Origin of the sequence: Tabrizicola piscis (assembly GCF_003940805.1) — a bacterium.
In the GTDB taxonomy this organism is placed as follows: domain Bacteria; phylum Pseudomonadota; class Alphaproteobacteria; order Rhodobacterales; family Rhodobacteraceae; genus Tabrizicola; species Tabrizicola piscis.
The window spans coordinates 956,152-1,155,000 of sequence record NZ_CP034328.1 but is presented as its reverse complement, the minus strand read 5'-3'; the positions used below and the strand labels follow the sequence as shown (position 1 = coordinate 1,155,000).

Genomic DNA, 198,849 nt, shown 5'->3' with positions numbered 1-198,849 from the left:
GCAAGGTAACACTTGCTGGAGGTCCGAACCAACACCCGTTGAAAAGGGTCTGGATGACTTGTGGCTAGGGGTGAAAGGCTAATCAAACCTGGAGATAGCTGGTTCTCCGCGAAAGCTATTTAGGTAGCGCCTCGGACGAATACCCACGGGGGTAGAGCACTGCATGGATGATGGGGGCCCACAGCCTTACTGAGTCTAAGCAAACTCCGAATACCGTGGAGTACTATCCGGGAGACACACGGCGGGTGCTAACGTCCGTCGTGAAGAGGGAAACAACCCTGACCTGCAGCTAAGGCCCCTAATTCGTGGCTAAGTGGGAAAGCATGTGGGACGGCCAAAACAACCAGGATGTTGGCTTAGAAGCAGCCATCATTTAAAGATAGCGTAACAGCTCACTGGTCTAGATAAGCTGTCCTGCGGCGAAGATGTAACGGGGCTCAAGCCACGAGCCGAAGCTCAGGATGCACAGCGATGTGCGTGGTAGCGGAGCGTTCTGTGATATAGCTCATCATGTCTTACTTGCCGCAAGGCGAGGACGGACATGGAGAGCTTTCTGCGAAGCCGGGCTGTAAGGCATCCGGTGGAGAGATCAGAAGCGAGAATGTTGACATGAGTAGCGACAAAGAGGGTGAGAGACCCTCTCGCCGAAAGTCCAAGGGTTCCTGCTTAAAGCTAATCTGAGCAGGGTAAGCCGGCCCCTAAGGCGAGGCCGAAAGGCGTAGTCGATGGGAACAGGGTTAATATTCCCTGGCCAGTGGGATGTGACGGATCTCGACGGTTGTCTGCCCTTATCGGATTGGGTGGGCTGCTTAGAGGTTCCTGGAAATAGCCCCACATCAGACCGTACCCTAAACCGACACAGGTGGACTGGTAGAGTATACCAAGGCGCTTGAGAGAACCACGTTAAAGGAACTCGGCAAAATGCCTCCGTAAGTTCGCGAGAAGGAGGCCCCATCGGCAGGCAACTGTTGGTGGGGGGCACAAACTAGGGGGTGGCGACTGTTTACTTAAAACACAGGGCTGTGCGAAGCCGTAAGGCGACGTATACAGTCTGACGCCTGCCCGGTGCTGGAAGGTTAAAAGGAGGGGTGCAAGCTCTGAATTGAAGCCCCAGTAAACGGCGGCCGTAACTATAACGGTCCTAAGGTAGCGAAATTCCTTGTCGGGTAAGTTCCGACCTGCACGAATGGCGTAACGATCTCCCCGCTGTCTCTAACGTGGACTCAGCGAAATTGAACTGTGTGTCAAGATGCACACTACCCGCGGTTAGACGGAAAGACCCCATGCACCTTTACTCCAGCTTTGCACTGGCATCAGGATTGTGATGTGCAGGATAGGTGGTAGGCATTGAAGCGGGGACGCCAGTCTTCGTGGAGCCTCCCTTGAGATACCACCCTTCGCACTCTTGATGTCTAACCGCGGCCCGTTATCCGGGTCCGGGACCCTGCATGGTGGGGAGTTTGACTGGGGCGGTCGCCTCCCAAACAGTAACGGAGGCGCGCGAAGGTAGGCTCAGACCGGTCGGAAATCGGTCGTTGAGTGCAATGGCAGAAGCCTGCCTGACTGCAAGTCTGACAAGACGAGCAGAGACGAAAGTCGGTCATAGTGATCCGGTGGTCCCAAGTGGGAGGGCCATCGCTCAACGGATAAAAGGTACGCTGGGGATAACAGGCTGATGATGCCCAAGAGTCCATATCGACGGCATCGTTTGGCACCTCGATGTCGGCTCATCTCATCCTGGGGCTGGAGCAGGTCCCAAGGGTATGGCTGTTCGCCATTTAAAGAGGTACGTGAGCTGGGTTTAGAACGTCGTGAGACAGTTCGGTCCCTATCTGCCGTGGGTGTAGGAGACTTGAGAAGAGTTGCCCCTAGTACGAGAGGACCGGGGTGAACGAACCACTGGTGGACCAGTTATCGTGCCAACGGTAGTGCTGGGTAGCTATGTTCGGACAGGATAACCGCTGAAGGCATCTAAGCGGGAAGCCCCCTTCAAAACAAGGTCTCCCTTGAGGGCCGTGGAAGACCACCACGTCGATAGGCCAGAGGTGTAAGTGCAGCAATGCATTCAGCTGACTGGTACTAATTGCCCGATAGGCTTGATCTGATCCGGTAACAGCAAGGCAATAAGCCTCTGCGGATCGTCAAAAGCAAACACAGACTTGGAACAATCACTGATGTCAGGGACCGAAAACAACGGTCCCTGGTCTCTTCCCCGGACTGGTGGCCATAGCACGAGCAAAACACCCGATCCCATCCCGAACTCGGCCGTTAAGTGCCGTCGCGCCAATGGTACTGCGTCTCAAGACGTGGGAGAGTAGGTCACCGCCAGTCCTGAAAAGAGACCATCCTCTCTCCATACGATATCACCCTACCCCCCGATCGCAACAATGCCCTCGGGATACAGTCGAGGGGTCCAGCAGCCCCGTCAGCCCGGAAAAAGGCACCGCCTTCAAGGGCAGACAAAATGCCAAGAACACCGGGCTGCAGCGGACCACCTGCAAGAAAACGTCGCGGGGTGGAGCAGCCCGGTAGCTCGTCAGGCTCATAACCTGAAGGTCACAGGTTCAAATCCTGTCCCCGCAACCAAATTTACAAAACATATCAAATACTTGAACAGCGCCCCCAAGGGGCGCTTTATGCGTTCCCCATTCCACATCAACGCCACATCAACACCGCCACAGAAGAACCGCACCAGCACGCACAAGAGGGCACTCGACAGCAGCGGCGGGCAACTCGCAGTTGCGCCCTATTCCAGTTCCCGCCATCATCCAGTCGTGGATCTCTAGACGGTGATTGACGATCAAGGATATTGCCCCCGGCTTCCTGACCTCGGAACAGCACCTCTCAGGAAAATGAACGGGCACGGCGATGAAGCAGGACGATTTTCGGAAGTGGCTGGTTTCACAAGGACATACCGACGCGACCGCGTCCTCTCGGGTGAGCAGCGCCAAGCGTGTTGAGCAGTACTTGGGCGATCTGGACGAGTTGTTCGTGCAAGAGGATCGGGACAGTATCCTGAACCGATTTGCCTATACGGCAGAGGACGAGCGCGCCGAACGCCCAAACCCGTCGCCGGTGCCCATTGATGGTGTCTTGCGCACCGGCCTCGCCAGCCTCCAGCAATCGCTGAAGCTCTATCACTCATTCCTGACCGAACAGACAAATGTGCCTGACAAGGCAGAACACCAAGCCGTGCTGGACCGCCTCACCCGCAAGGAAGTCGATGCCGCGATGCAGGAGTGCGATCAGCTGGGGCTGAAGGCTTTCCTTGCGCGCAGTGGTTTTGCCAGCCCGCAGGTGTGGGTAACCGATGAGGGCAAGGACAAATCCTACCCGGCCAAGGCCATCGTCGCGGCGGCCTTGGGCCATCTTCCCCAAGGCCGCACTCTTTCGGCCAAGGAGTTCTTCAACGGCTTCAGCGAGGCGCAATCGTTCGCAAGGCTGGAAGCTCTGGGGTACCGCGTCCTTCGCAAGGGGGCGAACGGTCGCGATGGCCCCTTCAGTCGCGACAAGATCGAAGCTGCTATGGATGCCCTTGATCAATTCCGCGCATCCGGTGCCTATGCAGATGTGTTTTCAGGGTTTGAAGAGCCATCCAAGTATTGGGTGCGATCCAGCAAGCCGCGCATGGATAAGCGCTTTCCGACCAAGCCAATCGTCGGGTTCCTCCTCGGCAAGCCTGCAAATGCACTCACGGGAGGGTGGAGCCAGCCGCACGATGCGGCGGCACGCCTGCATGCTGCAGGTTACATCATCGTCGATCAGAACGACGAGCCTTTGCCGTTGCCGGAACAGTACACCCACCTGATGCGCGGGGCAGAGCGCGCGCGCCTCGTTGCCCTCAATTATTTCATCGAACCTGCCCGCGAAGCCGGGGTGCCGTCGGTGACGATCCGCGCCGGTGATCTGCATGACATGTGTGGCCTGGTTCGGAACTGGGCAAATGTCTGCCAGGCGCTTGAAGGTGAGATGTTCCAGAAGTTCGCCACGGTCCCGGAACCCACACGTTCCGGGCCGGAGCGCAGTACGACGACCGAGTATACCTTTGTCCTGGCGCGGGACGGAGCTGCAAAGGATGGGATCATGCCGCACGCCGTTCAGACAGCGACGACCAACCTGATCCTCTATGGACCTCCTGGCACCGGAAAGACCTACCAGACGGCTTGGGAGGCGGTTCGCCTTTGTCTGGGCGAAGAAGTTGCTGACAAGCTGATTGGCGAGGAGCACCGGAAACAGCTGATGGCCGAGTACCAAAGCCTGATGAAGGAAGAGCGGATCGAGTTCGTCACCTTCCACCAATCCATGTCATACGAGGAATTCGTTGAAGGGCTTCAACCAAGCACGGGAGATGATGCGAGGGAAGGACCTGAAGAACTCGGCGCTGGAGTGGGCTTTCGTTTGAAGCCGACCGAGGGGGTGTTCAAGCGGATCAGCGAACGTGCGCGCCTCGACAGTTCTCAGGCCGGGACTGTTTCACGGCTGGACCGGAACGCACGCGTGTTCAAAGTCGCACTAGGTCGACGCCAGGTGGAAGAGTACCGGATACGCTTTGGTTTGGATAATGGGCTGATCCACGTTGGCTGGGGTGGGGATATTGATTGGTCCGACGAGAGGTTCGACGACTTCAACCAGATTTTCAATGAGTGGCGGTCGCACAAGGACGCCGAGGCGACAGGGCATGACGGCAATATCGTCGTCACCTACTCGTTCAGATCGGACATGCAAATTGGTGACTACGTTGTGGTGTCTGACGGGCGTGATCGCATCAAGGCATTTGGCAAGATCACTGGCGATTACTACTACGACGGGGACGCGGAATTTCATCCCCATAGAAGAACCGTCGATTGGATTTGGCGCGACGAGGTCGGGACCGATCGCGGCCGATTTTATCCGAACGCGTTCAGGCGGCATTCCGTCTACAAGCTGAACCAGTCCCTCATCGACTGGGACGCACTGGAGGAGGTAGTATTTGGCAAACGTGCGGCGGTGGCTGACAACTCTGCCCGTGACCATGTCCTGATCATCGACGAGATCAACCGCGCCAACATCTCTAAGGTATTTGGCGAACTGATCACTCTGCTGGAACCAGACAAGCGCCTCGGGCGTCGGGACGAAATCCAGCTGACCTTGCCCTACTCGAAGAAGCGCTTCGGAGTGCCGCCCAACCTGCACATCATTGGCACCATGAATACGGCCGACCGCTCGATTGCGCTTTTGGATACCGCCCTGCGCCGCCGCTTCACCTTCAAGGAACTGATGCCGGACCCCTCTTTCCTGTCCCCGAATATCGGCGGGATCAACCTGCAGAAGCTGCTGGCCACGATCAACGAACGCATCGAGTACCTGTTCGACCGTGAACACCAGATCGGGCACGCCTATTTCACTGGTTGCACATCGCCCGAGGCCGTCGAGGACGTCATGCGGCACAAGGTCATTCCGCTGTTGGCGGAGTATTTTTACGAGGATTGGGCAAAGGTGGCCGCTGTTCTAGGTGATTCACCCAATGCGAAAGCTGCGCGATTTCTGGAAGCCATCCCATGGAAAAAATCTGTCATCACTGGCGACGATTTAACCGGTGAGCGGCTGCGCTGGCGCGTGAAGGATCAGTTCGACTTCTCTGAGTTTAAAGACTGATGCAGCCCTACTTCCTCCAAGAATGGAAGAGTTTGCCTTATGGCGAAGGGCCGGGGTGCATCCCAGAGCCTTTGGCTGGAAGGCTGGCGTCATTTGCAAACGCGTCTATTTTCGCGGGGCGTGGTGGCGGGGGGGTGTTAGAACACCGTCGCCATGACCTGCGGGCGCGAGGGGTGATTGGCGTTATGGCGGTGCCCGGCTGCACGCTGGAAATCTTGCCGAAGATCGACGTCGGCGAAAAGGAAGGCTCGCGACAAGAGACGCGCGAAATTCGCAAGCGCCTTGTCCACATGCTCGCGGTGGCTCTTGACCTGAAGATCGAGACCGGACGCATGACCGAGCTCGACTGGCAGCGTGAAACACTTCTGGAAATCCTGATCCGCATCTTTTGTGACAAGCTGACCGAGGCAGTCCGCCGGGGCATGCCACGGCGCTATTCCCGTCATGAGGGCGACCTGCCGACCTTGCGCGGATCGCTGGATATCCCGCGACAATTCACCCGCCACATCGCAAATCCCGGTCGCTTGGCATGCCGCTTTGACGAGTTGTCCGAGGACATCTCCCTTAACAGGATCATGAAAGCGACCATCGGGCATCTTGCGCGGATGTCGCGCAACGCGACGAATGTTCAGCGCCTGAGGGAACTGGCCTTCGTCTATGCCGATGTCGCAGAGGTTTCGATCCCGGCGCTGCGTTGGGTAGATGTCGTCATCGATCGCACCAATCGCTCTTGGCAGGAACTGTTCGGAATGGCGCAGCTGTTCCTGCGCAACCGATACCAAACGACCAGCGCCGGATCGGGGCAGGGATCGGCGTTGCTGTTCGAGATGAATGCCCTGTTCGAGGAATATATCGGCCGTCTCGTCTCAAGGGCGGTGGCAGGGTCCGAATTCCGCGTGACACTGCAGGGTGGCCGCCTATTCTGCCTGACATCGCTTGATGACGAACGGGAAGTGTTCCAGACCAAACCCGACATTCTGATCTGGCGCGCTGGTCAGGTTGTCCATGTGATCGATACGAAATGGAAGAGGATTTCCGCCCGGATCGACGATCCGAAACAGGGCGTTTCCCAGGCAGATGTCTACCAGATGATGGCTTATGCGCACATCTACAAGGCACCACGCTTGACGCTGCTCTATCCGCACCATGCGGCTCTTGGCGACGAGGAAGGGATCCGCGCGCGGTTCCGGGTGACGGGTCAGGAGACGGTGTTGGAAACTGCGAGCTTCGACATTTCCAATGGAAAGGCTCTGGTTGACCGCGTGTGGAACCGGATCCTCGTTGGCATCGAAGAAGCGGCACCGGTTTTTCAATGACCGGTAGTGGCAAGCGCCCGTCGGGTGCACAATTGCGCCCGCCGTCATGCGGGATACAGCTAGCCGTCAGACGCGACGCTTACCCCTACGACGCGGCAGCTTGCTGAAGATGTGCCGCATCCGATAAACTGGAGTTTGAGTGTTGGCGGCAGACCTTAGGGCTGCACGCTCACACACCAACTTAATGGACTGCCGCATGGATAGCTCAGTTCAGTCTGCAATCGTCCGCACTATGACGTCAATGCCACGAGGCTGGGAGCGGACCAGCTCATAAGCGTCGTAAAGATGAACGTGCTCAGCTTTCCAACACTTGGGGTTACACTGTTTAATATCGTCGGCGAGAGCATCCTTTTGGCCAAACTTGTCGAGGACATCCGAAAGGCACAGCGGGATGGCGAAGAGGATCTCCTGGCGAACTCGGCCATCGAAAGGATAGTTGCGAAACTGATGCCGAAGTCGTTGCTCCACGGAACCCCAAGATACCCTTACGGGTCGAAGCTGTTCGCTGCCGTCGCTTCAGAGCTGGAGTTGAACGGAACCGCGGCAGCATGGGTTCCACTCAATGCCAGCATGCGCCTCGTGACGGCGCGTATCGTTGATCGGCGGGGACAGAAGTACAAGTTGGCTCACCGGTCCATGTGACGGAGTCCATGGGAGCCAGTTACCAATAGTCAAAAGCGCGAAATCGTAGTTGACTGAGGAAGAGTGGCAAACCTGAAGATCGTGTCTACTGGCAACCCCGCAACTTTTGTAGTTCGGCCAAGGGTTCGGCCCTGAACCGTAGCGTAAGATCGACCGTTGTTTGGCCCGCCTGTTCGCGCCGAACTGCTTCTACGTCCTCGATACTCTCAGCGCCTTGATCGTGTTCGATCGGCAAAGGAAGTGTGATTTCGTGTTCCAGGCCACCCGATGTTCCGATGGCATCCAATATCTGCACGACAACAGCGCCGCCGAAGAATTGATCACTCCATAGATTCCATATACTTCCGTGTTGCTTTATCTTGAAGGAAATACTCAGCGGACTGTCTTTTGAAACTTGTGTGCTGGGTTCCATATTCACTTTGAATCCAACTAACTCCAATGCCTGCTGATTGGCGAAGTCTATTGCTGCCACACCAACAAAGAGAGTGCCGGAAATGTCCCCGTCTGAGCGAAAGTCCAGCGGAAAGTTGCCTTCGATGCGGGCTGCAGAGACAGTAACAAGCGCCGCGCCCTCAAGATTTTTCTCTATCTCGCGCACTATTGGCCCAAGCGTTAGGCTTTCGGAGTTCGCGGAAACAGCAGACTGGATCGATGCCAACTTGCCTGGCGTGCGTGCGCTCAGATTCACGCGCATCAGTTCATACCTTGCTGCCAAGTCTGCAGCGATTTCGCACATTTCTGCATTTCCGATCCCCGAAAGCTGCCGCAGCGTGAAGTCGTGCTGCTGTACGATCTCGCTGGTCAATTTGTGAACTGCGACAGCGCGGGCCGTCAGTGCTCCTTCCAATGCCGCTCTATGCGCTGACTTCTGGTCGTCAATCATCTTGCGAAGATCTGCTTCAAACTCGTCTCGGGTCCAGTACTCGTCAATTCTCACAATTGCGCTGTCTGCCAAGAACCATGCGCCGACGCCACCAAGTGCCGCGCAGAATCCTGCACCAGGTCCTGTCGGAGAGCAAATTGCAGCCCCCGTACCAGCTCCGGTTACTGCCACCGCCCATTTTCCACCAGTCTTTGCAGCTGCCTTGATGGCCAGCTTGGCAGCGATTTTTTTTGCAATTGCCGTTGCGGCGACCTTCAGTGATGCTGCTGTGCCAACTGCGGCAGCTGTGCTTACTGGAACTGTAACGAGCATACGCTCTTGGGCGTCTTGCAAAGCTTGCCTCGTCACCGAACCTAGGCCGGACTCTGTTAACCCGGGGGCCTCGACAGATGTATTCAACGCCGCGCTAAATGCAGAGTTGAATATGTTGTCGAGCTCAATGCCGACGTTGTGCAGGCGCTCATCGATGCCCCCAAAGAGTATTTCTTCCAGGTTGCCGCTGAAATCGCCGAACGCTGCAGCGCTGAGTTCAGTGTACTCACCCACGACCGAAAAATGGAAATCTGCATACTGCGGTATTGCATTGTAAGCGGGTTTGTATGCGTCATTCAGTAGAGGATCGATTTGGCGCTTGACGGCTTCGAGTGCGACCTCTCTTGCGTTGCTGAGCCATTCCGACAGCTCTACTGCACTCTGCTCGCTGGGCACAATTGCAGAACCGATCCCCGCACCTGTCGCCGGGGCCTCGGCTCCGCCTTCGTTTCCCAGACGCAACGCTGCCACCACAGTTAGAAAGATGGTCAATGTCGCCATAATCACTATGCTTCCCCAAAACCAACGCGCCAGATTTGGCGCGCCGGTCTTCTCAGGGGGCAATGTGATTGAATTAGTTGCTTCAGTGAGCTCAGGAGCTTCCTCTTTGGGCGGTGTCGTATCTTGCGGAGGTTTCATTCTCGCACCTTGACTATGTGTGCTTCGAAGAACTGGGTGACGATGATCGCCGTCCGGCATAGCACAAATGAGAAAAGTGCCGTGTCCAAGCTGAAAAAAAAGCCCGCCACATGATAGTCACGGAGCTGAATCACTACCCAAAGCTTGGCGGCCTCATAGCCATACGGAAGGGACAGTACCGTGCTTATCCACCCCCCTCTTTCGGGCAGATTCGAAAGGCCGATCTGCAGAGCCTCCGGCAAGCTTGCATCAAGCATGGAGCCGGGCTGGCTGCTCCATGTCCAAGTATAGGCTGCAATGAGAAAAGTGAACGGTACTGCAATCAGCCACGTGAACAGTGAAGTCGAGTAGACTTGGGCAAACGGCTGTTTGAGATGGCGCATCACAAGGCTTTTCCCAAAGGAAAAGATGCATCCCGAAACCAAGAATGCCGCGAGCATTATCCCGGCCTCTGATGCCGTTGCGTCCAGCGACTGCCAAGCTAGAAGAGTAACTGCGACAACCACGAAAATCGCTGAGAGCGCTGTCGCTCGTAACCGACCAGTGAGGAAGGATTTGAGAGGAGAGTTCTGTCGTAGAACCAACGTCAATCGGACCGTCCAGGGCTCCAGATTCAGAGGCCAAACGCCCATGAAAATCGTCATGGCTAGTGGGATCAGACTGAGGACTGCCCAGTCGGTGTACCCGTAGGAGAGGCGCCAGAAGGAAAGCGAAACTCCAGCAAATGTTGTCGCGGCGAGCGCTGGGAGAAGTAGGCGTATCATGAAACCACATTGGTCGTGCGACTGCAGCAATATGAGGTACGTTGACCCTTCAATGCAATTGCGAAGGGCTGTCTGGCGCACAGGTTCTCTTTTGTTGGTTGAAACCCTATGCGGAACGTCCTGGTCAATCAGCAAAGAGTAAGAGTGGTGTATGTTTCAGCTATTGCCACGGTCCAACCAATAACGAGCTGTGGAGGTGACATCCGTGTCGAACTCCGCCTTTTCCACGATCCAGCGCAAGTAATCTTCCGGGGCCTCTGAGAATAGGATCCCCTTGTGCTTGCCAAACCCGATCCGTCGCAACAGCGCGGGTGCTGCCGAAACACGCAGCATGTCATCGATCGTGCTTTCCTGCAAAAGCCGGATCAAGACATGGGCCGTGACGTAGGCGTCCGGCAAGGCACGATTCGGTGGCATGGCGGCGGCGCGGTCAAACCCTGTGGCATGGTCAAGATTCAACCAATAGCGGAGGACCTGGTTGCCGTGAGCGGGAGCGTCCGGCCAGACCACCAAGGCACATTTGTAGGTGTCGATCCAAGCCCGCCCATCACCCTTGTGGAAATACTGTTCGAAGGCGGCGTTGTGCGCAACGAGAATGTCCTGCGTAGCACAGCCCTGGAACAGCAACGGCCAGAGTTCCCGGATCGCAGGTGCCCCGGCAACATCCTCTTCAAGAATGTGATGCACCGCCTTGACCTGGGGCGGTATGGGCCCGATGGGCTTGGCGAATGATTGCCATCTGTCCGTCACGGTCAAGGCATCGGGATCGACGTCGACATAGGCCAGTTCGATCACTTCGGCCCCGGTGTCTTCGGGCACGCCTGTCGTTTCGTAGTCGATCACGCGCAGTCGCCGCACTTTGCTTGTCATCCGTCACTCCTGACATTTTGCCGGTTTGCGCGCAAGCCGACTGACACGATGCATAGTGCCCGTTCCAGGGCTATCTGACCAATGTCGACTGATTTCCAGTTGCCAAATGCACCTGAACAGGGCCCCCAAAGACAAGCTTAGAAGTTCTCTCAGAAGTCGGGATCGTCCCTGCCGGCAAAGCTGAGCGCCTTCATGAGCCGCAGCATGGCCGGCACATAGCCTGGAATGGCCGGCTCGCCCTCAGCATTCATGAAATGTGCTTCGACCATTTCCATTGCCTCAGGCCCATGGTCGGGGTGAATATCGAGGAAGATGCAGCCTGGCCCACCTTCAATCCAGACTCTATCTTCGTCGAAGCCAGCACAGAGGCTCCAGCCGATCTGCTTCGCATCCAGCCAACATGTGATTTCAGAAACATCCGTGTAGATATCCCTGAAGTCACCGTCATCGTCGATAAGGGCAAGGTAATACACGTCCCGACCGAGGCGCCGGGCAATCCCGTCGATGGTCTCAAGCACTTCAGCCATTTGGCTCTCCTGTGATGACGCGGTACATGATTCTGGCGATGGGGTGATTTGACCGCTCGCTCTTCTTGTATTCAGCGGGTGTGGAACAGATCCGGTCGGCTTTCGATCAATTCTGCCATGTGGTCAAAGCGGTGGGATCCGCCGTCGAACATGACAACTGGCAGGGCGCGGATCTTGTCCTTGCAGGGGTCAAAGCGCGAGCCCCATCCGTGGCAATACAGAATGCCGACGGCTTCACGCTCGCCTGAAGTTCTCGATTGGCTTTTCATGTCCTGCCCCCGTGGTCATCTGACGCGTTCTCCCATAGGCATGCGTCAATATCGGACGGGTGCCTCATGAGCACGGGTCCGAAAAATGCGGCCCGGCGCGATGTTTGCCACGAGACTGCAGGAATCTCTCGAGCGGCAGACTGGCTGTCATCTTGCAAGAGATCCTCCTCTGACGGAAGCCCATGCGTGATGCGCGACGATTGCCTGACCACCAACATGTCACCCGCCTCTCGGTAGTGTCAGTTTCGAGGGGCGTTTCGGTAGGCGTATGCACTACCTTGGTTTAGAGCCATAAACCTCTGTCCAAATCTGACGTATGGCCATGCCATCTCTATCACACAGACGGAGATGGAAATGAGCCACGAACAACACCTTGCCCTTGAACTGATCGCCCGGTTAGCCAGTCGTTTCGGCCCTACAAGCCGCATTGCCAAAGAACTGCCCGGGTGGCTGGAGTACCTGACCGAGGTGGACTGCCCCGAGCGTCCCCGCACGCGGCCTGGCACGATCTGGTGGGAGAAAGTGCGCGAACTGGCCCGCAATCTCGTCCCTGGCGCGGGTGGCGGCGAGGGCGAAGTCGTGCAGCGCAACGCGACCCTTCTCGGGGATCACTTCGGGTTGTCGCCGGTCGAGACGTCGATGCTGACCTTCGTTGCCCTCTACAAGCTCTTCGACGGGTTCGAACATGTTGTCGATGGAGCCTTGGAAACGAAAGAGGTCACCGTACCGCTTCTGTTGTCCTGGTTCTGCCTGGCGCCCGAGCCCGAGATCCGGGCGGCCATGCGCTTTACTGGACGGTTGGCAAGTTCGGGATTGGTGCAGCGCGGCCGCAGCGGTCGGAACCATCGCATGCCTTTTGACCTTTCCGAGCGATTGACATTCGCGCTTCTTGCCGAGGTAGACAGCATTGCCGAACTGATCGCGTTGATGTTCCCCAGTGCGGCTGCCCCCGAAGCTGAATGGCAGGATTTTGAAGGGTTGGGGCACGATGCGGACCTCATGCGCGACCTCCTGTTCCGCGCGCTGGACAGCCGAAAATCGGGCATCAACATCCTTCTCTACGGTCCGCCAGGCACGGGAAAGACAGAGTTCGCCAAGGTTCTGGCGGCCGAGATCGGAGCCGTTCTACGCTCGGTCGGAGAAACTGACGATGAAGGTGGAGCGCCGTCGCGTCATGAGCGCCTCGCCGAACTGCGCATGGCATCCCGCATGCTGGGGCAGCGATCGGACACCGTTCTGCTCTTTGATGAAATGGAAGATCTGTTCGGTACAGGAGGTGCCTTCTTCAGCCGCGAATCGCCGTCGAAGGTCCATTTCAACAGGATGCTGGAAACGAACCCAATTCCGGTGATCTGGACCACCAACTCCGTCGATGCTTGCGATTCTGCCTTTCTGCGGAGGATGAGCTACTCCGCACTCATGCGCCCGCCATCGGGCCGTGTCCGATCTCGGATATGGCAACGGCTCGAGGCGCGACATGCAGCAGGCCTTCCGGAAGCAGTTCTGCCCGCTCTGGCGGAACGGCACAATCAGGCGCCCGCGCTCGTGTCGGACGCGATGCGGGTGGCGCGGCTGTGCGATGGTGGGCAAGCAGTCGTTTCCCAGGTGCTCGATGCGGCCGCACGTCTGGCAAAGGGCGGGGTGGACAGCCCGCCGCAGCATCACGCGGAAATACCCTGGCGACATGACCTTGCTCGCACTGACGCCGATTTGGGTCGTGTCGAAGCGCGAATGGCGGCTTTGGATGCGACTCGTCGTGTCAGTTTCTGTCTGGAAGGCCCTGCAGGAACAGGCAAAAGCGCTTGGGCGCGGCATCTGGCCCGGGTCATCGGCATGCCGGTCATGGAAAAGCGCGCCTCGGACCTGTTGTCCAAATGGGTCGGCGGGAGCGAGCAGAACATCGCGCGTGCTTTCTCCGAGGCGCGCGCTGATGGTGCCATGCTGATTTTTGACGAGGCGGACAGCCTGCTGGCTGACCGGCGCGGCGCCGAACGCAGCTGGGAGGTTTCTCAGGTCAATGAAATGCTCACATGGATGGAAAGCCACCCGCTGCCCTTTGTCTGCACCACGAACTTCGCGGAGAACCTCGACCCGGCTACACAGCGCCGGTTCACCTTCCGTATTCGTTTCGACTTTCTGTCTTCCGATCAACTCCCGCTAGCGTGGGCCGCGCATTTTCTGTGCCCACCTCCCGCCGGGTTGTCCGCACTCGAACGACTTGCTCTCGGAGATTTCGCAAATGTGGCCCGCAGGATGCTTGCGCTCGGCGAGGCAGAGCCGCAAGAAATCCTGCGCGAACTGACCCGCGAGGCTACCTCCAAGGTGGGGGCGGGACGTCCGATCGGCTTTGGCCGTTGACGGCCCAATGGGTCGCCGCAAAGGTAGCGGAATATTGCCCGGAGGATCCATGCGTTACGCCCGTCAGGAAGATCTGCAGAAACTGGCGCTGCGGATGCAGGGATCAGCCGAGGGAGTATCGCTTGCCGATATCGAACGAGAGTTCGACGTATCCCGACGCACGGCAGAACGCATGCGCGATGCCGTGCGCAATGCTTACCCGCAGATCGAGGAGCTTTCCGGCGAAAGCGGCCGCAAGTACTGGCGTTTTCCACCGGGATCATTGGGGCGGATGGTGGAGCCGACGCTCGATGAACTGACCGCCGGCCACCGTGCCGCCGCGATTGCCCGGCGCGAGGGGGATGAGGTCACGGCTGATGCGCTCGAGCACCTGTTGACCAAGGTGCAAGCCATGTTTCGTGAGGATCGCCGCCGACTTATGGCCGCTGATCTGGAGGCACAATTGATGGGTGATGGCGTAGCCTTTCGACCCGGACCTCGCGAAAGGATTGCTCCCGAAATCCTTTCGTCCCTGCGTGAGGCAATCCTTGCGGGCGTGATGATTTCTGCAGATCACCGTGCCCGAAGCACCGCAAAGCTTTCGCGCAACGCAAGGCTTGGGCCGATTGCGATGCTGTTCGGGCAAGGGCGCCAGTACTTGCTGGCCTGGAGCGAGTATCAGGACGATCTGCGCCTGTTTGCTCTCGCAGGGTTCGAGCGGATCTCACTGGAAGCCGATGTCTATGAACGCCCCGTTGCTTTCGATCTGCAAGAATGGCTTTCAGAGAGCTTCGGCATCTGGCGCGAAGAACCGCAGGACGTCGAATGGCGGTTTCTGCCAGCCGTGGCAGATGAGGCTGCAGGTTATATGTTTCATCCAAGGCAGCAGACTGCGCGTCTGGAAGATGGTTCTCTGATCGTTCGGTTTCGCGCTGGGGGGCGGCAGGAAATGGAATGGTATCTGGCAAGGTGGGGGGACCAGGTCGAGGCGCGGTTCTTGTCTACCTCTTGAAGCTTCGCCTCCGATACGACCGAAAATGACGTGGTCGTGCTGTAGTGTTGAGTGGAATCGAAAGAAAAGGAACACCGCTTGCTTCGTGACAGCACCACCTACCCCCTTCGTATCGACAGTCTTCCGATCGGTAATGGTCTGCTCGGGCTCACGCTTTGCCCGGGCAAGAAGGGTGACAGCGTCTTTGGCGGGGCGTGGAACCGCGATCTGAGCGTCGATCTGGACGCGATCAAGGCTTGGGGGGCGAAAGCCGTCCTGAGCCTGATCGAGGACTACGAGTTCGACATGCTTTCGGTGTCAGGGCTTGGCGACGCCGTAAATGCACGGGGAATGGACTGGCATCACTTCCCGATCCGCGACGTGGACGTGCCGACGCCAGAGGCGATGGAGCGCTGGCGCCATCTGTCTTCAATTCTCCACCGCGCCTTGGAAAACGGCGACCGTATACTGGTCCATTGCCGGGGCGGGCTGGGACGTGCCGGAACGGTAGCGGCTCTTTTGCTCATTGAACGCGGACGCTCAGCGACAAACGCCATGGCGAGTGTCCGGGCCGCGCGGCCAGGGGCGATCGAGACCCGTGTGCAGGAACGTTTCGTGGAAATTCATGGCAGCCATGGGGGATTGCGGCCAATCCAGCTCCACGCATCTCTCCTCGGTGGTGCCATCGGCGACAGCCTCGGGGCCGAAATCGAATTTCTTTCTCTTGCCGAAATCCGCCGTCGCTACCTTGGCGGCATCAAGGACCTGCCGCCGCACATGGGGCTGCGCGGCGCGATGACAGATGACACTCAGATGACGCTGTTCACGGCCGAGGGGATCATGCGCGCCCAAATCCGGGACGTGTTGGAAGGCATCTGCCACCCACCGTCCATCATTCACCACGCGCTTTCGCGCTGGTACAAGACCCAAGGCGGCAAACCGGCGGTTCAGACGGATGAAGTCGGCCTGATCCAAGACCCACGACTTTGGGTTCGCCGCGCGCCCGGCAATACCTGCCTGTCTTCGCTTGGGGCGAGTGCTGACTTCGGAGACCTCGCGCGGAATAACAGCAAGGGGTGCGGCACGATCATGCGCGTTGCGCCGATCGCCTTGATGTTTCCGCGGGATCAGGTGCGCCAGATGGCGATCGACACATCAGCGCTGACGCATGGTCACGTCACCGGTCAGCTTGCGGCCGCAGCATGGGCAGAGATGCTGGCCGATGTTGCTGCTGGCAATGAACTTGCGGCGTGTGCCACGCGGACAGCAGAGACCTATACGCGACTGGAAGGGGGCGAAGAAACTGCGCGGGCAATTCGCGCGGCACTTGTCGCCCCTCGGGACGGTGCAGCTGAAACAGTCGAGTCTCTTGGTGGCGGTTGGACGGCAGAAGAGGCGTTGTCGATAGCACTCTACGCCTGCATGGCGGGCAAATCCTTTGAAGAGTCTCTCGCGATTGCGGTTACGCATGGTGGCGACAGTGACTCAACGAGTGCGATTGCCGGCAACATGCTGGGTTTGCTCGATCCCGCAGCTGTGCTTCGGCACAGGTGGGCTGAGATCGTTGAAGGCGGTGATATCATTTCACGGCTGGTCCATGATTTCGGTCGCCTTTCATCGGATATCAACTCAGCCGAGCAGCTATCTGCGTTCTACCCCGGGGCTTGAACGGCGGCCCTGTCGGCTTGGTCACAAGATTGCCCAAAAAGCCGGACAAGTCATTGAATTAGGGCGGCCCCTCCATAGACTGACCCCACTCCTCCTGTCAGCAGGCAAATCATGTTCTACCCCTTTCTCGTCGCTGATTCGCGTTCCGGCTTGCAGTACCGCCTGTCCGATACGGGCCTGGCAGAACTTTCTCTGGCCCCAAAGGCACCGGAATGGGCGCCTGGACGAGCGATTGCGGATGCGCCGGATCCTGTCTGGCAGGAGAGCCTTGCCAATGCGCCGGTAGAGACGATTTCTGCTGTCACGGCGGCTTTGGAAGATCTCGTCCTGGCCACACCCGATCTGCGCGTGCCTGTTGTGGGGATGGTAGTAGACAGCCGTGCCGGGCGGCATCTGGATGCACTGATCCACCTCTGGGGACGGATGGGCGATGCCCTGCCCGATGGGCTTGGCCCGGTCCGCCATGTGCTGGACCTGCCGCAAGGGCGGTTTCTTGATCCGGTTCCGGTGGTGCAAGGCTCGCTCGATCCGCATGCGCCAGCCGCAATGAAGGCACTTTACAAACGGCTGCAGCAGGAATTCGGGGCTGTGGCCACACCCGCCAAGGGGGGCGCGGCGGTCGAAGGGTCAAGGCTTCACGCTTTGCAGGGCGGGATCGCAGCGAAAGTGATCGGGTCTGCGCCAATGGATGACAGCCTCGCCTTCTATGGCCTGCGAGATTTGGCTGCCTGCGCTGATTTTGCAGCCGCCCGTGCGCGTGCCCTGATCGAAAACGGTATCCCCGCGCGCGAGATTGCAGTGCTGGTCTCTGGCGATCCGCGCCAGATAGCCCGCGCCTTTGCCGAGCAGGGCGTGCCTATTTCCGGGCTTCCCGGCACCCTGCCAGAGCGCGACATCATTGGTGAGACAGCACTTCAACTGGCGTTGGCCAAGCGAACACCCACGCCTGCGATGGCCCTTGCAAGTCTGGCCCTGGCCCCGCTGATGCCATGGTCCGCACAGACCGGGCGCGATCTCGCCGAAAGCTTGGTCGGGGGTGATTTTCGTGGCGATGTCCTGTCACCCACCCCCGCGCACAAAGACCTCTGGACGGACATTCGCGCGTCAGCCGGCAGCCTTGCGCAACTGCGCTTCCTGATCGACCGCATCTGCGACCAGATCGCTCAAGGGGCAGAGGTCCGCGCCCGCCTGCCAATCCCACCCGGTGAGGGCAACCCGGATTGGGAGGCGATCCTGCGCGGCATCCAGATTGCGCCGCAGTCTGCTCCAGATCCTGACCGCAACCTTGAAGGGGTCAGCCTCTGGTCTGCGCAGGAAAGCCCGTGGCGACCCTGTCGGCATCTGATCGTGACGGACTTCACGGACGGTCTCTATCCCACGCGCCCCCGCGCCAATCCGATGTTTCTGGACAGCGAGATTGCGCGCATTCGCGAAGCTGCGGGCCTCTATCTCCGCGGCAGGGCCGAAGGGCTGGCCCAGGCCTTGTCGCTGTTCGATCAGCAGCTTCAATCCGCCTCAGGCTCTGTCACATTCCTGATCCCATGGCGCGATCTGTCCGGCTCGCGACTTCAACCGTCGGCTGGCCTATCCTTGGTTGCGCGGGTGATTGCGGGTGTCGAGGATGCGACGGACCTGATCCTGGACCTGTCGCGCACACCGCCAGGCGACTGGCCGGTGGCGTATCATCGCCTGACGGCCTTGCCGGACCCCCACGACTTGCCCGAGGCGCTGGACTTCCCTGGCCGCGACCTTCTGGCGTTGCGCCGGAAGGATGACGGGACGACAAAGCCACAATCGCCCTCGCGGTTGGAAACGCTTCTGGTCAGCCCCCTGGCCTGGCTTCTGGCAGAGGTGGAGGCCAATGACATGTCCTGGTCTGCCGAAGAACTGGATGTCATGGCCAAGGGCAGCATCGCCCATGACGTGTTCGAGCATGTTTTCCTCAAGGATCAGCCCATTCCTGACCCCGCGGCACTGACCGTCGCGGTCGTCGAGGCCTATGATCGGGCGCTTACCCGCCACGCCGGGTTCCTCCGCAGCGCCTCATGGGACCTGGAGCGTCAGGGACTGGAACGCGAGATCCTTCAGGCCGCGCTGCGCTGGCGCGACCATTTGCTGGCGCTCGGGGCCAAGATCATCGGGAACGAGATTTGGCTGTCGGGCGAAGCGCATGGCATCAACCTGCATGGCAAGGCCGACGCGATCCTTGAATTGCAGGACGGGGCGCTCTTGATCGTTGACCACAAGAAAAGCGGCACATCAGCCCGCCGCAAGCGGATGGAGGCGGGCTGGGACCTGCAGGCGGCGCTTTATCGCGACATGATCGCCCGCCCGATCCGGCGCGAGGGTGACGGGATGGACCCGCTGATCGGGCGCGACGTCGGGATCGCCTATCACCTTATGAATGACGGCGGGCTTCTGACCTCTGGGTTGGCGCTGGCAGAAGGGTCTCTGGTGCGCGACATGGGCGATGCCGTCAACTCGGCGGCGGTGGGGCGGTTGGCCGAACGGCTTGCGGAACTGGGTGCAGGGCGGGTGGTCCTGAACACGTCGGCTGACGAGGGCTTCTTCAAGAAAGAAGCAGGGTTCACCCCTTATGCGCTGACGGATGGCTCTGCGCTTGTCACCGCATTCATCCGCCAGGTCGAGGAAGAGCAACCATGAGCCAGAACCCTTCAGATCTTGGTCTGGTCATCGTGCCTGCCGGTGCGGGTGCGGGCAAAACGCATCGCATCAAGACGCAATTGTCCGACTGGGTCAAACGCAAGGTCGTTCGCCCTGAGCGTATCCTTGCCGTGACCTTCACGGAAGCAGCGGCCGGTGAATTGCGTGAACGCATTCGGGCGGGTCTTCTGGCGGATGGGCTGGTGGAGGAGGCTATGGCGGTCGAGCGGGCCTATGTCTCGACCATCCACGGGCTGGGCCTGCGGCTCTTGACGGAACATGCCCTTGCGGCAGGCGCCTCGCTTCAACCGCGCCATCTGGGCGATGCCGAGAGGGATCTGCTGATCCGGCAGGCCTTGGCCCATGCCAAGGCGCTGGATCCGATCAAGGCCACCCCAGAGCGGTTCGGCTATCAGGCGAACTGGCAAAAGGGCGAAACGGTCGAGGCTTCCCTGCGCGCCCGCGTCTTGGCGATGATCGACCTTCTGCGGGGCTTGGGCGACACAGGGCGCGAACCCCGCCTGATAGCCCCGGCGCTGGCCCGGCTTGACCGGATCTATGGCCCGACACTGGCTGACCCGGTGGCCGCCTGCGATGCGTTATGGGCGGCAGTCCTGGCGATGCTGGCGGCCTTTCCAGAGGGCGGGATGGCCACGGTTACGGCAAAAGTGCCGCGTGACACGCTGGAAAAGAACCTTTCGCTGTTTCGGCGCATTGAAAGGGACCCCGAGCTTCTGGGTCACGACTGGAGCATCTGGCAATCGCTGCGCGGCCTGTTGGTCTCGAACAGCCGCACAAAGACGCCGGAGGGCTATGATGATCTGGCGACTGCAATCATGCAGGCCGCCGATGTCCTGCCTTCCCATCCCGGTCCTCTCGCCGACGCAAAACTGCATCTGTCATGTCTGATCGCCTGCGCCCAGGAAGTAATGGAGGCCTACGAGGCGAGAAAGATGGCGCTTGGTCTGATCGACTTTGCCGACATGATCGCGGGGGCCGAACGCCTGCTGCGCAACGATCCCGCCGTACGGCAAGCCGTTCTGGACGAAATCGATTGCGTCATCATCGACGAATTCCAGGACACCAACCCGGTTCAGTTCGCTCTGCTTTGGCAATTGGGCGCGCGGGCGCCTCGCACCTTGCTGGTGGGCGATGTGAAGCAGTCGATCATGGGGTTCCAGGGGGCTGATCCGCGGCTGTCGCAGGCGCTGGCCGCCGCGAACCCTGACGCCACGCAACCGCTTGATCGCAACTGGCGGTCGACACCTGCCGTCATGCGATTCATCAACGCCATGGGCGCCGGTCTGTTCGGCGCGGGCTACAACCCGCTCGCCCCGACCCGCGATCCGGTGCCCGGTCCGGCGATCGAGGTGCTGCAGGTGGTGAAAGGGCGCGGGGTCAAGAAATCCTCCAAACCGCAGGAACATGTGGCCGAACGTATCACCCGCATTCTGACCGAAGGCGAGACGATTACCGACCGGCAGACCGGCGCAGTTCGTGCTGCGCGCCCGTCTGATATCGCTCTGCTGGTCTGCCGCCATGCCACTGCCGGTCGCTATGCTGAGGAACTCCGCGCCCGCGGTGTTCCCGTGCGCATTGCCGATGATGGCTGGGCGGCAAGCCCCGTGGTCCGGGCGGCGCGTGCCGCGCTCAGCTATGCTGCCAACCCCGCCGATGCCCATGCCGGGCTCTTGCTACGTACGCTCGGCCCCGATCCGCTGCCGCTGCAAGACGCAATTTCCGCGCAGATCGACGGGCGGCTGGCGGACGATCCCGTGCTGATGGGACTTGCAGCCCTGTCTGACCGGTTGTCGCGTCTGCCGGTTGGTGTTGCGTTGGACCTCGTGCTTGACGCAGCGGGCCTGCGCCACTGGGCGGCGCGTCAGCTTGATGCGGCCCAGGCGCGCGCTGATCTGTTGCGGCTGGAGGCAGAGGCCAGCGATTTCGAATCCGCACATCGCGACCTGAAGGCGGCGTCCGGTTTCCATGGAGAGACGGCCAAGGTGTTTCTGGGCTGGCTCGACGCCCGCGCGGGTGATCGCGACTTCGACCGCCGTCCGGACCCTACGGCGGACAGCGCCGAGGCGGTCGAGATCGTGACTTGGCACGGCTCCAAAGGCCGCGAATGGCCGATTACCGTGGTCGCAGAATTTGACCATAGAATCGAAGAATGGCCGGGCACCACGGCGACCCGGTTTGACGCGCTGGACAAGATCGACGACATGTCCGCAGTCTTGGCTTCTGCGGCACTGATCCACACGCCGGGATTTGCCGCGCCCGAGGCAGCGCGACGTTTCATTGAGGACCGTCGCGCAGATTTTGAGGCCAATGCCCGCAATCTGCTTTACGTGGCACTCACCCGTGCGCGCAACCGTCTGGTGCTGGAATGGCCGGACTTCCTGAAAGAACGCGACGATGACGCGCCTGAAGCGACCTGCCTGTTCCACGTGATGGAGGACTCTTGCGCACCGCAGATTGCGGACGGGATGCTGCGGATTGGCGGGACGGATTGCCCGGCGTTGATTTCGCAATTGCCCGAACATGCGGGCGCGACCGACTATGAGCTGGGTGCAGACAGCGATGCGCCCCGGTTCGGCGGCGAAACGCCGTTGCCCGCCGCAGCGTTGACACCGTGGCGGTTGCCGCCTTCTTTGGCCACAACGGCCCAGCCCGCACCGGTGAGCCAAGGTGTGACCCTTGGTGACCCCTGGTCCCGGACGATCAGCGACGCGGCACGCGGTACCGCGCTGCACCTTGCCATGCGCACCTGCCTGACGCGGCCAGACCTGATAGCGGCCCTGCCTTCGGCAACAGGACTGGATGAAGCGGCCGTTGTGCTGGTGGCAGAGCGGGCGGCTGCGCTGAAGGCCTGGCTGTCTGACGCAGGCTACACGGACCTGCAGTGCGAGATCCCGGTTCTGGGGCACAGCCCGGATGGCGCCGAAATCCCCGGAATGATCGACCTCATGGCTATCGGGCCGCAGGGTTGCCTGCTGATCGACCACAAGACCGGAGGCGCGGGTGCGGGCTTCGGCCCCTACTGGCCGCAACTGTCGGCCTATGCCGGGTTGGTGGAACAGATGCTTCGCGCAGGGTCGCTGCGGGGAATAGCGCTCCATTGGGTCGATCATGGAACCTTGGAGCTTGCGGAATTTGCTGCAAAAGAAGAGGTGCGCTGAACGTGAGTACTGATTGGGGTATCATCGGTCACGATTATCTTGGCCAGATGAGGGATCGCCGTGATCTGGGCCTGGCAAAGGCGATCCGGTTCGCGAACGAACATTCGGTTCCGGGCTTGGCCGGGCTTTCCTTCTTGCGCAGCATTGTTTGGGCGCTGATCGGGGTCGACTTTGCGGAAAAGCGGGCCGGGGCAGAAAGGCCGTTATCCGCAAGCGTGATCGCCGAGGGAGTCGAAGCCCTGGCCTGCTGGCATGCGATTCCAGTGGGAGTCAACCAGGCCATGCGGATTCGTGGTGCCCGAAAGCTCCCGCGGATCAGCGAAGATCAGCTGACCCTTAAGCGCCTTGCGCGTGGGCGCGGCTATGTCAGTCAGCCGGTCCGGGTCGGCATCGGGGCTGCCTTGCCAGGGCTTGGCCTGGTCGAGGCACGAAACAGCCGGTTTAACAGCTTTACTCTTAGCGACCGCGGTAAAGAGTTCCTGAAGCTCACGTTGCAGAGCAGGAAAACAGAGGATGCTTTACCACTTCTTTGGAATTGGCTGGACGGAGGCCCTTGGCCGCACGGCGAAATGCAAAAGAGAAAGCGCAACCGCGAGATCGCGCATCTTTCTCCGGTTGACCCGTTGCCCTCCGCAACCCGTGCGTTCTTTTCCGAATTGATGGAAAGTGCTGGTGAGGGCTCTGACCTAGCCACGCGGCGAAGTCTTTGGCGGGTATCTAGGGAAGTGTTGAGCAAGGGTCCCGCACTTGAGGGTGATGCAATGGTTGCAGAGGTAATTGGACAGATGCGAGAGGCAAATTCAGCCACTGCTGATCGTCTGATTTGGTCCGAGAAGGTCTTCAACCTCTACGCTGCTACCTTTGAGGTGCTGGATCAAATCCAACCGCTGATTTCGAATGCCCCGCTCAAGAAGGTCAACATATACGACCTGAGTAGGCAGTCGGAGGTGAAAGATGCACTTTCAGAATTGAACGGCTTGGCAAAGGCGCTTCACAAGCTGCCCAAGCCAGATGGCGTGCCACAGGATCTTGGTGTTTTCCTTGAAAGCGTCGTCGGAAAGCGTGCCGACGACGTTTTGCGCGAACTCGTTGCCCGAGATGGCCTTATCCTGCGACTGGAAGAGGACGGCGGCGTGCCGGAGGTGGTTTTGCATCCCGATTTCATCCCCGGAGTTCGCCCCAAGCAGAAAACCGACGCCGAAGATGAACCAGAGTTCAAGCCAACGGAGCTTTACCGTCTTCGCAACCTTTGCGTGCTGTGCCGCGAGGTGATGCAAGAGTCATGACCGAAGAGGCCGGTTTCTTTGACCTCTTTTCACCGCCCGAGGGCTTTTTGGGCAGCTTTGGCTGGGTATGCGGCTTTACCGCAAGTGCTGCGGTCATGAAAGAAATCGCCGACCGATTTACCCAAGGCGCCGGAACCTTTGTTGCGACCCATCGTCGCCATGCCTTGTTCCTGATCACGGATCAGGCATCGGGCCAGATCAAGCCGTTTGAGGCACCCGGTGTGCATCACATGACGCTGGGGCCGAAATGGGCAGAAACCTTCAAGGGTAGCGGCCTGTTCCACGCAAAAGTTGCGCTATTGCATTTTCTTGAGGAAAGGCCGCAAGGCCAGAAACGGCCTAAAGAAATCTTGCGTCTTGTTGTTTCGACCGGAAACTGGACCCGCGAGACGCTTGAAAGCAATATCGATTTGTTCTGGCGTACCGAGGTTAGGTTCGTAGATCGGAAACCGGCCGGACAGGAGGGCGACGACGAAGCGCTTGCCGATATTCAGGCAGCTTTTGGCATGTTCCAGGCCATCCGTCCGGCCCTTTCCCCCAATCCGTGGCAAGGCGCTGCGCAGCCCGATGATCTGCCAGATGCCGGGCTGGCCCGGCTTGTCGAAGGGCTTGCCAGACCAAAGGCGCAACCACGCTTTTTCCATTCACTTGACGCACCGTTGCGCAGGCCCTTGCTGGCCAGGTTCCCTACGACCACGAGGCCCGGAACCAAGGCTGACCTGCTGCTTATGGGGTCGGGGTTCTATGCCGGTGGCGACCCCGCGCGAAGTGAAGGCGATGAACCTCAGGGAGCGGAAGCTTTCCTAGTGGATCTTGCGAGCGACCTGACATCGAAGCAGCCCAAGTGGCCGGTTACCGTGGTCTTGAATCGGGACGCATGCCAGGGGCTGGCCGAAGCGTCCAGGTTATTGGTCAAGAGCGGATGGCAGTTCTTTGAGCCCCGTTTCCCGGAAGGGCATTCGTCAGGCGCGGGCAAGTTGCATGCCAAGTTCATCTATCGCGGGAAAAGAAAGACCTTGGACGGGGTGCTCTACATCGGTTCCGGCAATCTGACGCCAGCTGGGCTGGGTGTCCGGCGATCTGGAGGTTTCTGGAACTTCGAGGCTGGGGTGGCCTTTCCCGTCAAGTCGAAAGCCTCTCCGGAGGTGGCCCTGCCGTGGGACTCCGGCAAGCGAATAAATCTTGAGACCACTAAGCTGCAGTTCGGCGAATTGTTCCACCGCTCGGAACTGTTCGACGGCTCCTGCCCGATCAGCCACTTCACCTTGCGCGAAACCGACGAGGCGCCTTGTCTGGAACCGGGGTGGGCAGAGCCGGAAACGGCGCAATCCCAAGCTGTTGGCGTCGAGGCGCGTCATTCCGGCGGCGAATGGCAGTCGCTTGACGGCAGGATCGAGCTGGAACGCGGTACCCGTCCGCCTGCACAAGTCGATCTGCGTATGTCCAACCCCGGTTCGAAACATCACATGACGGTTCCCGTGCTTGGCGAGGCCGGCGCGCTGGTTCTGCCAGAGCTGCATTACCGTAGGCTGGAAGATGTTCTCGACGCCCTGATGCTGGTCGACCAAACCGGCCGCGACTCAGATCTTTCCGGCGAGGAAAACGACGGCGGCCTCGCTGGCACCGGGAGCCAGACGACCACAGGGGATGCCGGGAACGGCGACATCTATTTCTCGCGACGCCTGATGGCGGTTATCACTGCTCTAGGCGAAAGCCAGGCTGGGTTGCGGGTAGACCAGTGCCGGCTTTGGGCTGCGCGCCTGGTCGAGCATTCCCGAAGTCTGAAGCGGACCGAGCCAGCGGTGATTAAAAATCTGCAAGAAATGCAGCTAAACCCCTTTTCACACCTGAGCAGAGAAGAGTTCATGCCGGTCGGGCTGACTTCAGACGATGCAGGCGTGTTAAGGGCGGCACACGACCAGGTGGCAGCTTTGTGGGGTCTGAAGGGTTTCGACGGATTTGTCAGAGAGGGGCAGGCATGATCTGGCCGTCGGAGAGTGAGCCTGGGGTCGCCCACGAGATCGGCAAGCTTCTGGACGGCATTTCACCGGCGGGGGGAGCGCAATCCTGGCTGGACGAAGGGCAACGCGCCAGCTTGGCGGCACTGCGTGACAGGCTTTGCGAGGGCGGCAAGATCGGCAGCAAGCCTGGTGCGATCCTTGCCGATGAAGTCGGCATGGGCAAGACGCGGATCGCCGTTGCGCTGGCCTTGGCGGTGATCCGTGCAGGCGGCCGCATCGCGGTGGTGGTGCCGCCGGGACTGATCCACCAGTGGAAGCGAGAGTTCCAAGAGGTCTTTTCCCGGGTTGGCGAGACAGCAGACAGGCTTCAGATCGTCCGACGGATCGATGATCTTCTGGCCCAGTCCAACAGCAGTCTGGGCAAGGCGTCAGTGGTGCTGTTGCCGCACGGCTTGTTGAATTTCAGGATGGGGGACGGGGCGAATACCGAAGCTCGGGTCAATGCCTATATGGCGATCCTGAATTCTCGCCACAACTTCCGGCGGGATTTGCTTACGGACGATGAGCGGAAGACACTGCGCGGCCTTGCCGAGAGTTTGCGCCGCACGACGGCGCCACCACGTCAAGATCTCGGAGTCGGTAGAAATGAACGCCGGACCTTCATCAGCTTTCTTTTGTCCCGCCTCGGGTGTTTCGACCTTCTGGTCATTGACGAAGCTCACAAGAACAAACGGAATGACGATGCCCCTGACCGCAAAGGAGAGAACAATCTGACCCAGCTTTTGGAGCGGCTGGAACGGACCAGTCCAAAACGACTGTGTCTGACCGCTACTCCGTTTGAACTGGAGGCAAAGAACTGGGCGCAGATTCTGAAACGGGCTGGCGCAACTGACGAAGAAGCCAGGGTCATTTCTGACGCTGCCAGCACGTTTCTGAATTCTCTCAAGGCGGTACAATTTGCGCCGATCCATGATCGAGCCGAGCAATTCAAGAAAGATTCCACGGATTTTAAAGACAGGCTTTGCCCTTGGCTGATCCGGCGGCGCAAGGCGGTCTCAGGGGATGACAGCGTCATCGCGCGCTACGTCCGCGATCATGGACGGAACTACCGCGATCATGACATCACGGTCAAAGCCGAAATCTCGGGTGCGGTATGGCCGCGCGCCGTCATGGCGGTAGAAGCCCTTTCGATGATGCCTGCAACTGACGTTCGCAAGCAGAAATGGCTGCGTCTGGCCCTTGCGCGGGGTTTTTCCCTTTCGGCGGCCGTCGACGCGATCAGTGGCGGGGAAATTGGCGACTGGTCAAGGACGGATCAGGAGTCTCGGGAAGACCAGACAGAACCCGCGGTAGCAGCCGATCAGAAGGATCGCCGTCGTGCGCGCGCGGAATACTGGCTCAAGGCCATGGCACCGGCTGGGAAAGCCCCATATTCGCACCCGACACTTGTAGCGGCAGTCACAGAGATCGAAAGGATAGCGACGCACGGCGATAGCCCTGAAAAGGTTCTGGTTTTTGGAAGATTTACCGAGGCGTTAAAGAATCTCGCTGACCTTCTGAATGCGCGCGAACTGATCCGTCGGCTTATGATCTTTAAGCATGACCGTGACGCCCCGGCCAGCAAATGGGTCTGGCCCGGCAGAGTATTGCCTGACACGGGGAATTTTCAGGCTGCCTTCCACGCAGCGTTGAAGATGGAGGACATGGTCCGCCTTTTGGGCGGCAATGACTATGTTAGCTTGGTCAAGCTTGTTGAAGATCAGTACGACAAGCACCGATCTCTTCGGGAGAAGGACTTCAGAGCCATCCGAGAGTTCGCAAAGGAATCTTCTGATCCGGCCCTCCGATCATTCAGTGACCAGGAAGACAGGTTCCCAGCTCTTGCTTCTGCCCTGATCGAAATTCTAGATGAACATCGTGCACACGGTGTCGAGACCCAGTTGGATAAGGTTTGGAAAGAGTTCAAGCGTGATCTGAGGCAGTTGGAGGAGGACGCGGACAAAGTCGAGGACCGAAAACTTGCCGATAGGGTTTCTGTTGGTCAAGAAGAGTACGCAGATGGAGCTGAGGCCCGGGAGCTTGCTGAGGATATCTCCTTTGCCCTGCATGAGTACCAAGGCCGATCCGGCCGCTTTGCCCGTATTCTAGACGGCGGCACGAAAGCGAGCGCCAGGCAGCATCTGCAAAGCGCCTTCAACCGGAGGTCCAGCTGGCCTATGGTGCTGGTCGCACAATCGCTGGTCGGGCGCGAAGGCCTGAACCTTCACAAGGCATGTCGCACCGTGGTCCTGTTCCAGCCGGAATGGAACCCGGGGGTGGTCGAACAACAAATTGGGCGGGTAGACCGGATGGGCTCGCTTTGGGAAGAAATGGTCAAGCAAGATCCGTCAAATAAAACGATCCGCATCCGCGTCCTGCCTGTCATGTTTCGCGGAACCTATGACGAGCACAACTGGAAGGTCTTGATGGCGCGCTGGGACGACTACAGGGCCCAAATGAGTGGCGAAGTATTCGCGGTAAACTGCAATGACGACCCGGAACTGTCGAATCTCAAGGAAATGGTCAACAAATCAGCTCCGGATTTCACCCCACCAAGCATCGTTCGTTGATTCGAAACTGAGGCGCGGGACCAGCCAGCGCATTTTGTTTTCGGAAATTGTTGCGCCTGCGTCGCCGGCAAGGCCTTCGCCGCCGAGCTTGCGGTTTTGCCGGTCAGGGTCTGTGACTTGCCCCCCGGCGCATCCAAAGCCGCGGCGTTGATCGATCCGTCGTCGTGAACCACCAGCCGCCCGTTCGTCCGCGCCCTCTGCAACCTGCCGCGGGACAGCCCCGAATGGGTCGCATACTCGCGTTCGCTCATGCCAGTCATGGTGGGGAAAAATCCGATCAAGATTTTGATATCGCTTGTTATTCAGTTGATTGCACTTCGGGATGGAGCGATTCTAATTGCACCAGAACGATGCAACTCGCGCCCGGAGACCCCGCCATGACTACCCGCCGCGCCACCGACAATGCCAAAGCCCTCGACGCCTTCATTGCCGCCAAGTTCCGGATCGACGCGATGCTGGAGCGGCTGAAGGCCTTGAGCGAGGACCATTTCGAGACTCACCACGACGAGATCAACTGGGGCGACGTCGGCACCCTGAACCATTACGACAGCCTGTTGCGCCAGATCGCCGATCTGGAGCGCGACGACGAAGGCGATGTGATCATTGCCACGGATGCCGAAGGCCACAACGACCTGATGTCGCGCATCACGGTATTCCTTGCCGAACACGACAGATAGAGGAGCGCCATGACCACGCTGACCGAAACCCAGACCATCATCCTGAGCGCCGGGGCCCAGCGCCCCGAAAACATCGCCCTGCCGCTGCCCAAGGGGCTGGCCGGTGCGGCGGCGAAGATGGCCGTCACCAAGATGATCGAACACGGCTGGCTGCAGGAAGTCGACGCCAACATCCGCAAGGGCGAGCCGCTCTGGCGCGAAACCGGCGATGGTCATGGCACCACGCTGGCGGTCACTGAGGCCGGGCTGCTGGCCATCGGGATCGAGCCGGTGGTGGTCAAGACCACGGCGGCGATCCACGATGGTGTCGAGGCCGAACCAGAGGTGAAACACCCGACGCTGCGTACGGGCACGAAGCAGGCGCTGCTGATCTCGATGCTGCAGCGGCCTGAAGGTGCCACGATGCAGGAAATCATCGCCGCGACGGGGTGGCAGGCGCATAGCGCTCGTGGTGCGATGTCGGGCGCGCTGGGCAAGAAGTTGGGTTTGGTTGTAGTTTCCACGAAGGACGATGCGCGGGGCAGGGTGTACCGGATCGGTCAAAATCACTGAGGATCAGTCGGGCGTGGTTCCAGCGCAAATTGATTGATGTCGTAGAATACGGCCTGAGAACGCAATTTGCATCGCGGCGCACGCCACCCTTCGACACAAGGGTATGCACTGTTTCCCGATCACGACAGGCAGCTTGAGGCCAAATTCTTCGGCTTTCGAATCCTGGTGACAAGGCTATCAATGGCTTGGATGCTGTTTTTGGCCATTGGAACTCGGATGCCTGACGTTTGACCCTTGATCCCGCCCTTTTTCTGTCGCGTTGCGTCTCAGTCGATCTGGAGGTCGATCCGAAGTCTGCGCGGCTGTTCGCCTTTGCCGCAGTCCGGGAAGAGCGGTCTTTGGTTCACAAAGGGGCAGCGATTGATCCCGCGCTGGACCGGCTGGAGGCGTTCTGCGACGGGGCGGCGCATCTGGTTGGTCACAACATCCTGCGCCACGATCTGCCCCATCTGGTAGCCAACCGGGCGCGGCTGGCGGGGTTGGGGGCGGCGTCGATTGATACGCTGTGGCTGAACCCCTTGGCCTTTCCGCGCAATCCCTATCACCATCTGGTCAAACATTACCAGGACGGGCGGCTGCAGGTCGGGCATGTGAATGACCCCGAACAGGATGCGCGGCTGGCGCTGCAGGTTCTGGCGGATCAGATCGCGGCATTCACCCGGCTGGGGCAGGAGGCGCCAGATGCCCTGCTGGCCTATCATCATCTGACGACGCTGGGCGAAGCCTCGGCCGGGTTCGATGCGCTGTTCCAATTGCAGCGAGGTGCAGCACCCGGTGAGGCCGCTGCCCTTGCCGCCATCCGCCGCCTGCTGAAGGGCCGAGCCTGCGATCACCGCCTGGACCAGACACTTGGCCGCTTGTCCGATCCGCGCAATGGCTGGCCGATGGCCTATGCGCTGTCGTGGATTTTGGTGGCGGGCGGGGACTCGGTCATGCCGCCCTGGGTGCGGCTGCAGTTTCCGCAGGCCGGGCGGATCGTGCGGCATCTGCGCGACACCAACTGCGGCGATCCTGCCTGTGGCTGGTGCGCCGACAAGAACAACCCCAATTCCGCGCTGGAACGTTGGTTCGGCTTTCCATCCTTTCGCCCGCAGCCCGTCGATGACATGGGCCGCCCATTGCAGGAACGCATAGTGGCCGAGGCGATGGCGGGCAAATCGGTGCTGGGCATCTTGCCCACCGGTACGGGGAAATCGGTCTGCTACCAGATCCCGGCACTGTCGCGGTTCGACAAGACCGGGGCGCTGACGGTGGTGATCTCGCCACTGGTCGCGCTGATGGCCGATCAGGTGCAGGGGCTGGCGCGGGCGGGGATATCAGCTGCAGTCACGGTGAACGGGATGCTGTCATTACCCGAAAGGCATGACGCGCTGGAAAAGGTGCGAATGGGTGACGCGGCGATGCTGCTTATCTCGCCCGAACAGTTGCGGTCACCATCGATCCGTACGGTTTTGCAACAGCGCGAGGTCGGACTCTGGGTGCTGGACGAGGCGCATTGCGTGTCGAAATGGGGTCATGATTTCCGGCCCGACTACCGCTACGTCAGCCGCTTCATAAAGGAATTCTCGGGCGATCATGTGCCACCGGTCCTGTGCCTGACCGCCACGGCCAAGCCCGAGGTGGTGCGCGACATCCGCGACCATTTCCAGACGCGCCTTGGGATTGATCTGATGTTGCTGGATGGCGGCGCGGTGCGAACCAACCTGTCCTTTGCCGTGCTGCCGACGCAGAAGGCTACCAAGCTGACCGATATCATGTCTGCGATCGAGGCCAACCTGCCGCCCGAAGGAGCCTCAGGCGCGGTGGTCTATTGTGCCACACGAAGTGCGACCGAGAAAGTGGCGGAATTCCTTAAAGGGCAGGGGTTGGCTGCGGATTACTTTCACTCTGGCCTGCCGCCCGAGCGCAAGCGCGACGTGCAAGAGGCGTTTCGCACGGGCCAGTTGCGGGTGATCGCCGCAACCAACGCTTTTGGCATGGGGATCGACAAACCCGATATCCGGCTGGTCGTGCATGGCGATATTCCGGGGTCCTTGGAGAATTACCTGCAAGAGGCGGGCCGTGCGGGGCGGGATCGTGGCCCGGCCAGTTGTGTGCTGCTGTTCAGCCCCGAGGATGTGGAGCGGCAATTCTCGCTTTCGGCGCGGTCTCGTCTGGCACGGCATGAGATCGGAGCGATCCTGAAGGCCCTGCGGCGGATGGAAAAGCACAAATCGGGCGAAGTGGTCGCCACCCCCGGCGAGATCGTGCGCCAGGAGAGGGATCAGGAGTTCGAGCGCGACAAGACCACCGACGACACCCGCGTGAAGACGGCCGTGGCCTGGCTGGAAGAAGCAACGCTTCTTAGCCGCGAGGAAAACCGGGTGCAGGTGTTCCCGTCGTCGCTGCGCATCCGGTCGGTGGATGAGGCGGCGGTCATCCTGGAACGAGCGCAGATCACCGGGGTTCGGCGCACGCAACTGATGGACCTTGTGCGCCATGTAATGAACGCGCCTGCCGATGCCGGGGTGTCCACAGATGATCTGATGGGTGCCTGCGGGCTCGCGGCGCGCGGTGTTGCCAAGGCGATGGCCGATCTGGAGGCACTGGGGATCGCCAGCAACGACACGGGCATCACGGTCTATGTTCATCTGGGGGTCGAGGATGCCTCATCCCGCCGCCTGGATCACGCGGCAAGGATGGAAGCCGATCTGATCGCTCTGATGCAAGAGGCGGTGCCCGATGCCGAGGGCGCTGAAGCGCAACCCTTGAACCTGACCGACACCTGCCAAGTCCTGCGCGACAAGGGGCATGTGCAGGTGCGCCCCGATCTGGTGGAAACGATCTTGCGCGGTATGGCACAGGACGGCCGCGATCAGGATGGCGGGCGCGGCAACATCACCCTGCGCAAGGCCAGCCGGAACACGATCTTTCTGCGGCTGGAACGGTCATGGCCGGTGGTCGCCCGCACCGCTGATCTGCGGCGGCAGGGGGCGGGGGCGCTCCTCGCCCATCTCACCGGAAAAGTGGCCAAAGGCACGCGCGGCAAGGACATTCAGGTGGAAACCACCCTAGGCGCGATGCTCGATGCGCTGAATGGTGACGCGTTTTTGCGGTCCGAAGTCAAGGACATGACCCGCCTGATGGACCGCGCTCTCTTGTGGCTCCATGAACAGCAGGTGGCCACCTTGGGCCGGGGCCTGACGGTGTTCCGCCCGGCGATTACGGTACATCTAAACCCCAAGGGCGGGCCCTTCACCGTGCAGCACTTCGCGCCGTTGGAGGAACATTACAGCGAGACAACGATCCAGACCCATGTGATGGCCGCTTATGCCGAAAAGGGGCTTGAGGCGATGGATCAGGCCCAGCGCCTGTCGGAAGACTACTTCGTGCTGGACCGTGACGCCTTCCTGCGCCGCTGGCTGCCGGGGCGCGGCACGGAAATCCGGCGGCAGACCACCGGCACCTCATGGCGGACGATTGTTGATGCACTCGACAATCCGGTGCAGGCCGAGATTGTCCGTGATGATCGCGAACAGACCAACGTGCTGGTGCTGGCCGGGCCGGGATCGGGCAAGACGCGAGTGTTGGTGCATCGCATCGCTTACCTGATCCGCGTGAAACGCGAGGACCCGCGCGGCATTCTGGTTCTGACCTACAACCGCCACGCCGCAGCCGAGATCCGCGAACGCCTTCGCCGCCTGATCGGGGATGATGCGGCCGGGGTGACAGTCTCAACCTGCCACGCGCTGGCGATGCGGCTGATGGGGGCGAGCTTTGCAGGCGATCACGAAGGCCCACGCGACTTTGATGGGATCGTCATGCAAGCCGTGGCCCTGCTGCGCGGGGATGGTCTGACCAAGGTAGAGGCTGAGGCGCTGCGCGAGACGCTTATCCAAGGCTATCGCTGGCTCTTGGTGGATGAATATCAGGACATCGGCCCCGAGGAATACGCCCTGATCGGCGCCGTGGCGGGGCGGTCGTTGGAGGATGACCTGCGCATCAGCCTGTTTGCCGTGGGCGATGACGACCAGAACATCTACGCCTTTGCCGGGGCCAGCATCGACTTCATTCGCCGCTTTGAGGCCGACTATGCCGCCAAACCGGTATGGCTGACCGAGAACTACCGCTCCACCGCCCATATCATCGCGGCGGCAAACGCCGTGATTGCCCCAGCGGCCCAGCGCATGAAGGCGGGCCACGACATTGCGGTGAACCGCGCCCGTGCCAAGGCGATGCCCGGGGGCGATTGGGCAGCACTGGACCCTGTGGCGCAGGGGCGCGTTACGCTGCTGGACGCCGGGGGCGATGCCGCGCAGGCGGTGGCTGCACTGGACGAACTGGTGCGACTCTCACGCCTGGGCCCTGATTGGTCGTGGCGCCGATGCGCCGTGATTGCCCGCGACTGGCGGGGGCTGGAACCCGTGCGCGCCTATGCTGAGGCGCAGGGGATTCCCATCGACATGGCCAACGAAAAGCCGCTCAGTCTCTGGCGTATGCGCGAGATGCAGGGCTTCGTTCGAGCCCTGTTGGAAGATCGGATGCGACTGCTGACCATCGACGATCTGACCTCCATTTTGAACGCACAGCCCCAATCCCGCTGGACGGATCTGATCGGCGAAGGCATTGGCACTCTGGCACGTGAGCTGGTCGAAAAGGCCGCGCCAGTGCCTGACCTCGTGCAATGGTTCGGCGAATGGGCTCGAGATGTTAGGGCTGAACAGCGGAGGCTTCTTCTCATGACCGCCCACCGTGCCAAGGGGCTGGAGTTCGATCATGTCGCGATCCTTAACGGCGGCTGGGATCGCCCCTCGCGCGGCGAGGATGCCGACGCCCCACGCCGCCTGTTCTATGTCGCCATGACGCGGGCGCGGTCCACGCTGACCGTACTGACCGACGGACCGCATGCCTTCGTGCAGCCCGGTGACGCCGTCCTGTCCCGCCGCGTCACCCCCGACGCCGCGGCCCTGCCAAGCGCCCGCCTGCGCTATGTGCCGCCCGATCCAAAGCTTGTGGACCTGTCCTTTGCCGGACGTCTGCGGCCGGGCGACCCGTCGCTGGCAGCCATCCCCGCTGCCCGCCCAGGCGACCCGGTCCATCTGATCCGCGACGGCGACCGCTGGCGGATCGACAACGCACAAGGCCAGATCCTCGCTCGCCTGTCCCGCGCCTTCGCCCCACCTGAAGGCACCACCTTCCTGCGAGGTGAGGTCGCGGCCATCCTGAACTGGCGGCGTGAGGATGGGGACGAGGGGTATCACCACCTACTCCGCCGCGACGAATGGGAGGTCGTCCTGCCCGAACTGGTGTTCGAAGCAGAGGCGCAAGCTGTCATGGCGGATCAGAACGGCAGCTGACTTCCATGATCAGGGGTGGCCTTGGCCAATCCATCACGGATCGAGAAGGGTGGCTTCCGCTGGCTGGATTCCGCCCAAGGTGGCTTCCGAAAAGTGGATTCCCTGGATTCCACAAAAGAATCCAGCACGCCACGATCGTGATTAGGTAAGTCATTGATATATTGTAAATTACTGAGATGTCTTCCGCAAAGTGGATTCCGCCTGGATTCCCCGGTGAAAAAGCCAGACGCTAGCGAAATGCCGCGCTGCGCCCCCCCCCATACGTTTGGGGCCGGGGAGGAACCATGACGAGGGGGCCAAAACAAAAGCGCCCGGGCGAGTGAATTGCTCTGTCGCCACTTTGCAACCCTAGGCGACGGCTTTGCCTTCCTTCGCGGTTTCAGCGGCCGTTAGGATGCCATCAACGCTGCGCGCTACTACCTCAGCAAGTCGACACGGAACCGCGTTCCCGATCTGGCGATAAACCGCGCTCTTGCGACCTGCAAACTTGTAGTCGTCTGGGAACGTTTGAATCCGCATGCACTCTTTGATAGTGAGCCGACGAAGCCGCTTTGGAGCTTCTCCCGGCTGGGCATTGCCGCCAGCCATGAGGCTGCCATGGTATTCTTCGATAAGGCTTGGCAACCCATTCAAAATTTCACCCTCATCCACGATGGGTGTCTTGTTCCCTCCCATGGATGCCGGAAGCGTTGAGGAATACCCCCCGCTCGGGATTGGCCGTCCTGCACCATTGAAGAGCATACCGGCGTAAGGCGACCGACGCATAATGGGAGACTTCGCAAAAGCGACTTTTGCTGTGCATGTTAAGGGATTTCGCTTGGTGCCGGCAGGTCCAAGGTCACGGACTATGTCGGCAACAGTCTCTGGCGTTGCGTGATAAGCCTCAAGACGAGCTTCGATTTCCTTCTTCAGAGCGCCCGTTCCTGCATCGTAAAGGTCGCGCCGAATTCCAATCAGGAACATCCGCTCTCGGTTCTGGGGGACGCCGAAATCGGTCGCGCCAATGACGACAAGTGCCACACTGTAGTCGCGCTCGGTTCTCGTGAAGAGCGCGGCCCGAACTTCCTCCCATCGTTCGGAGATGGCCAGCGCCTTGACGTTTTCACAGACGAAGGCGCGAGGCTTGGTGGCATCCACCACATCAAAGAAGGCGTGGATCAGCGTGCTGCGTTCATCATTCGGGTCCATTTTTCCAGCGACGGAGAAGCCTTGGCAGGGCGGGCCACCGTAGACGATGTCGAGGTCACTGGGTACCTTCGACAGATCCACTTCAAGAACGGAGGTCGGCGTGATTGCGTTACCGCGATGGCCCACCAAGCGGAGGTTCTGATTGAAGGTCTCGCATGCGGCAGGGTCAAGCTCGCAAGCAATCACAGACTGGAAACCCGCGCGCGCGAAGCCGACATCCATGCCTCCCGCTCCGCTGAAGAGAGAGACAGCCAGTCTCGGACCGCGATCATCGCGCATGTTGTGCCTCCCCTTTCATGGATGACTTTTTCCGTCAGCTTGTGCCACTTCGGTCGAGGATGGCAAGATATAGTTGGTTTCGTCAGTAAGAAACTGATCTACCCTACGATGAAGGAATTACGGATTCGTTCATGCCCTCTGCTCTCGACACCGCCATACGCACGCTGCTTCTCCCTGTCAAACCTGGAACGGGAAGCGAGTACGGCCTCCGCGCCGAGGAGATCATGGACGCGCTGGGCGTGACCGAGGACAAGGCAGACTGGGTCATGCTGGAGGCTGCTGCGTGGGAACAATACGGTTATCCGACCCAAGAATTCAGAGTCTTTATCCAATCGTTGCTTTATTCAACGGATCGCGATCCGAAATCATTCATCATCGAACCTGCGGCGCTGGGTGATGAAGTCACTGGAAATAGGGTATTGCAAGAATTTTCAGGGAGATATTTCAACCTTCACAAGCGCGTCATGGAAGAAGAAAAGGTCGGTCATCAGGCCGCCAAGCGCGTCTTGTCATACGTTCATACAATGATGCTTTTGGCCACTGGTGGCCGCATGACGGCATCGCGGATCTACTCGATTTTGCTCGCGGATGGGATCACCTTAAGTAAGAGTTGGTCGACGCCGCGCTTTATTTTGGATGCATGCGGACTTCGGCAGGAGGTCTTAGCTGCCGACATTGAAGCCATTTACAACGATGACCTGGCAGCTGAACCCGAACTTTTAGGCGATATGACGGTTGAAGAGGCCATTGCCCATGTTGCAAGCGTGTGCCGGACCTTTGGATATGATGGCGATTTGCATGATCAACTCAGAACACTGCTTATTGAAGATCTGCATACCCCATACCTGTGTATGCTTCACTTCCAACTCAGCCTCCTACAACTCTACAACCACCGTCTAACGAACGGCTACGAGTTCAGCCCTCGTGGAGAAGGCGTTCTGTGGCTAACCAACCGTTATAATATGGCTGGCCTGAACGTTGGTCTGGCTCCATTTCTGAACAACGCCAAATCTGTTGATACGCTCAATGAAGGTTGGGCATCGTCCAAAAAGAAGAAGGAACGACATGCTGCAAGAGCGTTTACGGACCTTCTGGCTGAGCTGGACCGCCTGAGCGATCCTTCGAGATCGGCCGCTGGCCTCTATTTACGAGGCATCCTACACCGTATAATTCGCGTCACCGCTGCAAGCGGTGTCGGCTTGTCTCATGTTATTCCTGCATTCAGTCCGGGTTCTGCTGCGTCCCTCATTGCTGCGGTCGGAGCTGGCAATACCGGTACGCGAGGCATTATTGAACAGCGCCTCACGGACTGCATTTCTTTACATGAAGCCGGTGACCTTGCGCTGTGGCGGTTGCGCGGGTTCGGCGATAGCGTCTTCACGACCAATACTTCGAGGAAAAAGCTCGGAGATTCGGAGCTGAAACATACCGTGGATCCGCTGATCATTGCAGTTGAGGCCCACGGGGGGCGGCTAACTGAGAAATACGTTCAGGAGCATCTGTTCACTATGAGGAATGTGATGCCGATGCGGGTTGAAGAGCTGGAGGATCGTGCACCTTTGGCAGATTGGTCGATTAATTTGCGATTCTATGCCCATGAGTTGGACCCTGCGATGACCACGGTGGTTGATGTCTTGGGGGTTTCGGTGGCGATAGACTATTTTCGATTTTCTGATCTTGCGGCCGTGGACACCACTGCAGGTATCGCGGCGATCATGGACCACCATTTCGCGAACGAGCTCAACGAAATCCATGTTCACCCTTCAATCCGGCAGAAAGTCATTGGGATGATGTGAAAGCGGATGAAGTTGATAGATCTTGGCTGTTTCTGATCTGGCTATCTAGTCCAAGGCCGAACCTTCGGCATCGCCGTCGTCACCTCGACCTCCCGAAGCATCCCGCCCGCGATCAGCCCATCCCGGACCCAGTCCAGCGCCTGCCACCAATCCTCATAGCCGCGCCGCGCGGAGGCGATCTGTTCCGGATGCGGCCGCCATGTGACCGGGCAAGCCAGAAATTCGACCGTTCGCCACTTTCCGCGCGTTTTGACCCGGTCGGTGCCGACGACGATGGTTGTTGCCCGCTCACCATGCTGGTTGTTCTTGGTTTCCATCGGGACGCAACGCGGGACAACGCCTGGCATCCAGTCCGGGATCAATCCAGTGCGCGCCAGTTCCGCCACGCTGATCGCCATGCGGATGCCGCCGCGGCTGTCGGGCATGCCTGCGACGGTGGCGGCAATGACTTCGGCGTCGGGGTGGGTGTAACTGCCCGTTTTGTGCTGGCCGCCGTCGACCTTGCAGCCCAGCGCGGCGCGCTGCAGCAGGACGTATTCGAGTCCGAAGCCGAAGCCTTCCTCACTTACGTCCTTTGGCGGCGGCAGTGCCAATTGTGCCTTCTCGATCCGGAACGCCCATTCTAGCGCTGCCTGCACGCCCAGCGCGCGTTTGACCCTTGTGCCGCTCGCGCGGCCGATCTTGCCGTGGAAACTCATGGCTGCAATCCTTCAAGGAAATCCGTCTGCACCGGGCGCTGGGCTTGATCCGTCGGTCGCCAGATCCACGGGCCCGAGGCCATAGGCAGCTGCGAGAGAGCGCCACGCATGCGCTGCTGCCAGAGGGTGAACTCCGTTGCCGAGCAGGCGCAGAGCGCGTGCCCGATGGGCCAGCCCATCAGCCATCCGACGAAGAGCGGGTTCAACCGCCGCCGCGCACGTCCCTTCAGGATCCGCCGACATGCGACGCGCCCATGCGAGGCAATCATCGAAGCCCAAAGCGGGCGCGAGATCAGGGCGTGCGGCGAGGACCGCCGCCCATCCGACGTGATCGCCGGGGCCGGGCGGGTGAAGCCCTGTTCCGCCCGGTAATGCAGGATGTCCATCCGGGATTTGCCATCGGCCCGGGTGATGCTGGCCTCGCTGGATCCTTTGCAATTCTGCGCCGCTGGTGTCGGCCATTGCGCAGCCTGTGCTGGCAGGGGTGGCGTGCCGCCCGAGCCAAAGTTCTGGCCCGGCCCGCCCTTCGCGCCATCCGTCGCTTTCGGCGTCGACCGGTTGGTGATGCCCAGCGCCAGCGCTTCCGCCTTGCGGGTGAAGTCGCTGTTCCCTGCCGGGTTGTAGCTTGAGGTGCCAGGATGGAGGCTCATTTGTGCGAGCCAGGATGAAGATGCGCAGCCGCTGATGCGGCGCACCGACTTCTGCCGCCGAGAACAGGCCTGCCGCAGGCGTGTAGTCCAGTCCCGAAAGCTCTCGCAGGACGGCTTCAAGGCCGAGGGTGACGTGGCCGGGGACGTTTTCGAGGAAGACCCATTCGGGGGAGCATTCCCGGATGATGCGGGCAACCTCTGGCCAGAGGTGGCGGGGGTCGTTGGCACCCTCGCGTTTGCCAGCGGCACTAAATGGCTGGCAGGGGTATCCGGCAAGGACGATGTCGAAGGCCCCGAGAAAGGGCCGGGCATCGAAACTGCGAACATCATCCCAGATTGGCGCGGGTGCGAAGTATCCTTCGCGCTGTGATGCGATGAGGACGCTGCGCGGCCAGTCCTCCCATTCGACAAAGGCGCGGGTGTGAAAGCCGGGTTCGGCAAGCATGAGGCCCAGATCCAAGCCTCCGCCGCCTGCGCAGAGGGACAATCCGTGCCGGGGACGTGACACCATGCCATTCACCGGATCCCCCGCTCGCGCAGGCGTTCGGCGGTAACCAGCCCCCGGCCCAGCATTGCATCGCGCATGGTGTTGCTGATCGCACTGACCGGCAGATATCCGTCCGCGTTGACGATCCTGGCGTAAAAGGCGGGCAGGTCGGTGATCGGCTTTGCCGCCGGTGCCGATTCTGATTTCCGCTTGCGACGTTTCTGCCCGGCAGCTTCGACCTTGCGCTGGGCGGCGCGCTGCATGGCGCGGTCCAGCGCTTTCGGCCCATCGGGCGGTTCGGGATGCTCTTGTCGGGATGCCTCGGCAGTAGCGACGATCTCTGCCTCGGACATTCCCAACTCGTCGCGCCAGCGCTGCACGTGCAGCCGGGGTGGCCAGCCCTGCCACCAGCCGGGCAGGGCGCCGGGGTCGAGGCCCAGCGCGTCGAGCACTTCCCCGAAAAACTGATCCGAGATCGCATCACGCGCCTGCGCGCCCTCCTCCTCCTTTACAGGTTTACTTAAAGGTTCTCTTACAAGGTTAGTCTCCGGATTCCGGAGATGGCTTTCGGCAAAATCCGGAGATGGCTTTGCCGAAAATCCGGAGATGGCTCCATGTCCGGAATCCGGAGTTGGGTCGTCGTCTTGTTCCTCGTCCATTCCCGAAAAGCCGTCTCCGGTTTCCGGAGTTGGCTCTTGTGGAAAACCATCCTCGAACCCCAGGATGTAGCGTGTGGCCTGCCGCTTGTGGGTGCGCGGATCATGGACACGAACGCGGTGGATCAGGCGCAACTCCTCGAGCCGCGCGAGGTGTTCGTTCAGGGCAGAGATCGACATTTCCGCATCGTCCGCCAGACGCGCCTGCGTCGGAAAACAGCCAAAATCCGGATTGTGCCGGTCGCAGAGGAACCAGAGCACGATCTTGGTGGCGGGTTTCAGCCCGCGCTGCTGGATGGCCCAGACAGTTGCCTTGTGGCTCATGGTGCCGTCCTCCGCGCCGGGCGGACACGGCTGGTGAAACCATGATCGGCCAAAGCGCCAAGCGCATCGTCCAGGCTGCGGACCAGCGCCCAGCCTAAGCCCTGTGCCAGCACGTCATCACGGAACGCCTCCTGGTCGGGGCGCAATCGCCCCTTGGGTGCCTTCAGTTCCAGAAACAGGACGCGCCCATCGCAGATCACCATCAGATCTGCAAAACCAGCATGCACGCCCATGCCGACCAGGATCGCCTGACGTTTTGCGCCGCGAGGACCGGGTTCGGTCACCTCATTGGCGCAATGGTGGACGATGGCATCGCGGGGCAGGGCAAAGCGCAATGCCTGGACGATGGCGCGCTGGGCGTCCGCCTCGGGTGTGCTGCGACGGTTCATCGTGCGGCCCTCTCGTTGTCATCGCGCTGCGCGCGCTGCACTGGTCGCCGCGCATCGATCACCACCAGCAGCACCCGGGCGTCCTTCCTCTCGGCCGCGGTGTCGCCATGGGTGACAAGGACATTGCAGGCGAGTCGGATCAGGTGGTCGCTGTGGTGGGCGACATCGGCGATGACGTCGCGGGCCTCGGCGACACGGTCAGCGGGCCAGTCGGAGTTGCGGGGGTGCAGATGCATCAGCGGCGCCCTCCGGCACGACGGCGACGCGGGGCAGCTTGCTCTTGCTCCTCCAGCCATTCCTCGATGGCTGCGCGACGGTAGTAGACCTTCCGCCCGGCGCGGACGCAGGCAGGACCGGTGCGCTGGGCCTCCCAACGGCGCAGCGTGTCAATCGACAGGCCGAGTTCCACGGCGAGATCAAGACGGCTGATCCAGCCGACCAGCAGCGTGCGGGGTTTGTCCTTCGGGTCTGGCATTGATCCAAGGCGTGGCATTGGGGTCTCCCTCTTCCGGGCCCTTTTGACGGCGGGCGTCAGGGGGCGGTTGCAGAGACCAGTGAGCGCAGGGCCGAAGGGGTGGCGGGAAGGCGCAAGGTGGCGCAAAGGAACGCCCCCTCGCGCCACCCCTTGTTTCATTAGGTTTTGCGCGTCGGGCGGCGTGGCGTGGGGTTGGGCAAGCCGTCGTGGCCAATGGGCCAAATGGACGCCAAAGCTGCAAACACCTGCGAACAACCGGATCTACAGGTGATTGACCGGCATTGGCAGGCAAAGAGGGGGTGGCATCCCGCACGGCACCTCTGCCACCCATTGAATTGCTTGAAGATTTACTGGGCCCGCATGCTTTACAGCCCCGATTTCAACTTGACGGCATATTGGCGGCTGAAGACGGCAGGGTTGGGCTTGGTAGCGCGCGTCCATGACCGGCCCGGCCAGTGCTCAAGTCCCAATGAAACAAGGGGTGGCGCACACAGCGCGACCTTTCCGCCACCCTGCGCCTTCCCGCCACCCGCATCCCCATGCTTGCCTTGATAGTGCGGCGGAACCACGCCTCATGTCGGATGCAAGAAGGATCAAACGCATGCCCGAACGCATCAAGCTGACCGAAAAAGTGCTCCGCGAAGCCGAACCCGTCGTGGGGCGCGACTACCAGATCTTCGACACGGAAGTCCGTGGGTTTGCCGCCTGCATCTACCGCGGCGGCGGGCGGGCCTTCACCCTCGACTATCGCCATGCCGGTCGCCAGCGCCGGATGACCTTCGGGCGCTGGCCGGAATGGTCAGTGTCGGCGGCACGAGAGCGGGCCAAGGAAATCCGCCGCGAAATCGACGCCGGTGCGGATCCGCTGGCCCAGCGCGGGGCGTTGCGCGAAGCGCCGCGCGTGGACGATCTGATAGAACGCTACTGCGCCCAGCACCTGCCGAAGCTGGCCGAGCGCAATGCGTCTGACCAGAAGTCCGCGCTGGCGAAGATGGTGGCTCCGGTCTGGGGCCGGAAGCTGGTGACGGAAATCACCTCGACCGACGTCGACAAGCTCTTGAACAAGGTGGCCGAGGGTCGGGCCCGGCCGCACAAGGAAAAGCCCAACAACCGGGCCAGGAAACTGCAACCAGCAAAGCCTACGCCGGTGCGCGCCAACCGCATCGGGGAAGTTCTGCGCAAGATGTTTACCTTGGCGGTCGAATGGGGGTGGTGCGAGGACAATCCCGCCCAGCGCTTCCATCGCCGGATTGAAACAGCGCGGGAGCGGTTCCTGTCAAAGGATGAGATCAACAGCCTCGCTGCAGCCCTCGACGCTGCAGAGGACCGCCGCGCTGCCGATATCATCCGCATGTGCATGCTGACCGGCGCCCGTCTGGGCGAGGTTCGGCAGGCGCGATTTGAACAGTTCAACCTTGAACACATGAGCTGGTCAAAGCCACCCGCCATGACGAAACAGCGCCGGGTCCATCGTGTGCCAATCTCGGATGAAACCGCCACCATCGTGCGCCAGCGCCAGTTGATGGTTCCGCGCGGTACGCCGTGGCTGTTCCCCGGCGACACGCCCGGCCAGCCGGTGCAGGAGGTACGGCGGTTCTGGGCGCAGCTCCAGAAGGAATGCGGATTGCAGGAAGTCCACATCCACGACCTGCGCCACACCTTTGCCTCGCTGCTGGTCAGCGGCGGCGCTTCGCTGGAAATGATTGGCAAGCTGCTGGGCCACAGCCAGATGCAGACCACCCTGCGCTACGCCCACCTGATGGACTCACCCCTGCGCGCGGGTGTCGATGCTGTGGCGAGCGCCTTCCGGCCAAAGCCCCGGTTGGTTCACGATGCTGACGATCACGGTGGCCGAAAGACCGCGTGATCCGGGCAGGCACGGACCGGGATCATCACGCGTCCCCGCGTTGCAACGCCCTCCATATCGGCGTGATCCGCCGCCGAATGCTCCGGCTGTCGGGCATCTTCTTGCCGTCCGACCGGTCCGCAAACCATTCCTGCATCTCGGCAACCAGGTCGGCTTGGGTTTCGGGCAGACCGCGATCGAAAATGCGCACGATCAGCGCGATGTTCATTCCTTCCCAATCATAGGAGGTTGAAACTCCGGGCCCGGCCGCCACGCGTCGGATCATGTCGTTCTCGTCCTCGAAGGCGTGAACCTCTTCTGCCATGATCACCATATCAGCCACCGCCACCGTTATGCCGCACACTGGATCGGTGATCAGCAACCAATCCTGACGCCCGGCAGGCTGGATGCGCCGCATGATCCCTTCCGATGGCCCCGTCCCGCAACGCCGGAAGAGCGGCATCAACTCCATTGGCGACAAGGTAACCTTGCCTGCAATGACCTCGTCGCCGCAGCGGACCGCGGTAATGCCGGTCAGGATCCGGAATCTGCCTGCATCGGCCCACCCGGCTATATCTGCGATGTTGCAGCCCCAGCGCGCAGAGGCTTCGTGAAGGGTGAAGTAAACGCGGGGCGGCAAAGACATGTCTGAGGCATCCTCCAATGAACCGAGGATGATCTGTGCTCAAACCGCCTGCAGCCCGCGCCTCGATGGCGCGGGGTAAGTGACCGGACACAACGACATAAGAGGCGCTGTCGCGCCTTTAGCCGCCGAAACTGCTTTTCCGATAGACCTGCTTTGCTTTTGGTTGAGGACTGCTCTCCCCACCAGCACAACCTGCACGGGCGCTCGCTTCGGAGCAAGGGGGAGGAGAAAATGTTGTTGTGGATAAGCCCCATAGCGTGTGTGAATGTGCCATCCCTTGGATTTGGCGTTGGCCCCGCAGGCGGCGGAAACTTGCAAGATACTGATATTAAATGGTTTATTGCGTAATGCGAAGGCGCATCGACAGCCTTGGGATCGCAAGTGGTAAAATTCGTTAAACGTGAAGTAACGATATTGACGAATCCGCCAAGCGCAGATATACATGATTCAACAAATGTCATTTCACGGAGTTGGCCTCATGCGCAAGGTCGTCAGGGAATACCAGCAGCTGTGCCACGCCGAGGGCGTGTCCTTGCTCGGCATCGAGCCGCGTGGTCGGCATTACGCCCTTCATTTCGAGAGAGGGTTTCTCATTGCGGCTTCCACGCCCTCTGATCACCGCGCACGCCACAACCTCCGTGCCGCTATCCGCCGCCTGCACGCTTGAAGGAACTGAACATGAACTTGCCCGTCTCGCCCGAAGCAATGACTGTCGAAGACCGCCACCAGTCGTGGATCAATCGCGAAATGACTGGATACGGCAACGTCAACTGGGACTACGGGAAGGAACTTCTCGAGATCCTCGAGAGGCACTTTCGCGTCATCGAAAAGATTCTCGGCAGGGAAGCGGTCGCACCGCATCTTTTCAAGATGCTGCCTGGTCCCGATATCGAAGGGTCCACGTGGGAAGAAGCCTTCGAGGAATACTTGCCGCTGACAACCCAGTGGTGGGAAGCGGACAAGCTGCTGGACAATGCTGCACTGTACGGCTTCTACGGCATTACCGATCCGGAGGTTCCGCTGGCCAAGCGTGTCGAGTGGGTGGCAGCTCTGGCGACAGAGATTGCGGACTTTTGCCAGCTCGCTCAGCCTAACCCCCAGGGAGTCATTCACCTTGTCTCGCAGCTTGCGTTGTCGCGTTATGCTATCGATCGTGGTGAGGGCGATGTCGATCTGCAGTCGCTCGCCCTGTTCGGCGGCGTGACCGAGGGCCGGATCCGGAACATCCTGTCTAGTAACGACAGCGGGCTGGAAAAGGTCGGCCAGCGCGTGACGGCCGCCAGTGCAGCCGCATGGCTGAAGGGACGCAAGGAGCACTTTGCCTCCATCTGGCAGCAGGATGACGAAGTCGAGCCGGAAGCGGCAAGCAACGACTTCGTCGATGATGTCGTGTTCGTCCCGGTGGCAGCGGACGGCAGCTTCTTCCACCCCGGCCTTGCCCGCAGCGGCAAGTTCATGATCGGAGCCAAGGGAGAGGAAGTGTCGCATCCGACCTTCGAAGACGCGCTCGGGGCCTTGCAGAAGATGGCGACCCCGCGCTGGCGCCGCCCGAATGATGCGGGGAACTGGGGTATCGTCTCCGGCCGCGACTGGAAGCGCATCGAGCGCCGCCAGCTGCTTTCAATGTGATCCGGAGTTCAATGATGCGCTTTATCCCCGAAGACCTTCTCTCTGCGCTCCTCGAAACTTCCCCGCGGCCGACGGTACATGCGCCGCGGGATGCGCGTGGCCTCTACGGGCTGGTCGATCACCATGGCGATCTTCGCTACATCGGATCGACCAGTTCCACGGATCAGACCTTCTATGAGCGGATCCACCAGCGCCATCGCACCGGATCGGAAGGCATGAGCCATTACTTCTCGCAGATGTACAACACCGGCCGGATGTGGCGTGAACGGAAGGACGCGACCACCAAGGTCGACGGAGACCTTGCCAAAAAGTTGCGCAATGAGTTCGTCGTCGATCATTGCCGCGCGGTCTGGCTTGCTTTGCCCGATACCGCGGACATCGCGCGGCTGGAAGCTGAGGTCCTCGCGATGGCACCCGAGCACGCCATTGCCTGGAACCGGCGCAGGATGCAGACCTATGATGAGCCCGCCGACCTGGTTGACGCCACTTTGCGTCGTCTTGGATGGGGGGCACAGGAACGTGCCGCAATCGAACGGCAGCGCCGGCGGTTCCTTGGCGTAGCCGCCAGCCCCGTTCCCTCGATTGCGCGGCAGCCTGCGTCCGTCCCTCAGTCTCGTGTGACGCCCTTTCCGAAGGGCCCCTTCCGCTTCTTCGCGCTGGACGTTGAGACGGCCAACAATGACCGGGGCAGCATTTGCCAGATCGGCGTGGCCTGTGTACGTCCAGACAATTCCATCGAGACGTGGATGACCTACGTTGACCCGCAGGTTGACCGCTGGGTCTTCACGTACCTGCACGGGATCAGCGCCCGGACGGTAAAGGGCGCACCGACCTTTGCTGAAGTGCTTCCGGTGCTGCGGGACGCGCTGGCAGGCCACGTCGTCTATCAGCATTCCGGCTTTGATCGCAGCGCTGTTGCGGCCGCCTGCGACAACTCCGGCCTTAACGTCCCACAGTGGGAGTGGTGCGACAGTGTTCATGTTGCGCGTTCTGCATGGCCCGAGTTGCGCGGAAATGGCGGGCATGGTCTTGGCCGCCTCAAGCAGCATCTCGGGCTTGAGTTCGACCATCATGATGCGGGCGAAGATGCTCGTGCCGCCGCTGAGGTGGTCTTGCGTGCCGAAGGTCGCCAGCCCGTCAGGCTGCAGAAACCGGTTCGGTCAAGCCGGGCCGAAATTGACGACGATTTCGACTTGATCGAGGACGACGATGACACTGTGATCGTGGCCGAAGCACCGGTGGTCGCTCCGAATGTTCCAGTTCTCCAGACACTCCGGAATGCTGCACGTGCCATCGGGACTACCGAGATCACGCAGGGCAACATCGACAATGACCACATCTATCTGCGGGGCTTTTTCGACAAGTTCCCGGCTGATGCGATTGGCGGATCGAACCGCGCGTCGGCCGCCCAGCGCGAAATTGCCGTCGACTGGGGTGGTGGAACCGTCGTCATGACCGATCTGGATGGGGCTAAGCAGTTTTTCCGCAAGCGTGGCTGGATCAGGGAGTTCTTTGCGCGGAATGGCGCGCGGGCAGGCGACATGATTATGGTCGAGGAAATCGGTCCCTACAGCTACCGGGTCGTCTTCCAGCGCCGTGCAGCATAGGGGCTAAGTTGGGACGGCCTCGCGTCTGTATCAGCCGGGCGACGTCGTCGCGGTCATCACTCCGGCTGCCCAGAGGTACTTGGTGTGGGGCAAACGGGTGGTGCCGTGAGGTTTCTTAAGTGAAACTTCGCACGACCTAGGAAGCCATCTGACGAAACCAAACCAAGATCGAACGCTGGCGTTCGATCACTCACTCGCTTGACGTAATCTGCCGGATTGCGATTGCTAGGATTGCGAACTAAGCAAGAGGTTGGACACTGTACGAAAGCACCGCCAATGCCCGATGATCCAGCCGTTGTCTTGAAAGAGTTGCTGCAGAAGCACGCATCCGCTCCGTTCCTGTTTGTCGGTTCTGGGTTCTCGCGTCGATATCTCGCAATTGAAGATTGGGCGGGGCTGCTTCAAAGGTTTTGTGCACCGATTCGTGATTTTGGATATTATAGCTCGAAAGCCAACGGTGACCTTCCGACGGCAGCGTCATTGATGGCAATTGATTACAATGAGTGGTGGTGGACTGCACCGGAAGCTGAGGCAAGTCGGAAATCGGCGGCCGGTTCCGTTAAGGGGCAATCGGACGCGTTGAAAGTCGACATAGCGGCATACATGGACAGGTTTTCGCTCGAGGATGCTCGTTCCTCCGGCTTTGGTCCTGAGATTGCGTCTTTTTCCGATATTGCGATTGACGGGATAATTACGACTAACTGGGACTCGCTTCTTGAGGAACTATTTCCGGACTACAAAGTATTTGTAGGTCAGCAGGAACTACTTTTTTCAAATCCGCAAGCAATTGGAGAAATATATAAAATCCATGGCTCCTCCTCTGATTTTAGTACACTGGTCCTAACTGCAGAGGACTATGCTGAATTTTCAGCGAAGAACCCATACTTGGCTGCAAAGCTTGTCACGATCTTTGTTGAGCACCCGATTATTTTCATAGGCTATTCGATTACGGACCCACACATCCGCGCGATTATCACCTCCATCGCACAGTGCTTGACCCAGGACAAAATCGCTGCCTTCCAAGAGAACCTCATCTTTGTGCAGAGAGCGAAGGAAGGAGAAATTCCAGCGATAGAGAAGACAACGATCCAGTCGGGCGATTTCAGTGTTACAATGATGGTTGCAAAGGTAGCTGACCTTGGTCAGGTTTACGCTGCACTGACTGGCACTAAGCGCAAAATTCCAGCGCGTGTGTTGCGCTTCTTCAAAGAGCAGCTGTACGAACTGGTGCATGCTTCTGCGGATGTAGAGAAGAAAATTGCAGTTGTTGATTTTGAGGACATTGATAGTGCAGACGCTGTAGAGTTCGTCGTAGGCGTCGGCGTTGCCAAGCATCGGCAAGAATTCGGCCAGAAAGCTGAAGAGCGCCTCGCTGCAAAAGGATATGCTGGCGTAGGTGCGAATGAACTGTTTGAAGACTGTCTGGCGGATGAATCAAAGTTTCACGGGCCCGATCTACTTGGCACGGCATTTCCAATATATGCCCGAACAAGCAAGAAGTTCATTCCAGTTTTTCGCTACCTTAAGAACGTTGGTATAACTTCTGATGCTGAATTGGCGGCATCTAAATATGAAGGAGCGAAGAAGATTGTTCAGAAGCTGCGAGGAGCAGACTATACATACCCTTCGTATAGGAAACGTTATTTGAGTGGCTTCGCGAATCTGAACACCCAGCAGATTATTGAAAAATCGTCATCTCCTAACGAGGCAGTCATCATGATCGGCTTTCAGCCAAGTGGCGATCTGAACATGGCAGTATTGCGAGATTTTTTGCGGACAAACGCCAAGCACCCGAAAGGTGAACCGTATCTGTCGCAATATCGTAAGCTTGTTTGCCGCTTTGATCTGATTCAGTATGGATTCTGAGGAATCAAGCCGGCTTTCCTCGTTCCAATGTTTTCAGCGGTACCCGGGCTTGGCGAAATTGCTAAGTGTGCAAGTTCGTGAGGTCTGTCTATGTTTGGCAGGAAAACTCCATTTTCGCCCAAAAGCGATTAGTGTCATCGTCATCTCACCATTGATCTCTTCACATCAACGCCACATCAACCCGCCACTGCATGTTTTGCGCCACGTTTGCTGCCGAAAGACGGCGAATCTTGCCCGCTGCGAACATAGAGATCGCGGAGAATCAAACGGTTGGCCCGTAAGCCGTTGAAATTCCTAAGCTATCAAAATTGCTTGGATTGTGGCTCATAACCTGAAGGTCACAGGTTCAAATCCTGTCCCCGCAACCAAATTTAACAAACATATCAATCACATACGCAGCGCCCCACGGGGCGCTTTCTGCGTTGCCGGAGTCTTGTCAACACTTGGTCAACGTTTGAAGAGCCCCCCGGAGAAGCGGGGGCTTTCTTGATTCAGACCTTCAGCAGATCGAGTAGCGGATCGAAGGCATACATCGCGGCCCTGCGCCCGGATGCGGCTTCGATGGTGCGCAGAAGGCCCGCCTCGACAAGCCGTCGTGAGAGCGCGCGGGCGGATGAGGGAGGAATTCCCGATCGTTCTACAAACCGGTCGTTACGGAAGACTGGGCTCGCGAACACATAGTCGAGCGCCTGATCGTGGAACTGCGAATTCAGCACCTCGCGGAACCGTTCCCGCATCTCGCCGTGCAGGCGGAAGATCGCGTCCGCAGTCTGGATGTTGACCGTCGCTTGGGCGTGCATCGCCTGGAGAAAGAATACCACCCAGCCGGTCCAATCGCCTGTGGCGGAAACCGCACGCATTCGCTCGATGTACTCGTCCTTGTGGGCCTCGAAGTAACCGGACACGAAAAAGTTCGGCTGATGCAGGACGCCAAGTTTCCAGAGCATCAGGGTGATCAGCATACGACCGATCCGGCCATTGCCGTCTTCGAAAGGGTGCAGGGCCTCGAACTCCACATGCGCGATGGCAGTGCGGATCAGCGGCCGCATCGCGCTCTCGTTGATGTAGCGGACGAGTTCGGCCATCGCCGGGCCCAGTTGCTCCGGCGCGATCGGGACGTAGTAGATCTTTCCCCGCCGTTCGTCCCCGATGTAGTTCTGTTCAACCTTGTAGCTGCCGGGGCGCTTGCGGGCTCCCCGGCCGAAGGACAGCAGCTGCTGGTGGGCGGTGCGGATCAGATGCTCGCCAAGCGGCGCTCCATCGGCCAGCGCCTGCTGTGCATTCCGCAGCGCGCGGGAGTACAGGTAGGTCTCGACGTCGTCGTTGCGGGCCTCCCGGTAAGGGTCAGCGCTGCCTGCATCCTCTTCGGCTTCAAGTCGGTACAGTTCCTCGATGGTCGAAATCGTCCCTTCCATCCGGGAGGAGGTGACCGCATCCTGGCGGCGCAGGGGGGCGAGGAACAACTCGCTGTTCACCATGCCCGACATCTTGGTATCGTACCGCGCAAGGGAGGCCGCCGCCTCTTCGAGTGGCCCGAGCAAAACCTCGTAGTCGAGGGCAGATGGGGGAAAGGTGCCGACATGATAGGTGACCGCATCTGTCAGATCGTAAGGTTTGGTGACCATATTTGTGCCGATTCTGTCATCAAAGAGATTTGACGATAACCTAGTCACACCAAGATAGCTTGGCAACAGAATTGGGAGCCATTCTGACGCCAAGGCGCGTTGTCGTCATCAGTCTGCCATCAAGCCAGATTGACGACAGAGATGGCAATAGAACTGCCATCAAAGTTTGCTCCCTTGTCACTTTCTCCGCCCTCTGCGGAGAATGGTTGATCTGACCTCCGCACGAACGATGTCGCGACCTGTGTCCTGAACGACCGGGTGGAGTAGCGTAAGGCCGTTCTGAGCATGTCATTGAATAGCCCCTAGATTTGTAGACGCCTTGCTTGGTAATTTTGGAAGCAAGGAGGACGCGATGTCCGGCACGAAGTTCCCAGACGAGTTCAAGCGCGATGCGGTGGCCCAGGTTGAGGATCGGGGTTAGCAAACTAGGGGCTATTCACATGAACCCCCGGACAACTTCAGCTCTTGTCCGAGGTTTTGCAACACAAGCCCACCGGCTGAAGACCTGGGAGGCGGTCAAGAGGGTGAGCGACACAATTGCGACTGCGCCCGAAAACGCCAGCACGCCGCTTGCTCTGCGCGGATCGGACGAGCACGTGCTTGCTGTCTTCGAGAAGTTGAAGGTTCAGTACGAAGGAAACAAAAACATCCCGAACCGCACGCTCGCAGGTCTTTGGGCATATTTCGAAGAGTTCCTGCCAGAGTGCCAGGACAAGGCCGCTTCGGAATATGCCAATGCGCTGACGACACTTGCGATGGAGAATGAAGAGGCCCTTGTTCGCGACCTGACCGGGAACTTCTGCCTCGAACAGCTCCGCAAGAAGGAGCCGGAACTGTTCGAAGTGCTGGCCGTGGATGCAGGTCTGGATGAAGCCCACGGCGAAAAGAAGGCGGCCTACATGACCCGAAAGGGGATTGGTCGGGCGACCTTTAACAACCGATACGAACTGGGTGCTGCGGCAATCCGTGAGTGCTTCGACAAAACCCTGCGCTACAAACTTCTGGGGCCACAAATCTTATGAACAAGCGATCAAAACTCTTTGCAGATATTCTGCGCGGCCAAGAACCGGCCGAAGGCGCGTTTAGCGATGATCGGATCAGGTCCGCTCTGGCTGGCAATCCTCCTTTGTCGGTCGAAGAGCGGTTGTTGTTGTGGTCGTCCCCAGACGCTCGGGATCACTTTCTGGCTGTCCGCCGGGAGGTCCGGAGAGAGTTGGCGGAGGCTATTGCAGGCGCTGGCCTCGGCTACTCGGAGCGCAGGCTGGCGGCTTCTGGTGAAGGCGACGATGTCCAGCAGGTTCAGGGCAAGGGCTTTTCGGTCGTCGTCTTCCACGATGATCTTCCAGGCGCAGAATGGTCGATCTTGTGCCAATTGGAATCGACATATTTGGTGACTCTCCCTCCAAGGACAGTTGTGACGCTGCGGGACAGCGGTGGCCTTATCTGGGCGTCGGGCGTGCCCGATGATCAGGGGTGTTTCGGTGGGGCTTGGGCAGAACAGTCCAAGACACCTGCGGAAAGGCTGAAGAGGCATACCCTGCGCCTGGAGCTGTAGGACAAGTTCGCAAAACAAGAGGGGCGTAGGAAAGCCGTGAGTGAGAGTCTTCCGATTGAAGCAGCTGCAATTCTTGCGCAAGTGCAACTTATCGCGCGCCGCGAACTTGGATTGCGAGTTGCCGAGATTCTCAAGGCGAAATGGGGCAAGGCGTGGCTCGAAACCCTGAACCGGAAGGTCAGTGTCTATGCGGAAGAGAAGAATTCTGACGGCACCAAGAAGTTCATGACTGTCGAATTCAGTGATCAGGGTTTCAACTGTGATCACAACAAGACGATGATAATTTTGCAGCAGCTTGCGAGGGCTGGAGAGTTCAGAGAGAGCAATAGCACAATCAGAAACCTGACTTTCAGCAGGATAAACAGCAGAAACCGAACGACTCACGAGCAGCACCTTCCTCCAAGCCGGGAACAGGTTCTAGCGGATGTGAAAGAAACCATCACTCTTCTCGATATTCTGGGCAGCCGATCCGGGGTTTCGAAGCTGAAGACGCTCGAAAAGCTGATCAGCTCAGAGGATGAACTGATCATCACAATCAACAAGGCAATGGATGCAGGCGCAACGCCTGGAGCGCTACCGTCAGAGATGGGGACGATCCTCACGATGATGCAAGAGTTGCTGTCTCACGCCAAGCAGGCTCCGCCAAAACTCTCGACAACTGACAAGGACGAGATTCGCGGCCTCGTGGCAGAGGCGGTGCAAAGTCAGCTTGCTTCCCGGCCACAGTCAATTCAGCCCGCGCCTATGCTGAATGGGCGACGCAGGCATGCCATTCCTTCCCCGGCGAAGGGTGTCGTGCTCTTTCCTATTGTTTCAGCCTTGTCTGACGATGAAAGTGATTACGGCGTCATCAGCACATCTACATACTCATCGCCCACTGGCCGGATCACGTTTGCTTCGACGTTCTCAGGGGTCGAGCGCAACAATGGGTACCACCAGATCATTGCGGATGCCCGCCATCACGAGCTTGATGGCTCAAGGACTGAGCAATCTACCCGTGCCCGGATTGACCCGAGTGACTTTGGCGGGAACAGCTTTGGATTGGCCGCAGCCATCGCCGACAAGACTGCTCGATATGGCGTAGCCGAAGGTTTGGCGGGTCGACATATCGTGGCAACTGGAATTCTGGAGCGTGATGGTCAGGGCACGGTGATCCAGGTTGACGAGTTCCAAGCAAAGGTCCGGTTGCTTGTGCGCTCTGCCCCGTCCGGATCGTTCTTCATATTTCCTAAAGAAAATCTTGATGCGTCGGATGCTCAGACACGTGAATTGCTTGATCAAGTGCAGTTCGAATGGCGCGCTGTTACTCACGTCGATGAGTTGCACGACATCTTCGCCGCGGGCGCTGATCCTCTGCTCGTGGACGAAAGGACACGCCCGCAAGTTCTCAAATCAGTTGGTGATGAAGTCGTTGACACGAACGAAGATGCTGATCCGAGCAGTTCAGGCGTCGCCGTAAGACACTCCAGACGACCGGCACTCGCTGCGGCGGTCGTTGCAGGTGCAGTCCTTTTGGGCGGAGCGTTCGCGGTAAGCGAGTGGTAAGGTGCTTCCAGACTGGACCCGATTCAAGCTCAGGCGAGTGATGAACGCTTAGTCCGCGTGGCAGAGGCTGCCTTGAGAATATCCAAGCCCTTGGATTCTGCACCGAGTTGCAGGGAGTTGCTTGCTGCGTCAACGGCACTGACTGACGTTGATCGCGACCGTATGCTTCCGGTGCATGATGGCGCTATTTCTACTTCCTCCGACTGTGCTTCCGCCCTGAAAGATAGCGAGCAGATTTGGATGCAACTGGCTTCAGCGGCGTCGACCATTGCGAATGGGCAGGCAGTACCTGTGGATCAGCTTTTTGCACTTCGGGAGTCTTTTGGTGTCTTCACAATGTCAGACGCTTCAAGCTCGGACAGGAAAACGATGCTCGCGTCAGTTGACGCTTACCTAGGTGAGAACCTCACCCGGCAGGGACGATGGGAAGCCCTTGCTGAGGCCATTACTGCTTGGCGGTCGAATGTGGTTTCGCGCCTCGTTGATGATGTCGCCAATGCCTATACCGCGCTGACTCCCGAAGACCGGTCTCTGGCATCTCAAGAGCAGAAGGTGTTGATGACCGCAGGCCAATCTGCTCTGGCTGAACAGCAGACAAGCGATCGACGGTTGACTGACGTGGTCGCCGCAAGCCGCCGTCTTTCTGCTGAACCCGGGGCGGCTGCTCTAACTTCTGCGAACAAGGCACTTGGAGCATTGCTGCCTCTGGATCATGCGCGTGCGGATGCCGCCGAGCTAGAGGCAATATCCGCAATCGAAGCAGCTATGGCTACCGCGAAGTTCCAACGGCTGTCACTTGCGGCTGGAGTGTTTAGGCACGCGCGTAATCGAACAACGGCGGGCGAGCTTTCGGACGCTTCATCGGAGCTTTCTGAAGAGGAACATCGCAAGGTGCCCACAGAGATCGCCGCTGCAATTTCATTGGCTGTCGAGGCTCAGTTGGAACTGGTGCAGAGTCTGGCGCGCGAACGGCGGGTAGCCGATGCGATCCGGTCTGTTGACGCGGCCGAATCCTCTTCTAGTGGGCTCGCGTCAGCTTATGGAGAAGTCGTTGCCGCAGTCGAGGAACTCACTTCGTTTGATGAAGTGGAGTCCAGCGCCGCATTGCGTGCTGCGGTCACTAGGTCGGATCGGGTCCGACGTCTCCTGTCCCAAAGTGATGAGCGAATTCGTGGGGTCATGCGCCTCGCGGAACAGGCGGCAAGCTATGGCCAAAGTGTTCCCATTGCGATCGGCCAAGCTTTTCAGGCGGCACGATCTAGCCTGACGAATCTGGATCTAGAACGCCTTTCAGAGGATCAAAGGCAGCTTCTCGACAGCGTTTGCGGTATCAGTGGCCCGCTTGCACCCGGGGTCCTTGCACCAGCGGACCGCTGCGTAAACTTAACGCAGCGCAGCCAGCCCTGGGTTCTCAAGCCGTCTGCACCGTTGCCGTGATAGAGGTTTCGATTATGCGTCTTCGGGTGCGTTTTCGGCTTGTCAACGCTTAGTCAACCGATGGTTTAGGTCCGACGCTGCCAACTCCCTGCGAAGAGCGGTGAAACTCGACGGGTGTCATGCGATATAGTACACATTGCAAATGGTTGCGCGATATGTTTTTGTTTTCATTGATTTCATCCTTATGTCACAGTCACGGCTCATAACTTGAAGGCCGCAGGTTCAAATCCCGCCCCCGCAACCAAATCCTTCTATGCCGATCAATGACGTACGCCCCGCCAGCCAGCGGGGCCCTTTGCGTTGCAAAGGACCGGTCAAAAATAGGCAATGTTTTGCGAGCCCCTCATGTGAGGATTTGATCCCTGATTCCGTCACAGGGCCAGTTCATAGTGCGTGCTGCGACCGCTACCGTCGCCTCTTCGCAGCAGCTGGTGGTCCGGCTGCGCCGCGATGTCATGGTTCGCCTTGTCTCGCAGGCATTTGGCAATCAGCGCCTACTTTGATGACGTCATCTTGCCTTCGACCCCGTCGAGCAGCCGGTTCAGCATCTTGATCTGGCGTTCGTTCAGCGCTAGTGCCGCAGCGCGCTGCGAGAAGTGGCCCTTGGTGGCGACCGATGCCAAAGCGCCAATGTCGATGCCAAGCCGTCGCGCGCGTGATGAAGCCGGTCGAGTAAGGCACTTAGCGCTTCAAGAATGATGGCAGCCAGGTTGCCACGGTCGTCAAGCGTGCCCTTGCCGGGGAACACAGGCGGGAAATGTCACAAAGCTTCTTGCCGGACACGTCAGTGCAGTGTGATCACAGCGAGCCTTCGCTGCCTGTGTACATCACTCCAGCGACCCGGCCATCAGGGCTAGACTGGCAGGACCATGGGGCCTCGGCCCCGGCAACGGTGGCCATGACACCGACGCCGGCTTCGGATTCTGCCACATCAAACACGGCAACGTCCGAAACCGATTTGCCCGTCTGCTTGGCAATCGCCGATCGGCAGGCGTTTGCCGCGACCGATGTCAGATTTCCGCCGGTCACCGCAGGCATCGGCATCGGGTCGCCGGTCTCGACACAAGCGGAGAGCGCGGCGGCAGACAGGCAGGCAAGCAGGGTCAGGGGGCGGGTCATTTATCGGGTCCTTTCTTGGGTAATCGACTGCAGTGGCCCGGTGCCGCGGCATGCGGTCGGGCGCATCTGGACCGACGATGCTCCGCGCGCCCCGCAGTCGCTATCCGGATCGCGAAAGCCGTTCAGAAATTCGCGGTCGGTTGAGCACTGGTGCGCTTGCTCGCGAAGTTTTCATCAAGCTGAAGCTTCGCGATCCACCGGGTGCGCTTGACCATTCCCAAAGCGATAGGGATCTCGCCGCCGATGGGCAGCGCGCCAATCGGTAAACTTCCGAAGGTCATCCCGACACGAACTTGGCCCGCGAAATCTGCAAGGGTCTATTTCACGGGCCGATGTTCGTTCAACGCGTCTTGCGATCAGTGGGCAACCCAATAGTCCAGTCCGACTGAAGGATTGTCCTTACGATGCTGAAGACAACACTCACAACTGCACACACTAAAACAAGGCCACTGACAAACGAACTCTTTACCAGGGCGCACAAAACCCGCTCAACACTGTCTCGGGTTCAGGAATTGAGATAGTCCTTCATTGCCTTTCTTGGAAGCTGTCCAATTGGACAAGGTTCTGTGCATAAGGAGGGGACAGTCATCCTTAGGTAGACTGATTAAACTATCTGCGTTCTCGCCTGACACATCCTCGACACAATTGGGTGGCGCGCCGAATCGGCGAAGCGGCGGCCATCGCCCGCGCAAGGCGCTCACCGCGCCACAGAGCGCCTGCCACGATCCATTTTCATACAGGAAATCTTACTCTGGCTTTGTGGAGGCTGGGTCGCGTGTCACGTTTTCTGGGAGGGTCACGGGACCCCATGATGGGAACAGCCCGACATCCCTCAGGAAGGCCCAGCGGGACGGAAGGTCGCCCTTGGTGGTCTTTTCGTCAACCGCGGTGGCAAAAAGTTCAAGAAAATATTGGTCGAAACGCCCGTCCATCATTTTCGCCTCCTTTCAAGGACTATCCGAAGAGCCATGCCCAGGACGCATCCAGGGTCAGCTTGACCTGTTCCGGAGCGATTACGACGGCCATGGTCGCGGAATAGGTCAGAAGAAAAGCCACCAGGGCGACATAGCCGGAACGGCTTTGATGGGTCTGTCTAAGCAAGGCCTTCACAGTGATACCCTCCGCGCCTCAGGTTTCTGAACCGGGAGTGTTGCCGTTGCGGCAATCAGGCCATCGCGCAGGGACTTGCCCTTGGCCCAAGGTCCGTAGCCCGAGTCCACGTTGATATGCCCGGCAAAGCCGAGATCGACGAGGTCAGCCCCCCATGCTTTGGACAGGGTGTTTGCGCGGGCAAAGCGCATCCAGGGATCGTTGCGGCTGGCGACGACCGTGGCGGGGACGCCAAGCGGTAGCTCTGGGATCGGGCCGAACTGGCCGATCCGGTCGCTGCCGCGGGTTTCGGCCGGAGCGACCAGCAGAGCCGCGCGCACCTTCACCTGTGGCCATTTCGTCAGGATGCGGGCGATCAGCACCGCGCCGAGAGAGTGGCCGACCAGGACGCATCCCGGGTGGTGCAGGATGGTTGCTGCCAACTCGATCTCCCAGACGGCGGGGGATGGGCGGGACGGGTCCGACAGATCAACCATCAGGGCCTTTGGATCGGTCGCGGCCCACCAATGCTGCCAGTGCGGAGCGGGGGAGCCGTCAAGGCCGGGAACGATCAGGGTCTTGGTCATTGCCGTGGTCCTTCCGTTTCAGTGGGATTCCTCGCCTTAAATCTAGCAAGTTTGTCGTGATTTTCTGTTCCAAAGAGCCCGCCCAAAAGAGAAGGGTGTTCTCCTAGCGGTTTCGGGTGTCAACCGGGTAGGCCGTGGTGAACTTCATCCGCTCCATCGCGAAGTGGGAGGTCACGTTCTTGATCGGCAAGGCATCGGTCAGGCGCTTGTATAGGGTGTCGAACGCCGACATGTCCGACACCGAGACCCGCAGGAGGTAGTCAAGCTCGCCCGCCATCCGGTAGACTTCCATGATCTCGGGGATGCCATCAACGGCGCGTCCGAACGCCTCGCGCCACTCGGGCGAATGATCTGGCACCTCGATGCCGACAAAGACGGTCAGGCCCAAGCCCAGCTTGTCCGGATTGGCCAGTGCAACGCGGCCTGTAAGGACCCCGGCGGCCTCAAGTTTTTGGATCCGCTTCCAGCAGGGGGTCTGCGACAGGCCCACCTTATCGGCGATCTGGGAAATGGGCATCGTCGCATCGCGCATCAATTCGGCGACGATCTTGCGGTCGATCAGGTCAAGGTCGGTCATCGGTCGTGGCCCCTGGCTTGCGGGAAGGATGTGCCTGCGCTTGAGAATGCCGGAAAAAGGATTAATGTCTATAGGTATTATCGTGTATTAAGGGCGGGTCGTATTTCCCTTGTTTTCATGAGGTTCTGGCGGGGTTTTTCGGTAACGCCACACAAGAATGACAGGCCGCCGAAAAGCCCGACATTGATTCTCGACATTCCGCAAAGTAGTTTTGAGCGATGATCACGCAGAAGATGAAATATGCCTTGAAGGCGTTGCTGACGCTGGCAGATGAAGCTGCAAAGCCGCAGCCCGAGGCCCTGACGATCGAAGAGATCGCCAAGCGCTCCGGCACGCCGAAGCGGTTTCTGGAGCATATCCTTCTGGAAGTGCGCAACGCCGGGATCATCGCCTCGATCCGGGGCAGGTCGGGTGGTTACAGCCTGATCAAGCGTCCGACGGACATCTCGATCTCGGAACTTCTGCGCACCATTGATGGCCCCATTGCGCCGCTTCCCTGCCTGTCGCGCCGCGCCTACCAGCGCTGCGAGGACTGCACGGATGAGGCGACCTGCCGGATCCGCAAGGTCTTTGCCGAGGTGTTCTGGTCCTATCTGGTCATCATCGACTCGCTGACGCTGGATGACATGCTGCGCTCCGGCGTTGTGGCTGATCAGGTGCTTGGCGCCGCGCAATAGCGCAACCTGCTGATTTCCAAGGGGCTTATCTATCTTGCCGTCCGTTTCGGGGGTGAGGCGGAGAATGTCATTCTATAATCACGACAGAATTTAGCGTATATATTCCGTTGCCATACTCGACCTTTCCTGTCGTTATTAAGGGGCAGCCGGGCCAATGCCCGCCCTTAGCGAAGGAGAAAGACATGACCGCAGCCGTGATCCGAAAAACCCTTTCCGGGCAAATGGGTATGGCGATGTCCGCCATGACCACGCCCCTTCGTCAGGCCTGCGCCGTCCGGCTGGTCGACCGGCGCACCGGGTTGACCCACCGGGTGAACGGAAGCCCGCTGGTCCTGTTCACCCGCAACCCGACCGAGGCGATTGCGGAACTTCTCAGCGGGCGTGACGCCTCGGTCTGGGAAGCGCGAGTCGAGCCGATCGGGGGCCGGACATGACCGGCCATCATCATCCGCGAACCATTCTGGGCCTTGCGCCCTACCACCCCATCCCACCGCGCACCACGCAGCGCCTGAAGGAGAACGACATGCTTGCCACCATCACCCTTGCCGGGTCCGTCACCGCTCAGGGCGCCGTGACCGAGACCCATGCAGACGGCCGCCTGACCATTGCAGATGGCGTTCGCCGCCTGACCGGCTGGCCGGTCACCAAGCTGCGGGGTCTCGTGTCGGCCGTGGCGCTGACCGTGCTGTCCTTGGGCGCAGCGCCGAGTGCCTTGCAGGCTGAGAGCCTGCTCAACGTCAGCTATGACCCGACACGTGAGCTCTATCGCGAGTTCAACGAAGCCTTCACCGCCTGGTGGGTGGCGCAAGGGAACGAGGCCCCGCCGATCGAGGTCAGCCATGGTGGGTCGGGGTCGCAGGCACGCGCAGTCATCGATGGGCTGGGGGCGCAGGTGGTGACGCTGGCGCTGGCTGGCGACATCGACCGGATTGCCGAGGGGGGCAAACTGCCGGCCGACTGGCAGACCAAGCTGCCGCACAATTCGTCGCCCTATACCTCGACCATCGTGTTCCTGGTACGCGAGGGGAACCCCGAGGGCATCGCCGACTGGGGCGATCTGGTCAAGGAGGGGGTGGAGGTCATCACCCCGAACCCGAAGACCAGCGGCGGCGCGCGCTGGAACTACCTTGCCGCATGGGCCTGGGCCGAGAAGAATGGGCAGGATCCGCAGGCCTTCGTCGGCGCGCTTTACAAGAACGTGCCGATCCTTGACTCGGGCGCGCGCGGGTCGACCACCACCTTTGCACAGCGTGGCGTAGGCGATGTGCTGCTGGCCTGGGAGAACGAGGCCTATCTGGCGCTGAAAGAGCTGGGCGAAGATCAGTTCGACATCGTCGTTCCATCAATCAGCGTGTTGGCTGAACCGCCAGTCACGCTGGTCGAAGGCAACATCACTTCGGACGAACAGCGCAAACTGGCTGAGGCTTACCTGAACTTCCTTTACTCCCCGGAAGGGCAGGCGCTGGCCTTCAAGCACTTCTACCGCGCCTGGGACGCTTCGGCCGCCAACCCCGATGACGTGGCCCGCTTCCCGGACCTGGAGTTGGTCGATATCGCCAGCTTCGGCGGTTGGGCTGCAGTGCAGGCCGAGCACTTCGCCGATGGCGGGATTTTCGACCAGATCTACGTGCCGAAGTAAGGGCTGATGATGGGCAGACCCCTGATCCACCGATCCCCGATGCCGGGCCTTGGCCTGAGCCTGGGGATCACCCTGACGATGCTCTCCCTCGTCGTCCTTCTGCCCATCGGCGCCCTTCTTCTGAAGGGCGCCAACTACGGTTTTGCGGGGATCTGGGAGACGGTGAACCGCGAACGCGTCTGGGCCGCGCTGTACCTGTCGTTCCGCCTGTCGCTCTTCGCGGCGATCTTCAATCTGGTTTTCGGGGTGCTCCTCGCTTGGGTGCTGGTGCGCTACCGCTTCCCCGGCCGCCGCATCCTTGACGCCGCCGTGGACCTGCCCTTCGCCCTGCCGACAGCTGTGGCGGGCATCTCGCTGACCGCGCTTTATGCGCCGAACGGGGCGTTCGGGCAGTTGGCGGCCGAGATCGGCTGGAAGATCGCCTACACGCAGTGGGGCATCTTCATCGCGCTGGTTTTCGTGGGCCTGCCCTTCGTCACCCGCACCGTGCAGCCGGTGGTCGAGGAAATCGAGCGCGAGGTGGAAGAGGCGTCTGCCACCCTCGGCGCAAGCCGCTTGCACACGATCCGCCACGTCATCCTGCCGATGCTGACCCCCGCCGCGCTGACCGGGTTTGCTCTGGCGCTGGCCCGGGCGGTCGGGGAATACGGGAGCGTCATCTTTATCGCAGGGAACATCCCTCTGGTGACCGAAATAGCCCCCTCCTGATCATCATCCAGTTGGAGGAGTTCAACTACGACGCCGCCGCCGCCATCGGCATCGCCATGCTGCTGATCAGCTTTGCGATGCTTTTGGTCATCAACCTGATCCAGGTCTGGAGCCGGAGGAGGATTGGCTATGTCTGAGATATCCCTGACCAAAGCCGCCCGCTTCCGCTCGGCCACGGAAGAAACGCCGACCGCTCGCTGGGTACTGATTGGGGTGGCGTTCCTTGGTCTTGGCATCCTTGTGTTCGCGCCGCTGATCGCGGTCTTTGTGGAGGCACTGGCCCAAGGCGTTCTTGCATCGCTGCAGAGCCTTGCCTCCCGCGATGCGCAGTCCGCGATCAGGTTGACGCTGACCATCGCCGCGATCTCGGTGCCGCTGAACGCGATCTTCGGCATCGCGGCGGCGTGGTTCATCACCAAGTTCGACTTTTCCGGAAAGGCCTTCCTGATCACGCTAATCGACCTGCCGTTCAGCGTCTCGCCCGTGGTGGCGGGCCTGTGCATTGTCCTGATGTTCGGCACCAACTCCCTTCTAGGCGGCTGGCTTGTGGCCAACGGCTATCCCATCGTCTTTGCAATGCCGGGGATCATACTGGCCACCATGTTCGTCACCTTCCCCTTCGTCGCGCGTGAGCTGATCCCGGTGATGATCGAGCAAGGCCGGGCGGAGGAGGAGGCAGCACTGACCTTGGGCGCCTCGGGCTGGCGGGTGTTCTGGACCGTGACTGTTCCCAACATCCGCTGGGCGCTGCTTTACGGCGTCCTCCTTTGCAACGCCCGCGCGATGGGCGAGTTCGGGGCGGTGGCGGTCGTTTCGGGCAAGATCCGGGGGCAGACCGCGACGATGCCGACCACGATCGAGATGCTCTACCAGGAATACCTGTCCGTTGCGGCCTTCTCGCTTGCCGCCGTGCTGGCCCTGTTGGCTCTGGTCACGCTTCTCCTCAAAACCGCGCTGGAAATTCGCCATGCCGATCAACTCGCCGCCACGCACCGCCACTAGGGGCCCGCGCGCGCAATACGCGCCCTACCGCAAGGAGACTGCCATGCACATCGAGATAGACGAAATCTCCAAATCCTTCGGCGCGACGGCGGCTTTGCACCCGGTGTCGTTGTCGCTGCCGTCGGGTGCGCTGGTGGCTTTGCTCGGCCCGTCCGGTTCGGGCAAGACCACGCTTCTGCGCATCCTTGGGGGGCTGGAGTTCCCGACTTCCGGGCGCGTCCTGTTCGACGGGCAGGATGCGACCGGCCTGAGTGTCCAGGACCGTCGCGCGGGCTTCGTGTTCCAGAGCTACGCCCTGTTTCGTCACATGACCGTCTTCGGCAACATTGCCTACGGGCTGAACGCCCGCCCCCGCGCTTCGCGGCCGACCAAGGCCGAGATCGCGCGGCGGGTGACGAAGCTGCTTGAACTGATCCAGTTGCCCGACATCGGCGCGCGCTACCCTTCGCAGCTCTCTGGCGGGCAGCGCCAGCGGGTCGCGCTGGCCCGTGCGCTGGCGATCGAACCCCGGATGCTTCTGCTGGATGAACCCTTCGGCGCACTGGACGCCAAGGTCCGCAAGGAGCTGCGACAGGGCCTGCGCGACATTCACGACACGACTGGCCTCACAACGGTTTTCGTCACCCACGATCAGGATGAGGCGATGGAACTGGCCGACCTTGTCGTCGTCATGTCGATGGGCCGGATCGAGCAGATCGGCAAGCCGCAAGACATCCGCGCGCGCCCGGCAACGCCCTTCGTGCGGGAATTCATCAGCGCCTGATATGAACCGCAGGCTGACCATTGCCGGTCGGGACCACGCCCTGAACTGCGATGCGCGCGGGACGCTGATTGAGTGCCTTACCCGCGGGTCAAGGTGACGCTCGCCGCCCGGGTCGTGGCCAAGGCGCTTATGGAAGCGGTTGGTCGGACCTGAGCCAAGGTTGGTCCACCGCACCGCGACCGGCTTTGTGACCCGGCGCTGCAGTCAGCGGGGACTGGCACCATTCAGAAACAGGGTAACAACCTTCTCGACATGTTCCGCAAGGTCGGCCCGGTCGAAGGCCGTCTCGTTTGTCATCAGCGCGCGCAGTTGGTAGTCGCCTTTCAGCATCTCGACAAAGATGCGAGCAGTCCGATCGGCATCGTCGATCTTCAACCGCCCGTCGCTGGCGCCGGCCGCCAGATATGTGGCGAGCCTACGATAGACGACGCCCGGCCCGGACAGATAGGCCTGCATTCCGATCTCTGGCCGGGCCGCGCCGATGGACACGAACTGCCGGAAGATTGTCACGGTGGCGGGGTCGAGCATGTTGGCCAGAAGGCCTTTGCCGAAGGTCCGCAGGTCCTGCGCGATGTCTGGTCCGGGACGCGCGGGAAAAGTCATCTCGGAGGGTGACAATACGTCAGCGATCAGGGATTGCAGGACTGCGTTGAACAGCCCTTCCTTGTCGGTGAACATTCCATAGATGTCACGCCGCGACCCGCCGACGGTATCGGTGATGTCCGTGATCGACGTATGGACAAACCCCTTGGACAGAAACAGTTCGCGCGCGGCGGCAATGACCTGCTCGCGCCGCGTCAGGTTGCTGCGGCGTTCGGATGTCTGCAAAGCGGCGATCATTCTGCGCGGTCTCCGAACATTTCGATTGACGTGGTACTTATCAGTACCATACATCTGCGACAAGATGGTATCCATTAGTACCGTCGGCGGAATTGCAAGATGCACTTCGTGACAGCTCGGCTTTGGACCATCGTCAGCGCCCTCGTCGTGACGGGTTGCATTGAAGCTGATGCGGATGATCCCGATAGCCCGGCTGTCGTTCGGTCGGTTCAAGGGCAGGTCAACGGCCTTGGCGTGGCTGCGATGCTAACGCTGGCCTACGTCCCCGCGCTGTTCCGGGACGTGACAACGCCCTTCAACCCGTCCGCGCCCTAAAGGGTCTGACGCACTTTAGGAGCCTACCCATGCACGACCTTGTCACCCTGCTGGCCACCGCCTGTTTCACCTTCGCTGCCGGAATCTTCACCGTGCTGTCGATGGTCGAGAAACCGGTGTGGAGCCTGATGCGCGACCCGAACAGCCCGCGCGCTGATGATCGGATCGTCCGCGACATCCACGCCCAGTTGCGCCGTGTCATTCACCTGCTGCCGCCCATCATGATGACGACGATGGCAGGCGGCGCGGTGTTGCTGGGATTGCAGGCCTGGCGTGCCGGGTTTGACTTGGTCTCGCTCCTCATCCTGCTGCACTTCGGTCTTTGCATGGCCTATCTGCTGTCGATCCTTCGCGCGCGCATCCGCGCGGTGGACCTGACACCCTCCGACGGTGCCATCGGTCCGGTGCGGATGGGACTTGGCCAACTGGCCGCGCTGCACCACGTCGGGCTGTTCACGGCGGCAAGCGTGACCGTGCTGCAGATCATTTTTGCGCTGACCCGCTGACCCCTCGCGTGCGATAACCAGCCCCCATCGCGCACCCTTTTCGCCCTGCCAAGCCGATAGCGTCACACAACCGTAACGACCGGGGAGTACGACGTGAGTCATTCGGATGAATTTGCGGGTTGGGCTGATGGGACGTGACAACTGGAAGATCATTCGCGATCGGATCTCGGCCGAGATTTCCGCCGGAGAGCTTGAGCCCGGCGCACAATTGCCGACCGAGTCGCAGTTGTGTCAGACGTTTCAGGCAGGGCGCCACTCGGTCCGGCGGGCGGTGGCGGCCTTGGCGGTTGAGGGCAAGCTGCGGGTCGAACAGGGGCGCGGCACCTTTGTGCAGGCAGCGCCCCTGATCAGCTATCACATCGGACGGCGCACCCGGTTCCGGCAGAACCTGCTGGAACAGGGCATCGCCCCGGCAGGCGAGCAGCTTGCCGACGCGATCGTGCCTGCCTCGGCGCGGGTGGCGGCCGAGCTTGGACTGGCTGAGGGCAGCCCGGTTCACCGACTGCTGCGGCGGGGTCTGGCGGATTGGGTGCCGATCAACATCGGCCTGTCCTATCACTGCGCCGCCCGTTTTCCCGACCTTGCCGCACAGCGCACGGGCGGCGCTTCGGTGACCGACATCTACCGCAGTCACGGCATCGCCGACTACTTCCGCAAGCGCACCATCGTCTTTGCCCGCCGCCCGGATGCCGAGGAGGCCGGCCTTTTGATGCAGCATCCCGATCAGCCGGTGCTGGTGCTGCAAAAGACCGACGTGGACGCTGCGGGTCGGCCCATAGGGTATTCCGAGGCGGTCTGGGCGGCCGACCGGGTACAGTTTTCCTTCGACAGTCAGGATGAGGGCGATGCTGCCCCGGAAGGTGCCGCCGATGTTTGACCAAGGCGACGACCCCGCCCAACCCTTCGACCACGCGCGCCTTCTGGACGTGCTGGCCCGCGCCGATGCCGACCGGATGGCCGCACTGGCCGAAGCAGTGCTGCCGGGACTTGGCCCGGTCGAGGTGGTGCAAAGCCGCACGGGCCTTGTGATGCTGCCGATGCGCGACACGGTGCAGGGGACCGACTTTCACTTGGGCGAGGTGCTGGTGGCCGAGGCGCATATCCGCGCCGCCGGGACCGAAGGCTATGGCATGGTCTTGGGCCGCGATCTGAACCGGGCGATGGCGATGGCGGTGGTCGATGCCGCTGCCAGCCTTGGCCAGACGCCGGACATCCGCGCCTTCCTGCATCGCGAGGCTGCGCTGCAAACCGCCACCGACACCGCCCGCCTGCGCGAGGTGGAAGCCACGCGCGTCGATATGGAGACGTTCTGATGTCGCTGCTTGCTGCCGTCCCGGTGCCCGACGCGTTTGAGACGCGCACCAACGCCACGTTCGAGGCGCTGATGTGGGCCCTGGCCCGCCCGGGTTCCGTCCAGACCCTGCCCACCCCCGGCATGGCAGGGGTTGCCGAGGCACTGGTTGACCGCGAGTGCCGGGTGTTCTGCGACGACCCCGCCCTTGCGGACCGCATCGCCAGCCTTGGCGCGGCGCGGGTTGCCTTGCCGCTGGCCGATCATTGCTTTCTGGGGCTGGACTCGGGCTTGATCCGGCTGACTGAGGTGGCGGCCGGCTCGGCGCTTTATCCTGACGAGGGGGCAACCGTGGTGGCCGAGGCGCGGTTTGGCGCGGGCCAAAGGCTGCGCCTGACCGGGCCGGGGATCGAGACTTTTGCCGAGATCGCGCTGGACGGCATTTCCCCGATCTTCTGGGCCTTGCGCACGACGCTCTGCCGCTATCCGGCGGGGTTCGATCTGTTCCTCATCGACGGCGTGCGGGTTATCGGCCTGCCGCGTTCCACAACAATCGAGGTGCTGTGATGGCCTATGTCGCAACCCGTGGCGGAGAGCGGGCGATTGACCAGTCCGAACGCCTGTACCGGGCGGAACTGGGCCGGATCGACGCAGCCCGCGTGGCCGAGATCCGCCATGCGCTGCCGATGCTGATCGACCGGGTGATGGGCGAGGCCTCGCTTTACGAACCCGATCTTGCCGCGCTGGCGCTGGCGCAGTCGGGCGGTGATCTGTACGAGGCGGTGCTCCTCCTGCGCGCCTGGCGCACGACGCAGCCGCGCCTGACGATTGCGGACCCCGTGCTGCAGGACCAGCTTTTCACCCATCGGCGGATCTCGGCGGCGTTCAAGGATATTCCGGGCGGGCAGATCCTTGGGCCAAGCCTTGACTATGCGCACCGCATACTGGCAACCGATGTGCTGCGCGGTGTGCCCTTTGTCCCGCCCCCCGTCGACCCCGCCCCGGTTGCAGCCCCCGCGCAGCAACCTTCGCTGGCCGCCTGGCAAAAGGCGCAGGGTCTGGTGGCAGACCCCGCCCGCGCCGACGTGGCGCCGGATGACATTCCCGACCTGACGCGGGAGCCGTTGCTGTTCCCGGCCAAGCGGGCCCATACGCTGCAAAGCCTTGCCCGCGCCGATACCGGCGGGATGCTGGCCTTGGGCTATTCCGCCATGCGCGGCTATGGCAACGCCCATCCCACGGTGAACGAGTTGCGGCTGGCCGAGGCGGAGGTGCGGGTGCGCCACCCGAGCGGCACGGTGTTTTCCGCCGGGCGGGTGAAGGTGTCACAGGCCGAGGTCACGTCGAAAGGCAAGTCGGGCCTGCTCGAACTGGGTTTCTGCGCCACGCTGGGCTGGAACGAGGTCAAGGTCATCTCGGGCGCGACGCTGGACCTTAACGCGCCCGGGGCGGCCAAAGGATCGCCGGTCGAGGAGGAGTTCTTCCTGTACCACACCGAACCGGTAGAGGCCTCGGGCTTCTGCATCCACTTCAAACTGCCGCATTATGTGACCTTCCAATCCTCGCTGGACGCTTTGCGCGGGGCCAAGGCGGCGGCGCCAATCGAGCCGGAAAAGGTGCCTGCATGACCATCGCCACCCTGACCAGACCGTGGGAGGCGATGTCCTACGGCTTTCTCGACGCCTCGGCCAAGCGTGAATTGCGCCGCAAGATGCTGAAAGCCATCGCCGTGCCGGGCTGCCAGATGCCCTATGCCAGCCGCGAAGTGCCGATGGCGCGCGGCTGGGGGACGGGTGGGCTGCAAGTGACGCTGACTCTGCTGAAGCCGTCCTCGGTGGTCAAGGTGATCGACCAGGGGGCGGATGATAGCGTCAACGCAGCCTCGATCCGGTCGTTCCTGTCCAAGGTGTCCGGCGCGCGCGAGACGTGGGACACGACCGAGGCGACGCTGATCCAAAGCCGCCACCGCATCCCCGAAGAACGCCTGCGCGGCGATCAGGTGCTGGTCTTGCAGGTGCCGAACCCCGAACCATTGCGGCCGGTGGAACCCAACATGTCCGTCGCCCGCCAGATGCATGCCGATGCCGATTACGGGCGGCTGTGGCTGATCCTGTACGAACAGATCGTCCGATCCGGGCGGGTCATGCAGGGGGCGGCCTATCCGTCGCTGGTCAATGGGCGACATGTGATCACGCCATCCCCCATCCCGCGCTGGGACGTGCCGAAACTGCACATGGCGCAGCATCTGACCTTCCTGTCCGCCGGGCGCGAAAAGCGACTGTACGCGGTGCCGCCATTCACGAAGGTCGAACCGCTGGTCTTCTCCGACGTGCCTTATCAGGTGGAGGACCATGCTGCCCTGACCTGCCACCGTTCGGGCGTAACGGGCTATTTCATGAACGAAATCCCACAGGATGACGGCTCCTCGCAGTTTGAACTGTCGGACAGCCATCTTGGCATCAAGGCCATCCGGCGGGCCGAAGGGGAGGGCGGCAGGATCGGCCCGACCTGGTATGAAAACGGAAAGATGCCGCAATGACCCCCTTCCAAGCGCTTGCGCTGCAAGCCCCGCAACTGATGACGACCCCGCCCTTGCTGACCATGACCGGCGTTTCGCGGCGCTATGGTGATGTGGTGGCGCTGCAGGATGTGTCGGCCACCGTCTACCCCGGCGAAGTGCTGGGGATCGTCGGCGAAAGCGGGTCGGGCAAGTCGACCCTTCTGCGGATGATGAACCTTGAGGATACACCGGACACGGGCGACTACCGGCTGGCGCTGCCGGACCTGCCCGGTAACCTTTTTGACCTTGACCGCTTCGCACGGCGGATGCTGTGCGCCACGCGGATCGGGATCGTCTACCAGAACCCGCATCTTGGGCTGCTGATGAAGCACACCTCCAGCGGCAATGTCGCGGAACGCCTACTGATCGCGGGAGAGCGCAGCTTTGCCGCCCTGCGCGGCCGGGCGCGTGAGGCGCTGGATGCGTCCGAATTCCCGCTCGAGCGGATGGACGCGCGTCCCATCGAGCTCTCTGGCGGCATGCAGCAACGCGTGCAATTGGCCAAGGCGATTGCGCTGGAACCCGTGCTGTTGCTGCTGGATGAGCCGACGACGGGGTTGGATGTGTCGGTGCAGGCGCTGGTGCTGGACACTTTGAAGCGCCTGCAAAGGGACCGGGCGATCACCATGGTCATCGTGTCCCACGACCTTGGCGTGATCCGCACCATGGCCGACCGGGTGATGGTGATGCGCCGGGGCAGGGTGGTGGAACAGGGGCTGGCTGACCAGATCTTCCAGGACCCGCAGCACGACTACACCCAACAACTTGTCCACGCGAAGCTGTGAGGCCCGTGATGCCCCCTGTTCTTGAGGTCCAGAACCTTTCCAAGCATTTTCAGATGCACCACCTGGGCCAGCGGTTGCATGCCTTTGAGGGCATCAGCTTTACCCTGCACGCGGGCGAATTCCTGCTGTTGCGCGGGCCGAACGGGGTGGGCAAGTCCACCCTCTTGCGCACGCTTTACCGCAGCTACCTGCCGCGCGCGGGGCAGATCTGGTATCACACGACCGAGGGCCGAATTGATCTGGCCACGGCGGCGGATGTGGATATCGCGCTCCTCCGCCGCCGTGAGATCGGCTTTGTCACCCAGTTCCTGATCGCCCGGCCCCGCGTAGCGGCCGAGGATATCGTCGCTGAACCCCTGCGCCGGGCGGGCGTGGCGGCCCCCGATGCGCTGGAGGAAGCGCGCCGCTGGCTGTCCGAGTTTGGCGTCAAGCGCGACCTGTGGCGCGCCTATCCCACCACCTTTTCGGGCGGCGAGCAGCAGAAGGTCAACCTCGCCCGCGCGCTGATCCTGCCGCAGCGGCTGCTGTTGCTGGATGAACCCACGGCTTCCTTGGACGCAGGCGCGCGGGCGGCGCTGATCCGGCGTCTGGCCGACCTCAAGGCGGCGGGCGTGGCGATGATCGGGGTGTTTCACCACCCCGGTGACGTGGCGGGGCTGATCGACCGCGAGATTGAATTGACGGCAAAAGAGGTGTCCGAAGATGTGGCTGTCTGATTTTCGCGTCGTGCTGGAGGACCGGGTAGTCGACCGTGGCTCGGTCCGGATCGTGGACGGGCAGATTGCCGAAATTTCGGAAGCCCCGATGGCGGGGGCAGCGCTGACCGGCGACGGGTTGCTGCTGCTGCCGGGCTTTGTCGACATGCATGGCGACATGGTTGAACGCGAGGTGGAGCCGCGCCCGAACGTCCGCATGCCGATGGAACTGGGCCTGCGCGACCTTGACCGGCGGCTGGCGGCGTCCGGCGTGACCACGGCCTATGCTGCTGTCAGCTTTCACCCCGGGTCGGCCTATGGCCATATCCGCCATTTCGACCAGACCAGCGCCATCATCCGCGCGCTGAAATCCATGGGCAACGTGCTGAAGGTCGACCACAAGGTCCATGCGCGGTTCGAGATCACCTTTCCCGATGCCCTGCGCGTGGTCGAAGGGCTGATCGCCGAAGGCGCAGTCGATCTTGTGTCCTTGACTGACCACACGCCGGGGCAGGGCCAGTACCGCGATATCGAGGCGCATGTCGCCCGAATTGCCCGCGAGAAGGGCCTGAACCAGACTGAGGCGGAGGGTGAGGTTGCCCGCCGCATCGCCGAGAAACGCTCCACCGCCGGTGATATGGCAGCGACCTTGCGCGCGATTTCCGCCACCTGCCGCGCGCATGGGGTGGCCTTGGCCAGCCATGACGACGATACGGTGGAAAAGGTCGCCCTGATGCAGGCGCTGGGCGCGGGGATCAGCGAGTTTCCGGTGACCGTCGAAGCCGCGACCGAAGCCCGCGCACGGGGCCTTGCCACGGCGATGGGCGCACCCAATGCGCTGCGCGGACAGTCCTATTCCGGCAACCTGTCGGCCCGAACGGCGCATGGGCTTGGCCTTTTGGACATCCTTGCGTCGGACTACCACCCCTCAGCCCTGCTGCCCGCCGTGCTGGAACTGGCCAAGGCCGACCCGGCCGGCCTTGCCGGAGCAACCCGTCTGGCCACGGTGAACCCGGCCCGCGCGCTTGGCCTGACCGACCGTGGGGCGATTGCGCCGGGAATGCGCGCCGATCTGGTGATCGCCGATGACAGCGGGATCGGACATGTCCGGGCGACGCTAAGGGCAGGGGCCAAGATCTATTCGGACGGTTCGGTCGTGGTGGCGATGGCGGCCTGAACCGAAGAGCGTCAGGAGCGGTTGCTCTGACTTTCCGCTTCGCGGACGAAGCGGGCGTGTCGCACTATGCCGTGCTAAAGTGTCCTGAGGCGGAACTTGCCGAAAGTGCAAAAATGGCAGCGTCACTCGGGCGGTTGGTGATCTATACAAGCAAGATCGATCAGATGGCGGATTTTTACGCCAGGCACTTTGGTTTCTCGGTTTTGCGGGCTGAAGGCGACCGCATCGTCGAGCTGAGGGCGCAAACCTCTGGTATGTCGCTGCTTTTGCACCCTGCCGTGGCAGGGCAGAAAGAAGGGCAGGTTTTGGTGAAACTCGTGTTCGACGTTGAGAACGTGTCGGCCTTCTGCGAAGCAGCCAGCGCAGAAGGGCTTGATTTTGGGAAGATCCACAAAGCGGACGGGTATGAATTTGCCAATGCCAAAGACCCGTCCAACAACCCGATTCAGGTGTCTAGTCGCGCGTTCCGAGATTGACGGTTTGCGCTTAAGACCGCCAGTGATCCCATCAGACCGATTGCGGTGCCCCGCGCCAAGGGCCTAGTACACCCGCCGCCCTTCGCGCCACACGGCGACCACCTGATTGTGGGTGCCCATCCGCCGCACTTGCACCAGATCGGCGCGCAGGCCGGGGGCTATCCGGCCCCGGTCGGTCAACCCGGCAAGCCTTGCGGGGGCGTCTGTGACCATGGCAATGGCGCGGGTCAGGTCCTGCGGCAGGCTGTCGTCAAACCCGATGGCAAAGGCCGCGTCCAGCGGGCTGCGGGGGATGTAGTCGGAGGACAACACATCACAGAGGTCCGCCTCAAGCAGCGCCCGAAGCGCGACGTTGCCGGATTGCGATCCGCCGCGCAGCAGGTTGGGCGCACCCATCACCACTGCAAGGCCCAAGGCGCGGGCATGGGCGGCAGCCTCCAGCGTGGTGGGGAATTCGGAAACGACCGCCCCTTCAGCCTTAGCCTGATCGACATGCGCCAAACTGCGGTCATCATGGCTCATGATCGGCAGGCCCGCCGCTTGCGCTTGGGTGACCACATGCGCGCGTACCTCGGCCCCCACGCGGGCGGATCGGTCCAAGAGTTCGGCCATCGCGTCGCGGGCTTCGGCCAGATCGAGCCCCATATCCTTGGCCATCCGGCCAAGCCAGTGTTCCCGGTCAAGGCTTTGCCGGTCACCCGGCGTGTGGTCCATCACCGAGACCAGTCGCACCAAGGGACTGCCGATCGTGGCATCGGTCAGGGCGATTGTGTCGGGATCGCAGATTTCGCAGCGCAGATGCAGCAGATGATCGGCGCGAAACAGCCCCTCGGCGCGGCCGCGTTCCAAGGCGGCGACCAGCGGCACCAGAAGATCGCGCCGTTCGGGCCGCTTCATCGACGCGCCAACGCAGAGACTGTCCAGCACGGTTGTCGTGCCGCCGGCGATCACCACCGCGTCATGCGCCATGAGCGCATTCAGGAAATCCCACTGCACGCCCGCGCGCGGAAAGACATGCGCCTCGACATGGTCGGTATGCAGGTCAACGATGCCGGGGATCAGGAAATCGCCGCCCATATCAAGGCTTCCCGGCGGATGCGCCCCGGGGCGCAGGGCGACGATCTGCCCGCCCTCGATGTCAACCGCGCCGTCGATCGTGCCGTCGGGCGTGACGATCCGCGTCCCGGCAAGCGTGAAGTTCCCAGCCGTAGTGTCCAGCATCCTGCCCCCTAGTCGGCCCGCTTCCGGGCCCATTTCGTTGTGGTTTCCCAATCGATCCGGATTGGCGTGTCTGCCAGACCAAGTTCTGCGCAGATCGCGGTCAGATCGGCCGTCACGCGGGAAAGCCCGATGCGCCGGACAACACCCCACAGGGTGGAGCGGGTCAGGTAAAGGTCGATCAGCCCGCGCGCGGACAGTTCAGTCGTCCATGAATAGGTATGAGACCTTGCCGTCATGAAGCCCGGCAAATGCGCAAGGTCACGGACCACCGGTTCCTTGCGGGCTTCGCGGCGGGCGAGGTCTGGCGTTTCTGAAGAATGTGTCTCGATATAGCGGTCAAAGGCCTGGATCACGGCCAAGGGTTTGCGCCGGTTGCGGATCAGGGCCAGCACCCCGCCGGGGGCAAGCACGCGCCCTGCCTCGGCATAGAACCGTGCCATGTCGAACCAGTGGAACGCCGTGCAGGCCACGATCAGCGCCGCGAACCCACCGGGCAGTTTCATGTCCTCGGCGGTCGCATCGGCGATGTGGACATCCGGAGCCATGGCAAACCGCCGCGTCAGCACGCGCCGCATGTCGCGGCCGGGTTCAATGGCGATGTAGCGCCAGTCCGGACCAAGGGCGTCGCGCAGCGAGGCGGTCGAATTGCCCGGCCCGGCCCCGACATCCACCGCGACCTTTGACGGGCAGCGGAGGTCGGCAAGCAGGGCCTGAAACGCAATCGCAGGATAGCCGGGGCGGTGCATCTCGTAGGCTTCTGCCAAGCCGTCAAAGCGATCCACCCCATCCGCCATGGCCTAACCCGCAGCTATCGCGCCATAAGCGGCGCGGCCGTTGACAAAGCTTTGGCGGACGACGGGGGTCCGGCCCTCGGGCCAGTCCAGAAGCGCCAGATCAGCCCGGCGACCGACCGCGACCTCGCCCCGGTCCGCAAGGCCTAGTGCCGCCGCCGGATTGCCAGAGACCAGCTTCCACAGGTCCGGCAGAGGTCCGATCCCGTCGGCTTGCAACCGCGCCACGGCGGCAAGCATCGCGGGGTAGTAGTAATCCGACGCAAGGATGTCACACAGCCCCGCCGCCACCATATCCGCCGCCCCGGGCGAGCCGAGGTGACTGCCGCCACGCGCCGCATTGGGCGCGCCGAACACGATCCAATCCCCCGCCGCGCGCGCGGCGCGGGCCACGTTCAGGTTCATCGGGAATTCCGAAATGCGCGCGCCGTGGGCGCGGTAGAAGTCACGGGTTTCGGGTTGGCTGTCATCGTGGCTGAGCATCGGCGCGCCTGCCGTTGCCGCCTTCTGACCTGCCGCCGCGATCACTGCAGGAACTTCGGGCCGCCGCTCCCACATCTGTCGCATCAGGGTGATGAAGTCGGCCACATCCATCCCGGACCGCTTGGCGCGGCTTTCCATCTTGGCGGCAAAGCCCGGGCTGGCCATGTCGACGACCGGGAAGTCGGGGGCATGGTCAAACGGGCGGTCTTGCAGCGCGACCGACGGGTGAAGGACGCCCATGGTCGTGTGGTCGTTATAGGCCAGTGCCGGCAGCAAGGGCCCGGCAAGGGCGCTGTCGATCAGCGGCAGCGCCTCGAAACAGAAGGTCTCCCACCGTAGTTGCACCCGGTTTTCGACTGTCAGCCGCGGCGCAAGGGCGGCCAGAGTGTCCACGACCTCACGCCCGATGGCGACCGACCGCAGCCCCGGCTCCCAGCTGAGTGTCAGGGCGTGGTAGGCGGTGGCGATGCCATTGGCGGCCAGCTGGCGGTCTGTCTCCAGCAATGCCGCTTCGGTCGGGATCATCACGCCGGGACGCGGCATTAGCTGACGCTCAAAGGCGTCGCCGTGGATGTCGACCAGCGCGGGGGCAAGGATCATGCCGTGCCCGTTGATCACCCGCGCCCCGTCGCGCGGGCGATCCAGCGCTGTGATCAGCCCGTGCTCGATGCGCACCGAAACCTGTGCCAAACGGTCGGGCAGGATGACCGACGCACCCTCGATAACAATGGCTTCCACTTACAGACGCTCCAGCACCAGATGCCAATGCCACGATCCGGGCGTTTCATGTTCGCGGTCTTCCAGACGGCAGATCTCGAAGGCAGAGAACAACTCTAGCAGATCGCGTCCATTGCAGAAGTAGTGCGGATGCACTTTGTCCTCGGCCCCTTCAAACACCCAAGTGTTGCGCGAGATTTCGCGGCCCGGGGTTTTTGCAAGTTGCACCGGCACACGTCGGGCCGACAGCATGGTGCCAAGGAAAGTGCCGCCGGGTTTCAGGACGCGGGCGATTTCGGCGATGGTTTCGCGCAAGACCACCTCATCCCCGTGATAGATCACGTTCCATGACAGGACGTGGTCGAACGACCCGTCCTTGAAGGGCAGGTCTGTCATCATGCCGATGCGGGCGTCGACGGTCAGGCCCTCAGCCGCAGCGACCCGGGTAATCTCGGCAATCCCCTCGGGGGCGGCATCCAGGGCCGAAACGGCAAAGCCCTGCCGGGCAAGGGCCAGAGCGTGACGCCCCACGCCTGCGCCAAGGTCAAGCACTGCCGCACCCGCGGGAAGGCTTTGGGCGAAGTCCATCACCTCGGCCTCGGGGCGTTCCCATTTGGTCGTGCCATCTGCCTTGGCCCATTCGGTGCCCCAGTAGACATGCGCGGTATCGGTCTTCATCGTGCTGTTCCCATGATCTTCTGGCGCAGGACCGCGCCGATTTGTTCGACACCGATCACCACGACAGCGATCATCAGGATCACGGTGAGGGCGGTCGGGTAATCGAAAAGGTCAAAGCCTACCTTCAATTCGATCCCGATTCCCCCTGCGCCGACAAGGCCAAGGATGGTCGAGGATCGCACGGCCTTTTCCAGTGCGAAAAGCGAGGTGGAAATGAAGGCGGGCATGGCTGCGGGGATGATCGCGCTGGCGGCGATGTCGATGCGCTTGGCGCCTGTGGCGGTCAACGCCTCGGCCGGGCCGGGATCGGTGTTTTCCATGTCATCGGCAAAGAAGCGGCCGCAAAAGCCGATGGTGTCGATGGCAATGGCCAGCATGCCCGCAAAGGGGCCAAGGCCCACGGCGACGACGAAGACCAGCGCCCATGCCAGGTCCGGCACCGCACGGATAAAGCCCAGAAGGACGCGTACCATCTGGTTGATGCCGCGCCCGACCAGCACATTGCGGGCGGCCAGAAGGGCGATGGGCAGCGACAGAATGATCCCGATAGCTGCTCCGGCCACCGCGATCTGCAAGGTTTCCACCATCTTCCACGCCAGCCGGTCAAGGTTATGGGTCGACGGCGGCCAGGCGCGCGAGAAGAAGTCGGCCAGTTTCGGGGGTGAGGACAAGAGCCGGTCCATCGACCAGCCCGCGCCTTCCAGCGACCACAGGATCACCAGTGCCACGACAACATAGCTGACAAAGCCAAGGCCACCCGGCCGGGCAAAGCGGTGGGGCAAAGCGTGCGGCGGGTTATGCATAAAGCTGGGCCATTTCCTTGGTCGTGACGTCGGATGACGCGGCATCAATGGCAATCCGCCCACCCTGCAGACCGAGGATGCGGTCACCTTAGGACAGCGCGTGCTGGACGTTGTGCGAAGTGAAAAGGACGGTCACGCCTTCGCGTTTCACGAGCGACATGAACAGCGCCATCACCTCTTCACCCGCCTGCGGGTCAAGCGACGCGCAGGGTTCGTCCGCCACCAGAAAGCGAGGCTTGCCGACCAACGCGCGGGCAATCGCCACCCGCTGGCTTTGCCCGCCGGAAAGCTGGTCTGCCCGGCGCAAGGCAAGGTCAGCCAGCCCGACCTTCGCCAAGGCCGCCATAGCCGCGCCGCGTGCCTCGGCCGGGGCCAGCCCTTGCATCCAGTAGCGCGGGCCGGAATGTCGGCCCAGAAGGCCGTGGATCACGTTGGACAGCACCGACAGGCGCGGTACCAGATTGTGCTTCTGCCCGACCAGCCCGGTCCGCGCCCGCAAGGCCCGGCGTGCGGTGCCGCCAAGATCGCTCAACGTCTCGCCCAGCAGGGACACCTGGCCCGCGTCCGGGTCGATCAATCCCAGACAGCAGCGCAAAAGCGTGGACTTGCCGGTGCCGTTGGCCCCGACCAGTGCGACGCATTCGCCCTGACCAATGTTGAATTCAAGCCCCGAGAACACGGGCGCACCCGTGCCAAAACGTTTGGCAAGGCCTTTGGCCTGCAGGTCCAGAACCTGCAGGCCGGTTTGGGTTACACCCCGCCGAAGGCCGGGACGGTCAAGCGGCACCGGATCATTCCCCGAGGAACTTGTCGAACTGCGGATAGCCTGCCGTGGTGTACATCGAGCGCACCACGTCATAGCTGGCGTCCTCGATCGTCACGAGGTCCATGCCGAGGTACTTGTCGTTCTCTTCATGCGTGGTGATCGCGGTGATGATCTCGGTCTTGTTGCCGATGATCTTGTCGCGGACCATGGCCTGTACTTCGGCGGGGACATGGGCACCGGCCAAAAGCATGTCGTTCGGCAGATCGCCCGACCGTGCCAGAACCTTGAAGAAGCCGTAGGGAACCGAAGTGTCCTTGTCGCGGGCCGAGGAAATCCACGACCCTTCGTTGATGCCGATGGCGGCCACGTCGCCCGCCTTCAGCGCCTCATGCGCGATGTTGCGGGCGGTGTGCACGGCTTCGATGTCCGTGACCGGGCTGACACCGTAGTCGGCCATCAATTGCATCGGGCACAGCATGTTCGAGGTCGATCCGATGTCACCGAAAGCAACCTTCTGACCTTTCAGGTCAGCCATGCTGTCAATCCCGGCATCTGCGCGGACAATGATCGCGCAGCGATAATCGGGGCGGCCGAAGCCGATCAGCGGGGTCGCCTTGGTCAGCGTGTTAATGACGATGTATTCCGCCGGTCCGGTGATGACGAAATCCACCGTCTCGCCGCGCAGGGCCTCGGCGGCGGCGGTGCGCGAGGATACGGGGAAGAAATCAAAGGTCTCGCCGGTGGCGGCTTCAAGTACGGTCTTGAAAGGGCCCCACTCGGCCTGCAGACGCTCCAGCCCTTCGACATCGGTGACGGCGATGCTCCAGGTTTCGGCGAGGGTGGTGGTTGCGCTGATAACGGCAAGGGCCGTTCCGATCATGAGCGACTTGAGCGACATCTTTGGTCTCCGGTTGGAACTCGTTCGAACGAATTTCTAGGGCCAGCCGGTAACGCCGCCGCGATGTGTATGTGAATGTTGCCCGACGCTTGGGTGACGCTTTTGCAACGGCCTGTGCCCCGTCCTGAGGGAGGGCGTTTCGCAAGGCATTGGTTCTGCGACAGGACTTCTGTCCCCGTCGCGCGCGTGATCGGCACGGTGGTGTTTTCGACCGGCAACCACCTCCAAGCTGGAGCGAAATTTCGCCGGATCGACGATCATTCCGGAAGGCTGCGCGGTGGAAAAACACCTCGTCCCGGCTAACCATCTGAAACCTAACAGTCAGCGTCGGCGCCGTTACAAAGCGGTCAAGAACCAGACTCCAAACATTCATCCGAACGATGTTGGTCTGTCGCACCACTTAGGCAGCGTGAGAAACATGGAAAAGCACATGCTCTCACTCGCCGGTCTTGGCCGCAGGTTCAATGCCACCCGCGCCGTGGACAATGTCACCCTTGATATCCGCCCTGGCGAATTTGTCGGCGTGATCGGTCGGTCGGGCGCGGGGAAATCCACGCTTCTGCGCCTGATCAACCGGCTGATCGACCCGACCGCTGGCCGCATCACCTTTGGTGACACCGATGTCACCGCGCTGCAAGGTCGTGCGCTGCGGCAGTGGCGGCGGGACTGCGCAATGATCTTTCAGCAGTTCAATCTGGTCGAGCGGCTGGATGTGCTGACCAACGTGCTGGTTGGCCGACTTGCCGATCATGGTTTCCTCAGCTCGATGGCGATGCGCTTTACCGATGCTGAGCGCACGCTTGCCATACGGGCGCTGGACCGGCTGGAAATGGCCCCGCAGGCGCTGCAGCGCGCGGGCACCTTGTCGGGCGGGCAGCAGCAGCGCGTGGCCATCGCCCGGGCGCTGGTGCAAAATCCCCGCATCATGCTGGCCGATGAACCCATCGCCAGCCTTGACCCCGGCAATGCCACCCGCGTGATGGAGGCGTTGCGCAGCATCAACCGCGATGACGGGATCACCGTTTTGGTGAACCTGCACACCCTGGATACCGCGCGCGCCTATTGTCACCGGATCATCGCCATGCGCGACGGCCGGGTGTTCTTTGACGGCACCCCGCGCCAGCTGACCGACGATGTCGTTCGCGACATCTACGGCACCGATGGCTTGGCCGAGTTTGACGCCGCCATCACCTCGACCGCAGCCCATCGCCGACTGCGCCAGACCGCCTGACCCCTTCAGATAGGAGCCTGCCATGCGCCTTTTCGCCACCACTGCCCTGATCGCCCTTACCGCGCTGCCCGCCGCCGCGCAGGACTGGAAGTCCGACTACCGCATCGTCCGTTTCGGCATCCTGTCGGGCGAAAATGAAAGCGACCGGATCGCACGCTACACGCCGTTCCAGGAGTATCTGGAAAAAACCCTCGGCGTCGAAGTCGAGATTTTCACCGCCGGGAACTATGACGGCGTGATCCAGGCCCTTGCCGCAGGGCAAATCGAGTTTTCGTTCCTTGGCTCTTCCGCCTACGCCGCCGCCTATACCGAGACCGCGGGCGGCGTGATCCCCCTTCTGACCCAGATTCAGGAAGACCACTCCACCGGCTACTTCGGTGTGATCGTGGTGCGCTGCGACTCGGGCCTCAAGACGGTTGACGACCTGAAGGGCAAGACCCTTGCCTTTGCCGACCCTGACAGCACCTCGGGCTACAACGTGCCCTATTACAACCTCGTCCAGCAGGGTTATCAGCCGGAAGAGTTCTTCGCCGCCATCCCGTTCTCGGGCAGCCATGAGGCTGGCGTGGCCGGGGTCGCCAACGGCCAGTTCGACGCCGCCGCGACCTATATCAACAACGAAAAGAACGGCATCCCGCAGCGGATGGAAACCAAGGGGATGATCAAGGAAGGCGAAGTCTGCGTGATCTGGACCAGCCCGGAAATCACCTCCGGCCCCTTCACCGCGCGCGCCAACCTGCCCCAGGGCCTGATCGACGAGATGAAGGCCGCCGTCATGAACGTGCCGACCGCCGACCCGCAGGCCTTCAAGGACATGAGCGGCGCTGAGGATTCCACCGCCAAGGGCTATGTCGAAGTCGACCACGCCCGCTACCAGTGGATCATCGACATGCGCGACTGGTTCAAGGCCCAGCGCGACAGCTGATGCTTTCCCGGGCGGGCCGCATCAGGCCCGCCCGCACCCATTCGGGAACCCCTGATGTCCGCAGCCCTTCTTGCCTTTGAACGGGACTATTCCGTCCAGCGCCGCCGGTCGCGCCTGACTTTCCTCGCCGTCACGGGTGTGATGCTGGCGCTGTTCCTGCTGTCCGCCCACGCCTCCAACTTCTTCCTCGTCACGCAAGTTACCCTCGCCGACGGCTCCCGCGCCGAGCGTTGGGTAATCGGCGCCGGCCTGCCGCGGCTTGGCGAATACATTTCCAAGACGATCCCCGAGCTCAGCTGGGCCACCCTTGGCAGCGACCTTGCCGACTGGTTTGGGCGCTGGCGGATCTGGGCCGTCCTTTTGCTGGAAACCGTGCTGATCGCCTTCATGGCCACTGTCCTGGGCGTCATTGGCGGGTTCGTCCTCTCGTTCCCCGCCGCCCGCAACCTCTCGCCCAACCGCTGGGTTCTTTGGCTTTCGCGCCGGTATCTTGAGATTGCCCGCACCGTCCCGGAACTCGTCTTCGCGCTGATCTTCGTCTTCTGCTTCGGCATCGGCCCCCTTGCGGGTGTCCTTGCCATCGGGCTGCACACGGCGGGGGCCTTGGGCAAACTATACTCCGAAGCCAATGAAAACATCGACATGCGCCCCTTGGACGGGGTCAAGGCGGCGGGCGGATCGTGGTTCGACATGATCCGCTATGGGGCGGTGCCGCAGGTTCTGCCGAACGTGCTCAGCTACACGCTTTTGCGGTTCGAGATCAACGTGCGTGCCTCGTCGATCATCGGCTATGTCGGGGCAGGGGGGCTGGGGCAAGAGTTCCGCACCGCCATGTCCTATCAGGAATACACGGACCTTTCGGCCCTGTTCATCATCATCCTCGTGACCGTGACGGTTATCGACCGGCTGTCCGAGATGCTGCGCCACCGCGTCATCGGGCTGGAGGCACGCGCATGACACCCAAGACCGTTACCGCCGCCGAAATCGCAGCCGCCCGCGCCGCGCATCCCCTTGCCTTCCGCGCGCCCCTGAACGTGCGCTTGCGCCGCGCCGCCCTCTGGACCGGTTTTGCGCTGTTGTACTGCTGGTGTCTTTATGACTTCGACGTCTCACCCGCCCGCATCTGGGAAGGGCTGGGCCGCCTTGGCCGCGTGCTGTCGTTCATGTTCCCGCCGCATGTCTGGACCGAATGGCGAGAGTTCTCCGAAATCCTGAAGGGCCTGGGCGAGACGCTGTCGATGGCCTTCCTTGGCACGCTTCTGGGCGCGGTCATCGCCTTTCCGCTGTGCTTTCTTGGCGCAAAGAACATCAACCGCCTGCCGATCCTGCGCTTCACGGTCCGGCGCGGCTTTGACATCATCCGCGCCTTCGAGACGCTGATCCTTGCCTTGATCTTCATCCGCGCCTTCGGCCTTGGGCCGCTTGCCGGCGTTCTGGCCATTGCCGTCGGCGAGATCGGCGTGCTGGCCAAGCTTTACGCTGAAGCGATTGAAAACACGTCGACCAAGCCCGTTGACGGCGTGGTCGCATCAGGCGGCAGCCGAACGCAATCGATCCGCTTTGCCGTGCTGCCGCAAGTCTGGCCCGTGCTTCTGTCAATCACGCTTTACAACTTCGAATCCAACGTCCGCTCGGGCACGATCCTTGGCATTGTCGGTGCAGGCGGCATCGGGTTCCTGCTGGCAGACCGGATCGGTGCCTACCGCTGGGATGAGGCCTGGTCGATCATCTTCCTGATCATCGCCATGGTCTATCTGATCGACTGGCTTTCAGGCCTGATCCGCGCCCGCTTCATTGGCACCTGGGAGGGCGCAAGATGAAACTTCTGACCGAGGCCCCCAACGTCCACGAAACCGCCACCCTGGTTGATTGCACCCTGGGCAAATGGACCGAGGTGATGGCCCATGTGACAATGCGTGAGGTGACGTTCGGAGACTATTCCTACATCGTCCGCGGCGGCAACGTCGTCTCGTCCACCATCGGCAAGTTCTGCTCCATCGCCGAGGGCGCGCGGATCAACCCCGGCAACCACGCCACATGGCGTGCGGCCCAGCACCATTTCACCTACCGTGCCGCGCAGTTCGGTCTGGGCGAGGATGACGAGACCTTTTTTGAGTGGCGCCGCGATCACTGGGTGACCATCGGCCACGATGTCTGGATCGGCCACGGCGTCACGGTGCTGCCCGGTGTCACGGTCGGGACTGGCGCGGTGATCGGCGCGGGTGCCGTGGTGTCAAAGGATGTGGCGCCTTATGAAATTGTGGGCGGCGTGCCTGCGCGCCATCTGAAATGGCGGTTCACCCCGTTACAGGCCGAAGCGCTGCAGGCCATTGCCTGGTGGGATTGGGACCACGCGGCCCTGAAGGCTGCCTTGCCCGATATCCGGGTGATGGACATTGATGCTTTCATCGAAAGATACCGTTGAACCCCGGAAACTCAACCGGGGTGGCTACGAAACATTCAACCGTATAGGTCAACTACGCGCCCGCTGCCGCTTTGGACCCTGCGCTGGGCCAACTGCGCCAGACGACCGATCGCTTCAAGGGTAGGTGGGGGGAAACATCGTCGTTAGACTGGGCTGCCCCCAAGTCCGTTCGGGGTATTTTTCCAAAAGGCGATCAAACTGCGCCTGCGCCTGTCTGCGGGCGGCGTGCAGGTCCATTCCCGCCACCTGACCGCCGCGCATCGACAAGCGGCCGTCAACGAAAACCGCTCTTGTCACCCGCCCGGTTGCACCAAAGACAAGGCTTTGCACCGGATCAATGCGCGGCGCGAAATGACTGTCTGCCATATCGAACACCGCGATGTCTGCCTTTGACCCCACCTGCAGCCGGCCCAGATCAGGGCGCTTCAGGGCATCGGCGCCTCCAATCGTTGCGGCATTGAACACCTCAGCTGTGGTCAAGCCACGATCATCCCCCGTGGCGGCGCGGCCCATCATCAGGGCCACCGCCATGTTGAGCACCATGTCAGGCGGGGCCGTATCGGTGCCCATGCCGATGTTGATGCCCATGTCGCGGCACCGCCGGAATGAGCGCAGCATCTCGCCATCGCGGGCGTAGACGAGGGGGCAATGCGCGATCGTGACGCCGTGATGGGCGTAAAGCGCCAGATCCTCGGGCTCGGCCTCGACGGCGTGGGGGGCGATCAGGCGGTCGTGCAAAAGACCGCGTCTGGCCAGCCATTGCGGACCCGTGGTGCCATGCAGGGCCTGAACCGTGCGCCGTTCCATCTTGCCCTGTGCCATGTGCAAGCGGACAGGCAGTGCCATGTCCCTTGATGCCGCCATCGTGCGGCGCAACAGGTCAAGGGTGCAGGTTTCAACCCGGTCAGGGGCCAGCATTGCCTGCACCAGCCCGCCATGCCGGCCGCCGACGCGGGCTGCAAAATCCAGCGCGTCGGCAAGGCCTTGCATGCCGCGTGCCTCGTCAAATCTGGGTTCCAGAACGCCCGGGGCAGTGCAGACCATGCCCCCGGACCGGTAGGCAGGGCCAAGCCAGACGCGAAGCCCCAGATCGGCAGCGGCATCTGCCGCAGCTTCGAATTCGGCGACGGTTTCCCCCCATTCGCGGTAGAAAAGCGAGGCGATGGGAAGTGCCGTCGTGATGCCGTTGCACAGAAGCTGGGCAAATGCATAGCGCTTCTGGAAGGCCAACTCGTCTGGGGTGTACATCTCATACGGGCCGCGGTTGACATAGGCCTGCGGCCAGACGCGACCGGTCGCCCAGCCGGGCCCGTTGTCCACGGTCAGCAAGGTCGTATCGAGATCGGACAGGGCGTCAAGATCGACAAACCCCGGCGAGACAAGCACTTCGCCCAGATCAATGCGCCGCGCCACCTCGCCACCGAAGGGGGCGCCAATATGGATCACGCGATCTTCGTCAAAGACAATCTCGGCGTTATCCAGCAGTTTGTGGCGGCCATCGACATGGCCGACGATCCAGCGAGCAGCCAGGGCTGTGCGCCCTTTCGGACGCTTGCCCAGGGTCAGGCTGTCGAGGCCCGTCACGCGGCACCTGTCATCTTGTCGGCAGATTTGTCGCGCGGATAGGCATAAGCCCCGGTCTTTGAGGTCAGATAGCCTGCGCCAGCCATCGCTTCGGCCAGTTTGGTGGCGGCGGTGACACCGTCAATCACTGGGATGCCGACAGTGTGGGACAGCCAACTGCAAAGGTCAGCCATGCCCGCACATCCCAGCACAATCGCCTCGGCCCCATCCTGTTCGATGGCCAAGCGGGTTTCGGCCAGAAGCCGGGCCCGCGCGGTGGCCGGATCCGTGTCCAGTGCCAGAACTGGCAGGTTTACCGCGCGGACCTTGCGGCAGTGATGGCCCGCACCGTAGGCCCTTACCAGATCCTCGATCACGGGGACCGAACGCGGCAGTGTCGTGATCACCGAGAACCGCGCAGCAAGGGTCATCGCCACCTGCAAGGCAGCCTGACAGATGCCGATCACCGGACCTTTGGCCACCTCGCGCGCGGCGGCAAGGCCGGGGTCGTCAAAACAGGCGATGACATGGGCATCCGCCCCGCGCGCTTCAGCCGCGATGATGGCCTGCAGCATGGCTGGAACGGCCATCGCCTCATCCCGATACCCCTCGATCGATGCGGGGGTGTTAGTGCCGGTTTCCGCGTCAATCTTGGTGCCGGGGGAGGCTGCAGCGCGCGCCGCCTGAGCGATCGTATGTGTCATCGTCGCAGTTGAATTCGGGTTGATCACATGGATGCGCATCAAGCGGCACCTTTCCTTGATCGGGGTGTCACCTGTGCCAATTCGAAAGGCAGCAAAGCCTCAGGCTTTTTCAGTTCGAACTGCCGATCCGAGGTGATGTAGTTGTCGGCATGCAAACGGGCGATCGGCTGATAGGTGTCGGAATTCACATAGCGCCCAGCCGGATCCATGCAGCGATCTTCGACATGCATGTCCAGCACTTGGCCCACGATCAACACGCGAGACGGATATTCGATGATCCGCTCGACCCGGCATTCGAAGGAACACGGGCTTTCACCAATGCGCGCGGCGTCAATCTGGCGGCAGGGCACCGGGGTCAGGCCTGCAAAGGCCAGTTCATCGACATCATTTGGAAAGTTGACGCTGCAGGTGATCATCGCGTCGGCCAGCGCCATGTCGACCATGTTCACGACAAATTCGCCCGTACGGCGGATATTGGCGACGGTATCCTTTTCATCGCCATTGCCACGGTTCTGGATGCCAAGAACCACAAGCGGGGGTTCGTGTGAAAACACGTTGAAAAAGCTCATCGGCGCTGCGTTGTTGTGGCCTGCCGCAGACCTTGTGCCGACAAGGGCGATAGGGCGCGGGCCGATGAAATTGGTCAGCAGTCGGTAGCGGTCGGGCGCGGGAAGCGTGGTGAAATCGAAATCCATGCTGTCTGTCCTGTCAGGCCAGCAGATTGCCGCGCCGCACCACGAGGCGATCGGCGGGGCGTCGGCACAGGGCATCGCCTGCGCCGCTGGCGGCAATCATCACGAAATCGGCGCGGTTTCCGACGGCAAGCCCATAGTCCTGCAAGCCAATGGCCTTGGCAGCCGCATGGGTGGCACAGCCAAGGGCGCGGGTGAAATCCTCATCCAGGTTCCAGTCGAAGCGATAGGCGGTCAGGAACGCCCGCTCCAGCATGTCGCCATTGCCAAAGGGCGACCAACTGTCACGGATGCCGTCCGACCCGCAGCAGACGGTCACGCCCATCTCGGTCAACTCCTCAACCGGGGGCACGGCGACATCGGCGGGGGCCGAGGTCATCAGCGAAATGCCGGTGTCGGCCAGCCTGCGACCAATCCGCTTCAGCCGGGCGTCAGGGATCATGCCAAGGCAATAGGCGTGGGAAATCATGACCTTGCTGGCAAGACCCGAGGCTGCGGTATAGTCGGCGATCCGTTCAACCTGCCAAGCGCCCAGATCACCCTTGTCATGCAGGTGAATATCGACGCCCGCCCCCTTTTCCACAGCCAGATCGAAGATAAAGCGCAATTGGCCGTCGGGATCGCCGTCGATGCCCGCAGGATCAAGACCGCCGACAGTTTCCACCCCCATATCCATTGCGGCACGGATCAGATCGGCAGTGCCGGGTCGGCACAGAAGGCCCTGCTGCGGGAAAGCCACGAATTGCAGGTCAACCCGGTCAGACCAGACCTCACGCAGGCGCAACATCGCTTCGACATGGGTCAGTCCCATGTCCGGGGCCACGTCGATATGCGAGCGCACGGCAGTCGTTCCATAGGCCAGCATCTGACCCAGAAGACGCCCCGCCCGTTCCTCAGGCGCGGTGGTGTTGGCGGAAAGGACGCGGCGTTCGTTTTCAATATAGTCGCGCAGTTTGGCGGCGCGTTTGCCCGGCTGCCAAGCCTCACCCCACAGGGTCTTGTCCAGATGGACATGCGGTTCGACAAAGGCGGGCAGCACAAGCCGACTCGCGCCGTCCACCGCATCGGGTGCTGTGACCTGCGGGCCGATCTCCGCGATCCGGCCGTCTTGGCACCGGATGCCGATGGTCTGGCCGTCGATGTCACGCAGATTGGAAAAGGTGGTCATCATGCCGCTCCGCTGTTTTGGGATGCGGCCCCCGGGCGATGGGGGCCGCACGGGTGTCAGCCTTTCAGGCGGGTCCAGATCTTGTCGCGCAGTTCACGCGCCGCCGGGCCGCAGTCCAGCGTCGGAACCAGACGCGAGGCATAGTCTTCGGGCATGTTGATTGCATCCATCGCGCGCCATTTCGGGTCAAGGAATTCGTCCGACTTGATCGCATTGGCATAGGCAATCGCATTCGATACCGCCGCAGCATTTTCGGGTGCCATCATCCAGTTGATGAAGATCTTGGCATTCTCAGGGTGGGGCGCATTGGCTGGAACCGCGAAATTGTCGCGGAACATCGGCGTGCCTTCCTTGGGGTAGATGAAGCGGATGGTGTCACGCTGCGCGGTCGCGCGCGCCGTTGCCCCATTCCACACATGATACATCGCCACCTCGCCCGAGGCCATGCGGTCGACCGTGCTGTCGGAAGAATACATCTTCAGTTTGGGCTTCTGGGCCTCAAGCAGGTCAAGGATGCGCTTGGCGTCATCGTTGCTTTCGGTGCACTGCGGGATGCCCAAATAGAGTGAGGCCGCAAGGATCACGTCGCTGGCGGTATCAAGTTCTGCGATCTTGCCTTCGAATTCCGGGCGCGGCTCGAACAACTCTTTCCAGCTGTGCTCGATCTCGGCCCCACCGATGGCGGCGCTGTCATAGGCAAGGCCGGTGACGCCCCACAGATAGGGGGCCGAATATTCGTGCGTCGGGTCGAAATCGGGGTTCTTGAAGGCGTCTTTCATGTGGACGTAGTTTGTCATCGACGGGGTGTCGATCTTCAGCAGCAGACCATCCTTGATCAGGCCGGGGATCACATAGTCTGACGGCACGATCACATCATAGGCTGCGCCGCCCGACTGCAGCTTGGCCAGCAACGTGTCGTTGCTGTCAAAGCCGTCAAGGATGACCTTGATGCCGGTCTCGGCCTCGAACTTCGCCAGCAATTCAACCGGATAGTAATCCGTCCAGTTGTAGAAATAGAGCGTCTTTTCAGCATCTTGCGCAAGGACTGGCAGCGCCGTTAGTGCGGCCATGGCCAAGCCGATCAGGGTCTTTTTCATTGGGTTACTCCTCTGTTGGATCGTGTCGAACCTCAGCGCCGCAGGCGGCCAAGGAAGAAGGAAAGCGAGACAAGCAGGACCGAGATCGCCAACATCACGGTGGAAATCGCGTTGATCTCGGGGGTGATGCCCGCCTTGATCGACGAAAAGATGTAGACGGGCAGGGTGGTGGTGCCGGGCCCTGACAGGAAGAACGAGGTCAGGAAGTCATCAAGGCTGGTCACGAAAGCCAGCGTGAAACCCGCCATGATGCCGGGCCACAGAAGGGGCAGCGTCACTCTGCGAAAGCTGCGGAAGCGGTTGGCATACAGGTCCTGCGCCGCCTCGCCATAGCTTTGGTTCATGCCCTCCAGCCGGGCGCGGATGGGCAGATAGGCAAAGGGGATGCAGAAGGCGGTATGGGCCAGGATCATGGCGCCCAGACCAAGGTGCACGCCCAAGGCCACGAACAGCATCAGCGTTGCCACCGCGACCACGATTTCCGGCAGGATCAGCGGCATCTTCAGCATGGCCTCAACCCCGCCACGCTGGGGAAAGGCCCGCGACATCGCCAGCGCCGCCAGAAGGGCGATCACCGTTGCGGCTGTCGCTGCGCATAGGGCGAGGACAAGCGAATTCTTGGCCGCCGACTGGATCGCCGGGTTGACCAGTATGCGGCCATACCAATCCAGCGACGCATGCGACCAGACGGTTGCCGTGCGGTTGGCGTTGAAACTGTAGCCGACCAGAACCACGACAGGCACATAGAGATAGATGAGGACAAGCAGCGAAATCTCGCGCGTCAGGGGGAAACGGCGAATGTTCATCGGGCCCTCCGATTGCGCCAAAGCGCCATGGCCAGCATCACGGCAACCATAAGTGCCAGCAGCACCACCGACAGCGCCGCCCCAAACGGCCAGTTGCGCGAGGCGCCAAACTGCATCTGGATGATGTTTCCCAGCATCAGGGTCTTGCCGCCCCCCAGAAGGGCAGGGGTCACGAAGGCACCCAGACAGGGGATGAAGACTAGCAGCGATCCGGCCGCGATCCCCGGCATCGCAATCGGGATCAGCACCCGGCGCAGGGCGCGTGACTGGGGGGCGCCCAGATCCTGCGCGGCCTCAAGCAACCGCCAGTCGAATTTCTCGAATACGGTGTAGAGGGGCAGGATCATGAAAGGCAGGAAGGAATAGGTCAGCCCGATGGCCACAGCCAGATCGTTGTAAAGCAGTTGGACAGGCCCGATGGGCGAGATGGAATTGACCACCTGTGACAGCCAGCCATCCTCGCGCAGGATGATGAGCCACGCGTAGTTGCGCACCAGAAGGTTGGTCCAGAAGGGAATGGTGATCAGCAGCAGCATGATGTCGCGCTGGCCCCGCGACAGCCCCGCCATCCAGAAGGCAACGGGCAGGCCGAACAGCAGGCAAAGCCCTGTGGTCAACGCGGCCTGGAGGACCGAACGCAAGAGGATCACCAGATAGCTGGTGTTGACGATCATGGTGCCGTCGAAATCCTCTTCCCAGACAAGCCTTATGTAATTGCCCAAGGACGGCACCGAGGCCCAGTCCACCCCGCTGCTGCCGCCCTTTTGCAGAAGCGATATCCAGAACATCAGCGCAAGCGGAACACCGATCAACGCGACGATTGTCACCAGCGCGGGCGTCAGCAGACCAAGGCGGCGCAGGGCGGGGCTGTCGGTCATTGCACCAGAACCCGCAGGCTGTCGGCAGGCAGGTTTACCCCGACCGAACTTCCCATGGCGGGGGGAGAGCCGTCCAGATCGGATTGCCGCAGCAGGAAGGTGTCGCCATTGGCCAGTGTCAGTTTGTGCAGGAGGGCCGTTCCAAGATAGGCGGTATGCACCAACTGCGCCTGCAAGTGGCCGGCATCGGCGGTCGCCAGACGCGCGCGTTCGGGTCGGATCGCCAGCGTCACCTTGCCCCGCGCGTCATGCGGCACCGAAAGCACTGCACCGCCTGCCAGACGGACTGCATTTCCAGGCAGCGCCTCGCCCTCGATCAGGTTGATGTCGCCGATGAAGTCGGCGACGAAGCGATGGGTGGGGGCTTCATAAATCTCACGCGGGGGGCCCATCTGCAGGATGCGCCCGCCCTGCATCACTGCCACACGATCTGACAGGGTCAGTGCCTCTTCCTGATCATGGGTTACGAACAGAAAGGTAATCCCCGCTTCGGCCTGCAGCAGCTTCAATTCGATCTGCATTTCCTTGCGCAGCTTCAGATCCAGCGCCGAAAGGGGTTCGTCCAGCAGCAGAACCTTGGGGCGGGGCGCCAAAGCGCGGGCCAAGGCGACCCGCTGTTGTTGTCCGCCGGACAGATCCGCCGGTCGGCGCCGCGCAAAGGATTGCATGCGAACCATCTCCAGCGCCTCACCGACGCGGGCGCGGACCTTTTCAGCAGGCAGGTGCTGTTCTTCCAGCGCGAAGCCCACGTTCTGCTCGACCGTCAGATGCGGAAACAGCGCGTAGCTTTGGAACACCGTATTGACTGGGCGACGATACGGCGGTGTCTGGGTGACATCCTGTCCTTCAATTGCAATCCTGCCCTTGTCCGCGGTTTCAAATCCGGCAACCAGCCGCAGGAGTGTGGTTTTCCCGCAGCCCGACGGGCCGAGCAGGGTGAAAAACTCACGTCGGCCGATCTCGATCGAGACATCTTCCAAAACCCGGATGGCAGCAGCGCCGCGGCCAAAGCTTTTGCTGACGGCTGCGACGGAAACAGCAGAAGAATCGGTCATGTCATTCTCACTCCCATGGTGGCCCAGCCTAAGTGCATTCACCAACATGTCAAGATTGCATGCAATACGGTAATTTTTATGTATGCAACTTGCCGCGCCACATCAATTTTGGCCAGTCAGCAGAGCGATGACCAAACGACCGGGCAACGAAACCGAGGGTCCTCCCCGCATCGGCGCCGCGCTCCATCGGATGGCGGACGAAATGCGTTGACCTTGGCGATGCATGCGATGTTCAATCCCATCGCATACACCCGGAGTCGTGCAGAGTGCCCAAGCCCACTGATCTGAAGGCCGCCGAAACACAGCCAAAGGGCCGCGGGGCCGGCCAGCCCACCAAAACACCAACCCGCACGGAAAAGGTGCATGAGGCGCTGCGTCAGGCGATCATTGAACAGCAACTCGCTCCGGGCGCGCGCCTACCGGAGGATACGATCGGCGACATTTTCGGAACCAGCCGCACAATCGCGCGCGAGGCACTGCTGCGTCTGTCGGTCGAAGGTCTGGTCGATCTGTTGCCAAACCGGGGGGCCTTTGTCGCCAACCCGTCACTGGACGACGGTCGCGATATCTTTGTAGTCCGCCGGGGGCTTGAACGGATGGTGGTGCTGCAACTGGCCGGGCAACTGAGCCCCGCCCAGATTGCAGAACTGCGCGGCATGCTCGAACAGGAAGAATTGGCCGGTGCGCGCGACGAAACGGCGGCCATCCGACTGGCCGGTGAGTTCCACTTGCGCCTTGCCGAGATGACGGGAAACAAACTGCTGATCCGCTACCTTACCGAGACGGTGTCGCGCTGTTCGCTGGTGCTGACGATGTACGGCCGCCCGCATTCCGTGGATTGCGGCATTGATGAACATCGTCAGATCATCGAAGCGCTGATCGCAGGGGATAAGGCCCGGGCTGCGGACCTGATGGAACACCACATCGAACAGGTCGCCGGGCGGGCCCTTCTTGAAACCCGCAAGCCGCTAAGCGTTCAGGATGTTCTTGCCTTGTATGCGACCGCGATCACGCGGGACTGAAATCTGGACCCGATGCCAGAACCGCTTGCCCGCATCGCCGGCATCGAGGGTCTGCAACCCCTGAGGATTTTCACCGCTGGGTTGGCATGTCCAAAACTTGGCCACGTTTTTCTGGCGCCCTCCCGTAAAGAATTGTAAAACAACATAGATCGATTACTCGATGATCCGGGAAAGCCATTGGGATTGTGTGTTTATGCGTCTGGAAAATGATCTGCCCGGGTGCAGGTTGATCGAACTTAATTGTCATGCCGATGCGCGGGGCCGGCTCTACCCGCTGGACCTGCGGCACCTTGCCGGGTTTGACGCGTCGCGCATGTTCTTGATCACTGTGCCGGAAGATCCCCTCGGCGTCTGCCGGGGTGGCCATTCGAATTCGACCCGCCAAGTGCTGGTTGCTGCAACCGGCCGTGTAACCGTCGATCTGGACGCTGGCGTGCAGAAGGCGAGTGTCGTGTTGGACCGCCCTGATGTAGCCTTGGTGATCGGGGCAGGAGTTCTGAACCAGATGCGAGATTTCGCGCCGGGAACGCTGTTGATCGGTCTGGCCGAGGTGCCATTTTCCCAGACCCAATACTATTCCGAACCGCAGCCGTCGCTCTTTGCGGCGCGGTCGACGCTGGCGTGACGGCAATGGTTCCTCAGGCCGCCCCGATGCGGCGCATTGCCCGATATCGTCCGGCGATCGATGCGGCGATTGCGCGCGTGCTGGATGGCGGCACCGCGATCGGGGGCGTTGAGGTTGCGGCATTCGAGGCGGCCTTTGCCGCCTTCTGTGGCGTCGGCCATGCCATCGGCTGCGGGAACGGGACAGACGCGCTAGTCCTTGCCTTGCGGGCGGCGGGGATCGGGCCGGGGGATGAGGTCATCACGGTCGCGCTGACCGCGCACGGGACGGCGCAGGCGATCCGGCTTGTCGGGGCAATGCCGGTCTTCGTAGAGGTTGATGCAGCAACGCGCACGATGGATCCCGCTGCCGCCGCCGCCGCGATCACTCCGCGCACGACGGCCCTGATCCCGGTGCATCTTTACGGGCAGATGGCCGATATGCCCGCACTTGCCACACTTGCCGCGCAGCACGGCTTGTTCCTACTGGAAGATTGCGCGCAGGCGCATGGGGCAGAAATCGCCGGACGCAGGGCCGGAAGCTGGGGGCATGCGGCGGTGTTTTCGTTCTACCCGACCAAGAACCTTGGCGCCGTGGGGGATGGCGGGGCGGTGATCACGCAAGATGCGGCCCTCGCCGAACGGATCCGCGCTCTGACCAGCTATGGCTGGACCGACGCACGGCGGATCAGCGACGTGGTTGCCGGAAACTCGCGGCTCGACACGATGCAGGCGGCGATCCTTGCCGCCCTGCTGCCGCATCTGGATGAGGCGATTGCCGAACGCCGCGCCGTCGCGGCGGCGTTGCATGCGGGGATCGGCGAAGCGGTCATCCTGCCACGCTGGGATGACGGCGCGGTCTGGCATCAGTTCGTGATCGCTCACCCCGCGCGCGATCGGCTTGCCGCCTGTCTGGCCCGCGATGGGATCGGCACTGCCGTCCACTACACCCCGCCCCTGCATGTGCAGCCCGCCTTTCTCAGCGATGGTCAGCCACCGCTTCCCATCACCGAGCGTCTGGCGGCCGAAGTTTTGAGCCTGCCGATCCAGCCCGAGATCGCTGGCCCCGCCATTCAGGCCATCATCGACGCGGTTCGCAGGGGGGCGGCGGAATGCGCGCGGTGATCTATGCCACGGGGTCGACCTTCGTGGTCGAGGTTGAGGAAAGCCTGTCGCGCGCTGGGATCGAGCTGGTCGCGGGCATCCGAAATCGGGACGGACCCTGCCATCTGTCCAACCCGGCGCAGTCGGTTCCGCTGGCCGGGGCAGGGCCGGGCCTGCGCGACCTGCCCTTTATCGTGCCGCTTTTCACCCCCGCGAACCGCCGCGCCGCGGTGGCCGAAGCGCGGGCGCAGGGCTTTTTCACCCCCCTGTCGTTGATCGACCCGACAGTGATCCGCCCGCGCGACCTGCCACAGGGCGAGGGGCTTTACGTCAATGCAGGCGCGGTCATCGGGGCTGGCACCCGGTTCGGCGCCTTTGTGGTTGTTAACCGGACCGCAAGCCTTGGGCACGATTTGATCTGCGGTGACTATGTATCAATCGGGCCGGGTGCGGTGCTGGCCGGAATGATCACCCTGGGGGATGACGTCGTGATCGGAGCAGGCGCGGTCATCCTGCCCGAGGTCACGGTCGGCGCGGGCGCGGTGGTCGCCGCAGGCGCGGTCGTCAATCGCGACGTGCCGGCCGGCGCGACAGTCGCCGGGAACCCCGCCCGCATCGTGCGGCGCGGCGACGCATGACCGTCCACCTTTATACCCTGTGCTGGAACGAGGCGGACATCCTGCCCTTCTTCTTTCGCCACTTTGATCCGGTGGTGGACCGCTATGTCATCGCTGACGACGGTTCGACCGATGGCTCGCTTGATTTCCTGCGGGCGAATCCCAAGGTCGAGGTGCGGCGGTTCCAGCGGGTCGTGGCCGACAGTTTCGTGCTGTCGCACCAGCGCTTTCAGAACGAAGTCTGGCAGGAAAGCCGGGGGGTGGCGGATTGGGTCATCATCACCGCGCTGGACGAACATCTGACGGTGCGGGGGGGCCTTGGCCCCTATCTTGCGCGGTGCCGGGCAGAGGGCGTCACGCTGATCCCGGCACTTGGCTATCAGATGGTGAGCGAGGACTTTCCCGCCCCGGAGGAAACGCTTGTCCGATCCCGCACGAAAGGTGCGCCCTATCACCGGATGAACAAGCTGGCCATCTTCGATCCCGCCGCAATCACCGACACGGGCATCCAGCCGGGCCGCCATGTCTCACGCCCGGGGGGCCGCCTTGTCTATCCCCGGCGGGATGAGCTGATGCTTTGGCACTACAAGCTGATGGGCAAGCAGCGCATGCTTGACCGCCAGCGCGCGCAGAGCAAGGCCCTTGGCGCGGGCGATGTGGCCCAAGCCTTCGGCGCGCATTACGCCGCGGCGGATGCCGAGATGCTGGCTTTCTGGGCCTCGTTCGAGGAGCGTCTGATCGACCTTGGCGATCCCGCCTTCGATCCGGCGCGGCCCGGCAATCACGAAGGCCCGCTTTGGTGGCGCAGGGGCCGGGCGAGCCGGATGTGGCGCTGGCTGCGAGGGCGCTGACGGGGCACCTGAAATCTGGCCCTCTTGTCGCCGTGTCGCAATGGTGAATTGACGCGTCGTGCTTTCCGCCGCATCCTTTTTGCAAGGATTTTCTGGGGGGAGCCAGCAATGTGCCAGTTGTTCGCCGGGCAAGATCCGGCCCGCTATGAATATGTCACCCGCCGCTTGCGACTGAACGGGCAGTCTACGAGCATCCGGTTGGAACGCGCATTCTGGGGTATCCTGGATCAGATGGCTTGCAAGGATGGCGCGACGACGCCCGCGTTCCTGTCAAAGCTGCATTCCGAGGTTCTGCAGCAGCATGGCGAGGCGACGAATTTCACCTCGCTCTTGCGCTGTGCCTGCACGATCCATCTTGGCGAACTGGATCAGTTGCCGCAGGCCGACAGCCGGTTCGCCGCTGAATAGACGGAAAAGCGGTCTGTAGTAGTCCGCTACTACCCGCACCCAAAATTGGTTCTTTAGCCTTACCAAAATCGACCGTGATGTTGGGAGGGTTCATGGCCAAAGCCATTCATTCGATGATCCGCGTGCTGGACGAGGCGCGCTCGCTGGCCTTCTACGAACAGGCCTTTGGCCTGACAGTGGCTGAACGGCTGGATTTTGACAGCTTCACGCTGATCTATCTGTCCAACCCCGAAAGCACGTTCGAAGTGGAACTTACGGTCAACAAGGGCCGCACGGAATCCTATGCGCTGGGCGATGGCTACGGGCACCTTGCCGTGTCGGTTGCCGACGTTGACGCCGAGCATGCCAGACTGACGGCCGCGGGCCTTGCCCCGCGCAAGCTGGTCGATTTCGCGCCCGCGGGCACCGTCATCGCCCGTTTCTTCTTCATCGCCGATCCGGATGGCTACCAGATCGAGGTCTTGCAACGGGGCGGCAGGTATCTCTGACGCATCCACGCCGACGAAAATCAAGGGAGGACGACATGACCAAATTCGAAAGGACGGGCCTCACCCGCCGCGCACTGCTTGGGAGGGCAGTCGCAGCCGGGGCGTTGACGGTAACAGGTGTCGGTTTCATTGCCGCCCCAAACGCCGCTTGGGCGCTTGAGGTGTCGGTGATCACCCCGGCCCAGATGGCCACGCTCTTGCAGGTGGCGCGCGACATCTACCCGCACGATCAGGTGCCGGACCAGTTCTACGCCGTCGCCGTCAAGGGCTATGACGCTGAGGACCGCAAGGAACTTGTCGCCACCGGCATCGCCGAGCTTGACGCCGCTGCCAAGGCGCAGGGCCATGCCGATTATGTCAGTATCGGTTGGGAGGAAGACCGCGTGAAGGTGCTGCAGGCCATCGAATCTTCGGTGTTCTTCCAGACCGTCCGGGCTGGCCTTGTGACCGGGCTTTATAACCAGAAAGAGGTCTGGCCGATCTTCGGGTACGAAGGCGAAAGCTTCAGCCAAGGCGGCTACATCGACCGCGGCTTCGACGACATCAACTGGCTGTAAGGGGGGACGACACATGGCAACGTTTGATCTGAACGACGACTCTGTGGTCGTCATCATCGGCACCGGGGCAGGCGGCGGCGTCCTGGCCAATGAGCTTGCGCAGAAGGGCGTCAAGGTCGTGGCGCTGGAAGCGGGCGGGCGGTATCTGCCCGAGGATTACATCAACGACGAATGGGAAAGCTTTGGCCAGCTCGCTTGGCTGGACACCCGCACGACAAGCGGCGACTGGCGTGTGGCCAAGGATTTCTCGGGCCTTCCGGCGTGGATCGTCAAGGCGGTTGGCGGCACGACCACCCATTGGGCGGGCGCGTCGCTTCGGTTTCAGGACCATGAGTGGAAGGCGCTGAGCACTTATGGCCCGGTCGAAGGGGCGAACCTTCTGGACTGGCCGATTGACGCGGCCGAAATGGCCCCATGGTACGAAAAGGCCGAAACCAAGTTGGGCGTGACCCGCACGGGTGACCGCGCGGGCCTGCCGGGGAACAACAATTTCAAGGTCTTCGAAAAGGGCGCGAAGGCGCTGGGCTATAACGAGGTCCACACCGGCCGGATGGCGATCAACTCGGCCGATTACGACGGTCGTATGGCCTGCCAGCAGACCGGCTTCTGCTTTCAGGGTTGCAAATGGGGGGCCAAGTGGTCTGCCGCCTACACCGACATCCCGGCAGGTGAAGCGACGGGCAACCTGGAGGTACGCGACCGCAGCCATGTCGCAAAGATCCTGCACGATGAGACAGGCAAGGTCACGGCAGTCGAGTATTTCGACAAGGATGGTGTCAAACAGACCCAGAAGGCCCGCATCGTCTGCGTCGCCGGCAACACAATCGAAAGCCCGCGCCTGCTATTGAACTCAGCGTCAGAGATGTATCCAAACGGTCTGGCAAACTCCTCCGACCAAGTGGGCCGGAACTACATGCGGCATGTCACTGGATCGGTCTATGCGATCTTCGACAAGCCGGTGAAGATGTGGCGCGGAACCACCATGGCCGGGATCATGCAGGACGAAGCCCGCCATGATCCCAGCCGCGGGTTTGTCGGCGGGTATGAGCTTGAAACTCTGGCTCTTGGTCTGCCGTTCATGGCCGCGTTCCTTAATCCCGGCGGCTGGGGCAGGGGGTTCACCACCGCCCTTGACCATTACGAAAATATGGCCGGGATGTGGATTGTGGGCGAAGACATCCCGCAGGCTGACAACCGCATCACCCTGTCGCCCGATGCCAAGGACCAGTTCGGCCTGCCGGCGCCGAATGTTCATTATTCGGATCACCCGAACGACGTGGCGATGCGCGATCACGCCTACAAACAGGGCATCGCGATGTATGAGGCTGTCGGGGCCACCCGCGCCTTTCCGACGCCGCCCTATCCGTCGACCCACAACCTTGGCACCAACCGCATGTCGGAACGGCCAGAGGATGGGGTGTGCAACAAGTGGGGCCAGACCCACGACATTGCGAACCTCTTCATATCCGATGGCTCGCAGTTCACCACCGGGGCCGCGGAAAACCCGACACTTACGATCGTCGCCCTGGCCATCCGCCAAGCCGACCACATCGCACGGGAAATGAGCGCGGGAAGCATCTGACCCGGCAAGGCACAGTCTGGCGCGCGGTTTGCCCATCGCGCGCCGGAACCTGTCCATGACCTACCCGGCGGAGGGTATGCCCATCCGCATACATCCCTCGTAAGGTATTTGCGTTTCACGCGCACTGTCCTAACGTCGGGCGACCGGGTGGGCGCTTGTGCGATGCAATCCAAGACCGACGCAGCAGTCAACGGGAGCAGTTTTTCGACCCGGGCGACCGGAACGGTGGTGCTGTCGCATGAGATTGTCGCGTTCATTGAAAGCGGCGTCAGCATCATCGTCGGCGTGGTCGGAGCGGATGGCCGCGCGCGGGCCGGGCGGGCGCTGGCCGTCCGGGTATCGGCCATCGGGGCGATCCGGCTTGTCTATGCAGTCGAAGGCAATGCGGCGCTCATCTCAACGGCGCAGTCTGGCGGCCCGATAGCCGTGACGTTCAGCGCGCCGATGACGCATCGGACGATCCAGCTGAAGGCTCCGTCGACCAGAACCGAGCCGCTTGAACCCGAAGATCGGGTCAGCCTGATGCGCCAGACCGATGCCTTTGCGGCCGTCCTTGGTGCAATCGGTTACCCGCCGTCGTTTGTGACGTCGTTCCGCGACCGCCGGTCTCTGGAGGTTTGCGTGCTGAGTTTCATTCCGAATGCAGCCTTTGAACAGACCCCAGGACCAGGCGCGGGGCGTGAGCTGTGACGGGAACCATCGGCCACCCCCGGGACGATGAAGCGCCGGTCCTCGCACTGGATTCGCTTCGCGATTGTTTTGAGGGCGCAGTTCCGGCCGTCCTTGCCACCGTCGATCCGGGTGGCATCCCGAATGTGTCCTACATCAGCCAGATCCACTACGTTGATCCGGGCCGCGTCGCGTTGAGCTACCAGTTCTTCAACAAGACTCGTCGCAACATTCTGTCTTCCCGCACGGCCGCGGTCGAAGTGATCGACCCGCTGACCACGGCGTTCTATCAACTCGATCTGGATTTCGAGACAACTGAGGCCGAGGGGCCGCTGTTTGAATCGATGAAGGCCCGGCTGGCGGGCATCGCCTCGCATACCGGGATGGAGGGGGTGTTTCGGTTGATGGGGGCCGATATCTTCCGGGTCCGGGCCATCAGGCAGGCCCTGCCCCCAAGGGTCCCGCGTCCGGTGCCGCAGGTTGCCATGCTTCCCGCGCTGCGCCGTGTGCTGGCCGACATGGTGCGGGCGGACACCTTGGGGGACCTTTATGACCGCACGCTTGATGCCATCGCCCGGCATCTGGGCATCACCAACCTGATGATCCTTGTACCCGACGACACCCGCAATGCGCTGGATGCGGTTGCGACATGGGGCTACCCGGCGTCAGGCATCGGGTCAGAGGTGCGACTAGGCGATGGCGTGATCGGGGTGGCGGCGCGCGAAAAGGTGCCAATCCGGATCGACCACATGTCGTCGGACTATCTTTACAGCAGGGCCGTTCGCGACCAACTGCTTGCCGAGGCCGGGCCCAACGCAGCCGAGGTACCCGGAATTGCGTTTCCCGGACTGGCGCGGCCGGAAAGCCAGATCGCGCTGCCGATGATCTGGCACGGTCGGCTGGTCGGCGTTCTTTTCGCCGAAAGTCTTCTGCCTCTGCGGTTCAGGCACGAAGAGGAAGACACGCTTGCCTGCATCGCAAGTGCGCTTGCCGCCCATGCCGCCGCGCTGGCGATAGACGACGATACCGCCGGGGCAGTTACGCCTCCAGCGCCTGGCGGGTTCGACACGACGCTTGTCCTGCGGCATTTTGCTGCCGATGACAGCGTCTTTGCCGGTGGCGACTACCTTATCAAAGGGGTGGCAGGTGCGATCCTGTGGAAGCTTGTGCGCGCCTATGTGACGACCGGATGCAGCGAGTTTTCCAACCGCGAACTGCGGCTTTCGCCAGAACTGCCCTGCCAAGCCATGCCGAGAACCTTGAGGCGCGGCTTGTGCTGCTGGAACGGCGGCTACGGGAAAAGGCGCTGCCGATCCAGCTGGAAAAGACTGGTCGTGGGCGGTTCCGGCTTGCGGTCCAGGCAAACATCGCTGTCCGCGAAGAGTGATTTCCCCACGGGTCAAGGCCAGTGTTTTGCCCTTAAGAAGCTTTTAAGATTCCGCGAGGAAACACTTAGCGAGCATCCCGCATCCTTGCACAGTAGATGTGCGTTCGTTCACCTGAACACCCCGATGCGGATGCCAATGGCCAGATGGGCGGTTTTGCCCGACGACCGGAAGCCCGCCCGTTCCAAGGTTTCCGTCCCCGCAAGAGGTGGACAGGATTGCCGTGATCCGACGCCCGACGGGTGGATGGGACTGGTCGGGGATTTGCGTGGTGGGCGGGAACGTGCAGCCCATAAAAGGTTGCAGAATCATAATGTTGGCCGGTGTTTCCCGGCACCGAGGAATTGAAAGCAAGGAACATGAAGATGCATATCGAAGATCTCCGCAATCAGGTCAGCGGCCATGTCATCGCTGAGGGAGAGGCGGGTTTTGCCGCCGCGCGTGAGGGGTTTGTCTGGAACGGGCGCAAGCCGCAGGCGACCCCTCGCGTGATCGTTCAGGCGGCCTCGGTCGCCGACGTCCAGGCGGCGGTGCGCTACGCCTTGGCGCATGGGTATCGGGTCTCAGCCCGGTCCGGTGGGCACAACTGGTCAGGCATCGCGCTGCAGGACGGCGTTGCGATCGACCTTAGCGCGCTGAACGCCGTGACGATCGACCGGAAGGCCCGCGTTGCGGAAGTTGAACCCGCCGCGAAGAACCTTGCCATGGCCATCGCGCTGACCGCCGAAGGGCTGGCCTTCCCGGTCGGCCATTGCGGCGACGTCGCGATGGGCGGCTACCTGCTCGGCGGCGGCTTTGGCTGGAATGAGGGCACTTGGGGCCCCGCCTGCCACCTGATCGAAAAGGCCGAGGTGGTGCTTGCCGACGGTCGTATCGTCATGGTCAGCGACAGCGAGAACCCAGATATCTTCTGGGCGCTGCGGGGGGCTGGTCCGCTATTCTTCGGGATCGTCACGCGCTTCTGGCTTCGCTTGATGCCACTGCCCCCGGCGATGGCCGTGTCGACCTGGACCTACCCGCTGGCGCGGGTGGCTGAAGTGACCGCCAGCCTGAAACGGCTGTCCAACGTCCTGCCCGGCTTTGCCGAAGTATCCCTGTCCCTTGCCGCCGCGCCGCCCCATCTGGGCCTTGGCGATGCGAAGTTCGCAACTGTCATCCTGACGGTCTATGGCGGGTCGATGGCTGAAATCTCCGGTCTTGTGCGCAACACTGGCGACATCCTGCCCGACGCTGCAATTGCCCACACGCCCACCACGCCTATCGATTTTGCCACGCTCTACGGCATTGTCGACCAAAGCTTTCCCGATGGCAGCCGCTACGGCGTGGACTGCATGTGGAGTGAGGACGCCGACACAACCTTTGCCGGCCTTGCGCGAATGGTTGCCAATGCCCCATCGGCCCAGTCGAATGCCATCGGCGTGATATACGGGCGCAATTCGGCCTTGCACCGCGGCCTGCCCGACGCCGCCTTGTCCGTGACCGGTTCGGTCTGCGGGATCATGCATGGAACTTGGGATCCGGCCGCAGATGATGCGCTGAACCTTGCGTGGTTGCGCGCTGGGATGGACAGTCTCGATCCCGTGACCAATGGGCGTTACGTCGGGCACGCGGATTTGGCGCGGCCCGGCCGTATGGAAGCCTGTTTCAGGCCCGACGCCCGCAGCCGGATCGCGGCCCTTGCCAAGGTCCATGATCCCCAAGGCATCTTCGGCAACCGCAAGGTGCAGGACGCAATCGTCTCTCAGCAAGAGACTGCCGTGCTCGCGGCTGAATGAGATTGGGGCAGGAGCAATAAAATGATCAAGTTTCTTAACCTATCCCCCCGGATTGCGCGGGGCCTGCAGCCCGAATTCTCTGCTGCGGTCCTGTCGGTCGTCCTTGCGACACTGATCCCTGCTGCCGCGAAAGCGGATGAGGCTCAGATCGAGCGCGGCCGTTATCTGGTCCAGATCGCTGGGTGCGGCGATTGCCATACGCCGGGCTACTTTCTGGGCAATCCGGATCCACAGCGATTTCTTGGCGGGTCGGATGTCGGGTTCGAAGTGCCGGGCCTCGGCATTTTCCACGGGCCGAACCTGACTCCGGACGATGCGACGGGCATCGGCACATGGAGCGCGGAGGAGATCGTGACCGCAATCCGCACTGGCGAAAGGCCTGACGGGCGGGGGCTGGCCCCGGCCATGCCTTGGCCAAACCTTGCAGCACTGACTGATGACGATGCCTACGCTATCGCAGCATTCCTGCAGTCACTCGATCCGGTGGTTCACAAGGTGCCAGAGCCGATCCCACCCGGAGAGACGTCGTCTTCCTTCGTCATGCGGGTTATCCCCCCGGGCGGGTGACCCTTTATGCAGGCCAGCAATTACCACCGTGTCGCGCTCATATCGGCCGGTCACGCCTGCCCCATTGCTGCGACGCGCAAGCAACGCTCGATCTTCCCTGCCCATTTGGCGAAGCCTTGCGCGTCGGCAATCCGTGATCAACCCTTACGACCGTCCGGCGGATCGGCTGTCGATCACTGCCTCAAGCAGCACCGATGTGACTGGAGACGGTCGAGCATGCCCAATCCGGGCAGGAAAGTGCCCAACAAGCCAAAGGCGGAGGGTAACATCACAGGAGAGGTCCATCAGTGCAGGGGCGGCCCGCCCAGAATGGGCACCTCAATCCTCAGCGGGTTGACCCGAAAGTAGCACGCTGCTTTATCGGCTCTCGATATCGAAAGCGGATACCGTCATCATGCCCGATCAAGCGCGAGGGACGAGCGTCGCGCAAGTTTTACACGATCACCCGAAAACGACCCGAAGGGCCTGCTGGGCGCGGGGTCGTTTGCAGGAGCTGAACGGAAGGGCGTAGGCGGAATGACGGACAGGACAGACAGCACGGAAACGCGTCCTGCTCAAGGAACAGCGGGAGAGGTCTTTGCAACCTTTCTCAAGCTGGGTCTGACTTCATTCGGCGGCCCGATTGCCCATCTTGGCTATTTCCGTGATGAGTTGGTCACTCGGCGGCAGTGGCTAAGCGATCACGCCTATGCTGATCTTGTGGCACTGTGCCAGTTCCTGCCTGGCCCGGCCTCATCTCAGGTCGGCTTTGCCTTGGGAATGCGGCGTGCAGGGTGGCTTGGAGCGCTTGCGGCCTTCACGGCCTTCACGCTGCCCTCTGCGCTGCTGTTGCTGGTCTTTGCCATGACGGCAGCGTCAATCTCTGGTCCCATAGGCACGGGAGCATTGCACGGGCTGAAGACCGTCGCGGTGGCAATCGTTGCGCAAGCCGTCTGGGGCATGGCCAAAAGCCTGTGCCCAGACCGGGAGCGCGCTACGATTGCGCTGGGTGCAGTGATGCTGCTGGCCTTCGTTCCGGGGGCCTTCGGAATGGTTGGGGCGATCGGGCTTGGCGCGCTGGCTGGTCTTGCCCTTGGGCGCGGGTCGAGAACGCCGATCGGCGGGCCTGTCGCCATGCCCATATCGCGCGGGATCGCGGCTGCCGCCCTTGGTGTTTTCTGCGGACTGCTTGTCCTGCTGCCGCTGATTGCGGGCGATAGCCAGACACTGGCGCTGATCGACAGCTTCTACCGCGCTGGGGCGTTGGTTTTCGGCGGCGGTCACGTCGTTCTGCCGCTGCTTGAAGCCGAAGTGGTGCAACCCGGCTGGGTCACACAAGACCAGTTCCTTGCCGGATACGGCGCGGCGCAAGCCATGCCCGGGCCACTGTTCACCTTCGCCGCATATCTTGGGGCAGTGCTTGGGCCAGAGCCGAACGGCGTGGCCGGGGCGTTTCTTGCGTTGTTGGCGGTGTTCCTGCCCGGCTTCCTGATCCTGATCGCCGTCCTGCCGTACTGGGACCGGTTCCGCGCCATGGCGGCAGCACAGTCGCTTATGCAAGGCGCGAATGCCGCTGTCGTGGGTATCCTTGGCGCGGCGCTTTACTCGCCTGTGTTCACCGGTGCCATCGGCGATCTGCGCGACTTTGCGCTGGCGCTTGGGTGCTTCGTTCTGCTGATGGCGTGGAAGGCCCCGCCTTGGGTGGTGGTCATCGTCGCGGCAGCCGGAGGAGTCCTTCTCGCCTTGATGCCCTAGACACCGGACCCTTCGCAGCGCGCCCCGCCGGATCAGGCGGCAACGGGTTCCGTGCACAAATCGGCAAGAACACGCGCCGCAATCGCAAAGGATTGCACCCGTGCAGAGGGGTCGTGGATCATTCCCGTCACCATCAACTCATCCGGACGGTAGGTGTCGACGATGGTCTTCAACTGATCGCGCACCGTCGCCGCCGAGCCGGTCGCCGAACAGGAAAGGGCGTGTTGAACCTGCACCATGACCGCGGGCGATATCTCATGCTCGGGGTGCTGCACTGGATAGGGAAGTTTGCCCGGGTTTCCGCTCCTGAGGCGCGCAAACGCGAGCAGTTGCGAAGAGCGAAGAAACGCCGCCTCGGAATCCGTGTCTGCCGCGCAGACCCCGGCTGCAATCATCACATACGGCTTTTCCAGCGACTGCGATGGCCGGAAAGTACTGCGGTAAACCGCAAGTGCCTCTTCCAGCATCGTTGGCGCAAAATGTGACGCGAACGCATAGGGCAGGCCAAGATATGCAGCCAACTGCGCACCGTAGAGGCTGGACCCGAGAATCCACACAGGAACATGCGTGCCGACGCCGGGAATGGCCCGCACCGGCGTTCCCTGTGGCAGGTCGCCGAAATAGCTGATCAGTTCCTGTACATCATGGGGAAAGCTGTCATCCGGTGCCATGTGCCGTCGCAGCGCCCTCGCGGTGGCCATGTCGGTGCCGGGCGCGCGGCCAAGTCCCAGATCAATCCGGCCGGGGAAGAAGGTTGCAAGTGTTCCGAACTGTTCGGCGATGACCAAAGGCGCATGGTTCGGCAGCATGATGCCCCCGGCACCGATGCGCATGGATTTCGTCGCGGCTGCAACCTGCCCGATGACAACCGCCGTGGCCGCACTGGCGATGCCCGGCATGTTGTGATGCTCGGCCAGCCAATAGCGGTGGTATCCGAACCCTTCTGCGGCCTGTGCCAGTTCTACCGTACTGGCAAGCGCTTCGGCAGCAGTCTTGCCTTCGGGGATGGGGGACAGATCAAGAAGCGAGAATTTTTGCATTATAGCCTCCGGTGACACACACCTATGCAGCCGGACCGGGCAAGCCAAGGGGCTTGCCCGTTCTTTGCGCCCTGGCCGGCCGGAATGGCTTCAATCCGCCTCGACAAACACCTCGTCGCGTTTCTTTCGGATCGAGGGGAGCAGCATCACGATCAGCACGGCAACGGTCAGCAGCAGAAGCGTCAGGCTGATCGGGCGTGACAGGAAAACCGTCGGGTCCCCCCGACCCAGGATCATCGCCCGGCGCAGGTTTTCTTCCAGCATCGGCCCCAACACAAAGCCAAGCAGCAGGGGTGCGGGCTCGCATCTGAGTTTGAGCAGGACATAACCCATGAGGCCAAAGAACGCGACGGCGTAGAGATCGTAGACATTTGAATTCACCGAGTATACGCCGATCGAGCAGAAGGCCATGATCATTGGGAACAGCACATGGTAGGGCACTTTGAGCAGTTTCACCCAAAGCCCGATCAGCGGCAGGTTCAGCACGACCAGCATCAGATTGCCGATCCACATGCTGGCGATGATGCCCCAGAACAGCGCTGGCTGTTCGGACGCGACATTTGGCCCCGGCACGACGCCTTGAATGATCATCGCACCGACCATCAGGGCCATGACAGGATTTGCAGGAATCCCAAGCGTCAGAAGCGGGATGAACGACGTCTGCGCCCCGGCGTTGTTGGCCGATTCCGGCCCGGCGACCCCGGCGATGGCACCTTTGCCAAACTCCTCGGGGTGGTCGGAAATCCGTTTTTCGATGGTGTAGGATGCGAATGCGGCCAGCACTGCCCCGCCCCCCGGTAGAATGCCAAGGACCGATCCCACCGCCGTGCCCCTCAGCATCGGCGCCACCATGCGCTTCAAATCCTCACGCGAGGGGAACAGCCCGCCCAGGCTGGTCCCCAGGACGGTGCGGTCCTGTTCGCCCTCCAGATTGCGCAGGATTTCGGCGATGCCGAACACACCGACGGCAAGCGCCACAAAGCTGAGGCCGTCCGCATATTCCGTGATGCCGAAGGTAAAGCGCGGGGTGCCGGTGTAGATGTCGGTTCCCACAAGGCCAAGGATCAAGCCAAGGACAACCATCGCCAAAGCCTTCAGGATCGACCCATGCGCAAGGGCTATGGCCGACACAAGGCCCAGCAGCATCAGGCTGAAATATTCAGCCGCGCCGAACTTCAGGGCGATGACGGTCAGGGGCGGGGCGAAAAGCGCGACTAGAAGCGTCGCCACAGTTCCCGCAAAGAACGACCCCAGCGCCGCGACGGCCAACGCGGTTCCCGCCTTGCCGCGCCGCGCCATCTGGTAACCGTCAATGGCGGTGACCGCGGACGAGCTTTCGCCCGGCATGTTGATCAAGATCGCCGTCGTCGAACCGCCATACTGCGCGCCGTAGTATATCCCGGCCAGCATGATCAGGGACGACACCGGCTCAAGCTGGAAAGTGATCGGCAGCAGCATTGCAATGGTGGCGGTCGCGCCGATCCCGGGCAGAACACCAACCAGCGTGCCAAGGATCACGCCGATGAGGCAGAAGAAGAGATTTTCGGGCGAAGTTGCGGTGGCAAAGCCCAGCGAGAGATTGGAAAACAGGTCCATCAGGGCGCCTCAGCCGTCAAGCCAGGGGCCGAAGCGCCGGAAGGGCAAGCCAAGACCGTAGGAAAAGACCAGCGTTGCAAAGACGGTGACCGCAGCGGCGAGAACGAGCGCCCAGTGAAATCGCATCTTGAACGAGGCGAGCGCGGCAATCAGCGTCGTCAGGAAGATCGCGGGCACGAAGCCAAGACCGCGGATGGTCAGGCCAAAGAAGATCGGGGCTGGCAGGATGAAAAAGACTCCGCGCCAGGCAAGTGTGCCGATGCCTTCGCCGCCACGGTCGTGGATCGCGCTGGCAAGGATCGCAGCACCAAGGACAAGCAGTATCCCCGAAAGGACCAGCGGAAAATAGCCCGGTCCCATGCGGAACGCCGTCCCCGGTTCAAGCCCCAGGGATTGCACGCCGAAAAGAAGTCCGAACAGGACAAACACAAGGCCGGCAAGTGCATCCGTCCAGTCGATGGATAGTCTCTTCATGGCAAGGCGCCTCCCCCACGCCTTATGGAAACCGGGGGCGCGAACCCTGCGCCCCCGTTCTGCTGGTGTCAGTCTGCGTAGACGCCGGCGGTTTCGATCACCGGTTTCCAGCGTTCGATTTCGGCTTCAAGCTTGGCTTTCAATGCGGCCGGGGTTGCATCGGCTGCGGGGGACGGCGCGGTACCAAGTTCGGCCAGCTTCTCGGCGATCCCCGGGTCGGCCAAGGCAGTCTGCAGCGAGGCGGAAAGCCGTTCGACCACTTCGGGCGGCGTGCCCTTTGGTGCATAGAGGCCATGCCAGACCGACACTTCCATGCCTGCAAAGCCGCCTTCACTCACCGTCGGCAGATCAGGGAAAATCTCCAGCCGCGCGGGCGAGGTCACCGCGTAGGCCTTGATCGTGCCGCCCTTGATCTGTTCGGACGTATTGGTGGTCTGGTCACACATGATGTCGATCTGGCCGCCCAGAAGTTCCGTCATCGCGGGGCCGGTCCCTTTGTAGGGAACCGTCACGATTGGCGCTTCGATTGCCTGCATGAACAGCATCCCGCACAGATGCGAAGCCGCCCCGATACCGGCATTGGCCATCGTGATCGTATCGGCGTTTTCCTTCACATAGGTGATGAACGAGGCAAAGTCGGCCGGTTCGAAATCCTTGCGGGCGACGATTGTCATCGGCACTTCGGTGACAAGGCCGATGTATTCGAAGGCTTCGGTCGTGGAATAGGCAAGGTTGCGGTAAAGCGTGGCGCTGGTCGCCATGCCGATGTGGTGCAAAAGGACGGTGTAGCCGTCGGCCTCGGCTGAGGCCACGTTGCCCGCACCAAGGGTCCCGCCGGCGCCACCGACGTTTTCCACGATGACCTGCTGGCCAAGGTCTGCCGACATGCGTTCAGCGATCAGGCGGCCTACCGTGTCGGTGGGGCCCCCGGCGGCAAACGGGACCACAAGGGTGATCTGCCGCTCGGGGTAGGTTTGGGCGATGGCTGCAGATGCGGCCAGCACCGCGCCGGCGGCGATGCCGGCGAGTTTCGTCGTCAATGCCATGGTGTCCTCCCAGACGTGGCGAGTGTTGCCCCGCGCAACATCCTCCATTGCGCGGCTGGACTGACAGGGGCGGCTTTTGACGCGTCTGGCAAAGGAAAGCCGGGGTCGGCGGGCGCGTTTCGCAGGGCTTGGCGGTCAAGTTGGGTGGAAATGGCCCCATTCCGCCAAAGCAGGGGGGTGGATTTCCACCCATCCCCCCAATGTCAGCCGTCGCTGTCGTCCCCTTCCAGGATCAGGTGGCGGTCAAGCCCGTGCTTTTGCATCTTCTCGTAAAGGGTTTTTCGACTGATCCCGAGCGATTCGTAAACCTTGCGCAGGTGCCCCCCATGCGCTGCGATGGCGCCCGCGATGACACTGCGTTCGAACCCGGCAACACGGTCGGGCAGGCGGGGGGTGGCAGGTCCGGCGGCCTCCATCCAGTCAAGGCCAAGGACGAAACGATCCGCCGCATTGCGCAATTCCCGCAGGTTGCCCGGCCAGTCCAGGGCCGAAAGGTCAGCCAGCAGTTCGGGGTCGGGGGTGCGATCTTCGACGCCGTGGCGGGCGGCGGCCTCGCGGACCAGCTTGAGGAAAAGCAGCGGAATGTCCTCGCGCCGGGCTGACAGTGGGGGTACGCGAACGGTGGCCACGGCAAGGCGGTAGAGAAGGTCCTGTCGAAACGTCCCTGCCGCCGCAGCCTGCGCAAGATCGGCCTTCGATGTCGCAAGGAACCGGACATCCAGCGGAATGGGGTCATTCGAGCCAAGGCGTGTGATCACCCGGTCCTGCAGCACGCGCAACAGGCGTGCCTGCAGATCCAGCGGCATCGAGCCGATCTCATCCAGCAGGATCGTGCCACCCCGGGCATGTTCGAAACGGCCAAAGCGGGGACGCATCGCGCCGGGAAACGCCCCGGCCTCATGCCCGAAAAGCTCACTCTCAATCATCTGGGCCGGCAAGGCGGCACAGTTGATCGCGATGAACGGCCGGCCTGCACGCGGCGACAGATCATGCATCGCCAGCGCGACCACCTCTTTACCGGCGCCGGTAGGGCCGGTGATCAGCGCATCCGCCTCGGACGGCCCAAGGGTGCGGACAAAGCGGCGCAGGTCGATCACTGCGGCGCTGCGGCCGGGCAATCGCGCCTCAAGGTCGTCGCGCTGTCCGGCAGCCGCGCGCAGGCGGCGATTTTCGATGACGAGACCACGATGATCCAAAGCGCGGCGCAACACGGCGGCAAGCGCTTGGGTGCTGAACGGCTTTTCGATGAAATCATAAGCGCCGCGCCGCATCGCCTCGACCGCAAGGCTGACTTCGGCATGGCCGGTGATCAGGATCACGGGCAACTCGCGGTCGGTTTCGACGAGCCGTTCCAGCAGGCCAAGTCCGTCCATCCCCGGCATCCGGATGTCCGAGATGACCGCGCCGTTGAAGCCGGGACCGGCAAAGCCAAGTGCCTGTTCTGCGCTGGGTAGCGAATGGACTGTAAAGCCCGCAAGCTCCAGCGCCTGCTCGGTTGACCGGCGCATCGCTTCTTCATCGTCGATCAGAAGGACGGTCTGCTTCATTCGGCTGCCATCGCCTCGGGGCTGGCGGGCGTCAGGGCTATGGTGAAGATCGCCCCGCCATCGGGGTGGTTGCTGACGCGCAGGTCGCCTGCGAAATCCTTCATGATGTTGTAGCTGATCGATAACCCCAGCCCAAGCCCGGAGCCGACCTGCTTGGTGGTGAAGAACGGGTCGAAGATGCGGTTGGCAATGGCAGGGGCGACACCGGGGCCACGGTCGCGCACAGTGATCTGGACTTCGCCGCCCACGGCCCGCGCGGCAAGGGTGATGCGGCGGTCCGCGCTGCCTTCGACCGCATCGGCGGCGTTCGACAGCACGTTGACAATCACCTGTTGTAACCGGACCGGCCCGCCACGGACAAGTGGCAGGTCGGGTGCAATGTCGAGATCAACCGTCGCACCGGCCGAATCCAGCCGATTGCGCGCGACTGTCAGGGCATCCGTGATCACCGTGTGCAGATCGACGGTCTTCAACGGCTCGTTCGGTTTGCGCGCAACATTGCGCAAGTGGCGGGCAATGGCAGCCATGCGGTCGATCAATGCAACGATCTGGCCGATGTTTTCCTTGGCGCGCGGCAAGTCTGCCCGGTCGATCAGCAGACCCGCGCTGTCGGCATAGTTGCGTGCGGCGGCAAGGGGCTGATTGATCTCATGGCTCAGGGCCGCCGAAATCCGGCCAAGTGCTGCCAGCTTGCCCGCTTGCACAAGGTCAGCCTGCATGCGGTGCAGATCGTCATTGGCGCGGGTCAGGTCCGCCGTCCGTTCGGCCACCTGGCGTTCCAGATCGGCCTGCGCCGCTGCCTGGATCGCCAGCCGTTCCGCCAGCCGTGCCCGTCGCTGAAAGACGGTCCATGCCAGAAGCAGTGCCACCAGCAGAAGCAGCCCGAAGGCCAACACCGCCAGCCGCGCCTGTGTCCTCAGGGGGGCTGTGTCCAACAGAACCCGTACCGTCCAGCCAGCTTGGGGCATCACATGTTCGGTTGCGATGTATTCGTGACTGGCCCCGTTCCCATCGGCAAGGCGCATCAGTTGCACCTTGCCTGACGCGCTCAGACCCACCTGAAGCGCACTCAGCTTCGCGTCGGCATAGCGGCGCGACACCTCGGTGCGCGCCAACCGCTCGGGCGTAAGCGGCAAAAGCCCCCGATACAACCACACCGCATCGGTCGACATGAAGACGATCCCCTCCGGATCGGTCACCAGAATGCGGTAGTCGCGCGCGCGCCAAGCGGCTTCGATCTCGTCCGCCCCGATCTTGAGGGCAAGAACCCCCACGATCTGGCCTTGGGCATCGCGCACTGACGAGGCGAAGTAGTATCCGCGTACGCCGGATGTCGTGCCCAAGGCAAAGAAATGGCCAGATCGCCCGTCGCGCGCCTCGGTGAAGTACGGACGGTACGAGAAGTTCTGGCCGATGAAACTGTCCTCCCGCTTGTGGTTCGAAGCGGCGATGGTCGTGCCGGACAGGTCAATGAGGTAAAGGTCTGACGCCTCGATCAGCGCGTTGGTTTCTTCCAGCCAGCTGTTCATGGCTGCGATCCCTGCGGCGTCGTCCGGTGCGGCCAAGGCGTCGCGCACCCTGTCATCCCGCGCCAGAAGGGCGGGAAGAGCTTCGAACCGCCGCAAGTGCCCGTCAAGCCCATTCACTGTCTGCCGCAGGGTGGTTTCAGCGCGGACCAGACCTTCATCCAGCGCGTTCTGGCTGGCGATCCGTTCCACCGCCAGAACCAGCAGCACGGCACCGGCCACGAGGGCACCCGTCCACAGGGATCTGAGCGTAACGGCCATCGGGGTCCTGACATCCTGTCGCCACTGGCCTTGCTGATACCATGGCATGTGCCTTGGGGGGAAACTGAATGACACCCCGCCCGGCCCAAGGGCTGTGGCGGCCTTGGCCCATGACATCCCCCCGTTTGCCGCTTCAGTCGCTGGGGGCCGGAAGCCACATAAGGATCAGTGCCAGCAGCCCCATCACCAGATAGCCCACAAGGACCGGCACAAGCGTGCCGTCAAACAGGTTGCCGATCACCGCTGCCGAAACAAGACTGACGACGGTCAGGACGGTCGCCTGCACTGCGGCGGCAGCCCCGGCCGTCTTTCCGAAGGGCTGCAGGGCCATGGCGTTGAAATTCCCAAAGGTCAGCCCAAGGGCAAAGAGCGTCAAGGCGCTGTATCCCAGAAACCAGATCAGCCCCAGACCGCCCATCGCCAGATCTGCCGCAAGCGCCACGGCTGACCACAGGCAATGCGCTGCAAGGGCTGTCATGCAGATGGTCTGCATCGGATATCGTCGCACCAGCCTGCCGTTTGTCAGGGTCGCGGCGGCCATGAACACCGCCAAGCCGCCAAAGTAGACCGGATACAGCGCCCCCGTATTGAAGATGCCCTGAAAAATCTGCTGCGAGGAGTTCACATAGCCCATCAACCCGCCATAGACGCAGCCCCCCGCGACGGTGATCGACATGGACCGTCGGTGGGTCAGGATCGCCGTGGCCCCGGTCCGCAGGCCCTGCAGGCTGAAGGGCGGGCGGTCGATCTTGCGCTCGGGCACCAGCAGGATCAGGGCGAGGGCGGCCGTCCAGGAAAACGCCATCACGATCAGGAACAGGGCGCGCCAGTCCACGACCAGCAGAACCATCTGGCCAAGGATCGGGGCCAGAATCGGTACGAGGATGAAGATCGACATGATCAGCGACATCAGCCGCGCCATGGCCGCGCCGTCAAACCGGTCGCGGATCATGGCGACGATGACAGTGCGGGGCCCCGCCGCGCCAAGGCCCTGAATAACCCGCCCGATCAGCACAGTCTCGAACGACTGCGCCAGCGCTGAGGTCAACGAGCCTATGGTGAACACCCCGATCCCAAGCAGGATCGCCTTTCGGCGGCCCCAACTGTCGGACAGCGGGCCATAGAACAGTTGCCCCGCAGCCAGCCCGACAAACAGCGCGGTGATCACCCATTGGCGGCGGTTGCCATCCGCAACCCCCAGATCGGCTGCCAGGCTGTCCAGACCCGGCAGGATCGCGTCAATCGACAGCGACACCAAAGCCATCATGGCGCAAGCCGTCGCCACGAAAGCCGGAGAGGCCGGGGTAGGGGATGCCGGGGTAGGGGGGGTCACCCGGCGCAGCCCTGTGCGCCGGGGTTCGGGGACATCGTCTGCCTCAGTCAAGAACCGACGGCGTGTCGGCCATCTGTGCCAGCTTGACCTGCATCGACAGCGACAACTCGTCATAGACGCGCCATTCGTCGACGATCTTGCCGTCCTTGTAGTGGTAGTGGCTCATCCCCATCACCTGCACCCGCTTGCCGGTTGGCGCGCCCAGTTCGTGCAGCAGGCCATAGCCGGTGTGGTGGCCTTCCATGATCCAGCGGACAGCAACCTTGGTGCCGCCTTCTTCACACGGGGTCGAGCAGATGTGCTGTGGCACAAAGCTGCAATCCGGAAGGGACCCGACCAGCCCCAGCGTCTGATGCATCACCGACGCCACGCCATAAAGTTCGGCCATCAGCGGGCCATGGTATTGCACGGTCGGGGCATAGACGTCCTTGATCCGGCCAAACATGCGCTGGTTGAAGACTTCGTGGAGCCAGGCCAGCGTGTCGCGTTCAAGGTCAGTATTGGCAATCGACAGGTCCGCCTTGGACTCTGGCGGGTACTGTCCGATCAGCCGGCGGTTTTCCCCGATGTCGATGGCCAGAAGCCCCTTGTCGAAGTAGGTCTTGGCCAGATTGCGGGCATAGGCCTGCGTGTCCAGCCCGAGTTGCTTCAGGACCGCCATCTGGTCTGACACCAGCCATTCGCGGTAGATCATGTTTTCAAAGATCATGCAGTCGGCCACGGTGCGCGAGGTGAAGGTGCGCCCAGTCGGCGGTCCATAGTGACCATGCTGGGTATGCCGCCCGGTGCCCGTCACCAGATGCGAGGTGTAGAACCCCTTCTGGTCATCGCCATTCCAGATGACATGGGTCGCCATGCCACGGCGCTCGGGCAGGGACACTAACCTCTGGATTGTATCGCGAACCACTTCCTCGCGCGTGTAGATTGTGCCTGTCGCACTGTAGAGCACGCAGTTGTGGGTGTAGTGCGTGTAGATCAGGCCGACATCCCGCTCGTCCCAGATCCGGTGGGTGCAGCGCACGATATAGTCGACGATATCGGTGTAGATGTCGTCAAAACCCTGCATCGGCTGGGCCCTTGGGCGGTTCTCCGGGACCAGGTGCGTAAAGTCGTGGCGTTCCACCTGCAGCACCTCGGATGGTTTCTGCCGTGACAGCGAGTGGGCAGGGCTGCCCGACGCCGGTGCGCCCGATGCAGGTGTATCTGCGGCTTTCATGATGGCTCCATCGCCGATGTGGCGGGTTGAGGATGGGACGAGTAGAAGGTTCGCATAATTTGAATTCGTATGCAACGACGGAAAGCGATCACTCTTGCAAGACGGGGCCGCACGGCCTAGCCACCGCGACGGAAGATCGACTGCATCCGCGCCATCACGTCGACCCCCATTTGAAGAAGCAGGTCCAGAATATCCAGCGGCACCCAGTTTTCGCGGATCAGGCCTTCGTGGTGCAGATAGAAATCCATCACCCGCATGGTGACCGGCTTTCCCGTAGCGGCCACGCCCAGAAAATCCGGCCCGACATGCATGGCAAACACGGAGGGCCAGCCGCCTGTCACGGAATAGGGGCCGTCGCCAATCCGGATGTAGTGGCCACCGCCATGCTTTGCCTTGAGGTCAGAGATTTCGTCCCACTGTCCACCGCCCTTGCGTTTTGGAAAGGCCCGCCGAAACGGCAACTGATGATAGTCGACAAACCCCTGCAACCCGCGCGTCGTGCCGATGCCAGAGGGGCCGTACCACATCATCTTCGGGTGCCAGTGCTGTTTCTGCGGCATGTTCAGCAGGCCTGTCCTGCCTTCGCCAGCCAGATCATCATAGGCACCCAATGTGCCATGCATTGCCAGGGTTTGCGCAAGGCTGGCTGCGGATTGCACCGGATCAGTCTCGCGAAAGACCAGACCGTCGCCGGTGATTGGCCCGGGCCACATGCCTTCGGTTCCAAGGCTTGGGGCCAGCGGCCAGAACCCTGCCTGACGGATGACGTCCAGAACGTCCCACAGGCAGTTTGACTGCACGATCCGCCCGCCCTCAACTTGATGCACCTCGCCGTAGCGCAGGTAGATCGGGCGGCCGGTCGCTGGGATTCCCAACCAGTCCGAACGGAAAGTCCCGCAGTAATGCCCAACCATCGCAACATAGTCGCGGCCATCGTAATGACCCCCGGTCACGATCAGGTCCCGGCGTTCAAGGTCGGGGAATGCGGCCAGAAGCGGTTGCCAGACCTGTGCGGCGATCGCCTCCGGGCCCCGGTGTTCGTTGATCGGATGCGACCCGCGCCAATGGGCGTCAGGGGCATAAAGCGCTGCGATCCGATGGGGCAGGTCCGCAGGGCGTGCCTCGGCAAGCGCTGAAAGAGCCTCTGCAATAGTGCGTTTGTTGGCCAGATGCAGGCTGTCCAAGGCAGTTCTCCGTCCTGATGTCCCGCCAGAAAACGCGGGTTGCAGCGTCAATGCAACCCTATGCAGAAAATTATTGCAAACGTATTCACGCGCTGTTAGCGTTTTTTGCAAGGTCAAGGACACCTGTCGCAGCGCGTTGTCTGCGTCGGACGGTCTGGCCCAAGAAAATCAGGTCGGGAAACTCTGGCCCTAGAATTCTGGCCCTAGACGACTGGCCCAAGAATACCGGCACGAATGGCCGTTCGCCTGAAAAATGCTCTCAACAGGAGATGGATATGAAACTAACCCTGAAATCTTCCCTTGCCCTTGCGGCCCTGTTCGCCTCGACCAGCTTTGCCTATGCCGATTGCGGCATCGAAAAGGGTTCGGTGCGTATCCTGTCCAACGATTTCCTGGCGCTGCAACTGGTCAGCGCCGCAGCGGCCACCTGCGCCAGCGACACGGTCGAAGTCACCGCCAACCTGACAGCGGAACACAAGAACCTGCAAGTTGCGGCCCTGTCCACCAACCCGGCGACCTATACCGTGGCGGTGGTGGCCAATGGGTCACTGGTGCCGCTGCTGAACGAAGGCCTTGTGCGCCCGCTGGACGATCTGGTGGCGATGTACGGCCAGCAACTTCAGCCCAATCAGTTGATCAAGGTCGATGGCAAGATCGTGGCCATCGCGTTCATGGCGAATGCGCAGCACCTGATGTACCGCAAGTCGATCCTGGAAGCCGCCGGTATTGCCCCGCCGAAGACCTATGAAGACATGGTCGCTGCTGCGATCATCCTGAAGGAAAAGGGCGAGGTTGCCAGCCCTCTGGTCGCGAACTTCAAGCCCGGCTGGGACCTCGCGCAGGAATTCGTCAACATGTACATGGGCTTTGGCGGTGAGCTGTTCGAGCCCGGCACAGCCAACGCGGCGATCAACGGCGAGGCTGGGCTGAAGGCGCTTGCGATGATGAAGGCCATGGCCGACACGATGGCGCCGGAATACATGACCTTTGACACCAACGCCCTTGGCCCGGTCTGGGAAGGTGGCGGTGCTGCCATGCAGAACATGTGGGGCTCACGCGCGGGGGCGCTGATCGACCCCGCCGGTGCCGCGCCCGAGGTGGCCGCCGATACCGTGCTTGCCGGTGCCCCGACTGTTGGGGGCGGCACGATCCCGGCCACGACGCTTTGGTGGGATGGCTTCACCATCGCCACCAATGCCAGCGACGAAGACGCTGCCGCGTCGTTCCAGGCGATGATGAAGGGGATTGCCCCCGAAGTGGCCGCCGCCAACCCTGAAGCTGCGGCTTGGCTGATTGCGGGCTATGAGCCCACCCCTGCTGCCGTTGGCGTGTTCGAAACGGTTCAGGCCGGGGCCAAGCCCTATCCGATGCTGCCCTACATGGGGCTTTTGCACACGGCGCTGGGCGACAACCTGGCCGAGTTCATGCAGGGCCAGGAATCGGCTGAACAGGCCCTTGCGGATACGATCACCGCCTACAACACCGCCGCCAAAGAGGCTGGCTTCCTGCAGTAGGCCAAACGGCCGCCCTGTGGCCCCGCTCCCGGGCCACAGGGCGGTGCCATCCACCTTCCTGCATCCTGCAACCGCCTTTCGCATCGGGATACCCCATGCCGCATCGGACCTTCTTTGCCTTCATCCTGCCGTCGCTGTTCGTGATGCTGCTGTTCATCGCGCTGCCGATCCTGTCGGTGGCCTATCAGTCGCTGTTCATCGAACATGACCAAGCGTTGATCGAGGTGGAAACCTGCGATCCGTTCAGTTGCCAGAAAGAGCTGCGCGTGGATGCCGCAGCGATGGCTGCGCTGCGGGAAGAGGCCCCGATGGGCAAATTCAACGGGCTGGGGACCTACACCAACTCAAGCCACCTTGCCTTTGATGAAGTGTCACAGATCTGGGCAAATAGCCCTTCGATCCTGGCATTTTTGTCCAGCCTGACAAACCTGCCGTTCTACAACGCAATGGCCTTCACGCTGGCCTACACGTTCATCGTGACGCCGCTGGTCATCATCACCGGGTTTTTCATCGCGCTGGGCGTCAATGCGGTGCCTACCTTGATCAAGGGGCCGGTGATCTTCTTTTCGCTCTTGCCGATGATCGTGACCCCGCTGATCGGGTCGCTGGTGCTGTTCTGGATGATCGACAGCAAGGGCATCCTGGGCGCGACGCTGCAATGGGTCTTCAGTGATCCCCAACTGACGTTGAAAGCCTCACCGACCCTGACTTGGACAGTGTTGATGGTCTACGGCGTCTGGCACTCTGCACCGTTCAGTTTCATCGTCTACTACGCCGGTCTGCAGGGGGTGCCGAAAGACACGCTGGAATCTGCGATGATCGATGGGGCCACCCGGTGGGAACGGGTGCGCTATGTCGTCATCCCGCATCTGATCCCGCTGACCACCTTCATCGCGCTGATGCAGCTGATGGACAATTTCCGGGTGCTCGAGCCGATCGTCGGCTTTTCGGCCGAGGCCAACGCCTCATCGCTCAGCTACCTGATCTACAATGATCTTCGCATTGCCGAGACACCGCTATTCGGCTCGGCCGCTGCCACGTCAATGCTGACCATCATCGGGGTGGTGATCCTGCTGACGCCGGTGCTGATCCGCACCTGGCGCGATTTCAACCGCAAGACACATTAGAGGGCAGCCGATGACCAACCGCGCCGAACGTCAGCCCTTGCCATTGATGGTGCTTTGCATGGGTTTCGTCTTGATCTGGGTGATCACGGCGGCATTTCCGTTCCTTTGGACCTTCTGGGGATCGTTCAAGGTCGAAGCGGATTTCTTCTCCTATTCCAACTGGATGAACGCCATCACCGGGCCGCGCACTTTGCAGCAGACCGGGGCAACGTGGACCGGGAACGGCTATGAAGGCGCGTGGATCGAACAGAAGTTCTGGGTCGCCGTCATCAACACGGCGATTGTGACGGTGTCGGTCGTGGTCATCTCGCTGACCATCGGCACGTTGGGGGGCTATGCCCTGGCGCGATCGGGGTTCCGGTACACGTTCTGGATCCTGATCGCCGCGCTGGTGTTCCGCGCCATGCCCCATGTCACACTGGTGTCGGGATACCTGCTGCCGTTCTTCCAGTTGAACATCTGGGGCTATCTGCCCACGTCGATCCTTGTGCTGGTGGCGATCAACCAGCCCTTCACCTTGTGGATGCTGCATTCCTTCTTCCTGTCGATCCCGAAGGATCTCGACGAATCCGCGATGGTTGATGGCTGCACCCGGTTTCAGGCCTTTCGGCTGGTGATTATCCCGGTGATGTGGCCGGGCGTCGTCACTACCGCGCTGTTCAGTTTCCTCTTGGCCTATAACGACTTCACCGTGACCTCGATGCTGCTGACCCAGGAAAACCAGACCATGGTGCCGAAGATTGCCAGTTTCCTTGGCACGGTGCAGGCGGAGAACAAGGTGATGTATGCGGTCGCCGCCGTGGTGTCGGCGATGGGGCCGCTGTTCGTGCTGGTGCTGTTCTTTCAACGTCAGATTGTCAGCGGCCTGACCGCCGGCGCGGTAAAGGGGTAGGGCATGGCACAATTGCGTCTTGTCAACGTGACGAAGACCTACGGCGATTACGTCGGGGTCAAGGGCTTCAACCTTGATATCAAGGATCAGGAGTTTCTGGTCCTGCTGGGCCCGTCAGGCTGCGGGAAATCCACCACCATGCGCATGATCGCCGGGCTGGAGGATGTCACCTCGGGCGAGATCTGGCTGGGCGACCGGATGGTGAACAACCTTGAGCCGAAGGATCGGGACATCTCGATGGTGTTCCAATCCTACGGGCTTTACCCGAACATGACGGTCTACGAAAACATCCGCTTTCCGCTGAAGGTGCGGCGGGTGCCCGCCGCCCAGCAGCATGACATGGTGATGCGCGCAGCACAGATGGTCGAGCTGACCGATTTTCTGGACCGTCGCCCCGCAGCCCTGTCTGGCGGGCAGCGCCAACGTGTCGCGTTGGGCCGGGCCATCGTGCGCAAGCCCACGGTCTTCCTGATGGACGAACCCCTGTCGAACCTTGACGCCAAGTTGCGCGTGTCGACGCGGGCCCAGATCAAGAACCTGCAGAACACGCTGAAGACCACCACCGTCTATGTCACCCATGACCAAATCGAGGCGATGACCCTTGCTGATCGGGTGGTGGTGATGAACAAGGGCGAAATCCAGCAGGTCGGCACCCCGACCGACATCTACGATCAGCCCGCCAACACCTTTGTCGCGGGGTTCATCGGCAGCCCGGCGATGAACCTGATCGAAGGCACCCTTGCGGGCGGCGTCTTCACGGCCGAAGGCTTCCGGGTCGAAGGTCTGCCGGGCAACCATTCCGGCAAGGTCACGCTTGGCTTTCGCGCCGAGGATGCCAGCATCACCCCGACCGGGGGCCAGATTGCCGCCCCGATCTATTCCATCGAGCTTCTGGGCGAAGCGTCGATGATCAGCTATCGCATTGGCGGGGCGCTGGTGTCGGTCAAGGCCGCGAAGGACTATCGCGCGGCAATCGGTGAAATTGTCGAATCCTCTGTTCCGGCCCGGATCTGCCACCTCTTCGACACCGCAACCGGCTTGCGTCTGGGGGCAGCATGACGCCACAGGAACAGGCCGAAGCCTCGCGCCGGGTCATCACCCGGATGGAGGCCGCCCTTGCCGCGAACTCCAACGACATGGCCGCCCATTTCCACGAAGATTTCCGTTGGATGGGCAATACCGGTTGCGGCACCAAACAGGGGCTGGATGCCTTTCGCGCCAACTGGCAACTGCCGTTGCGCGCGGCTTTCACGGATCGAACCTATGTGACCGAACGCTTCATCGCCGAAGGGGACTGGGTGTCCTGCTTTGGCCATATCGAAGGCACCCACTCCGGCCCGTTCATGGGCATCGCCCCGACCGGAAAGCGCGTCATCATCCCCTACATGGATTTCTGGCGCATCGAGGAGGGGCGGATCAAGGACAACTGGGTGTCCGTCGATTTCCCGCATGTGCTGGCGCAACTCGGGCGCGATGTTTTCGATGGCATGGGCTGGGAAGCCTATGACCGGGGCGAACAGGTTCCGCCCAGACCATAAGACAGAAGTCAGGCGGGGGTCTCCCCGCCACGCCCGTCTACGAGGGCAAGGAGGACACCATGACGATCACCTACCTGAAACGCGGCAAATCCGAAGCGGACCGCGCCGAGGATGATGCGAAGGTCCGCGAAACGGTTGAAGCCACGCTGCGTGACATCGCAGACCGTGGGGACGCCGCTGTCCGCGACCTGAGCCAGAAGTTCGACGGCTATGCCCGCCCGTCCTTCCTGCTGACGGCCTCGGAAATCGAAGCGGCGATGTCACGGGTGTCGACCCGCGATATGGAGGATATCCGTTTCGCCCAGACCCAGATCCGCCGTTTTGCCGAAGCGCAGCGGGCCAGCATGACGGATATCGAGGTTGAAACTCTGCCGGGTGTCTTTCTGGGGCATCGCAACATTCCGGTGCAATCGGTTGGCTGTTATGTGCCCGGCGGCAAGTTTCCCATGGTTGCCAGCGCCCATATGTCGGTGCTGACCGCGCAGGTTGCCGGCGTGCCGCGCATCGTCGCGGCGGCCCCGCCCGTCAAGGGGGAACCGCATCCCGCCATCGTCGCCGCCATGCAACTTGGCGGCGCGCACGAGATTTATGTTCTGGGGGGCATGCAGGCGGTCGGGGCGATGGCCTTGGGGACCGAGACCCTGAAGCCCGTGGATATGCTGGTAGGACCCGGCAATGCCTATGTTGCCGAGGCGAAGCGGCAGCTTTACGGGCGCGTCGGGATCGACCTTTTCGCCGGTCCGACGGAGACCATGGTCATCGCGGATGACACCGTGGATGCAGAACTGTGCGCGACAGACCTGCTGGGGCAGGCCGAACATGGCTACAACTCGCCCGCGGTGCTTCTGACCACCTCAAGAAAGCTGGCCGAGGCGACGCTGCTGGAAGTCGACAGGCTTTTGACCATCCTGCCCACTGCCGCCACCGCGTCTGTGTCCTGGCGTGACTATGGCGAAGTCATTGTCTGTGACACTCATGACGAGATGCTGGCTGTTGCCAACGACATTGCAAGTGAACATGTTCAAGTCATGACTGACCGTGATGACTGGTATCTGGAAAACATGCACAGCTATGGCGCGCTGTTCCTTGGCCCCCGCACGAATGTGGCGAATGGCGACAAGGTCATTGGCACCAACCACACGCTGCCGACCAAGAAGGCAGGGCGCTACACGGGCGGGCTTTGGGTGGGCAAATTCCTGAAGACCCACAGCTATCAACGGATCACCACGGATGCTGCGGCTGCGATGATCGGCGAATACGGATCGCGGCTTTGTCTGCTGGAAGGCTTTGTCGGCCACGCCGAACAATGCAACATCCGCGTGCGTCGCTATGGCGGGCGTAACGTGGGCTATGGAACGGCGGCGGAATGACCCTGCCGCGCACCCCCAGCTTCCGTCTGGACGGTCGCCGCGCTCTGGTCGCGGGGGCGTCGTCCGGCATCGGTCTGGCGGCTGCCGTTGCCTTGGCGGAACAGGGCGCGCATGTGGTGCTGGCGGCGCGGGGTGCTGACGCGCTGGCCGAAGTTGTGGGCGAGATGCGGGCTGAAGGCTTCAGCGCCGAGGCCCTTGCCCTTGACATCACCGACCTTGAGGCCACGGCGACAGCAGTCGCAGCCCATGGTCCGTTTGACGTCCTGGTGAACTCGGCCGGATTGGCCCGTCACGCCCCCGCCACCGAAACGACGGCGGCGGATTATGACGCGGCCTTCAACCTGAATACCCGCGCCGCCTACTTTCTGGCGCAGGCCGTCGCGCGGGGCCTGATCGCCGGGAACAGGCCGGGCTCCATCATCACCATTTCCAGCCAGATGGGGCATGTGGGCGGCATTGACCGGGCGGTCTATGCTGCCACCAAGCACGCGGTCGAGGGCATGACCAAAGCCATGGCTATCGAATGGGGGCCGCACGGCATTCGCGTCAACACGCTGTGCCCGACCTTCATCCGCACCCCGCTTGCGGAACAGACCCTGAAAAACCCCGAACGTGCGGCGTGGATCCTGTCCAAGATCAAGCTTGGCCGTGTCGGAGAGGTAACCGACATCATGGGGGCGGTGGCGTTTCTTGCAAGCGACGCGGCGGCGCTTGTGACCGGGACGGCGTTGATGGTGGATGGGGGTTGGACAGCAGACTGATGGCGAATGACAAGGTCACATCAATGGAGGTTGCTCGACGCGCCGGTGTCAGCCAGTCAGCCGTCAGCCGGGTGTTCACGCCGGGCGGATCGGCCTCGAAAGCCACGGTGGAAAAGGTGCGCGCGGCGGCCGAGGAGCTTGGCTATCGTCCAAATGTCCTTGCGCGCAGCCTGATCACCGGGCGCACCCGGATGATCGGGCTGGTGGTCGCCTATCTTGAAAACCAGTTCTACCCGGTGGTGCTTGAACTGCTGTCCCGTGCGCTGCAGGACAAGGGCTATCACATCCTTGTCTTCATGGCAGAAAACAGCACCGAAAAAGTGGCGCAGGTGATGGAAGAACTGCTGGATTATCAGGTCGATGGCATCATCACCGCAAGCGTCGCGATGACCAACGATCTGACCGCACGCTGCACGGCGGTGGGCATCCCGGTGGTCATGTTCAACCGTGGTCAGGACGATGCTCGGCTGTCCGAGGTGACGTCGGACAACATCGCAGGCGGCCGGCGCGCGACGGAATTCCTGATCGCCGGCGGTCACCGGCGGATTGCGCATGTCATGGGCTGGCAGGGGGCCTCGACCGGGCGTGACCGCGCCACGGGGTTTCGCCTTGCCATGGAAGCCGCAGGACTTGAACCCGTCGCGATGATCGACGGGATGTATTCGCGCGAAACGGCGGCCCAGGTGGCGCGGGATCTCTGCGCGGGCTCTGACCGGCCTGACGCGATCTTTGTCGGCAACGACCACATGGCCTTTGCCGTCATGGATGCCCTGCGCTTTGATCTGGGCCTTTCGGTGCCGGACGACGTGTCGATCGTGGGATATGATGATGTCCCTCTCGCGGCTTGGCCGGCCTATGACCTGACCACGATCCGCCAGCCGGTCAACCGCATGGTCGAGGCGACGGTTCATGCCCTGCTGGACCAGATCGAAAATCCCGACACCGCCCCCAGCAAGGTCCGGATTGACGGTCCGCTGATCGTCCGCGCCTCTGCCCGCAAACCGGAGTGATCCCATGCAAGGCTTTGATGCCAAGTTCCGTGACTTTCCCGATTACATCATCGGGATCACCAAGGAGATCTGGGAAGATCGCGGGCTGCATACGCTGCACCGCTATTACAGCCCGGACATCGTGGTACGATCCCCGTCTTCAGTCGTTGTGGGCAACGGATCGGTCATTGCCGCGACGATGGCCACCTTGGCCGAGTTTCCGGACCGTACCCTTCTGGGCGAGGATGTGATCTGGTCGGGCACGCCGGAAGATGGGATGCTGTCGTCGCATCGGCTGCTTTCGACGGCAACCCATCTGGGTGATGGCGCCTATGGCAAGGCGACCGGGCGAAAGCTGACCTACCGGATCATCGCCGACTGCCATGCGATTGCCAACCAGATCAATGACGAATGGCTGATCCGCGACCAGGGGGCAATCGTTCGCCAGATGGGGCTGGACCCGGAAACCTTTGCGCGCGATCAGATCGCGCGCGAAGGCGAGCCCGAGGCCTGTGTCCGCCCGCTCACGCCCGAGACGGATCGTCCCGGCCCCTACAAAGGCAGGGGCAATACCAATGAGTGGGGCGAGACCCACGCCGATATCCTGCGTCGCATCATGGCGGCAGATTTTTCGGTCATCCCGCAGGCCTATGATCGGGCCGCGCAGCTTGAGTATCCGGGCGGTGTGACCGGCCACAGCCACGCCGCCGCCGACCGGTTCTGGATGACGCTCCGCGCGGCCTTTCCGGATGCCGTGTTCACAATCGACCATCAGATCGGCCGCGACGATCCAAAGATGCCGCCCCGCAGTGCCGTCCGGTGGAGCCTGCATGGCAAACACGCAGGACCCGGCGCGTTTGGTGCACCGTCGGGGGCCGAAGTCTACATCCTTGGCATCAGCCACGCCGAGTTCGGACCTTGGGGCCTGCGGCGGGAGTATACGCTTTATGACGAGACGGCGGTCTGGAAGCAGATCCTGCTGCACAAGGGTGCTGCCTAGCGGGGGCACTGACTGACGACAGCGCCCCCGCTGCACGGCCTTAGCGCGCTTGCAGCCGATCCAGCCGCAGCTGTGCGGCACGGCGATGGCCCTCCAGCCCCTCGCTGGCACTTTGCCGGGCGGCCGGCGGTCCCACTGCGGCGACACCGCGTTCGTCCAGCCACTGATGCGTGGCGATCTTCACATAGGCGCCGACCCAGAGCCCGCCCGTATAGCGGCCCGCCGCCATGGTCGGCAGCGTATGGTTGGTGCCCGAGCATTTGTCCGAATAGACCACACTCGCCAGTTCCCCGATGAACAGCGAGCCATAGTTGCGCAGCCGTTTTGCTGTCGCATGCGGGTCAGCGGTATGAACCTGCAGATGTTCGGCGGCGATGAAATCGGAATAGGCGATCATTGCGGCTTCATCCGCGGCAATGGCGATCTCACCCATGTCGCGCCACGCGGGGCCTGCGACATGCGCGGTGGACAAGGTGGCCATCTGCGCCTCGACTTGTGCCATAACGGCCTCGGCTAGGGCTGCATCCGTAGTGATCAGCCCTACCCGGGTGCGCACGTCGTGTTCGGCCTGCGCCAGCATGTCCGTCGCCAGCATCTCGGCGTCACCCGTGTGGTCGGCCAGTGTGTAGATCTCGGACGGGCCGGCAAGCTGGTCGATGCCAACCGGGCCGAACACCTGCCGTTTCGCCTCGTTCACAAAGGCATTGCCGGGGCCGACGATCTTGGCCACTGCGGGGACCGTCTTGGTTCCGTAGGCCATGGCACCGATGGCCTGTGCACCGCCGATCCGGAAGATCCGGTCAGCGCCGGACAGATGGCAGCCGGCGATCATCGCGCGGTGGGCGTTGGGCGGCAGGCAGGCAATCACCTCGTCGACACCGGCGACCTTGGCCGGGACGATGGTCATGATCGGCGCGGACAGCAGCGGAAACCGCCCGCCCGGCACATAGCACCCCACCCGTTCGATGGGAATCACCCGATGGCCCATGAACACACCGGGGCGGATTTCCACATCCAGCGGCAGGATGGTTGCCAGCTGCGCCTGCGCAAAAGCCCGGACGTTGGAGATGGCAAATTCGGTATCCGCGCGGGTTTGCGGGTCAAGCTCGGCCACTGCTGCCAGCCGGTCGGCCATCGGCACTTCAAAGGCGTCCAACTCCGCCTTGTCGAACTGCGCCGAATAGCGCCGGACGGCCTCATCGCCTTCACTGCGAACCGCGGCAAGGACCTGCGTCACCGTATCCGCGATCTGTGCCGTATCGGCGCCGGTTTCGCGGTTGGGGGACTTGAGCCAGTGAATGCCGGGGAATGAGAATTCTGTCATTTTCGTAGGCTCCTGAAAGGTTTCGACCGGATTGGCACTGGGCCGGATTTCGTCAAGAAGGGTAGGTGTGGCAGGTCTGGGATCAGTATCCCTTCACCACCTCAGCCGATGTGTTGCGGACCGTCGCCAGTTGCACCGCGATTGCCGTGGTGAACAGCCGCGCATCCGTCAGAAGCGATGCAAAGTGAAAGCCCTGCCCGAATGCCCGATGAATCATCGCGGGTGATCCGCAGTGAATCCCCGCCAGCCGCTCGGCCTTGCGGGCGCGGGCGCCAATGGTGGCAATCGCATCCAGCACCTCGGGCGCGGTCGGGTCCAGCGTCGGCTCATACCCCAGCGACAGCCCAAGGTCAGAGGGGCCGACATAGACGCCATCAATCCCGTCAACCGCCAGAATGGCATCAAGGTTCTGCATCGCCTCGCGTGTTTCAATCATGGCAAGGACCAGCACAGAGCTGTTTGCCGCTTTTGCATAGCCAGCCCCATGTACCATATTGGCCCGGGTCGGCCCGAACGACCGGCCGCCAAGCGGGGCGTAGCGGGCGGCCTGAACCAGATTGCGGGCGTCTTCGGCCGTGTTGATCATCGGGCAGATCAGCCCGGCAAACCCCGCATCAAGGCATTTCATGATGATGCCGGGTTCGTTCCACGGCACGCGGACCAGAACCGGGGCGGGCAGGCCCTGCAGCACCTGCACCATGGTCAGGGCCATTTGATAGTCGATCAGCCCGTGCTGCAGATCGACGGTCATCAGGTCAAACCCTTGCCGTCCCATGATCTCGGCCGTGATCGTGGACGGGATGGCGCACCAGCCGTTCACGGCAGTACCGCCAGTGGCAAAATGCGTCTTCAGATCGGTGATCGGCATGGAAGAATTCCTTCAATGGGCAAGGGCAAGCCAATCCCGCAGGGCGGCGGTGGTTTCGGACGGGCGTTCCAGTGGCGGCAGATGGCCAGCGCCTGCGACGATGCACAGGCGCGATTGCGGCATCAAGGCGTTCATCAGGTCATGCCGTTCGCGGGGGCAAAGCCGGTCGTCCGCGCCCATAAGCACAAGGGCCGGCCCCCTAAAGCCGGCAAGGGTGTGCTGCTGGTCGGCCCTGTCGCGCAAGGCGCGGGACTGGCGGGCAAACACCTCCGGCCCAAGTGACAGCGCCATGTCCATGCACAGATCAAGGATGGCAGGCTGGTCTGGCCCTGCCGCAAGATAGTTCGGCTTCATTTCGTCCCGCATGACCCCGGCAAGATCGCCCGACAGCGCCCGGGCAATCTGGGGCGCGCGCCGAGCCTGAGCATCGGGCGTTTCGGCGCGGGGATTGGTGTCCAGCAGCGCCAGACGCTCGACCCGGCCGGGGGACTGTCGCAGCACCTCCATCGCCAGAATGCCGCCTAGCGAAAGCCCGGCGAGGGCAAAGCGCGGCGGTGCCGACTGCAGCAGGTCCGCCGCCAGCGCTGCCATGCTATCCGCCCCGATGGGCAAGTGGTGATGGACCGGCACGCCAAGGTCGGCCTCAACGCCGCCCCACAGCCGTGCATCGCACATCATGCCTGGAATAAGCACAAGCGGTGTCATCCCACTTTTCGCGCGCCTTCCTTGAGCGTGGCAAGTTTCGCCCAGGCAATCTCGGGGTCCACCGCGCCAAAGCCGGCAAAGGTGCCAAAGCCGCAGTCAGATCCGGCAATCACCCGCTCGGTGCCAAGAATACTGGTAAACCGTTCCAGCCGCTGCGCCACCAGATCAGGATGTTCGACAAAGTTGGTCGTGGTGTCCACCGCGCCGGGGATCAGCACCTTGTCGTCGGGGATTTCGGACGCGCGGTCGCGAAACACGGTCCATTCATGGCCATGCCGGGGGTTGGCGGTTTCAAACAGGATGTAGCGGGCCGGAACCGTCATCAGCAAGGGAAAGACCTTGGCCATGTCGATGTCGCAGACATGCGGACCTTCGTAGTTGCCCCAGCAGATATGCAACCGGATCCGGTCCTGCGGCAGCCCCTGCAAGGCATGGCGCATCGCCTCGACATGGGTGGCGGCAACGGCCAGAAATTCGGCATCCGTCAGCTGTGTGAACAGCATATGCCGCGAGAGCGCCAGATCGGGGCAATCAAGTTGCAGGTCCAGCCCTGCGTCCAGGATGGTGCGGTATTCCTCGTGCATCGCATCGGCAAGGGCGAAGAGATACTCCTCCCGGGTTGCATAGTGGGCGTTCTGCAGGAACAGGCTGATCACGCCGGGCGAGGCGGCATTCATGAACCCCCGGTCCACCCCATGTGCCGCCATCGCAGCCTTGAGATTGGCGATGTCCTTGCCAAGTTCGCCCTGACCTTTCGAGGCGACGGGTCCCACACATTGCGGGCGGGCATATTTCGGGGTGCCACCCTCTTTGGCCAGACGATCAAGGAAGGTGGGGAACAGTTTCAGGTCGGCGGGGGCATTGCGCGGGCTGTCGCCGCCAAAGCCCGTGTAGCGGTCTTTGACATAGGTCGCGTAGCTGATCTTCGACGCCTCGCCATCCGACACGATGTCGATGCCCGCCTCCTTCTGGCGACGGACGTTTTCCATTACCGCCGCCGCCATGCAGGCGTCAAAGGCGGCGGCGTCGACGGGTTCGCCGCGTTCGCGGGCAAACAGGAAATCCACCACGTCCTGCGGGCGCGGAAGGGATCCGACATGGGTGGCAAGCAGCGGCATCGCAGTCCCCCTTAAAGCAGACGGCCGGTCAGGCCAGCCGGATCATCCGTTGCAACGACGCGGTAAAGGCTCGCTTCGCCTGACATCGACGGGGCCAGCGAATGTTCCAGCCCCGGAGGAATGGCTGCAGTGTCGCCCGGGTTCAGGGACGTTGTCCCCCCGCTCCACGTCAGGCGCCAGTGTCCGCGCATCGGCATCAGAACCTCATGCTTTGCCAATGTGTAAGGCGTGTCCGGGATCGAGTTGCGTGACAGGAAGTCCACCTCGAACCCCGGTCGGTCGCGCAACTTGCCATTGGCCCCGATCACCTTGGCCGGCTGACGGTCCGACAGGGCCATCAAGTCCCAATACCGGGCCACGCAGTGCGGGATCACATCTGCCGTTGTCGGTTCGGGGAAGGCCTTCAGTTCCTCATCGGTCAGAAGCGGCATCGGTGGCACACCTTCGGGCGGCGTCTGGCCCTTCTTGCCGTCGTAAAGTTTGCCGTTCTTGCCCAGCACCAGCCCATAATCCTTGGCGTCGGTGATGACTTGCGGCGCCCAGATAACCCCACCCCCGGCATCGTCGCCGCCAAGGATCGCCATGATCATCCCGTAGTCGGTTCCCACATTCTCGAAGGCGCGGAAGATGCCGGTGGGGATGTTGAAGATGTCGCCCTCTTCGGCGATGAACTCGCCCGCAGTGCCCCAGCGGCCCCAGAAGAACCGCCAGCGCCCTTTCAGCACGAAAAACACCTCGGCTGTGCGGTGGCTGTGCAACGAGTTGCGACAGCCGGGCGGCTGCCCCGCTGCCCCGATGTTGAAGCCGGGGGTGTCCACGATATGCACATGCTGGTCCGGGCTTTCCGAAACGCCTCCGCCGATGATCGTGAAGTTCTCTTTCTGGTTCGACCCCGGCGTATGGGCATCAATGAAGGCGGTCTTGCAGGGGCGCAGGTCGCCATAGCGAACGATGCGGCTTTCCATTTCTGCAGGGGTCATGGGTCACCTTTCGACGGGGGGAGTCAGCCCGTTGCCGGGTTGATCGGCTCAGTATTGAATACGTTTGCAAAGCATCTAGACCTCTCGGTAATCGAAATGCAAGGGCCTTGTCGGTCGGAATTGGTGTAGCCGTGACGCAAAGGTAATCGCGTTCCCCATATCAGGCAGGGCCAGTCGACGGATGGACAGCATCCGTATGCAAACATGTCAGGTAGATCGCCGATGCCTAAACCAACGGCTGCAGCGTCGAGTGGTCCGTGCCTTGCTCGAACGCATGACCCGCGGCGCAGATCAGATCTTCATCGCCCACACGGCCGATGATCTGCATCCCCAATGGCAGCCCATCGTCAAAGCCGACCGGCAGCGACAGGGCTGGCTGGCCGGTCACGTTGAACGGTATAGTCCGCATCGGGGTCCACACTGCCGTTTCCCCGTCGAAGGCCGCGAAAGGTAGGGCTGGGGTCAATGTGGTTGGCGCGATCAGCAGATCCACCCCATCCATCGCCTGCGCCATTGCCGTTGCAAGCCGCCCCTGCGCGACCCGCGCGCGTGCCAAATCCTTGGCGTCGATTGCCGCCCCGAAGGCAAGGCTTTGCAACACCGGGCTGCCGTATTGTGCCGCATGCCCTCGCATCAGAACCCGATGCTGCTCCAGCGCCTCGGCGTGCAAGATTACCGATCCGGCAGCTTCGAACACCCCATAGCTGGGCAGGGTTACAAGTTCGATACTTGCCCCCAGCAAGGAAAGTTGTGCCGCCGCAGCGTCCATCGCGGCAACCAGCGCCGGACTGGCCTGAGGATCATCAGCGAACCAGTCCCGGGCGAAACCGACCCGCAATCCCGCAAGCCCGCGTGACAGCAAGGATGCAGCGGGCCGCCATTCTTCCATGGCTTCGGTCATCGCATCCAGCGCCAGCGCCGCTTCGGCCACGGTCGCGGCCAAAGGGCCGACATGATCCAGGGATGGGGACAGCGGAAACGCGCCATCGCGCGACACCCGGCCATAGCTGGGCTTCAACCCGACACAGCCACAATAGGCCGCAGGCGCGCGGATCGACCCACCGGTATCTGTGCCAATCGCCATCCGGATCATCCCACCCGCAACTGCCGCTGCTGATCCCGAAGACGACCCACCAGTGATATGGTCCGTGTTCCATGGATTGCGCGCGGGTGGATCGGCGAGCGCAAGGTCCGGGCCAACCATCGCAAACTCATATGTGGCCAGTTTGCCGATCAGAACGGCACCCTGGGCGCGCAACCGCGCAACGGCATCGGCGTCGGCATCAGCCACCCGCCCGGCCAGCACGCGTGATCCGGAGGTGGCTGGCTGGCCGGCGCAGTCGATCAGGTCCTTGACGGCCACCGGGATCCCGCAGAACAGCCCGACGTCTTGACCCGATGCCAACATCGCATCGGCGCGGTCGGCTTGCTCCAGCGCGTCACTGGCCAGATGGGTGAACGCATGCAGTTTCGGATTGCGCACGGCGATGCGGGAAAGCACCGCCTCGGTCAGGGCGCGCGAGGTAAGCGTTCCGGCCCGCAACGCCATAGCGGCCTCGGGGATGGAAAGATCTGCCGGGTCCTTCAATTTTCCGGGCCGGATATCTGGGCAAGATACGCGTCCACCCGCGTCATTTCTGCCCGCAGGCGCTGTGCGCCAATCCAGGCGGCCGCAAAAGCGCGGCTATCCAGCACAAGGCCAAGGGCGGCCAGTCGGGCCTTGAAATCGGCCTCGGTCAGAAGCGGTGGCATCACACATCTCCAGTTGAACCTGTCGTCACCGTACCAACGACCAAGGGGAGAGAGAAGACGGATGACTTGTCTAGCAAGAAAGCGCCACCTGCCGGGTGCGACGGTCGGTTTCCGCTACAGGATCTGGGGCGAATGGTGGTAGACTATGATCTCCGGAACGTGGAACCCGGCCGATTGGCAACGGACCATCCGGATACTGGGCCGTGACTTGCTCACGACGCTTGCGACCCGCGCGGCTGCCGGGGTTTTGGGCAATTGCCTGCGCGTCACTTTGATACTTGTGGATGTCCTTTGTCGACTGCTCGCGCGGAACCGAGCGGCTTGCTTCTGCGTTCGTCTTCCGCAGGCAAAGACGTGACTCGGATACTGCCATACCCGAAAGGATTTCACGATGGACTGGGACCAGATCGAAAGCAAATGGGCCGCGATGACTCGCCGGGTACGGGCGGATCTGTCGCCTGACCTGTCTGCCCCCAAAGCAACGCGGCTTCGAGGTCCGGCGCGGGCAGAGATGCATCCGGCCGCACTTGCAGATGTACCTTCCGGGCTGCCCATTGATACGGACCGGAAACTGTCGACAGAGTGAAAGTTTGGAGTCAACTGACCGCCAAGCCGTTTGAATGGCCTTGGGCAAATCGCGCCGGATCGGCCGATCTGTGGTCAGACACGCAGCCGATCCGGGCGGACCTGTTTGGTGCCGAGCGGTTGGAGCATCATGCACGGTCCTTGGCCGCCGCGAATTCTGCGCTGGCAGTCAAACCGCTTGCCGTTCGCAGTCTAAGCAGGCGCGTAAAGGAAAACGCGGATTTCCTTTTGCGGGCCTACCGGATCTGCGCGCGGGGCGCGCAATCTGATCAGACCATGTCGCCGGCAGCCGAATGGCTGTTGGACAACTTTCATCTTGTCGAACAGCAGACTCGCCAGATTCGCGACGATCTGCCGCCCAGCTATTATCGTCACCTAACAAAACTCGCGGAAGGTCCCTTTGCGGGGTATCCGCGCGTCCTCAGCCTTGCCTGGGCTTACGTAGCCCACACGGACAGTCTGGTTTCCGGGTCTGTCCTTGCAAGGTATGTCCGCGCATATCAGCAGGTCCAACCGCTGGCGATTGGCGAAATCTGGGCTGTCGCGATCACGTTGCGCATTGTGCTGATCGAAAACATGCGCCGCTTGTCACAGCAGATCGTGGATGGGCACGCATTGCGCCAGCAGGCGGATGCCATCGTCGACGCTGTTCTGGCCGTACGTGGGGCAGAAGGCCAGTCGCAGCTTTCGGTCATGCAAAAGCTTGTGGCGCCCTTCGAAGATGCACCGCTGCCCGAAACGGTCGCAGCACAGATCGCCAAGCGTCTGCGGGGCTACGATCCGCTCCAGACGCCGCTTTCCGGATGGTTGGAAGACCGGCTTTTTCGGCAGGGCATGACGGTTGACGATGTGGTGACCGCCACACAGACCCGGCTGGGCGCGTCTAACGTCACCATGCGAAACATCGTGACGTCCATGCGGCTGGTGTCCGAAATGGACTGGGCCGAATTCTTTGAAGAGGTCAGCCTTGTCGATGCGCAGCTGCAGCGTAGCGCGACCTATCCGTCGATGGATTTCGCAACCCGGAACCGGTACCGGACCGAAATCGAGGTCCTTGCGCGGGGCAGTGACCTGACGGAAGGCGCTGTGACCGAGGCCTGCCTTGCTTTGGCAGACGGTGCCGATGCGGACCACGCCCGTGACCCGGGTCACTGGCTTCTTGGCGACGGGCGCCCGGCGCTTGAGGCGGCAGTCAGCTTTCAACCACCCCTTCGAATGGCGACGATCCGAAGGTTCGGCCGCAGTGGTTTCCCGGGGTATCTGACGGCCATTGCCGGAGTCACGCTGGCGATCCTTGCGCTTGCCGTGGCGTTGATGGCGACCGCTGGTGCAGGTGCTGTGCCACTGATCCTGCTTGGCCTGATCGGGCTTCCCGTCGCGCTGGATCTGGCCGGGGCAATCGTGAATACCGGGGTCACGCGGACGGTTGTTCCACATCCTTTGCCCGGGCTGGACCTGACCAAAGGCGTCCCGGAGCACCTTCGTACAATCGTCGTTGTCCCGGTGCTGCTGCACGACCTGCAAGAGATCGAAACCCTTGTCGAACGGCTGGAGGTTCATCACCTGTCCAGTACCGGCGGGGCGGTGCATTTTGCGCTTCTGTCCGATACGGCGGATTCCGCGACCGAAACCGATCTGGACGAAGCGACGCTTGTCGCCACGACCACAAAGGCCATTGCCCGGCTGAACGCTACCTATCCGTCCGAAACGGGCGACCGCTTTTACTTTCTTCACCGTCGCCGCCTCTGGAACCCGACCGAGGGTGTCTGGATGGGGTGGGAACGCAAGCGTGGCAAACTGGCCGAACTCAACCGGCTTTTGCGGGGGGCGGTCGATACCAGTTTCTCGGTCATCAGTGGTCCACTGCCTGCAGATGTCCGCTATGTCATCACGCTGGACGCCGATACCCGCCTGCTCCGCGGAACGGTGGCGCAGATGGTGGGCAAGATTGCCCACCCCCTGAACCGCGCGCGCCTGAACAGCGACAGCAACCGTGTGGTCGGCGGCTACGGGATCCTGCAACCGCGAGTCAGTCCGACATTGCCAGCCGGGCAGGACGGGTCAATCTACCAAAAGCTCTTCTCAAGCCCCGGCGGAATCGAGCCTTATGCCGCGGCTGTGTCCGATGTGTATCAGGACCTGTTCAACGAGGGTTCATTCACCGGCAAGGGTATCTACGACATCGACGCGTTCGAGGCGGCCCTGGCTGGCCGTGTTCCAGAAAACACCATGCTCAGCCACGATCTGTTCGAGGGCATCTTTGCACGGGCCGGGCTGGCGTCCGACATCGAGGTGGTCGAGGATTACCCGCCCCGCTACGATGTGGATATTCGGCGGCAGCATCGCTGGACGCGCGGTGACTGGCAGCTTCTGCCTTGGGTCTTTGGCGACAAGCGCCATGATATTCCGCCCGTCGGTCGCTGGAAGATGGTCGACAATCTGCGCCGTTCCCTTCTGGCGCCGATGGCGGTTCTGGCGCTGTTTTCGGGTTGGCTGCTGCCGCCCATGATTGCCCTTCTATGGACTGTCCTGATCGTCGCCATGCTGGCGCTGCCGCGCGTCCTTTCGCTGCCCTTCGGACTGTTGCCAGCCCGGTCCGGTGTCACGCTGCAAAGCCATTTTGCAGCCTTGGGGGCGGACGCCATGACCGCCCTTGGTCAAATTGCGCTGAGTCTTGTCTTTCTGGCCGATGCGGCGGCAACCATGCTTGATGCCATCATCCGCACAGTCTGGCGCCTGAACGTGTCGCGGCGCCATCTGCTGGAATGGATGACGGCCGCCCAGGCGGGCAGGGCTGCAGCACCCACGGTTCCCGGGCAGTACCTGCGCATGTTGCCGGGCGTCTTGCTCGGGTTGGCAGTCTGCGGGGCGGCCTGGCTTCTGAACCCCGCGGTTTGGCCCCTGCCACTGGGGTTTGCCCTGATCTGGCTGGCGGCACCTGCGGTTGCGCGCTGGGTCAGCCTTCCCCGGGCCAACCGACGCAGTACCGCACTTTCAACGACCGAAGCGCAAGAGCTGCGGCTGATCGCCCGCCGCACCTGGCGCTATTTCGAGACATTCGTGACTGCGGAAGAAAACTTTCTGCCGCCCGACAACTTTCAGGAAATCCCGAAGCCCGCCATCGCGACCCGAACCTCGCCAACCAACATCGGGCTTTATCTTCTGTCCACCGTGGCCGCGCATGACATGGGCTGGATCGGCCAGCGGTCAGCTTTGGAGCGGATGAAGGACACGCTGCAAACGATGGAGAAAATGCCCCGTTTCCGTGGGCATCTCTACAACTGGCACGATACCCGCGACCTGAGGGTTCTGGACCCGGCCTATGTATCCTCGGTCGACAGCGGGAACCTTGCCGGGCACCTGATCGCTGTGGCGCAGGCCTGCCGCGACTGGGTGACGGATCCAAGGGGCGAGGATGCAGTGCGCCAAGCCGTTTGCGATACACTAGTCCTTGCCCAAAGTTCCATGGAACTGGGAACTGCGGATCCCGTTTTGGCCCGCCTGCTTGACGACATTTTGGCCCGTGCGGCCGACCCCGCCACGCCCCTTGCAGCCCTCTCCGCCGACGTAGCTCGGATGCAGGAGCAGGTCGCAGACCAATCGCCTGACCTGCGGTTCTGGATCGCGGCGCTGGGCGACACTCTGGCCGACCACCTTGTCGATGCCCCCCAACCCGCCCTGCTCGCCGAAGTAGAAGCGCTGTCGCGCCGGCTGGCCATGGAGATGGACTTCAGCTTTCTTCTGGAACCGGACAAGAAACTGCTGTCGATCGGGTTTTCTGTCGCCACCAATCGGGCTGATACCAACTGCTATGACCTTCTGGCGTCCGAGGCGCGCTTGGCCAGCCTTTTCGCCATCGCCAAGGGTGACGTGGAAACGCGGCACTGGTTCCGGCTGGGCCGCCCCGCCACACCTATCGGTGCCGGATCGGCGCTGATTTCATGGTCCGGCAGCATGTTCGAATACCTGATGCCGTCATTGGTGATGCGGGCGCCACCCGGGTCTCTGCTGGAGCAGACCACCCGGCTGATCGTTGTCCGGCAAAAGTCGTACGCGGCAGGGCTTGGCATCCCGTGGGGCATCTCGGAATCATCCTACAATGCCCGCGATCTGGAGATGACCTACCAGTATTCCAATTTTGGCGTCCCAGGCCTGGGGCTGAAACGCGGCCTGAGCGAGAATTGCGTGATTGCGCCCTATGCAACCGGCCTTGCAGCCATGGTTGACCCGGTGGGTGCTGCGCAGAACTATGCGCATCTGGCCAGACTGGGGGCCGAGGGTCGCTACGGCTTTTACGAGGCAGTGGATTTCACGCCCTCCCGCCTACAGGCCGGCAAGGACTGGGCGATTGTCCAAAGCTACATGGCGCACCATCAAGGCATGACCATCACGGCCATCGCCAACACCTTGCACAATGGCCAGCTTCGCACCCGCTTCCATGCCGAGCCGATGATCCAGGGGGTGGAGCTTTTGCTGCAGGAACGCATCCCCCGGGATGTTGCCAGCGCCCCGCCCCGCGCGACCGATGTCCCCATCGCGGCCGTGGAACACAGCGATGCCCCCGCTGTTCGCACGTTCGAAACGCCTGCCACCGAAGCCCCGACCGCGCATCTTCTGTCCAACGGCAACTATGGTGTCGTGTTGACCCCCACGGGCGAAGGCTTCAGCCGCTGGCGCGACATGGCCGTCACCCGTTGGCGTGCCGAGGCGACGCAAGCCGCCCATGGTTCTTTCGTCTTCCTGCGCGACACCGAGACAGGTGAAACCTGGTCTTCCGGCGCGCAACCCATCAGGACAAGACCCGACAAGCACCGCGCAATCTTTTGCGAGCATCATGCCGCGTTCACCCATCGGGCCTACCGTCTGACAACGACGACCGAGGTTGTGGTTTCTGCCGAGGATGATGCCGAAGCGCGTCGGATCACCTTTACCAACTCCAGTCGCCGCGCGCGCGAGATTGATCTGACGTCCTATGCGGAACTTGTTCTGGCGCAGCCTTCTTCGGACCAGGCCCATCCAGCCTTTTCCAAGATGTTTGTCGTCACGGACTACCTGCCCGAACTGGGTGTGATCATCGCCACGCGCCGCCGCCGGTCACCGGACGACCCGGAAATTTGGGCCGCCCATATCGCGGTGGTGGAAGGGGCCGAGACTGCTCCGATCCAGATTGAAACTGACAGGGCCCGGTTCATCGGGCGCGGCCGCGACGTGGCATCAGCCGCAATGCTGGACGCGCCTCTGTCCGGCACCACCGGCACTGTCCTTGATCCGATCTTCTCGATCCGTCGGCGCGTCACTGTCCCGCCCGGAGGGATTGCCCGTGTGACCTTCTGGACCATGGTCGCTGATACGCCTGCCGCGCTTCTGGATCTTGTGGATCGGCACCGCGACCCGTCTGCCTTCGCCCGGGCCGCCACGCTTGCCTGGACCCAGGCGCAGGTCCAGTTGCGCCACCTTGGGATCACTCATGCCGATGCCGCCGATTTTCAGGCTCTTGGCGGCATGGTGATGCGCAACGACCCACGTCTGCGTGCCTCGCCAGCCCAGATCGTCAACGGGGCCGCGCCACAATCGGCGCTTTGGGCCTTGGGCATCTCGGGCGACCTGCCAATCGTGCTGTTGCAGATTGAGGATGCTGCGGACATCGCTGTCCTTCATCAGGTGCTCAGCGCGCATGAATATTGGGAGATGCGCCAGCTTGCGATTGACCTTGTCATCCTGAATGACCGCTCGTCGTCCTATGTGCAGGACCTGCAGATCGCCATTGACAGTGCCGTGCGCGCCGCAGGGTCGCGTCCCCGCGCCGTCGGTATTCACTCGCCGGTCAAAGGCGCGATCCATACCCTGCGCGCCGATCTTTTGAACCCGGGCGCGCGGGCGCAGTTGATGTCTGTGGCGCGGGTCATCTTGTTGGCCAGCCGTGGCGATCTTGGCCAGCAACTGGCAGCAGTGGCGCAGCTGCCGCAGCTTGCCAGCGTCGGATCGCCCGTGCCTGCAACGGCATCGCCATCGTCAAACCCACCGCAGTTGGAGTTTTTCAACGGCATCGGCGGATTTGCCGAGGACGGGCGCGAATATGTGACGATCTTGAACGGCGGTCAAAGCACGCCCGCTCCATGGATCAACGTGATTTCAAACCCGAGTTTCGGCTTTCAGGTCTCGGCAGAGGGCAGCGGCCATGTCTGGTCCGAAAACAGCCGCGAGAACCAGATCACCCCCTGGTCGAACGATCCCGTAAGCGACCCTGCAGGCGAAGCGATCTATCTGCATGATCTTGAAACGGGTGATATCTGGACTCCGACCGCCTTGCCCATGCGCGGACCCGGCACCTACATGGCGCGGCATGGGTTCGGATACTCGACGTTCCTGCATGACAACCATGGCATTGCCGCCGAGATGGTGCAGTTCGTCCCGCTGGACGCCCCTGCCAAGATCTCGCGCCTGCGTCTGCGCAACATGGGCAAGACGGTCAGGCAGCTGTCGGTGACGGCCTATGCCGAGTGGGTGCTGGGCACGGCCCGCGGGGCGTCCGCACCCTACATCATCACCCGGTCCGATCCCGCCCTTGGGACAATCCTTGCGCAGAACACGTTCAGCACCGCCTTTCCGGGGCGTGTGGCCTTCGCGGATTTCGGACCTGACACGACCAGCCTGACCGCCGACAGGGCCGAGTTCATCGGCCTTGGTGGGTCACTCAAGGCCCCGATGGGCATCCGTACCGCACCGCTGTCCGGCAAGACCGGCCCGGCGCTTGACCCCTGTGCCGCCTTGCAGCGCCGCGTAACCTTGCGCCCGGGGGAAACGGTGGATCTGACGTTCCGCCTGGGTCAGGCCGCGTCGGATGCCGCCGCAACCGCCCTTGTCCGGCAGTTGCGAGAGGCTGACACAGAGGCGATGCTGGCCGAGGTCAAGCAGCACTGGTCCGACCTTCTGACGTCCGTTCAGATCAAGTCACCGGATCGGGCGATGGATATCATGCTGAATGGCTGGCTGATGTATCAGACCCTTGCCTGCCGCATCTGGGCGCGGGCCGGGTTCTATCAGGCCAGCGGTGCTTACGGCTTCCGCGACCAGTTGCAGGACGGGATGGCGCTGACCTTTGCGCGGCCCGAAATGACCCGATCACACCTGCTGCGGGCCGCGTCGCGCCAGTTCCCGGAAGGCGATGTGCAGCACTGGTGGCTGCCGCATTCGGGGCAAGGCGTGCGGACGCGGATCTCGGACGACCGGGTCTGGCTGGGCTATGGCGTTGCCCGCTACGTTGCCGTGTCGGGTGATGCGGCGATCCTTGACGAACAGGTTCCCTACATCCTTGGCCCGCCTGTCCCGCCCGGAGCGCATGACGATTTCTTTCTGCCGCAGGTTTCGGAATCCACGGATACCCTGTTCGAACACTGCGCCCGGGGCCTTGATCTGGCGGTCACCCTGACGGGCGAGAACGGCATGCCGCTGATCGGCACGGGCGACTGGAATGACGGCATGAACCGCGTCGGCGAGGATGGCCGGGGCACCAGCGTCTGGCTTGGCTGGCTGCTGATCGCGACCATCGACACGATGGCGCCCCTTGCCGAGAGCCGCGATCCTGATCGTGCGGCGCGCTGGCGCGACCACGCGGCCTTGGTGCTGGCCGCGATCGAACGTGAGGGTTGGGACGGCGAATGGTACCGGCGCGGCACGTTTGACGATGGCACAGTTCTTGGGTCGGCCGCATCGGACGAATGCCGCATCGACAGCATCGCCCAATCATGGGCCGTCCTGTCCGGTGCTGCTGACCCTGTCCGCGCGCGTCAGGCAATGGGATCCATGACCAAGCATTTGATCCGCGAAAATCCTGGTCTTGCCCTGCTTTTCACCCCACCCTTTGACCAGACGCCGCTGGACCCCGGCTATATCAAGGGCTACCCGCCGGGACTGCGGGAAAACGGTGGTCAATACAGCCACGCCGCGATGTGGGCCGTTCTTGCCCAGGCAAAGCTTGGGAACGGTGACGCGGCCCATGGGCTGTTCGCCTTGCTGAACCCGATCAACCATGCCCTGACCGAACGGGAGGCCGACCGCTACAAGGTTGAACCCTATGTTGTAGCGGCGGATGTCTATTCCACCGCCCCGCATGAAGGGCGTGGGGGCTGGACCTGGTACACCGGTTCGGCTGGCTGGATGTACCGCGCGGGGATCGAAGGGCTGCTCGGCCTGACCCGGGCCGGTCAGACCCTGCGCCTTAACCCCTGCTTTCCAAAGGACTGGCCCGAATTGACGACGACCGTCAGACTGGGTGCCGCCCATTACACGATCACCGTCCAGAACCGGGGGGGCACGGGGACAGGTGTCCTGCGTGCAGACCTGAACGGCGAGTCCCTGGTCCCGGATAGTGGCGGAGTGTCTGTCCGGTTGCAGGATGGCACGCATCATCTGACCGTGGTTCTGGGGCGGGACACGAATGCCAGCCGCGAGGTCGGCCCACAAAGCCAGCCTCAGTCGTCAATTTAGCCTGCAGTTGGGGATTTCTGAAACAGGATGGCCGATATCACCCCACCTCGCTGCCGTCGCCGCCCAAAACTGCGCGGCTGACTGCCATCAGGAAGGTCCAGTCGTCGATGGTCGCGGACAGCACATCCGTCTTTCTGTCGATCGTCAGGAAGGAATGGCCGTGCACACTGGCCCATAGCATATAGGCACGCTGCTGCACCGTTGGCGTATTTTCTGGCAACCCCAGACTGGCTGCTGCGCCACGGATAACAACACCGAAACAGGCTTGTCCCTTTTCCAGCAAGTCCGGAGCATCCTGATGCCCTTCGGTCAGGCTGAACATCAGGCGGAAGACACCGGGCTGAGCGCGGGCGAAATCCACATAGGCTTGCCCAATGGCCGCGACCGACTCCAATGATCCGGTCGGGAACCGCGCAGCGGCGGTTTCCATCTCAGCTTGCAAGCGACTCATGGCTTCGCCGACGACGGCGCGCAGAAGTTCAGGGCGGTCCTTGAAATGCTTGTAGGGCGCTGCCGAACTGACCCCGGCTTGCCGCGCAGCCTGAGCCACCGAGAACCCGTCGGGGCCAAGCGTTTCGACCAGCTCTCGAACGGCGGCGATCAGCTGCGCGCGCAGATCCCCGTGGTGGTAGCTGGACCTTGGCGTCTTGGCAGAGGGCATGGTGGGCTCCTCGGTAAGTGGTACTTACTTTTCGCTTGACTTGAAGTTAGTATCGCTTACTTATCGACTTGAACGGCATTTGGAAACCCCTACACAGCTTGCGGACAGTACATTCCCCCAATGCCGTCATGGCGTTGGATGGCTGTGCATTGCCGACTGAACAACCAGTGGATCACGGGATGGGTCGCAACATGACACGGACAACCCCAATAGGGCGCAAGCTGCTGCAAGGCTTGGGAACGTTGGTAATCATGGCTGCGTCCGTCGCTGCGGTCGTCGGTGGGGCAGGGCTGATTGCCGGCGCGTCGCAAATCGCCCGCACAGTCGAGGCGCCAATAGTGCCCGTCGCCGCATTGCGTGTCGAGATCGTGCATGGCTACGCCGTCACTCGTCGTTTCGTTGGGCAGGTCGAGGCTGCCGCACGCACCGACCTTGGGTTTGAACTGGGTGGCCGCATCACAGAGGTGTTGGTCGAGGAAGGCGATGTCGTTGCCGCCGGCGCGGTTCTGGCCCATCTGGACACCAGCGCGCTGATCCCGGAACGCGCCGCGCTGGAGGCCGATCTTGCGGCCCTTGCGGCAGATGCCGAACTTGCGAGGTTGACGCTGACACGCAACGACAGGCTGAACGGACAGGGCTGGCGCTCGACCGCCGCGCTGGACGATGCCCGTCTGGCGCTGGCCCGGGCTGAAGCCGGAATGGCTGCGATCCGCGCAAGGATTGCTGGCGTCGATGTGCGGCTGGAGAAGTCGGCGCTTCTGGCCCCATTTGCCGCCCGCATTGGGGATCGATTGGCCGACCCCGGGCAGACGGTGGCCTCGGGGCAAACGGTTCTGGTGCTGTTCGACTCGGGTCCAGCCCGCGTGCGGGTGGGATTGCCGCCAGATCTTGCAGCCGGTCTTGCGGTGGGCGATGCGGTCCGCGTGGACTATGGCGGGGCCGTTCAGATGGCTGCAGTCCGGCAGATCCGCCCCGATCTGGACCCAAGCACCCGCAGCCGATCTGTGATCCTGACGCTTGATGCAGAAGCGAATCCCGTCCTTGGTGACACCGTCGCCCTGATCCTGGACCAGACAGTGAAGGCCACTGGCTTCTGGGCACCGCTTTCAGCCCTGCGCGAAGGCGCGCGGGGCAGTTGGTCGGTCCTGGCGATCGAACCGACAGCCGACGGTGACCGAACCGTGCCCGCGGCTGTCGAAGTGATCCACAGCGACGGTGCGCAGGTGTATCTGACTGGCATGCTGCCGCCCGGCGCGCGCATCGTGGCGCAAGCGCCCGACCGCGTTGCCCCCGGTCAGCTTGTGCTGGTCCGGGACAGCACACCCAAGACGGAGTAGGGCCATGGATACTCTCTTCTTCCGCCAGCCGCGCCTTGTTCTTCTCGCCCTTCTCGTGATCCTGTCCGCCGGCGCTTCGGCGCTGGTGTCCATCGGGCGGCAGGAAGATCCGACCATCACCAATATCTTCGCCACGATCACGACCGTATTCCCGGGCGCCGACCCGGCGCGGGTCGAAGCACTGGTCACCGCAAAGATCGAAACCGAACTGCGCGCGATCCCCGAGATTGCCGAGGTCTTCTCAACCTCGGCCACCGGCATCTCGGTCATCTCGGTCGAGTTGGTGGAGACCGTGGCACCCGAGATGATCGAGCAGCTATGGGCACAGGTACGCGACGGCATGGCCGATGCGCAGCGTGACTTCCCCGTGGGCGTGCTTGAGCCGGATTTCGACAGCGACGGCGCGGGTGGATATGCCGCGATCTTCGCCTTGACCATGCCTGAAGGCTTCAGCCTGACCCGTGCCGCGCGCGAGGCCGAGGCCTTGGCAGACATCCTGCGCCGCGTGCCGGGGACAAGCCTTGTCGACCTGCACGGGCTGCCCGATGAAGAGGTGCTGGTCACCCTGAACCCCGACCGACTGGCAGCGCTTGGTCTGACGGCAGATGCCGTGTCGGCGGCAGTGCGTGCCGCTGATGCCAAGGTGCAGTCGGGCCGGTTGCGAAGCGATGCAACCGATCTTGTTCTGGGGCTTACGGGCGAGATCACATCGCTTGACCGCCTGCGTGCTGTCGTCCTGCGGGAAGATGCGGCGGGGCGAGTCACCCTTCTGGGCGACGTCGCCGAAATCACCCGCGGGCCACGCCTGCCGCTGGCCGAAGCGGCCTTGTTCCGGGGCGCGCCCGCCATCCTGATCTCGGCCAAACTGAGCGAAGGGTTGCAGGTCGACCGCTGGATGGCAAGCGTCCGCGCTGCAGTGAACGCTCAGGTTGCGATCCTGCCCTGGGGCCTTTCGGTCGAGACGGTGTTCGACCAAAGCCGCTATACCGCCGAACGCCTTGTCGAAGTCGGGGTGAACATGGCGATGGGTGTGGCGCTGGTCGTCGCCGTACTGTTCGTCACGCTGGGCGGGCGGTCCGCGCTGATCGTCGCAATGGTCATTCCGGTTGTGACCTTTGCCTCAGTCGCTACGCTGAACGCCCTTGCGGTGCCGATCCATCAGATGAGTGTCACAGGCCTGATCGTGGCCTTGGGCCTTCTGGTTGATGCAGCCATTGTCATGACCGACGAGATCGGCAAAAGCCTGCGCGCTGGCCTGCCGCCGATCGAGGCGGTCGGGCAATCGGTCCGCCGCTTGGCAATGCCCCTTCTGGCCTCGACCGTCACGACGATCCTTTCCTTTCTGCCCCTGCTGCTGCTGCCGGGGCCTGCGGGGGATTTCGTCGGCTCCATCGCCATTGCGGTGATCGTGATGCTGGCATGGTCCTTCTTCGTGGCCATCACGATCACCCCGGCCCTTGCTGGTCGGTGGCTGCGCCCCGGCGATGGCACGCCTGCGCGGGGCGGTCTGTTGATGCGCGGCCTGCGGTCTGTGCTGGCCTTGTCGATGGCCAATCCGGTGCGGACCGTGGCGCTGGCGCTGATCCTGCCGGCTCTGGGGTTCGTGTCCTTGCCGACCCTGACCCCGCAGTTCTTTCCGGGGGTGGACCGGGACCAGTTCCATATCGAGATGGACCTGCCCCCCGGCACCAGCATCGTCGAGACCCAGCGCATCGTGCGCGAAATCGACGCCAAGCTTGCGGCGGCTGAGGGCGTGGTTGACGTGGCGTGGGTGGTGGGACGGTCGGCGCCGGCCTTCTATTACAACATGGTTGGCGACCGCGATCAGGCCCCGGCCTTTGCTCAGGCGCTGATCCGCACCGAATCTGCTGCAGCGACCCAACGGTTGTTGGAAGAATTGCAGGCCAATCTGCCCGCGGCCTTTGTGCAGGCGCGGTTCGTCATCCGGGGCCTGACCCAAGGGCCGCCGGTCAACGCACCGGTGGAACTTCGCCTTGTCGGGCAGGATATCGACGCCTTGCGCCTTGCAGGTGACGACCTGCGCGCCCGTCTCGCCGAAGTGCCACAAGTGGCACTGGTGCGCACCGGAATCTCGGGCGGCACCCCGAAGCTGACATTGGATGTCGACGAGGCGCGGGCGCGGCTTCTGGGCCTCGACCTTGGCCAGATCGCGCGGCAGATGGAGGCGGGGCTGGAAGGTGTCACCGGCGGGTCACTTCTGGAAGGGACCGAGGAACTGCCAGTCCGTGTCCGTTTGGGGGCGGGTCTGCGCGACGACGCGATGGCCATCGGTGACATGCCGATCCTGCCGCCCGGCGCAGCGGCTTTGGCAGCGACGGGGACCTTTGCCGCAGTGCCGTTGTCCACGCTGGGCACCTTGCGGCTGGAGCCATCGGAAAGCACCATCACCCACCGCAATGGCGAACGGGTCAACACGGTGCAGGCTTATCTCATGCCGGGCGTCTTGCCCGCCGTCGCCCTGGCCGAAGCGATGGCCTTGCTGACTGCCGAAGGCTACAGCCCGCCAGACGGCATAAGGCTTGAGACCGGCGGGGATTCCGATGCCCGCAACTCTACGGTGCAGGCCTTGGTCGCGCCCCTAGGGCTGATCATCACGCTGTCGATTGCCGTGGTGGTCATGACGTTCAATTCCTTCCGGCTGACGCTGATCTCGTTTGCCGTGGCGGGCATGTCGGCGGGGCTTTCGCTGCTGTCGCTGGCCATTTTCGATTATCCCTTCGGGATCAATGCGATCATCGGCGTCATCGGGTCGATCGGGGTGTCGATCAACGCGGCACTTATCGTGCTGTCTGCGCTGCAGGAGGATGCCCGCGCCAGCGCGGGGGACCGGGCTGCAATGGTCGATGTGGTTGCTGGCTCGGCACGGCACATCACATCGACCACAATCACGACCGTTGGTGGCTTCCTGCCGCTGATCCTTGGCGGAGGGGGATTTTGGCCGCCCTTTGCCATGTCGATTGCGGGTGGCGTGGCGCTGTCGGTGGTGCTGGCCTTTGCCTTCACGCCGCAGATGTTCGCGCTGACCTTGCCGCGCCGCAGGCCTGGTGGCGTGGCCTTGCGCGAAACCGCAGGCGCCTGACATGCCTCAAAACTGTCGCCAGACATCCGGTCACTTCCCAGACCTTCGCGCAAGGATGTGGAAGGCAAGCGGGGCCAGCACGATCACAAACAGGATCCGCACGACGTGGTGCAGCGCGACGAAGGCAACGTCAGCCTGAATGGCCAGTGCGATCAGCCCCATCTCGGTCAGCCCCCCCGGTGCCAAAGCCAGCATGGCCTGATCGGTGCTGCTTCCCGCGACGGCAGTCATGACCAAAGCCGCACCATAGGCCAGGACCATCGTGAGCAGTGTCGCACCGATGCTGAGCCCCGCTGCGGGCACAAGCGTCCTTGGGCTGATGCCAAGGAACCTGCTCCCAAGGACCGTGCCCAGGATCACTTGTGCCACATTCACCAGCAAGGCAGGTGGCACGCTTGAGGTGACACCGGTGATGTGAAGCAGCGCGGACAGCAGAAGCGGGCCAAGAAAGCTGGGGGCAGGAAAGCGCAGCCATGTCCCAAGCAGGCTGCCGAAGATCGCTGATGCCAGCAGAAGTGCTGCATCAAGCCATGACAGCGCTGCCTCGGCCTTAAGGCTTGATGCCCCGACATCTTGGCCCTGCACGATGCGAAACCAGATCGCGATCAGCGAAATGGTCACGACAATCCGCAGGCTGTGGGCCAGGATGATCGGGGCGGGCTTTGCGCCATTCGCCTCGCCGATCTCGATCATCTCGGTCAGGCCGCCCGGCATCCCGGCGAAGTAGGCTGTGACCCAGTCGAACTTGCCGACAAACCGGTAGAACGGCACGACAACCACCGCGACGACGACGACATAGACCATCAGGATTGCGACCGTGCCGATCCATCCGCTGGCCTGTTCAAGAAAATCAGTGGTGAACCGCGACCCAAGCAGAACGCCGATCACGGCAACCACGGCGGGCCGGATCCGGGCGGGGCCAAGGATCGGTGCCTTGGCGACCGACGCGACCATGGTGGCGAACAGCGCGCCCAGCATCCATGGCAAGGGCAGGTTCAATGCATAGAAGGCCGCCCCGCCCACGGTCCCGATCAAAAGGGCCAAGACGATGCGGGGAAGGTTGGTCATTCTGGGTCATCCGGATGAGTGATGGCCCAAGGCCACAAGCCGCCGCGATAGTTTTCAAGGAATGCGCGAATGTCCAGAGAGTGCAGGCAATGCCGGATCAAAGCTGTAGTGCCTCAGCGTCAAGGCCACGGCGTTCCGCGCTTTCCAGAACGGCTGACCGCACATCCTGATTCCGCTTCAAGAGTTTGCGAAACCGCGCCTCGTCCAGCACCAGAAGCGTTGTATGGCTGATGGCGGTGGCCTGCGTGCGGCGGGTGCGGCCGCTGAGCAGCGAAAGCTGCCCGAACATCTCGCCCCGGCCCAGCCGGAACTTCTGCCCGGCGGTGTCGATTTCAACGGCGCCCGACGCAATAAAGCTGACCTCGCGCGGGACATCGCCCTTGCGCAGCAGCACATCACCCGGCTGGACATAGCGTGTGCGCAGCGCTGCTGAAAGCTGTCGGCGGCTTTCATCGTCCATCTCGGTGAACAGCGGAAACTGGCGGACCAGTTCGGATTTCTGCACCGCAAGGTCAAGCGGCGGCCGCGTCTCGACGGTCCGGCGTTTGGTGGCCAGCTCTTGCTTCAGGGTCGTGTAAAGTTCCTTGCCGATGATCCCGTCTGCCAGCAGCACATCGTACTCACGCTCTTCCAACCGCAGCGACGTGCGGCGCAGGAAACGTCGTTCAATCTCTTCGGCATAGCCGGGGTATTGCAGGCGCAGGCCTTCCAGCGCGGACTGGATCTGATCCTCACGCCGCTTCAGCAACTCGTGCAGCAGGTCGGCAACCCGCCGTCCGTGGATGCGGCGGATCTTGGCGTCGATATAGCCGTGCAGGTCGCGCAGGATCAGTCGCAGGTTCAACAGGATCTCGAACCGGTCGGCCGTAAGCCCTGCCAGCATCCCCGAAACGCGCAGCCGGTTGTGCAGCATGTTCGCAAACCGGTACCCGCGCCCCTGCGCAAGGCTGAGACGCCCGGCCGCGCGATATTCCTCACGGCCTCCGGCCCGGGTGCGTTCGATCAGGCGGTCGGCGTCCGACAGCATCTGTTCGGCCAACCGGGTTGAGATCAACTGTTCGCGGAACGCCTCAAGGATCAGATCACGCTCGCGCCCGGCGAGGGCGACAAGGCCCAAAGTGATCCTGTCCCGGTCGGGAATGTCGTCGGCCGCTTCGGCCTTTTGCATCGCGCCGTCCAGCCGGGCGGCAAAGCGCTTGGCTTCGGACCGGACGATGTCATGGGTCAGCTCGTGGTTCTTGGCGGTTTCCGCCACCTCTTCGCGCACGTTCTGCAGCGCGACCGCGATGACCTGGTTGGAAAGCGCCCGGTCAATCGGGGCCAGCCTGTCCAGCCCAAGCAGCGAAATAACCCAGCGCAGCGTCGTTCCCTGCACCAGAAGGGTGAACAGGGTAAAGCCGGTGGCCAGAATACCGACGTCACGCTTTACATCGGCCGGCACGCGGAAATTCTCGGACACGGCCAGCGCGAGGGCAAGGGTGACCGCCCCGCGCAGACCGCCCCACAGGATTGCCACGCGATACGGTGGATCCACCCGGGGCGACAGCCGCAGGATCGTCAGCAAGGGGAGGATTCCGTAAAGCATGAACAGCCGGGCAACAGTGGCCGCCACGACGACGACACCGATCAGGAACAGGTCGTAAAGCCGCACATCCCCCAAGAGCCTCGGCACCAGCAGCGCCGCGAGCAGGAAGATCAGCGCCCCGGCCCAATGCGCCAGAACATCCCAGACTTCACGCAGGTTCGTCCAGTTCGTGGGCGACATGCGCCCCGGTCCAAGATAGTTCAAGGTCATCCCCGCCATGACCACGGCGATCACGCCCGACACGCCAAGGGCCTGATCTGCAATAAGATAGGCGGCATAGGGCAGGGCCACGCTCAACGACACCTGTGCCAGCGGATAGCGACCCAGCCAGGACAGAACCCCAAGGCAGATGCGCCCCAGGAACCAGCCCGTCGCGATCCCGCCGAAGATCAGCGTGGGAAAGCCGACCAGCGCATCTCTCAATGTCGGATTGGGCACGCCCAGCATCACGAAGGTCAGGAAGAACCCGAACAGGGCAATCGCCGCAGCGTCGTTCAGCAGGCTTTCGCCCTCGACAATGCGGGTCAGGCGCTGTGGCGCGGCAATGTTGCGAAAGATCGACACAACCGCTGACGGGTCGGTCGTCGCCACGATCGACCCCAGCAGCAGGCAGGCTACAAGGGGCAGCGTGGTGAAAGGCTGGAGCGCGAGGCCAATGGCAAAGGTCGCCACCACCACAGCCACGACTGCCAATACCAGAATGGGCACCCAGTCCTCGGCCATCCGCCGCAGGTTCAGCCCCAGCGCCACCTGAAACAGCAGGGTCGGCAGCAGGACATAGAGGAACACATTCGCGCGAATGCTGAACTCGAAAGCCTCCACCGCCGGGCCAAGCTCGGACACTGCTTGCCCTTGCTGGACCAGATAGGTCGCGACGATCCCGATCAGCGTGCCCAGAATGGCCAGAACCACAGTGTACGGAAGCCGCGACCAGTCGGCCAAAGGCTCGCTCAGGCTGATCACGATGAACAGCACGGCTACAATGCCGACAAGGGATATAACGTCCATGCTGAGACCGACTGCCGACGACGCGGCGCTGCTGTGGCTTTTTCCTTGGGAAGCCATGTCGTTATCAAGGTCTTGGCGGGGTTCGTCAATCTATGCGCCCCCATAAGGGACGCGAAGCGGGCTCCTCCGCCGAGGAGCCGTTTCAGACGGAAACTGCCGCTCGCAGCGCGGCCTTGTCGAAGCTGTCGGTCCGTCCCGAAGCGGACACAGTGCCGCGCCGGAAGACATAGACCTGATCCGCCAAACCATAGGCGAATTCGAAATACTGCTCGACCAGAACGATTGCCATGTCGCCCTTGGCCTTGAGATATTCCAGCACATGGCCGATCTGCTGGATAACATTGGGCTGGATGCCCTCGGTCGGCTCGTCCAGGAGCAGCACCTTCGGCTTCATGATCAAGGCGCGGGCGATGGCAAGTTGCTGCTGTTGCCCACCGGACAGGTCGCCCCCGCGACGGTGCAGGAAGTCCTTCAGGATCGGGAACAGCGTAAACACCTCATCGGGGATCTGGTGGTCCGCCTTGGGCAGGACAGCGAAGGCCGTCTCAAGGTTTTCGCGCACTGTTAGCAAGGGAAAGATCATCCGGCCCTGCGGCACCACCGACAAGCCGCGCCGCGCCATGTCTTGCGCGCGCGACACGGGCAGGGTCTGGCCGTCCAGCGTAACCGTGCCGCCAGACCGGGGGTGGGTGCCCGCCAAGGCCTTGAGGAACGACGTCTTGCCGACGCCGTTTGGCCCCATGATGCAGGTCACTTCGCCGGTCTTGGCCGCAAAGTCGATGCCGTGCAGAATCTGGCTGCCACCGTAGTGCAGAGTAAGGCCTTGGGTTTCCAGCATTATCCACGCCCCAGATAGACGCTGATCACCTGTGGATCGCGTGTGACGTGATCAAGCGAGCCCTCGGCCAGCACGCTGCCTTCATGCAGGACCGTTACCCGGCATTTGAGCCTGCGGACAAATTCCATATCATGTTCCACCACCACGACGGCGCGCGTCTTGGCCAGACTGACCAACAGGGTTGTCGTCTGTTCCCGTTCGGCCGGGGTCATCCCCGCGGCCGGTTCGTCGACCAGCAAGAGGCGCGGTTCCTGGGCCAGCAGCATTGCAATCTCCAGCCATTGCTTCTGGCCGTGGCTCAGCTCGCCCGACTTGCGCTGCAAATGATCGGCAAGGCCGACTTCGTCTGCAAGGGCGCGGACCCGGTCAAGGTCGGAGGCTTGCGGTTTCCAAAGCAGCACCCGCCACGGGCTGCGCGGGGCTTTCAGGGCCAGGATCAGGTTGGCTTCGACAGTCTGATCCTCGAACACGGTGGGGCGCTGGAACTTGCGGCCCACGCCTTCACGGGCGATCTGCGCCTCGTTCATGGACAGCAGCGAAACCGAGCGTTCGCCGAAGGTCACGCTGCCCTGATCGGGTCTGGTCTTGCCGGTCACGATGTCCATGAAGGTCGTCTTGCCTGCACCATTCGGCCCGATGATGGCGCGAAGTTCCGCGTCGCCGATCGAAAATGACAGATTGTTGATCGCGCGAAAGCCGTCAAAGGTGACAGAGACACCGGAAACCTCAAGCAGGGCCGTCATGTCCGCCCCTCCTGTTCCTGCAGACTGCCGTCATCAGGGCCAAGCTGCGCACCCTTGCGGTCGGGTGTCCCGATCCGCTGGAACCGGTCGAAAAGGCCGCCGATCCCCTTTGGGGCGAAAAGCGTGACGGCAACAAAGGCCGCGCCAAGCAGGACAAGCCACCAGTCGACCCAGTTCAACGAAACCGGCCCAAGCGGGATGTTCGGCAAGCGGCCCGAGGTGAAGACACTGGACAGAAGCGATACGAAAGCCGCCCCGATGACCGCCCCGTAAAGCCTGCCCCTGCCACCGATGGCCACCCAGACCGCAAGGTAGATCGACGCGATGGGGGCCAATTCCGCCGGGTTGATGATCCCTGCCTGCGGGTAATACAGCACACCGGCAAGGGCCGCGATCAGGGCGGTCAGGGTGAAAATGAACAGCTTGTAGATTTCCACCGGGTAGCCAAGGAACCGCACCCGCGCCTCATCATCCCGGATCGCACGGATGACTGAACCGAACTTGCCCGACACGATCCAGCTGAGCGTGAGGTAGCCCAAGCCAAGGGCTGCAGCCGAGGCCCAGAAGAACCACATCGAAACGGCATCCTGTGACGTATCGGCAAGCCCCGGCAGGTTCTGTAGTCCCGAAAGCCCGTTGTTGCCACGCAGGCCGCTATCGTTCTGGAACAGGTACAGCGCAAGGGCGAGAGTCATCGCCTGAGTCAGGATCGACAGGTAAACCCCCGTCACGCGGGACCGGAAGGCAAGCCAGCCAAAAACCAATGCAAGAAGGCCTGGGACAGCCAGCGCTAGCATCAGTTGCAGGGGAAGAGAGTGGGCAAAGCTCCAGATCACCGGCAGGTCGGAGGACCCGACGACACCGAAGATCTGGGTGGCGATGCCTTGGGTGACCTCCTCCGGGGTTGCGGGCAGGCCGCTTTGGGCCAGGGCCGTGACCACGATCTCCTCGGTCCGCGCGTACATCAGCCACATGCCGATCATGTAGCCGCCAAGGGCGAAGAAGGCCATGTGGCCGAGGGAAAGGATGCCCGCATAGCCCCAGATCAGGTCCATCGCGAGGGCGACAAGGCAAAGGCAGAGCGTCTTTCCAAGGGTCTTGACGAATGAGGTTGAGAGAAAGCCCACACCGTAAGCCTCGGACGCGATAGTCACGGCGAGGGTGAAGAGCGCAAGACAGGCGATGAAGATCAGGGCAGAGGGGTTCTGGGCGAAAAAGCTCTTGCGGGTCATCGGGCCGCCTCTGTTGCCGAAGGGCGATGGCTTGCCGAGGAAAACGCCTCCCTCCCGCCTTTGTGGGGGAGGGATGGGGTGGGGGGGCCCCAGCAAAAGCCGCGTCGGATCTTGCAGTGGGCCCCCCACCCCCATCCCCTCCCCACGAGGGGGAGGGGAGGTGCCCCAGTCTGGCGGTCAGGAAAACGATCATGGTCAATCCCCCGCCGCGCGACCACGCAAGGCGATGATGCCCCGCGGCCGGAACTGGATGAAAAGGATGATGAAGAGAATCATGTAGGTCTGTGCGGCGAGGGTGTTGGACGGGTTCAGGAACTCGATCACCTTCTGCAAGGAGCCGATCATCGTGGCCCCGGCGAGGGTTCCCCAGACGTTGCCGACACCGCCGACGACCACGGTCATGAAGGATTGCACGATGTAATCCGCGCCCATCTCGGACGTGACCTTGGCGTAAAGGCCGATGGCCACCCCGGCGATGCCCGCGATGCCGCTCCCGAGGCCGAACGTCAGCATATTGATGCGGTCGGGGTTGATGCCCATGCTGGCGGCCATGGCGGGGTTTTGGGTGACGGCGCGGACTTCAAGGCCAAGGCGGGTGCGCTTCATCAGGTAAAGGAAGAAGGCGAGGAAGATCAGGGCCAGCACGAAGATTGCAATGCGGATGTAGCTGATCGAGACGACATCGTTGAAGGTCAGAGCGCCATCCAGCCAACCGGGGGCTGTCAGCGGGCGGGCTTGCGTACCGAACACGTTCTTCAGGATCTGCTGCAGCGCGATGGAGATGCCGAAAGTGGCCAGCAGCGTCTCCAACGGGCGTTTGTAAAGGTGACGGATCACCAGACGCTCCATCGCCACCCCTGCGGCAAAGGTGACGATGAAGGCCAAGGGCAGAGCGATCAGGATCGACAGGGTGTAGTCCGGGACGAAAAGCTGGACGACGAACCCAGTATAGGCGCCCATCGTGATGAACTCACCATGCGCCATGTTGATCACGCCCATCACGCCGAAGGTGATGGCAAGGCCGATGGCGGCGAGAAAGAAGATCGCGGCAAGGGACAGGGCATCAAGGCCAAGGTCGGCGGCCTGCATCAGGCCGACCTTGCGGTCGATACTGGTCAGGGCGGCTGTTGCGGCCGATGTGACAGCGGCGTCAGGCTCTACATAGACCTCGAAGAAGCTGTGGGCAGCCAGTGCGGCGGTCACCTCGTCATCGGTGGCCGCAGTGGGAACTGTGCCGGCCACCTCAAGCGCGGTATAGGCGCGGTCGCGGGCGGCCTGGCTGTTCAACTCGGCCACCGGGACGCCGCCGACCACCCCGTCCACGATGTTTGCCACAAGCGCCGCGCGCTGTTCCTCCAGCGTCAGGCGGGCAGGGGCGAGGTTGGCAGCAACCAACAGGTCATAGGCCTCGACCTCGGTCAGGTCGGTGCCGGGGAACAGGGGTCGGGCGATGTTGCCGGAGGGCTGCCCAAGGCTGGCTGCGCGGGTGGTGGCGACCAGCGGGTTCAGGGCGGCACGCACGTCCAGCGCAGGGTCGGCGCCAAGGCTTTCGATCGCAGCCACGCGGGCAGTCGGATCAGGGTCGAACCGCAGGGTCAGAAAACGCTCCAGCCGTTCCTTCTGCACCTTCAAGGCCGGGTCAGCCTCGGATTCGAGGGAGGCGCGCAGAGGATCCAATGCCTCAGCCGTCGGATCGCGGGCGATTGAGGCAAGGGCGGCTGCCCGGATCGTTGGATCTGGGTCTGACAGGGTGAACTGCACCAGCGCGGTGGCGATCAGGCCGCGCACCCCGGCATTGGGCTTCAACTCGGTCACGTCGGCCTTTGCGATAGTGCCACCGGGGGAGCCATCAAGGGCGGTCAGGGCAAAGCCGTCCCCCTCTGCCACGGCGATGAACATCGCCCGGTCGGATTTGCGCACCACAAGCCGCCGGTCGCCCCAGGCGGTGAGGATGTCATCGGCCATTGGGTCGCCACTGCCCGCCAACGCCGTGATCACCGGTCCGATCGTCTGGCGTGACGGCTTTTCAATCTGGTCGCGGTTCTCGGCCACGATGGCGGCGGCCTCCTGCGCAAGCGCCGGCAAGGGCAGAAGCCAAAGGAAGGCCGCAACAAGGAAGGCGGTCAGGCGCATGGGATTTCCGGGCGTTGGGCCGCGGGACGGCGGTCAGATAGGGGGGCTTCCCTCCCCCCTTTGTGGGGGAGGGAGAGGGTGGGGGGCTGCGTCAGGCCAGCGGCGTAAGGCGGGGTGCCCTCCTCCCCCATCCCCTCCCCACAGGGGGAGGGGAGGTGACAGGGGTCCGCCTTCGGCAAACTGTCCCGCTGGATCAGTAGTTCGACTTCAGCTGCACGCAGGTGGAGGTTTCCGTGTTGTACATCCCGCACTTCAGCTCGGCCCAATCGGCCTCCAGCACCGCCGATTCCGGCAGATAGTCGGTCCATGCATCGCCGGGGACCGGGTCGGTCTGGCTGATGATGTCGAACTGCCCATCGGCGCGGATTTCGCCGATCAGCACCGGCTTGGTCAGGTGGTGGTTCGGCAGCATCTTGGCGATCCCGCCGGTCAGGTTCGGGAACTCCTGCCCGATCATCGCAGCCGAAACCGCATCCACCTCGGTCGTACCTGCGGCGGTGACCGCGTTCACCCACATGTTGAAGCCGATGTAATGCGCTTCCATCGGGTCGTTCGTGACGCGCGCGTCATCCTTGATGAAGGCCTTCCAGGCCGCGATGAAGGCGGCGTTTTCCGGGGTGTCAGCCGACATGAAGTAGTTCCAAGCCGCCAGATGACCGGCGAGGTTGGTGGTGTCCAGACCCGAAAGCTCTTCCTCACCGACCGAGAAGGCGACGACGGGCAGCGTGTCGGCCGTGACGCCAGCGGCAGCCAGTTCCTTGTAGAACCCGATGTTTGCATCGCCGTTGATGGTCGAGATGACGCCGACCTTCTTGCCGTCAGCACCCAGGGCCACCACGTCACCCACAATCTTCGACCAGTCGCTGTGCCCGAAGGGGGTGTAGTTGACGAAGATGTCCTCCTTCGGGATGCCCTTGGAGATCAGGTAGGCTTCCAGAATGTTGTTCGTGGTGCGCGGGTAGACATAGTCCGTCCCCAGAAGCGCGAATTTTGTGACGCCCAGTTCCTCCAGGTAGTAATCCACTGCAGGGATCGCCTGCTGGTTCGGGGCTGCACCGGTGTAGAACACGTTCTTCGACGATTCCTCACCTTCGTACTGCACCGGGTAGAACAGCAGGCCATTGAGTTCCTCGATCACCGGCAGGACGGACTTCCGCGACACCGAGGTCCAGCAGCCGAACATCACGTCGACGTTCGACACGGTCAGCAGTTCCCGCGCCTTTTCGGCAAACAGCGGCCAGTCCGAGGCCGGGTCGACGACCACCGCCTCAAGCTGCTTGCCGAGAAGACCGCCCTTGGCGTTCTGCGCTTCGATCAGCATAAGCATGGTGTCTTTCAGCGTCGTTTCCGAAATCGCCATCGTCCCCGAAAGCGAATGCAGCACGCCGACCTTGATGGTCTCGGCCTGGGCAAAGGCAACGCGGGGCAAGGAAAGCGCGGCAATTCCGGATGCCAACAATGTACGTCTGGTCAGTTTCATGGTCATTCCCCCATCAGGCTCCCCGCAGCGCCCCCTCATTCAATGAGACCGGCCAGCAGTGCGTGGCAGCACGTTTCTTCTTGCGAGACGCCTTGGGAACCAGTGAACCCGTTTACCGCCGCCGCTCTCGACTGTCTTGGAACCGCCCAAGCAAGACAAAGGGGGCGCCGATTTCAGGTGGCGATCAATCTGATCGAAGCGGCAGGCGGGCGCCGCAGGCAGGTGGAAGCGATCTGCACAAATCTTTGGCGCTGCCGGATGCCGCAGCGCAGAAAAACGGCTGTCGCAAAAGTGATCGGCAGCGACGCGGCGCAAGACAGATTCGTCTCTGTTGCGTCGGTTCGTCTTTGACGATCTGCCGTGACGCCCCACCTATGGCACCGGGCAAAGGGATGGGCGCAGGACGTGAAAGACGATTCAGCAGACAAGCGCGGCGCTCCGGTTCCCAGCGGGCGCGGCGTGCGGCTTCTGCACATGGGCGGGATCGTTGCCGGCATTGCGGGCGGCGTAGTCTCTGGGGGACTGAGGCAGTTGGCGCAAGGTCAGCGGCCGGGCTTGCAAGACCTGCTGCTGACACCTTCGAACGCGATGCGCCTGACATCGGGACTGGCCCACATGCGCGGGGCAGCATTGAAACTTGGCCAGATGCTGTCGATGGACAGCGGGATCGTCCTGTCGCCGCAACTGACCTCGATCCTGGCCACCCTGCGCGACGATGCCCGTCCGATGCCACCGGATCAGTTGCGCGACGTGCTGAATGGGGAATGGGGCACGGGCTGGCTGGCGCGCTTCCGGCGCTTTGACGTGCGGCCCTTCGCAGCGGCTTCGATCGGGCAGGTCCACCGTGCGGAAACCCGGGATGGGCGGGTGCTGGCGATCAAGGTGCAATACCCCGGCGTCCGCGCCAGTATCGACAGCGATGTCGACAACATGGCCGCGATCCTGCGCCTTCCCGGTCTTCTACCGAAGGGAATGGACATTTCCCCCCTCCTCAGCGCCGCGAAGTCGCAGTTGCATGAAGAGGCGGACTATGCCGCTGAAGCCGCCCACCTGCGCCGCTTTGGGGATCTGCTGGACGGATCGACGGACTTCATCCTGCCCCGGCTGCAGGACGATTTGAGCACGGGGCGGGTGCTGGCCATGACCTACGTCGAAAGCCAAGCCATCGACACGCTGGAGTCCGCCCCCCAGCCCGTCCGAGACCGAGCTGCCGCCAACCTGATCGACCTAGTGCTGCGTGAGCTGTTCAATTTCCATGCCATGCAGACCGATCCCAATCTTGCCAACTACCGCGTCGATCCCAAAACCGGGCGCATTGTACTGTTGGATTTCGGCGCCGTTCGCGCAGTTGATCCCGCGCTCAGCCAGACGTTCCGGACACTGCTGAATGCTGCCCTTGACCGCGATGCCAGTGCAATCCACGCGGCCATGCTGAAGATCGGCTACTTCGGCCCGGCCACCGCACCGCAGCATCAGGCCCTCATCCTGCGCATGTTCGACACGGCGATGGAGCCACTCCGCCAGGATACACCCTTTGACTTTGGCCGCTCTGATCTGCTGGACCGTCTGCGCGACATGGGGCTTGCCATCGGCACCGACCGGGACCTGATGCATGTCCCGCCCGCCGAAACGCTGTTTCTGCATCGCAAGATCGGCGGCATGTACCTTCTGGCCGCGCGCCTGCGGGCAAGGGTCGATCTGCGGGCCTTGGTGACGCCCTATCGCTGACCGGACGCCAAGTAAGCGTGCAACACCTCGGCCGTTCCAACCTGCCAAAGGCGGTTCAGGTGGCGGGAGAACGCCTCGCGCAGGCGCGGATCCTGACCAATTTCGCCGTAAAGCTCGGTCAGGCCCAGCCATACCAGCGGGTCCTGACGCGCCGCGCGGGCCAGCGACGTCAACTGGTCCCAGTTGGGGTCGTTGGGCGGGGTCACAGCGCCATTGTCCTTGGTGCCATGGCAATACCGGCACCACAGCGCGCATTCCAGCGCCAGCCCTTCGATGCTGCCCCCCGCCGCCAAGGCATCGCGCAGGCTGGGCAGGATGAACTTGGGCTGCCGGTTTGATCCGTCAAAACACAGCCGGTGTTCGGTGTCGGCCACTTCGGGGTTCGAGAAACGCTCGCGGATCAGGCTGTAATAGGCCCCAAGATCGGTGCCGGGAACTGGCGGGACGTAGGGAATGATCTCCTCTCGCTCCACCTTGTCCAGAAAGGCCGAGATCAAAGGCTCGCCCATCGCCTGATGCACATAGTCTATGTCTAGCAGCCCCCCGGGGTAGGCTATGATGGCATGACCCCCGTTCAGGATGCGCAGTTTCATCGTCTCATAGGCGTGGACTGCGTCGGTGAAGGTCACGCCGACCTTTTCCAGTGGCGGGCGGCCCGAGGGGAAGTGATCCTCCAGCACCCATTGCCTGAAAGGCTCACAAGTGACGGGAAAGTCATCCGTCGGAAGGCCGAAGCTCGCGGCCATCTCGCGTTCGCGCGGGCCGGTGGCAGGGGTGATGCGGTCAACCATGCCGTTGGGAAAGGCGACATGGGCGTCGATCCAGTCGGCAAGCTCCGGGTCTGACAGGCGCGCAGTGCCCGTCACCGCGGCGCGGGTCAGATGGCCATTGCCTGGAAGGTTGTCACAGGACATGACGGTAAACGGGGCCATGCCAGCGGCCCGTCGGGCGCGCAGGGCTGCAACGATGGCACCAAAGGCCGTGGCGGGCCGATCCGGCGTTTTGCCATCCGCGACGATGGCCGGGGCCGAAGCATCGAAACTGCCGGTTTCGGCACTGACAAAATACCCGCCCTCGGTGACCGTCAGACTGACGATCCGGATCTCGGGCCGGGACATGGCGGCGATCAGCGGGCCGTTGTCGGGTGCCACCTCGATGAAGCCCACCATGGCCCCCACACGGCGGGCGGTCTTGCCGGCGGGATCAAGCTCGATCACGGTGGACAGGCAGTCCTGCGCCAGAAGGGCTTTACGCATGGCGGCATCGGCAGGGCGGACCCCGGCACCAAGGATGCCCCAGTCCATGGCCAGTCCCATGTTCATCAGGTCGTCCAGATAAACGGCCATATGGGCCCGGTGAAAGTTGCCAAGCCCGATATGGACAATCCCCGGCGTGACCTTGGAGCGGTCATAGCGGGGCAGGGCGACAGAGGGGGTGCTTGCGGTCATGGTCAGGCCATCCAGTTGCCGCCGTCCACGCCGAAGCATTGGGCGACGATGTATTTCGCTTCCGGCGTGGCAAGGAAGATCGCCATGCCGGTCAGGTCTTGCGCAGTGCCCATGCGGCCGAAGGGGACGGCCTCGCCCACTTCACGCTTCTTCTGACCGGGGGCCTTGCCCTCGTACTTTGCGAAGAAGGCGTCGACGCCGTCCCAGTGTTCACCGTCCACCACACCCGGCGCGATGGCGTTGACGTTGATGCCGTGGCGGATAAGGTCGAGGCCCGCCGACTGGGTCAGGCTGATGACGGCGGCCTTGGTGGCGCAGTAGACGGCAACAAGCCCCTCACCCCGCCGCCCGGCCTGACTGGCCATGTTGATGATGGTGCCCGACCCACGCGGGATCATGTGACGCGCGGCGGCCTGCATCGTGAACAGCGTGCCCGCGACATTCACGGCAAAGAGCTTGTCATAATCGGCGCGGGTGATTTCCGCGATAGGCGCGGCCGAGAACAGGGCGGCGTTGTTGATCAGGATATCCAGATGCCCCAGCCGGTCGATCACGCTGGCAAAACCGGCGTCGATGCTGTCTTGCGCGGTTACGTCCATCTGCACGGGAATGGCTTTCGGGCCAAGCTCGGCCACAGCCTTGTTCAAGGCTGCGGCATTGATATCCGCCAACGCCACGGTTGCGCCTTCGGCGATATAGGCGCGGGCAAATTCAAACCCGATACCGCGTGCTGCCCCGGTGATGAGGGCGGTCTTGCCTGCAAGTCTCATGCCATGGCCATCCCGTTGGCATCAAAGCGGTGCAGTTTTCCCGCAGGCGCAAGCCTGATCCTGTCGCCGTGATGAACGCCAAGCTCACCCGGGCCACGCACGTTGATGATGCCTACACCCGCCACATCAACCTTGATGAAGCTGTCAGACCCAAGGTGTTCCGACAGGCCAACCACACCCTCCCACGGCCCATCGCCGACGGTGATGTGTTCGGGCCGGATGCCGATGGTCGTGGCCCCGTGCTTTGCCGCCTCGGGCCCCGCGATCAGGTTCATCTTCGGGCTGCCGATGAAGCCTGCGACAAACAGGTTCTTCGGGCTGTGATAAAGGTCAAGCGGGCTGCCGACCTGTTCGATCCGCCCGGCATTCAGGACGACGATCTTGTCGGCCATGGTCATCGCCTCGACCTGATCATGGGTGACATAGACCATCGTGGTCTTCAGCGACTGGTGCAGTTCGCTGATCTCCTGCCGCATCCCGACGCGGAGCGCTGCGTCAAGGTTAGACAGGGGCTCATCGAACAGGAAGGCCGCCGGTTCCCGCACGATGGCGCGGCCGATGGCAACGCGCTGGCGCTGGCCGCCAGACAACTGTCCGGGTTTGCGGTCAAGGTAGTTGGTCAGGTTCAGGACCGAAGCCGCGCGCTGAATGCGGGTTTCGGCTTCGGCGGGGTCCATCCCGGCCATCTTCAGCGGAAAGCCGATGTTCTTCTTGACCGACATGTGCGGGTAAAGCGCATAGCTTTGGAACACCATCGCAAGGCCCCGTTTGGCCGGAGGCAGGGCAGTGGCATCCTTGCCGTCGATCGAGATGGTGCCCGAGGTGGTATCCTCCAGCCCCGCGATCAGTCGCAGAAGGGTGGACTTGCCGCAGCCGGACGGGCCGACAAAGACGACAAACTCGCCATCCTTGATCTCAAGATCGACGCCGGGAATGACGTCAACCTCGCCAAAGGATTTGCGGACCTGGTGGAGTGTGATCTGTCCCATTGTTCCCTCACTTCACCGCGCCAAAGGTCAGGCCGCGGACGAGTTGTTTCTGGCTGAACCAGCCCAGCACGAGGATCGGCAGGATTGCCATCGTGCTGGCGGCAGAGAGTTTGGCGTAGAACAAGCCCTGCGGGCTGGAAAAACTGGCGATGAACTTGGTCAGCGGGGCCGCGTTGGACACGGTCAGGTTCAGCGTCCAGAAGGATTCATTCCAGGCGAGGATGATGTTGAGCAGAAGGGTCGAGGCGATGCCCGGGATCGCCATCGGCGTCAGGACGTACAGGATTTCCGACGCAAGCGACGCGCCGTCCATCCGCGCGGCCTCAAGAATCTCGCCGGGGATTTCCTTGAAGTAGGTGTAAAGCATCCAGACGATGATCGGCAGGTTCATCAGGGTCAGCACGATGACAAGGCCGATGCGGCTGTCCAGAAGGCCAAGAGTCTTGAAGATCAGGTAGATCGGAACCAGCACGCCCACCGCAGGCATCATCTTGGTGGACAGCATCCACATCAGCAGGTCTTTCGTCTTGCGCCCGGGCACAAAGGCCATCGACCAGGCAGCCGGGATCGCTATGACAAGGCCAAGGACGGTGGAGCCGACAGCGATGATGACCGAGTTCCAGAAGAACCGGAAATAGTCGCGTTGGTCGTTGACGTCGATGTAGTTCTGCAGCGTCCAGTCAAAGCCAAGGAAGATCGGCGGCGACGCGACGGCCTGCGCCTCGGGCTTGAACGACGTCAGGATCGTCCACAGGATCGGGAAGAACAGCAGGATTGCCACAGACCAAGCAGCGGCCGTGTTGATCGCCTTGCGGCGGGTGGTGACATGCCGGGCCATGCTTTACCCCTCCAGGTTCTTGCCGATCGCCCGCATGGCGAAGAAGGCAACGATGTTGGCAAGGACAACGGCGACCACCCCACCTGCGGCGGCGGTACCGACGTCGAAATCAAGCAGCGCCTCCTTGTAGATCAGGTAGGGCAGGGTGGTTGACGCCGTGCCGGGCCCGCCGTTGGTGGTGACAAGGATCTCGCCGAAGATGCCCAAGAGGAAGATCGTCTGGATCAGGACCACCACGGTGATCGACCGGGCCAGATGCGGCAGCATGATGTACCAGAACCGCTTGATCGCCGGGGCGCCGTCCATCTCGGCCGCCTCAAGCTCCTCGGAGGACAGTGATTGCAGCGCGGTCAGCAGGATCAGCGTGGCGAAGGGCAGCCATTGCCAGGCAACGATCAGGATGATCGACGCCAGCGGCGCTTGGCCGAGGAAATCATAGGGACTGAGTCCAAGGAACTTGGACGCCTCGGCAAACAGCCCGTTTGTCGGGTTCATGAACATGTTCTTCCAGATCAGCGCCGCCACGGGGGGCATGATGAAGAAGGGCGAGATTGTCAGGATGCGCACTGCCCCCTGACCCCACAGCGGCTGGTCGATCAGAAGGGCGATCAGGATGCCAAGGACGATGGTGATGACCAGCACACCGACGACAAGGATCAGCGTGTTGGCGATGGCGGACATGAAGGCTGGCGACGCGACAAAGCGGGTGTAGTTGGCGAAATCGTTCCAGCCGGACCGTTCGGGATACAGCAAGTTGTAGCGCTGGAAAGAAAACCACAGCGTCATTGCCAGCGGCACGATCATCCAGATGAGCAGCAGGATGACGGTCGGGGATAGCATCAGGCGCGCGGCGGCGCGGGACGATTGCGTGGACATGGGGCTCTCTTTCGCTTGGACCGGTGGGGCAGCGGCAGATTGCGGGCGGTACATGCCCGAGACTATGGTGGGGCGGCCCCGGGAGGGAGGCCGCCCCAGTCGGGCGCAGGATTACTGGATGTAACCCGCAGCCGTCATTTCATCCGTAACAAGGGCCTGCGCGGCGGCAAGTGCCTCATCCGCCGTCTTCTGACCGGCAAGAGCGGCCGAAAACTCCTGACCGACCGACGTGCCCAGCCCCTGGAACTCGGGGATGGCGACAAACTGCACGCCGACGTAAGGCACCGGCTGTACGGTTGGTGCGTTCGGGTCAGCCGAGTTGATGCTGTCGATCGTCATCTTGGCGAAGGGGATCGCGGCATATTCCGGGTTCGCGTAAAGCGACGTCCGGGTTCCCGGAGGCACGTTTGCCCAACCTTCCTTGGACGCGACAAGGGCAAGGTAGTCCTTGTTGGTCGCCCAGTTGATGAAGGTCTTGGCTGCGTCCTGCTTGGTCGAAGAAGCCGGGATCGCCAGCGACCACGCCCAAAGCCAGTTGCCGCGCTTGCCAAGGCCATTGTCCGGCGCAAGGGCGAAGCCGACCTTGTCAGCCACCGTCGAATCCGCGCCGGTGACGAAGGATGCCGCAACCGTGGCATCAATCCACATGCCGCACTTGCCCTGCTGGAACAGCGTCAGGTTTTCGTTGAAGCCGTTGTTCGAAGCGCCGGGCGGGCCGTATTCCGTCATGAGGCGCAGATAGGTGTCCAGCGTCGCCTTCCACTCCGGGCTGTCGAACTGGGGTTTCCAAGCCTCATCGAACCAGCGCGCGCCGAACGAGTTCGACATGGCGGTCAGGAAGGCCATGTTCTCGCCCCAGCCAGCCTTGCCGCGCAGGCAGATGCCGTAGACTTCGCCGTCCTTGTTGGTCATCGCGGCGGCAGCGGCTTCGATATCGGCCCAAGTCGGGGCATCCGGCATGGTCAGACCGGCAGCCTCCATCAGGTCGGTGCGATACATGACCATCGAGCTTTCGCCGTAGAAAGGCGAGGCCATCAGATTGCCGTCGACCGTCAGGCCACCGCGGATCGCAGGCAGCAGGTCATCAACGTCATAGTCGGCGGGCAGGTCGTTCAAGCTGGCCAGCCAGCCCTGCTTGCCCCAGATCGGAACCTCATAGGTGCCGATGGTCAGCACGTCATACTGGCCGCCGTTGGTGGCAATGTCGGTCGTCACGTTCTGGCGCAGGACGTTTTCTTCCAGTGTCACCCATTCGACCTTGATGTCGGGGTGCTTGGCATAGAAGTCGTCCATCAGGCCTTGCATCCGGATCATGTCGCCGTTGTTCACGGTCGCGACGGTGATCGTGGTTTCGGCCATCGCAGCACCCGCTAGGGTAAGCGAAACAGTCGCGCCAAGCAGCGCGCGAAGCGTCAGTGTCATGGTATCCTCCCTGGACAAGCGTATGAGCAAATCATCGCTAGGTGGGTAAATGCTCACATTTGCCGGTGACTTGTCAATCCCCCTGTTCCGCCGCACCTGCAGCCATCAGGGGTGGGCGAGAAGCGCCTTTGCCGTCGCCTCGTCAGTCACCAGGCCATTGATGATGCGGGATTTCAGGGCGCCGAAGATGGCTGGAACCTTGGATGCACCCGCAGCAATCCCGATTGCGGGGCGATCCAGTCCGGGGGTCACGCGCACCCCTCCGGTGCGGCGGTTGGTGCCAAAGTCCAGGTAAGTACCCTGCGAATCGAACACCCAGCCGGCAACTTCGCCCGTGGCACCCGCCGCCTGCATTTCGTCCAGATCGGCACGCGACACGAAGCCATCCTTCAGCAGCGGCGCATCGTCGGACATCTGCCCGACACCGACGAAGACCACATCCGCATTCCGCGCAAGGTCCACGACCCGGCGCACCGGGGGCAGAGCATGGAACGCCGCGTTCTCTTCGACCGTGGGGGAAATCACGGGAACCGGCATGGGGTAATGCGGAGCACGCACCTTGTCGGCAATCCGCATCACCACGTCGAAGAACGAGGCCGACCCGTCAGGCGCAATGTTCCCGATCAGACTGACAAGACGGTGCTGCGGGGCCTCCATGTCGACCATTGCGTCGATCATGCCCCGCATCGCCCGACCCGTGCCAAGCCCGATGACCATCGGTTCCGGCATCCGAAGGAAGCGCTCCAACTCGGCCGCGGCAGCGGGGGCGATCGCACGCACCGGATCGGCACCCGGGCCAAGCCCGGGCACAACCCTTGCCCGCGTCAGGCCAAACCGGGCGGTCAGGGCGGCTTCCAGATCAAGACAGGCCCCGATGCGGTGGTGCAGACGGACGTGGATCAGCCCTTCGCTCATGGCCCGGCTGACAAGGCGCTGGGCCCGCTGGCGTGACACGCCCAGTTCCGCTGCGATCTGATCCTGAGTCATCCCGCCGACATAATACAGCCAGCCAGCGCGGGCCGCTTCGTCCTGCGGGGTGGGTTCGGGGTCCGGGCGACTCATCTCTGCCTCTGAAGTTCAGGCGCAATCTGAAAGAATTCGGCGAACTGCGCAAATCTATGGTGCGGGCGCGTGTCGGCAGGCACTTCGGGCGGGGCCGGCTGCATGTGGCTGCCGCCCACGAAATGCCAGACCTGCATCCCGGCCGCCAGCCCCGCCCGCAAGCCCGGCAGGCTGTCCTCGATCACGATGCAGTCCTCGGGCAGCACCTGCATCGCCTTGGCCACATGCAGGAACAAGTCCGGCGCCGGCTTGCCCCGTTCCACCAGACTGGCGGTAAAGGTCACCGGCCCCAACCTGTCCCAAAGCCCGACCCGCCGCAACGACGCCTCGACCCGGCGCGGTGACGACGATGTGGCAACCGCCACTGGCAGTGTCAGCGCGTCAAGGAAATCGTTCACCCCGGGCATGATCGTCAGCCGGTCTTCAAAGGCCCGCAGCAATCGGTCGCGGTACTGCGCCTCAAACCCCGGGGACAGGTCAAGCCCGAAATCCTCGCGGATCGTCTGCATCACGGTGGGGTAACTCCGGCCAAGGAAATGCCGTGCGACAAAGGCCATGTCGATCTGCACGCCAAGGCAGGCCAGTTCTTCGATCAGCATCTGTGCGCTGATGACTTCGCTGTCGATCAGGACGCCGTCGCAATCAAGGATGACAAGTTTCATCCTGCCGCCATAGCGCACAACTGTGCATCAGGCGATAGGGTGGTCGAGAGCATGGCCGCAGAACGGTCCAACCGGGCCCGTCCGCCTTATGCAAGCCAGGGCGGAAGCGCATGCGTCGCATGGCCGGTCACAGCCGCTTCGGCACAGGCGGACAGGCCGCCGAACCTGACCGCCCGGCCGGAAAGGCCGGGGCCGTAATGGGCGTATTTGCCCGAGTTGGTCATCAGTGCGCGGGTACCGGGGGGAAAGACGGGTTCTGAGATTGAACACCAGCACAGATCGGGCAGGATCTGCACGCCAGAAGCCTCCAGCCGGGCCAAGGTGCCCTCGGCCTTCGCCTCTGCCATGACCGCCCGGCCTGCGGTGACAATCGTCGCAACCAAGGTTGACCGCCCGCCCAGCGCATCGGCCAGCGCGCGACATTCGATCAACGAGGCGTGCGGGCTGCCAATCGCCACCAGTTCCACCGCCTCGGGCCCGTCATTCAAGGTAGTCCAGCCTGCCACCATGTCGGCCTTGGTGATGCGGGCATGATCGGCGTCGGGCGCCACGCAATGCGCTTCGGGGGTGACCCCCTCGACATGCAGCATCGGCGCGGCCGAGGTTGTGCCGAACGCCGCGCAGACCGCCTTCAGGTTCTCGGGCGTGGGTCGGGCGGCGGCCACCCCCCGCAACAGCGGAATCCGGTCGGGTGCGGCCTTGCCAGCCAGCCAGCCGAGAAGCGGCCAGAACGCATCGTCAATGCTGTCCGGCAGGTCAACGTCGATGATCCGCCGCGCCTGCCGCGGGCCGTCCAGATAGACCCCGGCAAGCGGCGCGCGCCCAGTCATGGCGATGCACAGGTCAAGGAAGTCCGGGTGTTTGGCCGTACGCGCGCCCAGAACGGTATTGGCATAGATCACCGCGTTGGATTCCGACCAGGCGATGGCCTCGCCTTCGGAGGGGGCGGTGTCCAGAAGATAGGGCGAGCAGGTGAAGGTGGGCTGGCAACCCATGCGGACATAGGCATCCGCCAGCCGTTGCGCCGGGCCGCCGAACAGCGGCGGCACGCCCTGCGCCCGCCAGTTGGCGTGATCAACGGAAATGGCATTCATCGTGGTCGGGATGCAGACCTTGGCCCCCATGTCAGCCATCTTTTCGGCAAATGTCAGATTGGCGGGGCTGGCATAGATGCAGCCGTCGATATGGCCTTGGGTCACGTCGATCAGCCGGGTGGCCCCTTGATTGGCGGCCATGGCGCACAGGATGCGCATGGCCTGTGCCGTCGCCTCGCCCTGCGTGCCGTCCAGCATGGCGCGGTCCGCGGGCGTCAGGTCAAGCGCTGCCGTGGCGGGGGGCGTGACCGGGATCGTCAGGCCATCCGCGGTGATCTCGGTTTCGGTGATGCGGGCGGTCTCCGCCTGCGCCAGCGCGTCAAAGGCATCCCGGGTCAGGCGCAGGACGGGCAGGGGGCGGCCAAACATCGCCGCCCCGATCATCGCGCCCAAAGTTACCACGTCCTCTGGTTCAGCAAACACAAGGGCGGCGGGCGCGTGCCCGTTCAGCACCATGTCCAAAAGCACGCCCGACCCCGTACAGGACCCGCGCGTGCCCGGCATGACAAGGATGCGCCCGGCAATGCTTTGTCCTGCCAGCGGATGGTGCACGTCGATCACCCGGCCCGTTGCGGGGTCAACCCCGCCCCAGAAGCTGATCGGTTCATTGCAGGCCAGAACCTTGCCCGCAGCCTCGCCCGGCAGGATGGATTGCGCCATTCCGGTCATTTGACGACAAACCCATGCGCAAAGGGATCGCGGTCGTCGATGAAGATGGTGTTGTACCCGGTCATGCGTGCCCAGCCAGCGATTGAGGGGATGATGGCCGGTCGGTCCGCAACGGATGCCGCGGCCTCGACCCGGCCCTTGAAGATCGACCCGATGATGGATTCGTGGTGGAATTCGTCGCCCACCGACAGCCTGCCCTTGGCCACAAGCTGCGCCATGCGCGCCGAAGTCCCCGTGCCGCAGGGGCTACGGTCAATCGCCTTGTCGCCGTAGAACACGGCGTTGCGGGCATGGGCACCGGGAACAGTTGGGCTTCCCGTCCATTGGATATGGCTCAGCCCGTTGATGGCGGGATGTTCGGGGTGAACGAAGTCATACTTCGCGTTCAGTGCCGCGCGCAGCTTTGGAGAAAGCCCGATCAACTCTCCGGCCGTGAAATCGGCCATGTCGCGGAAGTTCCGTTGCGGTTCGACAATGGCGTAGAAGTTGCCGCCATAGGCCACATCCACCACAATCTCGCCCAGCCCCTCGACTTCGGCGGTCAGCCCTTCGGCGTGGAGGTAGGAGGGGACGTTGGTCAGGCGCACTTCCTCGACAAAGCGCCCCTCTTGGCGATAGGCGATGTCGACCTTGCCTGCCGGGGCCTCGATGGACAACCGCCCCGGCGCGCGCGGGGTGATCAGGCCGTTCTCGATGCCCATCGTGATTGTTCCGATGGTGCCGTGCCCGCACATCGGCAGGCAGCCCGATGTTTCGATGAACAGCACCGCCACATCGCAATCCTCCCGCGTTGGCGGATAAAGGATCGAGCCTGACATCATGTCATGCCCGCGCGGTTCGAACATCAGACCCGTGCGGATCCAGTCATAGTCGCGCAGAAAGTGGGCCCGGCGTTCCAGCATGTCCGCTCCCATGAGGCGGGGGCCGCCGCCCGCCACAAGGCGAACGGGATTGCCACAGGTGTGCCCGTCGATGCAGGAAAAAGTATGGGTGGTCATCTGGCCTCGGGGTCGGTGGGGGCGAAAGGGACCTGCGTCCCGTGCTAATGCGTGGCGGAGAGGAACTGCCGCAATTCCGGGTCCTTGGGCGCGTCGAACAGCGCTTCGGGTGCTGCGATCTCGGCCATGACCCCCTTGTGGAAGAACGCCACCCGGTCTGACACTTCACGCGCGAACTTCATCTCATGCGTGACAACGATCATCGTCATCCCTTCGGACGCCAGCATCCGCAGCGTGTCCAGCACTTCGCCCACAAGCTGCGGGTCCAGCGCAGACGTCACCTCGTCAAACAGCATGTAATTCGGCGACATGGCCAGCGCGCGGGCGATTGCCATGCGCTGTTGCTGGCCCCCGGACAGCCGCGAGGGGTAGACCGTCAGCTTGTCGCCAAGGCCCACATGGTTCAACTGACGCTCGGCCTCGGCCTCAGCCTCAGCCTTGGAGCGTTTCAGGACCTTCACCTGCGCCAGCATGACATTCTCCAGCACCGTCAGATGCGGGAAAGCATTCCACTGCTGAAAGACGATCCCGATCTTCTGACGCAGCTTGTTGATGTCGGTTGCCTTGGCATGGACTTCGACACCGTCAACAAGGATACGGCCAGAATCGATGGCCTCCAGACCGTTGATGCAGGTCAGCAGCGTGGACTTCCCTGACCCCGATCCGCCGATCACGGTCAGCACCTCGCCCTTCGCCACCGTCAGGTTGATCCCTTTCAGAACCTCCAGCGGGCCAAAGGATTTGCGGACATTCTCGATCTCAATCATTGGACCACCGTTTTTCCAGATAACCGCCAAAGCGGGCAAGCGGGAAGGAGATGATGAAGTAGAACAGCCCGCAGATCATCAGCAGGAACAGCGGCTCTTGCAGGCGGGTGATCAGGGTCTGCGTGGATTTCAGAAGCTCGACCACTTGCACGATGTAGACCAGCGCCGAATCCTTCATCACCCCAAGCGCCAGACCGATCCACGAGGGCAGGGCCACGCGGGTCGCCAGTGGCAGGACGATGCTGGTCATGTCCTGCCCCCAGGTCATGCCCAGCGACCGCGCCGCCCGGCGCAGCGTCTGCGGGACAGACTCGATCGCGCCCCGCACGATTTCGGCACAATAGGCGGCCGTGTAAAGCGACAGCACCCCGCAGGCCACCGTAAAGCCCGAGATGCGCCAGCCCAGCACGGTCGTGACGAAGGCATTGGCCAGCACCAGCTGGATCAGCAGCGGGATTGACCGGAACACATCCAGGACAAAGGTCATCGGCGCGAACCACCACGCGCCGACCTGATAGCGGATCACCCCAAAGAGGATGCCAAGGATCGTGCCGAAAAACACCGAGATCGCGGTGACGATCAGCGTCATCCCGGCGCCTTTGGCCAGAAAGATCAGGTCATTGGCCGTAAGGGCAGTGTCAAACATCGCGCTGCCCCCTCAATACCGGAACAGCCGGGCCGCAAGCAGCCGGGCCGACAGGGTGATTGCCTTGGTCAGCAGGTAGAAGATCACGGCCGCGATGGCGAACAGCTCGAACGTGCGGAAGGTGCGGGCGTTCAGGTCGCTTGTCACGCCATAAAGGTCAGTGTTCATCGCCACCACCGCGCCAAGCGATGTCATCAGGATCGCCCAGACCATCTGGTTGGTCATCGGCAGGAACGAGATCCGCAGCATCTGCGGCATGACGACATGCTGGAAGGCCTGGATCGGCGTCATGCCCAAGGATCGGGCGGAACGGGTCTGCGTATCGGGGATGGCCTTGAGAGCGCCACGAAAGTTCTCGGTCAGGTAGCCAGCGTTGTTGAAGGCAATCCCGATCAGCAGCGACATGTAGGGTGACAGATGGATGCCGAACCCGCCAAGGCCGAAGTGTACCATGTAGATCTGAAACAGCGCCGGGGTGTTGCGGGCAATCTCCACCCATGTCGTGGTGATGGCGGACAACACTCGGTTGCCGGACAGCCGGAACAGCGTCAGCACCATGGCGATGCTGATCCCGATGACCATGGACAGGACCGCGATCTCGATGGTGACAAGCGCGCCTTCCAGCATCTGCGGAAGCGAGTCGAGCGCCTGATTCCAGCGGAAGTTGTAGTTGAACATGGCCGCCCCCGGTCAGTCTGCACAACAGCAATGCGGGGGGTTGCCCCCCCGCACTCTATCAAGCCAACCAGATCAGCGATAGACGCCGGGGATGGTCAGATCAGCCGGCACACCTTCGCCCACCCACTTCTTGTAAAGTTCGGCGTAGCGGCCGGTGCGGACCTGCTGGTTGATGAACAGGTCCATGTAGTTGATCAGGCCATATTCCTCGCGCAGGGTGATCAGCGCGACATAGTCCGGCACCATCGGGGCCTTGTCGACAATCTTGATGCCCGGGAAGTTGCCCGATGCGACATTGGCCTCGGCCACCTCGACGGTCGACACGGTGGCGTCAAGCTGACCCTGGCTCAGGGCAAGGAACACATCGGCCTGGTTCTGGTAGGGCCGGAATTCACCTTCGCCCCACTCCTTGACCTTGCCTTCCAGCCAGATGGCTTCGTAGGTGCCGGCGGTGGCGCCAACGGTCTTGCCCTTCATGCCCTCCCAATTCGCCATCTCGACACCTTCGTTGGCAACGACGGCGTTTTCAAAGGCGTAGTAGGGGATCGAGAAGCCAACCGTCTTGGCCCGCTCCAGCGTGTCCGAGGTCGAGGCGACGGCAACGTCGACCCGGCCCGACATGAGCGCGGGGATCCGCTCGGGGAAGGTGGTTTCAACGACTTCCGGGGTCACGCCAAGGGCTGCAGCCAAATCGCTGCAGTAGTCGACGTCAAAGCCGATTGGGTTGTTGTCGGCGTCACGCGAACCCATGGGCGGGAAATCCAGCACGACCGCACAGCGCAGCGTGCCCGATGCGATGATATCATCAAGTTTGTCAGCCAGAACTGGCATGGCCGCTGCGGATGCGGCCACAAGGCCAGCGATGAAAATCGACGGTTTCATGTATTCCTCCGTGGGTTGGCGTTTCTTGGTTGGGTCAGAAAAGTATCGGGTCTGCATGCAAACAAAGCAATCTTAAAATACATTCTGTATACAGGGCCGGTGGATCAGGGCCGCAGATTGGGCCTGCGGATCAGGCCCGGTATTTCTGGACAGCGCCGGGCAGCTTGTTCCATTCGGCATACCACGTCTTGAACTGCGCAAACTGCCGTTCGGCCCAGCCACGCTGGCTTGGCGTCAATTCATCTGTCGGGTTGAAGTGCAGCCCGTATTCGGCGTTGCCTTCCAAGACCATCAGGTACTTGTAGAATAGCACCAGATCGCACCCCTCATCCCACGACGCCAGCACTTCCAGCGCCTCGCCCAGTTCGGCTGCGCGGGTGCGGGCTTCCAGATCACCCGCTGCCGCCGCCTTGGCCAGAGCCACGAAATGCAGCGTCTCTTTCGGGATCACGTTGCCGATGCCGGTGATGGTGCCCGCGGCCCCGCATTTGACATAGCCATGATACACCCCGGTATCGACACCGGCCATCAGGATGACACCGTCATCAGCGCTGGTGATGTGTTCGGCGGCATAGGTCATTGCCTTTGCCCCACCGAATTCTTTGAAGCCCACAAGGTTGGGATGCTCGGCCCGCAGGGCGAAGAACAGGTCTGCCTTGGTTTCAAAGCCGTAGTAGGGGCTGTTGTAGATCACCGCCGGCAGCTCTGGCGCAGCGGCAAGCAAAGCCTTGAAGTGGTGGCGTTGTGCCACCGGCGACGCCCCGCGCGACAGAACACGCGGGATCAGCATCAGACCCGCCGCACCCACCTTTGCCGCGTGCGCCGCATGCGCCACGGCGGTCGCGGAGTTCACGGCGCCGGTCCCGACGATCACCGGAAGCCCGGCCTGAACCAACCGCTCGACCCCTTCCATGCGCTGCGCATCGCTCAGGAGCGGCCAGTCGCCCATCGACCCGCAGTAAACCACGGCCGACATGCCCGCCGTCATCAACTCCTCCGCCTTGCGCACAAGGGCGTCGAAATCGGGACGGCGGTCTGCCGTGCAGGGTGTCATCAGCGCGGGAATGACGCCTGTGAAAATCGCGGTATCCATCCAAACCTCCTGCCTGTCCGGGTTCGGCATGGAGTGACCGTGCGGTCCGTCAGCCGAAACTGACGCCACAATATCATTTGTATTTTATTTGTCGACAGGAGAGTCATGGCCGTTACAGGGCGATGTCCTGCCGTTCGTCACGCGCGAAAAGCTTCTGGATCTGGCGCACGATCTGGTCGGCATGGGCGCGGGCGATCCGGTCACACAGGTCCACGTCGCGGGCCGCAATCGCGGCGATCATCGCCTCGTGCTCTTCAACATATTCAATCGGCAGGCGGTCGTCGAAGGAATGGTAGTACAGGCGCAGAATGCGGCGCCCATCATCCAGAAGGCGCTGCGTCAAGGCGGTGTAATAGGGGTTTCGCCCGGCCTCGGCGATTGCCGAATGCAGGTCACGGTTCGTGGCCACCATCGCCAGCGCATCCTGTGCCGCGACCGAAGCCGCATAGCGGGCCTGATGCGCGCGGATCTTTTCCAGATCGGCCGGGCGATGATACTGCGCCGCCAGACGGGTGGTCACCCGGTACATCAGGGTAATCGCATCGTAGAAGGTGTGCAGGTTCAGCACGTCGATGTTCGACACCATCGTGGACCGGTTGGGCAGCGTTTCGATCAGCCCTTCCCCCGCCAGCCGGACCAATGCCTCGCGGATCGGGGTGCGGGACATGCCGAACCGGTCGGCAAGGTGCACTTCGTCAATCGGACTGCCGGGTGGCAGCTTCAGATCCAGGATCTCATCCCGAAGCATCTCGTAGACGACCTTGACGCCCGAACCGCGCTTGCGTTCGGGAAAGGTGGTGACTTCAACCTCGGCCATTGCTCAGGTGTCCTGACGTTTCAGAAAACATGTTGTCGACCGAAAAAATACAACGCCTTCCCAAGCATATCAACTCTGAGATGATCGCCCTGAATCCGGCGCGACAAATGGCGTGAAACGTTGTCCGGGCACAACGAGCCGGACCGGGCGGTGCGGTACCCTTACCCCAAACCAATGGACCGCACAGGAGATTGCCATGATTACCAGACGCGCTGCACTCATGGGGGCTGCGATGGTTGCAGCCTCGCCCTACATCATCAAGACCGCGACTGCCGAAGAGCTGATGGACACCTCCACCGCGGCGCCCGTTGATCTGACACATATGACCCGCCGCAAGGTCAAGCTGGTCGCCCCGCCCTTCGTCCATCCGCATGAACAGGTGGCGACGGTCGAGCCGCAGATCATCGAATTCGAGATGAAGATCATCGAAAAGGAGATGCAGGTGGATGACGATGCCTGGATTCAGGCAATGACCTTCAACGGTTCCGTCCCCGGCCCGCTGATGGTGGTGCATGAAGGGGACTACGTCGAACTGACGCTGTTCAACCCGCCCGAGAACATGATGCAGCACAACATCGACTTTCACGCCGCAACCGGCGCGCTGGGTGGTGGGTCGCTGACACTGGTGAACCCCGGTGAAAAGGCCGTGCTGCGGTTCAAGGCCACGCGACCGGGGGTGTTTGTCTATCACTGTGCGCCCGGGGGGCCGATGATCCCGTGGCATGTGGTGTCGGGCATGTCGGGCGCGATCATGGTTCTTCCGCGTGACGGTCTGAAGGACCATCTGGGCCGGCCGGTGTCCTATGACCGGGTCTACTACATCGGCGAAAGCGACTTCTATATTCCCCGCGGGGAAGATGGCGCGTTCCTGCGCTTTGCCGATGCCGGTGAAGGCTATTCCGACATGCTGGCGGTGATGAACGGCTTGATCCCGTCGCATGTGGTGTTCAACGGCCGGGTCGGCGCGCTGACCGGTGACAAGGCCCTGACGGCCGATCAGGGCGAGACGGTGCTGTTCATCCACAGCCAGGCCAACCGCGACAGCCGACCGCATCTGATCGGCGGCCATGGCGATCTGGTCTGGGAAAGCGGCAAGTTCAACAACCTGCCAGAGCGCGACCTTGAAACATGGTTCATCCGCGGCGGGTCTGCCGGGGCGGCGCTTTATACCTTTCTTCAGCCGGGCGTGTACGCCTATGTCAATCACAACCTGATCGAGGCGGTGAACCTTGGGGCGACCGCGCATGTCATCGTGGGCGGTGACTGGAACAACGACCTGATGGAACAGGTTGTGGCACCTGTCGAATACAACGTGCTGCATGAAGGGCGCACCGCGCTGCCGTGATCCTTTGGATGACCACAGACCGGCGGCCCGGATCTTCGGGCCGCCGTCCTTTTCTGCGACGGGATGCCCCCCATGAAAGCCCTGCCGGTCCTGATCCCGTTTGTCGTGCTTGCCGGGTTGGCCACTTGGCACTTTCCTGTGACAATCCCGTTCCGCATACCGGAAACCGCACTGCCCGAAACCGTGGTGATCGCGGCGGGCACTCAGGCCTACCGCCCCGCGGGTGAGTTCCGGCAAGGCACCCGGATCGTCGATGCTCCACTTCAGCAGGACGCCGCCCCGCGGCTGGAGATCATGAAACATCAGGTCTCGGCACAGGACTATGCCCTCTGCGTCAGGGCCGGGGTCTGTCAGTCGACAGACGTGACCGGGACGGCAAAGGTGGCGCAAACCAATGTCAACTTCACCGATGCGGCTGCCTATGCAGCATGGCTTTCAGACCAGACTGGCAGCCTGTGGCGGCTGCCAACCGATGCCGAATGGTTGCGCGCGGCGGGCGAGCGGGGCTTTGATGACGGGTTTGACGCCGCCGCCAACGGGGCCGACCCGTCCCGCCGCTGGATTGCCAGCTACCAGCGCGAAGTGGCCTTGCGGGGCGAGGCTGACCTGACCCTGCACCCCTTGGGGCATTTTGGCGTGAACGATCTGGGCGTGGCCGATATCGCCGGCAATGTCTGGGAATGGACGCAGACCTGTTTTCAGAACGGCACCCTGACCGCCGATGGCTCTGCCATTGCCACAAGGTCAGACTACTGCGGTGTCCGCGCTGTGCAGGGCAAGCATCGGGCCTTTGTGATCGACTTCATCCGCGACGCCCGGTCAGGCGGTTGCGCGGCAGGGGTCCCGCCGGATTTTCTGGGGTTCCGGCTGGTGCGGGAGGGCGGGGACTAAGCGCCACGGTGTGGCCCGGCAACCTGAACGGTTTCTCAACAGAAAAGCGGCCCCGTTTTCCGGGGCCGCTTTTGGGTCGCCATCTTAAACCTTATTGCACGACTTGCGCGACCAGCGGTTCAAACCGGGTTTTGGCCTTGCCCTTCAACGTGACTGCCGCCACCGCGTCCAGATTGACCGGTGCTCCGGCCTGGATCAGCGCGACCATGCCCATGGTGAAGTGCGGCGTGCACTTGACGCCATACAGACCCTCGGTGGTGATGGTCAGAACATAGTCCTTGCCGAAGTCGCTTTTGAACACCTCCACCCCTGCGGGCAGCATGTCCTTGATCGCCTCGACATTGTGCCCCTTGTCGGTAGCAAGGAAGGTCACGGTGTCACCCACGGCGGCGCTGACAAAGGCCGGCTCGAACACCATCGCTCCTTCTGCCCCCTTGTTCAGCATCTTCACATCGAAGTTTTCTGCTTGGGCAAGGGTGCCAAGTAGCAGGGTTGCCATGCTGGCCATGATCAGTTTCGAAAGCATCGTCTGTCCTTTCCGGGAACGCTAGCGATTGGTCTTGCCCCCATTCTGGTCTAGGCTGCAGCCCGGGTCGTTGTGCTGCCACAACATCGGAGTGACTGTTTGCACAAACTTGACGAAAGCCTGCTGGCCAACCTGCCGCCCTTTCGCAAACTGGCCCGGTCGCAGATCCGCGAGGTTCTGGATGCGGCCCAGTCCATCCGGTTTGATGCCGGCGCTGCGGTGTTCAGCGAAGGCATGCCGGTGGACAGGTTCTACCTGCTGCTTGATGGCCACATCCGCGTTGTGCGCACCACAGCCGGGGGGGACCAGATCATTGTTCTGCATATCGCACCGGGCCAGCTGTTCGGCATTGGCGCAGCACTGGGGCGCACGACCTATCCGGCAACGGCCATGACAGCGGATGACTGCATCGTGCTGGCCTGGCCCAACCATCTGTGGGCAAGCTTCACCGCGCGGCACGATGGCTTCGCGACCGAGACCTACAAGGTGGTCGGCGAACGGGTGGGCGAGATGAACACCCGCCTTGTCGAACTGGCCACCCAGCAGGTTGAACAGCGCATTGCCTGCGCCATCCTGCGGCTGGTCACCCAGATGGGCCGCAAGGTCGAAGGCGGAATCGAGATTGGCGTGCCGATCACCCGGCAGAACCTGTCGGACATGACCGGCACGACCCTGCACACCGTCAGCCGCCTATTGTCAGGCTGGGAACGCGATGGCATCGTGGCGTCAGAGCGGCGCAAGATTACCGTGACCGCCCCGCACCGGCTGGTCGAACTTAGCGGGGTTGGCCCGTAGACCCTGCCTTGCGGTGGTAGTCGGCGGTCGAGGTGGTCAGGATCGCGCCCGACGCATCCACAACCAACCGTAACCGCCGGTTTGCCGAGAAGAAGGTCAGGCGGAACCGGCCTGCATCCTCACCCTCGCCCTTTTCGCACAGGCTGGTGACAGCGCCGCTGCGCAGCTGTTCGCGCAGCACCTCCGGGTCAAGGCGCAAGCCCTTTGCCACAATGCCGGGGTCGATGGTGATGGTGCCGTTTTCAAAGGTGATGGCGGTCACGGGCTGGGTCGCTCCTCACGTGCGGGCGGTTGACGGGGCGGCGTTGGGCTTGCGGCGGGCCGGGTTCGGCCAGGCAAGGATCGGGGCAAAATGCCAGAGGAACAGGATAAAGCCAAACGTCCAGAAGGCAGCTGCAGTCCATAGCCCAGACGCTTCGGGGGACATGGCCCGCACTCCAGCCGCCAGCACCACGGCACCGAATGCCAGCGCCAGCACCAGACCCGCCTCCGTCGGGCGTCCCGTATGGCCAAGCGACGCCCGCATCATCACCGCAAGCGTCATCCCCCCGATGCCGCCGATGCCCAGAAGATGCAATCCGGTGGCGGCTGGCAGGATGCCAAGGGCTGCCAGCCCGATGCCCAGCAGCCCGGCGGCCACAAAGGCAAAGGCGACATGCAGCATCAAAAGCAACGGCTCGCGCCAGACTCGCCACCCACACCACCGCAGAAGGCGCGCAAGCTGCAGCGCCCCTGCAAGCATCAGCCCGACCCCGGCAAGCTGCGTCTGGGGCGCGACCACCCAGCAGGTCAAGGCAAGGGCTGCCAACACCAGACTGCCCGCATCAAACCGCGCGAAGGGCACCGGAAGTGCGCCCGGCCCGCGCTTGGCCAGCCAGTTGCGGGTAAAGCTGGGAAGGATCCGACCCCCGATCAGCAAGATCAGCAGCGCAACGGTCGCAAACCCCAACCTGCGGCCAATATCGGCCTGACCCCTGCTCATTGCTTCAAGATGAAAGATGACATTGGCCACCAGATACAGCAGCACGGGCCCCACGACTTTCAGGTTGCCCCAGTTTCGCCCGGCGATGATCTCGGTCGCGACCATCGCCCCGATCACCGCCATGAAAGCGCAGTCCACCAGCATGACCACGACCGGCCACGGCCCAAGCGCGACTATCACCCGCCCCGCCAGCCACAACACCGACAACGCAACCAGCGGCCAGCCGCGCGTGGGCATCCGCCCGGTCCAGTTCGGGATCGCCGTGAACAGAAATCCGGCGATCACCACCGACGTATAGCCGAACAGGAGTTCATGGATATGCCAGTCGGTCGGCGAAAACGGACCGTTCAGCGTGACAGCGCCCGACCGGATCGCCATCCACAGCGGCACGACAACCACGGCCCAAAGACCGGCCAGCAGGAACAGCGGCCGGAACCCGTAGCTGAACAGCGCAGGGCCGGCGAAGGGCGGGCGAACGGGTCGGTTCATGGCATGGTCTTTCAAAGTTCTGGCCCGGCAAGGGGGCTGTGGTCACTTCGTGCAATCAGTGCGGTGCCCCAGAGCGGCGGCCCGCAACTCGGCGCGAAACTCGGCTTCGTCCAACCCGTATTCCAGACAGGCGTCGATGACCGTGTGAAACGGGGTGATGGGGCAGCCAAAGCACAACATGCGGCGTGACAGGAACACCGCAGCCGTCTGCGGCCACTGGTCAAACAGCAGGTGCAGCGACAGGTCGGGGTCGTCCAATCTTGGCGCGCGCATGGTGGCTCCGCTGCGGCGATTGTGCCGCAGCTTCATCCTGTGCCGCCGCGCCCCCTTGGTCGTTGTGCTGGAACAACGTCCTGCAATGTCAGGCCCCTGCGCTGCCGCGCCCCAACCCCGCGTGGCACCCGTACCGCCGCAAAGTTCCCGGTAGGCTCGGACCTTGGCACCGGCGGAAAGGAGGAGAGCCGTGATGCGACTGCGACCCTGCAGCAGGGGCGCTTAGAGCGGTCAGGGCAGGGGAGGGATCACGGCGGCGGTATCAGGACGATCTTTCCGATGTGGTGCTTGTCCTGAAACACCCGCTGCGCTTGGGCGATCTGGTCAAGCGGAAAGGTGGCCGCCAGCAACGGCCGGATCTCGCCCCTTTCGATGTACGAAATCAGGTTGGGGAAAACCGGGGCATCCCATGCTGTGCAGCCGACCATCGTGATGTCCTTCAGATACATGTCGCGCATATCCAGCTCGACAACCGGCCCTGCGATAGCCCCCGACGACACATAGCGCCCGCCGCGCTTCAGCACCTTCAGCATCGGGCCAAAGCCAGCCCCGCCCACGTTGTCGATCACGACGTCGACGCTTTCAGCCCCAAGGATCGCACCCGGATCGTCGTCGCGACCAAGGACACGCGATGCGCCAAGCGCCGCGATCTGCGCTTGTTTCGATGGGCTGGTGATGGCGATCACCTCGGCCCCCCGGCGCCGCAGAAGCTGCACCAGCGCCGACCCAACGCCCCCCGACGCGCCGGGGACCAGAACCCGGTCGCCACGCCTTACACCGGCGCGATGCACCATGTTCTCGGCGGTGCCATAGGCGCAGGGGATGGTGGCCAGTTCGGCATCGCTCCAGTCGCAGTTTACGGCAAAGGCCTCGCTTTCGGGGACTGTGACATATTGCGCGAAGGCCCCGGCAAAGTCGGTCCCAAGCCAGACGGTATCCATGCTGTCAAACCCTGACTTGCGCATGCAGGACCGGACGAGAACCCGCTGACCGATACGACCATGGTCGCCGCCCGGCCCCACGGACACCACGCGCGCGCAACAGTCGGCACCCTGGATCAGAGGAAACGGAACCGATCCGTTCCAGCCGCCGTCCTGCCGATCGTCCGTAATTGACGTGGCGCCGGTGCCATCCTTCACTGACGCGGCATACCAGCCAAGCCGGGTGTTGATGTCGGTGTTGTTTATCCCCGCAGCGCCGACGGCCAGCAAAACCTCACCCGGACCCGGCACCGGGACAGGGACCTGCCGGTAGTCAAGCCGGTCATAGCCACCAGTACCGGTCGTCACGACGGCCATCATGAAGCCCTGACCCAAGGGCGCCGCGTGCTCCGCAGGGTCGTGCTGCATCCCGTCGCTCCCCTTGGCTGCATGGGGCCAGAGTCTAGGTGGCCTGCGGGCGGTTGTCGACGGCGCGACTGGTCGATATGGGCCTGCCGGGCCCCAGATTTCGTGTTGCGGATAGTGTACCCTGTTGCAGGGGCTAGGCTGGGGTTGGGCGGGCGATGAAAGCCGTCCTCTGGGATCAGCACGTCAAGGCAGCCACGGCCGGTGCAACATTGGAGATGCAGATGAACAAACGTCTGGCGATTGCGCTTGGTGCCTTTGTGGTCTGGATCGTGATTACCGTCTTTGTCGGCAAACTTTTCACCGCGGGCGACGTCAGCTTGCAAGAGATGATCTCCCGGGGCATCGGCTGGACATGGTTCCTTGCCGGGGCGTTCATCCTGTCGGTCTGTCTTTGGCAAGGCTGGAACGATGTCGGGCTTGACCGTGGCTTCGGCTTGCGTGACGGGCGCCTCGCCTGGCTGCCGATGGTGTACATTCTTGGGGCGCTGGCCTTTGCTGTCGTCCTTGGCCTGCCGCCCGCGACGATCCTGTTCTTCGTGCTGATCAACTGCCTTTTCGTCGGGTTTTCCGAGGAACTGATGCTGCGCGGCGCGGTCTTGCAGGCGTTTCGGCACAGCGTTTCGATCTGGCCTGCGGTGTTGCTGACCTCGGTCGTCTTTGGTGCCATGCACAGCATGAATGTCTTTGTCACCGGCGATCTGAAGGCGGCGCTGATCCAGTCTACGGCCGCGTTCCTGTCCGGGCTGATGTTCATTGCGCTGCGGCTGCGGTCAGGGTCGCTCTGGCTGCCGATCGCTGTCCATGCCCTTTGGGACTTCGCCACCTTTACCTTGAGCGGCGCGACCCACAACATGTCCCATGGCAACCTGCCCAGCGAAGCGGCCACGGTTCCTGACCCATCGGGGCTTATGCAGCTGATACCGGTCCTTCTGGTGCTGCCGAACGGGATTTACGGACTATGGCTGATGCGGAATATCGGCCAGACCCACGTGCATCCGGAAGCCTGATCTGCCGCTTGCCACCGGATCAGTCAGCCCCGGCAAACTGCCGGGCCAGTTTGAACGGCCCGCTTCCCAGGCTGGGTGGCAGGTGGTCATGTGGCAGGGCTTCTTCAAAGTCGGGGGCCGGGTAGGCGGAAACAGTGACCGTGCCGTCATCGCCGATCTCGATCCAGGTGACGGTCTGCGGGCTGGTCTCCCCCTGGCCGATCAGCTTGCGCGGCCCGTTGCCAAGCGCGCCTTGCGCGACGAACAGGATACCGCCCGCCGTGCCGCTGTAGAAGGCATGCTGGTGGCCGGACAGCCAAAGGTCGACGCCCGCAGCCTTGGCCAGATCGAACAGGGCAGGGTCGGCCAGCACATCGCCCTCTCGGCCCTGGCTGATCGGCATCAGCGGGAGATGGCCGTAAAGGACCACACTGTCATGGCGCGGGCCTTCGTCGGCAAGGATGCGGCGGAGCCAGTCCATGTCGGCTTCGGCAAGGGGGCCGGACCTTGTGGCATCCATGCCGACCAGCAGCACGCCGCGCAGGGATACGGCACTCCGAAATGGCCAGTCCTTGATGTCGATCGCGGTCAGGTCGGGCACCCGGCCGGACCATGCGGCTGCAAACGCCACACGCTCAGCCTCGAACCCGGGATAGGCCGAGGCATCATGGTTGCCCGGTGTGACCAGCAGCGGCAGGCCCGCTTGCGCAAGGGGGTCGCTGACGGCGGCGTGAAAGCTGGCCCACATCGCGGCCAGTTCACCTTCCGTCAGCTTCGGGCTGCCGCGCTGTCCGGCGACCATGTCGCCGGTGCTGATCACCAGATCCGGGCGGCGGGCGATGATCGCGGCCACGCCACCCGTGACCGCGGCACCATAGTCGGTAGACCCATAACTGCCGTTCAGGTCCGAGATGACGGCAATCTTCAGCGGCTCTGCCTGTCCCGGGCCGGCCAGCCACAGCAGCAGCAGCAGGGCCAGCCTCACGGTGCCCCGCAATCTACCGGTTCTGGGGTGGCGGTGCCGGTCAAGAGGAAGGCCTCCGGGTCAAGGTCGAACTGGATCACGCCCGCCTGACACTGCATTCGCAAGGTGGCGGCGGCAAGCAGGGTGTTCTTGACCAGTTGCGCAAATTGCCGATCCGACAACCCGAACGAGGTCTTCAGGTAGGCATGGAGCGGCCCTTCGGCCTTCAGGTCCGCCTCCAGCGCCATCAGCTGCCGCCACGTCGCCGCGGGGAAGTGGTGGATGTCATCCAGCATGCCGGTGGATTTGGCGAAGTTGGCATATTCCACGCGCCCGCCAGCATCATTGTCGTTCAGGTGGGTGCGTTTGATGCGCACCGCACCAGCGGGCAGCGGCTCAGTCTCGTCCCCGTGCGCCACGGCCTTGCGCGACTTAACCGCGCCGTTTTCGACCCAGTACCAGTGTTCCACATAGTCGATGTTTCCGACCCGGTCCTGCTGGCTGAGAATGAAGTCCAGGAGCACGATCTGAGTCAGGTCGGCCATCCAGAAGACGATCTGGCGCGGGTCGGTATTGTCGCCCATGTCGCGCTTGATCTGCGGGTCTTTCAGGGCTTCGGCCATACCCTCGGCAACAGCTTCGGCCAGGGGTTTCTGCGACCGCAGTGCAAGGAACGGCGCCGTGGCCTGAAAGTCATAGTTCTGCCCCTCGCCCCAGCCCGAGGCACGGGTGCCGTTGAATTCGGAATTGTACCGGCTGCCGGTGCTGCGCAGCATCACGCCGTAAAGGGCGCTGCGGTCCGCTGTGAAAAGATCATCGGTGGGTGTGTAGGCCCCGGGCTTGTCATCAGCCGCGACAAGAACCTGCCAGCCAGAACGGTTCATGTCTGACGAATGGCTGTGGCCCGAGATGGCGACGCCTGGGCGGGCGACTTCGGAAAGGTGCATCCCGCGGTCCATGCTGCGCCAGACGGCGGGCGGAACGCCGATCTCGGCCCCAAGAAACCGCGACAGATGGTAGTAAAGCAGGGGTGAGGCCGAGAAGGTTCCAGACGTGCCCTTGGCGTTCATCGTGGGCTTGAATTTCGCCAACTCACCCGCGCCAAGCCCTTTGGCATCCTTGCCTTCGGGGCAGGCGCGGGTCTCGAATGCCGCGCGGTCGCCCGCATAGGGACCATCCGAGATGTCATGGACGATCATGCCCGGGCTTGTGCTCCACGTCTTGGGGCAAAGGGCAACCGTGGGTACGTAAAGGTCGATCGCGCAGAACGCTTCTTCGCGGGCCAGATCGTCGCTGGAATAGGCCGCGCCCGGCATCGGGGCGATGCGCACGCAGCGCTCGACCACGCCGTTTGGGCTGGTGAACAGGGTTTCAAGCCCGATCACACTGTCATTGGCCTGCGACGCAGTGGCCATCAGACAGGTGAGGACGGCAGAACGGAGCATCGCGGGCCTCGCCTACTTCGGGCAGATCGCAGCCATTTCGGCGGCGGTCAGCGTCAGGGATGGATTGAAGTCGAAGGTGTCGAAGTGGTGGTCGATCCACGCATCGCAGCCATCCGAGCATTCGGCCCCGTTGCGCGCCTCGTTCCAGTAGGCCTTGGCGCGGTCCTCGCTCCAGCCGCAGAACTGCACCAGTGCCATCGCGGAAATCGCGCCCGAGGAATGGACGCCCCACATGCAATGCACGACCAACGGGCCGCGACCGGGGGTTTTGATGATGTCGTGAAGCTCTTGCATCACATCGGCAGGGCGGGTCGATTTGCCGGGGGCATAGCTCATCTTGCCGCTGTCACAGCTTGTGCTGCGATAGTCGGTGTTCTTGCCGAAATCGATATAGCGGGCGCTGGAAAAACCCGCCTTGCACAGTGCCTTGCGCTGGGCGTCAGACAGACCCGTGCGCCCCTTGTCGCCGCCACTGAACCCGGCGCGGTAAAGGACGCCGGACAGGACAGGGCGGAAGAAGGCCATCCCCTCGGCGGGCGAGTGCCCGCGCCCGACCAGTTCTGACTGACTGGGGCCACCATCGCGCGCGGTATAGCCTTCGGCATGGGCCAGGGACATGCTGCACAACAAGAAAAGGCCTGACAGAAGCGCCCAAAGCCCGGCTGACTGCATGGGTCTTTCTCCGATTGACGTTCGTTGCTTAGTCATCAGCAAAGAGCGCGCGCCACAGGACGGCACCAAGCGCGGCCCCGGCCAAGGGGGCGATCCAGAACAGCCAAAGCTGTGCAAGGGCCGGCCCATCGGCAAAAAGCGCCACCCCGGTGGACCGCGCCGGATTGACCGAGGTGTTGGTCACCGGGATCGAGACAAGGTGGATCAGCGTCAGGCACAGCCCGATGGCGATGGGGGCAAAGCCTGCGGGTACGCCTTTTGCCGTGGCCCCAAGGATCACGATCAGGAAGAAGGCGGTCAGCACGACTTCGATCACCAGCGCCGAGGTCAGGTTGAACCCACCCGGCGAGGCCGCGCCGTAGCCGTTCGACGCAAATCCGCCCACGCCGGCAAAATCCGCCTTGCCCGAGACGATGACATACAGGACCACTGCAGCCGCCACTGCGCCGACCACCTGCGCAACCCAGTAGGGGATCAGATTGCGCATCTCGAACCGGCCGGCCAGCGCCAGACCGAGGCTGACCGCCGGGTTGAAGTGTCCGCCCGAGATGCCGCCGACGGCATAGGCCATGGTCAGGACCGTCAGGCCAAAGGCCAGCGAGACGCCGAGCAGGCCGATCCCCACATCCGGAAAGGCCGCGGCAAGGACGGCGCTGCCGCATCCGCCAAATACCAGCCAGAAGGTGCCGAAGGCTTCGGCAGCAAGAGGTCGCAACATAGGGTTTTCCTTGATTTCGGGTGCTGCCTGTTGGGTTCGAAGGCGCCCCGCTGGGCGCCCTCGGGTTGGTCGAGGTGGCGCGCTACAGTCGACCGCCGCGGGCCGAGATCACCTCGCCGCTGTCGCGCATGGTACAGACCATGTGCTCATGCCCGACTGCAGCCTCGATTTCCCATTCGTGCTTGCCGGGGGATCGGGATTTGATGATGTGCACATGGTGGGAACTGACGTCGAAGTTGGTGGCCACCAGATCGGTGCAGCCCCTGATCGCCATCGGCGGCGCCCGGTCGCTTGCCGCAGTCCGACGATGGGCGACGCTGTTTTCACGTTCCGCATTGCCCGCCTGCCAGCCTTCGGCACAGTCGCGGGAGCTTTCCGTGTAATCGTAGCCATGCAATCCGTCGCGGTAGCAGGTCTCGAAGTCGGCGGCGTGGCTGCCGCTGGCAGGCTCGTACCCTCCCCTGTAGTGGTGCTTGTTGTGAAGGACCGCCGCAAGGCCGAGCAGTGCCGCCGCCGCCGCCACCTTTTCGTCATGGCTCATCTCGGCCGCAGCCGGGGCCGCGGACAGGTGAAGACAGGTCGCGGCTGCTCCGAGCCACATGATTGCGTGTTTCATCTTCAGGCCTCCCATGTTGATCGATTTCCTGCGTGGACACGGGCAATGCCCGCCGACCTGCCGGAAAGCCTATGGGAGCGTTGGGATGGCCACTATCCGCTATGCGAAATGGGTCGTTACGCGAAACGGGTCTTTCGCATCGCAATGTCAGGCCACGTTGCCTTGTGGGTGAAACCCCAAGTCGAACGCAGGCAATAGCGCGCCTTGACTTGGCTGATGCCAGATACATCTGAAATTTAATGATTGCGATTTTCGCATGCTGCGCTGAACCTGTCGTTCTGATTGCTCATTGCTTCGGGCGGCAGGGATTTTTGGCGCAGCTGTCCGGTTTGCGAAATGCGGGGCCACAGCATTTGCGGACTGCTCGCAGGAAGTCTCGACCGGAGGGTGGGTTTGGTTGGTGGTGTGACTTCGTTTCCAACTTCTTATGCGGCGCTCCGGTGGTGACAGGTTTTTCGCAAACGGGTTGATACAGCGTGATTTTCGACACTCCCACCAACTACCGGGTGCAGCGTGCGACGACTGCGCAAAGCGATGTCGCGCGGCGATCAATCATGTTTACCGAAAGTCTCCGGCTTGCAATCCATGGCCGGAATGGAGCGATCACAACCGAATTGCTGACGATCGGCACAAGTGGTCTGACCATTGGTCGCGTGGTGTCAACCGGACACGAAATCGAGTTGCGCGAAGCAGACAACATCACCTTTCTGCTGCCTCGCGCTGGTCGGCTGGATATTCATGTCAGCTCCAAGAACTATGCGGTCTATTCTGGGCGGTTGACGGCATTCCGGCCGACCGACCGTCGCACCAGATCAGTGGCCGATCCGATTGCAAATTTTCACGCGGCAACCCTTCAGGTCCCGATGGCGCGGATGCGTGACTTGGCTTTGGCCGCCGATACAACGACTGATCGCGCCTTTCCACAGGATGGTGTCGCCTTTCAGGGCGAGGTTGGGCTGTTTCTGACCCGCAGCCTTCCGCAGCTTGCCGACACATTGTTCCTGCGCCCCTCGCTGGCCATACCGCCACGCGCAATCGAGGCAATCGTCTACCTGATCGACGACCAGCTTTGCGAACTGATCGAAATGCAGGCCGTCCATGCTTCGTCACGACGCATTCTTCCGGCCCTACACCGCGTTCGGCAAGCTGAAGACCTGATGCATGCCCAAAGCGATGACCCGGTGTCGATCATGGAAATCGCGCAGGCGCTGGGTGTCAGCCTTCGCAGCCTGCAACTCGCCTTCAATGAGGTTTATGGCGGCCTGAGCCCGCGCGACTATTTGACCCGCATTCGGCTGGACAAGGCGCGAAAGCGGCTTTTGTCGGCGAATGGCGACGGTCAGGTGACCACGATCGCGCTGGAAAGCGGCTTCTTTCACCTCAGCCGGTTTGCCCAAGCTTATGCGCGGACTTTTGGCGAGCGGCCAAGCGAAACCTTGGCTCGTCGCCGCGTCTGATCCCGGTGATCTGGCGACAAAATCCGCTCCGGATTCAGTCGATGCCTATTCCGCAGGGCACGGCCAATGCGCGGGGGCAGTCAGACCGGCGGGCAGAATGGTTGCCGCATCGCCGCAGGCAAGATCGAGTTGGGTCTGTTCCAGACCGACAACCCCTGACAAATCCACAGCTTCAAATCGTGTCCGCAGCAGGAAGGCACCCGCAAGATTTGCCCCATCCATCTTCGCCCCGGTAAAGTCAGTGCGCGGCAGGATTGCGTCGTGGAGATTGGCGCCCGACATCTGCGCATCGCTGAAGTCGTTGCGATAGAAATCGCCACTGTTCAGGTCGGCATCCGTGAGATCAGCCCCGACGAAGCTGACACGCAAAAACTCGGCCTTGACGAACCGCGCGCCCTGCAACTTTGCCTCGCTGAAATCCGACCGGCTGGCCAGTGACTTTTCAAAGTTCGCCCCGGTCAGATCGGCCCCGGCGAACGAGGTTCGCACCAGTTCGCTGCGCTGCATGTTTGACCCGGCAAGCAAGGCGCCTTTGAACCCGGTGCCTGACAGAAACGCCCCTTCGAAGTTGCTTGCTGTCAGGTCGGTGCCGTTCAGAATAAGCCGCTCTTTCAAGCAGCCGGTCCAATCCACCGCCGGACCTGGATAGTCACCGCACCCCGCATGGGCTGGCTGCGGGACCACAAGCACCGTTAGCACGATGGCCAATGACAGCCCGACCCATCCGAAAGACTTGTTTGCAGTATTGCCCATGACATTTCCTTTGGCAGGTATGAAACTCTACCACCCGGCCGTTGCATCTCGCCAGCCTCTCGCAGCGAGATGCCTGAAAGTTGTTCCTGGAAACACCAACGCTATCGCCCAGTTCAGTCTTCAGCCGGTTCGAAGACCTCAAGCGAACCGATGCCCTTCAGGTCGTGAATTCCGCGGCTGACAAACCGGAGGCTTGGCGCCAAGGAACGTGCCGCTGGTCCGACGCAGATCGTGGAACCAAGCCGGGCGTTCAATGCTTCCAGACGGGCGGCAGTGTTGATCGCTGTCCCATAGGCCGTGTAATCGCGCCGCGTGTCGCCCCCGACATCGCCGACAATCACTTCACCGGTCTCGATCCCGATGCGGGTGCGCCCAAGGCCAAGGGAGTGGGGAATGGGGCGCATCCGAAACTCTTCGGTGAATTTCTGGATCTGCTGTGCGGCCTCGATGGCGCGCACCGCGTGGTCGGCCAGATCGTTCGGCGCGTTGAACATGGCGTTCACGGCATCGCCGACGTACTTGTCGATCGTTCCGCCGGCAGCGGTGATGATCGCACTGACGCCCTGAAAATAGTCCTGAAGCAGGGCCACCACATCTTCCGGGCGTTGTGCGAGGGCCATGGCGGTAAATCCCTCAAGATCGGTGAAAAGGAATGTCACTGTGCGGCGTTCGCCTTCCACGCGCGACACACCGGGTTTGCTGACAATGCGATCCACAATCTCGGGCGCCAGACGCTGGCGGAATTGCGCGACGACCGCAGCGGCCCGGCGTCTGGCGACAACCGCCAAGGTGGTGGCCGAGATGACTGTCGCTGACATCAGGGCGATCGCGGGCGAAGCAGGGTCAACCAACAAGGACGCGCCGTGCAGCACGGCAAGACACCCGGCGACCCACAGCCCGGCCGCTATGCCGGCTGTTCCCAACGATCTGCCGGGTGCCAAACGCCAACCGAGAAATACGCCTAGGATTGCCATCAGCGACCGTGCCGCCGCCTCGACGACAGGCGCTGTATCTGGCCGCAGGGGCACTGTGCCTGCCATCATCGCGGTGACTGCATCCGCCGTGATCTGAACGCCCGGCGTGACCGGATTTGCCGCCGTTGGGCGCAATGTCCCCAGTTCAGGGGCCGTAGCGCCGACAAGCACGATCGCACCGTCGAAGGTTCCCGGCCCCACAGCGCCGGCCAGAATGTCACCGGCAGAAACGGTACGGCCTGCCCAGTCTTCCGGGCCGGACGGCCTGAACCGCAGGGAGCCTTCGGTTGGAAGGCCAAGGCTTATGCTGCCGATCTCCAGCCGTGCTGCGGTTTGCGTCAACTGGCTGCGCCCCGTGAGGATGAAGCCGGCGGCGCCTTCTGCCACACGGACCGCCTCGGCAGCCAGCCCCGGGTAGATGTCACTGCCAACCGTCACGAAAAGCGGCACGTCGCGCACCGTGCCGACGCTGTCGCCCGCCAAGGATCCGATGCCGATGCCCGCAGCCTGCTTGGCGAAGGGTTCAAACGGCCAAAGTGCGCCCCCGGCGCTCCAAGGCCGAAGCGCAGCAGGCTGGCCCGCAAACAGGACCGGGGGAGGGGGTTTGGGCGCGGTCTCGGCCGGTACGTCATTCAGCAATGCTGCAAGCACCACCGGGCTTGACGCGATTGCTGAGCCAAGTGCCGCATTCGCGTCGACCCCTGCGTCTGTGCGGCCGGGACCGCTCAGCAGGATGTCCAGCACGATCACCCGCGGTCGGTCTGCCCCGATCCGCGCGATCAGGTCGGCCATGCGGTTGCGCGGCCAAGGCCACGGGCCAAGCGCCGCAAGGGCCTTGGTGTCAATCGCCACAACGCGGATGTCACCCGCTGGCGGGACGGGTGTCGTGCCAAGCATCCAGTCGAAGGCCGTTTCGCGCAGTTTGCTGCCACCCGTGAAAAGGGCCGCCAGCACTGCAATGACAGCCACAACCAGACAGGTCAGGACGGCCTTTGGTGGCGATTTAGTTCCAGTCATGCGCAGGGGCGCGTCGTACTGCGCAAAGCGCAGGTGCGCGACGACAGGACCGGGGATTTTGCCGATGCGGCCACAAGGCTGCACACCTTATCACGGCAGTCATCCCAGAACGCTTTCGAACGCCTCGGCAATGCGGGGCGGTTGCCAGCGGACGACCTCGGACGGCGGCGCGCCCGGAGCAGCGATGTCGACACCATCGCCAGCGCCAAGCGTGACTTGTTGGCCGCCCGCGGTGACGCTGACACTGCCATGATCCACGAAAACGGCAAAGACGCCGCGGTTTGGGCCCGCGAAGAACCTGGTCCCTCGCAACCCGATCTGCGCGAAGGTGGAAAGCACCTGGAAATCAATCTCGGGCTCTTCGGCCCCTCGCTCGAACACGATTGCCCCGGCTTCCAACGTCAACTCACCGGTGGCTTCGGTCACAAAGCGGTCAAGGATCAGGAAGGCTTCCGGTCCCATGTGAACAACCGCGCCAAGATCAAGCGCCAAGGACGCGCGTGACGCAGCTTCGGTCCAGACCTTGTCGCCCATCTGCAAGCTTTCACTGGCGCGCAGGGGACGGACGGGCGTGTCGCCGGCAAAGCCATTTCCCGAAACAGCAGTGACATGTCCAACCGCGCGTTCGGCAAATGCCGGGCCCGCAAGGCCGATCAATCCCGCGCTGCCCGCCATCCCAATGGCACGGCGACGACTGATGAAATTGCATTGTCCTTCAAAACAGGCCACGGCGTTTCCCCCGTTCTGAACCAGCCGCACAGCAATTCTGCGAAGCCCGGATCATCCCAACTCAAGTACAGAAAAATTCCCGTCTCGTCACGTCAGAAATCCGGACACAGGGCCGTCAGACGAATGCGAACCAGGCACTGTTCCATCGAGGGACGCACCGGCGGTCGAACCAATCCCCATGGCCAGCCCGCTCCCGCACGGCGTAGACGATGGCGTTTCGCAAAGCGGATAGCGGACAAGATCACTTCACCTAGGGTTTGCAGTCAGTCAATCGGCGGCCTCGCCCGTCCTGCAAGGGTGCGGTCTGCGCGTTGGCTGCTGTCAATTGATGAGTACTTGCGATCCTCGAGTGCCGCCGTGCCCTCTTTGGCGGGCTCGGGGATCGTTTTGCGGGGTCTATGCGTGTGCTTCGTTGTTGGAACGATCTGCAGACATCATTGGCGCTACAGCGGCCTTCGATCCTGCGATCTGGACCGATCGGCGAAGGCTTCGCCTTTCGGATAGCAGGAAGGTGTTTTTCGGGTATCAAAGACGAAGGTTTGCGCACGCGCCGCCACGATCACAAGATTGCAGGAGACCAGCCATGTCCGCTTTCCGTGCTTCAATCCCCTTTGCGGCCAGCCTTGTCCTTTGCCTTGCGTTCGCCCCGGTCAGCTTTGCCCAGTCCACCCAGACCGAGACCATATCGGCCGAGTCTGCGGCCGGGGGTACGATCCTGAAAGGCAGCCTGAAGGGTGAGGACACCGCATCCTACATGATCACGGGCGAGGTTGGGGAGACGCTCTCCGTTGATCTTCTGGCCTCGAACGCGAGCCTTTACTTCAACATCCTTCCCGAAGGCGCGCAGGAGGCGCTGTTTGTCGGATCCACCTCCGGCAATGTGGCGGACATTCCGCTGCCGGCGGCCGGCACCTACGTCGTTCAGGTCTACCTGATGCGCAACGCATCCCGGCGGGATGAAAGCGCGACCTATTCGCTTGGGATCGGCCTTGCCGGGGCGGACTTTGCCGATGGCCTGGCCGGGGGGCCGGATTGGTGGCAGGTGTCGGGGCTTACTGAGGGTGCGTTGAACATCCGGTCGGGTCCAGACACGCGCTATGGCGCGGTCGGCAAGGCCCAGAACGGCGAGGTGGCCCAGAACCGGGGATGCCGGATGACTGGGCAGACGCGCTGGTGCAGCGTCCGCGTCGACGGATCGGGCGTGCAGGGCTGGGTCGCGGGCCGCTACCTGATCGAAGCCGCCGCCCCCGCCATGGCCGAGATGCCGGAGGGCGGACCAAAGGGTAACGGCGTGCCCTTCGATGCAACGGGCGAGGTCAGCTGTGCCACGGCGGCGGGCGCGGCGATGGGCAGTTGCCTGTTCGGCGTAGTACGCGATGGTCCGGGCAATGCCGGGGTCTGGATTGCGCTGGGCGACGGCAACGAGCGCGCGATCCTGTTCGAGGGTGGGGTGCCCGTCTCGGCAGACGTGGCCGCGCCGCTCAGCTATACCAAGGACGGGGACGTGTTTACGATCAGCGTCGGCGACGAACGCTATCAGTTCCCCGAAGCGCTGGTGAACGGCGGCTAACCACCAGACGATGCCCAGCCCGAACCATGGGAAATTAGGGGCGATCGGCCGGGCATCAATCGGGGGCAGAGCGTCCACACAGGACAGCACGATCTGGAGCGATCGTTTAAGCGCATGGCCTACTTCAACAGCCGAAGCGCGCGGCGCAGTTCGGCGATGTGGTGCGGGACGCGGGGGGTGGTTGTCTCGGTCCCCTTGTCGAGCGCCCAGTAGTTGTTGTGCGAAAAGAACGACCGCCGGTGCCCTTCTGACACCTTGCCGTCCGTCATTGCCGGCAGCACGGCGATGTCGCGGATGCCGCTGACCACGCAGCCCTTCCCATCAAGGCCGAAGGCATCGCCCACCGGGCCGGAGATCAGGTCGCCGGTCAGGATGCCCTTCTCGTGAGAATACAGGTTGGTCCAGCGGGTAAAGCCGAAAAGCGCCGCGTGGTGCGGAGTGCGGCAATCCTCGAGCGCGCGGTCGCGGGCGGTGGAATAGGTGAAGTGCAGCAGTTTCGTTGTGCCGTCATACTCCAGCACCGGCGGACAGGTCGGCAGCAGGCGGTCACGCTGCCGTTCGCGCAGGTCGTCGTGGCTTTCGGCGATCAGAAACTCGGCATGGGCCAGAGGCGCGCCCAGCGTGATAAAATCAGACACGATCCATGGCGCGCCCTGTTCGCGGGCCTCGGCGAAGGCGCGCGCCTGCTGGTCCTGGTAGGCGTCGATGTCCAGTTTGCCACCGGCCAGCGCATCGCGGACCATTTGCTCCAGCCTGTGGCGTTCGGGCTGTGGGCCGTTGCCGCCGTGCGTGTTGTAGTAGCTGTAGAGCTGCGCGAGAATGTCGTAGGCTACGATGGTGCCCAGCGAATGGGCGACGACCACGATGCGGTCGTACTCCTTGGTGTCGATCAGCCGTGCCAGCAGGTCGACGCCTGCCTGCCGGATCGCGTGGCGCTTGGCCACGTTGGGGGGTAGCGCCTTGACGTAGCGCGCGACGTCGCCAAACCGCTTGATCAGAACTGCCGACACGAAGGCCGATGTCGCCATGCCCAGCAGCGCCGAAAGCCACGCCAGCCAGGGTTTGGGTGCCTCGGCCTTGGGCCAAAGGCCCCATGCCGTCAGGCCGACCACTGCCAGCGCAACGATCCATAGCACGACCCAGGCGTGAAACACGCGCTTCGGTACCCGCGTGCGCGGATCACGCAGCAGCAGGTCCTTGATCCAGGTCGAGACGTGTTCCCATGTCGTACCCTGCATCAGGTGCGCCCAGTAGTACTCGTAGAAATCGGTGTAGTTACCGGCCCTGTCGCGCTCGGTGGTAATGCGGCGCAGTTCCGTCGAGGAGTTGCGCGCGTCGGGCTTCGCCCAGGATACGTTGCGGTCGCGGGAGCCGCCTGTGTTCGGATCGGGCTTACCGGGATCGACGAGCGTATCGTCCGTCGTCCAGACCGACCGGACGAACGAGTTGAGCGTCGTCATGGGTACCTGTTCGCCCATGCCGTGCAAGATGACGATCGCCTGCTTCACGGACCGCACCGCCTTTTTCCGACGTCTGCACCGCAAGATAGCAAGGCGTCGTGATTTTACAAAGCGCGCCGTTTCCGGACCCCTCCCAACCCAAATATGCGGTCGCGGACGGTTGCCGATGAGCATTGATCGCAGCGCGTTTTCGACTTCGTCGACCATGGTACCGCCCAACACGGCGAGGATCAGCGTGCGTGCCCCACTTGGGACCGATCAAAGCCAAATTGATCAGTAATACGAACAGATTTTCGAGACGCGCGTTCCAAGGAGTTCGTCCGGCCGAGACTATCCGGACCACCGCTATTCGCTGCCTTCGCCCGTTGCGGCGAAGACACCGGTGCCGAGGGCGACCATCTCGCCCGGGACGCGAAGCAGAAACAGCGCACTGATCTCATTCGCCGTTGCGAAATCCGGTCCCTGCCGGTCGCCCAGCACCATGAGCGCCGTCGCCATCGCATCCGCCAGCATACAGGACTGCGACAGCACCGTGACCGAGGCCGGGGAAGCCACCAATGGCGCGCCGCGGCGCGGGTCCATCGTGTGCGACAGGCGCGTGATGCCCACCGTCACGAAGTGGCGGTAGTCACCTGAGGTGGCTACGGCCATGTCCTTGAGTTCCAGAATGGAGTGTTGGCTGGTGGTGCTGCCATCCGGCGTCTCGATCCCGATCACCCAAGGCCGCCCGTCGCGTTGCGGGCCTAGGGCCCGAACCTCGCCGTCGATGGTGCAAAGCGCGTGGTCGAAGCCTAACTCCCTCGCCGTTTCGGCAAGGCGGTCCACCCCATAGCCCTTGGCGATGCCGGACAGATCCAGCGCCAGCGCAGCCGATTTGCGGGCGCGTCCGTTGCCCCTATCCAGCTCCAGCGCCGCGCTGGCGGGAACGCGTGGCGCCGAACTTGCAGCGCGGATTGCGGGCAGGTCGATGGCATCCGGCCCGAAGCCCCAGGCGCGGACGGCGTCACCGATGTTCATTTCGAACGCCCCGTTGGTCTGGCGGGTTATGGCAAGCCCGGCCTCCAGCACGGTCAGAAGACGGTCCGGCAGGGGAACCCACCTGCCCAAAGGCGCCGCGTTCAGACGCATCAGGTCGCTCTCGGGTTTCCAGGTCGACATCTGGGCGTCGACTTCGTCCACTGCGGCCTGAAAGTGGGATTGCACGGTGGGATCGGATATCGGTGCGTCGATCAGCACTGACCAACGCGTGCCCATAGTCGCGCCGCCAAGCGTCTGCTTGAGATCAGTAGGTGTCTTCGGCATAGCGCCCCCCCGCCTTCAGTGCCGCAGGCGACAGTCCCAAGGGCAGCAGGATTTCGGTCATCGCGTCGCGCACGCCTTGCGCCATTTCGCGGCCGCCGCAGACCATGACCCGGGCACCGTCCACCATGAGTCGGCGGATCGCTTCGGCATCCTCGCGCAGCGCGTCCTGCACGTAGTGCCGCCGTCCAGTGCGGGAAAAGGCGGTGTGGAGGCCTGTCAGGCGGCTGTCGACCTGCCATGTGGCAAGGTCGTCAGCGTAAAGGTAATCCGCTTGCGGGTGGCGCGCGCCGAACCACAGGTGCATCGGTCGATGCCCTCGGTTGGCCCGCAGGAACCCTGCCAGCGGCCCGATCCCGGTGCCCGCGCCGATCAGGATCAGCGGCGCTGGCGACCGGTCCGGCTGGAACCCCGGGTTGGGCCGCAGGAACCCCTGCACCGCGTCCCCCGGTTGCAAGGTCAGCAGCTGCCCCGAGCAAAGCCCGCCCGGATGCTTGCGCACGACGATCTCGATGAACCCGTCCGCCTCGCCTGAGGCCAGCGAGTAAAGCCGCGCGACCGTATCGCCCTCTGGCACGATACCAAGCAGATCGCCCGCCCGGAACCGCCCGAAGCCACGCCCGGTCAGCCGGTGCCAAAGGTCCACCTTCGGCACAGCAAAACGCAGGATCGCCGTAGGGGCCTGAACGCTTTCGCCATAGTCCATGCGCGATACCAGACGCAGGGCCGTGCTTTGCGGTGGCAGGGGTTGGTGAGTGATGTCCAAGGCCAGGCCAATCCCCTCGCCAAAGGTGCGCGACCAGCGGGCAAAGGCTTGCGGCGATTGCCGGTCGATCCGGTCCAGCGGCAAGGGCATGGTCCAGCCTGCGGCCTTGGCGGTGGCTTCCAGCGCTTCCGCATAGGCGCAGAAGGCGGGAAAGCTGCGGTCTCCGAAGCCAAGCACGACAAGCGGCACTCCTGCCAGCGGGCCAGCCGTCGCCAGCCGCTCCAGCGCCCCCTTGGCCGAGGTCGGCGCATCGCCATCGCCCCAGGTCGCGGTCATGATGACAATACGCTTGGCGTGCTTGTAGGCCAGCGGCGCGAAGGTGGAGAGGGGTGCCAGATGCACGCCCTGACCATGGCCCTGCACCGCGCGGGCCAGGGCCGCGGCAAAGCCCCAGGTGCTGCCACCCTCGCTGCCGACAAGGATCACCGTCTCGGCCACCGGCGCCGCCACCATCCCCGCCAGACGCGGGCGGCTTTGGCGGTTGCGCCACCAGATCAGCCCCCCGGTCACCGACAGGACCGGCACCGTCAGCGCCGCAAGGCCAAGGATCAATCCCCAGAGGGCAGCACCATCACCCGTGTGAAGAAGATAGATCCACTCACCCAAGACGGTCCATGGCCCCGGTGATTGCCAGACCAGCATCTTCCCGGTGCCCTGATCGACAAAGCCAGTTCCGGCCCCCGTGCTTAGCGTGAAGACATCCTCCGCGTCTCCGGCATAGGGAAATGTAAGGTCGCGCAGGTCAGCCACAGGGGTTTCCTGCAGCGCGATCATCGCGGCGGGCGACATGCCCACCTCACCACTGACCGCCGAGGGCATGGCGGGGTTCGCCTCGTCCACCGGCAGCACGTCGAAAGTCGCCGCCGCCATCCACAACGCCGTCAGTGCGGAAAGGCCAAGCCCAACCACCGCCACCCGCGCCAGTTCTGCATGCCACCGCCCCGTCCATGGCCCCCTGATCGCCGCAAACCAGCGACCCCAGCCGCCCTGCCGCCGTGCCACAAGCAGCGCCCCGGACAGGGCCAGCACCAGCAGCGCCAACGCCCCCGCAGCCGTGGCGTAGCGCCCGGCGTCCCCCAGAAGCAGTGACCGGTGAAAATCGGTCAGCCACCGTTGCACCGCGCCCTTGTCGGCACTGGCAACGTCCAGCCCCGTAGCCGGGTCCACGACTGCAGCCCCCGCCACATCGGCATCAAACCAGTAAGCGGTGATCTTGCCGGAAGGCGACCGCCGGATCTGCTCCACCCCCGGGTGCGCCGCCAGCACCTTTGCCGCCAGATCGCCAACGGTCTGCCCGGTGACCGACGTTGGCGCAGACAGCCGCTCCGTCGCCGGGAACAGCGATAACACCGCCCCGCTGAGCGCAAGGGCGAGGATCAAGGTGGCGGCCAACAGGCCGGGCCAGCGGTGAACTTGGCGAAGCATGGGTGGGTCCGATCAGAAGCCGTAGGTGAAATCGGCGATGTAGCGGCGGCCCGGCGCGGGCACCCCGGCACCAGCGGCGGTCAGCGGCACGGCCACTTCATTCGGGCTGTCGCGCATGTCCTCTGCCGCGGCGTCGATGTGCAGGGTGTAGCCCGCATCAAAGAGGGCGTCCGCCAGATCCATGGTCAGCTCAAGGCTTCGCCCCGAGCCGACACTGGCCCCGGTGATCCCGTCCACCTGCGCGACGTCACCGCCGGTAAACTGCGCCCAGTCGGTCAGGTGTTTGTAGTATTTCGACTTTCCGCCAGCCATCCAGAGGCTGCCCGCATAGGCCCCCGAGGCATCGGTGACGTAGATCGCCAGGTAGGCCCCCGGCCCACCATATTGCGCCATGTTGACGGTCAGAGTGACGGGCCGTGCCAGCGCAAGGCCGGGGGCAACGAGGGCGGTGGACAGCGCAAGGGCTGCGATCAGGGATTTCATCTTGGATACTCCGGGATTGAAAGGATCAGTTCGACTTCACCACCGGCGCGGTGCCGTTGGTGAACAGGCCGTTCTGCGGCGGCGGGGCAGTGCCCGCCTTGGCAGCATTGCCGGTGCCCCTGGCTGCAGAATCGTCGTCGTCGTCCCCCTCATCGCAATCGTCGTCATCCTCCGCAGCGTCGCCCCCGGACAGCGACCAGAACCAGCCGCCTTCACCCTTGTCGTCGCCTTCCGCACCGTCATCGTCGATCAGCGTCAGGGCCGCATCCGGCGCGGGGCGGGATGCAAGGCTGGCATCGGGGAACAGGGACAGGCCCTGCCCGGCGGCAAAAGCTGCTGAACCCGCGCCAAGGGTCGTGCTCATCAGCAAAAGCGCAAAGGCAAGTTTCATCGGGTTTCTCCATGGGGTCAGAGTTTCGCGGCGCGCGTCTGCGCCCGGTGCCGGATCAATCGTCATGGCCATCCTCTTCCTGCTCATCTTCATCTTCGTGGACCTCCTCGAACTCCATCTCGATCACCGCCAATGTTGCCGGGTCGAGCTTGACCTCGATGGAGCGGCCTTCCGCATCGCGGCCGATCACCTCGTAACAGCCGTCATCGATCCGGATCCGCCGCAGATTCCAGCCGTTTTCGGCGGCCAACCGCATCACCGCCTCGCGCGGTTGCCAGTCGGTCATCGGCACGGCGCAATCATCGCCGGCAAAAGCCGGGGCGGTGATCAGCGCCAGGGTCAGCATCAGTCTTGTTGATATCCCGATCATCGACGACACTCCGCTTCGGTCCCTGCATACCTTGTGCCGCGCGAAGCTGACGTCAGCCTGAAGCCGGCCGGGTATCTGCTTCAGGTGGCCGTCAGGTTGACGCGCTATCGGGGGACCGAAGGAGACAGCCCAGATGCGTATCCTGCTGATCGAAGATGACCGCGTGATCGCTACCGCCCTGCGAGAGCAGGCGGAAGGCGAAGGTCATTCCGTCGATTGGGCTGCCCGGCTGGACGAGGCGTCGGAAGCCCTTGCGACAACCAGTTTCGACCTGATCCTGCTTGACCTCATGCTGCCCGACGGCAGGGGGCTGCCCTTCCTGCGCAGCTTGCGGGCCAAGGGGAGCCAGACCCCGGTCATCATC

174 protein-coding genes, 2 tRNA genes, 2 rRNA genes and 3 pseudogenes (2 of these 181 cut by a window edge) are annotated in these 198,849 nt (G+C 62.5%); 84 read left to right on the top strand and 97 right to left on the bottom strand.

Annotation, left to right across the window (positions count from 1 at the left end; all coding sequences use genetic code 11):
- The 6 genes from EI545_RS05490 to EI545_RS05465 form a co-directional block, all read left to right on the top strand.
- Window positions 1–2,104: ribosomal RNA gene (locus EI545_RS05490) — 23S ribosomal RNA — on the top strand (it extends 729 nt beyond the left edge of the window).
- Window positions 2,105–2,216: 112 nt separating this feature from the next.
- Window positions 2,217–2,331, top strand: a 5S ribosomal RNA gene (gene rrf, locus EI545_RS05485).
- Window positions 2,332–2,509: 178 nt separating this feature from the next.
- Window positions 2,510–2,586 (top strand) — tRNA-Met (locus EI545_RS05480).
- A 282-nt stretch (window positions 2,587–2,868) separates the two neighbouring features.
- Window positions 2,869–5,634, top strand: coding sequence for a ScoMcrA-related endonuclease (locus EI545_RS05475; protein WP_216842497.1), 2,766 nt, complete (start codon window positions 2,869–2,871; stop codon window positions 5,632–5,634).
- The gene (locus EI545_RS05470; RefSeq protein ID WP_125324538.1) at window positions 5,634–6,950 is read left to right on the top strand and encodes an McrC family protein; all 1,317 of its coding nucleotides are present in this window, start codon (window positions 5,634–5,636) and stop codon (window positions 6,948–6,950) included. The genes EI545_RS05475 and EI545_RS05470 overlap by 1 nt, the downstream gene beginning before the upstream one ends.
- Before the next feature lie 285 nt (window positions 6,951–7,235).
- Complete coding sequence (locus EI545_RS05465; RefSeq protein WP_125324537.1) at window positions 7,236–7,592, top strand: hypothetical protein; 357 nt, start codon at window positions 7,236–7,238, stop codon at window positions 7,590–7,592.
- Between the two features lie 85 nt (window positions 7,593–7,677).
- Here the strand turns inward: EI545_RS05465 and EI545_RS05460 are convergent, their stop codons facing one another.
- The 5 genes from EI545_RS05460 to EI545_RS05440 form a co-directional block, all read right to left on the bottom strand.
- Window positions 7,678–9,426: a hypothetical protein gene (locus tag EI545_RS05460; RefSeq protein WP_125324536.1), complete on the bottom strand. Its 1,749-nt coding sequence runs from the start codon at window positions 9,424–9,426 to the stop codon at window positions 7,678–7,680.
- On the bottom strand, window positions 9,423–10,070 hold the full coding sequence (locus EI545_RS05455) for a hypothetical protein (protein ID WP_125324535.1): 648 nt from the start codon (window positions 10,068–10,070) through the stop codon (window positions 9,423–9,425). Before EI545_RS05455 ends, EI545_RS05460 begins: the two co-directional genes overlap by 4 nt.
- A 276-nt stretch (window positions 10,071–10,346) precedes the next feature.
- Window positions 10,347–11,060 (bottom strand): exonuclease domain-containing protein, encoded by a 714-nt coding sequence (locus EI545_RS05450; RefSeq protein WP_125324534.1) that lies wholly within the window; start codon window positions 11,058–11,060, stop codon window positions 10,347–10,349.
- Window positions 11,061–11,209: 149 nt separating this feature from the next.
- Window positions 11,210–11,587: a hypothetical protein gene (locus EI545_RS05445; protein WP_125324533.1), complete on the bottom strand. Its 378-nt coding sequence runs from the start codon at window positions 11,585–11,587 to the stop codon at window positions 11,210–11,212.
- Window positions 11,588–11,658: 71 nt separating this feature from the next.
- Window positions 11,659–11,856, bottom strand: coding sequence for a hypothetical protein (locus EI545_RS05440; RefSeq protein ID WP_125324532.1), 198 nt, complete (start codon window positions 11,854–11,856; stop codon window positions 11,659–11,661).
- Between the two features lie 354 nt (window positions 11,857–12,210).
- Here EI545_RS05440 and EI545_RS05435 point away from each other — a divergent pair, with 354 nt between their 5' ends.
- The 11 genes and pseudogenes from EI545_RS05435 to EI545_RS05380 all read left to right on the top strand — a co-directional run bounded on the left by EI545_RS05435 (window position 12,211) and on the right by EI545_RS05380 (window position 35,116).
- Complete coding sequence (locus tag EI545_RS05435; protein WP_164517225.1) at window positions 12,211–14,214, top strand: AAA family ATPase; 2,004 nt, start codon at window positions 12,211–12,213, stop codon at window positions 14,212–14,214.
- A complete protein-coding gene (locus EI545_RS05430; protein WP_125324530.1) occupies window positions 14,204–15,205 on the top strand; it encodes a helix-turn-helix transcriptional regulator in 1,002 nt (333 codons plus the stop codon). Before EI545_RS05435 ends, EI545_RS05430 begins: the two co-directional genes overlap by 11 nt.
- 78 nt (window positions 15,206–15,283) lie before the next feature.
- Complete coding sequence (locus EI545_RS05425; RefSeq protein WP_125324529.1) at window positions 15,284–16,852, top strand: ADP-ribosylglycohydrolase family protein; 1,569 nt, start codon at window positions 15,284–15,286, stop codon at window positions 16,850–16,852.
- A gap of 111 nt (window positions 16,853–16,963) precedes the next feature.
- Window positions 16,964–19,516, top strand: coding sequence for a PD-(D/E)XK nuclease family protein (locus EI545_RS05420; RefSeq protein WP_125324528.1), 2,553 nt, complete (start codon window positions 16,964–16,966; stop codon window positions 19,514–19,516).
- Complete coding sequence (locus EI545_RS05415; protein ID WP_125324527.1) at window positions 19,513–22,695, top strand: UvrD-helicase domain-containing protein; 3,183 nt, start codon at window positions 19,513–19,515, stop codon at window positions 22,693–22,695. Before EI545_RS05420 ends, EI545_RS05415 begins: the two co-directional genes overlap by 4 nt.
- A gap of 2 nt (window positions 22,696–22,697) precedes the next feature.
- Window positions 22,698–23,981, top strand: a complete 1,284-nt coding sequence (locus EI545_RS05410; RefSeq protein WP_125324526.1) for a hypothetical protein — start codon at window positions 22,698–22,700, stop codon at window positions 23,979–23,981.
- Window positions 23,978–25,963 (top strand): phospholipase D-like domain-containing protein, encoded by a 1,986-nt coding sequence (locus EI545_RS05405; RefSeq protein ID WP_125324525.1) that lies wholly within the window; start codon window positions 23,978–23,980, stop codon window positions 25,961–25,963. Before EI545_RS05410 ends, EI545_RS05405 begins: the two co-directional genes overlap by 4 nt.
- Entirely contained in the window at window positions 25,960–28,551 is a 2,592-nt protein-coding gene (locus tag EI545_RS05400) for a DEAD/DEAH box helicase (protein ID WP_125324524.1), read from the top strand. The genes EI545_RS05405 and EI545_RS05400 overlap by 4 nt, the downstream gene beginning before the upstream one ends.
- 377 nt (window positions 28,552–28,928) lie before the next feature.
- Window positions 28,929–29,123: pseudogene (locus tag EI545_RS05390) on the top strand (hypothetical protein); the annotation flags it as partial.
- Window positions 29,124–29,237: 114 nt separating this feature from the next.
- Window positions 29,238–29,780 carry a DUF3489 domain-containing protein gene (locus tag EI545_RS05385; RefSeq protein ID WP_125324522.1) on the top strand — a complete coding sequence of 181 codons (543 nt, stop codon included), beginning with the start codon at window positions 29,238–29,240 and terminating at the stop codon, window positions 29,778–29,780.
- 227 nt (window positions 29,781–30,007) lie between these two features.
- Window positions 30,008–35,116, top strand: coding sequence for a RecQ family ATP-dependent DNA helicase (locus EI545_RS05380; RefSeq protein WP_125324521.1), 5,109 nt, complete (start codon window positions 30,008–30,010; stop codon window positions 35,114–35,116).
- A 348-nt stretch (window positions 35,117–35,464) separates the two neighbouring features.
- Here EI545_RS05380 and EI545_RS05375 read toward each other — a convergent pair whose 3' ends face one another.
- Window positions 35,465–36,583, bottom strand: a complete 1,119-nt coding sequence (locus EI545_RS05375) for a DNA cytosine methyltransferase (RefSeq protein ID WP_125324520.1) — start codon at window positions 36,581–36,583, stop codon at window positions 35,465–35,467.
- 131 nt (window positions 36,584–36,714) lie between these two features.
- Between EI545_RS05375 and EI545_RS05370 the strand changes: the two genes are divergently transcribed.
- On the top strand, window positions 36,715–38,379 hold the full coding sequence (locus EI545_RS05370; protein WP_125324519.1) for a hypothetical protein: 1,665 nt from the start codon (window positions 36,715–36,717) through the stop codon (window positions 38,377–38,379).
- A gap of 41 nt (window positions 38,380–38,420) precedes the next feature.
- On the opposite strand, the gene EI545_RS05365 is transcribed toward EI545_RS05370, so the two are convergent.
- The 7 genes and pseudogenes from EI545_RS05365 to EI545_RS05340 all read right to left on the bottom strand — a co-directional run bounded on the left by EI545_RS05365 (window position 38,421) and on the right by EI545_RS05340 (window position 42,076).
- A complete protein-coding gene (locus EI545_RS05365; RefSeq protein ID WP_125324518.1) occupies window positions 38,421–39,077 on the bottom strand; it encodes a hypothetical protein in 657 nt (218 codons plus the stop codon).
- Window positions 39,074–39,727 carry a DNA methyltransferase gene (locus EI545_RS21630; protein WP_245990304.1) on the bottom strand — a complete coding sequence of 218 codons (654 nt, stop codon included), beginning with the start codon at window positions 39,725–39,727 and terminating at the stop codon, window positions 39,074–39,076. Before EI545_RS21630 ends, EI545_RS05365 begins: the two co-directional genes overlap by 4 nt.
- 52 nt (window positions 39,728–39,779) lie before the next feature.
- Window positions 39,780–40,172 (bottom strand): annotated as a pseudogene (locus tag EI545_RS21815) (DNA cytosine methyltransferase); the annotation flags it as partial.
- Window positions 40,173–40,243: 71 nt separating this feature from the next.
- Complete coding sequence (locus tag EI545_RS05355; RefSeq protein WP_125324516.1) at window positions 40,244–41,194, bottom strand: helix-turn-helix domain-containing protein; 951 nt, start codon at window positions 41,192–41,194, stop codon at window positions 40,244–40,246.
- Window positions 41,191–41,583 (bottom strand): VRR-NUC domain-containing protein, encoded by a 393-nt coding sequence (locus tag EI545_RS05350; protein WP_125324515.1) that lies wholly within the window; start codon window positions 41,581–41,583, stop codon window positions 41,191–41,193. The genes EI545_RS05355 and EI545_RS05350 overlap by 4 nt, the downstream gene beginning before the upstream one ends.
- Window positions 41,580–41,819, bottom strand: a complete 240-nt coding sequence (locus tag EI545_RS05345) for a hypothetical protein (RefSeq protein ID WP_125324514.1) — start codon at window positions 41,817–41,819, stop codon at window positions 41,580–41,582. The genes EI545_RS05350 and EI545_RS05345 overlap by 4 nt, the downstream gene beginning before the upstream one ends.
- Complete coding sequence (locus EI545_RS05340; protein ID WP_125324513.1) at window positions 41,819–42,076, bottom strand: helix-turn-helix transcriptional regulator; 258 nt, start codon at window positions 42,074–42,076, stop codon at window positions 41,819–41,821. The genes EI545_RS05345 and EI545_RS05340 overlap by 1 nt, the downstream gene beginning before the upstream one ends.
- 583 nt (window positions 42,077–42,659) lie before the next feature.
- On the opposite strand from EI545_RS05340, the gene EI545_RS05335 reads away from it, so the two are divergent.
- Complete coding sequence (locus EI545_RS05335) at window positions 42,660–43,925, top strand: tyrosine-type recombinase/integrase (protein ID WP_125324512.1); 1,266 nt, start codon at window positions 42,660–42,662, stop codon at window positions 43,923–43,925.
- A gap of 25 nt (window positions 43,926–43,950) precedes the next feature.
- Here EI545_RS05335 and EI545_RS21620 read toward each other — a convergent pair whose 3' ends face one another.
- Window positions 43,951–44,322, bottom strand: coding sequence for a hypothetical protein (locus EI545_RS21620; RefSeq protein WP_245990302.1), 372 nt, complete (start codon window positions 44,320–44,322; stop codon window positions 43,951–43,953).
- 706 nt (window positions 44,323–45,028) lie between these two features.
- On the opposite strand from EI545_RS21620, the gene EI545_RS05325 reads away from it, so the two are divergent.
- From EI545_RS05325 to EI545_RS21325, 5 genes are all read left to right on the top strand, one after another.
- Window positions 45,029–45,217: a hypothetical protein gene (locus tag EI545_RS05325; protein WP_125324510.1), complete on the top strand. Its 189-nt coding sequence runs from the start codon at window positions 45,029–45,031 to the stop codon at window positions 45,215–45,217.
- Between the two features lie 11 nt (window positions 45,218–45,228).
- A complete protein-coding gene (locus tag EI545_RS05320) occupies window positions 45,229–46,179 on the top strand; it encodes a hypothetical protein (RefSeq protein WP_245990301.1) in 951 nt (316 codons plus the stop codon).
- A gap of 11 nt (window positions 46,180–46,190) precedes the next feature.
- Window positions 46,191–47,786 carry a 3'-5' exonuclease gene (locus EI545_RS05315; protein ID WP_245990300.1) on the top strand — a complete coding sequence of 532 codons (1,596 nt, stop codon included), beginning with the start codon at window positions 46,191–46,193 and terminating at the stop codon, window positions 47,784–47,786.
- Between the two features lie 276 nt (window positions 47,787–48,062).
- Window positions 48,063–49,652, top strand: coding sequence for an SIR2 family protein (locus EI545_RS05310; protein WP_125324508.1), 1,590 nt, complete (start codon window positions 48,063–48,065; stop codon window positions 49,650–49,652).
- A gap of 253 nt (window positions 49,653–49,905) precedes the next feature.
- Window positions 49,906–50,020, top strand: a tRNA-Met gene (locus tag EI545_RS21325).
- A 123-nt stretch (window positions 50,021–50,143) separates the two neighbouring features.
- On the opposite strand, the gene EI545_RS05305 is transcribed toward EI545_RS21325, so the two are convergent.
- Window positions 50,144–51,277 (bottom strand): Fic family protein, encoded by a 1,134-nt coding sequence (locus EI545_RS05305; protein ID WP_125324507.1) that lies wholly within the window; start codon window positions 51,275–51,277, stop codon window positions 50,144–50,146.
- Between the two features lie 440 nt (window positions 51,278–51,717).
- On the opposite strand from EI545_RS05305, the gene EI545_RS05300 reads away from it, so the two are divergent.
- Window positions 51,718–52,299, top strand: coding sequence for a hypothetical protein (locus EI545_RS05300; protein ID WP_125324506.1), 582 nt, complete (start codon window positions 51,718–51,720; stop codon window positions 52,297–52,299).
- An 8-nt stretch (window positions 52,300–52,307) separates the two neighbouring features.
- Here the strand turns inward: EI545_RS05300 and EI545_RS05295 are convergent, their stop codons facing one another.
- Window positions 52,308–52,610, bottom strand: coding sequence for a hypothetical protein (locus EI545_RS05295; protein ID WP_125324505.1), 303 nt, complete (start codon window positions 52,608–52,610; stop codon window positions 52,308–52,310).
- 258 nt (window positions 52,611–52,868) lie between these two features.
- On the opposite strand from EI545_RS05295, the gene EI545_RS05290 reads away from it, so the two are divergent.
- Both EI545_RS05290 and EI545_RS05285 read left to right on the top strand, forming a co-directional pair.
- On the top strand, window positions 52,869–54,377 hold the full coding sequence (locus EI545_RS05290) for a hypothetical protein (protein WP_125324504.1): 1,509 nt from the start codon (window positions 52,869–52,871) through the stop codon (window positions 54,375–54,377).
- A gap of 57 nt (window positions 54,378–54,434) precedes the next feature.
- Window positions 54,435–55,814: a hypothetical protein gene (locus tag EI545_RS05285; RefSeq protein WP_164517223.1), complete on the top strand. Its 1,380-nt coding sequence runs from the start codon at window positions 54,435–54,437 to the stop codon at window positions 55,812–55,814.
- 494 nt (window positions 55,815–56,308) lie between these two features.
- On the opposite strand, the gene EI545_RS21755 is transcribed toward EI545_RS05285, so the two are convergent.
- The 6 genes from EI545_RS21755 to EI545_RS05260 form a co-directional block, all read right to left on the bottom strand.
- Window positions 56,309–56,437, bottom strand: a complete 129-nt coding sequence (locus EI545_RS21755; RefSeq protein ID WP_281275748.1) for a hypothetical protein — start codon at window positions 56,435–56,437, stop codon at window positions 56,309–56,311.
- Window positions 56,438–56,612: 175 nt separating this feature from the next.
- Window positions 56,613–56,933, bottom strand: coding sequence for a hypothetical protein (locus EI545_RS05275; protein WP_125324502.1), 321 nt, complete (start codon window positions 56,931–56,933; stop codon window positions 56,613–56,615).
- Window positions 56,934–57,055: 122 nt separating this feature from the next.
- A complete protein-coding gene (locus tag EI545_RS21320) occupies window positions 57,056–57,214 on the bottom strand; it encodes a hypothetical protein (protein WP_164517222.1) in 159 nt (52 codons plus the stop codon).
- 465 nt (window positions 57,215–57,679) lie between these two features.
- Entirely contained in the window at window positions 57,680–57,868 is a 189-nt protein-coding gene (locus EI545_RS05270) for a hypothetical protein (protein WP_125324501.1), read from the bottom strand.
- 171 nt (window positions 57,869–58,039) lie between these two features.
- Window positions 58,040–58,609 (bottom strand): RBBP9/YdeN family alpha/beta hydrolase, encoded by a 570-nt coding sequence (locus EI545_RS05265; protein WP_125324500.1) that lies wholly within the window; start codon window positions 58,607–58,609, stop codon window positions 58,040–58,042.
- Between the two features lie 103 nt (window positions 58,610–58,712).
- Window positions 58,713–59,186: an Lrp/AsnC family transcriptional regulator gene (locus EI545_RS05260; protein WP_125324499.1), complete on the bottom strand. Its 474-nt coding sequence runs from the start codon at window positions 59,184–59,186 to the stop codon at window positions 58,713–58,715.
- A gap of 218 nt (window positions 59,187–59,404) precedes the next feature.
- On the opposite strand from EI545_RS05260, the gene EI545_RS05255 reads away from it, so the two are divergent.
- From EI545_RS05255 to EI545_RS05230, 6 genes and pseudogenes are all read left to right on the top strand, one after another.
- Window positions 59,405–59,863, top strand: coding sequence for an RrF2 family transcriptional regulator (locus EI545_RS05255; protein WP_125324498.1), 459 nt, complete (start codon window positions 59,405–59,407; stop codon window positions 59,861–59,863).
- Window positions 59,864–60,045: 182 nt separating this feature from the next.
- Window positions 60,046–60,297, top strand: coding sequence for a hypothetical protein (locus EI545_RS05250; RefSeq protein WP_245990299.1), 252 nt, complete (start codon window positions 60,046–60,048; stop codon window positions 60,295–60,297).
- 89 nt (window positions 60,298–60,386) lie between these two features.
- Window positions 60,387–61,502, top strand: coding sequence for a sulfate ABC transporter substrate-binding protein (locus EI545_RS05245; RefSeq protein WP_164517369.1), 1,116 nt, complete (start codon window positions 60,387–60,389; stop codon window positions 61,500–61,502).
- Between the two features lie 9 nt (window positions 61,503–61,511).
- Window positions 61,512–62,347, top strand: a pseudogene (cysT, locus tag EI545_RS05240) (sulfate ABC transporter permease subunit CysT).
- Window positions 62,340–63,212, top strand: coding sequence for a sulfate ABC transporter permease subunit CysW (gene cysW / locus EI545_RS05235; protein WP_125324497.1), 873 nt, complete (start codon window positions 62,340–62,342; stop codon window positions 63,210–63,212). The pseudogene cysT and the gene cysW overlap by 8 nt, the downstream one beginning before the upstream one ends.
- 43 nt (window positions 63,213–63,255) lie before the next feature.
- Window positions 63,256–63,975 carry a sulfate/molybdate ABC transporter ATP-binding protein gene (locus EI545_RS05230; RefSeq protein ID WP_125324496.1) on the top strand — a complete coding sequence of 240 codons (720 nt, stop codon included), beginning with the start codon at window positions 63,256–63,258 and terminating at the stop codon, window positions 63,973–63,975.
- Window positions 63,976–64,179: 204 nt separating this feature from the next.
- Here the strand turns inward: EI545_RS05230 and EI545_RS05225 are convergent, their stop codons facing one another.
- The gene (locus EI545_RS05225; RefSeq protein WP_164517221.1) at window positions 64,180–64,815 is read right to left on the bottom strand and encodes a TetR/AcrR family transcriptional regulator C-terminal domain-containing protein; all 636 of its coding nucleotides are present in this window, start codon (window positions 64,813–64,815) and stop codon (window positions 64,180–64,182) included.
- 99 nt (window positions 64,816–64,914) lie between these two features.
- Between EI545_RS05225 and EI545_RS05220 the strand changes: the two genes are divergently transcribed.
- The 11 genes from EI545_RS05220 (at window position 64,915) to EI545_RS05170 (ending at window position 72,620) form a co-directional block, all read left to right on the top strand.
- A complete protein-coding gene (locus EI545_RS05220; RefSeq protein WP_164517220.1) occupies window positions 64,915–65,130 on the top strand; it encodes a hypothetical protein in 216 nt (71 codons plus the stop codon).
- 29 nt (window positions 65,131–65,159) lie between these two features.
- Window positions 65,160–65,636: a hypothetical protein gene (locus EI545_RS05215; RefSeq protein WP_125324493.1), complete on the top strand. Its 477-nt coding sequence runs from the start codon at window positions 65,160–65,162 to the stop codon at window positions 65,634–65,636.
- A 127-nt stretch (window positions 65,637–65,763) separates the two neighbouring features.
- Window positions 65,764–66,513, top strand: a complete 750-nt coding sequence (gene phnF / locus EI545_RS05210; protein ID WP_125324492.1) for a phosphonate metabolism transcriptional regulator PhnF — start codon at window positions 65,764–65,766, stop codon at window positions 66,511–66,513.
- Window positions 66,506–66,949 (top strand): phosphonate C-P lyase system protein PhnG, encoded by a 444-nt coding sequence (phnG, locus tag EI545_RS05205; RefSeq protein ID WP_125324491.1) that lies wholly within the window; start codon window positions 66,506–66,508, stop codon window positions 66,947–66,949. Before phnF ends, phnG begins: the two co-directional genes overlap by 8 nt.
- Window positions 66,949–67,494 carry a phosphonate C-P lyase system protein PhnH gene (gene phnH / locus EI545_RS05200; RefSeq protein ID WP_125324490.1) on the top strand — a complete coding sequence of 182 codons (546 nt, stop codon included), beginning with the start codon at window positions 66,949–66,951 and terminating at the stop codon, window positions 67,492–67,494. The genes phnG and phnH overlap by 1 nt, the downstream gene beginning before the upstream one ends.
- Window positions 67,494–68,555 (top strand): carbon-phosphorus lyase complex subunit PhnI, encoded by a 1,062-nt coding sequence (locus EI545_RS05195; RefSeq protein ID WP_125324489.1) that lies wholly within the window; start codon window positions 67,494–67,496, stop codon window positions 68,553–68,555. The genes phnH and EI545_RS05195 overlap by 1 nt, the downstream gene beginning before the upstream one ends.
- Window positions 68,552–69,466, top strand: a complete 915-nt coding sequence (locus EI545_RS05190; protein ID WP_125324488.1) for an alpha-D-ribose 1-methylphosphonate 5-phosphate C-P-lyase PhnJ — start codon at window positions 68,552–68,554, stop codon at window positions 69,464–69,466. Before EI545_RS05195 ends, EI545_RS05190 begins: the two co-directional genes overlap by 4 nt.
- Complete coding sequence (locus EI545_RS05185; RefSeq protein WP_125324487.1) at window positions 69,463–70,272, top strand: ATP-binding cassette domain-containing protein; 810 nt, start codon at window positions 69,463–69,465, stop codon at window positions 70,270–70,272. The genes EI545_RS05190 and EI545_RS05185 overlap by 4 nt, the downstream gene beginning before the upstream one ends.
- A gap of 8 nt (window positions 70,273–70,280) precedes the next feature.
- Window positions 70,281–70,988 (top strand): phosphonate C-P lyase system protein PhnL, encoded by a 708-nt coding sequence (locus EI545_RS05180; protein WP_125324486.1) that lies wholly within the window; start codon window positions 70,281–70,283, stop codon window positions 70,986–70,988.
- A complete protein-coding gene (locus EI545_RS05175) occupies window positions 70,975–72,144 on the top strand; it encodes an alpha-D-ribose 1-methylphosphonate 5-triphosphate diphosphatase (protein WP_125324485.1) in 1,170 nt (389 codons plus the stop codon). Before EI545_RS05180 ends, EI545_RS05175 begins: the two co-directional genes overlap by 14 nt.
- 56 nt (window positions 72,145–72,200) lie before the next feature.
- On the top strand, window positions 72,201–72,620 hold the full coding sequence (locus EI545_RS05170) for a VOC family protein (RefSeq protein ID WP_245990298.1): 420 nt from the start codon (window positions 72,201–72,203) through the stop codon (window positions 72,618–72,620).
- A gap of 63 nt (window positions 72,621–72,683) precedes the next feature.
- Here EI545_RS05170 and EI545_RS05165 read toward each other — a convergent pair whose 3' ends face one another.
- The 7 genes from EI545_RS05165 to EI545_RS05135 form a co-directional block, all read right to left on the bottom strand.
- The gene (locus EI545_RS05165) at window positions 72,684–73,841 is read right to left on the bottom strand and encodes an alpha-D-ribose 1-methylphosphonate 5-triphosphate diphosphatase (RefSeq protein WP_125324484.1); all 1,158 of its coding nucleotides are present in this window, start codon (window positions 73,839–73,841) and stop codon (window positions 72,684–72,686) included.
- 8 nt (window positions 73,842–73,849) lie between these two features.
- Complete coding sequence (locus tag EI545_RS05160) at window positions 73,850–74,635, bottom strand: class I SAM-dependent methyltransferase (protein ID WP_125324483.1); 786 nt, start codon at window positions 74,633–74,635, stop codon at window positions 73,850–73,852.
- Window positions 74,636–74,638: 3 nt separating this feature from the next.
- The gene (locus EI545_RS05155; RefSeq protein ID WP_125324482.1) at window positions 74,639–75,853 is read right to left on the bottom strand and encodes an alpha-D-ribose 1-methylphosphonate 5-triphosphate diphosphatase; all 1,215 of its coding nucleotides are present in this window, start codon (window positions 75,851–75,853) and stop codon (window positions 74,639–74,641) included.
- On the bottom strand, window positions 75,854–76,510 hold the full coding sequence (locus tag EI545_RS05150) for a class I SAM-dependent methyltransferase (protein WP_125324481.1): 657 nt from the start codon (window positions 76,508–76,510) through the stop codon (window positions 75,854–75,856).
- Window positions 76,507–77,313, bottom strand: a complete 807-nt coding sequence (gene phnE, locus EI545_RS05145) for a phosphonate ABC transporter, permease protein PhnE (RefSeq protein ID WP_125324480.1) — start codon at window positions 77,311–77,313, stop codon at window positions 76,507–76,509. The genes EI545_RS05150 and phnE (EI545_RS05145) overlap by 4 nt, the downstream gene beginning before the upstream one ends.
- An 88-nt stretch (window positions 77,314–77,401) precedes the next feature.
- Window positions 77,402–78,100: a phosphonate ABC transporter ATP-binding protein gene (locus EI545_RS05140; RefSeq protein ID WP_216842496.1), complete on the bottom strand. Its 699-nt coding sequence runs from the start codon at window positions 78,098–78,100 to the stop codon at window positions 77,402–77,404.
- 4 nt (window positions 78,101–78,104) lie between these two features.
- Window positions 78,105–78,977, bottom strand: a complete 873-nt coding sequence (locus EI545_RS05135; RefSeq protein ID WP_125324479.1) for a phosphate/phosphite/phosphonate ABC transporter substrate-binding protein — start codon at window positions 78,975–78,977, stop codon at window positions 78,105–78,107.
- A gap of 430 nt (window positions 78,978–79,407) precedes the next feature.
- Between EI545_RS05135 and phnC the strand changes: the two genes are divergently transcribed.
- From phnC to EI545_RS05110, 5 genes are read left to right on the top strand one after another with little or no spacing between them, the layout of a single operon-like run.
- Window positions 79,408–80,208 (top strand): phosphonate ABC transporter ATP-binding protein, encoded by an 801-nt coding sequence (phnC, locus tag EI545_RS05130; protein WP_245990297.1) that lies wholly within the window; start codon window positions 79,408–79,410, stop codon window positions 80,206–80,208.
- A 22-nt stretch (window positions 80,209–80,230) separates the two neighbouring features.
- Window positions 80,231–81,133, top strand: coding sequence for a phosphonate ABC transporter substrate-binding protein (phnD, locus tag EI545_RS05125; RefSeq protein ID WP_125324477.1), 903 nt, complete (start codon window positions 80,231–80,233; stop codon window positions 81,131–81,133).
- Window positions 81,134–81,187: 54 nt separating this feature from the next.
- On the top strand, window positions 81,188–82,090 hold the full coding sequence (phnE, locus tag EI545_RS05120) for a phosphonate ABC transporter, permease protein PhnE (protein ID WP_125324476.1): 903 nt from the start codon (window positions 81,188–81,190) through the stop codon (window positions 82,088–82,090).
- Complete coding sequence (gene phnE, locus EI545_RS05115) at window positions 82,087–82,953, top strand: phosphonate ABC transporter, permease protein PhnE (protein WP_125324475.1); 867 nt, start codon at window positions 82,087–82,089, stop codon at window positions 82,951–82,953. Before phnE (EI545_RS05120) ends, phnE (EI545_RS05115) begins: the two co-directional genes overlap by 4 nt.
- Window positions 82,950–83,558 (top strand): DapH/DapD/GlmU-related protein, encoded by a 609-nt coding sequence (locus EI545_RS05110; protein ID WP_125324474.1) that lies wholly within the window; start codon window positions 82,950–82,952, stop codon window positions 83,556–83,558. Before phnE (EI545_RS05115) ends, EI545_RS05110 begins: the two co-directional genes overlap by 4 nt.
- Window positions 83,559–83,672: 114 nt before the next feature.
- Here the strand turns inward: EI545_RS05110 and EI545_RS05105 are convergent, their stop codons facing one another.
- The 8 genes from EI545_RS05105 to EI545_RS05070 are packed head-to-tail and all read right to left on the bottom strand — an operon-like array spanning window position 83,673 to window position 91,521.
- On the bottom strand, window positions 83,673–85,142 hold the full coding sequence (locus EI545_RS05105) for an amidohydrolase family protein (RefSeq protein ID WP_125324473.1): 1,470 nt from the start codon (window positions 85,140–85,142) through the stop codon (window positions 83,673–83,675).
- A complete protein-coding gene (locus EI545_RS05100; protein ID WP_125324472.1) occupies window positions 85,139–85,864 on the bottom strand; it encodes an aspartate/glutamate racemase family protein in 726 nt (241 codons plus the stop codon). The genes EI545_RS05105 and EI545_RS05100 overlap by 4 nt, the downstream gene beginning before the upstream one ends.
- Entirely contained in the window at window positions 85,864–86,520 is a 657-nt protein-coding gene (locus tag EI545_RS05095) for a flavin reductase family protein (protein ID WP_125324471.1), read from the bottom strand. Before EI545_RS05095 ends, EI545_RS05100 begins: the two co-directional genes overlap by 1 nt.
- A gap of 13 nt (window positions 86,521–86,533) precedes the next feature.
- The gene (locus tag EI545_RS05090) at window positions 86,534–87,688 is read right to left on the bottom strand and encodes an amidohydrolase family protein (protein WP_125324470.1); all 1,155 of its coding nucleotides are present in this window, start codon (window positions 87,686–87,688) and stop codon (window positions 86,534–86,536) included.
- 53 nt (window positions 87,689–87,741) lie between these two features.
- Window positions 87,742–88,782, bottom strand: coding sequence for an extracellular solute-binding protein (locus EI545_RS05085; RefSeq protein ID WP_125324469.1), 1,041 nt, complete (start codon window positions 88,780–88,782; stop codon window positions 87,742–87,744).
- 32 nt (window positions 88,783–88,814) lie between these two features.
- The gene (locus EI545_RS05080; protein WP_125324468.1) at window positions 88,815–89,588 is read right to left on the bottom strand and encodes an ABC transporter permease; all 774 of its coding nucleotides are present in this window, start codon (window positions 89,586–89,588) and stop codon (window positions 88,815–88,817) included.
- Window positions 89,585–90,466 carry an ABC transporter permease gene (locus EI545_RS05075; protein WP_125324467.1) on the bottom strand — a complete coding sequence of 294 codons (882 nt, stop codon included), beginning with the start codon at window positions 90,464–90,466 and terminating at the stop codon, window positions 89,585–89,587. Before EI545_RS05075 ends, EI545_RS05080 begins: the two co-directional genes overlap by 4 nt.
- A complete protein-coding gene (locus tag EI545_RS05070; protein ID WP_125324466.1) occupies window positions 90,463–91,521 on the bottom strand; it encodes an ABC transporter ATP-binding protein in 1,059 nt (352 codons plus the stop codon). The genes EI545_RS05075 and EI545_RS05070 overlap by 4 nt, the downstream gene beginning before the upstream one ends.
- Before the next feature lie 266 nt (window positions 91,522–91,787).
- Here EI545_RS05070 and EI545_RS05065 point away from each other — a divergent pair, with 266 nt between their 5' ends.
- From EI545_RS05065 to chrA, 14 genes are all read left to right on the top strand, one after another.
- Window positions 91,788–92,543, top strand: a complete 756-nt coding sequence (locus EI545_RS05065) for a GntR family transcriptional regulator (protein WP_245990296.1) — start codon at window positions 91,788–91,790, stop codon at window positions 92,541–92,543.
- Between the two features lie 226 nt (window positions 92,544–92,769).
- Window positions 92,770–93,168, top strand: a complete 399-nt coding sequence (locus EI545_RS05060; RefSeq protein ID WP_164517219.1) for a sugar 3,4-ketoisomerase — start codon at window positions 92,770–92,772, stop codon at window positions 93,166–93,168.
- A gap of 26 nt (window positions 93,169–93,194) precedes the next feature.
- Complete coding sequence (locus EI545_RS05055) at window positions 93,195–94,271, top strand: DegT/DnrJ/EryC1/StrS family aminotransferase (RefSeq protein WP_216842495.1); 1,077 nt, start codon at window positions 93,195–93,197, stop codon at window positions 94,269–94,271.
- A complete protein-coding gene (locus EI545_RS21615; RefSeq protein WP_125324463.1) occupies window positions 94,259–94,888 on the top strand; it encodes an LbetaH domain-containing protein in 630 nt (209 codons plus the stop codon). The genes EI545_RS05055 and EI545_RS21615 overlap by 13 nt, the downstream gene beginning before the upstream one ends.
- Complete coding sequence (locus tag EI545_RS05045) at window positions 94,885–95,718, top strand: glycosyltransferase family 2 protein (protein WP_125324462.1); 834 nt, start codon at window positions 94,885–94,887, stop codon at window positions 95,716–95,718. Before EI545_RS21615 ends, EI545_RS05045 begins: the two co-directional genes overlap by 4 nt.
- A 108-nt stretch (window positions 95,719–95,826) precedes the next feature.
- The gene (locus EI545_RS05040) at window positions 95,827–96,126 is read left to right on the top strand and encodes a ribbon-helix-helix domain-containing protein (protein WP_125324461.1); all 300 of its coding nucleotides are present in this window, start codon (window positions 95,827–95,829) and stop codon (window positions 96,124–96,126) included.
- 92 nt (window positions 96,127–96,218) lie between these two features.
- Complete coding sequence (locus tag EI545_RS05035) at window positions 96,219–96,614, top strand: VOC family protein (protein ID WP_125324460.1); 396 nt, start codon at window positions 96,219–96,221, stop codon at window positions 96,612–96,614.
- Between the two features lie 35 nt (window positions 96,615–96,649).
- Window positions 96,650–97,171, top strand: coding sequence for a gluconate 2-dehydrogenase subunit 3 family protein (locus EI545_RS05030; RefSeq protein WP_125324459.1), 522 nt, complete (start codon window positions 96,650–96,652; stop codon window positions 97,169–97,171).
- Window positions 97,172–97,184: 13 nt separating this feature from the next.
- Window positions 97,185–98,753 (top strand): GMC family oxidoreductase, encoded by a 1,569-nt coding sequence (locus EI545_RS05025; protein WP_125324458.1) that lies wholly within the window; start codon window positions 97,185–97,187, stop codon window positions 98,751–98,753.
- A 162-nt stretch (window positions 98,754–98,915) separates the two neighbouring features.
- Window positions 98,916–99,443 (top strand): hypothetical protein, encoded by a 528-nt coding sequence (locus EI545_RS05020; protein ID WP_125324457.1) that lies wholly within the window; start codon window positions 98,916–98,918, stop codon window positions 99,441–99,443.
- Window positions 99,440–101,155 carry a GAF domain-containing protein gene (locus EI545_RS05015; protein ID WP_216842494.1) on the top strand — a complete coding sequence of 572 codons (1,716 nt, stop codon included), beginning with the start codon at window positions 99,440–99,442 and terminating at the stop codon, window positions 101,153–101,155. The genes EI545_RS05020 and EI545_RS05015 overlap by 4 nt, the downstream gene beginning before the upstream one ends.
- A 17-nt stretch (window positions 101,156–101,172) precedes the next feature.
- The gene (locus EI545_RS05010; RefSeq protein WP_164517218.1) at window positions 101,173–102,582 is read left to right on the top strand and encodes an FAD-binding oxidoreductase; all 1,410 of its coding nucleotides are present in this window, start codon (window positions 101,173–101,175) and stop codon (window positions 102,580–102,582) included.
- A gap of 21 nt (window positions 102,583–102,603) precedes the next feature.
- Window positions 102,604–103,149, top strand: a complete 546-nt coding sequence (locus tag EI545_RS05005; RefSeq protein WP_125324455.1) for a c-type cytochrome — start codon at window positions 102,604–102,606, stop codon at window positions 103,147–103,149.
- Window positions 103,150–103,665: 516 nt separating this feature from the next.
- Entirely contained in the window at window positions 103,666–104,883 is a 1,218-nt protein-coding gene (chrA, locus tag EI545_RS05000; RefSeq protein ID WP_125324454.1) for a chromate efflux transporter, read from the top strand.
- A 32-nt stretch (window positions 104,884–104,915) separates the two neighbouring features.
- Here chrA and EI545_RS04995 read toward each other — a convergent pair whose 3' ends face one another.
- The 9 genes from EI545_RS04995 to EI545_RS04955 all read right to left on the bottom strand — a co-directional run bounded on the left by EI545_RS04995 (window position 104,916) and on the right by EI545_RS04955 (window position 116,106).
- Window positions 104,916–105,923, bottom strand: a complete 1,008-nt coding sequence (locus tag EI545_RS04995; protein ID WP_125324453.1) for an LLM class flavin-dependent oxidoreductase — start codon at window positions 105,921–105,923, stop codon at window positions 104,916–104,918.
- Window positions 105,924–106,013: 90 nt separating this feature from the next.
- A complete protein-coding gene (locus EI545_RS04990; protein ID WP_125324452.1) occupies window positions 106,014–107,519 on the bottom strand; it encodes a tripartite tricarboxylate transporter permease in 1,506 nt (501 codons plus the stop codon).
- Window positions 107,520–107,528: 9 nt separating this feature from the next.
- Window positions 107,529–107,993: a tripartite tricarboxylate transporter TctB family protein gene (locus tag EI545_RS04985; protein WP_125324451.1), complete on the bottom strand. Its 465-nt coding sequence runs from the start codon at window positions 107,991–107,993 to the stop codon at window positions 107,529–107,531.
- A gap of 68 nt (window positions 107,994–108,061) precedes the next feature.
- A complete protein-coding gene (locus tag EI545_RS04980; RefSeq protein WP_125324450.1) occupies window positions 108,062–109,039 on the bottom strand; it encodes a tripartite tricarboxylate transporter substrate-binding protein in 978 nt (325 codons plus the stop codon).
- A 203-nt stretch (window positions 109,040–109,242) separates the two neighbouring features.
- Window positions 109,243–110,586, bottom strand: a complete 1,344-nt coding sequence (locus EI545_RS04975; protein WP_125324449.1) for a sigma-54-dependent transcriptional regulator — start codon at window positions 110,584–110,586, stop codon at window positions 109,243–109,245.
- Complete coding sequence (locus EI545_RS04970) at window positions 110,583–112,373, bottom strand: sensor histidine kinase (RefSeq protein WP_125324448.1); 1,791 nt, start codon at window positions 112,371–112,373, stop codon at window positions 110,583–110,585. The genes EI545_RS04975 and EI545_RS04970 overlap by 4 nt, the downstream gene beginning before the upstream one ends.
- Window positions 112,374–112,506: 133 nt before the next feature.
- On the bottom strand, window positions 112,507–113,706 hold the full coding sequence (locus EI545_RS04965; protein ID WP_164517217.1) for a multidrug effflux MFS transporter: 1,200 nt from the start codon (window positions 113,704–113,706) through the stop codon (window positions 112,507–112,509).
- 43 nt (window positions 113,707–113,749) lie between these two features.
- Complete coding sequence (locus tag EI545_RS04960; RefSeq protein ID WP_125324446.1) at window positions 113,750–114,922, bottom strand: nuclear transport factor 2 family protein; 1,173 nt, start codon at window positions 114,920–114,922, stop codon at window positions 113,750–113,752.
- A 116-nt stretch (window positions 114,923–115,038) separates the two neighbouring features.
- Complete coding sequence (locus tag EI545_RS04955) at window positions 115,039–116,106, bottom strand: ester cyclase (RefSeq protein ID WP_125324445.1); 1,068 nt, start codon at window positions 116,104–116,106, stop codon at window positions 115,039–115,041.
- A 275-nt stretch (window positions 116,107–116,381) separates the two neighbouring features.
- On the opposite strand from EI545_RS04955, the gene EI545_RS04950 reads away from it, so the two are divergent.
- The 9 genes from EI545_RS04950 (at window position 116,382) to EI545_RS04910 (ending at window position 125,297) form a co-directional block, all read left to right on the top strand.
- On the top strand, window positions 116,382–117,620 hold the full coding sequence (locus EI545_RS04950) for an ABC transporter substrate-binding protein (RefSeq protein WP_125324444.1): 1,239 nt from the start codon (window positions 116,382–116,384) through the stop codon (window positions 117,618–117,620).
- Window positions 117,621–117,715: 95 nt separating this feature from the next.
- On the top strand, window positions 117,716–118,747 hold the full coding sequence (locus EI545_RS04945) for a carbohydrate ABC transporter permease (RefSeq protein ID WP_125324443.1): 1,032 nt from the start codon (window positions 117,716–117,718) through the stop codon (window positions 118,745–118,747).
- Between the two features lie 10 nt (window positions 118,748–118,757).
- On the top strand, window positions 118,758–119,639 hold the full coding sequence (locus EI545_RS04940) for a carbohydrate ABC transporter permease (RefSeq protein ID WP_125324442.1): 882 nt from the start codon (window positions 118,758–118,760) through the stop codon (window positions 119,637–119,639).
- 3 nt (window positions 119,640–119,642) lie between these two features.
- Window positions 119,643–120,698 carry an ABC transporter ATP-binding protein gene (locus EI545_RS04935; protein WP_125324441.1) on the top strand — a complete coding sequence of 352 codons (1,056 nt, stop codon included), beginning with the start codon at window positions 119,643–119,645 and terminating at the stop codon, window positions 120,696–120,698.
- Window positions 120,695–121,177 (top strand): ester cyclase, encoded by a 483-nt coding sequence (locus EI545_RS04930; protein WP_125324440.1) that lies wholly within the window; start codon window positions 120,695–120,697, stop codon window positions 121,175–121,177. The genes EI545_RS04935 and EI545_RS04930 overlap by 4 nt, the downstream gene beginning before the upstream one ends.
- Before the next feature lie 59 nt (window positions 121,178–121,236).
- Window positions 121,237–122,547 carry a histidinol dehydrogenase gene (hisD, locus tag EI545_RS04925; protein WP_125324439.1) on the top strand — a complete coding sequence of 437 codons (1,311 nt, stop codon included), beginning with the start codon at window positions 121,237–121,239 and terminating at the stop codon, window positions 122,545–122,547.
- On the top strand, window positions 122,544–123,308 hold the full coding sequence (locus EI545_RS04920; protein WP_125324438.1) for an SDR family NAD(P)-dependent oxidoreductase: 765 nt from the start codon (window positions 122,544–122,546) through the stop codon (window positions 123,306–123,308). The genes hisD (EI545_RS04925) and EI545_RS04920 overlap by 4 nt, the downstream gene beginning before the upstream one ends.
- On the top strand, window positions 123,308–124,318 hold the full coding sequence (locus EI545_RS04915) for a LacI family DNA-binding transcriptional regulator (RefSeq protein WP_125324437.1): 1,011 nt from the start codon (window positions 123,308–123,310) through the stop codon (window positions 124,316–124,318). The genes EI545_RS04920 and EI545_RS04915 overlap by 1 nt, the downstream gene beginning before the upstream one ends.
- Window positions 124,319–124,322: 4 nt before the next feature.
- Window positions 124,323–125,297, top strand: coding sequence for a nuclear transport factor 2 family protein (locus EI545_RS04910; protein WP_125324436.1), 975 nt, complete (start codon window positions 124,323–124,325; stop codon window positions 125,295–125,297).
- A 40-nt stretch (window positions 125,298–125,337) separates the two neighbouring features.
- On the opposite strand, the gene hisD (EI545_RS04905) is transcribed toward EI545_RS04910, so the two are convergent.
- The 7 genes from hisD (EI545_RS04905) to EI545_RS21315 all read right to left on the bottom strand — a co-directional run bounded on the left by hisD (EI545_RS04905) (window position 125,338) and on the right by EI545_RS21315 (window position 132,044).
- Window positions 125,338–126,621: a histidinol dehydrogenase gene (gene hisD / locus EI545_RS04905; RefSeq protein WP_125324435.1), complete on the bottom strand. Its 1,284-nt coding sequence runs from the start codon at window positions 126,619–126,621 to the stop codon at window positions 125,338–125,340.
- Between the two features lie 82 nt (window positions 126,622–126,703).
- Window positions 126,704–127,489 (bottom strand): HpcH/HpaI aldolase family protein, encoded by a 786-nt coding sequence (locus EI545_RS04900; RefSeq protein WP_125324434.1) that lies wholly within the window; start codon window positions 127,487–127,489, stop codon window positions 126,704–126,706.
- A 12-nt stretch (window positions 127,490–127,501) separates the two neighbouring features.
- Complete coding sequence (locus EI545_RS04895) at window positions 127,502–128,194, bottom strand: alpha/beta fold hydrolase (RefSeq protein WP_125324433.1); 693 nt, start codon at window positions 128,192–128,194, stop codon at window positions 127,502–127,504.
- Window positions 128,191–129,312, bottom strand: a complete 1,122-nt coding sequence (locus tag EI545_RS04890) for a cobalamin-independent methionine synthase II family protein (RefSeq protein ID WP_125324432.1) — start codon at window positions 129,310–129,312, stop codon at window positions 128,191–128,193. The genes EI545_RS04895 and EI545_RS04890 overlap by 4 nt, the downstream gene beginning before the upstream one ends.
- 11 nt (window positions 129,313–129,323) lie before the next feature.
- Window positions 129,324–130,292, bottom strand: a complete 969-nt coding sequence (locus EI545_RS04885; protein WP_125324431.1) for a cupin domain-containing protein — start codon at window positions 130,290–130,292, stop codon at window positions 129,324–129,326.
- Window positions 130,293–130,518: 226 nt separating this feature from the next.
- Window positions 130,519–131,880: an amidase gene (locus EI545_RS04880; RefSeq protein ID WP_245990294.1), complete on the bottom strand. Its 1,362-nt coding sequence runs from the start codon at window positions 131,878–131,880 to the stop codon at window positions 130,519–130,521.
- Window positions 131,877–132,044 carry a hypothetical protein gene (locus tag EI545_RS21315; protein WP_164517216.1) on the bottom strand — a complete coding sequence of 56 codons (168 nt, stop codon included), beginning with the start codon at window positions 132,042–132,044 and terminating at the stop codon, window positions 131,877–131,879. Before EI545_RS21315 ends, EI545_RS04880 begins: the two co-directional genes overlap by 4 nt.
- Before the next feature lie 582 nt (window positions 132,045–132,626).
- Between EI545_RS21315 and EI545_RS04875 the strand changes: the two genes are divergently transcribed.
- Window positions 132,627–141,116, top strand: a complete 8,490-nt coding sequence (locus tag EI545_RS04875) for a glycoside hydrolase family 94 protein (RefSeq protein WP_164517215.1) — start codon at window positions 132,627–132,629, stop codon at window positions 141,114–141,116.
- A 37-nt stretch (window positions 141,117–141,153) separates the two neighbouring features.
- On the opposite strand, the gene EI545_RS04870 is transcribed toward EI545_RS04875, so the two are convergent.
- Complete coding sequence (locus EI545_RS04870) at window positions 141,154–141,777, bottom strand: TetR/AcrR family transcriptional regulator (RefSeq protein WP_125324430.1); 624 nt, start codon at window positions 141,775–141,777, stop codon at window positions 141,154–141,156.
- A 251-nt stretch (window positions 141,778–142,028) separates the two neighbouring features.
- Here EI545_RS04870 and EI545_RS04865 point away from each other — a divergent pair, with 251 nt between their 5' ends.
- Together EI545_RS04865 and EI545_RS04860 are read left to right on the top strand one after the other, a co-directional pair.
- Window positions 142,029–143,114 (top strand): efflux RND transporter periplasmic adaptor subunit, encoded by a 1,086-nt coding sequence (locus tag EI545_RS04865; RefSeq protein ID WP_245990292.1) that lies wholly within the window; start codon window positions 142,029–142,031, stop codon window positions 143,112–143,114.
- A gap of 4 nt (window positions 143,115–143,118) precedes the next feature.
- Complete coding sequence (locus EI545_RS04860) at window positions 143,119–146,214, top strand: efflux RND transporter permease subunit (RefSeq protein ID WP_125324428.1); 3,096 nt, start codon at window positions 143,119–143,121, stop codon at window positions 146,212–146,214.
- A 30-nt stretch (window positions 146,215–146,244) separates the two neighbouring features.
- On the opposite strand, the gene EI545_RS04855 is transcribed toward EI545_RS04860, so the two are convergent.
- The 7 genes from EI545_RS04855 to urtA all read right to left on the bottom strand — a co-directional run bounded on the left by EI545_RS04855 (window position 146,245) and on the right by urtA (window position 156,301).
- Window positions 146,245–147,282: an AbrB family transcriptional regulator gene (locus EI545_RS04855; RefSeq protein WP_216842493.1), complete on the bottom strand. Its 1,038-nt coding sequence runs from the start codon at window positions 147,280–147,282 to the stop codon at window positions 146,245–146,247.
- A gap of 97 nt (window positions 147,283–147,379) precedes the next feature.
- Entirely contained in the window at window positions 147,380–149,875 is a 2,496-nt protein-coding gene (locus tag EI545_RS04850) for a cation:proton antiporter (protein ID WP_125324427.1), read from the bottom strand.
- 142 nt (window positions 149,876–150,017) lie between these two features.
- On the bottom strand, window positions 150,018–150,713 hold the full coding sequence (gene urtE / locus EI545_RS04845) for an urea ABC transporter ATP-binding subunit UrtE (protein ID WP_164517214.1): 696 nt from the start codon (window positions 150,711–150,713) through the stop codon (window positions 150,018–150,020).
- Window positions 150,713–151,456 carry an urea ABC transporter ATP-binding protein UrtD gene (gene urtD / locus EI545_RS04840; RefSeq protein WP_125324425.1) on the bottom strand — a complete coding sequence of 248 codons (744 nt, stop codon included), beginning with the start codon at window positions 151,454–151,456 and terminating at the stop codon, window positions 150,713–150,715. Before urtD ends, urtE begins: the two co-directional genes overlap by 1 nt.
- The gene (urtC, locus tag EI545_RS04835) at window positions 151,453–152,688 is read right to left on the bottom strand and encodes an urea ABC transporter permease subunit UrtC (RefSeq protein WP_125324424.1); all 1,236 of its coding nucleotides are present in this window, start codon (window positions 152,686–152,688) and stop codon (window positions 151,453–151,455) included. Before urtC ends, urtD begins: the two co-directional genes overlap by 4 nt.
- Before the next feature lie 195 nt (window positions 152,689–152,883).
- The gene (gene urtB / locus EI545_RS04830) at window positions 152,884–154,821 is read right to left on the bottom strand and encodes an urea ABC transporter permease subunit UrtB (protein ID WP_125324423.1); all 1,938 of its coding nucleotides are present in this window, start codon (window positions 154,819–154,821) and stop codon (window positions 152,884–152,886) included.
- Between the two features lie 193 nt (window positions 154,822–155,014).
- Entirely contained in the window at window positions 155,015–156,301 is a 1,287-nt protein-coding gene (urtA, locus tag EI545_RS04825) for an urea ABC transporter substrate-binding protein (protein ID WP_125324422.1), read from the bottom strand.
- 177 nt (window positions 156,302–156,478) lie between these two features.
- Here urtA and EI545_RS21310 point away from each other — a divergent pair, with 177 nt between their 5' ends.
- Window positions 156,479–156,652: a hypothetical protein gene (locus EI545_RS21310; RefSeq protein WP_164517213.1), complete on the top strand. Its 174-nt coding sequence runs from the start codon at window positions 156,479–156,481 to the stop codon at window positions 156,650–156,652.
- Between the two features lie 54 nt (window positions 156,653–156,706).
- Window positions 156,707–158,029, top strand: a complete 1,323-nt coding sequence (locus EI545_RS04820) for an ABC1 kinase family protein (protein WP_425471630.1) — start codon at window positions 156,707–156,709, stop codon at window positions 158,027–158,029.
- Here EI545_RS04820 and EI545_RS04815 read toward each other — a convergent pair.
- The 16 genes from EI545_RS04815 to EI545_RS04740 all read right to left on the bottom strand — a co-directional run bounded on the left by EI545_RS04815 (window position 158,020) and on the right by EI545_RS04740 (window position 173,740).
- Window positions 158,020–159,516, bottom strand: coding sequence for a mannitol dehydrogenase family protein (locus EI545_RS04815; RefSeq protein WP_245990291.1), 1,497 nt, complete (start codon window positions 159,514–159,516; stop codon window positions 158,020–158,022). The genes EI545_RS04820 and EI545_RS04815 overlap by 10 nt on opposite strands.
- Complete coding sequence (locus tag EI545_RS04810) at window positions 159,480–160,247, bottom strand: L-iditol 2-dehydrogenase (protein WP_125324421.1); 768 nt, start codon at window positions 160,245–160,247, stop codon at window positions 159,480–159,482. The genes EI545_RS04815 and EI545_RS04810 overlap by 37 nt, the downstream gene beginning before the upstream one ends.
- Window positions 160,244–161,236, bottom strand: a complete 993-nt coding sequence (locus EI545_RS04805) for an ABC transporter ATP-binding protein (RefSeq protein WP_125324420.1) — start codon at window positions 161,234–161,236, stop codon at window positions 160,244–160,246. Before EI545_RS04805 ends, EI545_RS04810 begins: the two co-directional genes overlap by 4 nt.
- Before the next feature lie 7 nt (window positions 161,237–161,243).
- Window positions 161,244–162,074, bottom strand: coding sequence for a carbohydrate ABC transporter permease (locus EI545_RS04800; RefSeq protein ID WP_125324419.1), 831 nt, complete (start codon window positions 162,072–162,074; stop codon window positions 161,244–161,246).
- Between the two features lie 3 nt (window positions 162,075–162,077).
- Window positions 162,078–162,950, bottom strand: a complete 873-nt coding sequence (locus EI545_RS04795; protein ID WP_125324418.1) for a carbohydrate ABC transporter permease — start codon at window positions 162,948–162,950, stop codon at window positions 162,078–162,080.
- A 111-nt stretch (window positions 162,951–163,061) separates the two neighbouring features.
- Window positions 163,062–164,372 carry an ABC transporter substrate-binding protein gene (locus EI545_RS04790; protein ID WP_125324417.1) on the bottom strand — a complete coding sequence of 437 codons (1,311 nt, stop codon included), beginning with the start codon at window positions 164,370–164,372 and terminating at the stop codon, window positions 163,062–163,064.
- 105 nt (window positions 164,373–164,477) lie between these two features.
- Window positions 164,478–165,434 carry a sugar-binding transcriptional regulator gene (locus EI545_RS04785; protein WP_125324416.1) on the bottom strand — a complete coding sequence of 319 codons (957 nt, stop codon included), beginning with the start codon at window positions 165,432–165,434 and terminating at the stop codon, window positions 164,478–164,480.
- Entirely contained in the window at window positions 165,431–166,096 is a 666-nt protein-coding gene (locus EI545_RS04780; RefSeq protein WP_125324415.1) for an HAD family hydrolase, read from the bottom strand. The genes EI545_RS04785 and EI545_RS04780 overlap by 4 nt, the downstream gene beginning before the upstream one ends.
- A gap of 86 nt (window positions 166,097–166,182) precedes the next feature.
- The gene (gene lhpI / locus EI545_RS04775; protein WP_125324414.1) at window positions 166,183–167,859 is read right to left on the bottom strand and encodes a cis-3-hydroxy-L-proline dehydratase; all 1,677 of its coding nucleotides are present in this window, start codon (window positions 167,857–167,859) and stop codon (window positions 166,183–166,185) included.
- Window positions 167,856–168,857, bottom strand: a complete 1,002-nt coding sequence (locus EI545_RS04770) for a 4-hydroxyproline epimerase (protein ID WP_125324413.1) — start codon at window positions 168,855–168,857, stop codon at window positions 167,856–167,858. Before EI545_RS04770 ends, lhpI begins: the two co-directional genes overlap by 4 nt.
- 44 nt (window positions 168,858–168,901) lie before the next feature.
- Entirely contained in the window at window positions 168,902–169,624 is a 723-nt protein-coding gene (locus EI545_RS04765) for an amino acid ABC transporter ATP-binding protein (RefSeq protein WP_125324412.1), read from the bottom strand.
- Window positions 169,617–170,270 (bottom strand): amino acid ABC transporter permease, encoded by a 654-nt coding sequence (locus tag EI545_RS04760; protein ID WP_125324411.1) that lies wholly within the window; start codon window positions 170,268–170,270, stop codon window positions 169,617–169,619. Before EI545_RS04760 ends, EI545_RS04765 begins: the two co-directional genes overlap by 8 nt.
- 12 nt (window positions 170,271–170,282) lie before the next feature.
- A complete protein-coding gene (locus EI545_RS04755; protein WP_125324410.1) occupies window positions 170,283–170,948 on the bottom strand; it encodes an amino acid ABC transporter permease in 666 nt (221 codons plus the stop codon).
- 72 nt (window positions 170,949–171,020) lie between these two features.
- Window positions 171,021–171,830, bottom strand: a complete 810-nt coding sequence (locus tag EI545_RS04750) for a transporter substrate-binding domain-containing protein (RefSeq protein ID WP_125324409.1) — start codon at window positions 171,828–171,830, stop codon at window positions 171,021–171,023.
- A 130-nt stretch (window positions 171,831–171,960) separates the two neighbouring features.
- Window positions 171,961–172,923 carry a dihydrodipicolinate synthase family protein gene (locus EI545_RS04745; protein ID WP_125324408.1) on the bottom strand — a complete coding sequence of 321 codons (963 nt, stop codon included), beginning with the start codon at window positions 172,921–172,923 and terminating at the stop codon, window positions 171,961–171,963.
- Between the two features lie 112 nt (window positions 172,924–173,035).
- The gene (locus EI545_RS04740; RefSeq protein ID WP_125324407.1) at window positions 173,036–173,740 is read right to left on the bottom strand and encodes a GntR family transcriptional regulator; all 705 of its coding nucleotides are present in this window, start codon (window positions 173,738–173,740) and stop codon (window positions 173,036–173,038) included.
- 196 nt (window positions 173,741–173,936) lie between these two features.
- Between EI545_RS04740 and nirK the strand changes: the two genes are divergently transcribed.
- Window positions 173,937–175,085 (top strand): copper-containing nitrite reductase, encoded by a 1,149-nt coding sequence (gene nirK, locus EI545_RS04735; protein ID WP_125324406.1) that lies wholly within the window; start codon window positions 173,937–173,939, stop codon window positions 175,083–175,085.
- Window positions 175,086–175,157: 72 nt separating this feature from the next.
- Complete coding sequence (locus EI545_RS04730) at window positions 175,158–175,976, top strand: SUMF1/EgtB/PvdO family nonheme iron enzyme (protein WP_125324405.1); 819 nt, start codon at window positions 175,158–175,160, stop codon at window positions 175,974–175,976.
- A 91-nt stretch (window positions 175,977–176,067) separates the two neighbouring features.
- Here EI545_RS04730 and EI545_RS04725 read toward each other — a convergent pair whose 3' ends face one another.
- A complete protein-coding gene (locus tag EI545_RS04725) occupies window positions 176,068–176,502 on the bottom strand; it encodes a pseudoazurin (protein ID WP_125324404.1) in 435 nt (144 codons plus the stop codon).
- A gap of 99 nt (window positions 176,503–176,601) precedes the next feature.
- On the opposite strand from EI545_RS04725, the gene EI545_RS04720 reads away from it, so the two are divergent.
- On the top strand, window positions 176,602–177,297 hold the full coding sequence (locus EI545_RS04720) for a Crp/Fnr family transcriptional regulator (RefSeq protein ID WP_125324403.1): 696 nt from the start codon (window positions 176,602–176,604) through the stop codon (window positions 177,295–177,297).
- On the opposite strand, the gene EI545_RS04715 is transcribed toward EI545_RS04720, so the two are convergent.
- The 4 genes from EI545_RS04715 to EI545_RS04700 form a co-directional block, all read right to left on the bottom strand.
- Window positions 177,278–177,559, bottom strand: a complete 282-nt coding sequence (locus tag EI545_RS04715; RefSeq protein ID WP_125324402.1) for a DUF6522 family protein — start codon at window positions 177,557–177,559, stop codon at window positions 177,278–177,280. The two genes, EI545_RS04720 and EI545_RS04715, sit on opposite strands and share 20 nt — an antisense overlap.
- 15 nt (window positions 177,560–177,574) lie before the next feature.
- Window positions 177,575–178,768 carry an NnrS family protein gene (locus EI545_RS04710; protein WP_125324401.1) on the bottom strand — a complete coding sequence of 398 codons (1,194 nt, stop codon included), beginning with the start codon at window positions 178,766–178,768 and terminating at the stop codon, window positions 177,575–177,577.
- Between the two features lie 42 nt (window positions 178,769–178,810).
- On the bottom strand, window positions 178,811–179,041 hold the full coding sequence (locus EI545_RS04705) for a DUF1858 domain-containing protein (protein WP_125324400.1): 231 nt from the start codon (window positions 179,039–179,041) through the stop codon (window positions 178,811–178,813).
- A 248-nt stretch (window positions 179,042–179,289) separates the two neighbouring features.
- The gene (locus tag EI545_RS04700) at window positions 179,290–180,390 is read right to left on the bottom strand and encodes an alcohol dehydrogenase family protein (protein ID WP_216842492.1); all 1,101 of its coding nucleotides are present in this window, start codon (window positions 180,388–180,390) and stop codon (window positions 179,290–179,292) included.
- A gap of 221 nt (window positions 180,391–180,611) precedes the next feature.
- Here EI545_RS04700 and EI545_RS04695 point away from each other — a divergent pair, with 221 nt between their 5' ends.
- Window positions 180,612–181,397, top strand: a complete 786-nt coding sequence (locus EI545_RS04695; RefSeq protein WP_164517212.1) for a CPBP family intramembrane glutamic endopeptidase — start codon at window positions 180,612–180,614, stop codon at window positions 181,395–181,397.
- Window positions 181,398–181,416: 19 nt separating this feature from the next.
- Here the strand turns inward: EI545_RS04695 and EI545_RS04690 are convergent, their stop codons facing one another.
- From EI545_RS04690 to EI545_RS04670, 5 genes are all read right to left on the bottom strand, one after another.
- Window positions 181,417–182,373, bottom strand: coding sequence for a metallophosphoesterase family protein (locus EI545_RS04690; protein ID WP_125324398.1), 957 nt, complete (start codon window positions 182,371–182,373; stop codon window positions 181,417–181,419).
- Window positions 182,358–183,785, bottom strand: a complete 1,428-nt coding sequence (locus EI545_RS04685; protein ID WP_125324397.1) for a hypothetical protein — start codon at window positions 183,783–183,785, stop codon at window positions 182,358–182,360. The genes EI545_RS04690 and EI545_RS04685 overlap by 16 nt, the downstream gene beginning before the upstream one ends.
- Window positions 183,786–183,797: 12 nt before the next feature.
- Window positions 183,798–184,403 (bottom strand): hypothetical protein, encoded by a 606-nt coding sequence (locus EI545_RS04680; RefSeq protein ID WP_125324396.1) that lies wholly within the window; start codon window positions 184,401–184,403, stop codon window positions 183,798–183,800.
- Between the two features lie 82 nt (window positions 184,404–184,485).
- Window positions 184,486–185,175, bottom strand: coding sequence for an aquaporin Z (aqpZ, locus tag EI545_RS04675; protein ID WP_125324395.1), 690 nt, complete (start codon window positions 185,173–185,175; stop codon window positions 184,486–184,488).
- Window positions 185,176–185,257: 82 nt separating this feature from the next.
- On the bottom strand, window positions 185,258–185,791 hold the full coding sequence (locus EI545_RS04670) for a hypothetical protein (protein ID WP_125324394.1): 534 nt from the start codon (window positions 185,789–185,791) through the stop codon (window positions 185,258–185,260).
- Between the two features lie 554 nt (window positions 185,792–186,345).
- Between EI545_RS04670 and EI545_RS04665 the strand changes: the two genes are divergently transcribed.
- Complete coding sequence (locus tag EI545_RS04665; protein WP_125324393.1) at window positions 186,346–187,248, top strand: AraC family transcriptional regulator; 903 nt, start codon at window positions 186,346–186,348, stop codon at window positions 187,246–187,248.
- 45 nt (window positions 187,249–187,293) lie between these two features.
- Here EI545_RS04665 and EI545_RS04660 read toward each other — a convergent pair whose 3' ends face one another.
- The 3 genes from EI545_RS04660 to EI545_RS04650 all read right to left on the bottom strand — a co-directional run bounded on the left by EI545_RS04660 (window position 187,294) and on the right by EI545_RS04650 (window position 190,667).
- Window positions 187,294–188,001 carry a pentapeptide repeat-containing protein gene (locus EI545_RS04660; RefSeq protein WP_125324392.1) on the bottom strand — a complete coding sequence of 236 codons (708 nt, stop codon included), beginning with the start codon at window positions 187,999–188,001 and terminating at the stop codon, window positions 187,294–187,296.
- Window positions 188,002–188,114: 113 nt separating this feature from the next.
- On the bottom strand, window positions 188,115–189,992 hold the full coding sequence (locus EI545_RS04655) for a CHASE2 domain-containing protein (protein WP_125324391.1): 1,878 nt from the start codon (window positions 189,990–189,992) through the stop codon (window positions 188,115–188,117).
- Between the two features lie 99 nt (window positions 189,993–190,091).
- Window positions 190,092–190,667, bottom strand: coding sequence for a FecR domain-containing protein (locus EI545_RS04650; RefSeq protein ID WP_125324390.1), 576 nt, complete (start codon window positions 190,665–190,667; stop codon window positions 190,092–190,094).
- 637 nt (window positions 190,668–191,304) lie between these two features.
- Here EI545_RS04650 and EI545_RS04645 point away from each other — a divergent pair.
- Window positions 191,305–192,291 (top strand): SH3 domain-containing protein, encoded by a 987-nt coding sequence (locus EI545_RS04645; protein ID WP_164517211.1) that lies wholly within the window; start codon window positions 191,305–191,307, stop codon window positions 192,289–192,291.
- Between the two features lie 119 nt (window positions 192,292–192,410).
- On the opposite strand, the gene EI545_RS04640 is transcribed toward EI545_RS04645, so the two are convergent.
- From EI545_RS04640 to EI545_RS04615, 6 genes are all read right to left on the bottom strand, one after another.
- A complete protein-coding gene (locus tag EI545_RS04640) occupies window positions 192,411–193,799 on the bottom strand; it encodes an ATP synthase subunit I (protein WP_125324388.1) in 1,389 nt (462 codons plus the stop codon).
- A gap of 297 nt (window positions 193,800–194,096) precedes the next feature.
- Window positions 194,097–195,053, bottom strand: coding sequence for an FAD:protein FMN transferase (locus EI545_RS04635; protein ID WP_125324387.1), 957 nt, complete (start codon window positions 195,051–195,053; stop codon window positions 194,097–194,099).
- A complete protein-coding gene (locus EI545_RS04630) occupies window positions 195,034–197,241 on the bottom strand; it encodes a PepSY domain-containing protein (protein WP_125324386.1) in 2,208 nt (735 codons plus the stop codon). Before EI545_RS04630 ends, EI545_RS04635 begins: the two co-directional genes overlap by 20 nt.
- A gap of 12 nt (window positions 197,242–197,253) precedes the next feature.
- Window positions 197,254–197,724: a DUF2271 domain-containing protein gene (locus tag EI545_RS04625; RefSeq protein WP_125324385.1), complete on the bottom strand. Its 471-nt coding sequence runs from the start codon at window positions 197,722–197,724 to the stop codon at window positions 197,254–197,256.
- Between the two features lie 25 nt (window positions 197,725–197,749).
- Window positions 197,750–198,115 carry a hypothetical protein gene (locus EI545_RS04620; RefSeq protein WP_164517210.1) on the bottom strand — a complete coding sequence of 122 codons (366 nt, stop codon included), beginning with the start codon at window positions 198,113–198,115 and terminating at the stop codon, window positions 197,750–197,752.
- Between the two features lie 55 nt (window positions 198,116–198,170).
- Window positions 198,171–198,485: a PepSY domain-containing protein gene (locus EI545_RS04615; protein ID WP_125324383.1), complete on the bottom strand. Its 315-nt coding sequence runs from the start codon at window positions 198,483–198,485 to the stop codon at window positions 198,171–198,173.
- Window positions 198,486–198,618: 133 nt separating this feature from the next.
- Between EI545_RS04615 and EI545_RS04610 the strand changes: the two genes are divergently transcribed.
- Window positions 198,619–198,849, top strand: the 5' portion of a protein-coding gene (locus EI545_RS04610) for a response regulator transcription factor (protein ID WP_125324382.1). 429 nt of this gene lie beyond the right edge of the window; the window shows 231 of its 660 coding nt (coding positions 1–231); the start codon lies at window positions 198,619–198,621; its stop codon lies beyond the right edge, outside the window.

Coding starts and splice junctions, on each gene's coding strand:
- urtA (WP_125324422.1), bottom strand. CDS start 156,301: ATGAAACTGACCAGACGTACATTGTTGGCATCCGGAATTGCCGCGCTT.
- EI545_RS04885 (WP_125324431.1), bottom strand. CDS start 130,292: ATGACCCCTGCAGAAATGGAAAGCCGCATCGTTCGCTATGGCGACCTG.
- EI545_RS05035 (WP_125324460.1), top strand. CDS start 96,219: ATGGCCAAAGCCATTCATTCGATGATCCGCGTGCTGGACGAGGCGCGC.
- EI545_RS04745 (WP_125324408.1), bottom strand. CDS start 172,923: ATGGATACCGCGATTTTCACAGGCGTCATTCCCGCGCTGATGACACCC.
- chrA (WP_125324454.1), top strand. CDS start 103,666: ATGACGGACAGGACAGACAGCACGGAAACGCGTCCTGCTCAAGGAACA.
- EI545_RS04740 (WP_125324407.1), bottom strand. CDS start 173,740: ATGGCCGAGGTTGAAGTCACCACCTTTCCCGAACGCAAGCGCGGTTCG.
- EI545_RS04935 (WP_125324441.1), top strand. CDS start 119,643: ATGGCACAATTGCGTCTTGTCAACGTGACGAAGACCTACGGCGATTAC.
- EI545_RS04755 (WP_125324410.1), bottom strand. CDS start 170,948: ATGTTCAACTACAACTTCCGCTGGAATCAGGCGCTCGACTCGCTTCCG.
- EI545_RS21320 (WP_164517222.1), bottom strand. CDS start 57,214: ATGACCTTCGGAAGTTTACCGATTGGCGCGCTGCCCATCGGCGGCGAG.
- EI545_RS04710 (WP_125324401.1), bottom strand. CDS start 178,768: ATGAACCGACCCGTTCGCCCGCCCTTCGCCGGCCCTGCGCTGTTCAGC.
- EI545_RS04800 (WP_125324419.1), bottom strand. CDS start 162,074: ATGGCCCGGCATGTCACCACCCGCCGCAAGGCGATCAACACGGCCGCT.
- hisD (WP_125324435.1), bottom strand. CDS start 126,621: ATGACAGAATTCTCATTCCCCGGCATTCACTGGCTCAAGTCCCCCAAC.
- phnE (WP_125324475.1), top strand. CDS start 82,087: ATGACACCCAAGACCGTTACCGCCGCCGAAATCGCAGCCGCCCGCGCC.
- EI545_RS05465 (WP_125324537.1), top strand. CDS start 7,236: ATGAACGTGCTCAGCTTTCCAACACTTGGGGTTACACTGTTTAATATC.
- EI545_RS05040 (WP_125324461.1), top strand. CDS start 95,827: ATGTGCCAGTTGTTCGCCGGGCAAGATCCGGCCCGCTATGAATATGTC.
- EI545_RS04785 (WP_125324416.1), bottom strand. CDS start 165,434: ATGAGTCGCCCGGACCCCGAACCCACCCCGCAGGACGAAGCGGCCCGC.
- EI545_RS05225 (WP_164517221.1), bottom strand. CDS start 64,815: ATGATCGCCGCTTTGCAGACATCCGAACGCCGCAGCAACCTGACGCGG.
- EI545_RS05160 (WP_125324483.1), bottom strand. CDS start 74,635: ATGGCGGATGGGGTGGATCGCTTTGACGGCTTGGCAGAAGCCTACGAG.
- phnD (WP_125324477.1), top strand. CDS start 80,231: ATGCGCCTTTTCGCCACCACTGCCCTGATCGCCCTTACCGCGCTGCCC.
- EI545_RS05275 (WP_125324502.1), bottom strand. CDS start 56,933: ATGACCCGCCCCCTGACCCTGCTTGCCTGCCTGTCTGCCGCCGCGCTC.
- EI545_RS05085 (WP_125324469.1), bottom strand. CDS start 88,782: ATGAAAAAGACCCTGATCGGCTTGGCCATGGCCGCACTAACGGCGCTG.
- EI545_RS05335 (WP_125324512.1), top strand. CDS start 42,660: ATGCCCGAACGCATCAAGCTGACCGAAAAAGTGCTCCGCGAAGCCGAA.
- EI545_RS04625 (WP_125324385.1), bottom strand. CDS start 197,724: ATGAAATCCCTGATCGCAGCCCTTGCGCTGTCCACCGCCCTCGTTGCC.
- phnE (WP_125324480.1), bottom strand. CDS start 77,313: ATGCATAACCCGCCGCACGCTTTGCCCCACCGCTTTGCCCGGCCGGGT.
- EI545_RS05250 (WP_245990299.1), top strand. CDS start 60,046: ATGACCGCAGCCGTGATCCGAAAAACCCTTTCCGGGCAAATGGGTATG.
- EI545_RS04730 (WP_125324405.1), top strand. CDS start 175,158: ATGAAAGCCCTGCCGGTCCTGATCCCGTTTGTCGTGCTTGCCGGGTTG.
- EI545_RS04895 (WP_125324433.1), bottom strand. CDS start 128,194: ATGACACCGCTTGTGCTTATTCCAGGCATGATGTGCGATGCACGGCTG.
- EI545_RS04805 (WP_125324420.1), bottom strand. CDS start 161,236: ATGGGACAGATCACACTCCACCAGGTCCGCAAATCCTTTGGCGAGGTT.
- nirK (WP_125324406.1), top strand. CDS start 173,937: ATGATTACCAGACGCGCTGCACTCATGGGGGCTGCGATGGTTGCAGCC.
- EI545_RS05435 (WP_164517225.1), top strand. CDS start 12,211: ATGAGCCACGAACAACACCTTGCCCTTGAACTGATCGCCCGGTTAGCC.
- EI545_RS05165 (WP_125324484.1), bottom strand. CDS start 73,841: ATGCTGGACACTACGGCTGGGAACTTCACGCTTGCCGGGACGCGGATC.
- EI545_RS04725 (WP_125324404.1), bottom strand. CDS start 176,502: ATGCTTTCGAAACTGATCATGGCCAGCATGGCAACCCTGCTACTTGGC.
- EI545_RS04980 (WP_125324450.1), bottom strand. CDS start 109,039: ATGGCATTGACGACGAAACTCGCCGGCATCGCCGCCGGCGCGGTGCTG.
- EI545_RS04615 (WP_125324383.1), bottom strand. CDS start 198,485: ATGATCGGGATATCAACAAGACTGATGCTGACCCTGGCGCTGATCACC.
- EI545_RS04780 (WP_125324415.1), bottom strand. CDS start 166,096: ATGAAACTTGTCATCCTTGATTGCGACGGCGTCCTGATCGACAGCGAA.
- EI545_RS05215 (WP_125324493.1), top strand. CDS start 65,160: ATGCACGACCTTGTCACCCTGCTGGCCACCGCCTGTTTCACCTTCGCT.
- EI545_RS05370 (WP_125324519.1), top strand. CDS start 36,715: ATGCCCTCTGCTCTCGACACCGCCATACGCACGCTGCTTCTCCCTGTC.
- EI545_RS05185 (WP_125324487.1), top strand. CDS start 69,463: ATGACCCCCTTCCAAGCGCTTGCGCTGCAAGCCCCGCAACTGATGACG.
- lhpI (WP_125324414.1), bottom strand. CDS start 167,859: ATGACCGGAATGGCGCAATCCATCCTGCCGGGCGAGGCTGCGGGCAAG.
- EI545_RS04960 (WP_125324446.1), bottom strand. CDS start 114,922: ATGAAAGCCGCAGATACACCTGCATCGGGCGCACCGGCGTCGGGCAGC.
- EI545_RS04995 (WP_125324453.1), bottom strand. CDS start 105,923: ATGCAAAAATTCTCGCTTCTTGATCTGTCCCCCATCCCCGAAGGCAAG.
- EI545_RS04940 (WP_125324442.1), top strand. CDS start 118,758: ATGACCAACCGCGCCGAACGTCAGCCCTTGCCATTGATGGTGCTTTGC.
- EI545_RS04860 (WP_125324428.1), top strand. CDS start 143,119: ATGGATACTCTCTTCTTCCGCCAGCCGCGCCTTGTTCTTCTCGCCCTT.
- EI545_RS05320 (WP_245990301.1), top strand. CDS start 45,229: ATGAACTTGCCCGTCTCGCCCGAAGCAATGACTGTCGAAGACCGCCAC.
- EI545_RS04950 (WP_125324444.1), top strand. CDS start 116,382: ATGAAACTAACCCTGAAATCTTCCCTTGCCCTTGCGGCCCTGTTCGCC.
- EI545_RS21615 (WP_125324463.1), top strand. CDS start 94,259: ATGCGCGCGGTGATCTATGCCACGGGGTCGACCTTCGTGGTCGAGGTT.
- EI545_RS05005 (WP_125324455.1), top strand. CDS start 102,604: ATGATCAAGTTTCTTAACCTATCCCCCCGGATTGCGCGGGGCCTGCAG.
- EI545_RS05075 (WP_125324467.1), bottom strand. CDS start 90,466: ATGACCGACAGCCCCGCCCTGCGCCGCCTTGGTCTGCTGACGCCCGCG.
- phnF (WP_125324492.1), top strand. CDS start 65,764: ATGGGACGTGACAACTGGAAGATCATTCGCGATCGGATCTCGGCCGAG.
- EI545_RS04670 (WP_125324394.1), bottom strand. CDS start 185,791: ATGAAACACGCAATCATGTGGCTCGGAGCAGCCGCGACCTGTCTTCAC.
- EI545_RS05190 (WP_125324488.1), top strand. CDS start 68,552: ATGACCATCGCCACCCTGACCAGACCGTGGGAGGCGATGTCCTACGGC.
- urtB (WP_125324423.1), bottom strand. CDS start 154,821: ATGCGCCTGACCGCCTTCCTTGTTGCGGCCTTCCTTTGGCTTCTGCCC.
- EI545_RS05245 (WP_164517369.1), top strand. CDS start 60,387: ATGCTTGCCACCATCACCCTTGCCGGGTCCGTCACCGCTCAGGGCGCC.
- urtC (WP_125324424.1), bottom strand. CDS start 152,688: ATGACCCGCAAGAGCTTTTTCGCCCAGAACCCCTCTGCCCTGATCTTC.
- EI545_RS04700 (WP_216842492.1), bottom strand. CDS start 180,390: ATGCAGCACGACCCTGCGGAGCACGCGGCGCCCTTGGGTCAGGGCTTC.
- EI545_RS04695 (WP_164517212.1), top strand. CDS start 180,612: ATGAACAAACGTCTGGCGATTGCGCTTGGTGCCTTTGTGGTCTGGATC.
- EI545_RS04790 (WP_125324417.1), bottom strand. CDS start 164,372: ATGACACTGACGCTTCGCGCGCTGCTTGGCGCGACTGTTTCGCTTACC.
- EI545_RS04635 (WP_125324387.1), bottom strand. CDS start 195,053: ATGCCGAAGACACCTACTGATCTCAAGCAGACGCTTGGCGGCGCGACT.
- EI545_RS04855 (WP_216842493.1), bottom strand. CDS start 147,282: ATGACCAACCTTCCCCGCATCGTCTTGGCCCTTTTGATCGGGACCGTG.
- EI545_RS05230 (WP_125324496.1), top strand. CDS start 63,256: ATGCACATCGAGATAGACGAAATCTCCAAATCCTTCGGCGCGACGGCG.
- EI545_RS05375 (WP_125324520.1), bottom strand. CDS start 36,583: ATGCGCGATGATCGCGGTCCGAGACTGGCTGTCTCTCTCTTCAGCGGA.
- EI545_RS05315 (WP_245990300.1), top strand. CDS start 46,191: ATGATGCGCTTTATCCCCGAAGACCTTCTCTCTGCGCTCCTCGAAACT.
- EI545_RS05475 (WP_216842497.1), top strand. CDS start 2,869: ATGAAGCAGGACGATTTTCGGAAGTGGCTGGTTTCACAAGGACATACC.
- EI545_RS04920 (WP_125324438.1), top strand. CDS start 122,544: ATGACCCTGCCGCGCACCCCCAGCTTCCGTCTGGACGGTCGCCGCGCT.
- EI545_RS05310 (WP_125324508.1), top strand. CDS start 48,063: ATGCCCGATGATCCAGCCGTTGTCTTGAAAGAGTTGCTGCAGAAGCAC.
- phnE (WP_125324476.1), top strand. CDS start 81,188: ATGTCCGCAGCCCTTCTTGCCTTTGAACGGGACTATTCCGTCCAGCGC.
- EI545_RS05195 (WP_125324489.1), top strand. CDS start 67,494: ATGGCCTATGTCGCAACCCGTGGCGGAGAGCGGGCGATTGACCAGTCC.
- EI545_RS05440 (WP_125324532.1), bottom strand. CDS start 11,856: ATGAAAAGCCAATCGAGAACTTCAGGCGAGCGTGAAGCCGTCGGCATT.
- EI545_RS04945 (WP_125324443.1), top strand. CDS start 117,716: ATGCCGCATCGGACCTTCTTTGCCTTCATCCTGCCGTCGCTGTTCGTG.
- EI545_RS04865 (WP_245990292.1), top strand. CDS start 142,029: ATGGCTGCGTCCGTCGCTGCGGTCGTCGGTGGGGCAGGGCTGATTGCC.
- EI545_RS04870 (WP_125324430.1), bottom strand. CDS start 141,777: ATGCCCTCTGCCAAGACGCCAAGGTCCAGCTACCACCACGGGGATCTG.
- EI545_RS04660 (WP_125324392.1), bottom strand. CDS start 188,001: ATGGGCAATACTGCAAACAAGTCTTTCGGATGGGTCGGGCTGTCATTG.
- phnC (WP_245990297.1), top strand. CDS start 79,408: ATGCTCTCACTCGCCGGTCTTGGCCGCAGGTTCAATGCCACCCGCGCC.
- EI545_RS05080 (WP_125324468.1), bottom strand. CDS start 89,588: ATGAACATTCGCCGTTTCCCCCTGACGCGCGAGATTTCGCTGCTTGTC.
- EI545_RS05025 (WP_125324458.1), top strand. CDS start 97,185: ATGGCAACGTTTGATCTGAACGACGACTCTGTGGTCGTCATCATCGGC.
- EI545_RS05305 (WP_125324507.1), bottom strand. CDS start 51,277: ATGGTCACCAAACCTTACGATCTGACAGATGCGGTCACCTATCATGTC.
- EI545_RS05090 (WP_125324470.1), bottom strand. CDS start 87,688: ATGATGACCACCTTTTCCAATCTGCGTGACATCGACGGCCAGACCATC.
- EI545_RS05460 (WP_125324536.1), bottom strand. CDS start 9,426: ATGAAACCTCCGCAAGATACGACACCGCCCAAAGAGGAAGCTCCTGAG.
- EI545_RS05045 (WP_125324462.1), top strand. CDS start 94,885: ATGACCGTCCACCTTTATACCCTGTGCTGGAACGAGGCGGACATCCTG.
- EI545_RS04645 (WP_164517211.1), top strand. CDS start 191,305: ATGTCCGCTTTCCGTGCTTCAATCCCCTTTGCGGCCAGCCTTGTCCTT.
- EI545_RS04765 (WP_125324412.1), bottom strand. CDS start 169,624: ATGATTGAGATCGAGAATGTCCGCAAATCCTTTGGCCCGCTGGAGGTT.
- EI545_RS04705 (WP_125324400.1), bottom strand. CDS start 179,041: ATGCGCGCGCCAAGATTGGACGACCCCGACCTGTCGCTGCACCTGCTG.
- EI545_RS05265 (WP_125324500.1), bottom strand. CDS start 58,609: ATGACCAAGACCCTGATCGTTCCCGGCCTTGACGGCTCCCCCGCTCCG.
- EI545_RS05400 (WP_125324524.1), top strand. CDS start 25,960: ATGATCTGGCCGTCGGAGAGTGAGCCTGGGGTCGCCCACGAGATCGGC.
- EI545_RS05030 (WP_125324459.1), top strand. CDS start 96,650: ATGACCAAATTCGAAAGGACGGGCCTCACCCGCCGCGCACTGCTTGGG.
- EI545_RS04665 (WP_125324393.1), top strand. CDS start 186,346: ATGTTTACCGAAAGTCTCCGGCTTGCAATCCATGGCCGGAATGGAGCG.
- urtD (WP_125324425.1), bottom strand. CDS start 151,456: ATGACGGCCCTGCTTGAGGTTTCCGGTGTCTCTGTCACCTTTGACGGC.
- EI545_RS05385 (WP_125324522.1), top strand. CDS start 29,238: ATGACCACGCTGACCGAAACCCAGACCATCATCCTGAGCGCCGGGGCC.
- EI545_RS04915 (WP_125324437.1), top strand. CDS start 123,308: ATGGCGAATGACAAGGTCACATCAATGGAGGTTGCTCGACGCGCCGGT.
- EI545_RS04685 (WP_125324397.1), bottom strand. CDS start 183,785: ATGCTCCGTTCTGCCGTCCTCACCTGTCTGATGGCCACTGCGTCGCAG.
- EI545_RS04970 (WP_125324448.1), bottom strand. CDS start 112,373: ATGGCCGTTACGCTCAGATCCCTGTGGACGGGTGCCCTCGTGGCCGGT.
- EI545_RS05445 (WP_125324533.1), bottom strand. CDS start 11,587: ATGGCTGAAGTGCTTGAGACCATCGACGGGATTGCCCGGCGCCTCGGT.
- EI545_RS05070 (WP_125324466.1), bottom strand. CDS start 91,521: ATGACCGATTCTTCTGCTGTTTCCGTCGCAGCCGTCAGCAAAAGCTTT.
- EI545_RS04985 (WP_125324451.1), bottom strand. CDS start 107,993: ATGAAGAGACTATCCATCGACTGGACGGATGCACTTGCCGGCCTTGTG.
- EI545_RS04815 (WP_245990291.1), bottom strand. CDS start 159,516: ATGCTTCGGCGTGGACGGCGGCAACTGGATGGCCTGACCATGACCGCA.
- EI545_RS05255 (WP_125324498.1), top strand. CDS start 59,405: ATGATCACGCAGAAGATGAAATATGCCTTGAAGGCGTTGCTGACGCTG.
- EI545_RS04975 (WP_125324449.1), bottom strand. CDS start 110,586: ATGAAGCAGACCGTCCTTCTGATCGACGATGAAGAAGCGATGCGCCGG.
- EI545_RS05300 (WP_125324506.1), top strand. CDS start 51,718: ATGAACCCCCGGACAACTTCAGCTCTTGTCCGAGGTTTTGCAACACAA.
- EI545_RS05260 (WP_125324499.1), bottom strand. CDS start 59,186: ATGACCGACCTTGACCTGATCGACCGCAAGATCGTCGCCGAATTGATG.
- EI545_RS05180 (WP_125324486.1), top strand. CDS start 70,281: ATGCCCCCTGTTCTTGAGGTCCAGAACCTTTCCAAGCATTTTCAGATG.
- EI545_RS04930 (WP_125324440.1), top strand. CDS start 120,695: ATGACGCCACAGGAACAGGCCGAAGCCTCGCGCCGGGTCATCACCCGG.
- EI545_RS21620 (WP_245990302.1), bottom strand. CDS start 44,322: ATGCGGCGCATCCAGCCTGCCGGGCGTCAGGATTGGTTGCTGATCACC.
- aqpZ (WP_125324395.1), bottom strand. CDS start 185,175: ATGTTGCGACCTCTTGCTGCCGAAGCCTTCGGCACCTTCTGGCTGGTA.
- phnG (WP_125324491.1), top strand. CDS start 66,506: ATGTTTGACCAAGGCGACGACCCCGCCCAACCCTTCGACCACGCGCGC.
- EI545_RS04750 (WP_125324409.1), bottom strand. CDS start 171,830: ATGAAACCGTCGATTTTCATCGCTGGCCTTGTGGCCGCATCCGCAGCG.
- EI545_RS04990 (WP_125324452.1), bottom strand. CDS start 107,519: ATGGACCTGTTTTCCAATCTCTCGCTGGGCTTTGCCACCGCAACTTCG.
- cysW (WP_125324497.1), top strand. CDS start 62,340: ATGTCTGAGATATCCCTGACCAAAGCCGCCCGCTTCCGCTCGGCCACG.
- EI545_RS05345 (WP_125324514.1), bottom strand. CDS start 41,819: ATGCATCTGCACCCCCGCAACTCCGACTGGCCCGCTGACCGTGTCGCC.
- EI545_RS05350 (WP_125324515.1), bottom strand. CDS start 41,583: ATGAACCGTCGCAGCACACCCGAGGCGGACGCCCAGCGCGCCATCGTC.
- EI545_RS05325 (WP_125324510.1), top strand. CDS start 45,029: ATGCGCAAGGTCGTCAGGGAATACCAGCAGCTGTGCCACGCCGAGGGC.
- EI545_RS04630 (WP_125324386.1), bottom strand. CDS start 197,241: ATGCTTCGCCAAGTTCACCGCTGGCCCGGCCTGTTGGCCGCCACCTTG.
- EI545_RS05135 (WP_125324479.1), bottom strand. CDS start 78,977: ATGTCGCTCAAGTCGCTCATGATCGGAACGGCCCTTGCCGTTATCAGC.
- EI545_RS05340 (WP_125324513.1), bottom strand. CDS start 42,076: ATGCCACGCCTTGGATCAATGCCAGACCCGAAGGACAAACCCCGCACG.
- EI545_RS05150 (WP_125324481.1), bottom strand. CDS start 76,510: ATGAAGACCGATACCGCGCATGTCTACTGGGGCACCGAATGGGCCAAG.
- EI545_RS05450 (WP_125324534.1), bottom strand. CDS start 11,060: ATGACAAGCAAAGTGCGGCGACTGCGCGTGATCGACTACGAAACGACA.
- EI545_RS05095 (WP_125324471.1), bottom strand. CDS start 86,520: ATGGATTTCGATTTCACCACGCTTCCCGCGCCCGACCGCTACCGACTG.
- phnH (WP_125324490.1), top strand. CDS start 66,949: ATGTCGCTGCTTGCTGCCGTCCCGGTGCCCGACGCGTTTGAGACGCGC.
- EI545_RS04910 (WP_125324436.1), top strand. CDS start 124,323: ATGCAAGGCTTTGATGCCAAGTTCCGTGACTTTCCCGATTACATCATC.
- EI545_RS05355 (WP_125324516.1), bottom strand. CDS start 41,194: ATGAGCCACAAGGCAACTGTCTGGGCCATCCAGCAGCGCGGGCTGAAA.
- EI545_RS04900 (WP_125324434.1), bottom strand. CDS start 127,489: ATGCCGATCACCGATCTGAAGACGCATTTTGCCACTGGCGGTACTGCC.
- EI545_RS05220 (WP_164517220.1), top strand. CDS start 64,915: ATGCACTTCGTGACAGCTCGGCTTTGGACCATCGTCAGCGCCCTCGTC.
- EI545_RS04890 (WP_125324432.1), bottom strand. CDS start 129,312: ATGCCGCTGCTTGCCACCCATGTCGGATCCCTTCCGCGCCCGCAGGAC.
- EI545_RS05270 (WP_125324501.1), bottom strand. CDS start 57,868: ATGATGGACGGGCGTTTCGACCAATATTTTCTTGAACTTTTTGCCACC.
- EI545_RS05405 (WP_125324525.1), top strand. CDS start 23,978: ATGACCGAAGAGGCCGGTTTCTTTGACCTCTTTTCACCGCCCGAGGGC.
- EI545_RS04795 (WP_125324418.1), bottom strand. CDS start 162,950: ATGTCCACGCAATCGTCCCGCGCCGCCGCGCGCCTGATGCTATCCCCG.
- EI545_RS04850 (WP_125324427.1), bottom strand. CDS start 149,875: ATGGACGTTATATCCCTTGTCGGCATTGTAGCCGTGCTGTTCATCGTG.
- EI545_RS05470 (WP_125324538.1), top strand. CDS start 5,634: ATGCAGCCCTACTTCCTCCAAGAATGGAAGAGTTTGCCTTATGGCGAA.
- EI545_RS05365 (WP_125324518.1), bottom strand. CDS start 39,077: ATGAGTTTCCACGGCAAGATCGGCCGCGCGAGCGGCACAAGGGTCAAA.
- EI545_RS05455 (WP_125324535.1), bottom strand. CDS start 10,070: ATGACGATTTTCATGGGCGTTTGGCCTCTGAATCTGGAGCCCTGGACG.
- EI545_RS05020 (WP_125324457.1), top strand. CDS start 98,916: ATGCAATCCAAGACCGACGCAGCAGTCAACGGGAGCAGTTTTTCGACC.
- EI545_RS05420 (WP_125324528.1), top strand. CDS start 16,964: ATGTTCTACCCCTTTCTCGTCGCTGATTCGCGTTCCGGCTTGCAGTAC.
- EI545_RS04810 (WP_125324421.1), bottom strand. CDS start 160,247: ATGAGACTTGCAGGCAAGACCGCCCTCATCACCGGGGCAGCACGCGGT.
- EI545_RS04760 (WP_125324411.1), bottom strand. CDS start 170,270: ATGTTTGACACTGCCCTTACGGCCAATGACCTGATCTTTCTGGCCAAA.
- EI545_RS04650 (WP_125324390.1), bottom strand. CDS start 190,667: ATGGCGGGCAGCGCGGGATTGATCGGCCTTGCGGGCCCGGCATTTGCC.
- EI545_RS04770 (WP_125324413.1), bottom strand. CDS start 168,857: ATGACCACCCATACTTTTTCCTGCATCGACGGGCACACCTGTGGCAAT.
- EI545_RS04655 (WP_125324391.1), bottom strand. CDS start 189,992: ATGACTGGAACTAAATCGCCACCAAAGGCCGTCCTGACCTGTCTGGTT.
- EI545_RS04680 (WP_125324396.1), bottom strand. CDS start 184,403: ATGTCCCTGGCCCATGCCGAAGGCTATACCGCGCGCGATGGTGGCCCC.
- EI545_RS05010 (WP_164517218.1), top strand. CDS start 101,173: ATGCATATCGAAGATCTCCGCAATCAGGTCAGCGGCCATGTCATCGCT.
- EI545_RS05100 (WP_125324472.1), bottom strand. CDS start 85,864: ATGCGCATCCATGTGATCAACCCGAATTCAACTGCGACGATGACACAT.
- EI545_RS05415 (WP_125324527.1), top strand. CDS start 19,513: ATGAGCCAGAACCCTTCAGATCTTGGTCTGGTCATCGTGCCTGCCGGT.
- EI545_RS05110 (WP_125324474.1), top strand. CDS start 82,950: ATGAAACTTCTGACCGAGGCCCCCAACGTCCACGAAACCGCCACCCTG.
- hisD (WP_125324439.1), top strand. CDS start 121,237: ATGACGATCACCTACCTGAAACGCGGCAAATCCGAAGCGGACCGCGCC.
- EI545_RS21315 (WP_164517216.1), bottom strand. CDS start 132,044: ATGCCACCGCTTCTGACCGAGGCCGATTTCAAGGCCCGACTGGCCGCC.
- EI545_RS05055 (WP_216842495.1), top strand. CDS start 93,195: ATGCGGCGCATTGCCCGATATCGTCCGGCGATCGATGCGGCGATTGCG.
- EI545_RS05175 (WP_125324485.1), top strand. CDS start 70,975: ATGTGGCTGTCTGATTTTCGCGTCGTGCTGGAGGACCGGGTAGTCGAC.
- urtE (WP_164517214.1), bottom strand. CDS start 150,713: ATGCTGGAAACCCAAGGCCTTACTCTGCACTACGGTGGCAGCCAGATT.
- EI545_RS04620 (WP_164517210.1), bottom strand. CDS start 198,115: ATGAAACTTGCCTTTGCGCTTTTGCTGATGAGCACGACCCTTGGCGCG.
- EI545_RS21630 (WP_245990304.1), bottom strand. CDS start 39,727: ATGAGCCTCCATCCTGGCACCTCAAGCTACAACCCGGCAGGGAACAGC.